This window comes from Pseudomonas sp. PvP027 (genome assembly GCF_017833005.1).
Lineage (GTDB): Bacteria > Pseudomonadota > Gammaproteobacteria > Pseudomonadales > Pseudomonadaceae > Aquipseudomonas > Aquipseudomonas congelans.
Window position 1 is genome coordinate 4958548 of sequence record NZ_JAFIBK010000001.1, and the last position, 229633, is coordinate 5188180.

General features: G+C 59.3%; 211 protein-coding genes, 8 tRNA genes, 1 pseudogene and 1 riboswitch (2 of these 221 running past the window's edge). Of the genes and pseudogenes, 141 read left to right on the plus strand and 79 right to left on the minus strand.

The features are described from left to right. Positions 1 to 200: the start of a LysR family transcriptional regulator gene (locus JOE33_RS21525; protein ID WP_010433683.1), read on the minus strand. It extends 655 nt beyond the left edge of the window; only the first 200 of its 855 coding nucleotides appear in the window; its start codon is at positions 198 to 200; the stop codon falls past the left edge of the window. Positions 201 to 297: 97 nt separating this feature from the next. Here JOE33_RS21525 and JOE33_RS21530 point away from each other — a divergent pair, with 97 nt between their 5' ends. Beyond that, positions 298 to 528, plus strand: a complete 231-nt coding sequence (locus JOE33_RS21530) for a DUF1127 domain-containing protein (RefSeq protein ID WP_162235662.1) — start codon at positions 298 to 300, stop codon at positions 526 to 528. 18 nt (positions 529 to 546) lie between these two features. On the opposite strand, the gene JOE33_RS21535 is transcribed toward JOE33_RS21530, so the two are convergent. Beyond that, entirely contained in the window at positions 547 to 1893 is a 1347-nt protein-coding gene (locus JOE33_RS21535; RefSeq protein ID WP_003418074.1) for a 3-deoxy-7-phosphoheptulonate synthase class II, read from the minus strand. 169 nt (positions 1894 to 2062) lie between these two features. Between JOE33_RS21535 and JOE33_RS21540 the strand changes: the two genes are divergently transcribed. Beyond that, on the plus strand, positions 2063 to 2824 hold the full coding sequence (locus tag JOE33_RS21540; protein WP_010433691.1) for a spermidine synthase: 762 nt from the start codon (positions 2063 to 2065) through the stop codon (positions 2822 to 2824). Between the two features lie 420 nt (positions 2825 to 3244). Continuing rightward, a complete protein-coding gene (locus JOE33_RS21550) occupies positions 3245 to 4951 on the plus strand; it encodes a DEAD/DEAH box helicase (RefSeq protein ID WP_172452258.1) in 1707 nt (568 codons plus the stop codon). A gap of 90 nt (positions 4952 to 5041) precedes the next feature. Here the strand turns inward: JOE33_RS21550 and JOE33_RS21555 are convergent, their stop codons facing one another. Further along, entirely contained in the window at positions 5042 to 5809 is a 768-nt protein-coding gene (locus tag JOE33_RS21555; RefSeq protein ID WP_187625742.1) for a class III extradiol ring-cleavage dioxygenase, read from the minus strand. Positions 5810 to 5910: 101 nt separating this feature from the next. Here JOE33_RS21555 and JOE33_RS21560 point away from each other — a divergent pair, with 101 nt between their 5' ends. After that, positions 5911 to 6567: a thiopurine S-methyltransferase gene (locus tag JOE33_RS21560; RefSeq protein ID WP_032612173.1), complete on the plus strand. Its 657-nt coding sequence runs from the start codon at positions 5911 to 5913 to the stop codon at positions 6565 to 6567. Between the two features lie 211 nt (positions 6568 to 6778). On the opposite strand, the gene htpX is transcribed toward JOE33_RS21560, so the two are convergent. Together htpX and JOE33_RS21570 are read right to left on the minus strand one after the other, a co-directional pair. Continuing rightward, positions 6779 to 7666, minus strand: coding sequence for a protease HtpX (htpX, locus tag JOE33_RS21565; RefSeq protein WP_003369784.1), 888 nt, complete (start codon positions 7664 to 7666; stop codon positions 6779 to 6781). Positions 7667 to 7931: 265 nt separating this feature from the next. Next, positions 7932 to 9143: a pyridoxal phosphate-dependent aminotransferase gene (locus JOE33_RS21570; protein ID WP_003314686.1), complete on the minus strand. Its 1212-nt coding sequence runs from the start codon at positions 9141 to 9143 to the stop codon at positions 7932 to 7934. A gap of 188 nt (positions 9144 to 9331) precedes the next feature. Between JOE33_RS21570 and msrB the strand changes: the two genes are divergently transcribed. Further along, on the plus strand, positions 9332 to 9727 hold the full coding sequence (gene msrB / locus JOE33_RS21575) for a peptide-methionine (R)-S-oxide reductase MsrB (RefSeq protein ID WP_122694966.1): 396 nt from the start codon (positions 9332 to 9334) through the stop codon (positions 9725 to 9727). Between the two features lie 75 nt (positions 9728 to 9802). After that, complete coding sequence (locus JOE33_RS21580; RefSeq protein ID WP_122695015.1) at positions 9803 to 10288, plus strand: glutathione peroxidase; 486 nt, start codon at positions 9803 to 9805, stop codon at positions 10286 to 10288. 3 nt (positions 10289 to 10291) lie between these two features. Here JOE33_RS21580 and JOE33_RS21585 read toward each other — a convergent pair whose 3' ends face one another. Then, positions 10292 to 12643, minus strand: a complete 2352-nt coding sequence (locus JOE33_RS21585; protein WP_010436375.1) for an ATP-binding protein — start codon at positions 12641 to 12643, stop codon at positions 10292 to 10294. An 85-nt stretch (positions 12644 to 12728) separates the two neighbouring features. On the opposite strand from JOE33_RS21585, the gene JOE33_RS21590 reads away from it, so the two are divergent. Further along, positions 12729 to 13619, plus strand: a complete 891-nt coding sequence (locus JOE33_RS21590) for an ATP-binding protein (protein WP_010436373.1) — start codon at positions 12729 to 12731, stop codon at positions 13617 to 13619. After that, positions 13616 to 14098 carry a GAF domain-containing protein gene (locus JOE33_RS21595; RefSeq protein ID WP_010436370.1) on the plus strand — a complete coding sequence of 161 codons (483 nt, stop codon included), beginning with the start codon at positions 13616 to 13618 and terminating at the stop codon, positions 14096 to 14098. Before JOE33_RS21590 ends, JOE33_RS21595 begins: the two co-directional genes overlap by 4 nt. 54 nt (positions 14099 to 14152) lie before the next feature. Here the strand turns inward: JOE33_RS21595 and JOE33_RS21600 are convergent, their stop codons facing one another. Next, the gene (locus JOE33_RS21600) at positions 14153 to 14911 is read right to left on the minus strand and encodes a hypothetical protein (RefSeq protein ID WP_054081671.1); all 759 of its coding nucleotides are present in this window, start codon (positions 14909 to 14911) and stop codon (positions 14153 to 14155) included. Between the two features lie 304 nt (positions 14912 to 15215). Here JOE33_RS21600 and JOE33_RS21605 point away from each other — a divergent pair. From JOE33_RS21605 to JOE33_RS21620, 4 genes are all read left to right on the plus strand, one after another. Then, positions 15216 to 15291 (plus strand) — tRNA-Glu (locus tag JOE33_RS21605). Between the two features lie 2 nt (positions 15292 to 15293). Next, positions 15294 to 15369 (plus strand) — tRNA-Gly (locus JOE33_RS21610). Positions 15370 to 15469: 100 nt separating this feature from the next. After that, positions 15470 to 15545 (plus strand) — tRNA-Glu (locus JOE33_RS21615). Between the two features lie 4 nt (positions 15546 to 15549). Continuing rightward, a tRNA-Gly gene (locus JOE33_RS21620) sits at positions 15550 to 15625 on the plus strand. A 111-nt stretch (positions 15626 to 15736) separates the two neighbouring features. Here the strand turns inward: JOE33_RS21620 and JOE33_RS21625 are convergent. Then, entirely contained in the window at positions 15737 to 16465 is a 729-nt protein-coding gene (locus JOE33_RS21625; RefSeq protein WP_187625741.1) for a pirin family protein, read from the minus strand. Positions 16466 to 16649: 184 nt separating this feature from the next. Here JOE33_RS21625 and JOE33_RS21630 point away from each other — a divergent pair, with 184 nt between their 5' ends. The 3 genes from JOE33_RS21630 (at position 16650) to JOE33_RS21640 (ending at position 20977) form a co-directional block, all read left to right on the plus strand. Further along, entirely contained in the window at positions 16650 to 17558 is a 909-nt protein-coding gene (locus tag JOE33_RS21630; protein WP_187625740.1) for a LysR family transcriptional regulator, read from the plus strand. A gap of 117 nt (positions 17559 to 17675) precedes the next feature. Then, positions 17676 to 18668: an ABC transporter substrate-binding protein gene (locus tag JOE33_RS21635; protein WP_186005910.1), complete on the plus strand. Its 993-nt coding sequence runs from the start codon at positions 17676 to 17678 to the stop codon at positions 18666 to 18668. A gap of 38 nt (positions 18669 to 18706) precedes the next feature. Then, the gene (locus JOE33_RS21640) at positions 18707 to 20977 is read left to right on the plus strand and encodes a molybdopterin guanine dinucleotide-containing S/N-oxide reductase (RefSeq protein WP_187625739.1); all 2271 of its coding nucleotides are present in this window, start codon (positions 18707 to 18709) and stop codon (positions 20975 to 20977) included. Between the two features lie 6 nt (positions 20978 to 20983). Here the strand turns inward: JOE33_RS21640 and JOE33_RS21645 are convergent, their stop codons facing one another. The 4 genes from JOE33_RS21645 to JOE33_RS21660 all read right to left on the minus strand — a co-directional run bounded on the left by JOE33_RS21645 (position 20984) and on the right by JOE33_RS21660 (position 25460). Further along, positions 20984 to 22177 (minus strand): acyl-CoA dehydrogenase family protein, encoded by a 1194-nt coding sequence (locus JOE33_RS21645; protein ID WP_010429300.1) that lies wholly within the window; start codon positions 22175 to 22177, stop codon positions 20984 to 20986. A 21-nt stretch (positions 22178 to 22198) separates the two neighbouring features. Further along, positions 22199 to 23185 carry an ABC transporter substrate-binding protein gene (locus tag JOE33_RS21650; protein WP_010429297.1) on the minus strand — a complete coding sequence of 329 codons (987 nt, stop codon included), beginning with the start codon at positions 23183 to 23185 and terminating at the stop codon, positions 22199 to 22201. An 86-nt stretch (positions 23186 to 23271) separates the two neighbouring features. After that, positions 23272 to 24855 carry a rhodanese homology domain-containing protein gene (locus JOE33_RS21655; protein WP_010429294.1) on the minus strand — a complete coding sequence of 528 codons (1584 nt, stop codon included), beginning with the start codon at positions 24853 to 24855 and terminating at the stop codon, positions 23272 to 23274. Further along, a complete protein-coding gene (locus JOE33_RS21660; RefSeq protein WP_010429291.1) occupies positions 24852 to 25460 on the minus strand; it encodes a cysteine dioxygenase in 609 nt (202 codons plus the stop codon). The genes JOE33_RS21655 and JOE33_RS21660 overlap by 4 nt, the downstream gene beginning before the upstream one ends. Before the next feature lie 207 nt (positions 25461 to 25667). Here JOE33_RS21660 and JOE33_RS21665 point away from each other — a divergent pair, with 207 nt between their 5' ends. After that, entirely contained in the window at positions 25668 to 26573 is a 906-nt protein-coding gene (locus tag JOE33_RS21665; protein ID WP_122529975.1) for a LysR family transcriptional regulator, read from the plus strand. A gap of 65 nt (positions 26574 to 26638) precedes the next feature. Here the strand turns inward: JOE33_RS21665 and JOE33_RS21670 are convergent, their stop codons facing one another. Beyond that, positions 26639 to 27727, minus strand: coding sequence for an LLM class flavin-dependent oxidoreductase (locus JOE33_RS21670; RefSeq protein WP_209924132.1), 1089 nt, complete (start codon positions 27725 to 27727; stop codon positions 26639 to 26641). Between the two features lie 257 nt (positions 27728 to 27984). Here JOE33_RS21670 and JOE33_RS21675 point away from each other — a divergent pair, with 257 nt between their 5' ends. From JOE33_RS21675 to JOE33_RS21690, 4 genes are all read left to right on the plus strand, one after another. Beyond that, positions 27985 to 28842, plus strand: coding sequence for an ABC transporter permease (locus JOE33_RS21675; protein ID WP_010429283.1), 858 nt, complete (start codon positions 27985 to 27987; stop codon positions 28840 to 28842). A gap of 3 nt (positions 28843 to 28845) precedes the next feature. Continuing rightward, positions 28846 to 29670: an ABC transporter ATP-binding protein gene (locus tag JOE33_RS21680; RefSeq protein WP_010429280.1), complete on the plus strand. Its 825-nt coding sequence runs from the start codon at positions 28846 to 28848 to the stop codon at positions 29668 to 29670. A 51-nt stretch (positions 29671 to 29721) separates the two neighbouring features. Then, positions 29722 to 30024 (plus strand): SelT/SelW/SelH family protein, encoded by a 303-nt coding sequence (locus JOE33_RS21685; protein ID WP_010429278.1) that lies wholly within the window; start codon positions 29722 to 29724, stop codon positions 30022 to 30024. 93 nt (positions 30025 to 30117) lie between these two features. Then, positions 30118 to 30939 (plus strand): UDP-2,3-diacylglucosamine diphosphatase, encoded by an 822-nt coding sequence (locus JOE33_RS21690; protein WP_003342638.1) that lies wholly within the window; start codon positions 30118 to 30120, stop codon positions 30937 to 30939. Positions 30940 to 30949: 10 nt separating this feature from the next. Here the strand turns inward: JOE33_RS21690 and JOE33_RS21695 are convergent, their stop codons facing one another. Continuing rightward, a complete protein-coding gene (locus JOE33_RS21695) occupies positions 30950 to 31261 on the minus strand; it encodes a DUF962 domain-containing protein (RefSeq protein WP_003393857.1) in 312 nt (103 codons plus the stop codon). Between the two features lie 796 nt (positions 31262 to 32057). After that, the gene (locus tag JOE33_RS21700) at positions 32058 to 33512 is read right to left on the minus strand and encodes a TrkH family potassium uptake protein (RefSeq protein WP_010436914.1); all 1455 of its coding nucleotides are present in this window, start codon (positions 33510 to 33512) and stop codon (positions 32058 to 32060) included. Between the two features lie 173 nt (positions 33513 to 33685). Here JOE33_RS21700 and JOE33_RS21705 point away from each other — a divergent pair, with 173 nt between their 5' ends. Further along, positions 33686 to 34246: a nitroreductase family protein gene (locus tag JOE33_RS21705; RefSeq protein WP_032612451.1), complete on the plus strand. Its 561-nt coding sequence runs from the start codon at positions 33686 to 33688 to the stop codon at positions 34244 to 34246. Here the strand turns inward: JOE33_RS21705 and JOE33_RS21710 are convergent, their stop codons facing one another. The 6 genes from JOE33_RS21710 to JOE33_RS21735 form a co-directional block, all read right to left on the minus strand. Beyond that, a complete protein-coding gene (locus JOE33_RS21710; protein ID WP_187625738.1) occupies positions 34247 to 35596 on the minus strand; it encodes a HAMP domain-containing sensor histidine kinase in 1350 nt (449 codons plus the stop codon). Between the two features lie 86 nt (positions 35597 to 35682). Next, positions 35683 to 36162 carry an LTXXQ domain-containing protein gene (locus JOE33_RS21715; RefSeq protein ID WP_187625737.1) on the minus strand — a complete coding sequence of 160 codons (480 nt, stop codon included), beginning with the start codon at positions 36160 to 36162 and terminating at the stop codon, positions 35683 to 35685. 186 nt (positions 36163 to 36348) lie between these two features. Beyond that, on the minus strand, positions 36349 to 37026 hold the full coding sequence (locus JOE33_RS21720; protein ID WP_003424789.1) for a response regulator transcription factor: 678 nt from the start codon (positions 37024 to 37026) through the stop codon (positions 36349 to 36351). Between the two features lie 7 nt (positions 37027 to 37033). Continuing rightward, positions 37034 to 37447 (minus strand): translation initiation factor 2, encoded by a 414-nt coding sequence (locus JOE33_RS21725; RefSeq protein ID WP_187625736.1) that lies wholly within the window; start codon positions 37445 to 37447, stop codon positions 37034 to 37036. A gap of 146 nt (positions 37448 to 37593) precedes the next feature. Beyond that, positions 37594 to 37893 carry a YciI family protein gene (locus JOE33_RS21730; RefSeq protein WP_046237494.1) on the minus strand — a complete coding sequence of 100 codons (300 nt, stop codon included), beginning with the start codon at positions 37891 to 37893 and terminating at the stop codon, positions 37594 to 37596. 1 nt (position 37894) lies between these two features. Beyond that, positions 37895 to 38491 (minus strand): septation protein A, encoded by a 597-nt coding sequence (locus JOE33_RS21735; RefSeq protein WP_010436899.1) that lies wholly within the window; start codon positions 38489 to 38491, stop codon positions 37895 to 37897. A gap of 65 nt (positions 38492 to 38556) precedes the next feature. On the opposite strand from JOE33_RS21735, the gene JOE33_RS21740 reads away from it, so the two are divergent. The 9 genes from JOE33_RS21740 to arfB all read left to right on the plus strand — a co-directional run bounded on the left by JOE33_RS21740 (position 38557) and on the right by arfB (position 45609). Further along, positions 38557 to 39420 (plus strand): PHP domain-containing protein, encoded by an 864-nt coding sequence (locus tag JOE33_RS21740; RefSeq protein ID WP_032612445.1) that lies wholly within the window; start codon positions 38557 to 38559, stop codon positions 39418 to 39420. A gap of 13 nt (positions 39421 to 39433) precedes the next feature. Then, positions 39434 to 40063 (plus strand): L-threonylcarbamoyladenylate synthase, encoded by a 630-nt coding sequence (locus JOE33_RS21745; RefSeq protein ID WP_096129783.1) that lies wholly within the window; start codon positions 39434 to 39436, stop codon positions 40061 to 40063. Positions 40064 to 40182: 119 nt separating this feature from the next. After that, the gene (locus JOE33_RS21750; RefSeq protein WP_170855934.1) at positions 40183 to 40881 is read left to right on the plus strand and encodes a ScpA family protein; all 699 of its coding nucleotides are present in this window, start codon (positions 40183 to 40185) and stop codon (positions 40879 to 40881) included. Positions 40882 to 40896: 15 nt separating this feature from the next. Beyond that, the gene (scpB, locus tag JOE33_RS21755) at positions 40897 to 41664 is read left to right on the plus strand and encodes an SMC-Scp complex subunit ScpB (protein ID WP_004412831.1); all 768 of its coding nucleotides are present in this window, start codon (positions 40897 to 40899) and stop codon (positions 41662 to 41664) included. A 210-nt stretch (positions 41665 to 41874) separates the two neighbouring features. After that, positions 41875 to 42066, plus strand: coding sequence for a DUF1289 domain-containing protein (locus tag JOE33_RS21760; RefSeq protein WP_002554453.1), 192 nt, complete (start codon positions 41875 to 41877; stop codon positions 42064 to 42066). A gap of 184 nt (positions 42067 to 42250) precedes the next feature. Beyond that, positions 42251 to 43483 carry a 23S rRNA pseudouridine(2605) synthase RluB gene (rluB, locus tag JOE33_RS21765; protein ID WP_024648258.1) on the plus strand — a complete coding sequence of 411 codons (1233 nt, stop codon included), beginning with the start codon at positions 42251 to 42253 and terminating at the stop codon, positions 43481 to 43483. A gap of 17 nt (positions 43484 to 43500) precedes the next feature. Continuing rightward, positions 43501 to 43758 carry a hypothetical protein gene (locus tag JOE33_RS21770; RefSeq protein ID WP_235810025.1) on the plus strand — a complete coding sequence of 86 codons (258 nt, stop codon included), beginning with the start codon at positions 43501 to 43503 and terminating at the stop codon, positions 43756 to 43758. Beyond that, entirely contained in the window at positions 43755 to 45164 is a 1410-nt protein-coding gene (locus tag JOE33_RS21775) for an amino acid permease (protein ID WP_096126379.1), read from the plus strand. Before JOE33_RS21770 ends, JOE33_RS21775 begins: the two co-directional genes overlap by 4 nt. A 31-nt stretch (positions 45165 to 45195) precedes the next feature. Then, positions 45196 to 45609, plus strand: a complete 414-nt coding sequence (gene arfB, locus JOE33_RS21780) for an alternative ribosome rescue aminoacyl-tRNA hydrolase ArfB (protein WP_003314723.1) — start codon at positions 45196 to 45198, stop codon at positions 45607 to 45609. 209 nt (positions 45610 to 45818) lie between these two features. Here the strand turns inward: arfB and JOE33_RS21785 are convergent, their stop codons facing one another. The 4 genes from JOE33_RS21785 to phhA all read right to left on the minus strand — a co-directional run bounded on the left by JOE33_RS21785 (position 45819) and on the right by phhA (position 48978). After that, a complete protein-coding gene (locus JOE33_RS21785; RefSeq protein WP_010437497.1) occupies positions 45819 to 47018 on the minus strand; it encodes an MFS transporter in 1200 nt (399 codons plus the stop codon). Positions 47019 to 47155: 137 nt separating this feature from the next. Beyond that, a complete protein-coding gene (locus tag JOE33_RS21790) occupies positions 47156 to 47335 on the minus strand; it encodes a hypothetical protein (RefSeq protein WP_054994329.1) in 180 nt (59 codons plus the stop codon). Between the two features lie 453 nt (positions 47336 to 47788). Beyond that, positions 47789 to 48145, minus strand: coding sequence for a 4a-hydroxytetrahydrobiopterin dehydratase (locus tag JOE33_RS21795; RefSeq protein WP_003342603.1), 357 nt, complete (start codon positions 48143 to 48145; stop codon positions 47789 to 47791). 35 nt (positions 48146 to 48180) lie between these two features. Continuing rightward, positions 48181 to 48978, minus strand: coding sequence for a phenylalanine 4-monooxygenase (gene phhA / locus JOE33_RS21800; RefSeq protein WP_032612440.1), 798 nt, complete (start codon positions 48976 to 48978; stop codon positions 48181 to 48183). Between the two features lie 266 nt (positions 48979 to 49244). On the opposite strand from phhA, the gene JOE33_RS21805 reads away from it, so the two are divergent. Beyond that, on the plus strand, positions 49245 to 50822 hold the full coding sequence (locus JOE33_RS21805; protein WP_187625734.1) for a sigma-54-dependent transcriptional regulator: 1578 nt from the start codon (positions 49245 to 49247) through the stop codon (positions 50820 to 50822). A gap of 106 nt (positions 50823 to 50928) precedes the next feature. Here the strand turns inward: JOE33_RS21805 and JOE33_RS21810 are convergent, their stop codons facing one another. After that, positions 50929 to 51195: a DUF2790 domain-containing protein gene (locus JOE33_RS21810; protein WP_010437501.1), complete on the minus strand. Its 267-nt coding sequence runs from the start codon at positions 51193 to 51195 to the stop codon at positions 50929 to 50931. A 341-nt stretch (positions 51196 to 51536) separates the two neighbouring features. Here JOE33_RS21810 and acs point away from each other — a divergent pair, with 341 nt between their 5' ends. From acs to astE, 14 genes are all read left to right on the plus strand, one after another. Beyond that, positions 51537 to 53492, plus strand: coding sequence for an acetate--CoA ligase (gene acs, locus JOE33_RS21815; protein WP_010437502.1), 1956 nt, complete (start codon positions 51537 to 51539; stop codon positions 53490 to 53492). Between the two features lie 529 nt (positions 53493 to 54021). Next, entirely contained in the window at positions 54022 to 54798 is a 777-nt protein-coding gene (locus JOE33_RS21820; protein WP_010437503.1) for an ABC transporter substrate-binding protein, read from the plus strand. An 84-nt stretch (positions 54799 to 54882) separates the two neighbouring features. Then, positions 54883 to 55572, plus strand: coding sequence for an ABC transporter permease (locus JOE33_RS21825; protein ID WP_010437504.1), 690 nt, complete (start codon positions 54883 to 54885; stop codon positions 55570 to 55572). Continuing rightward, positions 55569 to 56267, plus strand: coding sequence for an ABC transporter permease (locus tag JOE33_RS21830; protein WP_010437505.1), 699 nt, complete (start codon positions 55569 to 55571; stop codon positions 56265 to 56267). Before JOE33_RS21825 ends, JOE33_RS21830 begins: the two co-directional genes overlap by 4 nt. A 1-nt stretch (position 56268) precedes the next feature. After that, a complete protein-coding gene (locus tag JOE33_RS21835; RefSeq protein ID WP_096129779.1) occupies positions 56269 to 57381 on the plus strand; it encodes a succinylglutamate desuccinylase/aspartoacylase family protein in 1113 nt (370 codons plus the stop codon). A 22-nt stretch (positions 57382 to 57403) separates the two neighbouring features. Then, on the plus strand, positions 57404 to 58168 hold the full coding sequence (locus tag JOE33_RS21840) for an ATP-binding cassette domain-containing protein (RefSeq protein ID WP_010437507.1): 765 nt from the start codon (positions 57404 to 57406) through the stop codon (positions 58166 to 58168). A gap of 135 nt (positions 58169 to 58303) precedes the next feature. Then, positions 58304 to 59296: a transcriptional regulator ArgR gene (gene argR / locus JOE33_RS21845; protein WP_054994333.1), complete on the plus strand. Its 993-nt coding sequence runs from the start codon at positions 58304 to 58306 to the stop codon at positions 59294 to 59296. A gap of 236 nt (positions 59297 to 59532) precedes the next feature. Continuing rightward, positions 59533 to 60750 (plus strand): aspartate aminotransferase family protein, encoded by a 1218-nt coding sequence (locus tag JOE33_RS21850; protein WP_122590199.1) that lies wholly within the window; start codon positions 59533 to 59535, stop codon positions 60748 to 60750. A 133-nt stretch (positions 60751 to 60883) separates the two neighbouring features. After that, positions 60884 to 61915, plus strand: a complete 1032-nt coding sequence (gene aruF / locus JOE33_RS21855) for an arginine/ornithine succinyltransferase subunit alpha (protein WP_024639111.1) — start codon at positions 60884 to 60886, stop codon at positions 61913 to 61915. Between the two features lie 63 nt (positions 61916 to 61978). Next, the gene (gene astA, locus JOE33_RS21860) at positions 61979 to 63004 is read left to right on the plus strand and encodes an arginine N-succinyltransferase (RefSeq protein WP_010437511.1); all 1026 of its coding nucleotides are present in this window, start codon (positions 61979 to 61981) and stop codon (positions 63002 to 63004) included. Beyond that, a complete protein-coding gene (gene astD, locus JOE33_RS21865) occupies positions 63001 to 64470 on the plus strand; it encodes a succinylglutamate-semialdehyde dehydrogenase (RefSeq protein ID WP_162091535.1) in 1470 nt (489 codons plus the stop codon). The genes astA and astD overlap by 4 nt, the downstream gene beginning before the upstream one ends. 46 nt (positions 64471 to 64516) lie before the next feature. Beyond that, entirely contained in the window at positions 64517 to 65863 is a 1347-nt protein-coding gene (gene astB, locus JOE33_RS21870) for an N-succinylarginine dihydrolase (RefSeq protein WP_187625732.1), read from the plus strand. Between the two features lie 61 nt (positions 65864 to 65924). Then, positions 65925 to 66212 (plus strand): hypothetical protein, encoded by a 288-nt coding sequence (locus tag JOE33_RS21875; protein ID WP_003314741.1) that lies wholly within the window; start codon positions 65925 to 65927, stop codon positions 66210 to 66212. 11 nt (positions 66213 to 66223) lie between these two features. Beyond that, positions 66224 to 67231 (plus strand): succinylglutamate desuccinylase, encoded by a 1008-nt coding sequence (gene astE / locus JOE33_RS21880; protein WP_096140544.1) that lies wholly within the window; start codon positions 66224 to 66226, stop codon positions 67229 to 67231. A 106-nt stretch (positions 67232 to 67337) separates the two neighbouring features. Here astE and JOE33_RS21885 read toward each other — a convergent pair whose 3' ends face one another. Beyond that, positions 67338 to 67850, minus strand: coding sequence for a 6,7-dimethyl-8-ribityllumazine synthase (locus JOE33_RS21885; RefSeq protein ID WP_003369893.1), 513 nt, complete (start codon positions 67848 to 67850; stop codon positions 67338 to 67340). A gap of 126 nt (positions 67851 to 67976) precedes the next feature. Beyond that, positions 67977 to 68142, minus strand: a riboswitch (FMN riboswitch). A 212-nt stretch (positions 68143 to 68354) separates the two neighbouring features. On the opposite strand from JOE33_RS21885, the gene ltaE reads away from it, so the two are divergent. From ltaE to JOE33_RS21920, 7 genes are all read left to right on the plus strand, one after another. Further along, entirely contained in the window at positions 68355 to 69359 is a 1005-nt protein-coding gene (ltaE, locus tag JOE33_RS21890; RefSeq protein ID WP_122529981.1) for a low-specificity L-threonine aldolase, read from the plus strand. Between the two features lie 144 nt (positions 69360 to 69503). After that, positions 69504 to 72128: an alanine--tRNA ligase gene (gene alaS / locus JOE33_RS21895; RefSeq protein ID WP_187625731.1), complete on the plus strand. Its 2625-nt coding sequence runs from the start codon at positions 69504 to 69506 to the stop codon at positions 72126 to 72128. Between the two features lie 90 nt (positions 72129 to 72218). Further along, positions 72219 to 73451 carry an aspartate kinase gene (locus tag JOE33_RS21900; RefSeq protein ID WP_003369901.1) on the plus strand — a complete coding sequence of 411 codons (1233 nt, stop codon included), beginning with the start codon at positions 72219 to 72221 and terminating at the stop codon, positions 73449 to 73451. 170 nt (positions 73452 to 73621) lie between these two features. After that, positions 73622 to 73810 carry a carbon storage regulator CsrA gene (gene csrA / locus JOE33_RS21905; protein ID WP_002554426.1) on the plus strand — a complete coding sequence of 63 codons (189 nt, stop codon included), beginning with the start codon at positions 73622 to 73624 and terminating at the stop codon, positions 73808 to 73810. A 62-nt stretch (positions 73811 to 73872) separates the two neighbouring features. Beyond that, positions 73873 to 73963 (plus strand) — tRNA-Ser (locus tag JOE33_RS21910). A gap of 109 nt (positions 73964 to 74072) precedes the next feature. Further along, positions 74073 to 74149, plus strand: a tRNA-Arg gene (locus JOE33_RS21915). An 87-nt stretch (positions 74150 to 74236) separates the two neighbouring features. Further along, positions 74237 to 74313 (plus strand) — tRNA-Arg (locus JOE33_RS21920). Between the two features lie 44 nt (positions 74314 to 74357). Here JOE33_RS21920 and bamE read toward each other — a convergent pair. Further along, a complete protein-coding gene (bamE, locus tag JOE33_RS21925) occupies positions 74358 to 74846 on the minus strand; it encodes an outer membrane protein assembly factor BamE (RefSeq protein WP_054994338.1) in 489 nt (162 codons plus the stop codon). A 325-nt stretch (positions 74847 to 75171) separates the two neighbouring features. Here bamE and mgtE point away from each other — a divergent pair, with 325 nt between their 5' ends. Continuing rightward, positions 75172 to 76614 (plus strand): magnesium transporter, encoded by a 1443-nt coding sequence (gene mgtE, locus JOE33_RS21930; protein ID WP_003424840.1) that lies wholly within the window; start codon positions 75172 to 75174, stop codon positions 76612 to 76614. A gap of 187 nt (positions 76615 to 76801) precedes the next feature. Here mgtE and JOE33_RS21935 read toward each other — a convergent pair whose 3' ends face one another. The 3 genes from JOE33_RS21935 to JOE33_RS21945 all read right to left on the minus strand — a co-directional run bounded on the left by JOE33_RS21935 (position 76802) and on the right by JOE33_RS21945 (position 78020). After that, positions 76802 to 77128: an Arc family DNA-binding protein gene (locus tag JOE33_RS21935; protein ID WP_002554423.1), complete on the minus strand. Its 327-nt coding sequence runs from the start codon at positions 77126 to 77128 to the stop codon at positions 76802 to 76804. A 430-nt stretch (positions 77129 to 77558) separates the two neighbouring features. Beyond that, a complete protein-coding gene (locus JOE33_RS21940) occupies positions 77559 to 77744 on the minus strand; it encodes a PA3371 family protein (protein ID WP_010434883.1) in 186 nt (61 codons plus the stop codon). Positions 77745 to 77780: 36 nt separating this feature from the next. After that, positions 77781 to 78020: a hypothetical protein gene (locus tag JOE33_RS21945; RefSeq protein ID WP_010434882.1), complete on the minus strand. Its 240-nt coding sequence runs from the start codon at positions 78018 to 78020 to the stop codon at positions 77781 to 77783. 317 nt (positions 78021 to 78337) lie between these two features. Between JOE33_RS21945 and JOE33_RS21950 the strand changes: the two genes are divergently transcribed. Further along, positions 78338 to 78414, plus strand: a tRNA-Arg gene (locus JOE33_RS21950). Between the two features lie 520 nt (positions 78415 to 78934). Here the strand turns inward: JOE33_RS21950 and JOE33_RS21955 are convergent. Continuing rightward, positions 78935 to 79861, minus strand: coding sequence for an alpha/beta hydrolase (locus tag JOE33_RS21955; RefSeq protein ID WP_025991046.1), 927 nt, complete (start codon positions 79859 to 79861; stop codon positions 78935 to 78937). A gap of 121 nt (positions 79862 to 79982) precedes the next feature. On the opposite strand from JOE33_RS21955, the gene JOE33_RS21960 reads away from it, so the two are divergent. Further along, positions 79983 to 80951, plus strand: a complete 969-nt coding sequence (locus JOE33_RS21960) for a LysR family transcriptional regulator (protein WP_054994339.1) — start codon at positions 79983 to 79985, stop codon at positions 80949 to 80951. A gap of 128 nt (positions 80952 to 81079) precedes the next feature. Here the strand turns inward: JOE33_RS21960 and JOE33_RS21965 are convergent, their stop codons facing one another. Beyond that, complete coding sequence (locus JOE33_RS21965; protein WP_010434877.1) at positions 81080 to 83494, minus strand: DUF3772 domain-containing protein; 2415 nt, start codon at positions 83492 to 83494, stop codon at positions 81080 to 81082. Positions 83495 to 83832: 338 nt separating this feature from the next. On the opposite strand from JOE33_RS21965, the gene JOE33_RS21970 reads away from it, so the two are divergent. Together JOE33_RS21970 and JOE33_RS21975 are read left to right on the plus strand one after the other, a co-directional pair. After that, positions 83833 to 84534: a glutathione S-transferase N-terminal domain-containing protein gene (locus JOE33_RS21970; protein WP_054994340.1), complete on the plus strand. Its 702-nt coding sequence runs from the start codon at positions 83833 to 83835 to the stop codon at positions 84532 to 84534. A 211-nt stretch (positions 84535 to 84745) separates the two neighbouring features. Then, on the plus strand, positions 84746 to 85330 hold the full coding sequence (locus JOE33_RS21975; protein WP_187625730.1) for a TetR/AcrR family transcriptional regulator: 585 nt from the start codon (positions 84746 to 84748) through the stop codon (positions 85328 to 85330). A 19-nt stretch (positions 85331 to 85349) separates the two neighbouring features. Here the strand turns inward: JOE33_RS21975 and JOE33_RS21980 are convergent, their stop codons facing one another. The 4 genes from JOE33_RS21980 to JOE33_RS21995 all read right to left on the minus strand — a co-directional run bounded on the left by JOE33_RS21980 (position 85350) and on the right by JOE33_RS21995 (position 88933). Continuing rightward, entirely contained in the window at positions 85350 to 86162 is an 813-nt protein-coding gene (locus tag JOE33_RS21980) for an oxidoreductase (protein ID WP_122590188.1), read from the minus strand. 65 nt (positions 86163 to 86227) lie between these two features. Then, positions 86228 to 87229, minus strand: coding sequence for an NADP-dependent oxidoreductase (locus tag JOE33_RS21985; RefSeq protein WP_209924133.1), 1002 nt, complete (start codon positions 87227 to 87229; stop codon positions 86228 to 86230). A 59-nt stretch (positions 87230 to 87288) separates the two neighbouring features. Further along, a complete protein-coding gene (locus tag JOE33_RS21990) occupies positions 87289 to 88077 on the minus strand; it encodes an SDR family oxidoreductase (RefSeq protein ID WP_010434867.1) in 789 nt (262 codons plus the stop codon). Positions 88078 to 88330: 253 nt separating this feature from the next. Next, a complete protein-coding gene (locus JOE33_RS21995) occupies positions 88331 to 88933 on the minus strand; it encodes a TetR/AcrR family transcriptional regulator (RefSeq protein ID WP_010434865.1) in 603 nt (200 codons plus the stop codon). Between the two features lie 117 nt (positions 88934 to 89050). Between JOE33_RS21995 and JOE33_RS22000 the strand changes: the two genes are divergently transcribed. Together JOE33_RS22000 and JOE33_RS22005 are read left to right on the plus strand one after the other, a co-directional pair. Then, positions 89051 to 89914 (plus strand): alpha/beta hydrolase, encoded by an 864-nt coding sequence (locus JOE33_RS22000; RefSeq protein WP_209924134.1) that lies wholly within the window; start codon positions 89051 to 89053, stop codon positions 89912 to 89914. Positions 89915 to 90131: 217 nt separating this feature from the next. Then, positions 90132 to 90446 (plus strand): hypothetical protein, encoded by a 315-nt coding sequence (locus tag JOE33_RS22005; protein ID WP_010434862.1) that lies wholly within the window; start codon positions 90132 to 90134, stop codon positions 90444 to 90446. Positions 90447 to 90531: 85 nt separating this feature from the next. On the opposite strand, the gene JOE33_RS22010 is transcribed toward JOE33_RS22005, so the two are convergent. Together JOE33_RS22010 and JOE33_RS22015 are read right to left on the minus strand one after the other, a co-directional pair. Further along, positions 90532 to 91326, minus strand: a complete 795-nt coding sequence (locus tag JOE33_RS22010) for an NYN domain-containing protein (RefSeq protein WP_032612404.1) — start codon at positions 91324 to 91326, stop codon at positions 90532 to 90534. Positions 91327 to 91442: 116 nt separating this feature from the next. Next, the gene (locus JOE33_RS22015; RefSeq protein WP_032612402.1) at positions 91443 to 93332 is read right to left on the minus strand and encodes a methyl-accepting chemotaxis protein; all 1890 of its coding nucleotides are present in this window, start codon (positions 93330 to 93332) and stop codon (positions 91443 to 91445) included. Positions 93333 to 93726: 394 nt separating this feature from the next. Between JOE33_RS22015 and JOE33_RS22020 the strand changes: the two genes are divergently transcribed. Then, the gene (locus tag JOE33_RS22020; protein WP_050549117.1) at positions 93727 to 94710 is read left to right on the plus strand and encodes a GlxA family transcriptional regulator; all 984 of its coding nucleotides are present in this window, start codon (positions 93727 to 93729) and stop codon (positions 94708 to 94710) included. 57 nt (positions 94711 to 94767) lie between these two features. Here the strand turns inward: JOE33_RS22020 and JOE33_RS22025 are convergent, their stop codons facing one another. From JOE33_RS22025 to JOE33_RS22035, 3 genes are all read right to left on the minus strand, one after another. Next, positions 94768 to 95106 carry a hypothetical protein gene (locus JOE33_RS22025; protein WP_080288712.1) on the minus strand — a complete coding sequence of 113 codons (339 nt, stop codon included), beginning with the start codon at positions 95104 to 95106 and terminating at the stop codon, positions 94768 to 94770. A 1-nt stretch (position 95107) separates the two neighbouring features. Next, positions 95108 to 97183, minus strand: a complete 2076-nt coding sequence (locus JOE33_RS22030) for a PAS domain-containing sensor histidine kinase (protein WP_122590183.1) — start codon at positions 97181 to 97183, stop codon at positions 95108 to 95110. Positions 97184 to 97472: 289 nt separating this feature from the next. Continuing rightward, positions 97473 to 98924: an NCS1 family nucleobase:cation symporter-1 gene (locus tag JOE33_RS22035; RefSeq protein WP_096140077.1), complete on the minus strand. Its 1452-nt coding sequence runs from the start codon at positions 98922 to 98924 to the stop codon at positions 97473 to 97475. Between the two features lie 344 nt (positions 98925 to 99268). On the opposite strand from JOE33_RS22035, the gene JOE33_RS22040 reads away from it, so the two are divergent. Both JOE33_RS22040 and JOE33_RS22045 read left to right on the plus strand, forming a co-directional pair. Further along, positions 99269 to 99988, plus strand: coding sequence for a GntR family transcriptional regulator (locus JOE33_RS22040; protein WP_010434855.1), 720 nt, complete (start codon positions 99269 to 99271; stop codon positions 99986 to 99988). 10 nt (positions 99989 to 99998) lie between these two features. After that, on the plus strand, positions 99999 to 100730 hold the full coding sequence (locus JOE33_RS22045; protein WP_096243940.1) for an aspartate/glutamate racemase family protein: 732 nt from the start codon (positions 99999 to 100001) through the stop codon (positions 100728 to 100730). Between the two features lie 389 nt (positions 100731 to 101119). Here the strand turns inward: JOE33_RS22045 and JOE33_RS22050 are convergent, their stop codons facing one another. Continuing rightward, complete coding sequence (locus tag JOE33_RS22050) at positions 101120 to 102355, minus strand: zinc-dependent alcohol dehydrogenase (protein WP_187626229.1); 1236 nt, start codon at positions 102353 to 102355, stop codon at positions 101120 to 101122. A gap of 105 nt (positions 102356 to 102460) precedes the next feature. Continuing rightward, a complete protein-coding gene (locus JOE33_RS22055; protein ID WP_032612389.1) occupies positions 102461 to 103366 on the minus strand; it encodes a LysR family transcriptional regulator in 906 nt (301 codons plus the stop codon). Between the two features lie 162 nt (positions 103367 to 103528). On the opposite strand from JOE33_RS22055, the gene JOE33_RS22060 reads away from it, so the two are divergent. From JOE33_RS22060 to JOE33_RS22070, 3 genes are read left to right on the plus strand one after another with little or no spacing between them, the layout of a single operon-like run. Beyond that, a complete protein-coding gene (locus JOE33_RS22060) occupies positions 103529 to 104419 on the plus strand; it encodes an NAD(P)-dependent oxidoreductase (protein WP_122529993.1) in 891 nt (296 codons plus the stop codon). Positions 104420 to 104422: 3 nt separating this feature from the next. Next, entirely contained in the window at positions 104423 to 105940 is a 1518-nt protein-coding gene (locus JOE33_RS22065) for an aldehyde dehydrogenase family protein (RefSeq protein WP_010434990.1), read from the plus strand. Positions 105941 to 105944: 4 nt separating this feature from the next. After that, a complete protein-coding gene (locus tag JOE33_RS22070) occupies positions 105945 to 107102 on the plus strand; it encodes a M20 aminoacylase family protein (protein ID WP_032612387.1) in 1158 nt (385 codons plus the stop codon). Positions 107103 to 107267: 165 nt separating this feature from the next. On the opposite strand, the gene JOE33_RS22075 is transcribed toward JOE33_RS22070, so the two are convergent. After that, positions 107268 to 108644, minus strand: a complete 1377-nt coding sequence (locus tag JOE33_RS22075) for an L-serine ammonia-lyase (protein WP_010434995.1) — start codon at positions 108642 to 108644, stop codon at positions 107268 to 107270. A gap of 129 nt (positions 108645 to 108773) precedes the next feature. Here JOE33_RS22075 and JOE33_RS22080 point away from each other — a divergent pair, with 129 nt between their 5' ends. Next, positions 108774 to 109685: a LysR substrate-binding domain-containing protein gene (locus JOE33_RS22080; protein ID WP_003314779.1), complete on the plus strand. Its 912-nt coding sequence runs from the start codon at positions 108774 to 108776 to the stop codon at positions 109683 to 109685. A 25-nt stretch (positions 109686 to 109710) separates the two neighbouring features. Here the strand turns inward: JOE33_RS22080 and JOE33_RS22085 are convergent, their stop codons facing one another. From JOE33_RS22085 to JOE33_RS22095, 3 genes are all read right to left on the minus strand, one after another. After that, a complete protein-coding gene (locus tag JOE33_RS22085) occupies positions 109711 to 111039 on the minus strand; it encodes a DUF3100 domain-containing protein (RefSeq protein WP_187626213.1) in 1329 nt (442 codons plus the stop codon). Positions 111040 to 111947: 908 nt separating this feature from the next. Next, entirely contained in the window at positions 111948 to 113339 is a 1392-nt protein-coding gene (locus JOE33_RS22090) for a VOC family protein (protein ID WP_187626212.1), read from the minus strand. A gap of 23 nt (positions 113340 to 113362) precedes the next feature. Further along, on the minus strand, positions 113363 to 114610 hold the full coding sequence (locus tag JOE33_RS22095; protein WP_187626211.1) for an aspartate aminotransferase family protein: 1248 nt from the start codon (positions 114608 to 114610) through the stop codon (positions 113363 to 113365). Between the two features lie 254 nt (positions 114611 to 114864). On the opposite strand from JOE33_RS22095, the gene JOE33_RS22100 reads away from it, so the two are divergent. Both JOE33_RS22100 and JOE33_RS22105 read left to right on the plus strand, forming a co-directional pair. Beyond that, the gene (locus tag JOE33_RS22100) at positions 114865 to 116355 is read left to right on the plus strand and encodes an aldehyde dehydrogenase family protein (protein WP_122622108.1); all 1491 of its coding nucleotides are present in this window, start codon (positions 114865 to 114867) and stop codon (positions 116353 to 116355) included. A 42-nt stretch (positions 116356 to 116397) separates the two neighbouring features. Further along, on the plus strand, positions 116398 to 117684 hold the full coding sequence (locus tag JOE33_RS22105; protein WP_187626210.1) for an FAD-binding oxidoreductase: 1287 nt from the start codon (positions 116398 to 116400) through the stop codon (positions 117682 to 117684). 12 nt (positions 117685 to 117696) lie between these two features. Here the strand turns inward: JOE33_RS22105 and JOE33_RS22110 are convergent, their stop codons facing one another. Further along, on the minus strand, positions 117697 to 119070 hold the full coding sequence (locus JOE33_RS22110) for a sensor histidine kinase (RefSeq protein ID WP_122590168.1): 1374 nt from the start codon (positions 119068 to 119070) through the stop codon (positions 117697 to 117699). After that, on the minus strand, positions 119067 to 119729 hold the full coding sequence (locus JOE33_RS22115) for a response regulator (RefSeq protein WP_003349281.1): 663 nt from the start codon (positions 119727 to 119729) through the stop codon (positions 119067 to 119069). The genes JOE33_RS22110 and JOE33_RS22115 overlap by 4 nt, the downstream gene beginning before the upstream one ends. Positions 119730 to 119897: 168 nt before the next feature. Between JOE33_RS22115 and JOE33_RS22120 the strand changes: the two genes are divergently transcribed. From JOE33_RS22120 to JOE33_RS22150, 7 genes are all read left to right on the plus strand, one after another. Beyond that, positions 119898 to 120161 carry a PepSY domain-containing protein gene (locus JOE33_RS22120; protein ID WP_187626209.1) on the plus strand — a complete coding sequence of 88 codons (264 nt, stop codon included), beginning with the start codon at positions 119898 to 119900 and terminating at the stop codon, positions 120159 to 120161. Next, positions 120161 to 120706 carry a cytochrome b/b6 domain-containing protein gene (locus tag JOE33_RS22125; RefSeq protein WP_187626208.1) on the plus strand — a complete coding sequence of 182 codons (546 nt, stop codon included), beginning with the start codon at positions 120161 to 120163 and terminating at the stop codon, positions 120704 to 120706. Before JOE33_RS22120 ends, JOE33_RS22125 begins: the two co-directional genes overlap by 1 nt. 38 nt (positions 120707 to 120744) lie before the next feature. Continuing rightward, positions 120745 to 122043, plus strand: coding sequence for a sialidase family protein (locus JOE33_RS22130; RefSeq protein WP_054993231.1), 1299 nt, complete (start codon positions 120745 to 120747; stop codon positions 122041 to 122043). Continuing rightward, the gene (locus JOE33_RS22135; protein WP_096130618.1) at positions 122040 to 122660 is read left to right on the plus strand and encodes a hypothetical protein; all 621 of its coding nucleotides are present in this window, start codon (positions 122040 to 122042) and stop codon (positions 122658 to 122660) included. Before JOE33_RS22130 ends, JOE33_RS22135 begins: the two co-directional genes overlap by 4 nt. Positions 122661 to 122670: 10 nt before the next feature. Further along, on the plus strand, positions 122671 to 124704 hold the full coding sequence (locus tag JOE33_RS22140; RefSeq protein WP_187626207.1) for an LTA synthase family protein: 2034 nt from the start codon (positions 122671 to 122673) through the stop codon (positions 124702 to 124704). A 352-nt stretch (positions 124705 to 125056) separates the two neighbouring features. Further along, positions 125057 to 125671 (plus strand): biliverdin-producing heme oxygenase, encoded by a 615-nt coding sequence (locus tag JOE33_RS22145; RefSeq protein ID WP_187626216.1) that lies wholly within the window; start codon positions 125057 to 125059, stop codon positions 125669 to 125671. Then, the gene (locus tag JOE33_RS22150; RefSeq protein WP_010435022.1) at positions 125668 to 127905 is read left to right on the plus strand and encodes an ATP-binding protein; all 2238 of its coding nucleotides are present in this window, start codon (positions 125668 to 125670) and stop codon (positions 127903 to 127905) included. Before JOE33_RS22145 ends, JOE33_RS22150 begins: the two co-directional genes overlap by 4 nt. A gap of 46 nt (positions 127906 to 127951) precedes the next feature. On the opposite strand, the gene JOE33_RS22155 is transcribed toward JOE33_RS22150, so the two are convergent. From JOE33_RS22155 to pobA, 4 genes are all read right to left on the minus strand, one after another. Beyond that, on the minus strand, positions 127952 to 128704 hold the full coding sequence (locus JOE33_RS22155) for a permease (protein WP_240009427.1): 753 nt from the start codon (positions 128702 to 128704) through the stop codon (positions 127952 to 127954). 5 nt (positions 128705 to 128709) lie between these two features. Further along, entirely contained in the window at positions 128710 to 132090 is a 3381-nt protein-coding gene (locus JOE33_RS22160; RefSeq protein ID WP_209924135.1) for a T6SS effector BTH_I2691 family protein, read from the minus strand. Between the two features lie 320 nt (positions 132091 to 132410). Further along, a complete protein-coding gene (locus JOE33_RS22165; protein WP_209924136.1) occupies positions 132411 to 133736 on the minus strand; it encodes an MFS transporter in 1326 nt (441 codons plus the stop codon). A 215-nt stretch (positions 133737 to 133951) separates the two neighbouring features. Continuing rightward, the gene (gene pobA / locus JOE33_RS22170; RefSeq protein WP_187625842.1) at positions 133952 to 135136 is read right to left on the minus strand and encodes a 4-hydroxybenzoate 3-monooxygenase; all 1185 of its coding nucleotides are present in this window, start codon (positions 135134 to 135136) and stop codon (positions 133952 to 133954) included. A gap of 154 nt (positions 135137 to 135290) precedes the next feature. Here pobA and JOE33_RS22175 point away from each other — a divergent pair, with 154 nt between their 5' ends. After that, positions 135291 to 136160, plus strand: a complete 870-nt coding sequence (locus JOE33_RS22175) for a helix-turn-helix domain-containing protein (protein ID WP_032611944.1) — start codon at positions 135291 to 135293, stop codon at positions 136158 to 136160. 51 nt (positions 136161 to 136211) lie between these two features. Here the strand turns inward: JOE33_RS22175 and ppnN are convergent, their stop codons facing one another. Continuing rightward, entirely contained in the window at positions 136212 to 137585 is a 1374-nt protein-coding gene (gene ppnN / locus JOE33_RS22180; RefSeq protein WP_187625841.1) for a nucleotide 5'-monophosphate nucleosidase PpnN, read from the minus strand. A 452-nt stretch (positions 137586 to 138037) separates the two neighbouring features. Here ppnN and JOE33_RS22185 point away from each other — a divergent pair, with 452 nt between their 5' ends. The 4 genes from JOE33_RS22185 to JOE33_RS22200 all read left to right on the plus strand — a co-directional run bounded on the left by JOE33_RS22185 (position 138038) and on the right by JOE33_RS22200 (position 142266). Continuing rightward, positions 138038 to 138712: a TIGR04211 family SH3 domain-containing protein gene (locus JOE33_RS22185; RefSeq protein WP_032611942.1), complete on the plus strand. Its 675-nt coding sequence runs from the start codon at positions 138038 to 138040 to the stop codon at positions 138710 to 138712. 402 nt (positions 138713 to 139114) lie between these two features. Beyond that, the gene (locus JOE33_RS22190; RefSeq protein WP_010428068.1) at positions 139115 to 140716 is read left to right on the plus strand and encodes a tetratricopeptide repeat-containing response regulator; all 1602 of its coding nucleotides are present in this window, start codon (positions 139115 to 139117) and stop codon (positions 140714 to 140716) included. Beyond that, positions 140713 to 141408 (plus strand): ATP-binding protein, encoded by a 696-nt coding sequence (locus tag JOE33_RS22195; RefSeq protein ID WP_187625840.1) that lies wholly within the window; start codon positions 140713 to 140715, stop codon positions 141406 to 141408. The genes JOE33_RS22190 and JOE33_RS22195 overlap by 4 nt, the downstream gene beginning before the upstream one ends. Before the next feature lie 93 nt (positions 141409 to 141501). Then, positions 141502 to 142266, plus strand: a complete 765-nt coding sequence (locus tag JOE33_RS22200; protein WP_187625839.1) for a dTDP-4-amino-4,6-dideoxyglucose formyltransferase — start codon at positions 141502 to 141504, stop codon at positions 142264 to 142266. An 80-nt stretch (positions 142267 to 142346) separates the two neighbouring features. Here the strand turns inward: JOE33_RS22200 and JOE33_RS22205 are convergent, their stop codons facing one another. From JOE33_RS22205 to vioA, 3 genes are all read right to left on the minus strand, one after another. Then, a complete protein-coding gene (locus JOE33_RS22205) occupies positions 142347 to 145871 on the minus strand; it encodes a glycosyltransferase (RefSeq protein WP_187625838.1) in 3525 nt (1174 codons plus the stop codon). A 75-nt stretch (positions 145872 to 145946) separates the two neighbouring features. Continuing rightward, complete coding sequence (locus tag JOE33_RS22210) at positions 145947 to 146672, minus strand: class I SAM-dependent methyltransferase (RefSeq protein WP_054993997.1); 726 nt, start codon at positions 146670 to 146672, stop codon at positions 145947 to 145949. Further along, complete coding sequence (vioA, locus tag JOE33_RS22215; RefSeq protein WP_032611934.1) at positions 146672 to 147790, minus strand: dTDP-4-amino-4,6-dideoxy-D-glucose aminotransferase VioA; 1119 nt, start codon at positions 147788 to 147790, stop codon at positions 146672 to 146674. The genes JOE33_RS22210 and vioA overlap by 1 nt, the downstream gene beginning before the upstream one ends. Before the next feature lie 382 nt (positions 147791 to 148172). On the opposite strand from vioA, the gene JOE33_RS22220 reads away from it, so the two are divergent. Next, positions 148173 to 149414 carry a glutamine synthetase family protein gene (locus JOE33_RS22220; protein ID WP_163023317.1) on the plus strand — a complete coding sequence of 414 codons (1242 nt, stop codon included), beginning with the start codon at positions 148173 to 148175 and terminating at the stop codon, positions 149412 to 149414. Between the two features lie 54 nt (positions 149415 to 149468). Next, positions 149469 to 150899, plus strand: a complete 1431-nt coding sequence (locus tag JOE33_RS22225) for an MFS transporter (protein WP_054993998.1) — start codon at positions 149469 to 149471, stop codon at positions 150897 to 150899. A 68-nt stretch (positions 150900 to 150967) separates the two neighbouring features. On the opposite strand, the gene JOE33_RS22230 is transcribed toward JOE33_RS22225, so the two are convergent. The 4 genes from JOE33_RS22230 to flgA all read right to left on the minus strand — a co-directional run bounded on the left by JOE33_RS22230 (position 150968) and on the right by flgA (position 153548). Beyond that, positions 150968 to 151714, minus strand: coding sequence for a flagellar brake protein (locus JOE33_RS22230; RefSeq protein WP_003316768.1), 747 nt, complete (start codon positions 151712 to 151714; stop codon positions 150968 to 150970). A gap of 82 nt (positions 151715 to 151796) precedes the next feature. Then, entirely contained in the window at positions 151797 to 152264 is a 468-nt protein-coding gene (locus JOE33_RS22235; protein ID WP_122529230.1) for a flagellar protein FlgN, read from the minus strand. Between the two features lie 49 nt (positions 152265 to 152313). Next, a complete protein-coding gene (flgM, locus tag JOE33_RS22240; protein ID WP_010428051.1) occupies positions 152314 to 152628 on the minus strand; it encodes a flagellar biosynthesis anti-sigma factor FlgM in 315 nt (104 codons plus the stop codon). A gap of 161 nt (positions 152629 to 152789) precedes the next feature. Then, positions 152790 to 153548: a flagellar basal body P-ring formation chaperone FlgA gene (flgA, locus tag JOE33_RS22245; RefSeq protein WP_003417867.1), complete on the minus strand. Its 759-nt coding sequence runs from the start codon at positions 153546 to 153548 to the stop codon at positions 152790 to 152792. Between the two features lie 77 nt (positions 153549 to 153625). Between flgA and JOE33_RS22250 the strand changes: the two genes are divergently transcribed. Together JOE33_RS22250 and cheR are read left to right on the plus strand one after the other, a co-directional pair. Continuing rightward, positions 153626 to 154552, plus strand: a complete 927-nt coding sequence (locus JOE33_RS22250; protein ID WP_010428050.1) for a chemotaxis protein CheV — start codon at positions 153626 to 153628, stop codon at positions 154550 to 154552. Between the two features lie 51 nt (positions 154553 to 154603). After that, a complete protein-coding gene (gene cheR / locus JOE33_RS22255) occupies positions 154604 to 155431 on the plus strand; it encodes a protein-glutamate O-methyltransferase CheR (protein ID WP_003347319.1) in 828 nt (275 codons plus the stop codon). A 93-nt stretch (positions 155432 to 155524) separates the two neighbouring features. Here cheR and cynR read toward each other — a convergent pair whose 3' ends face one another. Further along, a complete protein-coding gene (gene cynR / locus JOE33_RS22260) occupies positions 155525 to 156439 on the minus strand; it encodes a transcriptional regulator CynR (RefSeq protein WP_010428049.1) in 915 nt (304 codons plus the stop codon). Between the two features lie 73 nt (positions 156440 to 156512). Between cynR and cynS the strand changes: the two genes are divergently transcribed. Both cynS and JOE33_RS22270 read left to right on the plus strand, forming a co-directional pair. Next, entirely contained in the window at positions 156513 to 156980 is a 468-nt protein-coding gene (gene cynS / locus JOE33_RS22265; RefSeq protein ID WP_010428048.1) for a cyanase, read from the plus strand. Positions 156981 to 156990: 10 nt separating this feature from the next. Further along, positions 156991 to 157464, plus strand: a complete 474-nt coding sequence (locus JOE33_RS22270) for a nuclear transport factor 2 family protein (RefSeq protein WP_010428047.1) — start codon at positions 156991 to 156993, stop codon at positions 157462 to 157464. A gap of 46 nt (positions 157465 to 157510) precedes the next feature. Here JOE33_RS22270 and JOE33_RS22275 read toward each other — a convergent pair whose 3' ends face one another. Then, a complete protein-coding gene (locus tag JOE33_RS22275) occupies positions 157511 to 158290 on the minus strand; it encodes a hypothetical protein (RefSeq protein ID WP_236274200.1) in 780 nt (259 codons plus the stop codon). Between the two features lie 27 nt (positions 158291 to 158317). Continuing rightward, a complete protein-coding gene (locus tag JOE33_RS22280; protein WP_235810014.1) occupies positions 158318 to 159088 on the minus strand; it encodes a hypothetical protein in 771 nt (256 codons plus the stop codon). A gap of 293 nt (positions 159089 to 159381) precedes the next feature. Between JOE33_RS22280 and flgB the strand changes: the two genes are divergently transcribed. The 4 genes from flgB to flgE are packed head-to-tail and all read left to right on the plus strand — an operon-like array spanning position 159382 to position 162301. After that, the gene (gene flgB, locus JOE33_RS22285) at positions 159382 to 159789 is read left to right on the plus strand and encodes a flagellar basal body rod protein FlgB (RefSeq protein ID WP_003316778.1); all 408 of its coding nucleotides are present in this window, start codon (positions 159382 to 159384) and stop codon (positions 159787 to 159789) included. Positions 159790 to 159792: 3 nt separating this feature from the next. Continuing rightward, positions 159793 to 160233 (plus strand): flagellar basal body rod protein FlgC, encoded by a 441-nt coding sequence (flgC, locus tag JOE33_RS22290; protein WP_002554316.1) that lies wholly within the window; start codon positions 159793 to 159795, stop codon positions 160231 to 160233. 15 nt (positions 160234 to 160248) lie between these two features. Next, complete coding sequence (gene flgD / locus JOE33_RS22295) at positions 160249 to 160938, plus strand: flagellar hook assembly protein FlgD (RefSeq protein WP_010428043.1); 690 nt, start codon at positions 160249 to 160251, stop codon at positions 160936 to 160938. Positions 160939 to 160963: 25 nt separating this feature from the next. Continuing rightward, complete coding sequence (gene flgE, locus JOE33_RS22300; protein WP_010428042.1) at positions 160964 to 162301, plus strand: flagellar hook protein FlgE; 1338 nt, start codon at positions 160964 to 160966, stop codon at positions 162299 to 162301. A 59-nt stretch (positions 162302 to 162360) separates the two neighbouring features. Here flgE and JOE33_RS22305 read toward each other — a convergent pair whose 3' ends face one another. After that, on the minus strand, positions 162361 to 162543 hold the full coding sequence (locus JOE33_RS22305; protein ID WP_010428040.1) for a hypothetical protein: 183 nt from the start codon (positions 162541 to 162543) through the stop codon (positions 162361 to 162363). Positions 162544 to 162826: 283 nt separating this feature from the next. Here JOE33_RS22305 and JOE33_RS22310 point away from each other — a divergent pair, with 283 nt between their 5' ends. From JOE33_RS22310 to JOE33_RS22555, 50 genes are all read left to right on the plus strand, one after another. Beyond that, positions 162827 to 163567, plus strand: a complete 741-nt coding sequence (locus tag JOE33_RS22310) for a flagellar basal body rod protein FlgF (RefSeq protein ID WP_096102589.1) — start codon at positions 162827 to 162829, stop codon at positions 163565 to 163567. A 46-nt stretch (positions 163568 to 163613) separates the two neighbouring features. Beyond that, entirely contained in the window at positions 163614 to 164402 is a 789-nt protein-coding gene (flgG, locus tag JOE33_RS22315; RefSeq protein WP_002554310.1) for a flagellar basal-body rod protein FlgG, read from the plus strand. An 84-nt stretch (positions 164403 to 164486) separates the two neighbouring features. Further along, complete coding sequence (flgH, locus tag JOE33_RS22320; protein WP_010428035.1) at positions 164487 to 165200, plus strand: flagellar basal body L-ring protein FlgH; 714 nt, start codon at positions 164487 to 164489, stop codon at positions 165198 to 165200. A 13-nt stretch (positions 165201 to 165213) separates the two neighbouring features. Continuing rightward, a complete protein-coding gene (locus JOE33_RS22325; protein ID WP_003347335.1) occupies positions 165214 to 166323 on the plus strand; it encodes a flagellar basal body P-ring protein FlgI in 1110 nt (369 codons plus the stop codon). Positions 166324 to 166333: 10 nt separating this feature from the next. After that, positions 166334 to 167587 (plus strand): flagellar assembly peptidoglycan hydrolase FlgJ, encoded by a 1254-nt coding sequence (gene flgJ, locus JOE33_RS22330; RefSeq protein WP_187625837.1) that lies wholly within the window; start codon positions 166334 to 166336, stop codon positions 167585 to 167587. Positions 167588 to 167597: 10 nt separating this feature from the next. Next, a complete protein-coding gene (gene flgK / locus JOE33_RS22335; protein ID WP_187625836.1) occupies positions 167598 to 169658 on the plus strand; it encodes a flagellar hook-associated protein FlgK in 2061 nt (686 codons plus the stop codon). A gap of 13 nt (positions 169659 to 169671) precedes the next feature. Next, entirely contained in the window at positions 169672 to 171264 is a 1593-nt protein-coding gene (locus tag JOE33_RS22340; RefSeq protein WP_032611919.1) for a flagellar hook-associated protein 3, read from the plus strand. A gap of 89 nt (positions 171265 to 171353) precedes the next feature. Continuing rightward, complete coding sequence (locus tag JOE33_RS22345; RefSeq protein WP_187625835.1) at positions 171354 to 174929, plus strand: glycosyltransferase; 3576 nt, start codon at positions 171354 to 171356, stop codon at positions 174927 to 174929. A 115-nt stretch (positions 174930 to 175044) separates the two neighbouring features. Next, positions 175045 to 177954, plus strand: coding sequence for a TIGR00180 family glycosyltransferase (locus JOE33_RS22350; RefSeq protein ID WP_187625834.1), 2910 nt, complete (start codon positions 175045 to 175047; stop codon positions 177952 to 177954). Between the two features lie 307 nt (positions 177955 to 178261). Further along, complete coding sequence (locus tag JOE33_RS22355) at positions 178262 to 179188, plus strand: ketoacyl-ACP synthase III (protein WP_010428021.1); 927 nt, start codon at positions 178262 to 178264, stop codon at positions 179186 to 179188. Between the two features lie 330 nt (positions 179189 to 179518). After that, on the plus strand, positions 179519 to 180367 hold the full coding sequence (locus JOE33_RS22360) for a flagellin domain-containing protein (protein ID WP_010428019.1): 849 nt from the start codon (positions 179519 to 179521) through the stop codon (positions 180365 to 180367). Positions 180368 to 180439: 72 nt separating this feature from the next. Then, on the plus strand, positions 180440 to 180832 hold the full coding sequence (locus tag JOE33_RS22365; RefSeq protein ID WP_010428017.1) for a flagellar protein FlaG: 393 nt from the start codon (positions 180440 to 180442) through the stop codon (positions 180830 to 180832). An 83-nt stretch (positions 180833 to 180915) separates the two neighbouring features. Continuing rightward, positions 180916 to 182400, plus strand: coding sequence for a flagellar filament capping protein FliD (gene fliD, locus JOE33_RS22370; RefSeq protein ID WP_010428015.1), 1485 nt, complete (start codon positions 180916 to 180918; stop codon positions 182398 to 182400). Positions 182401 to 182523: 123 nt separating this feature from the next. Then, the gene (gene fliS, locus JOE33_RS22375) at positions 182524 to 182913 is read left to right on the plus strand and encodes a flagellar export chaperone FliS (protein ID WP_010428014.1); all 390 of its coding nucleotides are present in this window, start codon (positions 182524 to 182526) and stop codon (positions 182911 to 182913) included. Positions 182914 to 182937: 24 nt separating this feature from the next. Continuing rightward, positions 182938 to 183234, plus strand: coding sequence for a flagellar protein FliT (gene fliT / locus JOE33_RS22380; RefSeq protein WP_010428012.1), 297 nt, complete (start codon positions 182938 to 182940; stop codon positions 183232 to 183234). Between the two features lie 177 nt (positions 183235 to 183411). Next, positions 183412 to 184887: a transcriptional regulator FleQ gene (gene fleQ, locus JOE33_RS22385; RefSeq protein WP_010428010.1), complete on the plus strand. Its 1476-nt coding sequence runs from the start codon at positions 183412 to 183414 to the stop codon at positions 184885 to 184887. A gap of 122 nt (positions 184888 to 185009) precedes the next feature. Beyond that, complete coding sequence (locus tag JOE33_RS22390; protein WP_122579256.1) at positions 185010 to 186224, plus strand: ATP-binding protein; 1215 nt, start codon at positions 185010 to 185012, stop codon at positions 186222 to 186224. Beyond that, complete coding sequence (locus JOE33_RS22395) at positions 186224 to 187630, plus strand: sigma-54 dependent transcriptional regulator (protein ID WP_122529235.1); 1407 nt, start codon at positions 186224 to 186226, stop codon at positions 187628 to 187630. The genes JOE33_RS22390 and JOE33_RS22395 overlap by 1 nt, the downstream gene beginning before the upstream one ends. Positions 187631 to 187872: 242 nt before the next feature. Next, positions 187873 to 188202 (plus strand): flagellar hook-basal body complex protein FliE, encoded by a 330-nt coding sequence (fliE, locus tag JOE33_RS22400; RefSeq protein ID WP_003344011.1) that lies wholly within the window; start codon positions 187873 to 187875, stop codon positions 188200 to 188202. Positions 188203 to 188217: 15 nt separating this feature from the next. Next, positions 188218 to 190002 carry a flagellar basal-body MS-ring/collar protein FliF gene (gene fliF / locus JOE33_RS22405; RefSeq protein ID WP_010428005.1) on the plus strand — a complete coding sequence of 595 codons (1785 nt, stop codon included), beginning with the start codon at positions 188218 to 188220 and terminating at the stop codon, positions 190000 to 190002. After that, a complete protein-coding gene (fliG, locus tag JOE33_RS22410; protein ID WP_010428004.1) occupies positions 189995 to 191011 on the plus strand; it encodes a flagellar motor switch protein FliG in 1017 nt (338 codons plus the stop codon). The genes fliF and fliG overlap by 8 nt, the downstream gene beginning before the upstream one ends. A gap of 15 nt (positions 191012 to 191026) precedes the next feature. Then, positions 191027 to 191845: a flagellar assembly protein FliH gene (gene fliH / locus JOE33_RS22415; protein ID WP_096140563.1), complete on the plus strand. Its 819-nt coding sequence runs from the start codon at positions 191027 to 191029 to the stop codon at positions 191843 to 191845. Further along, positions 191835 to 193193 carry a flagellar protein export ATPase FliI gene (gene fliI / locus JOE33_RS22420; protein WP_010428000.1) on the plus strand — a complete coding sequence of 453 codons (1359 nt, stop codon included), beginning with the start codon at positions 191835 to 191837 and terminating at the stop codon, positions 193191 to 193193. Before fliH ends, fliI begins: the two co-directional genes overlap by 11 nt. 6 nt (positions 193194 to 193199) lie before the next feature. Then, complete coding sequence (gene fliJ, locus JOE33_RS22425; protein ID WP_010427998.1) at positions 193200 to 193649, plus strand: flagellar export protein FliJ; 450 nt, start codon at positions 193200 to 193202, stop codon at positions 193647 to 193649. Positions 193650 to 193733: 84 nt separating this feature from the next. Beyond that, complete coding sequence (locus JOE33_RS22430) at positions 193734 to 194081, plus strand: STAS domain-containing protein (protein WP_010427997.1); 348 nt, start codon at positions 193734 to 193736, stop codon at positions 194079 to 194081. Continuing rightward, positions 194041 to 195747, plus strand: a complete 1707-nt coding sequence (locus tag JOE33_RS22435) for a fused response regulator/phosphatase (RefSeq protein ID WP_054994008.1) — start codon at positions 194041 to 194043, stop codon at positions 195745 to 195747. The genes JOE33_RS22430 and JOE33_RS22435 overlap by 41 nt, the downstream gene beginning before the upstream one ends. Before the next feature lie 34 nt (positions 195748 to 195781). Continuing rightward, positions 195782 to 196138 (plus strand): Hpt domain-containing protein, encoded by a 357-nt coding sequence (locus JOE33_RS22440; RefSeq protein ID WP_187625833.1) that lies wholly within the window; start codon positions 195782 to 195784, stop codon positions 196136 to 196138. Between the two features lie 111 nt (positions 196139 to 196249). After that, on the plus strand, positions 196250 to 197647 hold the full coding sequence (locus JOE33_RS22445; RefSeq protein ID WP_209924137.1) for a flagellar hook-length control protein FliK: 1398 nt from the start codon (positions 196250 to 196252) through the stop codon (positions 197645 to 197647). A gap of 545 nt (positions 197648 to 198192) precedes the next feature. Further along, positions 198193 to 198705, plus strand: a complete 513-nt coding sequence (gene fliL / locus JOE33_RS22450; RefSeq protein WP_003343996.1) for a flagellar basal body-associated protein FliL — start codon at positions 198193 to 198195, stop codon at positions 198703 to 198705. A gap of 9 nt (positions 198706 to 198714) precedes the next feature. Beyond that, complete coding sequence (fliM, locus tag JOE33_RS22455) at positions 198715 to 199683, plus strand: flagellar motor switch protein FliM (RefSeq protein WP_010427645.1); 969 nt, start codon at positions 198715 to 198717, stop codon at positions 199681 to 199683. Between the two features lie 61 nt (positions 199684 to 199744). After that, a complete protein-coding gene (fliN, locus tag JOE33_RS22460; protein WP_010427647.1) occupies positions 199745 to 200203 on the plus strand; it encodes a flagellar motor switch protein FliN in 459 nt (152 codons plus the stop codon). Continuing rightward, on the plus strand, positions 200204 to 200644 hold the full coding sequence (gene fliO, locus JOE33_RS22465; RefSeq protein ID WP_187625831.1) for a flagellar biosynthetic protein FliO: 441 nt from the start codon (positions 200204 to 200206) through the stop codon (positions 200642 to 200644). Beyond that, entirely contained in the window at positions 200644 to 201396 is a 753-nt protein-coding gene (gene fliP / locus JOE33_RS22470) for a flagellar type III secretion system pore protein FliP (protein ID WP_010427651.1), read from the plus strand. The genes fliO and fliP overlap by 1 nt, the downstream gene beginning before the upstream one ends. 25 nt (positions 201397 to 201421) lie before the next feature. Continuing rightward, positions 201422 to 201691, plus strand: a complete 270-nt coding sequence (locus JOE33_RS22475) for a flagellar biosynthetic protein FliQ (RefSeq protein ID WP_010427652.1) — start codon at positions 201422 to 201424, stop codon at positions 201689 to 201691. A 6-nt stretch (positions 201692 to 201697) separates the two neighbouring features. Beyond that, positions 201698 to 202483 (plus strand): flagellar biosynthetic protein FliR, encoded by a 786-nt coding sequence (gene fliR / locus JOE33_RS22480; protein ID WP_032611901.1) that lies wholly within the window; start codon positions 201698 to 201700, stop codon positions 202481 to 202483. Further along, complete coding sequence (flhB, locus tag JOE33_RS22485; RefSeq protein ID WP_010427657.1) at positions 202484 to 203620, plus strand: flagellar biosynthesis protein FlhB; 1137 nt, start codon at positions 202484 to 202486, stop codon at positions 203618 to 203620. A gap of 333 nt (positions 203621 to 203953) precedes the next feature. Then, complete coding sequence (flhA, locus tag JOE33_RS22490) at positions 203954 to 206083, plus strand: flagellar biosynthesis protein FlhA (RefSeq protein ID WP_010427660.1); 2130 nt, start codon at positions 203954 to 203956, stop codon at positions 206081 to 206083. An 11-nt stretch (positions 206084 to 206094) separates the two neighbouring features. Further along, entirely contained in the window at positions 206095 to 207423 is a 1329-nt protein-coding gene (gene flhF / locus JOE33_RS22495; protein ID WP_010427662.1) for a flagellar biosynthesis protein FlhF, read from the plus strand. Positions 207424 to 207538: 115 nt separating this feature from the next. After that, complete coding sequence (gene fleN / locus JOE33_RS22500) at positions 207539 to 208372, plus strand: flagellar synthesis regulator FleN (RefSeq protein ID WP_003412391.1); 834 nt, start codon at positions 207539 to 207541, stop codon at positions 208370 to 208372. Beyond that, positions 208369 to 209109: an RNA polymerase sigma factor FliA gene (gene fliA / locus JOE33_RS22505; protein ID WP_002554271.1), complete on the plus strand. Its 741-nt coding sequence runs from the start codon at positions 208369 to 208371 to the stop codon at positions 209107 to 209109. The genes fleN and fliA overlap by 4 nt, the downstream gene beginning before the upstream one ends. Positions 209110 to 209365: 256 nt before the next feature. Continuing rightward, complete coding sequence (locus JOE33_RS22510) at positions 209366 to 209740, plus strand: chemotaxis response regulator CheY (RefSeq protein WP_161420660.1); 375 nt, start codon at positions 209366 to 209368, stop codon at positions 209738 to 209740. A gap of 19 nt (positions 209741 to 209759) precedes the next feature. Continuing rightward, positions 209760 to 210545, plus strand: coding sequence for a protein phosphatase CheZ (locus JOE33_RS22515; protein ID WP_010427669.1), 786 nt, complete (start codon positions 209760 to 209762; stop codon positions 210543 to 210545). Positions 210546 to 210578: 33 nt separating this feature from the next. Beyond that, entirely contained in the window at positions 210579 to 212846 is a 2268-nt protein-coding gene (locus tag JOE33_RS22520; RefSeq protein WP_010427670.1) for a chemotaxis protein CheA, read from the plus strand. Between the two features lie 50 nt (positions 212847 to 212896). Next, positions 212897 to 214057, plus strand: a complete 1161-nt coding sequence (locus JOE33_RS22525; RefSeq protein WP_122529238.1) for a chemotaxis response regulator protein-glutamate methylesterase — start codon at positions 212897 to 212899, stop codon at positions 214055 to 214057. Continuing rightward, a complete protein-coding gene (locus JOE33_RS22530; RefSeq protein WP_010427674.1) occupies positions 214057 to 214797 on the plus strand; it encodes a flagellar motor protein in 741 nt (246 codons plus the stop codon). The genes JOE33_RS22525 and JOE33_RS22530 overlap by 1 nt, the downstream gene beginning before the upstream one ends. A gap of 6 nt (positions 214798 to 214803) precedes the next feature. Continuing rightward, positions 214804 to 215691 (plus strand): flagellar motor protein MotD, encoded by an 888-nt coding sequence (motD, locus tag JOE33_RS22535; RefSeq protein ID WP_032611895.1) that lies wholly within the window; start codon positions 214804 to 214806, stop codon positions 215689 to 215691. 45 nt (positions 215692 to 215736) lie between these two features. Next, entirely contained in the window at positions 215737 to 216525 is a 789-nt protein-coding gene (locus JOE33_RS22540) for a ParA family protein (RefSeq protein ID WP_010427678.1), read from the plus strand. A gap of 75 nt (positions 216526 to 216600) precedes the next feature. Beyond that, positions 216601 to 217503 carry a CheW domain-containing protein gene (locus JOE33_RS22545; protein ID WP_025990811.1) on the plus strand — a complete coding sequence of 301 codons (903 nt, stop codon included), beginning with the start codon at positions 216601 to 216603 and terminating at the stop codon, positions 217501 to 217503. 57 nt (positions 217504 to 217560) lie between these two features. Then, positions 217561 to 218040, plus strand: a complete 480-nt coding sequence (locus JOE33_RS22550) for a chemotaxis protein CheW (protein ID WP_010427683.1) — start codon at positions 217561 to 217563, stop codon at positions 218038 to 218040. Further along, positions 218041 to 218442: a DUF2802 domain-containing protein gene (locus tag JOE33_RS22555; RefSeq protein WP_003316837.1), complete on the plus strand. Its 402-nt coding sequence runs from the start codon at positions 218041 to 218043 to the stop codon at positions 218440 to 218442. Positions 218443 to 218969: 527 nt separating this feature from the next. Here the strand turns inward: JOE33_RS22555 and JOE33_RS22560 are convergent. Together JOE33_RS22560 and fnr are read right to left on the minus strand one after the other, a co-directional pair. Beyond that, entirely contained in the window at positions 218970 to 219518 is a 549-nt protein-coding gene (locus JOE33_RS22560; RefSeq protein ID WP_003370206.1) for an adenine phosphoribosyltransferase, read from the minus strand. Positions 219519 to 219579: 61 nt separating this feature from the next. Next, positions 219580 to 220314, minus strand: a complete 735-nt coding sequence (fnr, locus tag JOE33_RS22565; protein WP_010426881.1) for a fumarate/nitrate reduction transcriptional regulator Fnr — start codon at positions 220312 to 220314, stop codon at positions 219580 to 219582. A gap of 152 nt (positions 220315 to 220466) precedes the next feature. Between fnr and JOE33_RS22570 the strand changes: the two genes are divergently transcribed. Then, positions 220467 to 220934, plus strand: coding sequence for a hypothetical protein (locus tag JOE33_RS22570; RefSeq protein ID WP_010426880.1), 468 nt, complete (start codon positions 220467 to 220469; stop codon positions 220932 to 220934). A gap of 14 nt (positions 220935 to 220948) precedes the next feature. Here JOE33_RS22570 and hemN read toward each other — a convergent pair whose 3' ends face one another. The 11 genes and pseudogenes from hemN to ccoO form a co-directional block, all read right to left on the minus strand. After that, positions 220949 to 222331: an oxygen-independent coproporphyrinogen III oxidase gene (gene hemN / locus JOE33_RS22575; RefSeq protein WP_187625830.1), complete on the minus strand. Its 1383-nt coding sequence runs from the start codon at positions 222329 to 222331 to the stop codon at positions 220949 to 220951. Between the two features lie 95 nt (positions 222332 to 222426). Beyond that, complete coding sequence (locus JOE33_RS22580) at positions 222427 to 223110, minus strand: sulfite exporter TauE/SafE family protein (RefSeq protein WP_096139891.1); 684 nt, start codon at positions 223108 to 223110, stop codon at positions 222427 to 222429. Further along, on the minus strand, positions 223103 to 223306 hold the full coding sequence (gene ccoS / locus JOE33_RS22585; RefSeq protein ID WP_010426877.1) for a cbb3-type cytochrome oxidase assembly protein CcoS: 204 nt from the start codon (positions 223304 to 223306) through the stop codon (positions 223103 to 223105). Before ccoS ends, JOE33_RS22580 begins: the two co-directional genes overlap by 8 nt. Continuing rightward, positions 223285 to 225759: a heavy metal translocating P-type ATPase gene (locus tag JOE33_RS22590; RefSeq protein WP_187625829.1), complete on the minus strand. Its 2475-nt coding sequence runs from the start codon at positions 225757 to 225759 to the stop codon at positions 223285 to 223287. The genes ccoS and JOE33_RS22590 overlap by 22 nt, the downstream gene beginning before the upstream one ends. A 2-nt stretch (positions 225760 to 225761) precedes the next feature. After that, positions 225762 to 226298 (minus strand): FixH family protein, encoded by a 537-nt coding sequence (locus JOE33_RS22595; protein ID WP_010426875.1) that lies wholly within the window; start codon positions 226296 to 226298, stop codon positions 225762 to 225764. Positions 226299 to 226308: 10 nt separating this feature from the next. Next, positions 226309 to 227721, minus strand: a complete 1413-nt coding sequence (gene ccoG / locus JOE33_RS22600) for a cytochrome c oxidase accessory protein CcoG (RefSeq protein ID WP_010426874.1) — start codon at positions 227719 to 227721, stop codon at positions 226309 to 226311. A gap of 64 nt (positions 227722 to 227785) precedes the next feature. Next, positions 227786 to 227982 (minus strand): annotated as a pseudogene (locus JOE33_RS22605) (hypothetical protein). Continuing rightward, positions 227982 to 228233 carry a type II toxin-antitoxin system prevent-host-death family antitoxin gene (locus JOE33_RS22610; protein ID WP_002554250.1) on the minus strand — a complete coding sequence of 84 codons (252 nt, stop codon included), beginning with the start codon at positions 228231 to 228233 and terminating at the stop codon, positions 227982 to 227984. The pseudogene JOE33_RS22605 and the gene JOE33_RS22610 overlap by 1 nt, the downstream one beginning before the upstream one ends. Positions 228234 to 228358: 125 nt before the next feature. Then, positions 228359 to 229336: a cytochrome-c oxidase, cbb3-type subunit III gene (ccoP, locus tag JOE33_RS22615; protein WP_187625828.1), complete on the minus strand. Its 978-nt coding sequence runs from the start codon at positions 229334 to 229336 to the stop codon at positions 228359 to 228361. Next, positions 229333 to 229524 carry a cbb3-type cytochrome c oxidase subunit 3 gene (locus JOE33_RS22620; protein WP_187625843.1) on the minus strand — a complete coding sequence of 64 codons (192 nt, stop codon included), beginning with the start codon at positions 229522 to 229524 and terminating at the stop codon, positions 229333 to 229335. Before JOE33_RS22620 ends, ccoP begins: the two co-directional genes overlap by 4 nt. Before the next feature lie 5 nt (positions 229525 to 229529). Further along, a protein-coding gene (gene ccoO / locus JOE33_RS22625) for a cytochrome-c oxidase, cbb3-type subunit II (protein ID WP_003391400.1) crosses the window boundary here: on the minus strand, positions 229530 to 229633 show its final stretch. Its footprint extends 505 nt past the window's final position; only the last 104 of its 609 coding nucleotides appear in the window; its start codon lies beyond the right edge, outside the window; the stop codon is at positions 229530 to 229532.

The following is a 229633-nucleotide window of genomic DNA, read 5'->3' on the forward strand; positions in this document are numbered from 1 at the left end:
TCTGCAGTCAGGTTCAGCACCCGGCCTTCACGCTGAAACAGTGGGCGCTGCACGACATCTTCCTCCAGACGCTTCATCTGCATGCTGACCGCCGACTGCGTGCGATTGACGGCTTCGCCTGCGCGGGTAAAGCCGCCGTGATCGGCAATGGCCACGAAGGTGCGCAGCAGTTCGGTGTCAATGCTCGGGTAGGTGGCCAATACATCAATCTCCCAGATGGAACGCATAAGGAACATTCGTTGGATTGATCCTACGCCCGGCGCGAGACTTCAGTCATCCCACACGGAGGGCTAGGTGATGAAAGGTCAGAAACAATGCGTATTGATGGAAGAGGCTGATGGGTGTTCGCAGTCGGGCACGCTGTTCACAGCGCTGAGGTGTCATCTGCAGCGCTGGCTGGAGCTGCATCGGCAGCGCCACTTGCTGGCACAGATGAGTGACGGAACACTTAAGGACCTTGGCTTGAGCCGTGCCGACATTCAGCAGGAAGCCGAGCGCCCATTCTGGGACGACCCGCTCAAGCGCTGAGCGGGCAGTTTTTCCGGTTTAGCGCCTGACCTGCTTGAGGGTCTCGGCAATCAGGAAGGCCAGTTCCAGTGACTGATCGGCGTTCATGCGCGGGTCGCAATGAGTGTGATAGCGATCCGAAAGGCCGTCTTCAGTGATCGGGCGGGCACCACCGATGCATTCGGTGACGTTCTGTCCGGTCATTTCGATATGGATGCCGCCCGCGTAAGTGCCCTCGGCCTGGTGCACCTGAAAGAACTGCTTCACTTCGCCAAGGATCTGCGCGAAATCGCGGGTCTTGTAGCCGCTGCTTGCCTTGATCGTGTTGCCGTGCATAGGGTCAGAGCTCCACAGCACCTTGCGGCCTTCGCGCTCGACGGCGCGGATCAGTTGTGGCAAGTGATCACCTACCTTGTTGGCGCCCATGCGCGCGATCAGGTTCAGGCGTCCCGGGTCGTTATCCGGGTTGAGGATATCGATCAGGCGAATCAGGTCGTCGGTGTTCATGCTCGGGCCGACCTTGACGCCGATCGGGTTGTTGACCCCGCGCAGGAACTCGACATGCGCGCCATCCAGCTGGCGGGTACGGTCGCCGATCCACAGCATGTGCGCCGAGCAATCGTAGTAATCGTTAGTCAGGCTGTCGCGTCGTACGAAAGCTTCTTCGTAATTGAGCAGCAGCGCTTCGTGGGCGGTGAAGAAGCTGGTTTCGCGCAATTGCGGCGAGCTGTCCATGCCGCAGGCGCGCATGAACGCCAGGGTTTCATCGATACGCCCGGCAAGCTGGCTGTACTTTTCGGCCAGCGCCGAGTTGGCGATGAAGTCCAGGTTCCATTTGTGGACTTGATGCAGATCGGCGAACCCGCCCTGAGCGAAAGCACGCAGCAGGTTCAGAGTGGCGGTGGACTGGTTATAGGCCTGCAGCAGGCGCTCGGGGTCCGGCACGCGGCTCTTCTCGTCGAACCCGATGCCGTTGACGATATCGCCGCGGTACGCCGGGAGCGTTACGCCATCGATGATTTCATCGTTGGCCGAGCGTGGCTTGGCAAATTGCCCGGCCATGCGGCCGACTTTCACCACCGGGCAGCCGGCGGCAAACGTCATCACGATTGCCATCTGCAGCAGGACCTTGAACGTATCGCGAATCTTGGCGGCGGAAAACTCCATGAAGCTTTCCGCGCAGTCGCCGCCCTGCAGCAAGAACGCACGCCCTTGGGTCACTTCGGCAAACTGACGGCGCAACTCACGTGCTTCGCCGGCGAACACCAGCGGCGGATAACTGGCCAGCGTCTGTTCGACCCTGTGCAGGTGCTCGGCATCAGGGTAGTGAGGTTGCTGCTGAATCGGCAGTGCCCGCCAGCTGTCGGGGCTCCAGGGTTGGCTCATTATTGGCTCTAGAGTTGTGCAATCGGATCGGCATGTTAGCAGTTCGTCGTTGCTCTGCCAGTCTGGTGCGGACCATTCGAGCGGCGCCGCACGCCACAACGTGTGACAAAGCCGAGCGCTTGCCCGACAATTCGTATTTTGCGCTCAGCGCAGACAACCAGGAACGGTGATGACGGAAGAGCGTGAGCGCGTAGAGCGGATCCTGGCCGAGGTCCACGACGACTTCGGCATGATTCGCGTGCTGGAAGTGGAGGACTATCGCTTTCTGGAGTTTGGCGATGCCATCGAGCAAAGCTGCACCTTTACAGCCGATCCGAGCTGGCTGGAGTACGACTACACCCGAGCGATGCTGATCGGCGCGCTGTGTCATGACGCGCCGGAAAGCGCGCTGTTTCTGGGGCTGGGAGCCGGCACGCTGACCCAGGCCTGCATGAAGTTCCTGCCACTCGAGGACGTGGAAGTCATCGAGCTGCGCCCGGATGTGCCGCGTCTGGCCATGGAGTTCATGGGGCTCGATGACGATCCGCGTCTGTATATCCGCATCGGTGATGCGCTGGACCTGCTGGACAGCGCCGAGCCTGCCGACCTGATCTTTGTCGACCTTTACACCGATGTCGGTCCGGGCGTCGGGCACCTGGCCTGGAATTTCCTGCAGAGCTGTCAGCAGCGGCTGAATCCGGGCGGCTGGCTGATCATCAATCAGTGGGCCACCGACGACGGCAAGCCGCTGGGCGCGGCGCTGTTGCGTGGCCTGTATCACCGTCACTATTGGGAGCTGCCGGTGAAGGAGGGCAATGTCATCCTGCTCGTGCCGGCCGACCTGGATCAGACGCTGGATATCGACGCGTTACGCGGGCGAGCCGAGGCACTTGCACCGGATCTGGGTTACTCGCTGGCATCGCTGATCGGGGCTATTCGTCCCGCGACCTGAGCTGACGACAGGTGAGTCGATTGTGCTGAAAACAGGGTGGGACAATTCGCCACACCTCGAAGGCCGTGATACCAGTCATACGCAGGAATAGATTAAACGTTTAAGCGGCAATGCCCGCAATCCCGGGCCCGCGCCCTGATCAGACGGCCTTCTGCCCGCACTCAGGGCCTGCCGCCGCTCAAAAATGGCGCAACGTTTCGTAAAAAAAGACTCACTAAGGTGCGTATTTCCGGTATAGTGCGCGCCGGCCTTAACACGGCCCTCGTCAAGGTATTGCAGTTCCCCGAAGCCAGCTTCGGTTGCTTGTTCGCACAACGGACTAGCCTGGACGATCCATTCATCAAACGTTTTCGCAAATCCCCGCCGACAAAGCAGCCAGGGTGACCTCAAGGTCGTACACGGCACGCGCAGCTTTGAAGCATGGGTCTTTGCGGATGCACTAGAGGCAGACCCATGACCCAGGAAATCGGCGGCTTCGCCGCTCTCGAACTTCATCCAAATATCGTTGCAGCAGTCGTCGCCACTGGCTACGAAGAGCCTTCGGCCATTCAGCAGCAATCGATCCCGATTATTCTCGCCGGTCACGACATGATTGGTCAGGCGCAGACCGGTACGGGTAAAACCGCCGCGTTCGCACTGCCTATCCTGCATCGTATCGACCCGAGCAAGCGCGAGCCGCAAGCACTGATCCTGGCCCCGACCCGCGAACTGGCACTTCAGGTTGCCACCGCGTTCGAGACCTACGCAAAACAAATGCCGGGCGTAACCGTTGTAGCGGTCTACGGCGGCGCGCCTATGGGCCCTCAGCTCAAGGCTATCCGTAATGGCGCACAGATCGTCGTCGCTACCCCGGGCCGTCTCTGCGACCACCTGCGTCGTGACGAGAAAGTCCTGGCGACCGTGAACCATCTGGTTCTCGACGAAGCGGACGAAATGCTCAAGCTGGGCTTCATGGACGACCTCGAAGTCATCTTCAAGGCCATGCCTGAAACCCGCCAGACCGTACTGTTCTCGGCCACGCTGCCACAGTCGATCCGTGCCATCGCCGAACGCCATCTGCGCGATCCGAAGCACGTCAAGATCCAGACCAAGACCCAGACTGTCACCGCGATCGAGCAGGCTCACCTGCTGGTTCACGCTGACCAGAAGACCTCGGCCGTACTCAGCCTGCTGGAAGTCGAAGACTTCGACGCCCTGATCATGTTCGTCCGCACCAAGCAGGCGACCCTGGATCTGGCCAGTGCCCTTGAAGCCAAAGGCTACAAGGCTGCCGCACTGAACGGCGACATCGCCCAGAACCAGCGCGAGCGCGTTATCGAATCCCTCAAGGATGGCCGTCTGGACATCGTTGTGGCGACTGACGTTGCTGCCCGTGGTCTTGACGTTCCGCGTATCACCCACGTATTCAACGTGGACATGCCTTACGACCCAGAGTCCTACGTTCACCGTATCGGCCGTACCGGTCGTGCCGGTCGCGAAGGTCGCGCACTGCTGCTGGTGACGCCTCGTGAGCGCCGCATGCTGCAAGTGATCGAGCGTGTTACCGGTCAGAAGGTTGCGGAAGTCCGCCTGCCGGATGCCCAGGCCGTTCTGGATGCGCGCATCAAGAAACTGACCAACAGCCTGTCGCCGCTGGTTGCCGATGCCGAATCGACTCACGGTGATCTGCTCGATCGTCTGACTGCCGACATCGGCTGCAGCCCTCGCGCTCTTGCCGCTGCACTGCTGCGCAAGGCTACCAACGGTCAGGCACTGACCCTGGCAGCCATCGAGCGCGAGCGTCCACTGGTTCCGAACAACGCCCCGCGCGGTGATCGTCCAGAGCGCAGCAGCGACCGTGGTGATCGTCCTGAGCGTGAGCGTCGTGCGCCGGTTCCATTGGCTGAAGGCCGTGCTCGTTGCCGTACCGCGCTGGGTGCGCGTGATGGTATCGCTGCCAAGAACCTGCTGGGTGCCATCCTCAACGAAGGCGGCCTGGCCCGCGAAGCGATCGGCCGTATCCAGGTTCGTGACAGCTTCAGCCTGGTCGAACTGCCGGAAGATGGTCTTGAGCGTCTGCTGACCAAGCTCAAGGACACCCGCGTTGCTGGCAAGCAGCTCAAGCTGCGTCGCTATCGCGAAGACTGATCTGCTCCTGAGCTGATCGGCCCATAAAAAATCCCCGACTGGTTCGGGGATTTTTTTGCTTTGGATTCGGGCAAGTTGGCGCTACTGGCTTCACCCGAACCGGTAGATATCCATCCCGAGCGCGCCCATGGTGAAGCCTTGATAGGCAATGCCGAAGACACCGCCAGCGCCGCGTGCGAAATACAGCGGCAGCAAGTGTTCGTCACTCGGGTGCGCCCGGGCTGCATGAGGAGCGAGGCTGCGGTAGTGGTGCAGTGCGGCTTCATCGTCGTCTTGCAGCTTGTCGATCATCCAGTCACGAAACGCGGCGGCCCAAGGCTCGATACTCTCAGGGCCGGCGTTCCAGTCAAGGTCACGCAGGTTATGCGTGATGCTGCCTGAACCGATGATCAGCACACCCTGTTCGCGCAAACTGGCCAGTGCCCGGCCCACGCGGGTCTGCAATTCCGGCCCGTGGCGGCTGGGCAGCGAAACCTGCACCACCGGAATATCCGCGTCCGGGTACATCAGCGACAACGGCACCCAGACGCCGTGGTCGAAAGGGCGTCTGCTGTCGATGCGTGCAGGCAGGTCGCTGGCGGCAAGCAGTTCAACCACCGTGCGCGTCAGTTCCGGCAGCCCTTGCGCCGGGTACTGCACTGCGAACAATTCGGCTGGAAAACCGCCGAAATCATGCCATGTCTCGGGTTGTGGGTTGCCGTTGACGATCAGTTCGTGGCTTTCCCAATGGGCAGACACCATCACGATGGCGCGAGGCCGGGGCAGGCTGGCAGCCAACCGCTTCAAGGCAGGGCCGCTTTCGCCGGGCTCCAGCGCCAGCATGGGGGAGCCGTGGGAAATAAACAGGCTGGGGAACATTTAAAGCTCCAGAATAGAGGGATGACTCATAGTCGGTCATTTTTATGATCTAAATCTAATATAAGTTCTGGCGCTTTTTTATCGGATTTTCAGGAGGTTTCATGCAGGCGGATTTTTGGCTGCAGCGCTGGAGCGCCGGACAGATCGGCTTTCATCAGTCGGAGGTCAATCACGACCTGCGACAATCCTGGCCATTGCTGCAGGTCGCGCCAGGGGCGCGGGTTCTGGTGCCGTTATGCGGAAAGAGCCAGGACATGGGCTGGCTGATGCGGCAGGGGTACTACGTAGTGGGCTCCGAGCTGTCCGAGGCTGCAGTGGAGAGCTATTTCACCGAGCGTGGTGAGCAGCCGCACATCACCTTGCAGGGCGACTTCAAGGTCTACGCAGCGCCCGGCATTGAAATCTGGTGCGGTGATTTCTTCGCGCTGACTGCGCGCGATATCGGTCGTTGCGCGGCGTTTTACGACCGCGCTGCACTGATCGCCTTGCCAGCGGATATGCGCGAACGTTACGTGCAGCAGCTTGAAGCGCTGATGCCGCAGGCATGCAGCGGTTTGCTGATCACCCTGGAATACGATCAGAACCTGCTCGAAGGCCCGCCATTCTCCGTGCCATACACATGGTTGCAGAGCGTCATGCCAAGGAGCTGGAAGATCAAGAAGGTGGGCGGGCAGGATACGCTGCACAGCAGCCCCAAGGGGGTGAAGGCCGGATTGGAGCGTATGGATGAACACGTGTATGTGTTGGAGCGCCTGTAACTTTAAGAACGCAAGCCTCCCGCCCCCCGGATCAGTGACAGGGCGAATGAACCCGACGAAGTCGGGCCGGAAACGGAGCTGCGGGCTTTGCCTACTTTGGCCCCATCAAAGTAGGTCGCCGAGGGGCGAAAAGGTGACCTGAGTCGGACCTCATTTCACCTGACAAAGAAAAACCAGCGTCTCACGCGGAGCGTGGGGACGATCATGTGATTCAACCGCGGCGGCGCAAAGCCTCGATGCGTTGCTCCAGCGGCGGGTGGCTCATGAACAGGCCGGCGAGTCCCTTCTTGAGGCCGGCGTTGATGCCGAAGGCGGTCAGACTGTCGGGCATGTTCACCGGTACGCCCTGTTCGGAACGCAGGCGTTGCAGCGCGCCGATCATTGCGCCCGTACCCGCCAGTCGTGCACCGGCATCGTCAGCGCGGAATTCGCGTTTGCGCGAGAACCACATGACGATGGCGCTGGCCAGAAAGCCCAGTACCAGCTCGGCGAAGATCGTCGTGATGTAGTAAGCGATGCCCTGACCGTTTTCAGTCTTGAAGATCACCTTGTCGACAAAGTTGCCGATGATGCGGGCGAAGAACATCACGAAGGTGTTCACTACACCCTGTACCAGCGCCAGCGTCACCATGTCACCGTTGGCAACGTGGCCGATCTCGTGCGCCAGTACGGCTTTCACCTCATCCGGCGAAAATCGCTCGAGCAGGCCCTGGCTGACCGCAACCAAGGCATCGTTCTTGTTCCAGCCCGTGGCGAACGCGTTGGCTTCGTACGCCGGGAAAATACCAACCTCCGGCATCTTGATGCCCGCGTCGCGGGACAGTTGTTCGACGGTCTGCAGCAACCATTGCTCATGGCGAGTGCGAGGCTGACTGATGATCTGAGTACCGGTGCTCATCTTCGCCATCCACTTGGAGATGAATAGCGAGAACAGCGAGCCCGCGAAACCGAACACAGCGCAGAAAACCAGCAGCTGATTGAGGTTCAGATCAACCCCGTTGGCCGCCATGAACCCATTGAAGCCAAAAAGGCTCAGGGTGATGCTGGCAATCAGCACGACCGCAAGGTTAGTGGCCAAAAACAGCAAAATGCGCATCATGGTCGAAACGTTCTCCTCAGGTAAATATGTAACTCGATGCCGGGTATATAAGGTGATGCTTGCTGCTATTCAACAGAGGGACTATTTCAAACTGTGTCCTCTTGTCGTAATCAATGGTAATCCCGCAAGGCTGAACGGCGCCTGAGCCAGAGTGGTCGATGCCTGAAGCGTTTGCGGCAGGGCATTCACGCTGTTTCGGGCAGGCAGAAATAAACTGCCCCGAGCGGGTCGGGGCAGAGAGGTCAGGCGAGAGGGCGGTGACTGTTTACTGGCGATAACCCTTCAGGAAATTACCGATGCGGCCAATGGCCTGCTCCAGTTCATCGACGCGCGGCAGGGTCACGACGCGGAAGTGATCAGGGTACGGCCAGTTGAACGCTGTGCCCTGGACCACCAGCAGCTTTTCGGAAAGCAGCAGATCGAGGACGAACTTCTCGTCGTTGAGGATCGGGCAGACCTTCGGGTCGATGCGCGGGAACGCGTACAGCGCGCCCATCGGCTTCACGCAGCTGACACCGGGAATGTCGTTGAGCAGCTCCCAGGTGCGGTTGCGCTGTTCCAGCAGACGACCAGGAGGAAGAATCAGGTCGTTGATGCTCTGATAGCCGCCCAGCGCGGTCTGGATGGCGTGCTGACTCGGTACGTTGGCACACAGGCGCATGTTGGCCAGAATGTCGATGCCTTCGATATAGCTCTGCGCATTGTGTTTCGGCCCGGAAATGGCGATCCAGCCGGAGCGGAAGCCTGCGACCCGATACGACTTGGACAGGCCGTTGAAGGTCAGGCACAGCAGGTCCGGTGCCAGCGAGGCGGTGCAGATGTGCACAGCGTCGTCATACAGGATCTTGTCGTAGATTTCGTCGGAGAACACCACCAGATTATGCTGGCGAGCCAGCTCCAGCATGCCCAGCAATACTTCGCGCGAGTACACCGCACCGGTCGGGTTGTTCGGGTTGATGATGACCATGGCCTTGGTGTTCGGGGTGATCTTGGCCTTGATGTCTTCAAGATCCGGCCACCAGTTGGCCTGCTCGTCGCACAGATAATGCACCGGGCTGCCACCGGACAAGGCGACGGCAGCAGTCCACAGTGGGTAGTCGGGGGCCGGAACCAGCACTTCGTCGCCATTGTTGAGCAGCGCCTGCATGGACATCACGATCAGCTCGGACACGCCGTTGCCCAGGTAGATGTCTTCGATGCCGACGCCTTCGACCTGCTTCTGCTGGTAATACTGCATCACCGCCTTGCGGGCGCTGAACAGGCCCTTGGAGTCGCTGTAGCCCTGCGCAGTCGGCAAGTTGCGGATCACATCCTGCAGGATTTCGTCCGGCGCCTCGAAACCAAACGGTGCCGGGTTGCCGATGTTCAGCTTGAGGATGCGATGGCCTTCCTCTTCCAGGCGTTTGGCGTGCTTGAGCACCGGCCCGCGAATGTCATAGCAGACGTTTGCGAGCTTGTTCGATTTGTTGAACTGCATGGTGATGATCCCGAAAATGGACGAGCTGTCGCCGGCTTGCAATGAAGGTCGCTACATTCGCCATGAAAATGGGTTTGTGTACGACAAACGCGGGTGCCAGACTGACGTCTGACCTGGCGCAATGATACGTGCCACCTGATCTGCGGAAAAGGTACAGATCAGGGTTTTTCGAATTCGGAGGTGTACCTGTGGACAAGTTGCAGAAAACGCTGGAAGAGTGGAAACAGATGCTCGACCCGGAGCAGTACAACGTCTGCCGTCTGAAAGGCACCGAACGGCCGTTTTCCGGTAAGTACAACGAAACAAAGACAGAGGGCGTCTATCACTGCATCTGCTGCAATGAGCCGCTGTTCGATTCCAAGACCAAGTTTGATTCAGGCTGCGGCTGGCCCAGCTTCTATGCGCCGCTTGAGGGCAGCGCGGTGGTCGAGGTTCGCGACATGAGCCACGGCATGATTCGTACCGAAGTGGTCTGCGCCAAGTGCGATGCGCACCTGGGCCACGTGTTCCCGGATGGACCGCCACCCACCGGGCTGCGTTATTGCATTAATTCGGTCTGCCTGGATCTGGTGCCGCGCGCTTAGGCCCTGTGCAGATCCTGGGCTCTGTGCAAATTCAACCACCGCTCTGTTCCAATACAAGTATCGAGGCCTCCTTTGATAATTGAAAACCTGCTGAGCATCCCGGTCACGACGATCAAGGGCGAACAGAAAACCCTCGCCGATTTCTCCGGCAAGGCCTTGCTGGTGGTCAATACCGCCAGCAAGTGTGGCTTTACTCCTCAATACAAGGGGCTGGAGAAGCTCTGGCAGGACTACCGGGATCAGGGCTTGGTGGTGCTGGGTTTTCCCTGCAACCAGTTCGGCAAGCAGGAGCCAGGCGACGAGGGGGCGATTTCCGGGTTTTGCGAGCTCAACTACGGCGTCAGCTTCCCGTTGTTCAGAAAGATCGATGTGAACGGCGAGCAGGCCCATCCGCTGTTCGTGCAGCTCAAGCAGCAGGCTCCGGGATTGTTGGGTACGGAGCGCATCAAGTGGAATTTCACCAAGTTCCTGATTGGCAAGGATGGCCGGTTGGTCAAGCGTTTTGCGCCATTGACCAAGCCCGAGGAACTGACGGGCGAAATCGAAGCGCTGTTGCGCTAAGCCTCAATCGATACCGGTGATGGGTATCCACTGATCCAGAATGCTGATCAGCTCGGCGCGCCGGAACGGCTTGGCCAGATAGTCATTCATGCCCGCCGCCTTGCAGCGCTCGCGTTCATCGGGCATGGCGTTGGCGGTAAGGGCAACGATCGGCAGATTCGGCCAGCGGCCACTGCTGCGGATCTGGCGGCTGGCCTCATAGCCGTCCATGACCGGCATGTTGCAGTCCATCAATACCAGGTCGAAATGGCCTTGCTCCAGTTGTTCCAGGGCTTCGCCGCCATGGCTGCTGATGATCACTTCGCAACCCAGTTTGCCGAGGATGCCCTTGGCGACCAGTTGATTGACCGGGTTATCCTCCACCAGTAACACCCGCGCCAGACGTGGTGCGCTGTGCTCGAGCGTCTGTGTATCCTTGAGGCCGGTTTCTTCCTGACCCAATATGCGCCGCAGCGTGTGGTAAAGCGCGTTGCGCGCCAGTGGCCGGGCCTGCTGTTGCAGCGGGGCCAGGGCGGCAACCTGTTCGCCGGGCATGAAGTTGCCATAGGCGGTCACCAGCAGGATCGGCACGGGCGTCGTGGGGCGAATCGCAAACAGGCATTCGGGACAGTCGGTAATGACCAGATCCGGGCTGCTGTCGAGGTCCACTGTTTCCGGGCGATCGTCGATGCTGCGTCGTTTCAGATCGACGCCCCAGAACGGCAGCAGACTGCCAAGCAGTTCCACCAGGCCGCTGCCTGCCGAACTGACCACGGTCACCCGGCCCTTGAGCGGGGTCTGGGTGACCGCGGGCACGTGCACCGGCAGCGGCAGTTCGGCGCAGAACTGGCTGCCGAAACCGGACTGCGACTGGATGCTCAGCGTGCCATTCATGGCCTCGCAGAGGTTGTTGGTCAGTGCCAGGCCCAGTCCGGTGCCGCCGTACTGACGGGTGATGGCGGTTTCAGCCTGGGTGAACGGCTGGAAGATTCGGGTCTGTGCGTCCTGCGCAATTCCGATGCCGGTATCGCGGACTTCGATGCGCACCCGGTTTTCACCGGAGCCGGCGTCCCGATGATGAGTCAGACGCACATCCACACGCCCGAAACGGGTGAACTTCAAGGCGTTGGACAGCAGGTTGCTGACGATCTGTCGCACTCGGGTCGGGTCGCCGGTGACCATGGCCGGAAAGTCCGGTGCGATCAGGCACGTCAGTTCCACGCTGGGCGCTGCATTCTGCGACAGCAGATTGGCGGTGTCCTCGATCAACATCCCCAGGTCAAAAGGAATGCGCTCGATCTCCAGGTGACCGGCATCGAACTTGGACATGTCGAGAATATCGTTGAGCAGCTCGACCAGCACCTTACCGGAGTCGTGGGCGATCATCAGTTGCTGGCGCTGTTCGGCACTCAGCGGGCTGTCCAGCGACAGCGCCAGCATGCCCAGCAGGCCGTTGAGCGGTGTCCGAATCTCGTGGCTCATGTGTGCCAGAAACGCCGAGCGTGCATGAGCCATGTCCAGCGCCGTACTGCGTGCTATCTGCAGTTCCTCATTGGACTCGCGCAGGCGCAGGTTGCTGGCCTTGAGCTCGTTGGTGCGTGCCGAGACGATGTTTTCCAGTTCGTTGAGGTGGTCGGTCAGCCGGTCCTCGGCTGCGCGTCGTCTGGAAAACTCGCTGCTCATGCTTTCAAACTGACGGTTGAACGTCTCGACCAGTACGCCGATTTCATCCTGGGCATGGTAGGGCGGGCAGGTTATTTTGCCCTGGTCAGGGTTGCGCGGATCGCGACTGCTCAGCTCGCGGATCACCCTCACCAGAGGCTTGGTCAGGGTCGCGTAAAACAGAATGGTCAGAATGCCGGCCAGCGCCAGGCTGCGGACGAAGCCGTTGAGCAGGGTGATTTCAGCGCGTTGCAGAAAATGGCTGCCGAACGCGAAGGTGTCCACGGTCAGGTACAGCGTGCCGATGGTTTCATTGGGCAGATGATTGAGGTGCAGTTTTTCCTGAAACTGCCGGCTTTCGCCGAACAGCCAGTCGCTGAACACCCGATAACGCCCGGTGGCCATGGGGCGCTCGACGCTGGAGAGCACAGCGTCGTTGTTGTCGGTAAGCCTGGCGCTGACCACGGCAGGTGAGCGCAGCAGGCCGAGTGTGAGTTCCTGGGCCAGCTCGGAGTCAATGTTGTAGGCGATGCGCGACGCCGGGTTCTGGATGATTTCCAGCAGAGACTTGATTTCACGATTGATGGAAGCGTCTTCGCTGGCATAATCGATCGCAATCTGGAACAGGCTCAGCAAGGTCCCCAGCACGAAGCCGATCGATACAGCCAGGCGCGCCTGCTTGAACGACAGCCTGTTTTTGAGCGATATATCCATGAGTACTGCCACTTCTGGTGCCCGGTGCCGGCCAAGCATAGCTGATCGGCACTGCTGACTAATCAGTTAAATATAAGGAGATCCCGTGGATTCTCGGTTGGATGCTTTTCTGCAGCGCGCCGACGCCGTGCTGGCCCGACTGGAGCCGTTGCTGCCAGCGCTGCGCGAGCCGGTCGACTGGTCGCAGGCACTGGCCGCGCGCTGGGTGCAAGAAGGCCGCAACGGTTATCTGATGCCGCTGCAAGTGAGCCTGGATACACGCCTGACCGATCTGATCGGCGTCGACCTGCAGCGCGATCAGCTGGGCCGCAATACTCGTCAGTTCATCGACGGGCTGCCTGCCAACCATGCCTTGCTGTGGGGTTCGCGCGGCACTGGCAAGTCGTCCTTGATACGCGCTCTGCTGGCCGAGTACGCCCCGGCCGGTCTGCGTCTGATCGAGATCGAACGCGATCACCTGGGCGACTTGCCGCGTGTGGTCGAGCAACTGCACAAGCTGCCGCAGCGCTTTGTGCTGTTCTGCGATGACCTGTCGTTCGAGTCGGGCGAGGGCGATTATCGCGTGCTCAAAAGTGTGCTTGATGGCTCGCTGGAGCAGGCGCCGGACAACGTGCTGCTGTATGCGACCTCCAATCGTCGTCACCTGGTGCCCGAGAAGGAAAGTGACAACGTCGACTGGAAGCACGTTGACGGCGAACTGCATCCCAGTGAGGCCGTCGAAGACAAGATCGCCTTGTCTGACCGGTTCGGACTATGGCTGTCGTTCTATCCGTTCACTCAGGAACATTATCTGAACGTGGTCGAGCACTGGATCACGCAATTGGCGCAAAAAGCCGGATTGCAGTGGCAGCGCGACGAAAATCTGGAGAAAGCCGCGATTCGCTGGGCAACCGCGCGCGGCAATCGCAATGGCCGCTGTGCCTATCAATTTGCACGTTACTGGGTAGGACTTGAATTGTTGGAGCAACACACATGATTGATTTGCAAAACACCGGGGCGGGCCTGGACGGCTACGGCCTGCTGACTGCCCAGCTGCAAGCACTGCTGGCCGACGAGCGCGATTTCATCGCCAATGCGGCGCAGTTTTCGGCGTTTCTCTATACCCAGCTCGACGATCTGAACTGGGCGGGCTTTTACCTCAATCGCAATGAAGAACTGGTGCTGGGGCCGTTTCAAGGGCAGATCGCCTGCGTACGCATTCCTTTCGGCCGCGGCGTTTGCGGGGCGGCCGCGCAGAGTCGGCAAACCCAGCGCGTTCAGGACGTCCACGAGTTTCCCGGACACATTGCCTGCGACAGCGCATCGAACAGCGAGTTGGTGGTGCCATTGATCAAGGAGGGGCGTCTGATCGGGGTGCTGGACCTGGACAGTCCAAGTGTGGGGCGTTTCAACGAAGAGGATCAGGCAGGGATTGAGCGTCTTGCGGCTATCTTCCTGGCATCGACAGACTGCTGAGCCAGTTAGCCTGCCGCTGCCCGGAGCACAATTCCGGCAGCGGCGGGTCGGTCATCAATCGTAGATGACTTTCTTTTTCCATTCCGATTCGGTGTCGTCCTGCTTCAGGCCTTCGGTCAGTGCGTTGTCGTCGTCTTCGGTCGGTGCGGTATTGGTCAACACCACCGAATTGGCACGGGCCAGTTGTTTTTCCATCGCCAGCAGTTGCTGCTGATAAGTGACCGGGTCCGGCTGGTTGCGCAAATACTGTACGCCGCGTTCGAATGCCAGACGTGCCTGACCCGGTTGATCCTGCGAAAGTGCGGTCTGGCCAAGGTTGTTGAAGAATTCGATGTGCAGATTGACCAGAATCGTACGGATTTCACGGATCCAGTGTTTCGCCTCGCTGGTCTGCAGAAAACCGTCATGCGCAGCGCGAGTCACCTGACCGTGCAGGGCTTCCAGCAGAAAGCGCACGTCCTTGGCCTTGGCTTCGGTCTGGATCGGTGTGACCGGGTTGGGTATATCGATGCCTTCGCCTTTGGCAATCTGCTGTTCCAGTTCGCCGATGCGATGCTTGAGCTGAGCGTTGCCTTTCTCCATGTTCAGCATGCGCTGCACGACGTTCAGCTCCAGTCGTGTCAGCAACAGCTTCAAGGCGGGGGACATCAACTGGCCCGGGAATACTTCGGTGATCTCGCTGCAGCGACGCAGGCGATCCCCGAGTTCGACCTTGGTACGAGCCTTTTCCAGTTTGCCGTTTTCAGCGACGTGATTCAGGTAGCCGATCGCGATGAGCAGTGCGATACCTGCTACTACCATCAGCGTGATCATGAGTGGAGTCACTGTGCAAACCTCATTTGTTCAATTAGTTTTAGTGCGAGTGTAGTGGCTAAGCACTACTGCGCATAGATGTCCCTCTCGGAGTTTGTCGGCATCTCTTCTATATAGATTAGGAGAGATTCGTCAGTCGGGCGCCCGGCGACAGTCGGTCAGCGTCCGAACGGCAGCGAAGTTATTGATTTCAATAAATTTTCACATGGGGGTTGACGACCCCTCAATCCATCCATAGAATGCGCGCCACTTACAGCGTAAAGCACACAGCGTAGCGCAAATAAGTAGTGAATGTTGTACGTGTGTCCCCTTCGTCTAGTGGCCTAGGACACCGCCCTTTCACGGCGGTAACAGGGGTTCGAGTCCCCTAGGGGACGCCATTGCGGGAATAGCTCAGTTGGTAGAGCACGACCTTGCCAAGGTCGGGGTCGCGAGTTCGAGTCTCGTTTCCCGCTCCAATTTTAAGCAGCTTTGCCTCAGGGCAGGGTTGAGTGAAACCAGAACACGTCTTCGGATGATGTCTGGAACTGAAACACACACCATTGTGTTTCAGGCAGTGTCCCCTTCGTCTAGTGGCCTAGGACACCGCCCTTTCACGGCGGTAACAGGGGTTCGAGTCCCCTAGGGGACGCCATATTGCGGGAATAGCTCAGTTGGTAGAGCACGACCTTGCCAAGGTCGGGGTCGCGAGTTCGAGTCTCGTTTCCCGCTCCAAATTCACAAAAATGCCGCTCAACAGAGCGGCGTTTTTGTTTGTGCGTTTTAACGTCAGATGTTTTAACGTCATGTAAAAGAACGCCGCTTTAAAGGCGGCGTTTTTTCATCTCAGGCTCTGGGCATCTGCGGCAATTCATTTGGCCGCATGTCGAACACCAACACCTCTGCGTCAACCCCTACGCTCAGGCTCAGAGTCTGTTCGTCGCGTACACGCACGCCATCCCCTTCACCCAGTTGCTCGCCATTAAGCATCACACTGCCACGGGCAACGTGCACATAGGCATAGCGGTTGGCTGCCAGCTCCAGGGTCGCGGTTTCATCGCCATCGAACAGGCCGGCATACACGCGAGCGTCCTGGCGCACCTTGAGCGCGCCGTTCTCGCCTTCTGGCGAGATGATCAACTGCAGGCGACCGCGTTTCTGCTCGGGGCTGAAATGCTTCTCCTGGTAGTTGGGCGTCGCGCCTGCAACATTTGGCACGATCCAGATCTGCAGAAAATGCACACCCTCGATGTGCGAGTGGTTGAACTCGCTATGTGCCACGCCGGTGCCCGCGCTCATCAACTGCACGTCGCCGGGACGGATCACCGAGCCGGTGCCCAGCGTATCCTTGTGCTCCAGCGCGCCTTCCAACACGTAGGAAAAAATCTCCATGTCCCGATGCGGGTGCTGGCCGAAACCTTTGCCGGCACTGACGCGGTCGTCGTTGATCACCAGCAGGTCGGAAAAGCCCTGTTCCTGCGGGTTACGGTAGCCGGCAAAGGAAAAGGTGTGAAAGGATTTCAACCAGCCATGGTCGGCTGCACCACGATCAGAGGCTTTGCGAAGAGTCAGCATGATTCTTTCTCCATCTATCGACGCTGCACATTCAGCAATCGATCACGTAGGAAGAAGAGTACGGCTTATCGACTGTCGCAATAAGTAGCTGAAATATGAATGACTGTCTCTCTGAGGTTGACAGTAGGCCGCGCTACGTTACGCTCTGCCGAACGCCATTCAGCGCTTGATCAGGTCGCAACACATGAACCCTTTTGAAGACATGCGGATGTTCTGCCAGGTGATGGAGTCCGGCAGCCTGACCGCTGCGTCCGACAAGCTGGGCCTGTCCAAACAGTTTGTCAGTCGTCGTCTGATGCAACTGGAGGAGCGGCTGGGCGTACGCCTGCTCAACCGTTCGACGCGACGTCTGGACGTCACGCCGTTGGGTCAGAGTTACTACGAATCGGCCCTGCGTCTGCTGGCCGAGCTGGAGCAGGTGGAGCAGGGGATCACCGGGCAAAACCACGAACCGCGCGGCACCCTGCGCGTAAGTGCGCCGCTGTCGTTTGCCTTTACCCACCTGGCCTGCCTGCTGCCGCTGTTTTTGCAGCGCTATCGCGACGTGGCAGTAGAAGTCGATCTGAGTGATCGTCCGGTGGACGTGATCAGTGAAGGTTACGACCTGGTACTGCGTATCGGCGTGCTTGAAGACTCCAGCCTGATCGCCCGGCGCATTGCCTCGATCGACCGGGTGTACTGCGCCAGTCCGGTGTACCTGGCCGAGCGCGGCATACCGCAAAAACCCGAAGACCTGCACGCCCACGATTGCCTGCCCTATGGCCACAGCCGTCAAGCGCAGTGGCGTTTCCAACGGCAGGACAAGCCGTTGACCCTCAATGTCAGCGGGCGCATGCGTGCCAATAATGGCGAGCTGCTGAGGGAGTCGGCGATTGCCGGTTTGGGCATCACCTATTTGCCGACCTTTATTGTCGGTGCCGCGCTGCGCGACGGCAGCCTGGTGCGGGTGCTGGACAACCTGCGTCCCGAGCCACTGACGCTGTCAGCGGTTTATCCGCAACACCGTCAGGCCTCGCGACCGGTGCAGGCATTCATCGAGTTCCTGCGCGAGCGTCTGGAATCGGGTATTGAGCTGAATGATCCGCAAGCTTGAAGCAAGCTGATGATCACCCTATTTATGATTAATTTGCATCTTAGGCTAGAACAAAAATGAATTTAGCTAATTTTTACCCGGGTGTTAGGGTCGTTGCCGATCATTTCGATTTGCCCGATGCCTGTGGAGAACATACCTGTGCCAACGACCCTCATCCGCTGGAGCCAACGCTTGCTGAAGGGGCTGGTGCTGAGCCTTGTGGCCTCGCTCGATATCCAGTCGGCCAATCTGATCGTCGGCGATCAGAGCTACAGCGCCCGCACCGTGATGGAAGCCGCCGGGGTGCTCAAAGATTTGCCTTACGAACTTGAATGGAAGCAGTTCACTGCAGGCTCGCCGGTCGCCGAGGCCTTGAACGTCGGCAGCCTGGATATTGGCTTGCTAGGCGATTCGCCTGCGCTGTTCATGGGCGCGCTGGGGGCTCCGATCAAGGTCATCGGTGTGTCGCGACAGAACCTCGACGGCGTTGCCATCGTTGTGCGCAAGGACTCGCCGATCAAGACCGTGGCGGATCTGGCGGGCAAGAAGGTCGCCATCTGGAAAGGTTCGTTCAGCCAGCAACTGATGCTCACCGCACTGGACAAGGCTGGTGTCGCACGCGATGCCGTTGACTATCGCTACCTCAGCGCACTGGATTCCTCCCATGCGCTGGACGGCGGTTCGGTGGATGCGATTGCCACCTGGGAACCCTACGTCACCCAGCAGGAACGACAGGGTGCGCGGATTATCGCGACTGCCGAGGGCCTGATTCCAGCGCAAAGCTTCATCGTCGCCAACGATCAGGCCATCAAGGACAAGCGTGCGCAGATCAGCGATTTCCTGCAGCGCCTGCAGGCCGCCCGCGCCTGGTCGGTCAGTGATCCGCAGCACAATGAACGCTACGCCAACGCCTGGTCCGCGCTGACCAAGGCCGATGCCGAGGTAGCACGGCGCTGGTTTTCCCGTGCTCAGGTGGTAGTCGTGCCGATCACTGCGCAAGTGGTGGCTGGTGCGCAGCAAACCATCGATTTTTTCAACAACGCGGGGCTGACCAAGCGTTATCCTGCTGCCAGCGTGTTTGACGAGTCGTTCAGTGCAGCGCTGGCCGATCAGGCGCAGGCAGCGCGCTGACCGAGCGCCTGCCACTGTGCTATCCGGGAGCCTTCACCATGAGTTTCACATCATTGCACTGGGGCGCTTACCGCCCACAGGTCAAGGACGGCAAGCTGACCGGACTTTTGCCAGCAGAATGGGACAAGGATCCGTCTCCGATCGGCGATTCGGTTGCCGGCGCCATTACCTCGCCGACTCGCATCACGCGCCCGGCGATACGCCGCAGTTTTCTTCAGCAAGCCGGTGGACGACCCGATCTGCGTGGTCAGGAGCCGTTCATCGAGGTTTCCTGGGAGGTCGCCCTGGATCTGGTCGCCAGCGAGTTGCAGCGAGTCCGGCACGAGCATGGCAATCAGGCGATCTTCGGTGGTAGCTACGGCTGGGGCAGCGCGGGGCGTTTTCATCACGCGCAAAGCCAGCTGCATCGCTTCCTCAACTGCATTGGCGGTTATGTGTTCAGCACCGACAGCTACAGCCTGGGTGCCGGGCGGGTGCTGATGCCGCACATCGTCGGCAACATGGACTGGCTGTTGGCGGCACATACCTCCTGGAAAAACCTCGCCGAGCATTGCGAGCTGTTCGTCGCGTTCGGCGGCTTGCCCGCCAAGAATGCGCAGACCAGCCCCGGTGGTGCCAGCGACCATCTGCTGGTCGATGCGCTGCAACGCATGTCCGACGCGGGCGTGCAGTTCGTCAACGTCAGCCCGCTGCGTGACGATCTGGTTGGCCCGACGCATAACCAGTGGCTGGCGGTACGTCCCGGCAGCGACACGGCGTTGATGATGGCGCTGTCCTGGGTACTGATCAGCGAAGGGTTGTACAACGAGGATTTCGTCCAGCGCTATACCTTGGGCTATGCGCGTTTTCGCGATTATCTGCTGGGCCACACTGATGGCCAGCCGAAAGACCCGCGCTGGGCCGAGGCGCTGACCGATATTCCTGCGCAGCAGATTGTCGAGCTGGCACGGCGCATGGCCAGCAAGCGCACCATGATCAACGTCGCCTATTCATTGCAGCGTTCGCTGCACGGTGAGCAACCGTTCTGGATGACGGTGACCCTGGCCGCGCTGTTGGGCCAGATCGGTTTGCCCGGTGCCGGTTTTGGCCTGGGTTACGGCTGCATGAACAACACCGGCAGTGGCCGCAAGGCGTTCTCGGGGCCACGCTTTTCCCAGGGTGGCAACCCGGTCAAGGACTTCATTCCGGTCGCGCGGGTCACGGATATGCTGCTCAATCCCGGCACACCCTTCGATTACAACGGACAACAGCACACGTACCCGGACATTCGCCTGGTGTACTGGGCGGGTGGCAATATCTTTCACCACCATCAGGATCTCAATCGGCTGCTGGAGGCGTGGCAGCGGCCGCAAACCATCATCGTCCACGAGCAGTTCTGGACCGCCCAGGCACGCTATGCCGACATCGTGCTGCCGGCCACCACGGCCCTTGAGCGCAATGACATTGGCAGTTCGGCCTCCGACCGTTTCATGATCGCCATGCAGCAGGCGATCGAGCCCGTGGGAGAGTCGCGTGACGACTACTCGATTCTGGCCGCGCTGGCCGAGCGGCTGGGTGTGGCCCAGGCGTTTACCGAAGGTCGGGATGCCCGGGAATGGCTGCGCTTTATCTATGACGAGTCTCGGCAGCGGGCCGAAACGTTTGGCATCACCCTGCCGGATTTCGAGCAGTTCTGGCGTGACGGTGTACTGGAAATAGACTATCCGCACACCGACAACGTACTGCTTGAATCCTTTCGCCATGACCCTGACGCGCATCCGCTGCCGACGCCGTCCGGACGCATCGAAATTTTCTCCGAACGCATTGCAGGCTTTGGCTATGCCGATTGTCCCGGTCACCCGGTGTGGCTGGAGAAGCCTGTGCCGACCCACGCGCTGCACCTACTGTCCAACCAGCCGAAAACCCGTCTGCACAGCCAGTACGACCACGGCAGTTACAGTCGCTCCTCGAAAATTCAGGCGCGCGAGCCGCTGACCCTCAACCCGCTAGATGCTCGCGCACGCGGACTGGTCGATGGCGATGTGGTCAAGGTTTTCAACGAGCGGGGCGCGTTTCTGGCCGGGGTGATCGTGTCGGATGGCATTCGTCCCGGCGTAGTGCAGATAGCCACCGGAGCCTGGTTCGATCCGCTGGTGCATGGCGAGCGAGGCAGCCTGGAAAAACACGGCAACCCGAATGTGATCACCGAAGATGTGGGCGCCTCCAGCCTGTCGCAGGGCTGTGCAGCGCAGACGGCAACGGTGGAGATCGTCAAATGGGATCAGGACCTGCCGCCGGTGACGGCGTTCGAACCGCCGTCATTGCTCTGACGCGTCTTATTGGTCTTTGCTGCGTGCCGCAAACGCCGCCTTGCCCACGCCCGCCAGCACCGCGTCATTCTGTGGGGTATGCACCCGGCCGCACAGGACGTTGCGGTAGTGGCGCTGCAACGGGTTGCTGCGTGACAGTCCTGGATTTCCCGAGGCCTCGATGGCCAGTTCCACCGCGCGGATGGCGTTGCCGGTCACCAGGTATTTGATCTGCCCGGCGTGCTGGGCAGGTGTGTGCCCGTGGGCAGCCGAGTGCAGCAGGCTGCGATTGGCGAACAGCAGGGTATCGATCTGCCCGACGGTTTCCTGAAAGCGCGGCAGGGTCGACAGCGCGGCGCCGAGGTTGGAGGGCGTGCGCTGTTCCAGCCAGTGCACCAGCCAGTCGCGGGCGGATTGAGCGATGCCGTCGTAGACCGACGACAGCAGCACCGACATCCACAGCAGGCCCGATCCATCCAGTTCGGATTGCGGGGCGCTCCACGGGCTGACGCTGACGGCGTGATCGAGTGGCACCAGCACGTTGTCGAATCTGACTTCGTGGCTGCTGGTCGCGCGCATGCCCAGATGGTCCCAGTCCTCAATGATGGTGATGCCCGGCGTGTCCTTGTGGACCAGCCAGCTGCCCACCAGCGGATCATCGTCATCGCTGCGTGCCCACACGGCAAACCAGGTCAGACCATGGCTGCCTGTGGAGTAGATCTTGCTGCCGCTGATGCGCCAGCCTTGAGCGGTGCGGCGCGCGATGGTGCCTGGCAGGCCGCCGCGCGCAGGTGTTCCCAGATCGGGCTCCACGCGCAGGGCGTTGATCAACGCGCCCTCACGCACGGCCTGTTCGGCCACCTGTACGCGCAGATGGCTTGGCCAGTTGCGGTTCTCCTGCAGGCGTGAATGCTGCAGGTATTGCATGACCAAAATCAGCGCCGTCGACGGCTCTCCTCTGGCCACCGCGCTGATCACCTGCCGGGCTCGGGGCAGATCGGCACCGCCGCCGCCCAGTTCGGTCGGAACGGTCAGGCCAAGCAGGCCGTGAGCGTGCAGCAGCTGGAAGTTGGCGTGGGGGAATTGCGCGCTGACGTCGTATTGCTCGGCGGTTTCGGCCAGTGCGGCGGTCAGTTCCGCCAGCCGTTTGCCGAAGTCCTCGGCGGGCTCGGGCGCGTCATGCAGCTGGCGCGGAGTAGGGCGCAGGGTCGAGAGTGTCATGCGGGGTCCTTTTCGCAGCGTTTATTGAGCGGCGGCCTGCGCGATCTGCGCGCGCGAAGTGTTGAAGCTTTTGTCGAAGCCTGTCGAAACGTCGATCCTTTTGCTCAGAATGCCTTCGGCCAAGTAAGTGTCGGCAGTGTTTTGCAGGCCCTGGACGATCTGATCGTCAATCGGCGTGCGTTGCATTTTCGTCGCCTTGGCCACTGCGAGGTGCACCGCCAGGGGCAGGCCGGTAACTTTCGCCTGGGCCGCCGCGTACTCCTCGGGATGGGCGTTGGACCAATTGAAAGCGCGCTCGACGCGGGCAACGAAATCATCCAGTTGTGCGCGCTTGCCTTCGATGGCCTCGCTGGTTGCGGCAAGGTAGAGGTGGTTGCTCAGCAGCTCACTGCCGCTGACCAGTACTCGCGCGTCGCTTTGCGTGATGGAGATCGTGGTGTAAGGGTCCCAGGTTGCCCACGCATCGGCATCGCCACTGTCCAGCAGCAGACGCGACTCGCTGGGCAGCAGATTGATGAAGGTGACATCACTGGTTTTCAGCCCGGCCTCATGCAAGGCGCGGATCGCCAGGTAGTGGCCGATGGAGCCGCGGCCGGTGACGATGCGCTTGCCCTTGAGATCGGCAACGGTCTTGATCGGCGAGTCTTTCGGCACCAGCACCGCAGTGGTGAAGCGGCCCTGGGCGTGGGTGATGCTGACCACTTTCAAGGGTGCACCCGCCCCTAGAGCGAATACATAGGGCGCATCACCCAGCGCACCGATATCCACCGCGCCCGCATTCAGCGCCTCCCCCAGGGGTGCCGCTGCGGGAAACTCGGAAAACTGAATCTCGTAAGGCACGTCCTTGAGCTCGCCGGAAACCTGCAGCAGGGTTTTCAGCAGCGACTTCTGATTGGCGACCCGCAGCGGCGCCTGCTCGGCAGCCACTCCCTGACCTGCCAACACACTGAGCAGTGCGCCCAGCAGCAGGGTTTTAAACGGCAGGGTGGATTTGAAAAAAGGCAGCATTGAGGTGTTTCTCCATTGAGTTGATTGGTCGGTCAGATGCCCATCGTTCCTCACGCAGAGCATTGGCACGATGGTCATTCACCTGCTCAAATCACATAAAAGCCGTGTGTTCCGTCACGTCCCAGTTGCTCCACCAGGCCGAATTCCCAGTCCAGATACGCCTGCATGGCTTCGCGCGGTGCGTCGGTGCCTTCGTACGGGCGGCGATAGCGATCGATGCGTGGCGAGGCCAGTCGGCTTTCGCCATGCTCCAGCGGCAGACCGGCCTTGATCCAGCTGGCGGTGCCGCCTTCGAGCAGGAACACCGGCTTATCGGTCAACGCCTCGAGGTCGGCCACGGCAAAGCGCGCCAGACGGCTGCTGCCGCAGGTCAAGACATAGCGGTCAGCAGCCGGCAGCCTGCCCAGCGCCTGCTTGAGGTCGGCACGCAAGGTCCACCAGGCGCCGGGAATATGCTGTTTGACATAGTTGGTGCTGGCGGTGAAATCCAGCACCGCCACGTTTACCTGTGTCTGCCAGTGTGTGAGGGTTTCGACGCTGATCGCCTCCACCTGCGGCGGCGTCGGGAAGGGCGCGTCCCAGTCGCCCTGTTCGCTGAAGTCTGCTGCATCCAGGTCATCGATTACCGACACGTCCCAGCCCAATTGCGCCAGCCAGGAGGCCGACATGTTGGCGCGCACGCCGTCATCGTCCAGCAGCGCGATTCGCGCACCGCGTACGCTGGCGAAATGATCGGTTTCCTGCACCAACTGCCCACCCGGTGTAGAGCGCGCGCCGGGCAGGTGGCCTTTGGCAAACTCTTCCGGGGTGCGTACGTCGAACAGGTAAGTGGTGCGTGAAGCCTCGGCTTGCCAGCGTTGCAGATCAGCACGGCTGGCACGTTTGACGCTGGCGCGATCGGCCACCTTGCGGGCATCGGCACTGGCGGTTTCGCGGGTCTCTTCACTGACTGCCGCAAAACGCCGGTTCTGGCCATGGTCCAGCGTCTGGCCGGCCAGCAGCCAGCCAATGGTGCCATTGCGCAGTGCGTTGATCGGGTTGGGCAGGCCCGCGTTGACCAGCGACTGGGTGCCGATGATGCTGCGCGTGCGACCGGCACAATTGACGATGATTCGGGTAGCGGGATCGGGTGCCAGCTCACGTGCCCGCAGCACCAGTTCGGCGCCCGGCACGCTGATGCCACCGGGAATGCTCATGGTCTGGTATTCGTCATAGCGCCGGGCATCGAGCACTACCACGTCGGCATTGCTGTCGAGCAGGCGCTTGACCTCTTCCGCCGCCAGCGACGGGGTGGCTCGATGATGCTCCACCAGCTCGCCAAACGCCTTGCTCGGCACATTCACGTCGATGAACAGCTCGCCGCCAGCCGTGCGCCAGCCCTGCAGGCCGCCGTCGAGCAGTTTCACGTCGCTGTAGCCCAGTGTCTGCAGGCGTTGCAAAGCTACTTGTGCCAGGCCTTCGCCATCGTCGTACAGGGTCACGGCCGTGTCGCGTCGCGGAATGCGGGAGAAAACCTCCAGCTCCAGCTTCGACAACGGGATGTTTACGGCAAACAGTGGATGAGCCTGGGCAAAGGATGCCTCTTCGCGGACATCCACCAGGGCCAGCTCCTGACGGTCCAGCAAGGCCTGGCGAATATCGGCGAATGATCGGGTGGCAGGTGTGGTCATTGGGTCGGGCTCCCTGTTGGCTGATCCTGATGGGCAGTAGCGGCAGCGTTCGAATAGCCGGAGATGAACAGTTTTTCGGTGCCGTCGAGGTCATACACCGCACGCTTCACGGTGCCGATATCGGCGCCGTAGACGTGGATGCTGATCGACACCTGATCGTTGAAGGCGTTACTGACCTGATGGACATCGTTGCTGTGCGGTGACAGCGCCTCGACCTGGCCGGGTTGCAGGCGAATCGCCGGGCCGCTGGTTTCGAGGCGCCCTTGCGCGTTGCGAAGGTAGCCCTGGGAATCTTCCGCACCGCGCAGCATGCCGATCAACCCCCAGACGCGGTGGTCGTGAATCGGCGTGCGTTGCCCCGGCCCCCAGACGAAGCTGACTACCGAAAAGCGCTGCTGAGGATCGGCATGCAGCAGAAATTGCTGATAGCGGTTGGCGTCGGGTACGGCGAATTCTTCTGCCAGCCAGTCATCGTGGCTGACCAGTTGCGCCAGCAGCTTGCCGCCGCGGCGTAACAGGTCGCCTTCGTGCGGCTCGCTGCCGATCAGTTCGGTGATCGCATCGATAAAGGCCCCGAGTCGTTCCGGGTGTCGGTTCTGAGTCATGTCCATTTCCAGATCACAGTCGGGGAATGGTTCGATATAAGCATAATATGGATATTTAATATGCTATTTTTTAATGATTAGGTTATAACGAAAACGTCTTTTACTTCTCTGCAGCAATCCGCGAAATCTACGCTCGGGCTATCCATGAGCGCCTGCTGGTACTATGCTTTTTGCCTATGTTTAATTTCTTTTTTATGTGCGGTCCGAATGAAAATTGATGATATCGATGCGTTCGTTGCAGTCATCCGCTGCCAGTCGATCAGCCACGCCGCTGAATCGCTGGATCTGACCCAGCCAGCCATTACGCGCCGGGTGCAGAATTTCGAGCAGGCCCTCGGGGTCGAGCTGTTCGACCGCAATACCAAGCCGCTCAAGCCGACTCCGATGGGCCTTCAGGTGTACCAGAAGTGCCTGGCAATCCTGCGCGAGATGGATTCGTTGCGCGAGCTGGTGGCCAGTGACACGCCGCCGAGCGGCCTGTTGCGTCTGGGCGTGCCGCAAACCATCGGTGATGTGGTGCTGCTCGATGCGCTCAAGCAATTGCGTGGGGAATTTCCGGATCTGCGTGCCCAGGTCAGCACCGGTTGGGGCAGCCACTTGATCGGCAAGATCGAAAACGGCGAGCTGGATGCGGCGGCGGCGCTGTTTCCGGCAGGCAAGATATTCCCGGACAACATCATCGGTCAGTCGATAGGCAAGATGGAGCTGGTGGTGGTCTGCGCCAAGGGCCTGGCCCCGAAAAAGCCCGGCAGGCTGGCGGACTGTTATGAGCAGGGCTGGGTGCTTAATCCGGACGGCTGCGGTTTTCGTGCAGGCTTGCAGCGCACGCTGACCGATCAGGGTCTGAGCATGAAGGTCAATCTGGAAACTTTCGGCACCGAGTTGCAACTGGGGCTGGTGGCCGATGGCATGGGGCTTGGCCTGGTGCCCAGGCCCTTGCTGGAGCGCAGTGCGCACCGCGAGCAGTTGGTGGCGCTGCCGCTCAAGGACTTCAAGCCGGTGATGGATCTGTGGCTGTTCTACCCGCGCTTTCTCGGTAACCTGCAGGCGCCGGTCGAAGCCTTCGGCGCACTGGTGGCCCGGTCGCTCAAGCCGGTCTCGGCAGCCGCCTGAAAACGGCATCGCGGGCAGGCGCTCTGGCGTCGAGCGTCAGGCCTGCCCGCAGGGCATGGGGTGAATCAGGCGACCTGTTCGCGCGCCTGCTGTTCGCGTTGCGCCACCAACGCGCGGGTCAGCGGGATCAGCTTCTTGCCATAGTCGATGGCGTCTTCCAATGGATCGAAGCCGCGAATCAGGAACGTGGTAATCCCCAGATCGTAATAATCCAGCAGCGCTTCGGCGACCTGTTCCGGAGTGCCGACCAGCGAGGTCGAGTTGCCCTGTGCGCCAAGCAGGCCGGCGATGCCGGTCCACAGGCGCTTGTCCAGCCGCGACCCTTGTGCCGCGGCGTCCAGCAGGCGGCGTGATCCTTCATTCGGCGGTTCGCGTCGTACAAAGCCGTTGCGGTCTGCCAGTGCCCTGGCCTTTTCCAGAATACTGTCGGCGCGTGCCCAGGCCTGCTCCTCGGTCTCGGCCAGAATCGGACGTAATGACAGGCTGAAACGAATGGTCCGCCCATGTCTGGCAGCCTCGGCGTGGACCTGTTTCACCACGTCACGCACCTGTTCGTATGTCTCGCCCCACAACGCATAAACGTCGGCATGTTTGCCGGCCACGGCAATCGCCGCTGCCGAGGAACCACCAAAGTACAGGGGGATATGTGGCTGTTGCGGGGATTTGACCAGCGAGTGCGCGCCCTCGATCTGATAGTAGGTGCCGTCATGATCGAACGGCTTGTCGCTGGTCCATTCCTGACGCACTACGCTGAGGTACTCGTCGCTGCGTGCGTAGCGTTCGTCCTTGCCGATATGGCTGCCGTCGGCGCGCAGTTCCTTGTCGTCACCGCCGGTGATGATATGCACGGCAGTGCGCCCGCCATTGAACACGTCCAGCGTCGCGAACTGTCGTGCCGCCACAGTGGGGGCGATGAAGCCCGGGCGATGGGCGACCAGAAACTTCAGTTTGGTGGTGACGCTGGCGGCATGCGCTGCGACCAGCGTGCTGTCCGGGCTATTGGAATGGTAGGCGATCAGTGCACGATCAAAACCGGCATCTTCATGAGCCTTGGCCACGGTCTTCACGTAGTCGGGCTGGATGGTCGCGCCGCTGCGCGGGTGGATTTCAGAACCGGGTTGCGTGGCAATATAGCCAATGAATTCGATGCTCATGAAAACTCCTGCCAATGGTTGAGGTCCGTTCGACCTTGTCGAGAGGCACCATAAAGGCAAGGGGCAGACGCTGTGAAATTCGATTTCGGTCTAAGTTAATTATAAAAAATATGCATTATTAAGTTTTATAGTGATCAAATATTTTAACTATTAGCTTAGGTCTAAATCGAATTTCACGCAGCGTTCTTATGCACATAGCATGGTCTTCATAATGCATCGGGTGCGTCTTGCCCGGTTTGTCCAGGAAGGATGTGCCCATGTCTGATACAACGCTCAACCCCGCAGAACCCGGTTTTCTGGTGGTCAACAAACCTGAACAGGGCCACGTCTCGCAACCGGGTCGCCCGAACTGGCAAGTGCCTGGCTTTGTCTTGCGTCTGCTCAGCCCGCTGGCGCTGTTGCTGCTCTGGGAACTGGGCTCTCAAACCGGCCTGCTGCCAGTCCGGGTGATTGCCGCGCCGTCGCAGATCGGCGGTACGCTCTGGTCGATGATCGTCTCGGGCGAACTGGCCCACCACTTGTGGGTTTCGTTGCAACGGGCACTGTCGGGCTTGAGCATCGGCGTCAGTATTGGCGTGGTGGCTGCACTGGTGACCGGGCTTTCCCGGCGCGGCGAAATCGTTCTCGACTCGCCCATGCAGATGCTGCGCACCATTCCCTCGCTGGCACTGGTGCCACTGTTCATCCTCTGGTTCGGCATCGGCGAGTTCACCAAAGTGGCGCTGATCGTCATGGGCACCACCTTTCCGGTGTACCTGAATCTGTTTTCCGGCATCCGCAACATCGATCCGAAACTGATCGAGGCTGCCAACACGCTCGGGTTGAGCCGCCGCGAGCTGATCTGGCATGTCATCCTGCCCGGCTCGTTGCCTGCTTTTTTTGTCGGGCTGCGCTATTCCCTGGGTATTTCGTGGCTGGCCCTGGTCTTCGTCGAACAAATCAACACCACCGCTGGCATCGGTTATCTGGCCAGCGATGCGCGGGACTTCATGCGCACTGATGTAATCGTTATCTGCCTGTTGATCTACAGCGTCCTTGGCCTGGTGATCGACGCCATCATTCGCACGCTGGAGCGTTATGCGCTGGCCTGGCGCCCGACCTTCGTGAGGTATTGAAACATGGCCACTTCTGATCTGCGCAATACTCCCGCTGTCGCCCCCGAGGCGAGTCAGGCGCCTGTAAAGCTGCGTAACGTGGTACGCCAGTTTGGTCGGCAACGGGTCATCGACGGGCTGAATCTGGATATTGCTCCAGGCGAATTTGTCGCCTTGCTTGGCGCCAGTGGTTCCGGCAAGACCACCTTGCTGCGCACCCTGGCCGGGCTTGACGAGATCGACAGCGGCGAACTGCGTGTGCCGGTGGCGCGGGCGGCGGTGTTTCAGGAGCCGCGCCTGATGCCGTGGAAAACCGCCTGGAAAAACGTGGTTCTCGGCCTGCGCATCAACGATGCCAAGGCTCGTGCCGAAGCAGCGTTGACCGAGGTTGGCCTGGCGCATCGGCTGAATGCCTTTCCGGCCACCTTGTCCGGTGGCGAAGCGCAGCGAGTGGCACTGGCTCGGGGACTGGTGCGTGAGCCAAAACTGTTGCTGCTCGACGAGCCTTTTGCCGCACTCGATGCCTTGACGCGCATTCGCATGCATCAACTGATCATCGACCTGTGGCGCAAGCACACCCCGGCGGTATTACTGGTGACACACGATGTCGATGAGGCGATCCTGCTCGCTGACCGGGTCATCGTGCTCGCCGACGGCAAGATTGCCGACGACATCCGCGTCGACCTGCCGCGCCAGCGCGACAGCGGGCAGGCCGGGTTTCAACTGATTCGCAGCCGCTTGCTGCACTTGCTGGGCGCCAAGGTGCACGCGGCTGCCTATACTGCACCGCAAGCGCCGGAACAGGATGTCACCCTCAGTGCACTGCGCCGCTTCGCCAACGCTCGTTGATTCGGCGCACGCTGCGTATCATGGTCGTCTGAATTTCCGAAGGGGACGCCCATGTCTGCCGAAAAGCCTGAAGTCATCATCACCTATTGCATTCAATGCCAGTGGCTATTGCGCGCTGCCTGGCTGGCCCAGGAACTGCTGAGCACGTTCAGCGATGACCTGGGCAAAGTTTCGCTGCAGCCTGGCACCGGCGGCGTGTTCCGCATTACCTGTGACGGTATACAACTCTGGGAGCGCAAGGCCGACGGCGGCTTTCCAGAAGCCAAAGTGCTCAAGCAGCGGCTGCGCGATCAGATCGACCCGGCCCGCGATCTGGGCCATAACGACCGCCATACTCCGCCAGGTCCTCAGTAATACAGGGCAACTGTCACGACATCGCCACGCACGTGTCACATACGGTTAACCGGCATGCTCCACTCTTCTGGAAACCCTGCCGGAGGTCGTCACATGACCAGTGCTCAGCTCGCCACACCCAGCCGCAAACAGCGCGTGCGCACCTTGTGGATTTCCGACGTTCATCTGGGCACGCGTGATTGCCAGGCCGAGCACCTCTCTGCGTTTCTCAAACGCTATCAGGCTGACAAGGTGTACCTGGTCGGCGACATCATCGATGGCTGGAAACTGCGCGGCGGCATGTACTGGCCACAAGCGCACACCAACGTGATTCGCCGCTTGCTGACCATGAGCAAGCGCGGCACCGAAGTCATTTACGTCACCGGCAATCACGACGAATTCCTGCGCCGTTACTCCAAGCTGGTGCTGGGCAATATTCAACTGGTCGACGAAGTCGAACACGTGACGGCCGATGGGCGTCGTTTTCTGGTCATTCACGGCGACCAGTTCGACGTGATCACCCGTTACCACCGCTGGCTGGCCTTTCTGGGTGACTCGGCCTATGAATTCACCCTGACCCTCAATCGCTGGCTCAACCACTGGCGCGCCAAATACGGTTATGGCTACTGGTCGCTGTCGGCGTACCTCAAGCACAAGGTCAAGAGTGCGGTGAATTTCATCAGCGATTTCGAGGAAGCCATCGCCCATGAATGCGTGAAGCGCGGGCTGGACGGAGTGGTCTGCGGGCACATCCACCATGCGGAAATTCGCCAGGTGGGGGGTGTGGAATACCTCAACTGCGGCGACTGGGTCGAATCCTGTACCGCCCTGATCGAACACCTGGACGGCAACATCGAACTGTTCCGCCTGGCGGATGCGCATTTGAAGGCGCAACAGGTTGCCGTCGAGGAACCCGCCAGCGAAACGCTTGCCTGAAGCAACCGGCCTAGAACGGCACCTTGCCCAGGAGCATGTCGCGGTACATCACGAAGTCGCCGAGCAGACTGTAAAACGGATGCTTGAACGTGGCCGGACGGTTCTTCTCAAAAAAGAAATGCCCGGCCCAGGCGAAGCCGTAACCCGCGACCGGCAACAGCCATAATAGCCCCCACCGGCCGCTGCCCACACCAAACGCCAGCAGAAAAATCACCAGCGACGTACCGACAAAATGCAGACGTCGGCTGGTAGCGCTGCTGTGCTCGGCCAGATAGAAAGGATAGAACTCGGCAAAGCTCGAAAAACGCCTGATGGTATCCACGGTGCTCATCCTCGTGTGGGTTCCTGTTGTTATACACAAATTTAGCTGACTGTCGTGCCAATGCTCCGCGTTGGAACGATAGTCAAAACAATCTCACGCCTTACCTGCAGCCGCTGCCAACGCAGTGCTTTTCGAGCGCGATGGTACTGACGACGCAGAGTGCGACGTTAGTGACGGCTGAGTCCTGGCGCTGATCCGGGGGTAGCCTGGCAGGACGCCAGGCTAGCCGCACCGGGCCATGGATGGCCCGTTGCGGCGACCCCCGGATCAGTGTCAGGGCGAAGGAACCCGACGAAGTCGGGCCGGAAACGGAGCCAGGGGGTTTGCCTACTTTGGCCCCATCAAAGTAGGTCGCCGAGGGGCGAAAAGGTGATCTGATTCGAACCCCAATCTACCTAACAAAGAAAAACCGCCGTGTGACGCAGAGCGTCACGAACTGCATTCCCACGCGGAGCGCGGGAACGATAGTCAAAACCGCAGCCACTGCCGCAAAAGTGCTTTTCGAGCGCGATGGCGCAGACGACGCAGAGTGCGACGTAAGTGATAGAGCGAAGGAACCCGACGAAGTCGGGCCGGAAACGGAGCTGCGGGCTTTGCCTACTTTGGCCCCATCAAAGTAGGTCGCCGAGGTGCGAAGAGGTGACCTGAGCCGAACCCAAATCCACCTGACAAAGAAAAACCGTTGTGTGACGCAGAGCGTCACGAACTGCATTCCCACGCGGAGCGTGGGGACGATAAAAATCTCCGTTTTCCGGACTCTTCAAGACTTGTGTACGACGATGAGTGCTGCCAGACCTCAATGCCGCCAGAATGCCGGTACACACAGCACCAGCACAGTAATGATTTCCAGACGACCCAGCAGCATGCCGCCGGACAGAATCCATTTGGCCGCATCCGGCAAGGTAGAGAAATTGCCCGCTGGCCCGATGACCTCACCCAACCCTGGCCCTACACCCGATACTGTACTGGCAGCGCCAGTCAGTGCGGTCATCCAGTCCAGCCCGAGCAGCGACAGCATCAGCGCGATCAGACAGATAGTGATCGTGAAGAAAAACGAAAAAGTCAGGATCGAGCGCACGATTTCGTCGTCCAGCCGATGGCCGTTGTATTTCTGCTTCATCACCGCGCGCGGATGGATCAGTTGATTGAGGTTGGTCTTGAGGAGAATGTAGGCCACCTGAAAGCGGAAGATCTTCACCCCGCCCGCGGTCGAGCCGGAACAACCGCCGATAAAGCCCAGATAAAAGAACAGCATCAGCGAGAAATTGCCCCACAGGCTGTAGTCACCCAGTGCAAAACCCGTCGTCGTCACCACTGAGGTCACGTTCAGCGCGACATGGCGCAGCGCCTCGGTCCACGGCAGGTCAGTGGTATTGGCGTACCAGACGGTCATTACCAGCCAGGTGATCAACAGTAGCCCGATCAGCCCCTGAACCTGTTCATCCTTGAGCAACGCCTTGCGGTTGCCGCGCAGCGTCGCGACATACAGGGTAAAGGGCAGGCTGCCGAGGATCATCACCACGATCGCCACCCAATGCACCGCCGGTTGCGGCCATTTGGCCAGCGACTGGTCGGAGGTGGAGAAGCCGCCGGTGGAAATCGCCGACATCGCGTGATTGATCGCGTCGAACAGACTCATGCCCGCCGCCCAGAAGGCCAGGCTGCCCAGCGCGGTGAAGCCCACATAGGCGAGCACGATGAACTTGGCCACCATGTGCGAGCGGGGCATGACCTTTTCCGAGCGGTCCGAGGACTCGGTCTGAAACAGACGCATGCCGCCGATGCGCAGCAGGGGCAGAATCGCCACGGCCATACCGATGAAGCCGATGCCGCCCAGCCAGTGCAGCATCGAACGCCAGATCAGAATGCCCGGAGACATGCTGTCCAGGTGGCTGAGTACTGTCGAACCGGTGGCCGTGATGCCGGACATGCTCTCGAAGAACGAGTCGGTGTAACTGATGTGCTGGGTCAGCAGAAAGGGCAGGGCGGCGAAAATGCACACCACAATCCAGCTGGAGACGGTCAGCATGTACATGTCCCGCGGGCGCAACTGAACGTTGTCGGGACGTCCGGGCACCACCAGCGCCAAGCCGGCGATAAAGGTGATGGCGCTGGCCCAGAGAAACTCGCGCAGGTCCTCGAAACGGTCGTAGATGACCAGCGTGGCCATGGGCACGATCATGGCGACAGCCAAGGTGATCAGGAAGATGCCGATAATGAAACCGATGATACGCAAGGTCGGCAACGACATGACAGGCTCTGGCTGGTGTGAGGAAAGGCGCCATTCTACCTGCGCTTGAGGGCATGTAAACCGGCGCGGCCGAGGACCGCCTTCAAGCGCAGAGGTAACGAATTGTGCGTCGCGCTCGTTATTGACGCTAAACAGGCTCTAGAATGCTCGATCACTTTTCAAGGAGACAGTCCATGCAGGCGCTCGACGTTTTGCTCAATCGTGTATCGGTTCCACGACTGGTCGACCCGGCCCCGGACGCTGCGCAGCGGGAAATCCTGTTCGGTGCCGCATTGCGCGCGCCGGATCATGGACAGCTCAAGCCATATCGTTTTCTGACTGTCGAAGGCGCTGCCCGTGATCGTATGGGCGAGATGCTGGCGCAGGCTCTGCAAGAGAGTGGCGCTGAAGTGACCCCGCAGGCGTTGGAAAAGGCCCGTCTTGGCCCATTACGTGCGCCCTTGGTGGTGGTCGTGATCGCGCGCCTGCAGGACCACTTCAAAGTCCCCCGTTCAGAACAGCGGATTACTGCCGGATGCGCCGCTCATGGTGTGTTGCTGGCAGCGTATGCACTGGGTATCGGTGCCGTCTGGAGGACCGGTGAGCTGTCCTATGCTCCGCAGGTGGCCAAGGGCTTCGGCCTTGAAGCCGGCGAAGAAGTGCTCGGTTTTCTATACCTGGGCAGCCCCCTGAACCCGCCGCGCGAAGCGCCGAAAGTCGAGGTGGGCGGGTTTGTCAGCGAGTGGCAGGGCTGATCATATCGAAGATGAACTGAGCGGCTCTCTGGGCAGATCCAGCGTGGCGATAAATCCGCCTTGCGGGTGATTGCCCAGCGTCAGGTTGCCGCCATGTCGCTCCGCTGCGCGTTTGGCGATCGCCAGCCCCAGGCCGTGACCTGGCGTGGTCTGGCCGGGGGCGCGGTAAAACGGCTCGCCCAGTTGCGTCAGATGTTCGTCGGCAACGCCCGGGCCGTGATCGCGGACGCTCAGACGGATGTGATTGTCGACCTGAATTGCCTGCAGATCGATGCGCTGCCCGGCGGGATTGAAGCGCAGCGCATTGCGCAGCAGGTTGTCCAGCGCCCGCTCGATCATGTCCGGCCAGCCTTTGAGATGCAGGTTGTCCTGCACCTCGACATGAATATTCTGGTCGATACCGTCCAGTTGTGTGTCGTTCTTCAGACGCTGCAGCAGCGCTTCGAGGTCGACGGGCTCAGGGCCACGAAGCTCGGCGTCGAGGCGTGCCAGGGCCAGAATCTCACTGATCAGCGCCTCCAGCCGGTCACATTCACGGCCCAGTCGTGGCCAGAGTTTTTCACGCTCGGCAGGCTCCGCACGCTCAGCCAGCGCTAGGGCGATGCGTAATCGGGCCAGCGGTGAGCGCAGTTCATGAGACACATCGCGCAGTAACTGGCGCTGACTGCCAATCAGGCTTTGCAGGCGCGCACCCATGCGGTTGAAGTCCTTGGCCAGCACGCCGAATTCGTCACGCCGGTTGGCCAGTTGTCCGAGGCTGTGCTGTTGATAGCTGGTTTGCCCCAGATCGTGCACCGCCCCGCGCAGGCGACTCAGCGGTCGGGTAATCGACAGCGTCACGAACAGGCTGAACAGGGTCAGAACCACCAGTGCAATGCCCAGCGCGCTCAATGGCCACATCAGACTCTGACGGTGCCACTCGTCGAGCTCCGGGTGCGGAACGCGGTAGATGAACAGGTAGGTTTCGCCGGTCTTCGGGCTGCTGTACTCGGTGGCCAGTCGGCGCCAGGGCAGTTTGCGCCCCTGCTCGTCGCCTTCCCGCTGCCGTGCTTCCAGGGCTGCGGCGCGCGGCGGGAAGGTGCCGCGGACCATGGGCTCGCCGCTCTCGCTGAGCACCTGTGTGTCGATACGATTGCGTCGTTTGATGTCCTGAAGAAATTCCTGAGCGTTATCAGCGCCCTTGTCCTCGAAGCGTTGCGTCCACTGTTCGGGCAACGAATTGAGCACCGGATGGCGACTGAGGATCCACGCATCCTGGTTGAGCATATGCCCCATGAGTATCGACAGGCCGCCTACCAGAGCGATGGCCAGCCAGAAGCTGGCCAGGATTCGCCAGAACAATGAACGCACGGGATTTCCTCGGTCTCAGTAAAAAAGCCCGGCATGCGCGCGCATGCCGGGTTGTGTTCAACTCATCGGGCCGCGAGGCCTAATGGTTACAGCGTCTTTGCTGCTTTTGCCGCTTTCCAGGCCTTGAACTCGGCCCATTCGGCGCGACGTGCATCTTCTTTCTTCTTGATTTCGTCAAACAGCTTCTGCTGGTCAGGCCTCAGCAGTGCACGAACTTCGCTGTCGGTCTTGGAGCGTTTGGCTTCGATTTCGTCGTGCATTGCCTTCTGGTCGGCAGCAGGCATTTTTTCCAGGTAGCTTTGGGTGATTTCGCGGCGCTCATGCTTTTGCTCGCGCATCAAACGTTCGATCTGCTGACGCTGTTCACGTGTCAGGTCCAGCTCACCCATCGGTCCCATCGGGCCTGGGCCGCGATCCATGCGTTGGCCTGGGCCGCGGTCATCGCGATCCATGTGCATGGCAGGTCCGTCAGCATCCGGGCCACCGGCAGGTGGCGCTGGTGGTGCGGCCATGGCAATGGTCGGCAGGGCAGTGGCAAACATCAAAGCGATCAGGGTCTTGCGCATTGTGTATCTCCTTGTCTCTAGTGCGGCTCAATGCCGATGAGCCCAGTTTAGGGAGATCAAGGTCAAGCGCAGTCAGCGCTTGGTAAAGCTTGTGTAAGGAGAACGTTGCAAGTTGTCAGCTTAAGGCTACACGCCAGAAGCGCTGTGCTTTCAACTTGCCGCGTGAAGCTTGCCACGTGAAGCGGCTCAAAGCGCGTAGTAATAGCCGCGGCTGCGCAGGGCGACGATGCGCGGGCGGCCGTCGGAGTGCGGGCCGATTTTCTTGCGCAGGTTGCTGACGTGCATGTCCAGGCTGCGGTCGTACAGGGTCAGTTTGCGGCCCAGCGCCAACTGTGCCAGTTCCTGCTTGTCCAGCGGTTCGCCGGGCTGGCGCATCAATGCTTCCAGCAAGCGGCTTTCGGACACGGTGAGGGTCAGCTCCTTTTCGTCGACACTGACCACGCCGCGCATCGGGCTGAAGGTCAGGTCGCCCAGTTCGAGCTGGCTGGACGACGCTACCGGGTGACTGCGGCGCAGTACGGCGCGCAGGCGGGCGGTGAGTTCGCGAGGGTCGCAGGGTTTTGCCAGGTAATCGTCAGCGCCCAGTTCAAGGCCCAGAATACGGTCCAGCGGCTCGCCGCGTGCCGAGAGCATGACCACCGGCAGGTCAGGGTGGTCGGCGCGTAATTGCTTGAGCAACTCCAGACCGCTGCCATCGGGCAGCATCACGTCCAGCACCACGGCAGCGGGGGCGGCGTCGGCCAATGCCTGACGCGCGCTGGTCCCGTCATGACAGGCGCGCACCTGAAAGCCTTCCTGGCTCAGCCAACTGCTCAGCAGTTCGCACAGCTCCTGATCATCATCAATTAGTAACAGCTCGCTCATGACTCACTCAATTTAGCCACTGCCGACGTTGCCTACGCCAACCGCTGACCAATATACCGCACAGAAGGGCGAACATCGCAACGCCACCGCCTGCGATGAACCATTGTTGCTGTTCGGTCAGCAGACGCGGGGGCGCTGCGGACAGTGCTTCTTTGAGCTGCAACTTGAGCTTTTGGTTCTCCTGACGCAAACGTGTCAGCAAGGCGTTGTTGCGCTCCGGATCGGCGCTCTGCAACTGCCGGGTCAATTCTTCGCGCTGCTGCTCGCTGTCCTTGAGGCGCAACTGAAGGTCGGCAATCTGGCTGGCGGCGCCGGGCTGATGCAAAGGCTGCACCGCGCCACCCTCACTGACAGTCTCGGCGTTTACCTGCACACCCGCTGCCATCAATATTGCCAACAGACACCACGTAGCTGAACGCATCTGAACTCCCTTTTACCGAGCCGTGTAAATTCGCACATTGAGCGGTTATCGGCAGGCAGGCGGGAATGATGAATGAAGGGCGAGGCGGCGGCGCGGCCCTGCTTCGCTGAAAACAGGGCCTGCAGTTGCTACAGGGGGGGAGGGTATCAGGGCAGGACTTGCTTGAACGGCTTGACCACGACGTTGGCGTAGACACCTGCGGCAACGAACGGATCGGCTTCGGCCCAGGCCTTGGCGGCGCTCTGCGATTCGAACTCGGCAACGATCAGGCTGCCGCTGAAACCGGCAGCGCCCGGGTCGTTGCTGTCGACTGCCGGGTGTGGACCGGCCAGCACCAGTCGGCCCTCATCCTTGAGCGCGTTGAGGCGCTCCAGGTGTGCCGGCCGAACGCTGAGGCGTTTTTCCAGCGACTTTTCGACGTCGGTGGCAATGATTGCGTAGAGCATGTCAGTCCTCGGATTTGGTCGTATTGGGAGCGGAGTCGTGCAGGTGGCGCGACAGATAGATACCCTGGCCGACCAGGAAGATCAGGGTCATGCCCAGGCTGCCGAATACTTTGAAGTCGACCCAGAATTCCTGATAAGTGAAGGCCACATACAGGTTGGCCGCGCCACAGAAGAGGAAGAATATGATCCAGGCGATGTTGAGCCGGGTCCAGATCGCCGCCGGCAGGGTCAGCGCATGGCCCATGATGCGCTGGATAAGCGGACGGTCGCCGATGAAATGACTGCCGGCGAAGGCGACGGCAAACAGCCAGTTGACCACCGGGGCTTTCCATTTCAGGAAGGTTTCGCTGTGGAAGGCCAGAGTCAGGCTGCCGAACACCAGGCACGCTACCAGCGTGAGCCACTGGCTTTTTTCCAGCTTGCGCTGTTTGACGTAGAGAATGCCGTAGACCACCACCGAACTGATGATCAGCATCGCCGTTGCACTGAAAATGCCGCCTACCATATAGGTATTGCCGAGGATATCCACGGCACGCGGCTCGGTTTTGTAAACGATGAAGAACAGCAGCAGCGGGATGAAGTCGATGAATTGTTTCACAATGGCAGCCAGAAGCAGGATGTGGCGGCATAATAACAAACATCAATGAACACGAAAGCATCACTATGAATGTAGACCTGCACTGCCACAGCACCGCTTCCGACGGGGCACTCTCGCCCACGGCACTGGTTGCGCGTGCTCATGAAAACGGCGTGCGCGTCCTTTCGCTGACCGACCACGACACCCTTGAAGGGCTTGAAGAAGCCCGTACGGCGGCGCATTCATTGGGTATGCAACTGGTCAACGGGGTGGAGCTGTCCTGCACCTGGGGCGGCGCGACCATTCATATTCTGGGTTACGGATTCGACACCCAGGCCCCGGCGCTGACCGAAGCCATCAGTCGTTTGCATGAGGGACGCTGGCTGCGTGCGGAAGAAATCAGCCGCAAATTGGCGATCAAAGGTATGCCTGGCGCGCTGGAAGGCGCTCGCGCGATTCAGCAGGAGCTGGGTGACAGCGGTAATGCGCCTGCACGTCCGCACTTTGCCGACTTCATGGTGCGCTCGGGTTTCGTCAAGGACCGCGCCGAGGCATTTCGCAAATGGCTGGGGGCGGGCAAACTGGGCGATGTGAAGCAGCACTGGCCGACGCTGGAAGACACGGTTGCCACCCTGCGGGCGTCGGGTGCATGGGTCAGCCTCGCGCATCCTTCACATTATGACTTTACCCGCAGTAAACGGCGTAAACTGGTCGGCGATTTCGTCCAGGCCGGCGGGCACGCCATAGAAGTGGTCAATGGCATGCAGCCTGCCGATCAGGTCGGCACCCTGGCCATCCTTGCACGCGAGTTCGGACTGCTGGTCTCTGCCGGCAGCGACTTTCACGGTCCTGGCACCTGGGGCGAGATCGGCACTTATCGTCCCGTGCCTGAAGATCTACCGCCTTTGTGGTGCAGATTCAAACATGAACAGCCTACTGCCGCCGTCTGAACAGGAAGTAATCGTGAGTCAATTTTTCCAGGTCCATCCGGAAAACCCGCAGCCGCGCCTGATCAAGCAGGCCGCTGAAATCATCAAGGCCGGCGGGCTGGTGGTGTACCCGACAGATTCGTCCTATGCACTGGGTTGCCAGATCGGCGACAAGAGCGCCATCGAGCGTATCCGCCGCCTGCGTCAGCTGGACGACAAGCACAACTTCACCCTGATGTGTTGCGACCTGTCGCAACTGGGGCTGTTTGCCAAGGTCGATACCGGCGCGTTCCGTGCGCTGAAGGCGCACACCCCAGGTCCGTACACCTTCATTCTCAACGCCACCCGCGAGGTGCCGCGTCTGGTGCTGCACCCCAAGCGTCGTACCATCGGCCTGCGTGTGCCGAGCCATCCCATCGCCCAGGCCCTGCTGGAGCAACTGGGTGAGCCGCTGATGAGTGTCAGCCTGATCATGCCGGGTGACACTGTGCCGCTCAGCGACCCCTATGAGATGCGTCAGATTCTCGAGCATCAGGTCGACCTGATCATCGATGGCGGCATCGGCGGTATCTCGGCGTCCACAGTCATTAATCTGGCCGAGGGTGAACCCCAGATCGTTCGGGTCGGCTGCGGTGATCCGACGCCGTTCGGTGAACGCGCCTGATGACAGCCGTCGAGGCAGTAGACAGCCAGGCCGACGCCCAGCAGGAACTGCCGTTCGCGCTGGTCTACGGGCGTGCGGTGACGCAGATGCCGCTGGACCTCTACATCCCGCCCGATGCGCTGGAGGTTTTTCTCGAAGCGTTCGAAGGGCCGCTCGACCTGCTGCTGTATCTGATCCGCAAACAGAACATCGACATCCTCGATATTCCCGTGGCCGAGATCACCAAGCAGTACATGGGCTACGTCGAGCTGATGAAAACCGTGCGCCTGGAGCTGGCTGCCGAGTATCTGGTCATGGCCGCCATGCTGGCCGAGATCAAATCGCGCATGCTGTTGCCGCGTTCAGCGGAAGTCGAAGAGGAAGAGGGCGATCCGCGCGCCGAGCTGATTCGCCGCTTGCAGGAATACGAGCGCTTCAAGGCCGCCGCCGAGGGCATCGATGGCCTGAGCCGGGTCGGCCGCGACGTCATCGTGCCGAAACTGGACGCTCCCGAAGCCCGTGCACGCAAGTTGCTGCCGGATGTCAGCCTTGAAGAAGTGCTGATGTCGATGGCCGAGGTGCTGCACCGCGGCGACATGTTCGAAAGCCACCAGGTCAGCCGCGAGGCACTGTCCACCCGCGAGCGTATGAGCGATGTACTGGAACGTCTCAAGGGCGGCGGTTTTGTGCCGTTCGCCGAGCTGTTTACCGCCGAAGAAGGGCGTCTGGGTGTGGTCGTGACGTTTATGGCGGTGCTTGAGCTGGTCAAGGAATCACTTGTCGAGCTGGTCCAAAACGAGCCCTTTGCGGCGATCCATGTCCGGGCGCGAGCCGAGTAGAGCTAAAACACATTCATGAACCTCAACGAACCTCGCGAACTGGCCCCGCTGCTTGAAGCATTTCTGCTGGCCTCCGGAAAACCGCAGACGCTGGAGCGCCTGTATGAGTTGTTCGAGGAGGGCGAGCGGCCTGAGCCTCCGGTGTTCAAAAAGGCACTTGAGGTGCTGCGCAAGTCTTGTGAGGGTCGCGCCTTCGAGCTCAAGGAAGTGGCGTCGGGTTATCGCCTGCAGATTCGTGACCGCTTTTCGCCGTGGGTCGGGCGCTTGTGGGAAGAGCGCCCGCAGCGTTACTCCCGGGCCATGCTGGAAACCCTCGCGCTGATCGCCTACCGCCAGCCGATCACGCGGGGCGAGATCGAGGATGTGCGCGGTGTCGCGGTCAACAGCCACATCGTCAAGACCCTGCTTGAGCGCGAGTGGATTCGCGTGGTGGGCTATCGCGATGTACCCGGCAAACCGGCGATGTTCGCGACCACCAAAGGCTTTCTCGACCACTTCAACCTCAAAAGCCTCGACGAACTGCCGCCGCTGGCCGATCTGCGCGAGATGGAAACCGAGCCGGTGCTGGATTTCGAAGAAGCGCCGGTGCCTGCGCACCTGCAAGCCCTGGCCGACGCCAGCCTCGACCCGGACGCTGAGCCCGAAGCCCCGCGTGACGAAACCAGCTTCCGCAGTCTGCTGGTGGAACTGGACTCGATGGAGCAGGGCCTCAAGACCGATTTCGACGACCTGTTGCGTACGGAGCCGGAGCCTGAAGACGGCAAAGGCGACGATGAGGTCTGATTGATTATCGCTCCCACGCTCTGCGTGGTAGCGCTTTTCTCGACGCTCTGCGTCCTCTTGGCGACGCAGAGCGTCGAGAACTGCATTCCCACGCTGAAGCGTGCGGAACGATAATCCGAACTGTCGTGCCAACGCTCCGCGCACTTCGGTCGAATTCATACGTCAGCCCAGGGTCACATCTGTTAACACTCGCCATGAGATTCGCTGCCCATGAGTTCGACCAAGAACCCTTGCATCAGCCTGTGCAAGTTCGATGATGACATTTGTCTGGGATGCGGCCGCAGCAAGCGCGAAATCAAGGCCTGGAAGAAACTCGACAAGGACGACAAGCGTACGGTGCTTGAGGAGTCTGCCAAGCGGCTGGCGAAGCTCAAGACCGCCGGTCGCAAAAAGAAGAAGTGATCCGGGTATTTGCCATTGACGCCGGATGCGCAAACCGGCGCAGGGGCGTATGATGGCCGACCCTCGGCGATCAAGTGTCGCCCGGGCTTTCAAGTATTTAGCCTTGCCGCTATCCACAGCGCGCCGGGCACAGGTCTTGCCGGTTCTCGGCCAGCCCTGATTCGACACACCGGGAGGTGCCCAGATGAGTGAAAAAGACAAGCAGGACAGCCAGGAAATCGGACCCGCAGGCGAAAAGCTGCAGAAGGTTCTGGCGCGCATTGGTGTGGGTTCACGCCGTGACGTAGAAGCCTGGATTACCCAAGGCCGTATCAAGGTCAACGGCAAGGACGCGACCCTTGGTCAACGCGTCGACCTGCATGACGCCATCAGTGTCGATGGTCGCGTCATCAAGCGCGAAGAAGCGGCCGAAACGGTCCGTCGCGTGATCATGTACAACAAGCCCGATGGCGAAATCTGCACTCGTGACGACCCTGAAGGCCGTCCGACCGTGTTCGATCGTCTGCCGCGCCCGAAAGAAGGCCGCTGGATCAACATCGGTCGTCTCGACATCAACACCACCGGCCTGCTGATGTTCACCACCGACGGTGAACTCGCCAACCGCCTGATGCACCCGTCGTTTGAAATGGACCGTGAATACGCGGTTCGCGTGCGTGGCGAAGTCGATGACGACATGCTGCTGCGCCTCAAGAACGGTGTGATTCTCGAAGACGGTCCTGCGCGCTTCACCGATATCCAGCAGGCGCCGGGCGGCGAAGGTTTCAACCACTGGTATCACTGCGTGGTGATGGAAGGCCGTAACCGCGAAGTGCGTCGTCTCTGGGAATCCCAGGGGCTGGTGGTCAGCCGCCTGAAGCGCGTGCGTTATGGGCCGGTGTTCCTCAACTCCGACTTGCCGATGGGCCGCTGGCGCGAAATGAGCCAGTACGAAGTCGACATTCTGGCCGCCGAAGTTGGTCTGCAACCTGTGGCCCAGCCGCAGATGAATGCCAAGACCAAGGACAAGATGGAGCGTCTGCAGCGTCAATCGTCCCGTCCGTTGGGCAAGGGCGAGCGCGTTGTCCGTACACTCCGTCCTGCCGCTGGTGCTCCGGCGACCGGCGGCGAGCGCGCACCGCGTCAACCGCAGATCACCGGCAGCGAGCGCGATCGTCCGCGCGGTGGCGATTCGACTCAGCGTCCTTCGCCGCGCAAGGATTCGGGCAAACCCGGTTCGCGCGCGCCGCGTCCGGCCGACAACAGCCGTGGCACACCGGTTGCCGAGCGTCCTAGCGACATGAACAAGCGTCCGGCCAAGCCGGGCCCCAAGCGTGTCGGCATCAAGCTGGTCAACGATGATGCGCCGTCAGGCAAGCGTCGTGGTCCACCGGCAGGTTCAGGTCAGCGTCCGGGCTTCGGTCGTCGCAAGCCTGAGTGATTGAGCGGTGTGAATGAATGGCAACGCCAGCCCACAGGGCTGGCGTTGTCGTTTTCGGCGATCTGAAAAGCGCTGTCACACTGCCGTTGCGCATCGACCTTCCTGTTTTAAACCTCAGCCGGGATGCACGTGTACAATGCTGCGCTTTTTTCTGTGAAACAGTGCTGTTCAACGCTCCGGGCCATCCGCCTTGGGCGCTGCAATTCTGTTGTGCCACGAGCGCAGCAGGTTCTATTCCGTCACAGAACAAGATCGATCAGGTGGCTATTGAATGAGTGAAACAACCTCACCCTCGGGCGAACTGAAACGTGGCCTGAAGAATCGACACATCCAGCTGATCGCCCTGGGCGGTGCCATCGGGACGGGCCTGTTTCTCGGTTCGGCGGGCGTGCTGAAATCAGCCGGGCCGTCGATGATTCTCGGTTACGCCATCTGTGGCTTCATCGCCTTCATGATCATGCGCCAGTTGGGCGAGATGATTGTCGAAGAGCCGGTCGCCGGGTCGTTCAGCCATTTCGCCCACAACTACTGGGGCGGTTTCGCCGGGTTCCTGTCGGGCTGGAATTGCTGGCTGCTGTACATCCTGGTCGGCATGTCCGAACTGACCGCCGTCGGCAAATACATCCATTACTGGTTGCCGGACATCCCTGGCTGGGTATCTGCAGCGGCCTTCTTCGTGCTGATCAATGCCATCAACCTGACCAACGTCAAGGTGTTCGGCGAAACCGAGTTCTGGTTCGCGATCATCAAGGTGGTGGCGATCATCGGCATGATTGCGCTGGGCAGTTACATGCTGGTCAGTGGCAGCGGTGGCCCGCAGGCCTCGGTGAGCAACCTCTGGGAGCATGGCGGATTCTTTCCCAACGGTGTCAGCGGTTTGGTGATGGCGCTGGCAATCATCATGTTCTCGTTCGGCGGCCTGGAGATGCTCGGTTTCACCGCTGCCGAAGCCGAGCAGCCAAAAACCGTGATCCCCAAGGCGATCAACCAGGTCATCTACCGCATCCTGATTTTCTACATCGGCGCGCTGGTGGTGCTGTTGTCGCTGACACCCTGGGACAGCCTGCTGGCCAGTCTCAATGCGTCTGGCGATTCCTACAGCGGCAGTCCGTTCGTCCAGGTGTTCTCGATGCTCGGCAGCGACACGGCGGCGCACATCCTCAACTTCGTGGTGCTGACGGCCGCGCTGTCGGTCTACAACAGCGGCACTTACTGCAACAGCCGCATGCTGGTGGGCATGGCCGAGCAGGGCGATGCACCCAGGGCGCTGGCCCAGGTCGACAAACGCGGCGTGCCGGTCAAGGCGATCTTCGCCTCTGCCGCGGTGACACTGGTCGCCGTCCTGCTCAATTATTTCGTGCCGCAGCAGGCGCTGGAACTGTTGATGTCGCTGGTGGTGGCCACACTGGTGATCAACTGGGCGATGATCAGCTACTCGCACCTGAAATTCCGCCAGCATATGAACCGGACCGCACAGGTGCCGCTGTTCAAGGCGCTGTGGTATCCCTATGGCAACTATGTGTGCCTGGCCTTTGTGGTGTTTATTCTCGGCATCATGCTGATGATCCCCGGCATCCGTATATCGGTCTACGCGATACCGGTGTGGCTGGCGGTGATGTGGGTCTGTTACCGGGCCAAGAACAGGCGTAGCGTTGTCCTATCTGCACAGTCTGGCAAATAGCCTTGCCCGTTTCCGAGAAGAAGAGACCCCGATGCTGGTGATTTCCAACAACGTTCATCTGCCGGACGCCGAGATCGAATTGACCGCTATCCGTGCCCAGGGCGCGGGTGGGCAGAACGTCAACAAGGTCTCCAGCGCCGTGCATTTGCGTTTCGACATCAACGCCTCGTCGCTGCCGCCGTTCTACAAGGAACGGCTGCTGGCGTTGAGTGACAGCCGGATTACCAGCGATGGCGTGATTGTGCTCAAGGCTCAGCAGTATCGGACCCAGGAGCAGAACCGTGCGGATGCGTTGCTGCGCCTGAGTGAGCTGATCGTCAACGCGGCCAAGGTCGAAAAGAAACGCCGCCCGACACGCCCGACCCTCGGCTCCAAGACCCGACGTCTGGAGTCCAAGAGCAAGCGCGGCTCGATCAAGGCCGGACGCGGGAAGGTGGATTTCTGAGCGTAAGTTAAGACTATCGTTCCTCACGCTTGAGCGTGGGAACGATGACCTGCGGAGCGTCGTACGATAGTTGAGGTTATCGTTCCTCACGCTCCAGCGTGGGAATGCCTTGGGTGACGCTATGCGTCACAAATCCGCGCCGCACCGCACACCCGAGATCGGACGCAGAGCGTCCAGAGCGGCGTTCCCACGCTGGAGCGTGGTGGGCATCACTGGCGCAGCACCTGCGCCTGCTTGTACAGGTAGACGCTCAGTCCCAGCCCGGTGAGTGACGCCAGTGCCGCGAACAGGAAGATCGAGACGAAGCCGAAGCCGGCGGCAATCGCGCCTGCCAGTGGGCCGGTGATGCCCAGCGACAGGTCTATGAACAGCGAGTAGGCGCCCACTGCCGCACCTCGGCTTGACGCCGGGACCAGATTGACCGCTTCCACGCCCAGCGCCGGGAACACAAGTGAGAATCCGAAGCCGGTCAGCGCCGCGCCTGCCAGTGCCAGGTCAGGATTGGGCGCCAGCCACAGCAGTAAGAGCCCCAGGCTTTCCACCGACATACAGACAATCGCGACTCGAAAGCCGCCCAGGCGATTGATCAGGCTGCCGAACAGCAGGCGCGCGGCGATGAAACTGCCCCCGAACAGCGTCAGGCACAGTGCGGCATTCGGCCAGTGGTTGCTCGCGTAATACAGGGTGATGAACGTCGCGATAGTGCCGAAACCGATACCGCCCAACGCCAGGCCCATGCCATGCGGAAACACTCGCCCCAGCACATGCATGAACGGCAGTCGCTCACCCTGCACAATCGGCGCGGGCTCTTTATGCCATGTCAGGTATAGCCCCAGCGCACACAGCAGCATGATGCTCACGCCCACTGTCCACAGGCCGAGTTCGTTGACCATCCACACGCCCAGAGGCGCACCGATGGCCAGCGCGCCGTAGCTGGCGATGCCATTCCAGGAAATGACCTTGGCGGTGTTTTGCGCTCCGACCCGGCCGATACCCCAGCCAATCGAGCCAGAACCGACCAGGCTTTCCGCGGCACCGAGGATCACCCGGCCAATCAGCAGGATCACCAGACTTGCCATCGGCCAACTGTCCAGCCACACCGGCACCAGCATGAACACACCGCTCAGCCCGCAACCGGTCAGTCCGATCTGCACAGCTTTCTTGCTGCCCAGATTGTCGATGATGCGACTCGACCAAGGCCGACTGATCAGCGTGGCCAGGTATTGCACGCTGATGACCAGCCCGGCGATGACTGCACCGAAGCCCAGATCACTGTGGACATAGCCGGGCAGAACGGCGAGGGGAATGCCAATGTTCAGGTAGCCGATAAAGGTGAACATCACGATGGAAACGACGGTCAGGGTAACGGCCATCGGGGTTTGCGGTGCGTTTTGCTGTGTCTCGGACATGGGGCGGGCTTTCGTTCTGTGCGGGCATGGCGTTCGAGCGGGCAGGGAAAAACCCTTAGCAAGCTCTCGAAGTGCTCATCATACCGATGCATCGGGTGATGCAGGTGCAACAGATTGAAATAAACCTGAATGGAGGGCTATTCGTCCCTGGGTGCCACAAGGTGTGTGGTCACAAGTGCGGCCAGGGCGTTTTCCTGAGTACCGAAACGGGCGAGCAGGGCGCTCTGTTTTTCCGGGCTGAGGCGTGACCAGATTTCGATCATTTTCTCTGCGGTGCCAATCAGGGCGCTGGCTTGTGTTTCAGTGAAGTCGCTCATAAAAATCTGCTGTTTGCCTGTTGCTGGTTTTCCAGGCGTATTGAAAACCGGCAAAACCGTTTTTCGATACGCCTGAAAACAATCGCCTTCAGTCTTTGCTTCCGGCTTTCTGGCTGTCTTGAGCCGAGGGTGCTGCTTTCATTGCGACAGGTTGACCAAGCTCTTGCTGAGCCAGAGTCGACTGTTGTGGTTCCTGTTGGCCTGGTGGGAAGTTAGGGATTTCATGCATCGTCGTCGCTCCTCGCAAGGGGTTGCAGATAGAACCGTGCTTTAAAAAAGCCTGCGCAGGATAACCCACTGAAAATGACAATCAGGATATTTTTTTACTCCGATTGCCCTGCTCGTGAAACAAAATGGCTTTTTTACTGTCCGGCTTCTCACATCTCCAAACGCTGAGCAGCTTGATTTCATTGGGCCGGACCGCATGAGCAGGTCCACCGCCCGCCAATCATTTTATTTTCGGCCTTCTGCACCTTTGGCCACTTCGTCCGTGCGCGCGGCCATGATGAAGTCGTTGCGGTGCAAGCCCTTGATCGAGTGGCTCCACCAGGTCACGGTCACCTTGCCCCACTCGGTCAGCAGGCCCGGGTGATGGCCTTCCGCTTCGGCAATTTCGCCCACCGCGTTGGTGAACGCCAGCGCCCATTTGAAATTCTTGAACAGAAACACCTTTTCCAGCTGCATCACCGCGTCGCGGACCTCGATGTTCCAGTCCGGGATCTGCTTGAGCAGTTCCGGCAATTCGGCTTCGCTGACCTGCGGCGCGTCGGCACGGCAGGCTTCACAGTGAGCTTGATTCAAGGTGGTCATAAGCAGAGTGTCCTTTTCGGAGAGCTGGCCGAGTGTCAGGCGGCGTGGCTTTTGGTTTTAGGCGGAAATTTGGGGGCGTGCAAGCCCAACTGCATGCCTTGCCCGACCAGCGCCATGATGTCTTGCTGCGCCAGGTCGAACAGGCGCTTCAGATCCGGCAGGACAAAGTACAGCGGTTGCAGAATATCGATGCGATACGGTGTACGCATCGCTTCAAGTGCATCGAAAGGGTGGTGTTCAGGGGCTGAGGACAAGCTATACAAGGCTTCTTTCGGCGAAGAGAGAATACCGCCGCCGTAGATTTTCCGCCCTTGCGGTGTGTCGACCAGGCCGAACTCGATGGTCATCCAGTACAGCCGGGCCAGGTACACGCGTTGTTCCTTGCTCGCGCTCAGGCCGAGTTTGCCGTAGGTGTGGGTAAATTCGGCAAACCACGGATTGGTCAGCAGCGGGCAGTGGCCGAATATTTCATGAAAGATGTCCGGCTCTTGCAGGTAGTCCAGTTCTTCTGCGGTACGAATGAACGTCGCTACCGGAAAACGCTTGCTGGCCAGCAGTTCGAAAAACGTCTGGAAGGGGATCAGCGCGGGCACCCGCTCGACCTGCCAGCCAGTGGTCGCGCCCAGAACCTTGTTGATTTCGCCTAACTGAGGAATGCGATCGAGTGGCAGGCCCAGTTGCTCGATGCCGTCCAGATATTCCTGACAGGCACGCCCTTCGATGATCTTCATCTGCCGGGTGATCAGGGTGTTCCATACCGCATGTTCGTCCGCCGTGTAGTCGATGAAACCCGAAGCGTCCGGCTCGCGTGCCACGTAAAGCGACTGGGCCATGCTGATGTCCTCGAAAGGCTGCTGTTTTTAAAATGTTCTTGTAAAAGCCTGTGTTCAGGAATAACCCGGTTTCGAGGGCGTGTCAGTGGCTGTGAGCAGGGTCGCGTGCGGATTTGATCATCCGCTCGTAACGAAAAGTTTACGATTGCGATGGATGAGGCCTTGATTCAGTCATCCTGCCCCTCGCGAAGCGTGAATGCGTAACGTATTGTTGACATTAATTTTGCCGTTTCATAAAAAACATACCCTCACAGGGACAATGACTCATGCGCATCAAGGTGCACTGCCAGAACCGCATCGGCATTCTTCGCGACATTCTCGATCTGCTGGTGGCTTACGGCGTCAACGTGGCGCGCGGTGAAGTGGGCGGCGAGCACGGTGACGCGATCTATCTGCATTGCCCGAACCTCATCAATCTGCAGTTCCAGGCCCTGCGCCCGAAGTTCGAGGCGATCACCGGGGTGTTCGGCGTCAAGCGGGTCGGGCTGATGCCCAGCGAACGCCGGCACATGGAGCTCAATGCCTTGCTCGGCGCGCTGGAATTCCCGGTGTTGTCGATCGACATGGGCGGGGCCATCGTTGCGGCCAATCGTGCCGCCGCGCAGTTGCTGGGTGTGCGGGTCGATGAAGTGCCGGGCATGCCCTTGTCGCGCTACGCCGAGGATTTCGACCTGCCTGAGCTGGTGCGCGCCAGCCAGTCGCGGATCAATGGCCTGCGGGTCAAGGTATGCGGCGATGTGTTTCTTGCCGATATCGCGCCCCTGCAATCGGAACATGATGACAGCGAGGCCATGGCCGGGGCCGTGCTGACGCTGCACCGTGCTGATCGGGTCGGCGAGCGCATCTACCATGTGCGCAAGCAGGAGCTGCGCGGCTTCGACAGTATTTTTCAGAGCTCGAAGGTCATGGCCGCGGTGGTTCGCGAGGCGCGGCGCATGGCGCCCCTCGATGCGCCGCTGCTGATCGAGGGTGAAACCGGCACCGGCAAGGAATTGCTGGCCCGCGCCTGTCACCTGGCCAGCCCGCGCGGCCAGTCGCCGCTGATGGCGCTCAACTGCGCCGGGTTGTCGGAGTCCATGGCCGAGATCGAGCTGTTCGGTTATGACCCCGGCGCGTTCGAGGGCGCGCGCGCGGAAGGGCGGCTGGGGCTGTTGGAGCTGACCGCGGGCGGCACGCTGTTTCTCGATGGCGTGGGTGAGCTGAGTGCCCGCATGCAGGCCAAACTGCTGCGCTTCATTCAGGATGGCAGCTTTCGCCGGGTCGGCAGCGACGAGGACATGTTTCTCGATGTGCGGGTGATGTGTTCGACCCAGGTCGATCTTTCGGAGTTGTGCGCCAAGGGCGTATTCAGGCAGGACCTTTACCATCGTCTTAACGTGCTATCGCTGCATATACCGCCACTGCGCGATTGTCTGGATGGTCTTGAGCCTCTGGTGGAGCATTTTCTCGATCAGGCCAGCCGCCAGATCGGCTGTGCGCTGCCGGGCATATCACCTGCGGCCATCAAGCGTTTGAGTCAGTACCACTGGCCCGGCAATGTGCGGCAACTGGAAAACGTATTGTTTCAGGCCGTATCGCTGTGTGACGGCGGCAAGGTGCAGGCCGAACATATTCGTTTGCCGGATTACGGCGTGCGACAGGGGTTGAGCGAGGTGTCGCTGGAGGGCGGGCTGGGCGCCATTGTCGGGCGCTTTGAAAAGTCGGTACTGGAACAGCTGTATGCGCAATATCCCAGCAGTCGCCAATTGGGCAAACGCCTGGGCGTGTCTCATACAACGATTGCCAACAAGTTGCGCGACTATGAATTGAGTCGGGAATCAGATCCGCACTCAGTCGATAAATAACGCGCTCATTGATCGCCCGTTAATCAACTTCGTGCATGCGCCTCGCACCTTATATAAAGGCATAGAGCGGCGAGGCGTCGTGCACAGGCTGTTGCAGCGAGAAGCCTCAACCGTTGCTGCAGCCGTTGCCCATCACCTGATAGCCCATGGTGTGACGTGCGCCTTGCGAGTCCTCATACACCATGCGCGCCGGGACCACTTCGCAGACGTTGGGGATCTGGCTGATGGAGATAACCCGGGCGATATCCAGATGAGTGCCGTAGGTATATTGCTCGACACGCGCCTGTTGGGCAGCCACTTTGGTCTGCGATTCTTCGGCCATGGCGAAACTGCTGATACCGCACAGGGCCAATGCCACTAGTAAAGCTTTCATTGCCGTTTACCTTTTTCAAAGTGAGCGCCGTCGCATCACGTTTTTGACGTCATGTGCTAAGGCGGTCTGATACGTTTTTCGAGTTGGAACAACACTGCGTGGGGGCAGTTGATGTCTGCCTTGTTGGCGGATCGAATTCTATGCCTGTTGCGACAGCGCATATATAAAGACTTCGGATAAGCGCTTTTATCAAAATGGTAATAATCTGAAGCGCCGCATCAAGCCTGTGGCTTGTCGTCATGGCCCGGTCCCGCCGGTAAGACCAACGTCGAATGGCCCCTGCGGGTGGGGCGGGATACAACAGAGGCATAAAACAACAACTATCCACCGAGGTAACCAAGATGAGTGCAGCTTCCCTGTACCCCGTCCGCCCAGAAGTCGCAGCGACTACGCTGACGGATGAAGCGACCTACAAGGCCATGTACCAGCAGTCGGTGGTCAACCCTGATGGTTTCTGGCGTGAACAGGCTCAGCGCCTCGACTGGATCAAACCTTTCACCGTGGTCAAGCAGACCTCGTTCGATGATCACCGCGTCGATATCAAATGGTTCGCCGACGGCACGCTGAACGTTGCCTACAACTGCCTGGATCGCCATCTGGAAGAACGCGGCGACAGCATCGCCATCATCTGGGAGGGCGATGACCCTTCCGAGCACCGGGAAATCACCTACCGCGAACTGCATGCCGAAGTCTGCAAGTTCGCCAACGCCCTGCGTGGCCAGGACGTGCACCGTGGCGACGTCGTGACGATCTACATGCCGATGATCCCCGAGGCTGTGGTCGCCATGCTGGCGTGCGCGCGGATCGGTGCGATCCACTCGGTGGTGTTCGGCGGTTTCTCGCCCGAAGCGCTGGCCGGGCGGATCATCGATTGCAGTTCCAAAGTGGTCATCACTGCTGACGAAGGTCTGCGCGGCGGCAAGAAGACTGCGCTCAAGGCCAACGTCGACCGTGCCCTGACCAACCCGGAAACCAGCAGCGTACAGAAGGTCATTGTCTGCAAGCGCACCGGGGGCGAGATCGAGTGGAACCGTCACCGTGATATCTGGTACCACTCGCTTCTGGAGGTGGCGTCCAGCACCTGCGCGCCGAAAGAGATGGGTGCCGAAGAGTCGCTGTTCATTCTCTATACCTCGGGCTCGACCGGCAAACCCAAGGGCGTGTTGCACACCACCGCAGGTTATCTGCTGTATGCCGCGCTGACTCACGAGCGCGTGTTCGACTACAAGCCGGGCGAAATCTACTGGTGCACCGCCGACGTCGGCTGGGTCACCGGGCACAGTTACATCGTCTACGGCCCTCTGGCCAATGGTGCGACCACGTTGTTGTTCGAAGGTGTGCCTAACTACCCGGACATCACCCGTGTGTCGAAGATCATCGACAAGCACAAGGTCAATATTCTCTACACCGCGCCGACCGCGATTCGCGCCATGATGGCTGAAGGCACCAAGTCCGTTGAAGGCGCCGACGGTTCCAGCCTGCGTCTGTTGGGTTCGGTGGGTGAGCCGATCAACCCGGAAGCCTGGGCCTGGTACTACAACACGGTCGGCAAGCAGAACTGCCCGATTGTCGATACCTGGTGGCAGACCGAAACCGGCGGCATTCTGATCAGCCCGTTGCCAGGCGCCACTGCCTTGAAGCCGGGCTCGGCGACACGTCCGTTCTTTGGCGTGATCCCGGCGCTGGTGGACAACCTGGGCAACCTCATCGAGGGCGCTGCCGAGGGCAATCTGGTCATCCTCGATTCGTGGCCGGGCCAGTCGCGCTCGCTGTATGGCGATCACGACCGTTTTGTCGACACCTACTTCAAGACGTTCCGGGGCATGTACTTCACCGGTGACGGTGCCCGTCGTGACGAGGATGGTTATTTCTGGATCACCGGGCGTGTGGACGACGTGCTCAACGTTTCCGGCCACCGCATGGGCACGGCAGAGATCGAAAGCGCGATGGTTGCGCATCCGAAAGTCGCCGAAGCGGCTGTGGTCGGTGTGCCACATGACCTGAAGGGGCAGGGCATCTACGTCTATGTGACCCTCAACGGCGGTGAAGAACCGAGCGATGCACTGCGCACCGAATTGCGCAATTGGGTGCGCAAGGAAATCGGCCCGATTGCCTCGCCTGACTTCATTCAGTGGGCTCCCGGCTTGCCGAAGACGCGTTCGGGCAAGATCATGCGCCGTATCCTGCGCAAGATTGCGACTGCCGAGTACGATGCGCTGGGTGATATCTCCACCCTGGCCGACCCGGGCGTGGTGCAGCATCTGATCGACACGCACAAGAGCATGAACGCCGCCTGAGCGATCCTGTGACTGAAGCGCCCCGTTCGGTGAGAGCCGAACGGGGCGCCTTCGTTTCCAGGGTCAGATACTGGAAGCGGGATATATATCGGGTTGTTACCGGTTTACACGGTGTTGTCGAGCGGTGCTTCGTTGTAGGACATGCCTGGCCTTTACGCGTAGGAAAGCGCGACGCAGCAGGGCTTTTAAATCGCCATGTGACACGCTGGGCTTGCCGGATTAAAAGGGTTTGCCAATAATGGGCGCGCTTTTTGCTGTTATGACAGGTTGAGTCTGTGCTGCTGGATCAGCAGAAACAGGCCCCGTCAATACCGTGTAGTGGGTTTTCAGGCGCTTCTGTAACTAGTTGTCGCATTGAAGAAATATCGACTTCGAGCCTGTCGTTAAAATGCCCCTCATTCGCCGAAGGGCTGTGAGCCGCCAGCGCGGTCACGCACCCGGCGTCGCTTTTCCCCGAGATTGTCCTTTCGCACATTGGGCGCTTGCTCACTTTGCCATTTGTCGTGCTTTACCGATGGAGTCCCTGGAAATGAAAAAGCTCATGCTTATTGGCGCGATGGCGTTGTCCGTGCTCGCCCAGCCGATCTTTGCTGATGAAAAACCACTGAAAATCGGTATCGAAGCAGCTTACCCACCGTTCGCGTCCAAGGCGCCGGATGGCAGCATCGTCGGCTTTGACTACGACATCGGCAATGCACTGTGTGAAGAAATGAAGGTCAAGTGCACCTGGGTCGAGCAGGAATTCGACGGTCTTATTCCGGCGCTGAAAGTGCGCAAGATCGATGCGATCCTGTCGTCGATGTCCATCACCGACGACCGCAAGAAGTCCGTGGATTTCACCGGCAAGTATTACAATTCTCCGGCACGTCTGGTCATGAAGGACGGCACCAAGGTCAGCGACAGTCTGGCTGAACTCAAGGGCAAGAAGATCGGCGTGCAGCGTGGCACGATTCACGAGCGTTTCGCCCGTGAAGTGCTGGCCCCGCAGGGTGTCGAAGTGACCCCGTACGGTTCGCAGAACGAAATCTACCTGGACATCAGTGCCGGCCGTCTGGACGGTACTATCGCCGACGCCACGCTGTTGCAGGACGGCTTCCTGAAAACCGACGCTGGCAAAGGCTATGCGTTTGTAGGCCCGTCGTTCTTCGATGCGAAATACTTCGGTGACGGCATCGGCATTGCCGTGCGCAAGGGCGACAAGGCCAACCTTGACCGTCTCAACGCCGCCATCGCCGCGATCCGCGCCAACGGCAAGTACAAGGCTATCCAGGACAAGTATTTCGATTTCGATATCTACGGCAAATAAGTCGTTGTCCTTATCCTGACCAATGGCGCAAACAGAATTGCCTGGATTGCGCCATTTTTATTCCACGCTTGAGGACCGCACATGATGTTGAAAGGTTACGGAGCTGTCATCCTCGAAGGTGCCTGGCTGACGTTGCAGCTGGCCCTGTCGTCGATGGCTCTGGCGATCGTTCTCGGTCTGATCGGCGTGGCGCTGAGGCTGTCGCCGGTACGCTGGATCGCCTGGCTGGGCGACCTGTACAGCACGGTGATTCGTGGCATTCCCGATCTGGTCCTGATTCTGCTGATCTTCTACGGCGGCCAGGACCTGCTCAACCGCGTCGCCCCTTTGCTGGGGTTTGACGACTACATCGACCTTGATCCGTTGATGGCCGGCATCTTCACGCTGGGCTTCATCTTCGGCGCGTATCTCTCGGAAACCTTTCGCGGCGCGTTCATGGCCATCCCCAAGGGCCAGGCCGAAGCGGGCATGGCGTATGGCCTGAGCAGCGGCAAGGTGTTCTTCCGCATTCTGGTGCCGCAGATGATTCGTCTGGCGATTCCCGGTTTCACCAACAACTGGCTGGTGCTGACCAAGGCCACTGCGCTGATCTCTGTGGTCGGTCTGCAGGACATGATGTTCAAGGCCAAGCAGGCGGCCGATGCCACCCGCGAGCCTTTCACCTTCTTTCTGGCGGTTGCGGCGATGTACCTGGTGATCACCAGCGTCTCGCTGCTCGCCTTGCGTTACCTCGAAAAACGCTACTCGGTAGGCGTGAGGGCGGCTGACCTATGATCTTTGACTACAACGTGATCTGGGACAGCCTGCCGCTGTACTTCGGCGGTCTGCTGACCACCCTGAAGCTGCTGGCGATTTCGCTCGCGTTCGGGCTGCTGGCGGCATTGCCGCTGGGCCTGATGCGGGTATCGAAAAACCCTTGGGTGAACATGCCTGCCTGGCTTTACACCTACGTGATTCGCGGCACGCCAATGCTGGTGCAACTGTTCCTGATCTACTACGGGCTGGCCCAGTTCGATGCGGTGCGCGAAAGCTTTTTGTGGCCCTGGCTCTCCAGCGCCACCTTCTGTGCCTGCCTGGCGTTCACCATCAATACCAGCGCCTATACGGCGGAGATCATCGCCGGCAGCCTCAAGGCCACACCGGCCGGTGAAATCGAGGCAGCACGGGCCATGGGCATGTCGAAAGCCAAGATGTACCGACGCATTCTGCTGCCGTCGGCGTTGCGCCGGGCACTGCCGCAGTACAGCAACGAGGTCATCATGATGCTGCAGACCACCAGTCTGGCGTCCATCGTGACCCTGATCGACATCACGGGCGCGGCTCGTACGGTCAACGCGCAGTTCTACCTGCCTTTCGAGGCTTACATCACCGCAGGCGTTTTCTATCTGTGCCTGACATTCATTCTGGTGCGGCTGTTCAAGATCGCCGAACGTCGCTGGCTGGGCTATCTCGCCCCACGGAAGGTCTGAAATGCAAAGAACCGATCATGTGTTGCCGTGGAGCACCCTCGGCACCGAACGCACGCTGAGTGTCTTTCGCTTCGGCACCGGCGAACGCAAGGCCTACATTCAGGCCAGCCTGCATGCAGACGAACTGCCTGGCATGCGCGCGGCCTGGGAGCTGAAGAAACGCCTGGCCGAGCTGGAGCAGCAGGGCCTCCTCAAAGGTGTCGTCGAACTGGTGCCGGTGGCCAATCCGCTGGGCCTGGGGCAGTTGCTGCAAGGCGCGCATCAGGGTCGTTTCGAGTTCGGCAGTGGCAAGAATTTCAACCGTGACTTCACCGAGCTGAGCGAGCCGGTCGCCGAGTTGCTGGAAGGCCAGCTGGGCGATGACCCGCGCGCCAACACCCGGCTGATTCGCCAGGCGATGAGCGCTGCGCTCGAAGGTCTGCCCGCGCCGCAGAGCGAATTGCAAGGCATGCAACGCATCTTGCTGAGTCATGCCTGCGTCGCTGATGTGGTGCTCGACCTGCATTGTGATGCCGATGCCGCGCTGCACATGTACGCCTTGCCGCAGCACTGGCCGCAATGGCGTTCGCTGTCGGCGCATCTGAATATCCAGGTGGCGCTGCTCGCCGAGGATTCCGGTGGCAGCTCCTTCGATGAGGCCTGCTCGCTGCCGTGGTTGCGCCTTTCGCGGATTTTCCCGCAGGCGCAGATCCCGCTGGCCTGCCTGGCGACCACCCTTGAACTGGGCGGTCAGGCTGACACCGGCAAGCCGCAGGCACTCGCGCACGCCGAAGGTATTCTGGCGTTCCTCGCCGAACAGGGCTTCATCAGCGGCGACTGGCCGCAGCCTGCGCACGAAGCCTGCGAGGGCTTGCCGTTCGAAGGCACCGAATTGCTCTATGCGCCGCACCCTGGCGTGGTGACGTTCCTGCGCGCCGCAGGCGACAGGGTCGAGGTGGGCGATCCGCTGTTCGAAGTGATCGACCCACTGTCCGATCAGGTCAGTACCATTTGTGCGAATACTGCCGGGGTGTTGTTCGCCATCGAGCGGCTTCGTTACGCTCAACCCGGTTTCTGGCTGGCCAAGGTGGCAGGGCGCACGGCGCTCCGTCACGGACGTCTGCTCAGTGATTGAACGTTCTGTGGAAACCCAAAGCATGAACAAACTGGAAGTGCAGGATCTGCACAAGCGCTATGGCAGTCACGAAGTGATCAAGGGCGTGTCCCTGACCGCCAGGGCCGGCGATGTCATCAGCATCATCGGCTCCAGCGGCTCGGGCAAAAGCACCTTTCTGCGCTGCATCAACCTGCTCGAACAGCCCCATGCCGGCAAGATCCTGCTCAACAACGAAGAGTTGAAGCTGGTGCCGAACAAGGAAGGCGGCCTCAAAGCTGCCGATGCCAAACAGCTGCAGCGTATGCGTTCACGCCTGTCGATGGTGTTTCAGCACTTCAACCTGTGGTCGCACATGACGGCACTGCAGAACATCATCGAAGCGCCGGTCCATGTGCTGGGCGTGTCGAAAAAGGAAGCGCTGGAAAAGGCCGAACACTATCTGGCCAAGGTCGGTGTGTCTCATCGCAAGGACGCTTACCCGGGGCACATGTCCGGCGGTGAGCAGCAGCGTGTGGCGATTGCCCGCGCACTGGCGATGGAGCCCGAGGTGATGCTGTTCGATGAGCCGACCTCGGCGCTGGACCCCGAGCTGGTCGGTGATGTGCTCAAGGTGATGCAGGGGCTGGCTCAGGAAGGCCGCACCATGGTGGTGGTGACGCACGAAATGGGGTTCGCCCGTGAGGTCTCCAACCAACTGGTTTTCCTGCACCAGGGCGTCGTTCTGGAACGTGGCGATCCGCGCGAAGTGCTGGCCAATCCGCAGACCGAGCGCTTGCAGCAATTCCTGTCCGGCAGCCTGAAGTGACGATCGGCAACGCATGACGATGCCTTTTTATGGCAGAACAGGGCATGCTGCGCGACGCGCGACACGACCTGGATGTTCCAGATCGAGCTATCTTCCAAGGCTCGGCTTTTGCGGCAATACGTATCGGATCTCCCAATGACTGCCCATCGAATAGGTTTCCTCGTCTGGCCTGGTACCAGAGCCCTGACCCTGGCACTGGCCGAGGAAGCCTTGCGCGTTGCGCAGCGCGTTCACCCTGAAGTGGTTTATGAACTGTCGTTCCTGCAGGCCGAGGCTGCGGAGCCAGCGGCGGTTGCCGGTGCATGGCAGTTGCCGGGTGAACCTTGGGCCGGGCGGCTGGAAGGCTTTCAGAAACTGTTTTTGCTGGCTGACGAGCCTCCGACAGGCGTGGCCTCGGCGCTGGGCAGTGCGCTCAAGCAGCTGGTGCGTGCCGGATGTTCGATTGGCGGGCTGTCGGCAGGCGTCTATCCACTTGCGCAACTGGGCCTGCTGGATGGTTATCGTGCTGCCGTGCACTGGCGCTGGCAGGACGACTTTGCCGAGCGCTTCCCCAAGGTCATCGCCACCAGCCATTTGTTCGATTGGGACCGGGATCGCCTGACCGCCTGTGGTGGCATGTCGGTGCTCGACCTGCTGCTGGCGGTGCTGTCTCGCGATCATGGCGCCGAGCTGGCCGGGGCGGTATCCGAAGAGCTGGTGGTCGAGCGCATTCGCGAAGGTGGCGAACGTCAGCGCATTCCGCTGCAGAACCGTCTGGGCTCCAGCCATCCCAAGCTGACCCAGGCTGTGCTGTTGATGGAAGCCAACATCGAAGAACCGTTGACCACCGACGAAATCGCCCAGCACGTGTGCGTGTCTCGTCGTCAGCTGGAACGGATTTTCAAGCAGTACCTCAACCGTGTACCGAGCCAGTACTACCTGGAACTGCGCTTGAACAAGGCGCGCCAGATGCTGATGCAGACCAGCAAGTCGATCATTCAGATCGGCCTTTCGTGCGGTTTTTCCTCGGGGCCGCACTTCTCCAGCGCCTACCGCAATTTCTTCGGTGCCACGCCGCGTGAAGACCGCAATCAGCGACGCAGCAGCAGCCCGTTCGAACTTTCCCCTGTGCCTGCCGAACGCGGTTGATTGCCTTGTCGCGATAGAAGTACTGCCGCGACAGCTCAGGTCCAGACAGGCCGGCCTCAATCCGTTTAAACTGCGCCTTTGTGACGCAAATTGTCGCATTGCCGAAAACCTTGAAAAAACCCGGTTTTGCGCTGTAACAAGTTGTCGCCTGGCGGCAAGGCCGAACACAATTCAGTCCTTACAATCTTTCCATCGCTCGCCAGTTTCAGGCAGGCGTTCCTCATCAGGAGACTCCGATGTCCGTTGAGCATGCTGCGGTGCAACGCGCCGATTTCGACCAGGTAATGGTCCCCAATTACGCCCCGGCCGGGTTCATCCCCGTGCGCGGTGCGGGCTCCCGGGTCTGGGATCAGGCGGGACGCGAACTGGTGGATTTCTCGGGCGGTATCGCCGTCAACGTATTGGGCCACTGCCACCCGGCGCTGGTCGGTGCCTTGACCGAGCAGGCCAATAACCTCTGGCATGTGTCCAACGTGTTCACCAACGAGCCGACCCTGCGTCTGGCTAAAAAACTGGTGGATGCGACGTTCGCCGAGCGCGTGTTCTTCTGTAACTCCGGAGCCGAGGCCAACGAAGCCGCCTTCAAGCTGGCACGTCGTGTGGCGCATGACCAGTACGGTCCGGAAAAGTACGAAATCATCGCTGCGCTGAACAGCTTTCATGGCCGCACCCTGTTCACCGTCAGCGTGGGTGGGCAGCCGAAGTACTCCGATGGTTTCGGGCCGAAGATCACCGGCATCAGCCATGTGCCGTACAACGACCTCGACGCACTGAAGGCCGCGGTTACCGACAAGACCTGTGCCGTGGTGCTGGAACCGATCCAGGGCGAGGGCGGCGTGCTGCCGGGTCAACTGGAATACCTGCAAGGTGCGCGCAAGCTGTGTGACGAGCACAACGCCCTGCTGGTGTTCGATGAAGTGCAGAGCGGCATGGGCCGTAGCGGTCATCTGTTTGCCTACATGCACTACGGCGTGACCCCGGACATCCTTTCCAGCGCCAAGAGCATCGGCGGCGGTTTCCCGCTGGCGGCCATGCTCACCACTGAAAAGCTCGCCAAGCACTTCGCGGTCGGCGTCCACGGCACCACCTATGGCGGCAACCCGCTGGCCTGTGCGGTCGGTGAAGCGGTAATCGATGTCGTCAATACGCCCGAAGTGCTGGCGGGCGTGCAGCGCAAACATCAACAGTTCAAGACCCGCCTGGAAAGCATCGGCCAGCAATACGGCGTGTTCACTGAAGTGCGCGGCTTGGGCCTGCTGATCGGTTGCGTGTTGTCCGATACCTGGAAAGGCAAGGCCAAGGAAATCTTCAATGCGGCCGAGGCTCAGGACCTGATGATTTTGCAGGCCGGCCCCGACGTGATTCGTTTCGCGCCAAGCCTGGTGATTGACGACGCAGACATCGAAGAGGGCCTGAACCGCTTCGAGCGCGCCATCGTCAAACTGACATCCTGATTCGATTAAAGCCTTGCGGTGTTCGCCTGATGGCGGACGCCGCACCTGTTTCCTGCGCCATGCAGCCTGACGCCGCGTGGTGCTTTTACTAGCGCCGGTCGTAAAGGCTGGTCGATCTACAAGGAGTGGCACCATGCTGGTAATGCGCCCTGCGCAAATGGCTGACCTGGCCGAGGTTCAACGCCTCGCTGCCGACAGCCCTATCGGTGTCACGTCCTTGCCCGACGATGCTGGCCGCCTGACCGACAAGATCGGCTCGTCGGAGGCGTCCTTTGCTGCCGAGGTCAGCTTCAACGGTGAAGAAACCTACTTCTTCGTGCTCGAAGACAGCGAAAGCGGCAAGCTGGTGGGCTGTTCGGGGATCGTGGCCTCGGCGGGCTACTCCGAGCCGTTCTACAGTTTTCGCAACGAAACCTTCGTGCATGCTTCCCGCGAACTGAAGATCCATAACAAGATTCACGTGCTGTCCCAGTGTCATGACCTGACCGGCAACAGCCTGTTGACCAGTTTTTACGTGGTCCCGGAGCTGGTCGGCACGGCCTGGTCGGAGCTCAATTCGCGCGGCCGCCTGCTGTTTGTCGCCAGCCACCCCGAGCGCTTTGCCGATTCGGTGGTGACCGAGATCGTCGGTTACAGCGATGAGCAGGGCGACTCACCGTTCTGGGATGCCATCGGGCGCAACTTCTTCGATATCAATTACGCCGCTGCCGAGCGCCTGTGCGGGCTGAAAAGCCGGACCTTCCTCGCCGAGCTGATGCCGCATTACCCGATCTACGTGCCACTGCTGCCGGACGCTGCGCAGGAAGCCATGGGGCAGGTGCATCCGCGCGCGCAGATCACCTTCGACATCCTGATGCGCGAAGGCTTTGAAACCGATCACTACATCGACATTTTCGACGGTGGACCGACGCTGCATGCGCGGGTGTCCGGGATTCGTTCGATTGCCCAGAGCCGTCTGGTTCCGGTCAAGGTCGAGCCCGGGCAAAGCAGCGATGTCGGCAAGGGCGGGCGTCTGTATCTGATCGCCAATGGCCTGTTGCAGGACTACCGCGCGGTGCTCCTGGAACTGGACTGGGCGCCCGGCAGGCCGGTGGTGCTGAGCCTCCAGGCTGCCGATGCCCTGGGTGTTGGTGAAGGTGCCAGTGTGCGGATCGTCGCGGTCTGAACCGGACGTTCGATAGCCGATTAGCGAGTTTCAAGGCTCTCGATGAGCCGCTGAGGAGATAACATGATCGTTCGTCCTGTACGCAGCAGCGACCTGCCCGCGTTGATCGAGCTGGCGCGCAGCACCGGCGCCGGTCTGACGACCCTTCCCGCCAATGAGCAGCGTCTGGCGCACCGGGTAGGCTGGGCTGAAAAGACCTTTCGCGGAGAAGCCGAGCGCGGCGATGCCGATTACCTGTTCGTGCTGGAAGATGATGACGGCCGGGTGGTGGGCATTTCCGCCATCGCCGGAGCGGTCGGTCTGCGCGAGCCCTGGTACAACTACCGGGTCGGTCTGACCGTCAGTGCTTCGCAGGAGCTGAACATCTACCGGGAAATTCCGACCCTGTTCCTGGCCAACGACCTGACCGGCAATTCCGAGCTGTGCTCGTTGTTCCTGCACAGCGATTCGCGCACTGGCCTCAACGGCCGCCTGCTGTCCAAGGCGCGCATGCTGTTCATCGCTGAATTCCCCACGCTGTTCGGCAACAAGATCATTGCCGAAATGCGCGGCATGTCCGATGAGCAGGGCCGTTCGCCGTTCTGGGAAAGCCTGGGGCGGCATTTCTTCAAGATGGAATTCAGCCAGGCCGATTACCTGACCGGCGTGGGCAACAAGGCATTCATCGCCGAACTGATGCCCAAGTTTCCGTTGTACAGCTGCTTTCTTTCCGAAGACGCACGCAGCGTGATCGGTCGGGTGCATGCCGACACCGAACCTGCGCTGACCATGCTCAAGAGCGAGGGCTTCTCGTATCAGGGTTATGTCGACATCTTCGATGCCGGCCCGGCCATCGAGTGCGAGACCGGCAAGATTCGCGCAATCAAGGACAGCCAGGCGCTGGTGCTGGCCATCGGCACGCCAGGTGACGATGCTCCACAGTTCCTGATCTACAACCGCAAGCGTGAAGACTGCCGCGTGACGGTAGGCGCTGCACGTTTTGCCGCCGGCACGCTGGTCGTCGCTCCGCAAACCGCCAAGCGTCTGCGCATGAGTGCTGGCGACAACGTGCGTGCGGTGCCTTTGTCTGCGGCACGGGAGGGCGCTTGATGAACAGCCTTTACATCGCAGGTGCCTGGCAGGACGGGCAGGGTGAGGTGGTCAATTCGCTGAACCCGGTGACCCAGCAGGTATTGTGGTCCGGGCGTGGGGCGAGTGTCGCGCAGGTCGAACAGGCGGTGCAGGCGGCGCGTCAGGCATTTCCCGCCTGGGCGCTGATGCCCCTGGATCAGCGCATCGCGGTACTGGAGGCTTTCGCTGCACGTCTCAAGCATCACGCCGACGCGCTGGCGCACTGCATCGGTGAAGAGACCGGCAAACCGTTGTGGGAATCGGCGACCGAAGTGACCAGCATGGTCAACAAGATTGCCATCTCGGTGCAGAGCTATCGCGAACGAACCGGCGAAAAGAGCGGGCCACTGGGCGATGCCACTGCGGTATTGCGCCACAAGCCGCATGGCGTGGTCGCCGTATTCGGCCCGTACAACTTTCCGGGACATTTGCCCAACGGCCATATCGTCCCGGCCTTGCTGGCGGGCAACGTGGTGCTGTTCAAACCCAGTGAAATGACACCGAAAGTCGCTGAGCTGACCGTCAAGTGCTGGATAGAAGCCGGGCTGCCTGCCGGGGTCCTGAACCTGCTGCAGGGCGGTCGCGAAACCGGTACCGCGCTGGCAGCCAATCCGGGTATCGACGGCCTGTTCTTCACCGGGTCGAGCCGGACCGGCAATGCGCTGCACCAGCAGTTCGCCGGCCGACCGGACAAGATCCTTGCGCTGGAAATGGGCGGTAACAACCCATTGATCGTCGATCAGGTTCAGGACATCGATGCAGCGGTGTACACCATCATTCAGTCCGCCTTCATTTCCGCAGGCCAGCGCTGCACCTGTGCGCGTCGCCTGCTGGTGCCCGAAGGCGACTGGGGTGATGCCTTGCTGGCGCGACTGGTTGGCGTCAGCGCAACTATCCAGGCCGGGGCGTTCGATCAACAGCCTGCGCCGTTCATGGGTTCGGTGATTTCGCTGGAGGCTGCACGTGCCTTGCTCGACGCGCAGCGCAATCTGCTCGCCAACGGCGCGCTGACCCTGCTGGAAATGCGCCAGCCGCAGCCCGGTTCGGCGTTGCTGACACCGGGCATTATCGACGTCAGCGCGGTGCCCGACCGTCCCGACGAAGAGCTGTTCGGCCCGCTGCTGCAGGTCATCCGTTACGCTGGTTTTGACGCCGCCATCGCCGAAGCCAACGCCACCCGTTACGGTTTGGCGGCAGGCCTGCTCTCGGACTCCGAAGCGCGTTATCAGCAGTTCTGGCTGTACAGCCGTGCCGGTATCGTCAACTGGAACAAGCAGCTGACCGGAGCCGCCAGCAGCGCACCCTTCGGCGGGGTAGGCGCCTCGGGCAACCACCGCGCCAGCGCCTATTACGCGGCCGATTACTGCGCCTATCCGGTGGCTTCGCTGGAGGCGGGCAGCCTGACGCTGCCTGCGACACTGCCCCCCGGTATCAGGCTGAGCTGACAGTGCGCACGATTGCTTATAAAAACAGATCCACGGAGCCTTGCCGATGAAGTCCTGTGAAGTGAATTTTGACGGTCTGGTCGGGCCAACCCACAACTACGGCGGGTTGTCCTACGGTAACGTTGCCTCGCAAAGTAACAGCCAGCAATGCGCGAACCCGCGTGAGGCGGCGCTGCAAGGCCTGGCGAAAATGAAAGCGCTGATGGACCTGGGTTTTACCCAGGGCGTGCTGGCACCGCAGGAACGTCCTGATGTGTCCGGCCTGCGCCGCCTGGGCTTCACCGGCAGCGACGAGCAGGTGATTGAAAAAGCGGCCCGTCAGGACATGCCGCTGCTGGTTGCCAGCTGCTCGGCGTCCAGCATGTGGGTGGCCAACGCCGCCACAGTCAGCCCCAGTGCCGACACTGCCGATGGGCGCGTGCATTTCACGGCGGCCAATCTCAACTGCAAATACCACCGCAGCATCGAGCACCCGACCACCACGCGCGTGCTCGGCGCCATGTTCGCCGATGCAACGCATTTCGCTCATCACCCTGCGTTACCGGCTGTCGCGCAGTTTGGCGACGAAGGTGCTGCCAATCACACTCGTTTCTGTCGTGATTACGGCGAGGCCGGTGTGGAGTTTTTCGTGTTTGGCCGCAGTGCGTTCGACACGCGCTATCCGGCACCGCAGAAGTATCCGGCCCGTCAGACCCTGGAGGCGTCGCGCGCGGTTGCGCGGTTGCACGGTCTGAGCGAGGACGGCGTGGTTTATAGTCAGCAGAACCCGGCGGTCATTGATCAGGGTGTGTTCCATAACGATGTGATTGCGGTCGGCAACGGTGAGGTGCTGTTCTATCACCAGGACGCGTTCCTCCATACCGAACCGATGCTCGACGAGCTGCGCGATAAACTCAGTCGTGTCGGCGGGCAGTTGCGGGCTATTTGCGTACCGCGTGCCGAGGTCTCGGTTCAGGATGCAGTGCGCTCCTATCTGTTCAATAGCCAGCTGTTGTCGCGTCCCGATGGCTCGATGCTGCTGATCGTGCCACAGGAATGCCAGGCGAACGCGAATGTCTGGGCTTATCTGCAACGACTGATCGCCGATGACGGCCCGGTTGCCGAGGTAAAGGTGTTCGACCTCAAACAAAGCATGCAGAACGGCGGCGGTCCGGCCTGCCTGCGTTTGCGTGTGGCGCTCAACGAGACCGAGCTGGCTGCGGTGAACCCGGGGGTGATCATGACGGCGCCGTTGTACGAAACGTTGACGCAGTGGGTCGACAGGCACTACCGCGATCGCATGAGTGAAAGCGATCTGGCCGACCCCCGATTGCTCAACGAATGCCGCACGGCATTGGATGAACTGACGCAAATCCTTAAACTGGGCGCGGTTTATCCGTTTCAACTGAATTGAAGCATCCTGCGCGTCGGGCAACTGTCCGGCGCACTATCCACTTTATAGAGAGCATTCCTATATGAGCGACGCCCTGCAACTGATCCTTGAAGACACTGATGGCACCCAGCTGGAAACTTCCTGCACCCGCGTTGCCGTTATCTGGCAGGGCAAGGAATTGTGGATTCAGCAGGATGGCCGTGGCCAGTTGCTGATCGGCGTCGACGTCGAAGAAGACGACGCCGAATACGCCAACCTGCTGCTGCGCCCGCTGGCGACCAACCTGGTCAGCCTGCAATTGGAAATGGAGCCGGCCGACATGGGTGTCGAGGAAGACGGTCACGTTCACGGTCCTGACTGCAACCACTAAGGAAGCGCGCCATGCTCGCCCTCGGCAAACTGCTTGAACTGACCCTGGCTGGACGCGAGCCGGCGGAAAAGACTCAACTGACCGTCGAAGGCGTGCGCATGCGCTGGATGGGCGAGGGCGCACTGGAAGTCCGCCCGCCAGAGGCTCGTGACAATGGCACTGACCTGCTGCTGTCTGCCGGTATTCATGGCAACGAGACTGCCCCCATCGAGCTGCTGGATGAACTGATCCGCAGCATCGCGCGCGGCGACCTGAAACCGCGCGCACGTATTCTGTTCCTGTTCGGCAATCCCGACGCCATGCGACGCGGGACGCGTTTTGTCGAGCAGGATGTCAATCGGCTGTTCAACGGCCGTCATCTGCAAAGTGGCGGCGTCGAGGCCTTGCGGGCCTGCGAGCTGGAACGACTGGCCGCCAGCTTTTTCAGCCTGCCGGAGCGTTACCGGCTGCACTACGATCTGCACACCGCCATTCGAGGCTCGACGATCGAGCAGTTCGCACTGTATCCGTGGAAGGACGGACGTCAGCATTCGCGGCTCGAACTGGCCCGTCTGCGGGCTGCGGGCATGCGTGCGGTGTTGTTGCAGAACAAGCCGTCCATTGTGTTCAGCGCCTATACCTACGATCAATTGGGGGCCGAGGCATTTACCCTGGAACTGGGCAAGGCACGCCCGTTCGGGCAGAACCAGCAGGTCAATCTTGGACCGCTGCGCTTGTGTCTTGAGCAGCTCATCGAAGGTACCGAGCCCGAGCTGGATGACGATCTTGAAGGGTTGCAACTGTTCAGCGTGGCGCGGGAAGTCATCAAGCGCACCGATGCGTTCACGTTCAACCTGGCCGATGAGGTCGAGAACTTCTCCCCGCTGGAGAAAGGCTACGTGCTGGCCGAAGATGCGGGTGGTTCACGCTGGGTAGTGGAAGAAGAGGGTGCGAGGATCATCTTCCCCAACCCCAAGGTCAAAAACGGCCTGCGGGCGGGGATTCTGATCGTACCGACTGATGCAGATAGCCTAGGCTGATCGCTCGGCACTCTCAAGACCGGACGCAGAGCGTCCAGAACGGCATTCCCACGCTGGAGCGTGAGGAACGATAGGTGTCCGGGAGAACACCTACCGATGCTGCGTCTCAGCAGGCCGCTTTCTGTTGTGCATCCAGACGGCGTAGGCTGCGTACCTTGTTCAGGGTATCAGCGCAGGTTTTGGCTGCTTCTTCGCCCTTATGCACGAAGTGATCGAAGAAGAACTTCTGATGCTCTTCGCCTGCATGGAAGTGATGCGGTGTCAGGACCACGGAGAACACCGGTACTTCGGTTTCCAGCTGGACCTGCATCAGCGCGCTGACCACTGACTGCGCAACGAATTCGTGACGATAGATGCCTCCGTCCACTACCAGTGCGGCGCCGACGATGCCAGCGTAGCGGCCGGTATTGGCCAGCAGTTTTGCATGCAGCGGGATTTCAAAGGCGCCGCCCACTTCAAAGATGTCGATATCGCTTTCGGCATAGCCCTGATTGGCCATCTCGGCGATAAAGCCTTTACGGCTCTGGTCGACGATATCCTTGTGCCAGCAGGCCTGGATGAACGCGACACGCTCGTTTGCGTGGCTTTTGCTTTTGCTGTCGATTGCAGTTGGTTGCACGTGTTCTGACTCCTGTTTATGGAAAAAACAGGGCATTTGGATCGAAAGGGATTCAAGTCGCGTAGGAAAGCCTCCTGAACGATGTCGTTCATGGATAGGTTTTGCAGACGTTCTTGTTGACGCCAATCCCGCTCTCTCTTCATCCGGACTATGACCGTCGGCCCCGGAATCACACCGGGTCTGCTGACCTTGCAGATCGCGGCCAACGCCACGACCCCCAAGCGCTCGCGGGCTAGACGCATTGCACGCCATTACCGCCGGTGGGGAGTTGCACCCCGCCCTGAGAACGTTGCCGTCACTTTACGTGTCCGGCGCGAGATTTTTATCATAGTTCGCTGGATCATGCATGGACACTTTCGTACGGTGTACCTGCCTTTTTCTTATAAGGGGTCGGAGTATCGAGAGCAGCAGCGCTTGATTATCATGTACCGCGGCCTCAGTAATGCCTTGTTGCAAGCCAAAGGTTGCATGCATTATCGGTCTTCAACTTCAGGGAGCTTTTTCGTGACTGTCATCGATCTGCGCAGCGACACAGTGACTCTGCCTACGGCCGGCATGCTTGATGCCATGGCACGTGCGCCTGTTGGCGATGACGTCTACGGCGAGGACCCTACGGTCAATCTGCTCGAAGCGACGCTCGCCGAACGCCTCGGGTTCGATGCCGCGCTGTTCGTGCCGTCGGGCACCATGAGCAATCTGCTGGCACTGATGGCGCACTGTGAGCGTGGCGATGAGTACATCGTCGGTCAGCAGGCCCACACCTATAAGTACGAAGGTGGCGGTGCGGCAGTGCTGGGCTCGATTCAGCCGCAGCCGCTGGAATTACAGGCCGACGGCTCTCTGGACCTGCAGCAGGTGCTCGACACCATCAAGCCCGATGACTTTCACTTCGCCCGCACGCGCCTGCTTGCCCTGGAAAACACCATGCAGGGCAAGGTGCTGCCGCTGGACTACCTGGCCGCCGCGCGTACCCTGACCCTGGAAAAAGGGCTCGCACTCCATCTGGACGGCGCACGGCTGTACAACGCCTCGGTCAGGCTGGGTGTCGATGTCCGCGAGATCACCCGGCACTTCGATTCGGTTTCGGTCTGCCTCTCCAAGGGGCTGGGCGCGCCGATCGGCTCGGTGCTGTGCGGTTCGCAGCCGTTGATCGCCAAGGCCCGCCGCTTGCGCAAGATGCTCGGCGGTGGCATGCGTCAGGCTGGAGGGCTGGCGGCGGCAGGGCTCTACGCGCTGGATCATCAGGTCGAGCGGTTGGCGGACGACCATGCCAACGCGACGTTTCTGGCTGAAGGCCTGAGCGAGCTCGGCTACGCTGTCGAGCCGGTGCAGACCAATATGGTCTATGTGCAGATCGGCGAGCGCGCGGCATCGCTCAAAGCGTTCTGCGCCGAGCGTGGCATCGTACTCACGGCCTCGTCGCGGCTGCGCATGGTGACCCACCTGAACGTGTCGCGCGCTCAGGTCGAACAGGTCATCGCCGCATTCGCAGCCTTTGAACACCCATGACATGCCGATAATCCAGTTACTTGTTTCTATCGCACAAACACACTGTACCGAGGGCGCAACGCCTATATAATGCGGCCCTTTGCCGTCGCTACGTCATTTGACGTTTTGCACTTGCCTCTGGCCGCAGTCTCCGTGGAAGAACCTATGAAAAGCGCAGAAATCCGTGAAGCCTTCCTTGGCTTCTTCGAAGAGCAAGGCCACACCCGTGTCGCTTCAAGCTCCTTGATTCCGGGCAATGACCCAACCCTGCTGTTCACCAACGCAGGCATGAACCAGTTCAAGGATTGCTTCCTGGGCCAGGAAAAGCGCGCTTACACCCGCGCCGTTACCAGTCAGAAATGCGTGCGTGCCGGTGGCAAGCACAATGACCTGGAAAACGTCGGCTATACCGCTCGTCACCACACTTTTTTTGAAATGCTGGGCAACTTCAGCTTCGGTGACTATTTCAAGCGTGATGCCATTACCTACGCCTGGACCTTCCTGACCTCCGAAAAGTGGCTCAACCTGCCCAAGGAAAAGCTCTGGGTCACGGTGTACGCGACTGACGACGAAGCCTACGACATCTGGACCAAAGAGATCGGCGTGCCAGCCGAGCGCATGGTCCGTATTGGCGACAACAAAGGCGCACCGTACGCCTCCGATAACTTCTGGACCATGGGCGATACCGGCCCGTGCGGTCCCTGCAGCGAGATTTTCTTCGATCACGGCCCGGAAATCTGGGGCGGCCCGCCAGGCTCGCCGGAAGAAGACGGCGACCGTTACATCGAAATCTGGAACAACGTATTCATGCAGTTCAATCGCACTGCAGATGGCGTGCTGCACCCGCTGCCAGCGCCGTCGGTCGATACCGGCATGGGCCTGGAGCGCGTCAGTGCGGTTCTGCAGCACGTGCATTCCAACTATGAAATCGACCTGTTCCAGAGCCTGCTGGCTGCATCGGCCAAGGCCATCGGTTGCAGCAATGACAACCAGGCTTCGCTGAAAGTCGTGGCTGACCACATCCGCTCGTGCGGCTTCCTGATCGCCGACGGCGTGCTGCCGTCCAACGAAGGGCGTGGTTATGTGCTGCGCCGCATCATTCGTCGCGCCTGCCGTCACGGCAACAAGCTGGGTGCCAAGGGCAGCTTCTTCTATCAGATCGTTGCCGCGCTGGTTGCCGAAATGGGGTCTGCATTCCCTGAGCTGGTGCAACAGCAGTCGCACATCGAACGCGTGCTGAAAGGCGAAGAAGAGCAGTTCGCCAAGACCCTCGAGCAAGGTCTGAAAATTCTCGAACAGGATCTGGCCGACCTCAAAGGCACCGTGGTTCCGGGCGAAGTGGTGTTCAAGCTGTATGACACCTACGGTTTCCCGATGGACCTGACCGGCGACATCGCTCGCGAGCGCAACCTGACCCTGGACGAAGCCGGCTTCGAGCGTGAAATGGACGCCCAGCGCGTGCGCGCCCGTTCGGCCAGCTCGTTCGGCATGGATTACAACAGCCTGGTCAAGGTCGATGTGGCCACGCAGTTCACGGGTTACTCTGCGACCACTGGCAGCGCCAGCGTCGTGGCCCTCTATAAGGAAGGCCAGTCGGTCTCGCATCTGAACGAAGGCGAAGAGGGCGTGGTGATTCTCGACATCACCCCGTTTTACGCCGAATCGGGCGGTCAGATCGGTGACAGCGGTTTCCTGCAGGCCGGTGATGCGCGCTTTGACGTCAGTGATACCACCAAGACCGGCGGTGCCTTCCTGCACCATGGTGTCGTTGCTTCCGGCAGTCTCAGCGTGGGCACGCAGGTTGAAACGCAGGTCTCCGATGAGGTTCGCAATGCGACTGCATTGAATCACTCGGCCACCCACTTGCTGCATGCCGCATTGCGTCAGGTGCTGGGTGAGCACGTGCAACAGAAAGGCTCGCTGGTCGACAGTCAGCGTTTGCGCTTCGACTTCAGTCACTTCGAAGCGATCAAGGCCGAGCAACTGCGCGCGCTGGAAGATATCGTCAACGCCGAGATTCGCAAGAACACCGAGGTGATGACCGAAGAGACCGATATCGACACAGCGAAGAAGAAGGGCGCCATGGCGCTGTTCGGCGAGAAGTACGGTGATAGTGTTCGCGTACTGAGCATGGGTGGCGAGTTCTCGGTCGAGCTGTGCGGTGGTATCCACGCCAGGCGTACCGGTGACATTTCGCTGTTCAAGATCGTCAGTGAAGGCGGGGTCGCTGCAGGCGTACGCCGTATCGAGGCGGTCACCGGCGCTGCGGCCCTGGCCTGGCTGAATTCGGCCGAAGATCAACTCAAGGAAGCCGCGACGCTGGTCAAAGGCAATCGCGACAACCTGCTGGACAAGCTGACGGCGGTGATTGAACGCAACCGTCTGCTGGAAAAACAACTGGAACAACTGCAAGCCAAGGCAGCCAGTGCCGCCGGTGACGACCTGTCGTCAGCGGCGCTGGATGTCAAAGGGGTCAAGGTTCTGGCCACGCGCCTGGATGGTCAGGATGGCAAGGCGCTGTTGGCGCTTGTCGATCAGTTGAAGAACAAGCTCGGCCGCGCAGTGATCCTGCTCGGCAGTGTTCATGAGGACAAGGTTGTCTTGGTCGCAGGCGTGACCAAGGACCTGACTGGCCAACTCAAAGCCGGTGATTTGATGAAGCAGGCAGCTGCCGCCGTAGGTGGTAAAGGTGGTGGCCGTCCTGATATGGCTCAAGGCGGTGGTGTCGATGCAGGTGCGCTGGATTCAGCGCTGGCACTGGCCGTTCCTTTTGTAGAGCAGGGTATCTGAGTCGGGTCAGCGGGCCTGCCGCACACCGGCAGGCCGTACTGGGCTCGAATGTTAATGGGTGCTCTTAACGGGATTTGAGGCGGCTTTGAGATGGCTTTAATCGTACAGAAATTTGGCGGCACCTCCGTGGGCTCTGTAGAGCGCATCGAGCAGGTGGCCGACAAGGTCAAGAAATTCCGTGAGGCGGGTGATGACCTGGTGGTCGTGCTGTCGGCCATGAGCGGTGAAACCAATCGTCTGATCGAGCTGGCCAGGCAGATCAGTGATCAGCCGGTTCCCCGTGAGCTGGATGTCATTGTCTCCACGGGCGAGCAGGTGACCATCGCGCTGCTGGCGATGGCCTTGATGAAGCGTGGCGTTCCTGCGGTGTCCTACACCGGCAATCAGGTGCGTATTCTCACCGACAGCGCGCACAACAAGGCGCGCATCCTGCAGATCGACGACCAGAAGATCCGCTCCGACCTGAAAGCCGGTCGCGTGGTGGTAGTCGCCGGTTTCCAGGGTGTCGATGAACACGGCAACATCACCACTCTCGGGCGTGGTGGCTCGGACACTACCGGTGTTGCGTTGGCCGCGGCGCTGAAAGCGGACGAGTGCCAGATCTACACCGACGTCGATGGCGTATATACCACCGATCCGCGCGTCGTGTCGCAGGCCCAGCGCCTCGACAAGATCACCTTTGAAGAGATGCTGGAAATGGCCAGCCTCGGTTCCAAGGTGCTGCAGATCCGTGCGGTCGAGTTCGCCGGCAAATACAATGTCCCGCTGCGCGTTCTGCACAGCTTCAAAGAGGGGCCGGGCACCCTTATTACAATCGATGAAGAGGAATCCATGGAACAGCCGATCATTTCCGGCATCGCCTTCAATCGCGATGAAGCCAAGCTGACCATCCGTGGTGTGCCAGACACCCCCGGTGTAGCGTTCAAGATTCTTGGCCCGATCAGCGCGGCCAATATCGAAGTGGACATGATCGTGCAGAACGTCTCGCACGATAACACCACCGATTTCACCTTCACGATCCATCGCAACGACTATCAGGCGGCCTTGCAGGTGCTTGAGGCCACTGCGCGTGAAATCAGTGCACGTGAAGTCTCCGGCGACACCAAGATCGCCAAGGTATCCATCGTCGGCGTCGGCATGCGCTCGCATGCAGGCGTTGCCAGTCGCATGTTCGAAGCGCTGGCCAAGGAGAGCATCAATATCCAGATGATCTCCACGTCGGAAATCAAGGTTTCCGTGGTCATCGAAGAGAAATACCTGGAGTTGGCTGTGCGCGCATTGCACACGGCCTTTGAGCTGGATGCTCCGCGGCAGGGTGAATGACCCTGTCATCGAAGGACGCGGCATGACCGCGTCTTTCGGGTGCTGCGCAGAAGGGCTTTTGTTTTCTTTGCGTTAGTCGATATACAGGTAGTGGTTATGGCGTTTTGCTACTGTCACTGCCTATAGGTTTGCAGACTGTTGTCCCTGAATAAAGGCGTAAGGAGAAAAGTATGCTGATTCTGACTCGTCGGTGCGCGGAAAGCCTGATCATTGGGGATGGTGAAATCACCGTCACCGTGCTCGGAGTGAAGGGTAATCAGGTGCGTATTGGTGTCAATGCGCCCAAGGAAGTCGCTGTCCATCGTGAAGAGATTTACCTGCGTATCAAGAAAGAGAAGGACGAAGAACCAAGCCATTAATTTTTATTGAATTTTTGGTTTGCAAACGGGGAAAAGGGTGGTTATTATACGCCCCGTGTTGCGGAGAGCTGGCCGAGTGGCCGAAGGCGCTCCCCTGCTAAGGGAGTACACCTCAAAAGGGTGTCGGGGGTTCGAATCCCCCGTTCTCCGCCATTATTTATGTAGTGCGTAAGATTGGGCTTGATCTGTAAGTTGTTGAATTTACTAGAAAAAGTGCTTGACTAAACAATCTTACGACCTATAATGCGCGGCACCAACACATGCACTCGTAGCTCAGCTGGATAGAGTACTCGGCTACGAACCGAGCGGTCACAGGTTCGAATCCTGTCGAGTGCACCATTTAAAGTTGTTTGAAGCGTTGTAAGCAATTACAGGGTTTCCGATAACTGGCTCCAACCAGAGGTGATCTGGTCTAAAAACACCAATGCACTCGTAGCTCAGCTGGATAGAGTACTCGGCTACGAACCGAGCGGTCACAGGTTCGAATCCTGTCGAGTGCACCATACAAACGAAAAGCCCACATCGAAAGATGTGGGCTTTTTGCTTTCTAGCGTTTTCCTTTAACGCATCCGTGCTCGTCAAATGTCACCTGATTACTGCGACCTTTTTTCTGGTTGTACACGTAGTGCAATTCTCCGTTGCGATTGGTGACTTTGTCGGGGCGCCCCAGCAGGCTTTCGACATCGCGCCGCGTCATGCCGGGAGGGGTGCGCTGGTTGATGATTGCAGCCCTGCGCTGTTCGGCGCTCAAACGGTTGCCGCAGCCATCATCTCGCGCGCCGACCACGACTACTGTCTGAGCTGCCGGTTTTCGAGGCGCGGGGGCCGGAGTGTTGCCGGGCAGCAGCAAATCGATGCGGGTGCCTGGTGGCGCATTGAAGGCCCTTTGCAGGCTTGTACTGTGCCCATCCGGACATCCCAGGGTGGTAAAAGTAATATTTCCGGATGCATCCTCGCAGCGATGAATGCTGCTGGCGGTTGCCGTTGCAGAAAGGCAGAGCAGGGCGCTCCACAGCAGATGATTGGCAGGTCGCATGCTCAAGGTCCTCCGTGACGGGTGTCAGCAAAGGCTAACTGCCGTCTTTGGATGGGGCGAGCGTGTTTTGTTGGCTGAATGTGACGTCGAACCCTGGCTGGCTTACGGAGTTGTGCAGGTTTGCACTGCAAACGGTTGTTCTGGGCTGAATTTTCTCGCGTGCGCTTCGCTCAAAGCGGTGTATCATTGCGCCCGTCAGCTCCGCCGGGGCTTGTGGAACACCTCCATGGACATACCCAGTCGTTACTCAATAATGTTTTTCAACAATCATGAATTAACTGATTGATCTCCCGGCGTGCCCCGCTGCTGGGAGTGGAGTTCGCCTATGACCGAAAGAGAAGTAAAAAAAACGCAGGAAAGCTTGCAGGACCGCCTGGCTCAGGTTGTCGATCTGCTGCAGCGCCAGCGTATTGTTGAAGACCTGACCCATCGTCAGGAAGGTCAGCATCAGGACCGTGTAGAAAACCTGGTTCACCGGCAGAATCTCGTCGAGTTGCAACGCAAGCTCGAAGACCTTCACTCTGCCGACGTCGCCTATATCCTCGAAGCCTTGCCCCTGGAAGACCGTCTGACCGTCTGGCAGCTGGTCAAGGCCGATCGCGACGGCGACATTCTTCTTGAAGTATCCGATTCCGTTCGTGAAACCCTGATCGCCGACATGGACGATCATGAGTTGCTCGCGGCGGCACGGGACATGGACGCCGACGAACTGGCCGACCTTGCTCCCGAGTTGCCCCGCGACGTCGTTCATGAGCTCATGGAAACACTGGATTCACAGCAGCGTGAGCGTGTGCGGTCAGCCCTGTCCTATGACGAGGATCAGGTCGGCGCGCTGATGGACTTCGAGATGGTGACGATCCGTGAGGATGTCAGCCTTGAAGTTGTACTGCGCTACCTGCGCAGGCTCAAAGAGCTGCCTGGCCACACCGACAAACTGTTCGTGGTCGATTCCGAGGGCGTGCTCAAGGGCGTGCTGCCGATCAAGCGTCTGCTGGTCAATGATCCGGAGAAGCAGGTTGGCGAAGTCATGGCCAACGATCCGGTCAGCTTTCACCCGGAAGACGATGCCTACGATGCGGCACAGGCGTTCGAGCGTTACGACCTTATCTCCACGCCGGTCGTGGACAAGAACGGCAAGCTGATCGGTCGTCTGACCATCGATGAAATGGTCGACCTGATCCGTGAGGAAAGCGAAAGCGAAGTCCTCAACATGGCGGGTCTGCGCGAAGAAGAAGACATCTTCGCATCGGTATGGCGTTCGCTGCGCAACCGCTGGGCCTGGCTGGCAGTCAATCTGGTAACCGCGTTTCTGGCTTCGCGTGTGATCGGCCTGTTCGAAGGCTCCATCGAGAAGCTGGTGGCGCTCGCTGCGCTGATGCCTATCGTGGCCGGGATCGGTGGCAACTCCGGTAATCAGACCATCACCATGATCGTCCGCGCGATGGCGCTGGACCAGGTCAATACCGGTAATACGGCGCGATTGTTGCGCAAGGAGCTGGCTGTCGGCCTGATCAACGGGCTGCTCTGGGGGGGTGTGATCGGCGTGGTCGCTTACATGCTGTATGGCAGCTGGTCGCTGGGTGTAGTCATGACCGCCGCCATGACGCTCAACCTGCTGCTGGCAGCGCTGATGGGCGTTTCCATTCCCATGGCGCTTGCCCGTTTGGGGCGAGATCCCGCGATGGGGGCGAGCGTCATGATTACGGCAATGACCGACAGCGGCGGTTTCTTCATCTTCCTTGGACTGGCAACGATCTTTCTGCTCTAAGTCTTGCGACTCTTACAGTCCTTTGAAATAAAAAAACCGCCGTGATCAGGCGGTTTTTTTATGCTTCGGCCAAGTCTTCATGTCGCTGAGTACTGCAATAAGCCGACGACTAATAAAGAAAAAGACTACAAAAAGGCTATAACGAAAAAGGCCAGCTTTCGCTGGCCTTTGTCTGTTACGTCAAGTCTCAGGACTCTTCGGAAGCGAGTTCCGTGTCATGAGCAATCAGCGAAACAAGGGCGTTCTGTTGACGATGTGAAAGCTGACGAAAGCGCTGCAGCAGCTCGCGTTCGTGCAAGGACAGCTCAGGACTATCGAGGCGCAGGCTTGGTTCATCACCAAGAGCACCTTCCTGAATCAGGCTTTGTTCGAGACGAGCGATGATTTCCGAGTTCATGCTGCGGTGATGATTCTTGGCTACCTCTTGCACGCGATTACGCATGCCGTCTGGTAGGCGAACGACGAACTTGTCAGCCGTGCGGCTGGAATAAGTAGCCTGTTTCATAGGGCTCATATATTTAACCGGTTAGTTCAGGGGAAGCGGTTCTAGCAAGTGGCCGCAAGATTGTCACAGTCAGACAGTCTTTTTGGCCAAATGTTCAACCGGGGTTCCAAGGGGCCGACATCATGCCGTATTGCGTCGAATCCTTGGCGTCAATTCTGTGACAAATATTGACTCAGGTAGCGGCGTATTGCCAGCACCAATTATCAGAAATGCGAGCGAATTTGCAAAGTCATCGCATTTGTCCCCGGATAAAAGGGCACGCCACCGAGCTTTTTTGCTGTCATGGCCATTTGACTCTGAGTATGCGTCTAAATTCAGCGTGAGCGAGGTTAGCCGACAAAGGGTTGGCTGCGGTGCAGGAGGGTTGTTCTGGAGCAGGGGGGATTTCGGATGCGAGGTGGTCAGGCGACCGGACACATTGCTGCAAGTAGCTTCGCTGTCAGCGAAGCACCGGATCGAATTTGAAGCGACGACCGACGAACAGCGCAACCACGAAGAGACTGGCGAATACACCGGCAGCGATATTTGCAGCGATACTCGTAGCTTGCGCGTTAACGGGAAGCAACAGGTCGGCGACGACGGCCATGATCGCCAGGACCAGAAATGACAACGCGGATTTTGACATGGCTACTCTCTCTTGAAAGGGTCGTTACAGGCGTTATCAGAAAACCCAGCGCTGTTCGGCGCGTGGAAACTGAAGTGACTCATCATCGTCATTGGCCAGCATCGCTGCGCTTGCAACGCGTTCAGTCATGATTGCCAGCTTTGGCGCCTGACTGATCTGGTGATGGACAGGAGCAGGCGTGATGGCCTGAGCGTCCTTGATACCAGAATCCTGGAAATGAAATGCCACCAGAGCCACCAGAGCTGCCGCATTCAACGCTGAGAGAGTCTTGTTCATTTTCCAGTACCTGTGCCCGACCGTTTGGGATGAGATGTGTTCCACAGATATAGATAATGCAGTCTGCATGCCAATCAGAAATTGATATAAATTCTTTATAAATCAATGTCTTAGTAAATTAAAAAAAGTGCTCTACAGTGCGTTTTGCAATGATGGCTTTTTGGGGTGTTGCAAATTGCATGATCGGTTTATCAGGCCATGTTTCCAGGCGACATCGGCTACAGGGTTGTAGGGCAATGACGACATGACAAAAGCGCCACATGCCGCTAAGATGCACGCCGTCCTCGCTGGCACCGATCGGTGTGTCGGCATGCAGTGTCTCAGTAGCTCAATTGGATAGAGCATCCCCCTCCTAAGGGGAAGGTTGCAGGTTCGAACCCCGCCTGGGACACCATATAAATAAAGCTCTTCAAGCCATTATCCTGATAGCTCGCCTTCTCCGTGACGGCAGGGTGACGCAGCTCTATGCCACCAATCTCGACACTACTACGTCCAACCCGCTTCCGAAGCCGGTGAGAAAAGCTGTTTAGGTAAGCACGAATCACAAATACTAAATCGCAACCAATAAAGGGCATCCGTAATGGATGCCCTTTTCCATAAGTCTGAAATAGCCTGCAGACACAGTCTGGTTGTTACCTTTCAGTGGTGCGGATATACAGAGGTCGTCCGCTTCTGGATATCAGCATTTCTGCAACCTGGAAGGTTTTAGCAATGTGCTGTCGTTGTCTTGGTGGCTCAGTCAATAGAGCAAAAGCTGTCACGAGCCCACCCGCCGCACCGATAGTGGGGGCCAGCGATGCATACGAGTTGGGGCAGGGCACTTGCCCAGGTTTTCGAATACCTTGAAAAAGCTTTCGTAGAAACAGGACGAGCAAAACCCCGACAGCCGAAAGCTGTCGCGGTTGTTCTGCGTTTTAGCGGTTTGCGTCGGCCAGGCCAGTCTCAATGAAGCGAACGGAACTCTCCATTGCCTGCTGACCTTCTGGCAGCATGGTGGCGTAGAAGTGCCAGGCGTGGAACATCGCAGGCCATACTTCCAGGTTGACGCGAACACGGTTATCAGCCAAGTGAGTTGCAAGACGCATCGCGTCACTCAACATCAACTCGTTTTCGCCGATTTGTACCAAGATGGGGGGAAGACCGGTGACGTCCGCGAACACCGGAGATGCCAGCGGATGATTGGCCAGCGTGTCGCCCAGGAATGCTCTGGCGAGGATGTCCAATACAGGCTTGGAGTTCAGAGGATCCAGACCTTCACGGTTACTCATGGAAGCACCGGTGTGTTCAAGGTTCGCCCATGGCGAGATGGAGGAGCCAACCGCAGGCAATGGCAGCCCTTTCGATTTAGCCGCGACCATGACGCTGACAACCATCGCGCCGCCAGCCGATTCGCCGCAGAACGCAATTCTGTTAGCCGGGACTTTCTGCTCAAGCAGCCACTCGTAAGTGCGCAGTGTGTCATCAATAGAGGCTGGGAACTTGTGCTCAGGGGCAAGGCGGTAGTCCGGCATGTACACACGAGCACCGAGCATTTTCGCGTAGTTGCCGCCGATGCCGTGGTAGCCGTCTGGACGACCTACGATGTAGGCGCCTCCGTGGATGTACATCACAACCGCGTCGGTTTTGATCTCGTTCGGAGTGACCAGTGTGCCGGGTACGCCACCCATGTCGACTGCTTCGAATTTAACGCCAGTTGGCGCTGGATTTTGCGCGAGCATTTTTGCGTAAGAGTCGCGGATGTCGCTCATGTTTGTAGTGGTATCGATTCCCGTAAGAACAGGTACCAGATCGCTAAGGCTGTTGGCCCAGGTTTGGACGGCTGCTTGGACTTTAGTGTTCATAATGACCTCAATTGATCGTTCGGAGTTGGTTAGCTAATTGAGATACTATGCTTAGTATTGGGGAATAGGGTTCCCTATAACAGGTGCTAAGCCGCCCGAACGTTGAGACCACTGATGCCGTATGGAACTCCATAACCTGAATGACATTGCAGCATTCGTAAGCTCGGTAAACGCAGGAAGCTTCACTGCGGCGGCCAAGCAGCTGGGGTTGACTCGCTCGGCGGTGGGGAAATCGATAGTGAGACTGGAGGCTCGATTGCAGGTACGTCTGCTCAATCGCACAACTCGCAGTTTGAGCATGACTGACGAAGGCCAGATTCTTTATGAGCGCTGCGTGGGCGTTCTTCAGGATCTGGACGATGTAGAGGACGCGCTGGCATTTCGTCGTTCGACACCCAGTGGACGATTGCGGATAAGCTTGCCGGTTGCGTTGGGCAGACTTCATGTTCTTCAGCACATTGAGTGCTGCCTGAACGATTGGCCCTCTTTGAGCGTGGATATCACTTTTTCCGACAGGCTGGTCGACCTGATCGATGAGGGGTTTGACTTGGCCATGCGCATCGGGCCTCCCAAGGAAGATTCTCGGTTGCTCACGCGTACGGTGGCCTATCAACAAATGATTACCTGCGCTTCACCCAAGTATCTGGCTGAGCATGACGAGCCCAAAACGCCTGAGGATTTATCCGAGCACCAGTGTCTGCATTTTGTGAGCGGTGGGAGATTGCTTCCTTGGAATTTTCGCGTGAACGGTAGCTCTGTGCCCGTTACTCATGGTGGAAGGTTACAGATGGACAGTGCTGAGTCATTGCACCAGTCAGCTATCGCTGGCCTGGGTATCGCGACTCTTCCTTCCTACGTGGTGAACGACGATTTGAGGAGCGGCAAGCTCGTGCAATTGCTCGTTGGGTATGCAGAGGCGGCAGAGCCTATTCGGGTGATCTACCCTAGCAAGCGCCACCTCTCTCCAAAAATTCGACTCTTCATCGATAAGCTTGTGGAGGCTTGGTCACCTCGCCCGCCATGGGAACAGCAGCCAGTAAAAGGCACTACATCTAGGGCGAAAAATCCCAACGGCATGAAATTTTCGTGACAGCAGAGTGGCAGTAAGGGCAACTGAAAAAGCCCCAATCAGGCCGAGCCTGACGGGTGCTTTTTGTATTGCCTGTGAAAGAATAAGGCAGGCCCCAGAACCTCCCACCCCTGCGCTCCACTCCCGCCCTAAGGCGTCACCGAATCTTCCGTCGCCTCCTTCCCAGCCCCCTCATTGATCAACACCATGCTCTGCGGTGCAGACAGCGCTACACCCAATTCCCTCAGACGCCCCAGAACGGTAAACAACAGATCACTCCGTGCGCCACCCACCGAGCGTGGGCTGTTCACGTAGCCGCTGGCGCTGATGATCAAACCGGTATTGGTCAGGTCTTTGAAGGTGACTGAAGGCGCTGGCGCATCGAGTATCGCTTCGTGTTCGGTGAAGGCCTGCAACAGCAGTTCGCGTATTTGCAGCACGTCAGTTTCCAGGGGCAGGGTGAGGGTGATTCCGACCACTCCCAGCGCATTGCCCATGGTCACGTTACGCACGTTCTGCGTGATGAACTGCGAGTTCGGCACGATCACTGTCGAGCGGTCGCCCATCTGGATTTCGGTCGCGCGGACGTTGATCCGGCGAATATCGCCTTCGACCCCCGCCAGGCTTACCCAGTCGCCGACTTTGACCGGACGCTCGGTGAGCAGAATCAGGCCGGAGATGAAGTTCTGCACAATGGCTTGCAGGCCGAAACCTATCCCCACCGACAGCGCACTGACCACCCAGGTCAGGTTGGTGAGGCTGATGTTGAGCGTGGACATCACCACAGCCACCACCAGCACAAAGCCGATGTAACCGATCAGGGTCACCAGCGAGGCCTGCATGCCCGCGTCCATGTTGGTTTCGGGCAGCAGGCGTTCTCCAAACCACTCCTTGAGGACACGCACACTCAGCAGGCCGACAACCAGGCAGACCAATGCCACCAGAATGTCGCTGGGTACGATGTTCAGGTTGCCCATGGATTTGGACGTGACATCCAGCTGAGTAAAGCTGGCGAGCAGATCGCCCGGGCTCGACCCTGAAGGCAGGAAGGCCAGCAGTACAGCGGTGAGCAGCAGTAAGGTGCGGCCTATGCCGGCCAGTACGGTACTTGCCTGCGCCTGATGGCGAGTGGACAAGCCCAGCGCTGAGCCCAGCGCCAGGCCGCCAGGTTGCTTGGGCGACAGGAGGGTTTCGCAGATGTCACCGAAGCAGGCGATCAGCAGGTATGCAGTGGACGCCACCACGCTCACCCAGAGCAGTTTCACTGCCAGAAAGTACGCCAGCGTCAGATAGCCGCTCAACAACGCCAGCAAACTCAGGCCGACCCACACCGCAACGATAAACGGAATCAGACCGGCGAAGCCCGCCGGGCGCTCCAGCTCAAAGCGGCGGCGGGTACGGCGGTAGCGCAAAAGGGCGTAGAAGAACACCAGCGAAACCGCCAGTGCCGTCAGGCCATTGACCGCAACCGTCAGTGCCAGGCTGCTGGCAATCACACTGTTGATTCGCTCCTGCGTACCGATGACCATCAATGCCAGCGCCAGTGCTGGCGGGAAGCGGCCCAGTGCGGTGGCGATCTGGTCAGGAATTTGCGGCAGGCGCCACGAGGCATGTGCCAGCATCAACAGCGCGCGGCCCAGACCGACGATGAAGGCGCAGAAGGTAATCAGCGTCTGCACCTGATCGAGCAGATTGACCACGTCATTGCTGAGCACCGCGTTGTGAACGATTCCCCACCGCAGCAAGGACGTGGCGATGGTGATGGTGAGAATGGTCGACAGCCCGACCGCAAGGGCCAAGGCACTGCGGCGCAGGCGGCCTTCGGGCAGCCAGCGAATCATCGCCCAGATCAGCAGGCGCTCCAGCAGGCGCCGGACAACCACCCAGATGAACAACGCGCCCAGCACCACGCTGATGAATTGCACACGGTTGTCCGGTGCCATCGCGTTGTCGAGCACCTGACGCACGTCCACCAGAAGCCTGTTCAAACGTCCCAGGTCGTCATCGGTCGGGCGAATCAGTGTGGACCAGAATGCCGAGCTGAGCGGGCTAGCGGTGCGCGTGCTGATCTGTGAATCGAAGAGGCTGCGGCGCAGGTTGAATATTTGCGTAGCCAGATCCCGGGCTGACTGGCTTAGCTCATTGGTCTGCCGTTCATCACTGACCAGCGCGTTTTTCTGCGCGGTCAACGTCTTGCGCTGACTGGTCAGGCTTTGCGCTTCGTCCGGTTGCACCGGCCCGAGAATGTTGAGCTGATCATTCAGGTGTTCGATGTCGACAGCTTGCTGCGCAACCAGATTGTCGGCTTGTTTCTGAACTTGCAAAGCCGCCTGACGCAGGCTTGAAAGCAGGTCATCGTTGGCGCTGCCCGTCACTTTCTGACGGATCTGATCGAGCTGTTTGTTCAGATCATCCAGACTCGGCACATCCACGGCAGGCGCGGCACTGCTGGCACTATCAGCCTGGGGCGCGGGGGCATTCTGGGCCAGGGCCGGCAAGGTCACGCACAGCAAAAGCAAGGCGAGCAACCCGGTACGAAAACGGTTCAGCGAAGCGTGCTGCATTCTTTTTCCTTCTTTCTCTGCGCTATGCGGCCTGGCGAGGCCTGTGGTTCGAGCCTGGGTCTTGTGCGTTTTTGAGCGGCATTCACTGGCCGCCCGAGATCGGCGGACAGGATATCAAGGCGCTCACGTTTGAGCGCTGTCAATGCGGGCCAAACCGTGCATCAAGCCTGCATTCTCAGCAGAATTTTCTCTGGTTGCCAGGCTAACTGATAAGCCGAGCCAATACTGTTCACCTAACAAGTGTTAGGTAGGTGTTGACTCGATGCAAAGGTGCCGCTACGGTACGGATACCTAACGATAGTTAGGTAGGTTTTTTACCCTACCGCACAGGCCCGACCATGACCTCTAAATTGCGACTTTTCACCTCTCCTTCGGCTTTTCCGAATCCTCAACGCCTGCGTTTGTTCATCCATGAAAAAGGCATCGCCGATCTGTTCGATGAAACCATTTATGACATGGCGCCCGGCGGAGAGCAGCGTGGCTGGCGGCACCTGAATATGAACCCGTGGGGTGAAACGCCGACCCTCGAACTGGCAGACGGTAGCTTTATTTCCGAGACGGCAGCTATTGCTCGCTATCTGGATCAGTCTTATCCGGGCCGCAAGATCATGGGCGAGGGCGCTCTGGAGCAGGGCCTCGATAACATGTGGGATAACCGCATCTGGGTGCATATCCTCTATCGGATCGTTACGGCGTTTCACGTGCTGCACACCGGCCTCGGTTTCAAGCTTGAACTGACCAGGAACGAAGCATGGGGCGAGCACTGTCGCAAGGAGGCGCTGAGCCATGCGGCATTGGTCAATCTTCATCTGTCCGATGGTCGCGAGTGGCTGCTGGGCGGCGATGCGCCAACGTTCGCGGACATCACGCTCGCAACTGCCATTGCCTTCTCCAAGTTCCCGGTCAACGCCACGCCACTGGATGAGCGTTTCGAGTTCCTGGACCTGTACTGGCAGCGCTGGCAGAAGCGTCCGGCTTTCCAGGCGGCCTATGCTGATCGCAGCAGCGGTATTCCTGAGCTGGACTCGCCGGCCGAGTGATTGGCCTGGTGTTCGCGCACCTTGTCGCCGGGAACGTCATGCAGGATGTTCCCGGCGATAGCCGTTGCAGGCCGGGATATACCAACGACGGCCGTTCAGCAGCGGATGACCGCTGCCATGCGCGACCCCGTCTTTCTACCTAACAAAAGGCAGGTTTTTGAATTAGCATGTGTCGGTTTCCAGAAACGCGTCCGAAGTACAAGGCATTACGATGACCATCAACGCCCGTGAGGCGATCCTGCTTGCTGCCAGAAACATCGCCCAGTCCCAGGGCTACAACGGCCTGAACTTTCGCGATCTGGCCGCCCAGGTCGGAATCAAGCCGGCCAGTATTTACTACTACTTCCCCAGCAAGGCTGATCTGGGTGTCGCGGTTGCCACGCGATACTGGCAGGACGGTGCCGCTGCACTCGAGACGATCTCCGCAGAAACCCCCGATCCGATCGAAGCGTTACGGCGTTTCCCGGAAATTTTCCGGCGCTCGCTGGAGGTTGAAAACCGCCTTTGCCTGGGCAGTTTCGTCGGCGCTGAAACCGACAACCTGCCGCCAGAGATGACCGAGGAAATGCAGCTATTTGCCCAGGTCAACATTGCCTGGCTGAGCAAGCTTTTGGTGGCGGCGAACGTTTGCTCGCCCTCGGACAGCGAGGTGCGGGCACAGGCCATTTTTTCCGCGGTGGCGGGCGCGCAACTGGTTGCCAGAAGCAGGTCGGACATTGCCCTTTTTGACACGTTGATCGACACCTATCGTGCCTGTGGTCTACTGCCGAACCAAGTCAGTATGGAACGGCGCTGATACGTCCAGACCATGGCATCTACACCGGCAAGCGAAACTGCTTGCGCAAGCTCTTATCGAACGCTCCGGCAGGCGCGAAGCGCCGCAGCATGCTGATTTGTCGGGCGGTCTTGCCAGCGGTGTATCGATGCCGCGGGCGAACATCGCTCGCCGCTTTCAGCACCACTGCTGCAACAACTTCGGGCAGGTCGGCTGTCGGCATGACATCGGCGAGCAACGCACGGACACCTGCTCGCGCCTGATCGTACGCCTGCAACTGCGAGTCCGGCTCGATGCCATTTTGATCGAAGACGGTGCGTACGTAGGCCGGCTCAATGACCGAGACCCGGACGTTGAAGGCGCGAATTTCATGATCGAGCGATTCCGAATAGCCTTCCAAGGCATGTTTGACCGCCGAATAATGAGCCGAGTAGGGCGCCGGTATCAGCCCCAGGACCGATCCGATATTGATAATGCGCCCCTGACCTCGTTGGCGCATCGACGGCAGTACTGCGTTGGTCATGCGCATGACGCCAAACAGGTTGACGTCGAACAGTGCCTGCACTTGCGGGATCGAGAACTCCTCGGCGCCGCCCAGCATACCGATGCCGGCATTGTTGACCAGCAGGTCGATGCGCCCGGTCTGCGCGAGAACGGTTGCAACCAGCGCACGGACAGAGTCGTCATCCGTGACATCGCAGCTCAGCATGGAGACCTGTGCATAACTGTCACCGGCTTTGCGGCTGGTGCCAAACACGGTATACCCCGAGCGCGCCAGCGCCTCGGCGGTGGCGCGACCGATGCCCGATGATGCACCCGTGACGATGGCGGTTCTTTCGGAAGAAGTGTTCATTTGATACTCCAATACTCGACAGGTGCGGGCCTGAAGTGTGGTTGAGCGGGGCGATGAGTAAGCGCTTACTTGATCTTCACGACGACCTTGCCCTTGGCACGGCCCTGACCCAGGTATTCAAGCCCTTCGCTGGCCCGTTCAAACGCAAAGACGCTGTCAATCACCGGTGTTAGCTGGCCACGTTCAAGCAACCTGGCAATGTCGCCAAGTTGAGCGCCATCCGCGCGAACAAACAGAAACGAGTACGACACACTTTTCTTGCTGGCCAGACGCGTGATCCTGCGGCTCATCAACCCGAATACGAAGGTGAAGAAGGCATTCATCCGCCGAGCCCTGGCGAATGCCTTATCCAGCGGGCCGACCAGGGATACGATCCTGCCGCCGGGCTTGAGGATGCCGACAGCTCTTTCAAGGTCGTCTCCCCGGGTGGTGCCGAGCACCAGGTCAACGTCGTGTAACACCTGTTCGAATGCCTGCTCTTTGTAATTCACCACTTCATCTGCGCCCAGGCTGCGGACCAGCTCCATATTCCCGGTGCTGGTGGTCGTGGCCACTGTGACGCCCAGATGTTTTGCCAGCTGTATGGCGAAGGTGCCGATACCTCCAGACCCGGCCGGTATGAACACCTTCTGGCCCGCTTGAAGAGGGGCGCAGTCCTTGAAAGCCTGCCACGACGTAAGCCCGACCATCGGGATGGAGGCTGCCTGAACAAAGTCCAGATTGGCCGGCTTCAGGGCGGCAGCGTGTTCCGGTACGGCGGCGAACTCGGCGATGGCGCCCCCACCCAGTTCGAACAGGCTCGCAAATACCGCGTCGCCCGCCTTGAAACGAGTGACTGCGCTACCCACCTGAATGACCACGCCCGCCAGATCGCTGCCCATGGTGGCCGGTAGTTGCAACTTCACCACAGGCTTGAAGACACCCGTAGTGATCATGTTGTCGATCGGGTTCAACCCGGCCGCGTGAACTTCCACCAACAGTTCGTCAGGTTTGATGGCTGGTATGGGAATGTGGGTAATCGCAATCTCGGGCGACTTGCCGTAATTTTCGAATGTCAGTGCTTTCATGACGCTCTGATTCCAGTGTCGTCGAACAAGGATGTGCATCCGCCGCGGCTTGATCCGCTTCAGGCTTGCGGGCGATAGCGCTCGGCTGCCTGAGCCTGCCGAATGTCCGACAACAGCCCTTGGCGCGCCTCATCCAGCGAGTCCCAACGCCCCGCCACATGCAGCGGCGGAATGGTCACCTGTTCGCGGCGGTCGAAACCCACCAGCGCCGCATCAACCAGTTCGTCGACGTCCATCACCTCTGCAATAGTGTTCAGATCGATCCCCGCGCGCTCCCAGATTTCGGTGCGCGTGGCCGCCGGGAGCACTGCCTGGACGTATACGCCCTTGGGCGCCAGTTCCACGTTCATTCCTTGGGAAAGGAACAGCACGTAGGCCTTGGTCGCACCGTAGACCGACATGCCGAACTCTGGCGCAAAGCCCACCACCGATCCGAGGTTGACGATCGAGCCCGAGCCGGACTGCGCGAAACGCGGGGCCACTGCGGCCGCAAGGCGTGTCAGGGCGACGATATTGAGTGCGACAAGCTTGTCGATGGACTCGGCGTTCTGTTGTGCGAACCCTCCGGATTGGGCAATGCCTGCGTTGTTGATCAGCACACCGATGCTTGCATCGTCACGCAGGCGGGTTTCCAGCGCCGTGAGGTCGGCAGATTGAGTCAAATCGGCCTGGATGACTTCAACGGCAACGCCGTTTTCTTCACGAAGGCGTGCTGCCAGGGCATCAAGACGTGCCTTGTCACGAGCGACCATCACGAGATTGTGACCGCGACGGGCAAATCGTTCGGCATAGACCGCGCCGATGCCGCTGGATGCACCGGTAATGAGAACAGTGGATGGCGTTGTCATGGAGGATGTGCTCGTAAAGTGCGTTTAGGAGATGGCACTTATGATTACGATCGAAATCTAAAATGTCAACGTATTGATGTTGATCGACATCAAAATGGTCGATGCCGATCGTGCTCAGATTCTGAAGGGGGTCTGGAGAACATCAACGTAAGGAGTACGGGTAAATTGCATGCACACCGTCGAAACCGCTTCTGCGCAAGCACAGTCACGACGGCGGTTGTTTAGCGATTGGGTGGAGGCAGTGCGTCTGTTTTCAGTCTGACGGCGTGAGCACGGCGCTCGTCATCAATTGAAGTATCGACTCGGCAGAGGGAATAGGGGGGTTATTCGTCTTTCTGTCGATGGTCAGGGAAGCGTAGCCGTGTGCGGTGCTCCAGGCGAGGAAGGTGCGCTGTTCAAGCAGTTCCGGCTCGGGCTCGCTACCGTATTTCGCTATCCAGGCATTGCGTATCGACTGGCGGAGCACTTGCAGCGCACGTTCACCCGATGTGAGAAGCCGGGGCAACGTGCGGTTTACACCCGAGCCAAACATCAACCGGAAGTGTTCCGGGTAACTTTTGGCGAAACTTACGTAACCAATGCCGCAACCCAGGAGGGTGTCGTCCAGTTCCTGTTGCACGGCAATGATGACGTCGGCCATGCGCTCGTACCCATCGGCCACCACCTCCGCCAGCAGGTTTTCCAGAGAGCCGAAATGGTGGGCGGGGGCAGCATGAGAGACATTCGCCCGTCTGGCGCACTCGCGCAGTGACATGCCGCGGGCTCCCGATTCCCCCACGATATCCCAGGCGGCCTGACGCAGGACGGCGGGCAGATTGCCGTGGTGGTAGGTCCGCGGGGCGTCTGAAGTCGACATTTAAGGCTCCCTATCATGAAACAAAAGTTATATTCCCGTCGGCTCAGCCTATCTTGTCAGTGACAAGATAGGCTGTTCTAATGGTGCCAGATCATCTGACGGGCGTGGGGAATACCGATGAGCGACATCATCAAAAGGCTTCGACTACTGACGCTGCGCGGCACGTTCACGCTGATCAGCCGTATTCTACCGGGCATCACTGGAAGATATCTCGCTCGACGTTTTGTGACTCCACAGGCATCCGGACGTGCCAAGGCTGCCGAAATCCTGAGTAAGGCGACGGATATGCAAACCGGTAGCCTTGAGCTGGACGGCATCAGAATTGCCACCTATGTCTGGGGCGACCCTGCCAGCCAGCCGTACGTGTTGCTGGCCCACGGCTGGTCAAGTTACGCGCTGCGTTTTATCGGATGGGTTCCGCTACTGCGCTCCATGGGCTACGCCGTGGTGGGGTTCGATCAGCCCGCGCACGGGTTGAGCGCAGGCAGCATCAGTCATATGACCCAGTTCGTGGCGGTGCAGCAGCACGTGAGACGCCATTTCGGAAAGCCTGCGGCGGTCATAGCGCATTCACTGGGCGCTTCATCCATTGTTTTTGCTGAGGAGCCGCAGTGGAGCCCTGAGCGCTTCATCCTGATTGCGCCGTTCCTGGCACCTGCGGACAGCGTACTTCAACAGTTCGATTCAGTCGGTGTTGCCCATAAGGTATTCAAGCCTTTCGAGGGCGTCCTGCATTCGCTGACCGGTCGCCGCTTCGCGGATTACGACGCCAGTCCGCGACTGCCGCTGCTTGATCGTCCCGCCCTGATCATTCATGACCGCCGTGATCGTGAAACGCCGTGGGAAAAGGGTGCTCGTTTTGCAGAACTATGGCCGGGCGCGCGTCTGTTTACCACTGAAGGGCTTGGCCACAATCGGCTGATTGATCATCCGTCGGTTATTGCGGAAGCGATGAAGTTTCTGAAACCGGATCATCATTAACGGCATCCGCAACGGATGGCCTTTCCAACGCTTCCACTCTAAAGCGTCTACACGCAGCTTCATGAAATCCGTATGTGCCAGCTGGATCTGGCTCGTTCAATTGCAAGATGAATAACGGAAGCCAGGTGCGTTTCCGCTCATCACGAGCTGAGCTTCTTTTAAAAGTCCTGACGTAGCCGGACAGGCGGGTCAGTGTCTTCAGAAGTTGGAGGCCGCTATGGGTTTTAATAATTTTTCCGATGAATTGGCGGTGCTTGAAATCGTCCGCAGCGCGAACTTCGTTCGGCCTGGAAAGTTGACGTCTGGTCAAATTTATCTCGCACTGATACGTCTTCAATCAGACGTTCCGGCGGCCGGGGAGTTTATGGCAATGATTGATGAGCTGGTCAAAGAGGGGCTGCTGGTTTCAGCCGCTGTGCTGGAGCACGACATCTCGTTTCCCTATGTCCAGCACATTGTTCTCGGTGTTACCGAAACAGGTGCGGCCGTACTGGAAAACCTGAGCTTTCAGGCTGACCTTTTTTACATGTGATCGGCGGAGCCGTTCCAGCTACAGCGTCAGGAAAGAACCGACAGTGATGCAATAGTCGCAGCCGTCAGTCCCGGACTGACGAACCTCACTTGCCCTGCACCCTGTGTCGCGCGTAGAGCACTGCTGTTCCGCCGGAAGCCGCACGGGCCTGTAGCTCGAACGTTTGTGGATAGCCTTTGATCAGATCGCTCAGTTTCTTGTAGCCATGAGTACGAGGATCGAACTCAGGGCGCAGTTTGGTGATGTTTGTGCCAATGGCGCCCAAGGGTGCCCAGCCGTCTTCATCAGCAATATCGTCCATTATCTTTGCGATGAAGCCCACGGGGGCTTTGGGTTTCTTGCTCGGCTCGGTTGCCACCGATTTCACGTTGCTCGGTGTTGCAGTTGCATCGGGCGTAGAGTCTCCGCTGGCCGGGGTGGTGATCTCTTCACGAAGCAATTCGATGTAGATGAACTTGTCGCAGGCCGCCACAAATGGTTTGGGTGTCTTTTCTTCGCCAAAGCCATAAACGGTCAGGCCTTCCTCACGCAAACGCGAAGCCAGACGTGTGAAGTCACTGTCGCTGGACACCAGGCAGAACCCGTCGAAACGACGCGTGTAGAGCAAGTCCATCGCGTCGATTATCAACGAGCTGTCAGTCGCATTCTTGCCTTTGGTGTAGGCGAATTGCTGGATGGGCTGAATGGAGTAGTCGAGCAGAACTTTCTTCCAGCCGCCGAGTTGCGGGCCGGTCCAGTCACCATAGATGCGCTTGACGCTGGCCACGCCGTATTTGGCGATCTCTTCGAAAAGGCCTTCTACGATAGCCGCTGGCGCATTGTCGGCATCAATCAGCACTGCCAAGTGCTTTTGAGCGCTGTTGGGGTTTTGAACGGCCATGGATCACCCTCGTACGAAAGCATAACCATACCGTCAAAACGAGAGATTGGCGCTATTCCCCGATATTTATGCAAGGCAGGCCGCTGCCGAAGCTTTCCGGCAGCGGCCTTGGCACGTCAGATTCGGAAACTGCCCACCAACTGCGTCAGCCGGGTGGACTGCTGTTCAAGGTCAGTGCACGCGCGCAGGGTCGCGTTCAGGTTCTCTACGCCTTGCTGGTTCAGCGTGTTGATCTCGGTGATGTCCACGTTGATCGCTTCCACGACGGCGGTCTGCTCTTCGGTGGCAGTCGCCACTGACTGGTTCATGCCGTCGATTTCGCCAATCCGATCGGTGACGTTCTCCAGACTTGTCACGGCCTTGTTGGCAATCTCGACCGTTTCAATGCTCTCACGCTGGCTTTCATTCATGATCGCTACGGCTTCACGGGCACCGGATTGCAGTTGCTCGATCATCTCCTGCACTTGGCTCGCTGATTCCTGGGTTCGATGTGCCAGGCTGCGGACTTCGTCGGCGACCACGGCAAAACCTCTGCCGGCTTCACCCGCACGCGCGGCCTCGATGGCCGCATTGAGGGCCAGAAGATTGGTCTGTTGGGAGATGCCGGTAATCACGTCCAGAATCTGGCCGATGTTGGCTGTCTTGGTGTTCAGCGTTTCGATCTGCTCGCTTGCGCTGCTGATTCGTTTGGAAAGACGGCTCATGGCCGAGATGTTCTGCCCGACTACGTCCTGCCCGTCCGACGCCAGCGTCCGTGCATCGCTGGAGTGACCCGACGCACGCGCGGCGTTCTGGGCGATCTCCTGCGTTGCGGCGCCCAGTTCATTGATGGCAGCGGCGACGCTGTTGGTGCGGTGGGACTGTTGATCGGAGTTGAGCATCGACGAGTTGGATGCAGTCAGTACCCGCTGTGCAACTTCATTGAGCTGCACGGTGGAGGAGGCGACTTCACGCATCGAGTCATGGATTCGCTCTACAAAGAGGTTGAAGCCATTACCCAGATACCCGAACTCGTCCTGGCTCTCGATGATCAGGCGCTTGGTCAGGTCACCTTCGCCGGCAGCGATATCGTGCATGGCACGGCCCATCAGGTTCAGTGGCCGCAGCAGAACGCCCAGGAGCATGCCCAGCAGCAGGATGATCAGTACCACAGCAATCACAGTGGCCACGATGGCCGAGTTTCTGAACTCGCCCAGCGCCGCGTAAGCCGTGTTTTTATCCATCGCCACGCCAACGTACCAGTTGACCGAGGGCAGGCCGTCCACGTGCGCGAAGGTAAGGATCTGCGTCTTGCCGGCAAACTCGCTTTCACTCAGGTCTTGCGACAGCTTCGGTGTTTTCGCCGGGTAGACTTCGGCCAGCGTCTTCATCACCAGGGAGGTGTCCGGATGAACCAGGATGCGGCCATTCGCGTCGACCAGGAACGCGTATCCGTCGCCGTGCAACCGAAGTGAGCTGATCATCTTCACCAGAATTTCCAGGCTCAGGTCGCCGCCAATCACACCGGCCACGCCAGACTCACCCTTGATCGGTGTGGCAAGGGTCACGATCAAACCCTTGGTCACGGCGTCCAGATACGGCTCGGTGAGGATGGTTTTGCCGGCGCGAACGGCATCGACATACCACGGTCGGGTTCTGGGGTCGTAATCGGCCGGCATGTCATCAGGCGGCTGGGTGACGAAAGAGCCATCACTTCTGCCCTGGTAAATGCTCATGAAGGTGGCGATCAGCGTAGGTTGGCCAAGCACCCGATTCTGCTCTTGCGGGGACTGAGGCGAAGATGCGTTTTCCGCCAGGCTCTCTACCAGAAGAATTCGTCCTGAAAGCCAGTTACGGATATTGCCGGCGGTGCTTTCGCCTGTCTGGTTCAGGTTCTCCTTGAGTTGCATGCGCAATGTATTGCGCTGCAGATAGTCGTTATAGAAGGTGAACAACGTGAATGCGGCGATCACCACCAGGGACGCCGCCAAGAGGATTTTATGGCTGAATTTTAAAGATTTTCTCATGCCGATATGAGCCTTTAGATATTACTCGGAAATGATGTACTGCGAGCGCAACGGCGTTTTATCGGCTGGCAGGCTGATTAATGAATGCCGATCGTCATATGAATGAGTGCGCACAAAGCGACAGCACGCATTTCTAAAAGCGACGCAGCGTTTTTCACGATGTTTTGATAACGTCACGAAAGCAAAAATGAAGTGCATGGAACGCATTCAGCGCGCGTTTTCAATGTATACCTCTCTGCAACGTTTCACGTTTCCTGCGCTTTGCGGTCCTTTATGGGGATAGAAGACATGAACCGTTCACCAGGTGGCACAGGTACGTCGGCAAGAGTGGTCTTCAATTGGCGTGAATCAAGCGAGGTTTCAAGTGATCGCCAGGCGTAAATTCAGCGACGCAATGCAAGGAAAAAACCTTCGCTTTCTGCAAGAGGAAAAACATGAGTCCAGGCGGCAAACGCGTGCCGGTTTTCTTCTGCTGGAGCATTTTTCGCTACCTGCTTTCACTCAGGTGTTGGACGCCATTGTCACGGCCAATCTGCTGCGGCGGGATCTGTTTTCGACCATCACGCTTGGTCTTGGCGAAGGCGAGGTGGTCAGTGACCTCGGGCTGGTGATCCGCCCGGATGAGCTGTTTGGGCGAGCCAGCCTTGCAGGACTGGACCTGCTGGTCATCTGCGGAGGCTATCGCACCGAGTTGAAGGCAAGCGATAACCTGATCCGCTTATTGCGCGACGCGGCCTCTCAGGAGGTAATCCTGGCAGGACTATGGAACGGCGCCTGGTTTTTGGGGCGGGCCGGTTTGCTGGATGGCTACCGATGCGCGATCCACCCGGAGCATCGACCCGCTCTCGCGGAGATCGCCAGCGTGGGCCAGGTCACGAGTGAGGCGTATGTCGCAGACCGGGACCGACTGACCGCCTCAAGTCCGACAGGCGCCTATCATATGGCGCTGGAGTGGATCAAAGGTTTGCATGGCAAGGCGCTGGTAGAGGGGATCGAAGACATCCTTTCATTCGAGGAGTCCAGATACCGGCGTATCAAAACCTCGCCGTTACTGTCCGTGAGCGCTCCGTTGCGCGAAGTGATTCGACTCATGGAGTCGAATCTGGAGGAGCCTTTGGAAATGGAAGAGCTGGCCGTTTATGGGGGCCGTTCGCGACGTCAGCTTGAGCGATTGTTCAAAGAGCAGTTAGGCACTACCCCGCAGCGCTATTATCTGGAACTGCGCATCACCGAAGCTCGGCGGTTGCTGCAGCACACTGAGTTGTCTCAAACCGAAGTGCTGGTGGCGTGCGGATTTGTATCGCCGAGTCATTTCAGCAAGTGTTACAGCTCCTACTTCGGTTACCGCCCCTCTGCGGAGAAAAGGCGTGTCAAATAGTCGAGTGGGCGAACATCACAATGATGTTCATCATTACGCGTTGTGGCATGAAAGTGCTTACTTACCACTTGCCTGTTGTTCCGACGCTTCGTGCTCTGCATACCACCGTGCATAAGGCGTATTTTTCACCTTGCGCCGATTGAAATCCTCGGCGCCATCGGTCCACCAGACTTCACCACGCTCGCCCAGTGCAACTTTGGCCTTGTCGACACTGGCTCGCGCCGTCTTCAGGGCTGCCGGGTCTTCGGAGGCCTTGGCGGCTTTGACTGCACGACGTGCAGCCATCAGCTCATCCACCAGATGCTGGCGAACGTCGTCGCTCAAAGAGGGATTGGAGCACCGCCAGAGTTGCCCTTTGACCACAAAATACCGGCCATCAGGCGTGGTCGGGTTCACCCTACGAATATCCGCGGGCGACCGCGTCAGCGCCGATCAGGCCTGTCACTCGCCCGGCCAGCGTGTCCAGCCCGAACGGCTTGGTCAGTACCTGCGTGCAAGGCCGCAGGTGGCAATCGTCCAGCACCGAAGTCTTGGCGTAACCGGTGATGAACAGGGTCGGCAGGCCGGGTCGACAGTCACCGGCGGCATCGGCCATTTCCCGGCCGTTCATGCCGCCTGGCAAGCCTATATCACTGATCAGCAGGTCGATGCGGGTATCCGACTGCAGGATCTCCAGGCCTGATTGTGCGTCAGCGGCTTCCAGGCATTTGTAGCCCAGACCGCTGATGACTTCGGCGACGAGCATCCTCACCGAGGGTTCGTCATCCACGATCAGAACGGTTTCACCGGTGTGATGCGGTGGTTCTTCGATGACTTCCGGTTCAACGGCGCGGGGAGCATTTTCAGCGGTGTGGCGTGGCAGGTGCATGACCACGCTGGTGCCCTGGCCTTCGACCGATTCGACGCGAATCTGCCCGCCGGACTGACGCACAAAACCATACACCATCGACAGCCCGAGACCGGTGCCTGCACCGATGGCCTTGGTGGTGAAGAACGGTTCAAACGCTTTGGCGGCGATGTCCGGACTCATGCCGATGCCCGTGTCGGTGACCCGTATGCTCAGGTGCTCGCCGGCAGGAATGCCATGATCCGGGTCGGTGCACTCTTCAAGGGACGCATTGGCAGTCTCAATGACAATGCGCCCGCCGTTGGGCATCGCGTCGCGGGCATTCAGGCACAGGTTCAGCAGCGAGCTTTCCAGCTGAGCGTGGTCGATCAGCGCGGGCCACAGGTCATTTTGCGCGATGACCTTTATGTCTATCTCCGGGCCGACGGTACGGGTGATCAACTCTTCCATGTCATGAATCAACCCGTTGACGTCGGTGACTCTCGGCGACAGTGTCTGGCGTCGTGAGAACGCCAGCAGACGGTGGGTCAGCGACGCCGCGCGGCGTACCGCGCCCTGGGCGACCGATACGTAACGGTCGACGTCGCCGACGCGGCCCTGGGCCAGTCGTTTGGTGATCAGTTCCAGGCTGCCGGAAATACCGGCCAGCAGATTATTGAAGTCGTGTGCGATGCCCCCCGTCAGTTGCCCGACGGCATCCATTTTCTGTGAGTGGCGCAGGGCATCTTCGATCTGCTCGCGTTCGAAAACGGCCTGTTCGATGCGCTGTTCGAGTGTCTGGTTGAGTTCTCTGACCGCTTCTTCGGCTTTTTTTCGGGCGGTTACATCAATAGAGGAGCCGATCAGACCGATCACTTCGCCGTTGGCATCGAGCAGCGGCGCTTTGGTCGAGAGCCATATCGCTGCGGAGCCGTCAGCCAGGTTGACCTGTTCTTCGATCTGTTCGCTGACATTGCTCTGCATGATCCGGCGGTCGGTTTCCATGAGGATCCGCGCCTGTTCCTGGTCATCCAGAAACTCCAGATCCGTCTTGCCGATGAAAAACTCGGGCGGCTTGCCGATCAGGTCGGCGGTGCCGCGATTAGCGACCAGCATCCGTCCCTCGAGGTCCTTGGCGTAGACAACGCCGGGAACGGCAGCCGTGAATATCCTCAGCAATTCGTTGAGCCGGTCGCGCTCGTCTTCGGCAGTGCGACGGCTGTCTATATCGAGCAATACGCCCGGACTGCGAACAGGCTTGCCACGACTATCACGTTCGATTCTTCCGCTGGCTTCGACCCAGCGATAAATACCGTCTTCATGGAGAACCCGGTATTCGCATCGATAGGTTTCGCTGCTCTGCAGCGCGTCCTCGATTAACTTGTCGACTCTGGCCGAATCGTCAGGATGAATGGAGGCAATCACCAGCTCCAGTGGCAAGCCTTTGGCGCATAGCTTCGGGCACAAGCCGAAGGTCCGGGCAAAACGCTCATCGCCGGTCAGTTGATCGGCAACGATGTCCCACACCCAGGCGCCGACAACGGCCCCAGAATCCAAGGCGAGTTGCAGCCGCTCGGCAGCTTCCTGTGCCGAGGGAAGGCGTGGCTCGAGGGCGAATGGCCTGCCGCCGGAAACATCATTGCTCATCACTATCGACCCACTTGAACGCCTGGTTCACAAAGACTCAGTCATAGGGCAGCGCAGCGGCCTGAAAGTTGTACAAAATTTATTCTATTTTGTGCCAGATGCCTGACAAAGCGATCAGTGACACTCGATCATTCCATGATCCAGTAGGGGGTGATATTAAATTAATATCATTTGAGGTGCGCGCTATTTTCCGCGGAGCAGGCAGGGCAGCGCTTTCAAGTGATGCCGGGCTTGGCAAATCACCTGAAGGCGCTGGTTTCATTCAAGTATTCAGCGTCTTGCGAATGTATCAATGCTGGCCGACAGGCGTAGGCAGGTTGGCAGCCTGTACCGGCGACCAGCGGGTCAGCGCATAAAACACTGCGCCGCCCAGGATGCAGCCGGTAAACCAGGCGAAGTTGGCAATCGGCTTGAACCACTCGATAAAGGTGAAGCACAGACCGACCAGTGCGGTGAGCAGCAATGCCTTGACCGCGATCCAGTTCACGCCGTTGGTGTACCAGTAGCGACCGCTCGGCGTGTCATTGAACAGGGCGTCGACGTCGATCTGCTGCTTCTTGATCAGGTAGTAATCCACCAGCAGGATGCCGAACAGCGGGCCGATGCAGGCCGCCAGCACGTCCAGGGTGTAGTGAATCACTTCAGGGTTGTTGAACAGGTTCCAGGGTGTGATGAAGATCGACGCCACCGCAGCGATCATGCCGCCTGCACGCCAGCTGATGCGGCTGGGCGCCACGTTGGCGAAGTCGAAGGCGGGGGAAACGAAGTTGGCGACGATGTTGATGCCGACCGTAGCGGTGACGAAGGTGAAGGCACCGAGCAGCACGGCCGTGGTGTTGTCGATGCGCGCGACGGTCGCGATAGGGTCGTGGATCATCTCGCCGAAAATCGGCAGCGTGCCCGAGACGATCACCACCGTTACCAGCGAAAACGCCAGAAAATTCACCGGCAAGCCCCAGAAATTGCCGCGGCGTACGTCGGCCATGCTGCGGCAATAGCGGCTGAAATCGCCGAAGTTAAGCGTCGGCCCGGAGAAATACGAGACTACCAGAGCAATGGCCATGACCACCTGGCCGAACGCCGCCCAGCCGGACAACTCTTTTTCCGCCAGGGTAAAACTGATGTTGTCCCAGCCAGCGCGCCAGACAATCCAGCCTGCCAGCGCGAACATCACCGCATAAACGGCAGGGCCGGCCCAGTCGATGAAGCGCCTGATCGACTCCATACCCGTCCAGAACACGGCGGCCTGCACCACCCACAAGGCGAGAAAGCCGAACCAGCCGAGCCAGGACAGCCCGAGAAACGTCACGCTTTGATACGCGGCCAGTTCCGGGAAGAAACGCAGCACCACGATCACCAATGCGCTGGACGCCAGGTAGGTTTGAATGCCGTACCACGCCACTGCGATCAGCCCGCGAATGATGGCGGGAATGTTGGCACCGAAGACGCCGAAGGCCAGGCGGCAGATGACCGGGTAGGGCACGGCGGCTTGCTGACTGGGTTTGGCGACCAGATTGGCAATCACCTGAATGATGCAGATCCCCACCAGCAGCGCGATCAGCACCTGCCAGCTGGCCAGGCCCAGGGCGAACAGACTTGCGGCGAAAACGTAGCCGCCGACGCTGTGCACGTCGCTCATCCAGAACGCCAGAATGTTGTACCAGGTCCACTTCTGCGGCACCGGCCCCAGATCGTGGTTGTGCAGGCGCGGGCTGTACCCGGCTGGGCGTTGATCTGTCATTGCGTGACTCCCTCGGTGTGTCGTGACGGGATCGGAGTACGATCGATGATTTTTTTGTATACGATCGTGTACGCAAAACATGTGCCACGCCTTTTATCATTAGCCGGGAATGGTCGCGAGGCTTGTTGCAGGGCGGTTATGCTGAGAAAGATGGATAAGCCAGGCGGGTTAGAGCAGGAACTTGAAGTGCACGTAAACAGGGCGCTTTTGCTCATTTACGGTGCGGTTCATGCGTTTCTTGTTAAGGGGTTATCTGACCTGCTGTTTAAATTGCGCTACTCATCATGTTCCGTCTCAGGCACTATTCTTGTATACGATCTGTAATGCCAATGTGATGTGAAGCCATGATCCGACCTGACAGCGCTCCGTTGTTTCTCGCGCCTTCTACCGATGAAAAAGGCCGTGATGAACAGATTTACCAGCATGTACTGGAAGCCATCGTCGAACATCGGCTCGCCCCGGGGACGCGCTTGCCCGAGGACGCCCTGGCCGAAGTATTCGAGATCAGCCGTACCGGCATCCGCAAGGTCTTGCAGCGTCTGGCGCTGGAACGACTGGTGACCTTGCGCCCCAAGCGCGGCGCAGAGGTTGCGCAACCGTCGGCTCAGGAAGCACAGGACGTGTTGGGTGCCAGGCAACTGATCGAGCCCGCGCTGATGGCCGATATTGCCACGCGAGTTGGCGGCCAGCGCCTGGAAGCACTGCGCGCGCTCTGCGCTCAGGAACATGAGGCGCAACACGCGGGGCGCCACAGCGAAGCGATTCAATTGTCGGCGCGCTTCCATGTGCAGTTGAGCGCGCTGGCGGGCAATCAGGTATTGACCGAACAAGTCGCGCAGCTCACCACACGGTCTTCGTTGATTGTGGCGGTGTACGGCTCGCGACGCAGTGTCGGCTGTGAGTGTGGCCAGCATGTTGACTTGCTGACCTTGCTCGAAAGCGGGCAGGGCGAACAGGCGCGTGAGTGGATGGCCGAGCATTTGCGCCGCATCCGTGCCAGCCTGAATGTGGATGCGCCGGTCAGCGAGACAGTGGATTTTCATAGCATTTTCAAACGGCGCTGAAGGAGTCCCGGTGCGTATTCAAGTGATCAACCCCAACACCAGCGAAGCCATGACCCACAAGATCGGTCTGGCCGCGCAAGCCGTGTCGCGCCCCGGCACGCAGATCATCGCCTGCAGTCCTGCGGATGGTCCGGTGTCCATCGAAGGCCATTTCGACGAGGCGATAGCGACGCTGGGCGTGCTCGAAGAAGTGCGCAAGGGACGCGAGCAACAGGTCGACGCGCATATCATTGCCTGTTTCGGCGACCCCGGGCTGCTGGCGGCACGCGAGTACGCCAGTGCCCCGGTGATCGGCATCGCCGAAGCGGCCTTTCATATGGCCAGCCTGATTTCCACCCGTTTCGCCGTGGTCACCACGCTGACCCGCACCCGGATCATTGCCGAGCATCTGCTGCAGCGTTATGGCTTCAGTGAGTTATGCACATCGGTGCGTTGTATCGATCTGCCAGTGCTGGCGCTGGAGGAAAGCGGGCCGGAGCTTATCGAATGCATGGCCGAGCAGGCCCGTCGCGCCCGTGACGAAGAAGGGGCAGGCGCCATTGTGCTGGGCTGCGGTGGGATGGCGGATCTGGGCAGGCAATTGAGCGAAGCGATTGGTCTGCCAGTCATCGACGGCGTGGCTGCGGCGGTGAAACTGGCCGAATCGCTGGTGGATCTGGGCCTGACCACCAGCAAACACGGCGACCTTGCCGACCCCATCGGCAAACCGTTCAAAGGCCGGTTTGCCTATATGAGTCGGTGATCAGTGAAGGCTTAGCTTCGCGCTTAGCGTTACACACAAGTTCTGGGGAACACGAAATACGTGTCTTTCAGGCTTCTGCCCGGAGGGCGTAGGAGCGAACTTGTTCGCGAAGGGGGCGGTATGAACGATGAAAGTACATCGTCTGAAACACGGTTTTCGCGAACAAGTTCGCCCCCACAGCCTACGGCCAGAATCAAAAACGAATGTGCGCATAACGACGAGCGCCCTGCGCGGTTTGACATTTTCAGGCTTCTGCCCGGAGGGCGTAGGAGCGAACTTGTTCGCGAAGGGGGCGGTATGAACGATGAAAGTACATCGCCTGAAACACGGTTTTCGCGAACAAGTTCGCTCCCAAGGCCTACGGCCACAATCAGAAGCGAACTTGTACCTTACATAGCCGGCACGCCACCCCCGACCAAGGCTTCAGTCGTGTCGTCCGGCAACACAATCGTGTTGTTGCCGGGCGTCAGGATGACCTTGCGGCAATCCTCTTCCTTCTTGTCGAACAGCTTGTAGCCCTTCGCCGCATCTTCCAGTGACATCCGGTGCGTGATGATGGCTTCGGGTTCCAGGCGGCCTGCCTCGATGTGTTCCAGCAATTCAGGCATGAAGCGATGCACGTGGGTCTGGCCCATTTTGAAGGTCAGGCCCTTGTCGAACGCATCGCCGAACATGAAGCCGTGGATGAACCCGGCATATACACCCGGCACACTGACCACGCCGCCACGACGTACCGCCGCGATGCACTGACGCAACGCCTTGCCGCTGCTGCCTTCCAGTTTCAGCGTGGCCAGGATGGTTTCAGTGGTACTGCCCTTGGCCTCGAAACCCACCGCGTCCACGACGCCGTCCACGCCGCGCATGCCGGCAGTCTGGCGAATGATCGTGTCGGCCGGATCATCGTCTTCATCGAAGTTGATCGGGATCACGCCGTAGGTTTTCTGCGCATAGGCCAGACGATACGGGTGGTGATCGACCATGAAGATCTTCTCGGCACCGAGCATTTTGGCGCACGCTGCGCTCATCAGACCGACCGGCCCCGCGCCGTAAATGGCAACCGTCGAACCCTGGCCAATCCCGGCGTTGAGTACAGCCTGCCAGGCGGTGGGAAGAATATCAGAGAGGAACAGCACCTTCTCGTCAGCCAGAGTGCCTGGCACCTTGAACGGACCGACGTTGGCCTTGGGCACGCGCACGTACTCAGCCTGACCGCCCGGGACACCGCCATACAGATGGCTGAAGCCGAACAGCGCGGCCCCTGGTGGAATCGACTTTTTGTTGAGGATCGCGCCACGTCCGGTATTGGTGGTTTCGCAGGCCGCGAACTGGTCGAGGTCGCAGAAAAAACAGCTGCCGCAAGCGATGACAAACGGGATTACCACGCGATCGCCTTTGGCTACAGCCGTGACGGCCGAGCCGGTTTCTTCCACGACACCCATGAACTCGTGGCCGAAGATGTCGCCGTGTTCAACGGTAGGGATTTTGCCGCGGTACAAGTGCAGGTCGGAACCGCAGATAGCGGTCGCCGTGACGCGCAGAATGATGTCATCCGCTTGCTCGATCACAGGGTCCGGCACTGTATCGACCTTCACACTGTTCGCGCCGTGGTAAGTCAAAGCTCTCATGGTTAATCCTCAGTGGTAGCAGAAATTTCCGATCCGTTACTGAAGATGAACCATGAGTTTTTTGTTGGTTCAGCGCGATTGATCGACGCGGGGACTAACGGTAGGTCAGTTGCGGAACGCTGTCATATCCTGCAAGAGCATGCCCATCAGGCGATTGGCGCCGACACTCAGTTGACGACCCAGGCGGCTGATCAGGTGAGTCTGCGGGCTGCTGAACACCTCGTGCTGCAAGGGCAGGGCACGCAATGTGCCGGCCTTTATTTCTTCCTCCACGACAAAGGTCGGCAGCAACGTGACACCACCCTGCATGGCGAAATGCTTGAGCATGGCGAAGGTGCTGCAGGTCAGCGTCGGCTGCACGGTGATGCCCAGCTGGTGTTCGGCTTGCAGCAGGATCTGGCGAATACCGTAAGACACGGCAGGCAGGGCGACACGGTAGTTTTCAAGTGCCCGCAGCTGTATCGGTCCTGGTTCTTCGGTCAGCGGATGATCCGGCGCGGTGATCACACAGACCGGCTGGCGCTGATGCGCATGCGAACGGATTTTCGGGTCGGCAGCCGGATTGAAGACCAGGCCGATGTGCGCTTCATCCTCTACCACCTGGCGAATCACTTCGTTGCTGCCACAAACGTTCACGATCAGTTCGATTCTGGGATACAGCTCGGAAAACCGTGCCAGCGGTTGCGCCAGACTTTCCAGAAACCCCTCCCCGGAGACCAGCGTCACCGAGCCGCTGTGCAAGCCTTTCAGCGCTTGAATCGAATCCAGCAGGACCTCCTGCTGCGTCAGCCGCTGGCGGTAGTAGGCCAGCACCTTGTCGCCCGCCTCGGTCGGTTTGACGCCGCGTCGATGGCGTTCCAGCAAGGGTGAGCCCAGCTCCTGTTCCAACTGTGCGATCTGGCGGCTGACCGCCGAAGGCGCAACGTTGAGAAAGTCGGCGGCAGCCCGGACGCTGCCCAATCGCACGGCTTCGAAAAAATACAGGATGCGTCGATCTTGAACGAGGCTCATGGGCTTCCAGTGTTGCGCTAAAGGCAACATAAATTCGATTTTTGGATTATTGCTGAGAGGGGAGAGCGCTGTCCATACTCGAATCATCAGCACATTGCCGGCTGAAAGAGCCTGCAGCGTTGTCCTCGAATTCGTACAAAAACCTTTGATAGGGATGCAGACATGACTTTGAAAGCAGGTGTGATCGGATTGGGCAACATGGGCGGCGGCATGGCTGCCACGCTGGCGGGCAAGGGCTTTGATGTCAGCGGCTTCGACCTGTCGCAGGCCGCACTGGCCCAGGCCGAAAGCAAGGGCGTCAAGCCGGTTGCCGACCGCACACAACTGATTCAAGGCGTGGACATCCTGATCCTCTCGCTGCCCAAGGCCGAGCACGTGGAGTCGGTGTGCCTCGGCGCGGGTGGCATCAACGAGGTGGGTCGCAAGGGCCTGATCGTCGTCGATACCACGACGTCGACGCCGGAAATGAGCCGCAAGGTCGCCGCCGAACTGGCGAAGAACGGCATCGCATTCATCGACGCGCCGGTGTCTGGCGGTCCGAAAGGCGCAGCCACCGGCACCATGTCGATGGTGATCGGTGCCGAGGACGCTGACCTGGCGCGCGCCATGCCGGTTCTGGAAGGCATGAGCGGGACACGCGTGCACGTCGGACAATGTGGCGCGGGCAACGTCGCCAAGATCGCCAACAACATGCTCGCCGCCTGTCACCTGATCAGCACTGCCGAGGCCGTGGCGATGGCCGCGCGTGCAGGGGTCGATCCGGAAAAGCTCCTGCAGGGCCTGAATGCCGGCTCCGGACGTAGCGGTGCCACGCAGGTCATGTTCCCGACCTGGGTACTCAACAAGGCGTATGACTCCGGTTTCACCATGGGCCTGATGCGCAAGGACGTCGGCCTGGCCAGCGATCTGGCAGACAGCCTCGACATGGACCTGCCGCTGTCACGCGTCGTCGCGCAGTTGTGGCAGGCCAGCATTGAAACCCTGGCGGACAACGAAGACTTCTGCGCCATCGTGCAACGCACCGATGGCAAACTTTACGGTCATGGAGAATAAGCGATGAGCACTGCAAAAATCCTCGAACTGATGCGTCCTTACTGGGGCGATCGCAGTGTCATCGCCAGCTACGTCGGCGGCCAGTTCATCGAAGGCCACGGCGCGCCCGTCGAAGTGCGCAATGCTCATGACGACAGCCTGCTGCTGAGTTTCCCGGACGCCGACGAGTCGTTGGTCGATGTGGCCGACAAGGCGGCGAAGGCTGCGCAACAACAATGGTGGGCGCTCACCGCTCAGGCGCGCGGCCGCGCCATGTATCAGGTGGGCAATCTGATTCGTGACGAGCTGGAAAACCTCGCGCAGATCGAATCCCTGACCGCCAACAAGCCGATCCGCGATGCCCGTGTCGAAGTGCTCAAAGTGGCCGAGATGTTCGAGTATTACGCCGGTTGGGCGGACAAGCTGCATGGCGAAATCATCCCGGTGCCGACCACGCACCTGAACTACGTGACCTACGAACCGCTGGGCACGGTGTTGCAGATCACACCCTGGAATGCCCCGATCTTCACCTGCGGCTGGCAGATCGCCCCGGCGATTGCAGCGGGCAACGCGGTCATTCTCAAGCCGTCAGAGCTGACCCCGCTCAGCTCGCTGATGGTCGGCGTGCTGATCGAGCGTGCCGGCGTGCCGAAAGGGCTGGTCAACGTGATTGCCGGTTTTGGTCACTCCATCGGCCAAGCGTTCATTGCCAAGGCTGACATTCGCAAGGTGGTGTTCGTCGGCTCGCCAGCCACTGGCCGGCATATCGCCGTGGCGGCAGCGCAGCGCTGCATTCCTGCGGTGCTGGAACTGGGCGGCAAGTCGGCCAACATCGTGTTCGACGATGCCGACCTGGAAGTCGCCTTGCGCGGTGCCCAGGCTGCAATCTTTTCCGGTGCGGGGCAGAGCTGCGTTTCCGGTTCACGCCTGCTGGTGCAGGAGTCGATCTTCGAGAAGTTCACCAATGCCCTGGCGGTGGCTGCGACGCAGTTCAAGGTCGGTGATCCGAGCGATCCGGAAACCCAGATCGGCCCGATCAACAACGCCAAGCAATACAGCCATGTGAAAAACATGGTCGAGCAGGCGCTCAAAGACGGCGCGAAGCTGGTGGGCGAGCACGCTGATCCGATCCCGGAAAAACCCGGTTACTACATCAACCCGACCGTTCTGGCGGGCACCAACGCGCTGTACTGCGCGCAGGAAGAGATCTTCGGCCCGGTGGTGGTGGCGATTCCGTTCAAGGACGAAGAGGACGCTATCCGCATCGCCAACGACAGCCGTTTCGGCCTGGCCGGTGGTGTCTGGACCCGTGATGTCGGCCGCGCCCACCGTGTTGCCAGACAAGTACGTGCCGGGACCTTCTGGGTCAACGGTTACAAGACTATTCACGTCAGTTCGCCATTCGGCGGCTATGGTGAGAGTGGTTATGGCCGGTCTTCCGGTCTGGATGCCCTGCGCGAGTACAGTGAAGTGAAAAGCGTCTGGGTCGAAACCGCCGCCAAGCCAGCCGCCAGCTTTGGCTACGGCGCGAGTCTGGAGTAAGCACATGTCCATTTCAAAGACGTTGATTGACGAAGCAACCGTGTGGCGCCGCACCCTTCACGCCGCGCCGGAACTGGGGTTCCAGGAGCTGAAGACCTCCGACAAGGTGGCAGAGCTGCTGAGCAGTTTCGGCATCGAGATTCACCGTGGTCTGGGCGGCACTGGCGTGGTCGGCACCCTGCGTAACGGCGATGGCCCGACCATCGGCCTGCGTGCCGACATGGATGCCTTGCCGATTCAGGAGCTGGGCGACAGCGTTCACAAGTCGACCCACAAGGGCTGCATGCACGCCTGCGGTCACGATGGCCATACCGCGATCCTGCTGGCTACCGCCAGGCATCTGGCCGAGACTCGGCGCTTTCGCGGTACGGTGCATTTCGTCTTCCAGCCTGCCGAGGAGAACCTCGGCGGCGCACAGCGAATGATCGAAGACGGGCTGTTCGAGCGCTTTCCGATGGAAGCCATCTACGGCCTGCACAACTGGCCGGGTGTGCCTGCGGGCAAGGTGGTGATCAATCCGGGGCCGATGATGGCGTCGCTCGACACTTTTGAAATCATCCTGACCGGCAAGGGCAGCCACGCAGCCATGCCGGACAAGGGCAACGATCCGATCGTGGCCGCGGCCGAACTGGTCCTGGGGCTGCAAACCATCGTCTCCCGGCGCCTGTCGCCACTCGATTCGGCGGTGGTCAGCATCACTCAGTTCAATGCCGGCGAGGCGATCAACGTGATCCCGGAAACCGCCACGCTGCGTGGCACCGTGCGTTGCCTGCAAACCCCTGTGCGGGAAAAGGTTCAGCGCCTGATCGGCGAGTTCGTCGAGTGTATGCCGACGGCCTTCGGCGTGCGCGGCGAGCTGGTCTACAACGTCGGCTACCCGGTGACCGAAAACCACGTCGAAGCAGCAGCCACGATCCGTCGTGCAGCGGTCGCTGCAGTGGGCGAGGCCAACGTGCAGTGGGGCTGTAACCCGTCGATGGCCTCCGAAGACTTCGCCTTCATGCTGCACGCCTGCCCGGGTGCCTACATCTGGATGGGCGTCGACGGCGACAAGCCGTCAGCGGCGTTGCACAACCCGTACTACGACTTCAACGACCAGGTCATCGAACCCGGCGTTGCGGTCTGGACCTCGCTGGTAGAGCAGTGCCTGCCAGTGGCTTGAATGGCTTGTGCCCAGCGTGATGCTCACGCCTGCCTTCGACTCTGGCCGTAGGCCTTAGGCACGAATCGGGCAACGCTTCGCTTGTTCGCGAAAAGGCAGGTACATCCGCAGCAGATGTACCTTCCCGAACGCTCTCGAACAGATCGCGGTGTCGGTGGATGCCAGTCAGCACTCGATCAGATTGACTGCCAGCCCGCCGCGTGAGGTTTCCTTGTATTTGTCGTGCATGTCGGCGCCGGTGTCGCGCATGGTACGGATGGCGTGGTCCAGCGAGATGTGGTGCTCGCCGTCGCCGCGCAGGGCCATCTGGGCGGCATTGATGGCCTTCACGGCAGCAATCGCATTGCGCTCGATGCAGGGGATCTGCACCAGCCCGCCGACCGGGTCGCAGGTCAGGCCCAGATTATGCTCCAGGCCGATCTCCGCGGCATTCTCCACCTGCTCGGGCGTCGCGCCGAGGATCTCCGCCAAACCGGCGGCGGCCATTGCGCAGGCCGAGCCTACCTCACCCTGACAACCGACTTCGGCACCAGAAATCGAGGCGTTTTTCTTGCACAGAATGCCGACCGCAGCAGCGCTCAGGAAAAACCGCACCACGTCGTCGTCATTGGCCGTGGGTTTGAATTTCATGAAGTAATGCAGCACGGCGGGCACGATGCCAGCTGCGCCATTGGTGGGCGCCGTCACCATGCGCCCGCCTGCGGCGTTTTCTTCGTTGACCGCGAGGGCGAACAGGTTGACCCATTCCATGGCGCTTAAGGTCGAGCCGATCACGTTGGGGTTATCCAGGTTCTGCAGGTTCTGATGCAGGCGGTAGGCACGCCGCCGCACGTTCAGGCCACCGGGCAGGATGCCGGTCTCCACCAGGCCCTTGTCGACGCAGGCGCGCATCGCGGCCCAGATCACCATGATTTTCTCGCGGATTTCTTCCTCGCTGCGCCAGACCTTTTCGTTGGCCATCATAAGTTCGGAAATGCTCATGCCGTGGGTCTTGCACAGCCTCAGTAACTGCGCGCCGCTGAAAAAATCATAGGGCAGGACGGTTGTATCGTTGTCCAGTACGCCACTGGCGGCCTGTTCAGCGTCGATCACAAAACCGCCGCCCACCGAATAGTAGGTCTGCTCGTAGAGTTCGCCGTTCTTGCCGTAGGCACACAGGGTCATGCCATTGGGGTGGTAGGGGAGGCTTTCATCGAGCAGGCACATGTCCCGCTCCCAGACGAAAGTGATGGCCTGTTCGCCCGCCAGCATCAGTTGGTTATCGGCACGCAGCGCATCAATGCGCTGGTTGACCTGACTGGGGTCGATCTGGTCAGGCCACTCACCCATCAGGCCCATGACTGTCGCGCGATCGCTGCCGTGACCAATGCCCGTGGCCGACAGGGAACCGTACAATCGCACCTCGAGCCGTTCTACGCTGTGCAAGCGGTTCTGGTTGCGCAGCTCGGTCACGAACAGCGCACCGGCGCGCATTGGCCCGACGGTGTGCGAACTGGACGGCCCGATGCCGATTTTGAACATGTCGAAGACGCTGATAGCCATCACGAAGGTCCTTCAGGTGAGATGATGCACGGGAATTTGGTATTCCCCTTTTTCTGTTACTCATCTTTGGCTTCGGCTGTCGAAACGACAAACGATTGTTGCTATGCAACGCTTTAGCGGAACTCTTCAATGAGCAGAATCTTCAACGCACAGATGCACGCCTGGCTACAGGTGTTCGCCTGCGCGGCCCGTCACCTGTCCTTCACCCGCTGCGCGGAAGAATTGCACGTCACCCCTGGCGCAATCAGTCAGCAGATGCGCCAGCTCGAAGAGCGCCTGGGCTTTGCGCTGTTTCACCGGGTCGGGCGCGGGCTTGAGCTGACCGCTGAGGGTCAGCGTCTGGCGGTGGTCGCCAACGAAGTGCAGAGCCGTATCAGCGAAGAGCTGCGCTTGCTGTATTCCGGGCGTATCGGCGGGGTGTTCAAGCTGCGTTGTATCCCGTCATTCCTGAGCAAATGGCTGATGCCGCGCCTGCCACGCTTGCAGGCGGCGTTTCCGGACATCCAGTTGCGGATCATTGCCGAGGACAGCAGCGGGTCGTTGCGTGATGACGATTTCGATCTGGCCATCGACCTGAACGACGGCAGCTATCCGGGGTTGTCGACTACGCCCTTGCTGGAGGAGGAGCTGTTCGCGGTCTGCTCGCCAGACCTGCTGGTGGGCAAGCCGCCGCTGGATACGCCCAGTCAGTTGGTGCACTTTCCATTGCTGCACGACATCACCGCCTGGCGCGGTAGCTATGAATATGCAGAGTGGGAGTTCTACCTGACGGCCATCGGTGCCGATGGCATCGACGTGCGTCGCGGCCACACGTTCAACCGTAATCACCTGACCATCGACGCGGCGCGTATGGGCATGGGCGTGGCCATTGCGCGCAAGGCGCTGATTACCGATGAGCTGGAGCAGGGCTTGCTGATCGTGCCTTTCGGCCATCCGATCAAGGCCAGGAAGAAATACGTGCTGGCCTATCGCGAAGGTGCGCTCAGCACCCCGTCACGTCGCGCAGTGCATGACTGGCTGGTGAACGAGGCGCTGGGCTGACTCAGGGCGAATCAAGCGGTGCGGATCAATGGAACAGCTCGGCGATCAATACCGCACCGATGAACGTACCGAAGTTGGCCAGGAACGATACCAGCACAATCCGCCAGCCCAGGCGGCGGAAGGCCGGGAGGTCCTTGGCAATCGACAGACCGGCGAAGGTCAGCATCGGAGTAATGACCGCCAGCAGGTTGATCGAGCTGGTGATCCGCGCAATCTCGGCGGCCCAGGGGCAAGCTGGCGAGGTCAGGAACATTGCCACCAGCGACACCATGCACACCGCAGGGATCTTGCGGCGAAGCAGGTTGCAAAACACCTCACCCACGAAGGCACAGAAAATCATGATGCCCATGCCGGTGAAGGCATCGCCTGACAGTGTCTTGTAGCCGACATAGTTGGCAATCAGTGCCAGTGCACCCGCCGCCAGCCAGGCACTGATCTTGCCCGACCAGCCCAGTTCCGGCACCTCCAGCGACACGTCGCTGTGGCGCAGGCCTTCCTCGCTCATCGATGCCTTGGTGGTGCGGCCGATCAGCGGCTCGAGCACACGATAGCCCCAGACCGCCAGTGGCAGGGAGATGAACAGGGTGAAGTAGGTGCCGATGGTGGTGGTGATCAGGTTCGAGGCTGCCGCCAGGGTCATGACTTCCTTGGCGACTTCCGGTGTCTGTTGCGCGGCAATGGCCCCGGCAGCGGCGGCCATCATGCTGCCCGAGCCGATGCCTGAGCCCATCGCCAGCGAGTTGGGATGGAAGATCCCCAGGCTGGCGATAAACCCGGCGACGATGGCAATGAACAGCGCGCCGAACAGGGTACCCGTCAGGTACTCGGCCAATACGCCGCGGCCTTCAGGAGAGTCCATGCCATAGCGCTCGCCGATGATTGCCAGGCTCGGCTCACGGCCGACCGAGAAGGTCGCACCAATGGCTTCGCGCTTGATACCGAGCATCAGTGCGACCGGCAGACCGAGCATCACGGTGCCGACGAAGTGGCCGAACTCCTGAAACATCAGCGCCCACCCGGAGGCGAACACCACCGGCAGCGAGCCGCCGACCACCAGGCCGAGCTTGGCAATGAAAAGCAGCAGGGCAGGTTGCAGAATGGAGGCCGAGCGCAGTTGCGTGCCGTGATCGATGCCAATGGTGCCTGGCATACGGCGGCTGGCAAGGCCGATCATCGCGCCCAGCAGCAGCGCCCACACCATCGGCAACAACACCACCTTGCCGGGGCCCAGCGAGATACTGACGGCACCGATCATTTCGGCAATGGTGAGGATAACGGCGGCCCAGACATACAGTTTCACCGTCGATGAAACGGCCTGATTGTCACCCGACACTGCAGCGTGTGAGTTTTGCATGATGATCCCCTTGCCTGCTGAATGGCCTTTTTCAGGCCTTATCAATCGTTATTCTGTTTTTCAGGTCGGCGCGGTAAAGCGCCAGGGCAGCGTTAAAAAGTCCATGAAGTCATGGAGACCGTTATCCGGCCAGGTATTTTTATGAGGTCTGAATGTGATCCAGACCCAGGCTGCTTCGAGCCTTTGCAAGGGGATCACAGGGTGCGTTATTTGAAGGGATGAGCCTTTGAATACGGCACTTTGCTGTCCACACGCAATCGCAGTATGCATAGCGCGAGGTTACACACCAATATTACGAATTTTATTTATCGTTGCCTTAAACAGAACACAGAACGCCCCGGGAATGTGACGCAGGGCGTCCGATCTTGAGGGCTCTGCGAGGCAAGATGACTATCGTGCCGACGCTCCGCGTTGGCATTGCTTGCGAGGGGTTTGACTATCGTGCCGACGCTCCGCGTCGGTATGCCGTTCCGGACGCTCTGCGTCCTCTTTTGCGACGCAGAGCGTCGAGAACTGCATTCCAACGCAGAGCGTGAGGAACGATCATCTCAACTGTCGTGCTGGCGCTCCGCGTAGGCATTGCTTGCGAAGGGTTTGACTATCGTGCCGACGCTCTGCGTCGGTATGCCGTTCCGGACGCTCTGCGTCCTCTTTTGCGACGCGGAGCGTCGAGAACTGCATTCCCACGCAGAGCGTGAGGAACGATCATCTCAACTGTCGTGCTGGCGCTCCGTGTAGGCATTGCTTGCGAGGGGTTTGACTATCGTGCCGACGCTCCGCGTCGGTATGCCGTTCCGGACGCTCTGCGTCCTCTTTTGCGACGCAGAGCGTCGAGAACTGCATTCCCACGCAGAGCGTGAGGAACGATCATCTCAACTGTCGTGCCGACGCCCTGCGCAGGCATGCAGCTAGTAGCCGGGACTGCTCAGCTCCAGCGCCCTGGCGCATTCCTCCAGTGAGCGCCGTTGGGTATCGGCATACAGGTCCAGTTCGTTGAGCGTCTCGCGGCCCAGTGCTCGTTCGAAATCCTGCTGATTCGAAGTCGTCGCGTAGTGCGTCTGGGCGTTATCGCCCAGGTTGGACTGGAAGATGCCTGCCGCACTGACCGGCAAAAAGTCTTCGTACACCAGTGGTTCGAAGCGCACATGGCCAGCTTCGACACGCTGCTCCAGGCTGCCGGATGCACGCGCGGCAATACCGGATTCGGTCGGGAAATAGCGGAAGTAGGCCAGGCCCTGCCTGCGCATTTCAGCGTGGCTGTCCGGAAACGCCTCGAACGTCTTTTCCAGCAGCCCGGCATAGCGTAGGGCATTGGCCTCATTGGGGAACTCGCCCAGCGCGTCGCGGGCCTCGTTCAGCAGCCGGTCATACAGCTCGCGGCCTTTGGGCGTCAGTGCAGCGCCACGTTGTTCGATCTCGCCGAAGCGTGCCGAGTGGCTGCCCGACTGAGCGCCCCCATGACCCATGAAAGCAATCGGTTCTTCCAGCGCCTTGAAGCTGGTCTGGCGCAGCAGAATCGGACACTGACGACGCGGCGGTCCTTCGACCACTGCCTTGGGTGTAATGCCTTTGCCGGGCATGCCGGCCTGAACCGCATCGATGTCCAGCGTGCGTGGCGTCAGATGGTTGATGTGCGGACCCCGAAACGCCACCACATCAGCGATCAGGCGATGCTGAGTGTTGAGCTTCTGGTAGTCGTCCAGCGAAACGGTCGCCGTGTTGTGCCAGCGAAAGGTTTCCAGCGCCTGCTGAATGAACTCGGCCGCATCGGCTTCGCTCAAGCCGCCGTCTGCTTCATGCTTCTCGATCAACGCCAGGGCGCCGGGCGTGAAGATACTGCGTTTGCCCAGCACCTGACTTGCGAACTCACGCAGGCTGTCGCTTTCGATCAATTCCAGGCGCAGCAATGAGGTAAACACGCGAAACGGACTGACTTGCAGCGCCTGCTCATGCACGGCGCGAAAGGCGGTGGAGTGAACCGGCACACCGGCTGCGCTCAGGTCGTAGTAACCGACCGGCTGCATGCCCATGACCGCGAACAGGCGGGCGAGGGTGGCCAGTTCCTGTGCGGTGCCGACGCGAATCGCACCGTGCCGTTCCATGTCCAGACGCTGGATTTCACCGGTCTGGTGCAAGCTGTCCAGCACACGGCTGTCATGGCTCATGACCTGTTCGTTGACTTCACTCACCAGCGCCATAAGCGTGCCGTACAGCGGCACTTCGTGCTTGTACATCTGCGACATGGCGCGAGAAAAGCCCGCGCGGATCTGATCCGGGTCGGCAAAGCGTGCTGTGCTCATCAGGGTGTTTTCTCCGTACGGGTTCAAGCCAGCGCCGCCAGGCAGCGCTCGAAAATATCCAGTCCTTCGTGCAGCACGTCGGGCTCGATGGTCAGCGGGATCAGCAGGCGGATAATGTGCCGCGACTTGCCGCTCGGCATCAGCAGCAGCCCGGCGTCCCTGGCTGAGCTCAGCAGTTCGGCGAGCTGCCGGGTGCCGGGTTCGCCCTCTGGCGTGATCAATTCGATACCGCGCATGCAACCGACACCGGTCAGCCTGCCCAGATACGGTGACAGGCTGCTTGCGCGCCAGGCTTCATAGCGTGAAACGATGGCGTGTTCCTGCTGCTCGCCCCAACTGGACAGGTTGGCATCGGTCATCTGCGCCAGTGACGCGAGGCCCGCTGCGCAGCCAATCGGGTTGCCGGAATACGTGCCGCCCAGGCCACCCTTGGGCAGGTTGTCCAGCAACTGCTTGCGACCTACCACGGCACCCAGCGGGATGCCGCCCGCAATACTTTTGCCCAGCAGAATAAGATCCGGCTCGATGCCCAGACGACTGAACGCAAAACGCTGTCCGGTACGGCCGAAGCCGGACTGGATTTCATCGGCGATCAGCACGATGCCGTGCTTATCGCAGAACGCTCGCAAGGCCTGGGCAAAGTCCGGCTGCATGGCCAGAAAACCGCCTTCGCCCTGCACCGGTTCGAAGATGATGCAGCCCACGTCGTTGACGTCGATCTCGACGCTGAACAGCCGGTCCATGGCCTTGAGTGCCTGCTCGGTGGACACGCCGTTGTCCTTGCTGGGGAACGGGACGTGAAAGACCGGACCGGGCAGCACACCGACTTTCTGTTTATAGGGCGCCACCTTGCCATTGAGATTCAGGGTCGCCAGCGTTCGGCCATGAAAGCCACCGTCGAACGCGATGACTGCCGTGCGGCCGGTAGCACCACGCACGATCTTCAGCGCATTTTCGGCCGCCTCCGCACCGCTGTTGGTGAGCATGCCGCTGAGGGGGTAACTGACCGGCACGAATTGCGTGAGCTGCTGCATGAAGCGGATATACGGGTCGTGAGGCGTTGCGTTGAAGCAATAGTGGGTGAGCTTTGCCGCCTGATCCTGAATGGCCGTGACCACCTGCGGGTTGCAGTGCCCCAGATTGAGCACCCCGATGCCGCCGACAAAGTCGATGTAGCGCTTGCCGGCGGTGTCCCAGACTTCGGCATTGCGGCCATGGGACAACGTCATGTTGTGGACAAACGAAATGGATTCGCTGATGTGTTCGCTCATCGGCCTGGCCCTGACTCCGGGTGATCATCATGGCCTTATCGAAACAAACATCGGGCAACGCTCGCAAACGAAATAAAATCACCGGGTCATTCCAATAATTCCCGATGTAATGGCCTTCCCGGTTGTTAATGACCGGAAGTTCATTCCTAAAAGGAATCATGTTTTTCAAAAACGTCGTTTGTAGCCAGGCCCCGAGTGGCTTGATACTCAGGCCATCGATGATTTCCACCGTGGTTCATGACAGGAGAATCAACATGGTTGCCGAGTTATTAGCACGTCTGGGCGTGGCGAGCAGTGCCCACACACAAGGGGACTATCCGGTCTACACCCCGATTGATGGCAGCCGGATTGCCTCGGTCACGCTTGAAGACAAGGCCCAGGTCGTGGCGCGTATCGACAGCGCCCACAGCGCGTTTCTGAAGTGGCGCACAGTACCGGCCCCACGGCGTGGCGAGCTGGTGCGGATCTTTGGTGAAGTGCTGCGTGAGCACAAGGCTGATCTGGGCGAGCTGGTGTCGGTCGAGGCCGGCAAGATCACTCAGGAAGGTCTGGGTGAAGTGCAGGAAATGATCGACATCTGCGACTTCGCCGTCGGTCTGTCGCGCCAGCTGTACGGCCTGACCATCGCCTCCGAGCGTCCTGGTCATCACATGCGCGAAACCTGGCACCCGCTGGGTGTGGTCGGCGTGATCAGTGCGTTCAATTTCCCGGTTGCGGTCTGGGCCTGGAACACCACACTGGCGCTGGTCTGCGGCAACCCGGTGATCTGGAAACCTTCGGAAAAGACTCCGCTGACGGCCCTGGCCTGTCAGGCGCTGTTCGACAAGGCGCTGAAGATTTTCGGTGATGCACCCGCAGCGCTGGCGCAATTGGTGATCGGTGACCGTGACGCCGGTGAAGCGCTGGTCGATGACCCTCGTGTGCCACTGATCAGCGCCACCGGCAGCACCCGCATGGGCCGTGAAGTCGGTCCGCGTGTTGCCGCCCGTTTCGGGCGCAGCATTCTGGAACTGGGCGGCAACAACGCGATGATTCTGGCCCCGAGCGCCGATCTGGACCTGGCCGTGCGCGGCATTCTGTTCAGTGCGGTAGGCACCGCCGGTCAGCGCTGCACCACGTTGCGCCGCCTGATTGTGCATCGTTCGATCAAGGACGAAGTCGTCGCCCGCGTCAAGGCAGCCTACGCCAAGGTGCGTGTCGGTGATCCGCGTGAAGGCAATCTGATCGGTCCGCTGATCGACCAGCAAGCCTTTTCGGCCATGCAGAACGCGCTGACCAAGGCTCGTGACGAAGGCGGGCAGGTGTTCGGTGGCGAGCGTCAGTTGCAGGACAAATACCCGAACGGCTATTACGTCACGCCGGCCATCGCCGAAATGCCTGGCCAGAGCGAAGTCGTGCGTCACGAAACCTTCGCGCCGATTCTCTACGTGCTGGCCTACGACGACTTCGAAGAGGCCCTGCGCCTGAACAACGAAGTACCGCAGGGTCTGTCGTCGTGCATTTTCACCACTGACCTGCGCGAGGCCGAAGCTTTCCAGAGCGCAGCGGGCAGCGATTGTGGCATCGCCAACGTCAATATCGGCACCAGCGGTGCGGAAATCGGCGGGGCATTTGGCGGCGAGAAGGAGACCGGTGGCGGTCGCGAGTCCGGCTCCGATTCGTGGCGCGCCTACATGCGCCGGCAGACCAACACCGTCAACTACTCTCGCGAATTGCCGCTGGCCCAGGGCATCGTTTTCGACTGATTTGAAGCGGGCGCTTACTACCGACATTGCTGGAGTTTTTCGATGGTGCAGTTTGCTGAAGGCTGTCTGTGGGAACAATTGACTCCGCAACGTCCGGTCAGCCCGGCCCTTAGCGGTGAGCGGAGCGCCGACGTGTGCATCATCGGCGCCGGTTTCACCGGTCTGTCGGCGGCGTTGCGCTTGCTGGAAGGCGGCAAGACAGTGTGCGTGGTCGAAGCGCACCATGTCGGGCATGGCGGTTCCGGACGCAACGTCGGTCTGGTGAATGCCGGGACCTGGGTGGCGCCCGATGAGCTGGACAAGGTACTGGGCAGCGTCGAGGCCAGCCGACTGAATAGCGCATTGGGCGCGGCACCGGCACTGGTGTTCGCGACCATCGACAAGTACCGCATCGATTGCCAGGACACCCGCACCGGCAACCTGCACATGGCGCATAACGCCAAGGGCCTGGCCGACTTGCGCAGCCGCGCCGCACAGTGGCAGCGGCGCGGTGCCAATGTCGAATTGCTGACCGGCAAACCCTGCGAAGACGCCTGTGGCACCGACAAGGTCAGCGGCGCCTTGCTTGATCACCGCGCCGGTACGGTGAACCCGATGGCCTATGTCTCGGGCATGGCGCTCAACGTGGTGGCGCAGGGTGGGCACGTGTTCGGCGATTCTCCTGTCAACGGCTTGCAACGCACCGCTGACGGCTGGAAGGTCTCTACTGTGGCAGGCAGTGTGCGCGCCGAGAAAGTGATCATCGCCTCCAATGCCTACACCGAAGGCGAGTGGACCGATATCAAGGATCACATCTTCACGGGCTACTATTATCAGGTCGCTTCGCAGCCACTCAGCGGTGCCGAGCAGGCGCAGATTCTGCGCGGCGGGCAGGGTTCTTGGGACACGCGCGCGGTGCTCAGCAACATTCGTCGCGATGCTCATGGGCGCTTGCTGCTGGGCAGCCTGGGTAACGCCGGCAATTATCCGCTGTGGTTCATTCGTCAGTGGGCGGATCGCGTCCAGCAGCATTACTTCCCGCAACTGGGCCGGGTCGAGTGGCAGAGCACCTGGACCGGGCGCATCGGCTTTACGCCGGACCACTTGTTGCGCCTCTTCGAACCTGCGCCAGGCTTGCTGGCGGCGACCGGTTTCAATGGTCGCGGGGTGACTACCGGGACACTGGTGGGCAAATGCTTTGCCGATTACCTGCTGAGCAACGACGCGGCTGCTTTGCCGATGAGCTTTTCAAGCGGCAAGAAGGTCTCGGGCAGTTCGCTGCGTAGCTTGGCTTACGACACGGGTTTCACCCTGTATCACGCCGGGCAATGCCTGCGCGTGGTGCTTTGAGTCGAGCGGGGTTCAGCCTGTTCTGCTCTTGATGCGCAGCTCTGCACACAGTCCGCCCTGCGCCGAGTTGCGCAGGTGCAGGCTGCTTTCCAGTTTGCGCACGATCATGTCGACGATCGCCAGCCCCAGCCCTGCGCCATTGCTGTGGCCCTGGCTGTAAAAGCGTTCGAACAGGCGCGCCTTCTGCTGCTCGTCGATACCTGGCCCTGCGTCTTCGACTGACAGGTGCGCGCTGCCATCTTCCTGGGCATGCAGGGCGACGCGAATCTCGCTGGCGGTCGGGGCGAAATTCAGCGCATTGGTCAGCAGGTTCTGCAGGGCAATGGTGATGGCTGCCGGGTCGCTGCGGATCACGCAATCCTCGCCTTCCTCAAACACCAGATCGACGCGTTTCTCCAGTGCCAGCGGCGTGAGTTCGGCCATTTCCTCGCGTACCAGCGTGTTCAACTCGAACGTCTGTAACTGGCTGACTTCAAGGCGCGGCTCCAGGCGTGCCATGGTCAATAACTGACTGGCCAGGCGCGCGGCGCGATCGACGCCGTGTACGAGGAAATCCAGTGCCTCCAGACGTTGCTCCGGGGTTTCGGCCTGGCGCGCGTTCTGTGCGTGGATGCGCAGGATGGTCAGCGGCGTGCGCAGTTCGTGGGCGGCGTCGGCGATGAAGCGCCGCTCGCGCTCCAGCACACTCTCGATCTGGGTCAGCAGGCGGTTGAGCGCGTACTGCATGGGCTCCAGTTCTTTGGGCAGTGGCGTCACATCAAGCGGTTCGAGGCTTTCGGCATCGCGCTTGCGGATGACTCTGGCCATTGCTTGCAGCGGGCGCAGGCCCCAGCCGATGGCCAGCCAGATCGCGACCACCAGCAGCGGCACACCGATCAGCGTTGGCCACAGCGTGTGACTGACAATGCGCTGAATCAGGTCCTGGCGCACATCATCGCGCTCACCCACCCAGATCAGAAAACCCTGCTGCGGATCGGCGAGGAGAAAGCCGCACCACTCGTGCCCGTTCTCGACCAGGTCATGGGAGCCTTCGGTTGCCGGAGGTGCACTGAGCAGAGGAGCTTCGGCCGAGCGTACCAGCAGTTCGCCCGAGGTTCGCCAGACCTGAAAGGTCAGCCGGGTTTCGTAGGGATGGGCCACGCCACTGGTGCCGACCCGGCTCATGGCCTGATCGAACGCCTGGTACAGCTTGTCGAGGTCCTGTTCGCCCGCTGCGCGCTGACGCAGTACACCTTGTAGCAGGCGCGCACTCTGGGCCAGCTGTGCATCGTAGACTTCTTCGATTTCGTGATGGCTGTCGCGCAGGGCGAGCAGGCTGATCGTAAGGTCGCCGAGCAGCAACAGCATCAGTACCGGGACCAGAATGCGCGCGCGTACCGAAGTCATGCCTTGAGCTCCAGCAGGTAGCCGACGCCGCGCACGGTGCGGATCAGCTCGGTGGACAGCTTCTTGCGCAGGTTGTGAATCAGCACCTCCAGCGTGTTGCTTTCGACCTTGTCCTGCCAGCCGTACAGGGTATTGGACAAGCGCTCACGGGTGACCACCTTGCCGGGGCGGATCATCAGTTGATGCAGCAACTGGTACTCCATAGGCGTCATCGGTACTTCGCTGCCCTGGAAACTGACCTGTTGCGACGCAGGGTCGAGGCTGATGCCAGCGTGTTCCAGCAGCGGTTGCGCACGGCCCTGGCTGCGCCTGAGCAGGGCGCGGACCCGGGCTTTCAGTTCATCGACGTCGAATGGCTTGATCAGGTAGTCGTCCGCACCGGCATCCAGACCGGCAATACGGTCGGCAGTCCCGTCGCGCGCGGTCAGGATCAGCACCGGCAGGGTGAGTGCTTCGGCGCGCAACTGGCGCAGCAGGTCCAGGCCATCCATGCGCGGCAGTCCGAGGTCGAGCAGCAACAGGTCGAATGGCTCGCTGCGCAGGGCGTGCAGCGCGCTCAGCCCGTCCTCCAGCCAGTCGAGGGTGTAGCCCTCGGTATTCAGGGCCACGCGGATGCCTTGACCAATGGCTCGATCATCCTCGACGAGAAGCAGGCGCATAGGGTTTGACCGGTGAGTGTGGGGAAGAAGGGCGCCATGATGCCGTCAGCAGGCAGCAGCGCGAAGTGCCGCGTGTCCGGGAAGATGTTACGAGCTGTTACGTATTAAGCTTTTCCTAAGATTCGTTTCGCACAGTAGGCGCTCCTTAACTGCTTGCGAGTGTCTGTCATGCGTAAAGTCCTGCTGATTTCCCTGTGTCTGGCCAGCCCGCTGGCACTTGCCGGGCCGCAATGCACCACGGCTGAAAAGTCCCAATGGCAGGATCAGGCCAAGTTCCAGGAGCAGCTCAAGGCTCAGGGTTATGAGATCAGCAAGTTCAAGGTGACTGATGGCAACTGCTACGAAATCTATGGCTTCGACAAGGACAAGCGCAAGGTCGAGATCTACCACGATCCGGTGACGGGTAAAGCGGTGAAGACCGAGAGCAAGTAATGAACCGTGTTTCCCTGCGCCTGTGGGACCCGCTGGTTAGGCTGTTTCACGTCTCGATCGCGGGTGTTTTTGTTGCCAATTATTTCTTCAATGAAGCAGGTGGCGACTGGCATATCTGGCTGGGCTATTACGCGGTTGCCTGGCTGGCGGTGCGAGTGGTGTGGGGATTCATCGGGCCGGGCAGCGCACGCTGGAGCGATTTCTGGCCAAATCCGGCGCGCCTGCGTGCACATATCCGCTCGCTGATCGATCGGCGGCCGATGCATCGGCTCGGCCATTCTCCGCTCGGCGCGCTGGTCATGGTACTAATGATGGTGCTGATCTTCGGTATGGGCCTGACCGGTTTTCTGATGGAAGAGGTCGATGCCTTGTGGGGCGCCGACTGGCCGCAGGACATCCATGAAATTCTCGCCAACACATTGTGTGCCCTGGTGGTACTGCACATGACTGCCGCCATCTTCGAAAGCTTTCAGGTGCGTGACAACCTGCCCTTGTCGATGCTGACAGGCAAACGACGTCCGTTGCCCGAAGATCGCCATCGCTGAAACCACACCCTTGTTCCTTTTCACAGTGATGCCTCCCTATGCCTGTTATTTCCCGAAACCTGACTGCATGGAGCGCAGGCCTGATTGTTGTGGCGATTTTTCTCAGTGCGTGGCTCAGCCATCCACAGCACCGTATTGCGCCTTTTGCGGTCAGTGCAGCACCAGTTGGCGCTGAGAGCGTGGCGCCCAAGGCGTCCTATATTTCTCGTTTCGCGTCCTCCGACCTGGACGACTTCGTGCATTCCTCAGCCGTGACGGCGTTGCCCGGTGGCGACCTGATGTCGGTGTGGTTCGCCGGCTCTCGCGAAGGGGCGGGCGACGTTGAAATACGTACCTCGCGCTTCGATGCAGCCAGTGGTGAGTGGGGCGGCGAGCAGGTGCTGGCAACCCGCGAGTCCACCCAGTCGGGCACTGGCAAATACATCCGCAAACTGGGCAATCCGGTGATCGCCCTGGCTCCGGACAATCGCCTGTGGCTGTTCTACGTTTCAGTTTCGGTCGGCGGCTGGGCGGGCAGCACGGTCAACGCCATGGTCTCCAGCGACATGGGGGCCAACTGGTCGCCGCCGTGGCAACTGGTGACAACGCCGTTTCTGAACATCAGTACGCTGGTACGCGGCGCGCCGGTGTTTCATGCCGACGGCTCGATCGGCCTGCCGGTTTATCACGAGTTTCTCGGCAAGTTTGCCGAATACCTGTACCTGAGCGCCGACGGTGAAGTGATCGACAAGTTTCGCATCAGCCGTGGCAATAATTCCCTGCAGCCCACCGTCGTGCCCCTGGATGGACAGCGCGCCGTGGCCTTGTTGCGCTACGCCGGCGAGACGTTCCACCGGGTGCTGGCCAGCCGCACCGAAGACGGCGGGCAGAGCTGGAGCGAGCCGTATCCGTTGACCCCGAGCAACCCCAATTCTTCGCTGGCTGCGGTCGGTGTGCCGGGCAAGGGGCTGCTGGTGGCGCTCAATGACCTGCGCGAGGGGCGCTTCAAGCTCAGCCTGTACGGTACTGACGAGGAGATGAACGTCTGGCGGCCATTGATGGATTTCGACAAGTCGCCCGATCCGCTGGGCACGCCGTTTACCCTTGAGGCGTACAAGGAGGTGATCGGCGAGGGCTTCCGCAGTTCCAGTGGCGCCCTGCGTCAACCGATGGAAGAGGCCTTTCTGAGCAATCTGGACCAGCGCGTCTGCTCGCCCCAGGGCTGCGATTTCGAATACGAATACCCGTACTTCATCCGCAGCCCGGATGGCCTGTATCACCTGGTCTACTCATGGAATAACACCTTCATCAAGCATGTCAGCTTCAACGAGGCCTGGCTGGCGGAGCAACTTTTATGATCGCGTTGGGATTGGCTCATCTGGCGTTTGCCTGGACCCTGTTTGTACTGTTGGCGCCCTTGACCGCATCGTTATGGTGGCGCTGCGGCCTGCTGGCCGCGGTCTCGCTATTGAGTGTGATCTCGATCGACGGGCTGTCGATGGCATCCTATGCGCGCAGCCTGACCGATGACCTGGCCATCAGCAGTCTGGCGCTGCTGGGCTGGCTGACCCTGCAGCGATTGGGTGTGCTCCAGCCGCTGGCAGCGTCCAGGCGCGGGGTGGTGCTGTTGGTGTTCGCTGCGCTGGCACTGACCCTGTACCCGGCCACGCTGGGCCTGACGTATTTCGATCCGTACCGCTGGGGCTACAACCCGCGGCCGATGATCATCATTGTCGCTGTCATCGCGCTGGGGCTGGTCCTGATGCGCAATGCACTGGCCGCAGTGATGCTCAGCGCGGCGACGCTGGCCTTCACTTTCCGCATAAAGCCATCGGAAAATTATTGGGATTACCTGATCGACCCGCTGCTTGGCCTGTACTGTTGTGGGGCCTTGCTGGTTTTGGCTGTCCGTTTTGTTTATCGCCGGGCAATGGAGGCGCGCCGTCCGGCCGCTCTGTCTGTCGGCAATGTCTAGAGGAATGACGATGAGTTGGTTGCAATCGCGACGCCTGCATTATTGGCTGGGCGCGGTCATGTTGGTGTTCCTGCTGTCGGCGTTGCTGAGGGGCGTGTTCTTCTACGGGTTTTCCGGCATCGAACCGGGCACGCTGTTCACGCATGACGAGGTCGCTCAGACGCTGGGCATCGGTTTGCGCTTCGACTTGCGCCTGGCGCTGCTGATACTGCTGCCGGTCGCGGTGCTGCTCTGGTTGCCGTGCTGGAACCTGATCAGCGTGCGTGCCTTGCGCTGGCTGGCGCGAGGCTATCTGATCGTCGCGCTGGCGATTCTGACGATGATTCATATCGTCGATTTCGGCCATTACGCCTATCTCGGTGTCAGGCTTAACGCCAGCGTGCTGCGCTACCTGGAGGATGCGCAGATTTCCCGGGACATGCTCTGGCAGACCTATCCAGTGCTGTGGATCACTGTCGGCTGGCTGCTTACTGTCGCGGCGCTCGGCTGGGCGTTGATCAGGCTTGAACGTGCCACCCTGGACCGTGAGGCCAGGCCGATCAAACGCTGGTCCGTGGTCTGGGGTTCGGCCCTGATGGTCTGTGCAACCTTCCTCGGCCTGCTGGGCCGGGTCGAGAATCTCAATCTGGAAAACCCGGTACCGTTGCGCTGGAGCGATGCGTTCTTCTCCGGTAACAGTCAGGTGGCGGCTCTGGGGCTCAACCCGGCGCTGTTCCTGTACGACACGCTCAAGGTCTCGCAGTCGAACTTCGACGAACCCGAGGTGCGCAAGCACTATGAACAGGTTGCGCGTTATCTGGGCGTTCCCCAGCCAGACGTGCAGGGGTTGAGTTTCAAACGTCACCAGACCGTGCAGCCCTACCGGCTGCCGGGCGAGCGGCCGCCGAATGTCATGTTCGTCATGCTCGAATCGCTGGGCACCAGTGCCGTCGGCGCATACGGCAACCCGCTGAACCCGACGCCTAACCTCGACCATCTGGCCACTCAAAGCTGGTTCTTCAAGCACTTTTACGTACCGGTTACCGGCACTGCCAAAACGGTCTGGGCGAGCATCACCGGGGTGCCCGACGTCACCCGGCAGGAAACCGCCACGCGTCATCCGTTGCTCACACGGCAAAACACCATCATCAACGACTTCAAGGGTTACGAGAAGCTTTACATGATTGGTGGCAATTCCGGTTGGGCCAACATGAACGCTTTGATCCGTCGCAGTATCGACGACGTACGGCTGTACGACGAGCGTGACTGGAAGTCACCGCAGGTGGATGTCTGGGGGATTTCCGACCTGGATCTGTTCAAGGAGAGCGACCGAATCCTGCGTGCATTGCCAGCCGACAAACCGTTCTTTGCCTACGTGCAGACTGCGGGCAATCACCGGCCGTTTACCATTCCGAAGGACAATGACGGTTTTCAGGTCAGCGACAAGACCGTGGAGCAGGTCCAGGCCGCCGGTTCACGCAGCGTGGAGCAGTACAACGCAGTGCGCCTGCTGGATTTCAATATCGGTCGGTTGATGGAACTGGCGAAAGCGGGCGGTTACTACGAAAACACCATCTTCGTGCTGTTTGGCGATCACAACACGCGCATCAGCCAGATCCCGCACATGGCGCCAGCGTTCGAGCAACTGGGCCTGGAGAGCAACAACGTTCCGCTGTTGATTCACGCCCCCGGCCTGCTGGGCACAAGGGTTGTCGACGAAGCGGTCGGTCTCGCCGACCTGTTGCCGACCCTGGCAGGGATGGCCGGTATGGACTTCACCAGCGGTACCATGGGCCGTGACATTCAGCAGGCGGCTCCGGAAGGTGAGCGAGTGGTGCCACTGGTGCTGCGCGAAGGCACGTTCCCCCTGATCGGCGGTGTCACGCGTAACTACCTGCTGCAAATGGAGCACGACGGCAGTTCGCCAACGCTCCACGACCTGTCTTCCCACACGCCGCTGGATAACGTCGCCGAACAGAACCCGCAAGAGTTCGAACGGCTGCGTGACCTCACCCGCGGTCTGCATGAAACCTCGCGAATAATGCTATATCAGAACGTACGTTAATGAGGCGAGCTGGCCTTGTTCAGGACTATCACGCGAGCCGCCGGTCGAGTCGGTGGCTTGCGTGAGGATGGCATCGTTATTAGATGATGTTAAAGTGCTTGCCTCTGTGAACCACGCACGCATCAAACGCGTATAGGGCTCGGTTTTCGACTCTCGTTTTTAGTTGAGTGCGTATTTTGCGGGCAGTTGCAAACCGTCGTTTTGTAACGCTGACTGTTTTTCTTTATGGCTTGCGGTATTTCATCGCAAACGCAGGAAAAACCTGTCAGATTTTGCTCTGAATCTGTATTTTGGCGGCCTGTTTTCGCTCGGATGCGTTTTCTGCCCATTGCACACTCAAGAGCCTTCCTGGATGCCGGCAAGTTTTCCACGTGTTCCCCCGCCGAAACTGCTTGATGCACTACGTGCTGAAACCAGTCAGTTGCACGTCAAGCTTGAAAAACGCATGCCGTTTTTTTCATCCGCTCTGGATCACGCTCTTTACCTTCGCCTGCTTCAGGCCTACTACGGTTTTTATGCACCGCTTGAAGCGATACTGCATGCGAGTGCCTTGATACCTGCGGAGCTTATCCCTGCCGAAAGGGTCAAAACCCCTGTGCTGGTCGAGGATCTGCGTGCGCTAGGGATGCCCGATCACGACATCGGGCAATTGCCCCGCTGCCAGCAGCTGCCTGCTGTTGATTCTCCCGGCGCTTGCCTGGGGGTGATGTATGTACTGGAAGGGGCGACATTGGGCGGGCAGGTGTTGCGACGCGAAATAAACAGGCGCCTGGGTCTGGATGAGCAAAGTGGAACGGCCTTTCTCGATGTGTACGGTGCCCGAACAGGGCCTCGTTGGAAGGCGTTTCTTAATCATCTGGACGAAGTGCCGCGAGAAGTTGTCTTTACTGATACCGCCGCTTTTGCAGCGCACTCCACATTTGCATGTTTCGAGCACTGGCTCGAGGGTCAAGAGGTACTGTTATGAGCCAACTCGACAAAGATGCCTTTGAAGTCCTTCTGGCCAATTGTGCGGATGAGCCCATTCAGTTTCCCGGGGCCATTCAACCCCATGGCCTGCTGTTTACTCTTGAGGAGCCAGGACTGACGATCCTGCAAGTCAGTGCCAATGTGCAGGATTTGCTGGGCCATGTGCCCGAGCAGTTGCTGGGCAAGGGGCTGGACTGTGTGCTCGGCGCTGGCTGGGCCGACGTGATCAGAAGCGCCAGTGCCCATGATTCGTTCATCGACGCGCAACGCCTCCTGATGTCGATCAACGGCATCGAATTCGAAGCCTTGTTGCATCGCCATCAGGGCGTTCTGGTTCTGGAACTCGAAATTCAGGGCAAGGATACGCAATCGGTCAGTTATTCCGAGCGCACTGGCAACATGGGGCGCATGTTGCGCCAGCTGCACGCTGCGAGTGATCTGCAGACCCTGTATGAAGTCAGTGTCCGCGAGGTCCAGAAGATGACCGGTTATGACCGCGTGCTGATCTACCGTTTCGAAGAAGAAGGCCATGGTCAGGTGATCGCCGAAGCCTCGGCGCCAAGCATGGAGCTCTTCAACGGGTTGTTCTTCCCGGCATCGGACATTCCCGAGCAGGCACGCGAACTGTATCGCCGCAATTGGCTGCGCATTATTCCCGATGCCGATTACACCCCGGTGCCTTTGGTGCCTCAACTGCGCCCGGACACTCAGCAGCAGCTTGACCTGAGCTTTTCGACGTTGCGCAGTGTTTCGCCGATCCACTGTCAGTACATGAAGAACATGGGCGTGCTGTCATCCATGAGTGTGTCGCTGATTCAGGGCGGCAAGTTGTGGGGGCTGATCAGTTGCGGCAATCGCACGCCGTTGTACGTGTCCCATGAACTGCGCAGCGCCTGCCAGGCGATAGGCCAGGTGCTGTCGCTGCAGATCAGCGCCATGGAAGCGCTGGAAATAAGCCGTCAGCGAGAGGCGAAGGTCAGAACGCTCGAGCAATTGAATCTGGCGATGGCCGGGTCTGAAGAAAACGTCTTCGATGGTCTGGCGCAGCAACCACAGTTATTAATGGATCTGGTAGGCGCGACCGGCGTCGCCATCATCGAAGACCGGCAAACGCATTGTTTCGGCATCTGCCCTGAGCCGTCCGACATACGTGCACTGCATGCCTGGATGATCGCTGGTGGCGAACCAGTGTATGCCAGTCATCATCTATCCAGTGTCTATCCGCCTGCCGAGGCTTATCAGCCAATTGCCAGCGGCGTATTGGCGATGAGCCTGCCAAAGCCGGTCGACAACGGCGTTATCTGGTTTCGTCCCGAGGTCAAGGAAACGGTCCAGTGGAGCGGTAATCCGAAAAAACCACTGGATATGGAGAGTTCGGCAGGCGTTATGCGCCTTCGGCCGCGTACCTCGTTTGAAATCTGGAAGGTCGAGATGACCGGGATCGCGACGAAGTGGAGTCATGGCGATGTGTTCGCCGCCAATGACCTGCGCCGCTCCGCTCTGGAAAATGACCTCGCCCGTCAGGTGCGCAGGGAGCAACAGGCCGTTCGCGCCCGCGATGAGCTGGTAGCGGTTGTGTCCCACGACTTGCGTAATCCGATGACGGTCATTTCCATGCTCTGCGGAATGATGCAGAAGTCGTTCAGCTCCGATGGGCCGCACACGTCGCGACGTATTTCCACGGCAATCGATACCATGCAGCAAGCGGCCAGCCGCATGAATGTGTTGCTGGAAGACCTGCTCGACACCTCGAAAATCGAAGCGGGCCGTTACACCATTACGCCGCAGCCGCTGGAAGTCAGCCAGATATTCGAGGAGGCCTACACCTTGCTGGCCCCGCTGGCGATGGACAAGTCCATCGAGATTTCCTTTAACGCCGAGCCTGACCTCAAGGTCCAGGCCGATCCGGAGCGTCTCTTCCAGGTGCTGTCCAACCTGATCGGCAACGCCATCAAGTTCACCCCGAAAATGGGTACGATCGGTGTGGCGGCAATGTCCAATGGCACTGAAATCGTGTTCACCGTGCGGGACTCCGGCGAGGGCATCCCTCCCGAGCAGTTGCCACACATCTTCGAACGCTACTGGACCGTCAAGGAAGGCAACCCGACCGGCACTGGCCTGGGTCTGTACATCTCGCAAGGCATCATCAAGGCCCACGGTGGTGAACTGGCTGCGCAAAGCCGGGTGGGCGAGGGCAGCGAGTTCCGCTTTACGGTGCCAATGGCGGTTTGATCGCTTTCTCAGGCTTGAAGTGAGTTCAGCTCAAGCCTGAGTCGCGTCAGCCCTGATGCCAGTGGGTGGCCTTTTCGATGTATTCAACATTCGCTGGAAGTACCTCGCGCAGGAAGGCGAGATACTTGTCCATCAACGCCTTGCTGGGAAAGCGCGCGGCGAAGCCGGTGGTGATATCGTCGCAATGGATAATGACCATCAGGCGTTTGTAATCGACCGTGACAAATTCGTGCAGTTGCCACGGGGCGGTCTGTCGATGGTGGACCGGGTTTTCCCAGTTCAGCAGTTTGATGGCGGCGATGAAGGCCATCGCTACCGGACCGACCAAAAAGAGCAACGATCCGGTGAGGATAGCGACGAATCCGAATACCAGCATGACGAAAATGGCGATGCCTTTGAAGAAATAGGAGGCGAAGTCGGGGTAGTGGAGGTAGTACTCGACCGTGGCTCCATCGGTTTTCAGGGTGTAGTTGAAGATGGTTTTTTGGCGGACTATCAATGCAATAAGGTAGATTGCGGCGCCCGCGAATGTATATACCAGAAAGAGTGCCTCAGAGGGTGTCTCTAGATAGATGTCCCGGCCAAGCCATATGCAGAAGCTCATGGGCAGTGCGCATATCAATATCGTGCCTATCTGAGTCCAAAATATTTCACTGGGGGATCTTGCTATGGTTTTTAATGACCAGTTAAAAATATCTTTGCCAGATAGGTGAGGGCTAATTTCTTCAGTATTATCTGTGTTGCCAGTAACGTTTATTGTAGGCTTGTTCAAGGCAGAGATTGCTGCTTTCTTAATCATGAATTTTATTCCGCTATTTCAAGTGTCAAGGCGCTGATTCGGCTATATGTTTTTATTTCGAGTTCGGTGTTTGCCAACCCGTCGACTGCCGTGCCTCCTTTGCTACTAAGCTCCAGTTGAAACAGGTAGCCTACATCCTGTTGGCCAAGCTTTATCAGACTGTCGGGATACCATATTTGTAGTTCCAGATACGTTGCGTCGTTTTCAAGAGGCACCCAGGTTTCCCACACAACGTCTTCACCTTCAGGGGGCATAAGCGGAAATGTGAAATCTTCTTGGGCTTTGCGAGCAGGCTGATTGACAAGCTTTTTGAATTGTCCAACCTCCTTGAACTGTCCTCTGTCTAGAAAAGGGTAGAGTATCGGCTCATCAATTTTTGTTACGGGCAGAACGCCTAACGGACGTTTACTACTGATGATATTAAAATGTACTGATTGTCCGCGCACTGCGCTTGGTAGAAGAATTTGTATCCCGGCACCGTATTGCACCGGAGCAGTGTAGGGCGTATCTCGACCAAAGTAATGGTTTTCGTCGCGTGTGGTGCTTTTTACATAAATTTGAGGGCTAAGCTGTATCGTAAACAGAGCAAGCTTTTCTTCAAGTTGGCCATCTGGGTCTACTTTGTAACGATAATTTATTGATTTGGACCAGCTACATCTCCGCAGCCACCACCCAATACTGTCTTGCTTAAAGTAATTCAACGTCATAGTGGTCAATAAGTAAACCGCGCCTATTACCAAAATGGTTACGCTAAACCATGAGCTCAGTGCAATCAGTGCAAATGAGCTTGCGGGAGAAACCCCTGCAGCAAGCTGGAATATACTGCCTACTGCCATAAGGCCCACTGAACCAAATTTTATACGTGCGCTAATTATCTCTTCAGTTGTTTTTAGCTTAGTCAGATCGTCGTAGATATCTATTAACTCTAATGTAACCGCCGCTATCCCAAACCCACCCATCGCTACCATCGAACCTCTAAATCCCCTTATCGCATCACCCCAAACCACATTACCCCGTGCTTTCCAGTAAGCCGCCGATTTATCAAGAATGCCCACTGTATATGTACCAATAACAATAGGCTTCGCCGAACTGATAACCGCCCACGGTGCTTCAACAAACACCCCCATCAACAAGTTAAAGCTGTACCCCAACCCATAGGTCACCTTGCCGATGTCCTTGGCGCTGAAGTCTCCGTCCCGAGTAAGGTCGCGATAAGTGAAGGCGGTGTTGATGAAGTTGAGCATGATCACGCCCCAGGTGATCGAGCCGGCAGTGCCTCCCAGGCTTTCGCTCCAGCGTTTGGCGGTGTTCAGCCAGTCTTTGGCGATGGCTTTGCCGGACTGGAAGTGCAGGCGAATCTCGTCCTGCAATTGCTTGGCGTATTGGTTGTTCTGATAGTCGAGCAGGGCGGGCATGCTCAGTTCGTGCAGGCGAAGTTTTTGCTCGAGCGCGCGCAGGTTGCTGGCGATGCTTTTGCGGGGGTTGTGAGCGGTTGGGTAGAGCCAGCTGCGGCGGGTATCACTGATCTGTTTGTTGAGTACCCGCCATTCGCTGATCCAGTTTTTCAGCTTCGCGAGCATGTTGTGATCGATCGCAATACGCGCCTTTGAATCGAGCAGGATCTGGCCGATCAACAGTGTACGAATCAGTGCAACGATGTTCTGCTGCTTGCCCACCGCCAGACGGCTGTCGATGGGCACCCAGGCCAGCAGGATACTTTCGAACGTTCCCTTGCCTGTGCTGCTGGCCAGTTGGCCGAGGGCTTTGAAGGTGTCCTGAACAGGCTGTTTCAGCGCCTTCATCCACGGCTTGTCGGCAAAGCCCTGATGATTGAGTGTGCTGTTGAGTTCGCTGATGCGGGTGGCCAGATTGGCGGCGTCCCCCAGACCGTTCAACAGCGCGTTGGCTTCCTGGTGCAGCGCGTGCTTGAGCGCCGGTGAGAAGCCGTAGCGCAAGGTGCCAAACAGGCTGCTGTCGTTGGTTTCCTGCTCGGCGAGCCAAGCGCTGGCGGCGTTGTCCTGAGCGTAGATGATCTGCAGGTTGAGCATGACCGTTTGCAGGTACAGCAGGCTTTCAGGGTGGGTGGTGTCGACAAACAGCTGGAGCGGTTCCGTGCCCAGATGGGTCGCCCATTGCTGGAAATCGCTTTGCGTGTCACGCACCTGTTGCAGCAGGGTGTCTCCGGTTGGCTGGTGCTGCTGAAGGTACTGACGCGCACCTGTCAGATCGACCTCGCGCCGCCATTTTTGGCGATCCTTCCAGGCTTGCAGAGCCTCGTCAGAGGGCGCGCTGCCGTAACGCATTTCAATCGATCTGCGCATCTCCGGGCTCTTGAAAACATCCGGCAGTAACAGCAAGCCTCCGGGAGCGGTGTTGTTGCCGATCTGCTCCTGTTCAAAAATGCATTGCTCAAAATAGGTTTCGACGTCGCTCAGGTACTGGTGGGTAAGCGCCGTATTGCCGCGCACCGATGCGGGCAGTTTTTCCGGTTCGCTCTCTGCGCCACACAGTGCGGTGACAGTCTGGGCGATCTGGATCTTGTGTTCGTGCTCGGCTTGCCAGTTACGGTAAGCGGCCTGATCGGCGGCCAGTTGCATGCCCAGATCGTTGAAAATGGCCAGCGGGTCATCAAGGGCAATGAGCAGAGAGCTGTCCTGGTGTTCAACACTGCCCTGCCAGAAAACGTCAGCGCCGATGGGCGAAAGCAGTGGATTGGCGTCCTCGCTGAAGGCCTTGGAGGTGGGAATCGCCGAATCTGAAAACCGGTCATCATCAACCACATGCTCCTTGTCGATGTCCGCCACCGCTTCGGCAATACGCTTCAACGGCAAGGTATCCGGCTCGGCCATGGTCATGCAGTAGCGCTTCAGATCCAGCGCTTTCATCCATGATGCTCGGCTTGCCGGATTGGAGCGCAGGTGTTCGCAGATTCGCCACGTCCATTGCTGCGCTGAAAAGGCGATGTGAAGCCGGTTGTTTCGCGGATAGAGCAGGAAGGGTTTGCCATCGTCGGCACCGCTTCGTCGGTCACTGCCGATCTGTGCGTCTGTCCAGATGATGCGGCTCAGATGACCATTGGCAGCTGAGGAGACGTACTCATGAAAGGTCCCGGCAGTCTCGTCATAGACATACACGTAACCGTCATACAGTTGGCGAAGGGTATAAGTGCGTGTTTTCAGCTTCGGCATCACCGCCCAGCGGCTGCCCTTGAGCAGCGGCTTCAGCTTTTCGGGAGCGGTATCGTAGCGGGAGCGATCCAGCGCGTAGCGCACCGGTACGATGGCGACGTCAGGCCCTCGGAAGGGACACAGGCTGGTGGCCGTGGCGGGTGTTTTAGGGAACGTTGCAGCACGTCGTTGAGTATGGGTGCCGGATTTGTCGGTCATGCATGGAATCCCTGCGCAGAAACGGTCGATATCGCCCGCTGTATGCAGAGGTGCATTCCAAGATATGTGCCGACTGTCTATTTATCCATAAAAAACAAATAGATAGAGATTTAAAGCAAAGATATCGAGTAAATAAACGTGAAATAGTGCGCAAGCCTCTGCGCATATGCGCTGACTCATGCATGTGTGCTGCAGCGCTTTGAATACAAGCCGTTGTCGGGTTTATACGGATATGGGGTGCGCAAAAGTCTGCGCACCCGCGGGGACGTGGGCCGCGCCACGCCAGGTGCGCAGGACCACGCTGTCTTCGGCCATGGCGGTCAGGCGGTTCCTGCCGCCTTGACTGCCGAAGAACGGCTGACCCGCAATGCCACCAGACTGCCGACGATGGTCAGCGCGGCCAGTGCGTACAGCGCCAGTGTGGTCGAGCCGGTCTGGTCCTTGATGCAGCCCACCAGGTAAGGGCTGAGAAAGCCTGCCATCTGCCCGATCGAGTTGATCAGCGCCAGCCCGCCTGCGGCAACGCTGGCGCTCAGCAGGGCGGTCGGCAATGGCCAGAACATCGGCAGGCTGGTCAGGGCGCCCATGGTGGCGATGGTCAGCCCGATAATGGCAACGATGGGCAGCGTCGCGAAGTTGGCGGCGATGATCAGGCCGGTCGCGCCCATCAGCATGGGCACCACCAGATGCCAGCGGCGCTCGTTGCGCAGGTCGGCGGAGCGGCCGACCAGCAGCATGAACACGCCAGCCATCAGGTAAGGCACGGCGCTGATCCAGCCGATCACCAGTGCATCGCTGAAACCGAGGTTCTTGATGATCGACGGCAGCCAGAAATTGATCGCGTAGACGCCGCTTTGAATGCAGAAGTAGATGAAGCCCAGAATCCATATGAACGGCATGGTCAGCACGGAAGCCACCGAGCTTTTGCCGTGCACCGGACGGCTCAGTTCATCGTTGGTGATATCGGTCTTGACCCGTTGCCGCTGCCCGGGCGTCAGCCAGCTTGCATCCTCGACCTTGTCGCAGAGCAGAACGAAGGCCAGCACACCCAGCGCCACGGTTGGCAGACCCTGAATCAGAAACATCCATTGCCAGCCGGCCATGCCGCCCTGGCCCGCGGCGAAATGATTGAGAATCCATCCGGAAAAAGGACCGCCCAGCAGGCCGGAGACCGGAATGGCCGACATGAACAGCGCCATGATCCGCCCGCGACGCTGATTCGGATACCAGCGCGAGAGGTACAGCACGATGCCGGGGAAGAAACCGGCCTCTGCCATACCGGTCAGAAATCGCAGCACGTAGAACTCGACCGGTGTGGTGACGAACAGCAGGCAGGTCGAGAAGATTCCCCAGGTAATCATCATCAGACCGATCCAGCGACGCGGCCCGAAGCGGTTTAGTGCCAGATTGCTGGGCAGGCCACACAGCACGTAGCCAATGAAGAAGATACCGGCACCGAGGCCATAGACCGTCTCGCTGAAATTCAGGGCATCGAGCATCTGCAGCTTGGCGAAGCCGACGTTCACGCGGTCGAGGTAATTGAACAGGTAACAAATGAAGATAAACGGGATAAGGCGCAGGGTGATGCGACGGTAGACATGATTGCCTTCGGCGTCGCCCACCTCGTGGGTCGAAACAGGTGTCATGGCGGGTGTTCCTCTGTGCTTGTTGTTTTTATATAGCCGAATAGCTATTGGGCGCACTCCCGATCATAGGTGAGCAGTGATGAAAACGCTTTGGGGTTTTGCACGGCGTCAGGGGGCATGCGTTGTGTGATTGCACAACGCATGTACGCGGGGGAGCTTATGGCTTGTCGCGAATGTCAGTACGCAACGAAAATCACAGCGCCGGGGGCAACGCTTTATTCGACAGCCTCATACGGCAAGCCCACATAATTCTCCGCAATGGTCCTGCGCCCGGCTTCCGAGCCGACGTAGTAGTCCAGCTCGGTCTGCTGAATGCGCTGGCTGAAGGCGTCGGTGTCGGGGAAATTGTGCAGCACCGACGTCATCCACCAGGAGAAGCGTTCGGCTTTCCACACCCGGCGCAGGCAGATCTGTGAATACTTTTCCAGCAGGTCGGTGCGGCCTTCGCGGTAGACCTTGAGCAGGATGCGGTACAGCGTACTGACATCGCTGGCCGCCAGGTTCAGCCCCTTGGCCCCGGTCGGCGGGACGATGTGCGCGGCGTCGCCGAGCAGGAACAGGCGACCGTACTGCATGGGTTCAACCACAAAGCTGCGCAGCGGCGCGATGCTTTTCTCGATGGACGGGCCGGTGACCAGGCGCTCCGCCAGATGCTCGGGCAGGCGGGATTTGAGTTCATCCCAGAAGCGCTCGTCCGACCAGTCTTCGACCTTCTCGTCGGCGCTGACCTGCACGTAATAGCGGGTGCGAATGGCCGAGCGCATGCTGCACAAGGCAAAGCCGCGCGGGTGATTGGCGTAGACCAGCTCTTCGTTGACCGGCGGTGTGTCGGCCAGGACGCCGAGCCAGCCGAACGGATAGACGCGTTCGAATACCTTGAGGACGTCGGCGGGAATCGATTGCCGCGAGACCCCGTGAAAGCCGTCACAGCCGGCAATGTAATCGCAGTCCAGGCGCACGCTCTCGCCATCTTTGACAAACGTCAGGTACGGACTATCGCTCTTGAGGTCATGCGCTTTGACGTCCGCAGCGTCATAGATCGTCATTGCACCGGTGGCGGCGCGTGCGGCCATCAGGTCGCGGGTGACCTCGGTCTGGCCGTAGACCATCACCGTCCTGCCGTCGGCGAGGCTCTTCAGGTCGATGCGCTCGCAGCGACCGGCGAACGCCAGTTCGAACCCGTCATGGATCAGGCCTTCGGCGTCCATGCGCTCACTGACGCCCGCTTCACGCAACAGGTCGGTCATGCCTTGTTCCAGTACACCGGCGCGGATACGCGAAAGGATGTAATCGGGGTCCTTGCGCTCGACGATGACGTTGTCGATGCCGGCACGCTGCAACAGTTGACCCAGCAGCAGCCCGGAAGGGCCTGAACCGATAATGGCAACCTTGGTTTTCATGGCGATAGTCCTGTCTTTTTGATCCCTGCCAGGTGTCTTCAGCGGGATATGATTATTTTTGTCTCCTGCATTTTTAATGGATGCCGTTGAGATAAGAAGGCAATATCCGCTGCATTATCTGGACTTTTCGAGGGTCCGGACGGGAGAAGACGACATGGCCAGACCTGCCACGGCAGTGATACCGGTGTTCAAACTCTATGGGGAAACCACGGCCTGGCCGACTCCGGACCTGATCCACTGCGAGTCGATCCCCGAGCGCAGCAGGCTTCACGAATGGGAGATCAAGCCGCATCGGCATGGCGATCTGGTCCAGCTGCTTTACGTGCAGTCGGGCAAGGCGATGCTCAAGGTCGAGGACCGGGTCAGCGAGGTCGAGATGCCTTCGTTGCAGGTCGTTCCCGCACTGAGCGTGCACACCTTCAGGTTCTCCAGAGATATTCAGGGCCATATTCTCAGCCTGGCCAGACCTTTGGTGGAGCAACTCGAGGCTGCGCTCGATGTCTCTGCCTTCAGCACTGCACGGTGTTATGCGCTAGGGGAGGACAGCGATTATGTGGACACACTGTTCAATGCCATTGCCAGCGAATATCGGCAGCCCAGAGCGGGCCGTGATCTGATGCTGCATTCGCTGGTCAATGTGCTGGCGGTGTGGCTCAGTCGGCGCAGCAGTGAACATGCCGGCGAAGAAATTCACGCAATGGATCGCGGTCGCGAGCATTTGCAGGCGTTCATGCATCAACTGGAAGCGAGTTTTCGCGAGCACTGGTCGATTGACCAGCATGCGCAGGCGCTGGGCATCAGCGCCGCGCACTTGAATGCACTGTGCCGGCGGCTGTGCAACCAGTCGGCCTTGCAGATCATCAGTGAGCGCTTGTTGCTGGAGGCCAAGCGCAACCTGATCTACACCACCCTGACCATCAATCAGGTGTCAGACAGCCTGGGATTTTCCGAGCCGGCGTATTTTTCGCGCTTTTTCAAGCGCACTACCGGGCAATCACCCAAGGCGTTTCGCCAGCAGAAATAGAAACGGGGTGCTCAAGAGCACCCCGTCGGCTTTCTGCATGTGGTTATGCGGTCAGGTCACGACCTGATAGCACGGCACGTACGCCGCGCCGCCTGGCAGCTTCATGCGGTGCTGATCGACGAAGGCCTGCAACAGTTTGTCCAGCGGACCCATGATCGATGGGTCTCCGTGGATCTGATAAGGACCGTGCTGTTCGATCAGGCGAATGCCCTTGTCCTTGACGTTGCCGGCGACGATGCCGGAAAACGCCCGGCGCAGGTTGGCAGCCAGTTCGTGAGTCGGCACATCGTGATTCAGTTGCAGTCTGGACATGTTCTCGTGGGTCGGATCGAACGGGTGCTGGAAGCTTTCCTCGATCTTCAGCAGCCAGTTGAAGTGAAACGCGTCGTTACGCTCACGGCGGAACTGCTTCACTTCTTTCAGGCCCTGGGTCATCTGGCGGGCAACGTCTGCAGGGTTGTCGATGATGATCTGGTAGTGGCGCTGCGCCTCTTCACCGAGTGTGGCACCGACGAATGAGTGCAACTGCTGAAGGTACGGTTCGGTGTTTTTCGGGCCTGTCAGGATCACCGGGAATGGCACGTCCTTGTTGTCCGGATGCATCAGAATGCCCAGCAGATACAGGAACTCTTCGGCAGTGCCTGCGCCACCCGGAAAGATGATGATGCCGTGACCGACGCGCACGAACGCTTCGAGACGTTTTTCGATGTCCGGCAGGATCACCAGCTCGTTGACAATCGGGTTGGGCGCTTCGGCGGCGATGATGCCCGGCTCGGTCAGACCCAGGTAGCGACCGCCGACGATGCGCTGCTTGGCGTGCGCGATGGTAGCGCCTTTCATCGGGCCTTTCATCACGCCAGGGCCACAGCCGGTGCAGATATCCAGGCTGCGCAGGCCCAGCTCATGGCCGACTTTTTTGGTGTATTTGTATTCTTCGGTATTGATCGAATGGCCGCCCCAGCACACCACCATCTTTGGCTCGACACCGGCACGCAGGGTACGAGCGTTGCGCAGCAGATGGAACACGTAATCGGTGATGCCCTGGGAATCGCTCAGGTCGATGCGCTGGCTGTCCAGTTCGCTTTCGGTATAGACGATGTCGCGCAAGGCGCTGAACAGCATTTCGCGGGTGCTGGCGATCATTTCGCCATCGACGAATGCATCGGCAGGCGCGTTGAGCAGCTCCAGGCGCACGCCGCGGTCCTGTTGATGGATACGGACTTCAAAACTCTCGTACGCTTCAAGAATGGTCTTGGCGTTATCGACGTGGGCGCCGGTATTGAGAATGGCCAGGGCGCACTGGCGAAACAGGGTATAGGTGCTGCCTGAACCGGCCGCGCTGAGCTGCTGCACTTCACGTTGGGACAGGGTTTCAAGGCTGCCTTTCGGGCTTACGGTGGCGTTAATCACTTGTCTTGGGATCATTCTATTTTCCATTAGAGCGATGCAGTCGAGCATCAGGATGGCGAATATCGAGAACATTCACCCCTGTGGAGCCTTTTCTACAGCACTTGGCCGCGAAAGCAAACGCCGGACCGTAGACGCCCCTTGTTTGAGCCCTTGTGCGTCATCGCAGGATTGAATCGGCAGGCGAATTCTTTTGAAAGCAGGCACTTGCTCCGCATGACCGTGTGGCTGAATTTTGACGCGGACGACGGGCAATAGTGAACCTGACCCCTTTAAAGGAGTCTGTTAGCTGATGGACTTTCTGGACGGCCTGCATGAAAGGGATCATCAGGTGCTTTTTCAGCGCGCCTGATAGGCAGACATTCCGTCCGGGCAGGAGTTGCAAAACCTTTGATCGCCTGCGGCTCCCATCCTTAGCCGGCCCGTTAAACGAGGCTTTATTTTCATTTCAGATAAAGATAATTATCGCCATGTCTCGTCATTTTTCCGCACTTCTTTCCCGAGCCCCTGGCCTGTTCGTCGTTTCGCGTCGCCTGCTCGGCGCAGGCCTGTTTGGCGCTGCATTGACCGTTGTCATGCCTGGCAGCGCACAGGCCGCAGGCAGCGATCGTTGGGTCAGCGACAGCCTCACCACCTATGTCCGCAGCGGACCAACCGATGATCACCGGATTGTGGGTACGCTGAAATCCGGGCAGAAGGTCGAGCTGCTCAGTTCTTCGGGCAAGTTCAGCCAGGTGCGTGGCGAAGGCGGCTCCACGGTGTGGATTCCGAGCAGCGACTTGCAGGAAGTCCCTGGTCAGGCCGAGCGTGTGCCACAACTGACTCAGCAGGTCGCCGATCTGACCGAGCAACTGGCGGGCATCGACAATACCTGGAAGACCCGCGTGCAGGGCATGCAGGAAACGCTGGACGCGCGCAAGAAACTGGTCGACGAACTGGAGGCGCGCACCAAGACCCTCAACGATCAACTGGCCGACTCTCAGGCTGAATTGCGTGCGACTCAGGCGCGTCTTGGCGATGAGAACAAACAGGTGATGATGCGTTACATGGTCTACGGCGGCAGCATTGCCGGTGCTGGCTTGCTGGTCGGCCTGATCCTTCCGGCGTTGACCAAGGGCCGCAAGAAGAACGACGGCTGGGTGTAAAACCGCTTGCACCACCTCACATGCCAGCGCCCCGCGCTGGCATGTTGTCCGCCATGCTGCGTGTTGTATCGAGTGCGCAGTTTGATGTGTGACAGACCTCTCCGAAAACGCCTTTTCCCTGCCGCAATCACGATCCAGCCCACACTCTTTGTGCCTGCCCGACACAGGGTCCGTGTGCGAAGTTGATGTTCGTTCTACAGTTTCTGCGTGGATGGTCGAAAAACTGAGTGTCGCCCTCAGCCCTTTGCTCCGACGCGCGGGCAGGGGTAACGGCAAGCTGTATTGTGGCTCGATGCCACTACTTATTGTGTGCGTCCTGAAAAATGGGCTGCCGAGTCGGGTCTGAACGGTTTTCAGGCCGCGGGTCTCATATTTTCACCCCTCTCCTGTGCAGGAATCCGGATGCTGGCGTACAACCAAAAAAGCTTTCTTATCGTTGATGATTTCTCTGACTTTCGCAGTTCAGTGAGGTCGATGCTGCGTGAACTGGGCGTCAAGGAAGTGGACACCGCCGACACCGGCGAGCAGGCTCTGCGCATGTGCTCGCAAAAGCGTTATGACTTCGTGCTGCACGATTTCAACCTGGGTGATGGTCGCAAGAACGGCCAGCAGGTGCTGGAAGACCTGATGATCGAGCGGCTGCTGAGTTACGAAAGCGTATTCATCATGGTCACTGCCGAAAACAGTCAGGCGATGGTCATGAGTGCGCTTGAGTGGGAGCCGGATGGTTACCTGACCAAGCCGTTCAACCGCGCCGGGCTGGCCCAGCGGCTGGAAAAGCTGGTGCAGCGCAAGACCCTGCTCAAGCCGATTCTGCAGGCCCTCGACCGTCGCAAACCGGCCGAGGTGCTGGCCGCGTGCGACAAGCTGATCGAGCAGGACCCGCGTTATGCGCCGTTGTGCCTGCGCTACAAGGCTGATGCCTTGCGTGACCTGAAGCAGAACGAACCCCTGGAAGCGTTCCTCAAGACCATTCTGGCTGATCGGGCCACGCCGTGGGCCTACGGTGCCTTGGGCAGCCTGCTGCTCAAGCGCGGCAAGACCGCCGAGGCACAGGCTGTCTACGAGCAGGCGATCAAGGCGTTTCCGACAATGCCTGCGCTGTTCGATGGCCTGGCCGATGTGCTGGTGGCGCTTGGCGATGGCAAACGCGCGCAGTCTGTGCTGGAAAGCGCAGTGCGCCTGTCGCCGCTGGCGGTGCGCAGGCAGAAGCTGCTGGGCAAGCTGGCACTTGGCAATGAGGACTTCGAAAGTGCCTCCAAGGCCTATCGCCAGGCCGTCTCCCAGGGTCAGCATTCGCGTTTCAAGGATCCGGAAACCAACCTGGGGCTGGCGCATGCGTTGATCAGCAAGGGCGGTGATCAGGGACTTGATGCGCGCACCCGCGTCGAGATCAACAACGCCCTCGTCGATGTCGCCAAGGAGCATGGCGACGACGAAGGTCTGCAAGTGCGCACGCGGCTGATGAAGGCGGCCAGCCTGCAGCATTCGGACCCGGAAGCCGCAGCCAAGCTCACCGAGCAGGCAATGGCCAGGCTGGATGGCATGGAGCAGGTGCTCAGTGCCGATGCCGCACTGATGGTGGCTGCGCAACTGAAGAAACTGGGTCAGGAAGAGGCCGGTGCCGGCGTCCTGAAGAGTTGCGCGGGAGCCTATGGCGACGATCCTGCGGTGATGAAAAGCATTGCCGGCATGACCGATGATCCGGCGATCCTGGGTGCCAGCAAGGCGGCTGTCGATTTCAACCTGCAAGGCGTGCGCAGTTACAAGGCTGGCAACCTCACCGAAGCACAGGCCTTTTTCCGCAGTGCGCTGGGTCTGCAGCCGAAGAACATCAGTATTGCGCTGAACATGGTGCAGTCGCTGCTTCACCCTGGCCAGAATCTGGGCCAGGCCGGAATTGACGAGTGTCGTGCCAGCCTGACCGTGCTGGGCAAGATCCCGGAAAGCGACCCGCGCTATGAGCGTTATCAGAAACTCAGGGAGAGGGCGTTTAGCGCATGAGTGAAGAGACAGAACAGGGCCTCGACTTTTCCATGGTGATCGCTTCCACCGTGCACGACATGAAGAATTCGCTGGCGACGCTTACCCAAGCGCACAGCCAGTGGCAGGCGAAGCTTTCGGTCCAGCAACGCGACACGCCGGAGCATGGCGTCATCGACTATGAGTTTGCCAACCTCAATGGCATGCTTGTGCAGTTGCTAGGCCTTTACAAACTGGGTGTCAACCAGATGCCGTTGCGCCCGGACTACCACGAGCTGGACGATTTCATTGAAGCGCAACTGGCCCATCATCAGGATGTGCTGGGCAGCCGCAACATTGCCGCGCGTCATGCGATCGATGTAGCAAGCCCCCTGGGCTTTTTCGACCGCGAACTCATCGGCTCGGTGGTGGGCAATATCATCGTCAATGCCATCGGCTTTGCCCGCGAGCAGATTGTTGTCAGTGTCGGTGATGCAGGCGGGCAGCTGAAGATCACCATCAATGACGACGGCCCCGGTTACCCGGCGTATCTGATCGAGCGCCAGACCGACTATGTGCAGGGCATCAACCAGGGCAGCGGCAGTACTGGCCTTGGCCTGTACTTCGCTGCGCACATTGCCCAGCTGCATGTACGCAACGGTATGCGCGGACGCATTGAAATCGCCAACGGCGGCGTATTGGGCGGGGCGATGTTCAGTATGACCCTGCCCTGATTCCTCCCCGCGCCGTCAAATATCGCATCGTGTTGACGATCGCTGCTATATTTTCGGCGCGCTCGGACATTTAACTGGCATATGGATAACACCGTGAAGTTGACAGAAAACACTCAGCCTCATTCGCCAATCAGGCTGTTGGTCGTTTCCGATAACAAGCCGCTTTCTGCGACGTTGCTGCAGTGTATCGAGGCGTTGGCAGGCGATCTGACAGTCGACGTCGATCTACGTTACACCGCTTACAACCACACACCGCAGGGCATGGTCGATCTCGGCGCGCGAGTGATCGATGTCAAGGACGAGTCGGTCGTGGATTTCATCATCGAGCATTACGATCTGGTTCTGAGTGTTCATTGCAAACAGCTCTTTCCGAAACGTCTGGTTGAAGGGGTGCGCTGTATCAACTTTCACCCCGGCTTCAATCCGTTCAATCGTGGCTGGTACCCTCAGGCCTTTTCCATTCTCAATGGCCTGCCCGCAGGGGCGACTATCCATGTCATGGATGAAGCCATCGATCACGGCCACATCATTGTCCAGAGACAGGTAGAGGTGGGCTCGGGTGACACGTCACTCGAGGTCTACAACAAGGTGGTCGAGGTGGAGAAGGCGCTCATGCATGAGGGCCTTGCGGACATTCTGCAAGGACAGTACGAAGTGTTCAAACCGCTGTCTGAAGGCAACTACAACGGCATAAAAGCCTATAACGAGTTGTGTCAGCTGGATCTCGGAGAGACAGGTTCGTTGCGCGACCATATCAACCTGCTACGGGCCACGTCGCACGGTGACTTCAAGAACGCCTATTTTATCGATGAGTCAGGTGACAAGTACTTCATCAAGGTCGTACTGGAGAAAGCCTGACAGCTGCTCAATGCCCACTGCCCACTGCCCGTGGCTTGGGGCCCCTTTATCAAGGTGGCCCCAGGCTGCGGTGACTCAAGTCACGAGGAGGGCGCCCAGTGACCGCACCATTCCTGCAGGTGCGCCTTGTCCAGCATCCGGTTTTGCAACACTTCGCGCCTCAGCTCATCCCCTCGCTGCGCTGACTGCTCGGGGTGATCGATATGCGCTTCTATTGCTGCGATCCAGGCCGACGGAGCCTCGCTGACAGCGGTTACCGGCAGGTTGCTTTCAGCGCACAGGCTGTCGCTGCAGATGACCGGATAGCCACACGCGCCCAACGCCAGCAGGGAAGCTGCGCCTTTGCTCTGGCTCAGCAGATTAGATCTGGCCGGCACCAGTACCAGATCCAGATTCAGACTGGCCAGTGCGCCTGGGAATAATGCTCCTTCCACCGGCGCGCGCAATTCGTGGATATAAGGCCGCAGCCAGCGGGAACAGGGGCCCATGATGACCCACTCGACGCGGTCGGCCAGCGCTTTGATGACCTCTGTCAGCATCAGCAAATCATCCAGTCCGGACACTTCCCCGACCCAGCCTACACGAGGTTTGGGCCGCGTCTGACGTTGGCTCTGCAGGTTCAGCCAGACGCTCGGATCAAGTCGGTCCTCGATGACCCGCACATCGGGATGCGAATCTCCCAGCAGCTCGGCCAGCGCCTGGGTCGGCACTGTCACCCGATCAGCCCGCGCCAGCCCGTGACGCAATGACGCCTGCACCGCAGCGAGTGGCGGGGCGCCCTTGGCGATTTCAGCGTAAGCCGGATACTCCGGCAGGTCGTAGACCACCCGGGCATTGGTATGGTCCTTGATCGCGTTGATGCTGGCGATCAGGCTATCGTTTACCGGCCCCTGAATGACCACGGCGTCGGGGCTGAGCCTGGCGATCTCCACGAACGGGAGTGGCGTATGGCTGATGACGCCGTCTACCTTGCACTCGGTACGCAGGTTTTGCACAACGGCACTGATGCGATTGCCGGCAGCCCCGTGATTGCAGGGCTGAGCGAGAACGACGGGCAGCGGACGGTGGGTCAGCGGTCGCCAGCTCAACTCGGGGTTGCTCAGCGGTGCAAAGCTTTTGCTCAGGTCCAGGTTCCTGTTGTAGGCAGGGTCCCAGGCCATGTAGTGCAGCCACCGATGGGAGAGCGCGCGCGTCGCGAAGTCCAGGGCTTCGGCGTCGAACAGCGCGTCGTTCGGGCGCAGCGCAACGATGGCGTGTGGTGTCCAGACGACCAGGTGGCCGGTGCTGCGCGCCTTGAGGCACAGGTCCACATCATTGAAGTGCAGAGGGAACAAGTGCTCGTCCAGCCCTTGCACTTGTTCATGCACCGACTTGCGAATCATCAGGCAGGATCCGCTGACAGCACTGTAGTTCTGATCGGTTTCCAGGCGCTGCACATCGCTCGCGGACGTTGCGATATCACTGGCAGTGACAGGGGCAGCGGTACCATTGAGGCCCACGATGATCCCGGCCTGTACAACATTGCCATCCGTGGAAACAAGCTTCGCGCCGACCACGCCGACTTCAGGTCGCTGTGCATGGTTGAGCAGGTGGTCGAGCCATTCCGGCTGGATGATCAGGGCGTGGCTGTCCAGCATCAGCAGGTAGTCGCCCAGCGCGTGCGCGGCAGCAGAGTTGAGCAGCGCCGACGGACTTAATGTCTGCTCGTGGCGAATGACGCGGATACGCTCCGATTGCATCGAGTCGATGTTCGCCAGCCATTCCCGGGTCTGTGCCGACTGGCTGTTGTTGTCACAGATCAGAATTTCATAGAACGAGTACGCCGTGTTTTCCAGAATGCTTTCCACGCAGGGCAGCAGCGTCTCCAGCGTGTCATGCGAAGTGACGAGAATCGACACCAGAGGCTGATCCACATGGCCGTAATCGATCCGGTAATGTCCCGATTCCAGGGCATGTACCTGACTGCCTGCGTAGCCGCGTGTGTGCAGATGGCGTTGCACGGTACGCGCCTGATCGTAGTTGTCCTGTGCCTGCCACATCGGCGCGATGATCATGGGCTCGGAAGAGTGAGCAAATTCGGTAAAGCCCGTATCCTCGATCATGCGCAGGATCAGGTCGAGCTCGATGGCCTGCGCATGGTCTGGATCGAAGCCGCCCACTGTCAGGGCTTTTTCCCGGTTGAACAGCCAGTTACGGCTGGTGGCCGACGGGCAGGTCAGCAGATAGTCCAGGCTGAAGTCCGGTCGAAACGCCAGATTGGCACCTGCCTGTGCGTGCAGGGTCACCTCGTCGCCGAACACGGCGCAGGCTTCGGGGGCTTCGATCATTTTCAGCACGGCACACAGCAGGCCGCTCTGGGTGAAGGTGATGCCTGCGTCGACCAGAATCCACCAGGCATGGTCGTTTTCCTGCATCAACTCGTTGATGACCGTTGCGCGGTTTTCCACGCTGGCCTGCAGCCAGGGCAACTGAGCCTGCAGTGGCGTCTGCTGGTTCCTGTCGTAATCGGCGAGGACAAAGACCTTGAGTTTGTCGAGCAGCGGCGCATCCGATGCCAGGCTTTGCAGCGTACTCAATACGCTCTCGGGTTGCTGATTGAAGTCCGACACGACGATGGCAATCGCCGGGCCGCCATCATGTTGTTGCAAGTGCTCGGCGAGCAGCGCGTGCTGTGCGGGGGTAGGACGACGGTGACCCAGCCATTGGGCGGCACGGGTATTGCGAACGGTGGCTTCGGGCCTTCTGTCGAAATACGCCAGCAGGTCCATCTCCTGAACATTGTCGCGCTGCGCCAACGGCGCGATTCTGACTTTGCCATTGAACTCGTCAGGCCTTACCCAGCCCAGTTCGCGGGTCAGCCTGTAGTGGTTGGCGTGACCGTCGCGAGAAAGATGAGGGCTCGTGCGCCCCAGTTCACTGGTTTGCTGATCTGAAACCCTGAAGTACGACAACGGTCGCGCCAGCATTGCCAGGTTACCCTGACGAAGCAGCTTCAGATAAAGCGCAACGTCACCCAGACCCCAGACGAAAACGCCTTTGAGCGACATGATTTCCTGACCGAACGCGAGCACGTCTTCGCGGCGGCACATCACCGAAGCCGGTTCGCCGATGAAGTTGACCGGGTGTTGAGCCAGAAACGAGACGAGCTGCGGCCCGTCAATGACGACGTTCTGGCCGAAGGGGTAAGCGGTGTATATGTTGTCGGGCAGCAGATCGCCATTGCTGTCGATCCGTTTGCGCACTGCCGACACCAGCTTGATATCCGGGCTGTCATGCAGCACATCGAACAGCAGGCGGACACAGTCTGGCAGCAGGATGTCGTCGTCATATAGGAATTTGATGTACTGACCCTGCGCCAGGCTGATCGCTCTGGCGTTGTTGTATTCCTCGCCCAGTGGCGTCTCGTTCCTGAAGTAACGGATCGGCCAGCGGCTGCCCGGACTGAGCTTGTCGACAATGGTCTTGATGCCTTCGTCGCGGCAGTCGTCAGTGATGATGATCTCGATTTCGTCATGATTCTGCCGGAGTGCGCTGGCAAGCGATGCTTCAAAAAAAGCAGGCTTGTAAGCCGGAATAACAATACTGACCAGACGTGAAGAACTCATCGCATTACCACGTGTGCAAAATGTTGAAAAAACCAACTGTTCAGCGCAGTCGGCATCCTTGATCGATAGCTGAAGTCAGGCTTTTCGGCCTATGTACAAGACCGACTGTTCGGTAATGCCATGCTGCTTGAATACGCCCTCGCCGAATGCTCCGGTACCGAGGGCATCGACGTGAAAACCGGCCTGTTCGAGGCGTGCCAGAAAGTCGTGCCGGGCATACATGCGCACATGATCGTCCTGACCGAAGCGCGCCCAGCGTTCGTCGACACTGGGTTCATCCGGGTCTTCATCGGTTTCGGTGGCGGTCAGCAGAATCGGCACCATCAGGATTGCAGAACCACCTTTGGCCAGAACGCGATAGAGCTCGGACATCGCCTTTGCATCGTCACGTACATGTTCAAGTACATGTGAGCAGACGATCAGATCGAAAGACTCATCGGTGTAGAGGTTCATGTCCATGATATCGACCTTGTCATCTGCCATGGGCGAGAACAGGTCGGCGGAGCGATAGCGGGCATTGGGCAGGCTACGCAGAAACCCGGACAGCACCGGCGCCGGTGCGATATCCAGTATGCGTAACACTGTGCCGTCAGGGTTATTCAGCATGTGCATGGCATACAGTGCGTAAAGCCGGTCGCGATCCGAGGCCGCGCATTCCGGGCAGCTGTACTGGCTGACATTCAGGGTTTCGTAGTCTTCCATCGAGTAATGAACGTTCAATCGATGGGCTGTTTCCAGGTAGCTTCTTCCCAGCGGATAGAAGTTCGGAAAACGACAGGAGCAGACCGGGCACGTGCGCATTAGCAGTTCTCTTTGCTGGCGTTGACGATCACATTCATCACGCTGTCGAAGGCTTCATCCGTCAGGCTGTCGAAGATCGGCAGGCACAGGATCTGGCTGGACAGGCCGCTCGCAACGCTGAGGCGATCGGGTTTTGCCGACTCCAGGCCCCGGTACATCGGGAAGGTGGAGATGAGCGGATAGAAGTAACGGCGCGCGAGGATATTGTGGTCGCGGAACCGCTGGTAAAGGTCATCGCGGGAAATCGCGAAGTCTTCGGTAACCAGCACCGGAAAGTATGAATAGTTGTGTTTTTCGGTGCTCTTCCAGAGGATTTTCAGGCCCGGGATGTTTGCCAGCGCATCGCGATAGCGCTCATCGATACGCTGCCGCTTGAGTAGCGCTGCATCGATGTACTTCAACTGGAGCAGGCCAAACGCGGCGTTGATTTCACTCATCTTGCCGTTGATGCCCGGCGCGACCACCGTGACCTCGTCGGCGAAACCGAAGTTTTTCAGGTAATCGATGCGTTGTTTGGTCTTGGCATCCGGACTGACGATGGCGCCCCCTTCGAAGGTGTTGAACACCTTGGTGGCGTGAAAGCTCAGGACCGACAGGTCACCGTGATTCAACAGGCTGTGCCCGCGATGCTGTACGCCGAAGGCGTGGGCAGCGTCGTAGATGACCTTCAGGCCGTAACGATCGGCGATCTGCTGGATCCGGTCGACGTCGCAGGGTATGCCGTAGCAGTGGACGGGCATGATCGCCGTGGTTGCCGGGGTAATGGCTTCTTCGATTCGGTCCGGGTCCAGGTTGTAAGTGCCCGGATCAATGTCGACGAAAACCGGCGTCAGGCTGTTCCAGAGCAGCGAATGGGCGGTTGCGACGAACGAGTAGGGCGTGGTGATGACCTCGCCCTTGATACGCAGCGCCTGGATGGCGGTCATCAGCGCCAGGGTGCCGTTGGAAAACAGCGAAAGGTGTTGCACGCCCAGGTACTCGGCCAGCTCCTTTTCCAGCTGCTGGTGAAACGGACCGCCGTTGGTGAGCTGACGACTTTCCCATATCTCTTCGAGGTAGGGAATGAACTCCTCCAGAGGCGGTAACAGAGGACGAGTTACGGGAATCGGTGCGCTCATGGAGGGGTCTCTGCTCGTATTTATCCGATTGCTGTTCGAAAGGGCATCAGCTTCAAAGGCTTCCCTGTCTGAAGTCGCCATTGACATAAAAATGACAGTCGAACTGTTGTGATCCTGGTACACAGCAAGAACCCGGCCAAAACCACTTTCGCCAGCGCGTGCAGTGGTTACGTCGTGATCGTGTTCACGGAGTCTTTTCAGCGCTTGAAATCCTGAACGTCCGCTGCGTATTTTGTACGGGTTGCCGCCACGCGGCCTGGACGATGACAAAGGATTGACCATGACACGCAATGACCCCCATTCGCCTGCGCAGCAGCTGATGGGCATTGATGAAGTGGAGTGCGTGACCCCGGATTTGAACGGTGTGCCGCGCGGCAAGGTGATGACGGCTGAAGGATTTCTCGAGGGCCGTCGTTTGCAGCTGGCGCGCGGCGTGTTGCTGCAATGCATCATGGGCGGGTATCCGCCGGCGCGCTTTTACGGCAGTGATGACGGCGATCTGGCGCTGATCAGTGATCCACAGCAGCTCCACCGTCTGCCCTGGAGCACGTCGCCGCGTGCCTTGGCCATCTGTGATGCGCAGGACCTCGATGGCCAGCCATGCATGCTCTCCACCCGCAATCAGCTCAAGGCAGTCATTGCCCGTTACGCCGCACGGGGCCTGGTGCCAGTGGTGGCCACCGAACTTGAGTTTTTTGTCTTTGCGCCCAATCCCGAGCCGCTTTATCCCTTTGAGCCGCCGACAGGGCTGGACGGACGACGCGAACAGGGGCATTCGGCATTCAGCGTCAGCTCCAACAACGGTTTGCGACCTTTCTTCGCCGAGGTGTATGCCTGCATGGCAGCGCTGGGGCTGCCGCGTGACACCGTGATGCACGAGATGGGTGTCAGCCAGTTCGAGATCAACCTGTTGCATGGCGATCCGCTGCTGCTGGCCGATCAGACTTTTCTGTTCAAGCACCTGCTCAAGGAAGTCGCGCTCAAGCACGGGCTCATCGTGGTGTGCATGGCCAAACCGCTCGCCCATACGGCGGGCAGTTCGATGCATATTCATCAGAGCGTGGTGGCATCGGAGACCGCAATGAACGTCTTCAGTGACGCGCAGGGTGAGCCGACTGACCTGTTTGGTCATTTTATTGCTGGTCAGCAAGCCTGCATGGCGGACTTCACCGCGCTGTTCGCGCCCAATGTGAATTCCTATCAGCGCCTGTGCCACCCTTACGCGTCACCCAATAACGCTTGCTGGTCGTACGATAATCGCGCTGCCGGATTACGCATTCCATCGAGTGCAGCGGCGGCCAGAAGGGTGGAGAATCGTCTGCCGGGCGCTGACGCCAATCCTTATCTGGCCATCGCGGCAAGTCTGGCGGCCGGGTTGTACGGCATCGAGCAGCAACTGCAACCGACGCCGCCCCTGCAGGGCGAACTGGAGGTGCCGGAAGAATTGTCGTTGCCGTGTACCTTGCACGCTGCTTTGGAGCGTCTGAAAAGCAGTCAGTTGGCCAAGGAACTGTTTGGTCATGAATTCATCGAAGGCTACATCGCGTCGAAGACCCTGGAACTGACCAGTTTTTTTGACGAGATAACCCCCTGGGAACGGCGTGTGCTGGCTGCTCAGGTTTAAGAATCGCAGTGTCGGGCTCGCCCAGTCGGGCGACTCCCTATTTTTGGAAAGTTGATGCGCCAAATCTGGAAGTCCTTTCGAGCGCTTTATTTTGCCTCGTTGATGATGTTGATCGGCTCAGGTCTGCTGAGCACTTATCTTGCGCTGCGCCTGGCCGCCGATCAGGTTGACAGCCTGTGGGTCGGTGCGTTGATGGCGGCCAACTACTTCGGTCTGGTGCTGGGTGGCAAGATCGGTCACCGCCTGATCGGCCGTGTCGGTCATATTCGCGCCTACGCCACCTGTGCCGGCATCGTCGGTGCCGCGGTGCTCGGGCATGGCCTGATCAGCTGGTTGCCAGCCTGGCTGGTGCTGAGGGTGATCGTCGGTCTGGGCATGATGTGCCAATACATGGTCATCGAGAGCTGGCTGAACGAGCAGGCGGCCGCCAAACAGCGCGGCATGGTCTTCAGCGGCTACATGATCGCGTCCTACCTGGGGCTGGTGCTGGGTCAACTGGTACTGGTGGTGCACCCGCAACTGGGGCCTGAACTGCTGATGCTGGTGGCGATGTGTTTCGCTCTGTGCCTGGTGCCGGTCGCGATGACCCGCGCGATTCACCCGGCACCGCTGCATCCGGCACCACTGGAGCCGCGCTTCTTCATGAAGCGTGTGCCGCAGTCGTTGACGGCGGTACTGGGCGCCGGTCTGATCATCGGTTCGTTCTACGGTCTGGCACCGGTCTACGCCGCCGAGCAGGGGCTGTCCACCGAGCAGGTCGGTCTGTTCATGGGCTGCTGCATTCTGGCCGGGTTTCTGGTGCAGTGGCCGTTGGGCCTGCTGTCCGACCGCTATGACCGTTCTGTACTGATGCGTATCTTTGCCGCCGCCCTGGTGGTGGCGTCTTTGCCGCTGGCGGTGTTTCCCAGCGTGCCGGTCGAGGTGCTGTTCGGTGTCGGTTTTCTGGCCTCGCTGATGCAGTTCTGCCTTTATCCGCTGGCAGTGGCATTCGCCAATGACCACGTCGAGGCCGAGCGCCGAGTGTCGCTGACGGCCATGTTGCTCATGACCTACGGCATTGGTGCCAGTATCGGTCCCTTGGCAGCGGGTGTGGTGATGAAGCTGTTTGGCGGTCACATGCTGTACGCGTTCGTCTGTGGCGCTGGCGTGATTCTGGTACTGCTGATCAGGCCCAAGGCCGTCACTCACTTGCACCAGGTCGAAAACGCACCGCTGCACCACGTTGCGATGCCGGACAGTATGTCCAGCTCGCCGCTGGTGGTTGCACTTGACCCGCGTGTCGACGAGCAGGTGGTTCAGGAACAGATGCAGGCGACCGTTGAGCCAGAGCCAGAGCCGGATTCCGAGGTGGTGTCTGAAGCGGAGGTCGAGACGGAAGGCGAGGTTATGGCTCAGACCGAGACGGCTGCCGGAGCGGAAACCGCCGAAACCGCCGAAGCCGATGAGCATGAACGCGAGCGTGAAAGCGAGACCTGGAAGGCCTGAGGGGTAGAGGAGGGCAGCGCACGATTGCGGCCGTAACGCCGCAATCGTCGGGGATTTTCAGCTGAGTGTCAGAAGTCGTCGTCTTTGTCGAAGCGTCGTGCTTCACGCTGTAACTGATAGACGAAACGTTCGACCTGACGCTGCACCAGCCCACTCATATTGTGGAAGCGCACGCCGGCAAAGGTAGTGTTGATTCTTTCTTCGAAATGCAGATGGCGTAACTCGACAGGCGCAGTCATTGCACCGAAAGGCAGCTTGGCAACAAAGCGTTCGTATACCTGGCCCAATTGCATGCGATCGGACACGTCGCCCTCGAAGCGCAACTTGCAGCCGGTGGCAGAAATATCCAGCAGCTTGCCGGCCAGCGTGAACTTCAGGCGGTCACCGCCGATTTCGACGTCGACCAGTTGCGCCAGCTTCAGCGCGGCCCGGAATGCGTTGCGCCGCTGGTGATAAACCACTTCCTCAGGCATCGGACCACGGTACATGCGTTGACCGTCGGTGCTGAGGATGTCCATTTGCGCAGTACTTTCCCAGGCAATCCGCACGCCGTCGTGAAAGCCTTCGACACGGAAGGATTCGCCGTTGCTCAGAAAGCGTTCGCCATCGCGGGGGATCATTTCGTCGAGGGCCATGACGTTGTTGTCACGGTCGACTTCAAGCATATAGCTTTGAAAGCGCTGGGGGCGCTCATGAAAGGTAATGATCAGAGGATCATGACTCTCGAGTAGCAGCCGCAGGTTGGCGGCAATTTCCAAAGGTGTATTGAGAACCTTCGGGGGCTGCGGAGCATCGTCCGCGCTTGAGCCATTCACGTTCTTGAATCTCCAGGCAAAATACTACGGCAACGCAACATCAGGCATTCTGCCACCATGCACGAAACCTTGATACAGGAAGTTACGCCTGACTCAGAGGGCGTGGTTTTGCTCTAAGTGCAGTCGACCCGCGGCTGTCATAGAGTGTAGGCGTATCGCCACCGTTCAAGATGCGAAGCTGGTGAGCGGTACTGACCTGCTGCATCTGGATCAGACTACCATTGCGCTCGTTGAGCGTCTGGCATTCGTTGATCAACGTATTCAGTTCGTCGGCAGCCAGCAGCAATTGCTCGCCGATATCCGACTGCTCGGCCAGTTGCTGGAGACCACTGCGATTGGCTGACAGCCCCATGCCCGCAAGCACCTGGCTACGTTTGCGACCATGCTGATCGAGAAGAATGACCAGCGCCTGTTTCTGCGCCAGGACCTGCTCCATCTCGCCCATGTCGCGACCGTGGAGAATCAATGATTCGGCCTGCAACAGCTCATGGAGCTGTCGGGCCGAAACCATGTCGTCGTTGATCATCTGCAGCAAAGTCGTGTCTTGCATCGCATGCTCTGGTTTTTAAGCGTCCAGAATATCCAGCGCCAGCCTTGGCTTAGCGTTGGGTTTCGAAATTCAACAGTTTGCTGGCGACACGGTTGCTGTCCACTGTGTAACTACCGTCGGCGATGGCCTGTTTGAGCTCGGCAACGCGAGCACTATTGACGGTTGGCAGATCGGTCAGCTTGTCCGTGATTTTCTGCAACTGTTGAGCCTCACTGCTCAAGGAAAAAGTTTCCCCGGTGCTTTTGACACCTGCGGTGGCGGCAGGGGCTGGAGCATCGGTTTTGGCGGTGTCTTTACTGGCACTGGTACGTGAAGCACCGGCAACAGACTGTGAGTTGTTAAGGCGACTGAAATCTATGACCATGATTGAAAAAACCTCTGGGTGTTTGGACGCTTGCCTTGTTTTCGGCCAACCCCTATCAAACTTTAGGCTGATTTTGAGAAAGCTTCCCAATAGACGACATTTGCCGTCGGGCATTCCCCGCAGTCTAAAAAAAACACACCCTTCGCGCCACCATCAATGCATTACATAGCGACTTCCACCTGCCCTGGTCCGGTGACGCTTGCTTTGATCACCCGCTGGGAATTGAGGTTTTTCACCCGTATCTGTTCGTTGAAGCCTCCATCGGACATTGCTTCGCCGGGCATGCGAACCGCCAGCGAGCCGCTGCGGGCGATGATGACCACCTGATCGCCCTTGTGAACCATTTGTGGCTGTTCAAGCGCCACCGGGGTAATGACCTGGTCGATGACCATCTGTCGGACAACCTTCTGACCGACTGCCTGATCCAGCGACGCCAGAAACCCCTGGCCCAGGCTGCTGACATCGCGCTCGCGCATTGCAACGTCTTCTTCGGTGACGATCGCGTCACGCTTGAGCGGGCGCATTACCGTCACGACGTTGCGATACAGCAGCACCTGGGCGGGCACAAACACCGTCCAGGGCGAAGAACCTTCGCAGCGCACCCGTACGGTAACCCGGCCAACCGGGCGCGGACTTTCCAGTGTGGCTGTCAAATCCTTGTCGCAGGCACCCATCCTTAAACGCGGGTCGAGCTGCTTGACCTGTATCTCATGACGCCCGTCAATCTGGTTGGTTGCCAAATAGTCTTCTACTGTGAACTCAAGAAACCCTTGGGTGACGCCGATAAGCTGTTCAGGCAGTGTGAAATTCTCGGCACGAGCAAGGGTCACCGTGCTGGAAAGGCACAGCAGGGCGATTGCGCACAGAAGCCTGCGGGTTTCTAATGCGAGGTGTCGAGAAATTGTCGTCTTTGCGTTCATGACGTAATAAATAGCAAAGCCCGTGCCGCTTGTTGATCTGGTGTCTGGGCGGCGGTCATTTTGTAAGGGGGTTCGGCATGGCAGGTGTAATGGATTCGGTAAACCAGCGAACTCAGCTGGTGGGTCAGAATCGCCTAGAGCTGCTCTTGTTCCGTCTCGACGGCAAGCAGCTCTATGGGATCAACGTCTTCAAGGTAAAAGAAGTACTGCAATGCCCGAAACTCACCATCATGCCCAAATCGAGCAAGATCGTTCGGGGCGTGGCCAACATTCGTGGCGGCACGATCCCGATCATGGATCTGGCAATGGCGACAGGATCCACAGGCATGATTTCGCTGGTTAATTCCTTCGTCATCATTACCGAGTACAACACCAAGGTTCAGGGCTTTCTGGTGCATTCTGTCGAACGCATCGTCAACATGAACTGGGAAGAGATTCATCCACCACCCAAGGGTACCGGGCGCGATCATTACCTGACCGCCGTAACCCGGGTTGATAACCAGTTGGTGGAAATCATCGACGTCGAGAAAATTCTCGCCGAAGTCGCGCCGGTGTCCGAAGAAATCTCGGTTGGTGTAATTGACGCCGAGGTTCAGCACAAGGCTGTTTCCCTGCGTGTGCTGACCGTCGACGACTCGTCGGTGGCGCGCAAACAGGTGAGCCGCTGCCTGGAAACCGTCGGGGTGGAAGTCGTAGCACTCAACGATGGTCGTCAGGCGCTGGATTACCTGCTCAAGATGGTCGCAGAAGGCAAAAAACCTGAAGAAGAGTTCCTGATGATGATCTCCGACATTGAAATGCCGGAGATGGATGGCTATACCCTTACCGCAGCAATACGCAATGATCCCCGTCTGCAGAAGATGCACATTACTCTGCATACCTCGCTGTCAGGGGTATTCAACCAAGCGATGGTCAAGAAAGTCGGCGCTGATGATTTTCTCGCGAAATTCCGGCCTGATGATCTGGCAGCCAGGGTTGTTGCGCGGATCAAGGCAGCAGAATAACCAGCCGGGGGCGTCGTCCCTGGTGATTCACATGATTTGAGAGGCGGCACTTTGTCTACGGGTAATTTGGATTTTGATCAGTTCCGGGTATTTCTGGAAAAAGCCTGTGGCATCCTGCTTGGGGAAAACAAGCAGTACCTGGTGTCCAGCCGCCTCAACAAATTGATGGAGCAGCAAAGCATCAAGTCGCTTGGCGAGTTGGTCCAGCGTATTCAGACCCAGCCGCGCAGTGGCTTGCGCGAGCAGGTGGTCGATGCGATGACCACCAACGAAACCCTGTGGTTTCGCGATACCTATCCGTTCGAAGTGCTGAAGAACAAAGTGCTGCCCGAGCAGATCAAGGCCAGCCCCGGTCAGCGACTGCGCATCTGGTCGGCGGCCTGTTCGTCGGGACAGGAACCGTATTCGCTGTCGATGTCCATCGATGAGTTCGAACGTGCCAACCAGGGGCAGCTCAAATCGGGCGTGCAGATCGTCGCAACCGATCTGTCAGGCTTGATGCTCAATAATTGCAAGACGGGCGAATACGACAGCCTGGCCATCGGCCGCGGCCTGTCGCCGGATCGTCTGCAGCGCTTTTTTGACGTGAAAAGCCCGGGCCGCTGGGTGGTCAAGGCGCCGATCAAGAGTCGTGTCGAGTTCCGCTCGTTCAACCTGCTCGACAGCTACGCCTCGCTGGGCAAATTCGATATCGTGTTTTGCCGCAACGTGCTGATCTACTTCTCCGCCGAAGTGAAGAAAGACATTCTGCTGCGCATCCATGGCACGCTCAAGCCAGGCGGCTACCTGTTTCTTGGGGCTTCCGAAGCGCTCAACGGTCTGCCTGATCACTACCAGATGGTTCAGTGCAGCCCCGGGATCATCTACAAGGCCAAGTGACGCTCTGTCAGTTGTCTGTCATGAAAAAAGAGACCTTCGGGTCTCTTTTTTTGTGGGCGACTGAAACCAGCCCTTATCGTTTGCCCATTGGGTTCATGTGTGCGTTCTACTGCTGCTCACCAGTTTTGCAAAAGCGTTTGCTGCGGCACTCTGGTATCCGTTTTTACGCCGCAGCAGCGCAACCGTCCGCCCTGGCAGGGCAGGGATTGTCTGAACTTCGCGTAACCCAGGCTGCTCGCGAACGATGGCATCGGGAAGAATGGTAGCCATGCGGCCTTGGGCGACGACCTTGAGCAAAATGGCAATCGAGTTGGCTTCAAGGCCGACCGTCGGCTTGAAGTTTTGCGTCTGGCACCAGGTATCCAGCAGTTGGCGAGTGGCAAATCCAGGGGCCAGCAAGGCAAAGCGAAGCGCCTGCAGGTCCTCAAGTGTCAGCGCGACCTGAGTCTCGAGGCCAGGCTTGGCCATGACCAGGCACAGTTGTTCATCGAATAGAGGCTGGCCGTCTATCTCGACACCGTGACTGCCGGCAAAACCGATGGCCAGATCGAGCGCGTCACTGATCAATGCCTCGGTGATCTGCTCCAGGGGCAGCTCTGTGAGGATGATTGCCACGCCAGGATACAGCGCGCTGAAGCGATCGATCAGCGGCGCTATCAGGTATTCACTGAAGGTTGGCGTGACGCCGAGGCGCAATTGTCCGCGTGACAGATCGCTGACATCGTTGAGCGCACGCTTTCCGGCATCCAGCTCAAGCAGGCAGCGACGCGCGTGGTCCAGATACACACGGCCGGCATCGGTCGGCACGACACTGCGGCGGGTGCGGTCGAACAGTTGCACCCCCAGATTGCTTTCCAGTTGCCTGATCTGCTGTGACAACGCCGGTTGGGAGACATGCAGGGCCTCGGCCGCCCGGGTGAAATTGCCATGGTCAGCGACTGCCAGCAAATAGCGTATGTGGCGTAACAGCACGGCATCACCATAAGTCAGGGTTATGGCGATGATCATAAATCAGTCTTGGATCTTATGGTGATACTTACCGATGCTGTGGTTGACGTGAATTCATTCCGGAGGGTTACCAATGCCGCACAGCAATATTTCCAGGGCGCCGCGCCAGCATCTGACTGAACGTGTGTTGCAGGCCAAGACTGCAAAGAACCTGACCTGGGTGGGGCTCGCAGAAGGTACGGGGTTGAGCGTGGTGTATGTCACCGCTGCCTTGCTTGGTCAGCACCCCTTGCCGGAAGCGGTGGCCGAGGTGGTCGCCGAGCGTCTCGGGCTGGACCGGGACGCGGTCGCCGAACTGCAAACCATCCCGTTGCGCGGCAATGTCGAAGACGTCTCCAGTGACCCGACCATCTACCGCTTCCATGAAATGGTTCAGGTCTACGGCACAACGCTGAAAGCACTGGTGCATGAGCAGTTCGGCGACGGCATCATCAGCGCAATCAACTTCAAGCTCGACATCAAGAAAGTCGAAGACCCTGAAGGGGGCGAGCGAGCCGTGATCACCCTCGATGGAAAATTCCTGCCCTATAAACCGTTCTGAGGACGCTGAGATGAGTGATAAAGGAAGACCGCCATTTCCACCCTTTACCCTGGAGACCGCCATACAGAAAGTCCGCGGCGCCGAGGATGGCTGGAATTCGCGCGATGCGGCGAAAGTCGCGCTGGCCTACACCGAAGACACCTACTGGCGTAACCGCAGCGAGTTCGTCAATGGTCGCGCAGAGGCTCAGGCGTTCCTTGAGCGCAAGTGGCGCAAGGAACTGGATTATCGGTTGATCAAGGAACTGTGGGCATTTACCGATAACCGCATTGCAGTGCGTTATGCCTACGAATGGCACGACGACTCCGGCAACTGGTTCCGCTCGTACGGCAATGAGAACTGGGAGTTCGCCGCAAACGGCCTCATGCAACGGCGCTTTGCCTGCATCAACGATTTGCCGATCGCCGAGTCCGAGCGCAAATACCATTGGCCATTGGGACGCCGACCGGATGATCACCCGGGTTTGAGCGAGCTGGGTCTCTGATTGAAAGCGTTGTCCGGGCGGTGATTATCGAAAACCTCCCGGACTTTCATTCGGTGGATGGTGAGTCGGCGGCTGATGCGCTGTCGCCAAATAAGCTTTCATTACGGGTCAGAAGCTTGCCGATGAAATCTTGAGCGTCACTTTTGCCTTCAGCCGTATTGGTCAGGTAATTGAAGTCTTGATCAATCCAGCCCTGTATTTTGGATTCATAATTCTCCGGGTACTGCGCTTTTTCGATGGCAGGCAATCCTTTGAAATGCTCCAGAGATTCACCGAACGCGTTGTTGAGTTTCCCAGTGCTGTTATATTCCGCCATCGCCTTGGCCGCAAACTGCTGGCGCCACAAGGATTCCTGATTGAAGTCCTCAACCCACGCAGCTTTCTTCTCGTTTACGGTAAATGTTCCGCTTTCGTCGTAGGCGATCAGTGACAGTTGATCTCTAGACATGCCTGCGAAAGGATTCTCTCTACCGCCGTTTACGAATTGAGTTGCTTTCTTCGCGCGTGTCAGCAGTTCGGGATCAGTCGTGTCAGGCATCTCGGCATCATTTTTAGCCTTGTTGACGTCGTAGCGTCGGCCAATGATCTGGTCAAGCTGCTCAGCTGCTTTCGCCCCTAGTGCATCATGATCAAGGCTCGCATCTCTTGACGCCGCACGCGTCGCGCGTTCGCTGAGTTGCACAGAAAGAGAAGAAAGCTTGCCTGAGTCCTGCGTTTTGTTTGAGGTGGCAGAAGGGGGGCGGGGGGAGTTTGAAGTGGTAGATGAAAGTGAGTGGGTGCGTGCCGTAGCGCCAGTGCTGCCGTTCGTATTGACGGAGGTGACCAAAATAAAACTCCCTTTAATAGTAGACGTTCAAGATTCAGTGTCGGCAGCGCCTTCGCCTGAAAATATCGCGCTGTCAGGATCGAGGATTTTGTTCAGAAGGCTTTTATCATAAGCATTACCTTCAGTGGCGTGCGTTTTGTAGTTGAAGTCTTGATCAATCCAGTCCTGAAGTTTGGTTCCATAGCTGGAAGGGTATTGCGACTGCTCGATGGCTGGCAGCCCTTTATAGTGATCGAGAACCGATGTGTAAAAGTCAGTCAGCTTGCCGGTCTTACTGTATTCAGCGCTTCCTTCGGCTACAACTTGCTGGCGCCATACCCTCTCTTGGCGATAGGACTCCAGCCAGGCTGACTTTTTTTCGTTGACTGTAAAGTCGCCGCTTTCGTCATAGGCGATGAGTGAAAGCTGGTCTCGGGACATGCCGGAAAACGGGTTCTTTCCACTGCCAGTAACGAATTCAGTCGCGTTTTTTGCGCGTTCCAGGCGATCAGAATCTTTGCTTTGGGGGACTTCGGCATCGTGACTGGCTTTATTGGCGTCGTAACTGCTTCCTACCAGTTGCTCTGTCAACTGGCTGTTTTTTTCACTCAAGGCGTTACGGTCAAGGCTCGCATCTCTTGACGCCGCACGCGTCGCGCTTTCGCTGAGTTGCACAGAAAGAGAAGAAAGTTTGCCTGAATCCAGTTTTTCGTTTGAGGTGGCAGAGGGATCGCGGGTGAGTGGTGAGGTGGTGGGGGAGACCACGGCTTTTGCAGTGTTAATGCTCGGGTTACTGTTCTTGCCTATTGAGTCGACCAAGATGAAGCTCCTTTCTAATCCCTATTCCTTGTGCGCCTGAGTGTATCGGTCATTACCACGATCCTGTAGCGCAAATACAAGACGATTCACCCAAGCTACACCCCCATACTGGCAAAAAAACGGCACTCCCCTTGCCGCTTTGCCCCTCCACAGCGGAAATGCCTTGCCGCTTTTCTGGCATTGCCGCCTCGCCGCCGCCTGCAGACCCTGCAAACATTGGCTTTTACAACATGGCACGCCGATTGCTTTGTCAGTAACAACAGAATCAGGTCAACCGGCAAAGGTTTCCCGAAATGAGCATCAGCTTCGATAAAGCGCTAGGCATACATGAAAAGGCCCTCAACTTCCGGGCTCAGCGGGCAGAGGTGTTGGCCAACAACATTTCCAACGCCGACACCCCGAACTTCAAGGCTCGCGATCTGGAGTTTTCTTCGGTGCTGGCTGCCGAAACCGACAAGGCCCAGAACGGTCACTTCGCGCTGAACAAGACCAACAGCCGCCATATCGAAGCCGAGGGCATGGGCAATGACGACGGAACGCTGATGTATCGCACTCCGTCGCAGCCTTCGCTGGACCAGAACACCGTTGATTCCCAGGTCGAGCAGGCCAGCTACACCGAGAACGCCATGGGCTTCCAGGCCAGCTTTACACTGCTCAATAGCAAGTTCAAGGGGCTGGTTGCAGCCCTTCGCGGAGAATAATTCATGTCACTAGCCAATGTGTTCAACATTGCCGGTAGCGCCATGAGTGCCCAGACCACGCGTCTGAACACCACGGCCAGCAACATCGCCAACGCCGAGACCGTGTCTTCGAGCATGGACCAGACCTATCGTGCCCGTCACCCGGTGTTCGCCACCGTGATGCAGGGTCAGCAGTCGACCGGTGGTTCTTTGTTTCAGGATCAGGGCGAAGCCGGGCAGGGCGTTCAGGTCAACGGCATCATCGAAGACAGCTCGAACCTCGAAGCACGTTACGAGCCCAATCATCCTTCCGCTGACAAGGACGGGTATGTCTATTACCCCAACGTCAATGTCGTGGAAGAAATGGCCGACATGATTTCTGCCAGCCGGTCTTTCCAGACCAACGCGGAAATCATGAACACCGCTAAATCCATGATGCAGAAGGTTCTGACCCTCGGTCAGTGATAGAAGGCGAAAGTTATGGCCGTTGATAACACCTCAGCAACCAGCGTCTCATCGACGTTTCTGAATTCGCTGCAGAACCCGACGCCTACGGCGACGAATTCTACCGGCACGCTGGGCAAGGATTCGTTTCTGCAACTGCTCGTGACGCAGATGAAGAATCAGAATCCTCTGGACCCACAGGACAACACCCAGTTCGTGGCGCAACTGGCGCAGTTCAGCAGCCTCGAAAGCATGCAGAACCTGACGTCGACCGTTGACACGATTGCAACCAGTTACAAGTCGTCCCAGGCCTTGCAGGCTTCATCGCTGGTGGGTCGTTCAGTGATCATTGATTCGGGCAGCACCTCGGTCGACACGACCAAGGGTCTGACCGGTTCGATCGTGGTTCCGGCTGCAACCTCGGCGACAACGGTCAAGGTATACGACGCACAATCGAACCTGGTTGACAGTGTCGATCTGGGAGCCCAGGCCGCCGGCACGACCAACTTCGCCTGGGACGGTACCGATTCAAGCGGCACTGCGCTGCCCTCGGGTACTTACAGCTTCAAGGCGGAAGGCGCGGTTGACGGCAAGAACACCCAGTTTGCGACTTACCTGCCCGCCACGGTCAACAGCGTCACGCTGGGTGTCAATGGCGCGGAAACAATGCTTAACCTGGCCAGCGGCAGTGTTGCCCTGTCCAAAGTTCAAACCATCGGATTGTAGAGCCGCTACGGCGCAGGAGTGAAACATGTCTTTCAATATCGGCCTTAGTGGGCTCTATGCTGCAAACAAAAGTCTCGACGTTACCGGCAACAACATTGCCAACGTGGCGACCACTGGATTCAAAAGTTCGCGCATCGAATTCGCTGACCAGTACGCACAATCGATTCGCGGCACGTCGGGCGGCACAAGTGTCGGCAGCGGTGTTACCACGGCCGCTGTTTCTCAGCAGTTTTCCCAAGGCAGCCTGACCACCGGCACAGGCAATTCACTTGACCTGGCCATCAATGGCAATGGTTTCTTCATGCTCAGCAACAAGGGTGATTCGTTGTATACCCGTGCAGGCGCCTTCCATACTGACAAGGACGGCTACGTCGTCAACAGTTCGGGCATGAACCTTCAGGGTTATAACGTTGATGCAAACGGCACGGTCATGGTCGGCTCTTCCGGTGATCTGCGAGTGGACAGCTCCAACCAGCTGGCAAGTCCGACCAGCATGATTACCAACACTGCCAACCTCAACTCGACATCGGCCATTCCGACGGTCACTCCGTTTGATGCCACCAATTCCAAAACCTACAACGATACTTACAGCACCACCGTCTTTGACTCACAAGGCAACGAGCACAGGATGGAAAGCTATTTTGCCAAGAATGGTACGAATAGCTGGACCATGTACTCGCTGATTGACGGGCGTAATATCAGTAATCCGGCCAGCACGGTGCCTGATGCAAACAATCTGACGTTCGACTCTTCTGGGTCGCTGATCATCAATACCGGCACCACGCCGACTTCACCTTCGCCAAGCGCTAACGTGGCGGTCAACGCCGACGGCACTTTCAAGGTGACCAACTGGGTACCGGCTATTCAGACCGGTACGGGTAATTCGGCCACCTGGGGTCCCAACGGCGCTGCGGGTGTTGCTTCGGGTATCCAGCTGGACATGACGGCTTCGACGCAGACCGCTTCGGCAACAGGCCGTTCGGCGCAGGCGCAGAATGGCTACGCGGCAGGTCAGATCAAGGACATGAGCGTAGATGCCTCCGGTAAACTGTTCGCGTCTTACACCAATGGTCAGTCCAAGGTCATCGGCCAGGTTTCCCTGACGTCCTTTGCCAACGTGCAAGGCCTTGCGCCTGCTGGCGGGACCAACTGGCGCGAAACCTTCTCTTCGGGCATCCCGGGCACTGGCGCTCCGCAGTCGGGGACTCTGGGTTATGTCACCGGTCAGGCGCTGGAAGAATCCAACGTCGATCTGACGCTTGAGCTGGTCAACCTGATCAAGGCGCAAAGCAACTATCAGGCTAACGCCAAGACCATCTCTACGCAGAGCACCATCATGCAGACCACTATTCAGATGACGTAATAAGCGTCGCTGGTCAAATGGTAAAAAAGCCCCTGAAACAGGGGCTTTTTTGTGAGTGATCAAATCGAGCAGTCGGCCTTGATGAAGTGACCTTTCAAGCGTTTCCAGCCCGGGCCGGGACTGGTCTGGGCACAAACGATCCGACTGTCGCCCTGCCATTTGTAGTAATGCGCGGGAGCGGCCTGGGCGAGCAGGGCGAGGCTGGCTGCCGCGATGCCGACAATGCACACGCGAAAAGACATGGCGGTTCCCGATGAGAGCTGTGATGTCGGTCAGATTATCACTGTCGATCAGGCTGTCTGCGCGTACCTGCGAAGTTTTTTTGGCGTTGCGCGAGGTTTGGCGTGAGGTGGGCGGCAGTCCGCCGCCGCTATTGGCTGGCACTTTGCCGAGAGGCAGGCGACCGGTGCCTGTTTTTGCTGGCTAATCAAGCATTTGTATCGAGCCTGATAAGTTGGTTCAAAAATTGCTTTAACCCTTTCAGAACAGCTACAGGCGGCAAGCGTCTGTCGGAGGAGGAAGACTGTGGACAAGTTGCTTTACGTCGCAATGAGCGGTGCATCCGAAAACGCGATCGCGCAAAAGGCTCATGCCAACAACCTGGCAAACGTCTCGACCAACGGTTTCATGCGTGACCTTGAACAGGCCCGCTCGATGCCGGTGTTTGGCGAGGTCATGCCATCGCGCGCCTACGCCATGAGTGAGCGTCCGGGGACCGACTTTTCCGCCGGTGCCATGGTGCAGACCGGTCGTGAACTGGACATCGCCGTCAAGGGTGATGGCTGGATCGCAGTGCAGACGCCCGACGGCGGTGAAGCCTATACCCGCAGTTCCGGCATGAACATCGATGCTCTCGGCGTATTGCGCGACGGCAGCGGTTTGCCGGTTATGGGCAACGGCGGTCCGATTGCCGTGCCGCCTCAGCAGCAGATCGAGATCGGCGCCGACGGCACGATCAGCATTCGTTCGCTGGGCGAGAGTCCGCAGGTGATGGCACAGGTCGACCGTATCAAGCTGGTCAAGCCTGACCTGAAGACCATGGAGAAGGGCCCTGACGGCCTGATCCACACCAAGACCGGCAGGCCTGCCGACGCAGATGCCACCGTTCAGGTCGAGTCCGGCTTTCTGCAGGCGAGCAACGTCAATGCGGTCGAGGAAATGACTTCGGTACTGGCCTTGTCCCGTCAATTCGAATTGCACGTCAAGATGATGAAGACCGCCGAAGAAGACGATCAGTCTATGGCTCGCGTCTTGCAAATTGGCTAATCAATGACAGCTTGCGCCGACAAACCGGCGCTCGAGGAGAACACACATGCTTCCTGCACTATACGTCGCCAAAACCGGTCTTGCCGCTCAGGACACCAACCTGACCACCATCTCCAACAACCTGGCGAACGTCTCGACCACCGGTTTCAAAAGTGACCGTGCCGAGTTCCAGGACCTGTTGTACCAGATCAAACGCCAGCCGGGTGCCCAGTCCACTCAGGATAGCGAACTGCCTTCCGGCCTGCAGCTGGGTACCGGTGTGCGCATTGTCGGTACGCAGAAGAACTTCACTGCCGGTAGCCTGCAGACCACTAACAACCCGCTGGACCTGGCGGTCAACGGTCGCGGTTTCTTTCAGGTGACCCAGCCGGACGGCACCGTTGCCTACAGCCGTGACGGTACGTTCCACCTCGACGCCAACGGCCAGATCGTGACGGCCAACGGTTACGCCCTCGAGCCTGCGATTGTCGTTCCGCAGAATGCCCAGACCTTCACGGTCGGTCAGGACGGTACTGTGTCCGTCACACTGGCAGGTGCCACTGCGACACCGCAGATCATCGGCAACATCCAGACCGCCGACTTCATCAACCCGGCCGGCTTGCAGGCCATCGGCGGCAACCTGTACCTGGAAACCGGTTCGAGCGGCGCGCCGCAGATCGGCACCCCTGGCCTCAACGGCCTGGGCCCGACCCTGCAGAACACCCTGGAAAACTCCAACGTCAGCACCGTTGAGGAACTGGTCAACATGATCACCACTCAGCGCGCCTACGAGATGAACTCCAAAGTGATCTCGACCGCTGACCAGATGCTGCAAAACCTGACTCAGAACCTGTAAGTCCTTGATGTCGCTGCTCGTAGAACCGCTCAATCCGATGGGGCGCCTGATAAGCGCCTGTTACACCGCGAGGTTTCAAGTGTCATGAACCGCCTTAGTGTTCCGCGTTTTTCAGTGTTGATCGCTTCATTGTGCGGGATCACCTTGCTGTCCGGCTGTGTTGCGCCGACGGCCAAGCCCAATGACCCTTATTACGCTCCGGTGTTGCCGCGTACGCCCATGTCGGCGGCTGCCAACAATGGCGCCATCTATCAGGCCGGCTTCGAGCAGAACCTGTACGGCGACCGCAAGGCCTTCCGTATCGGCGACATCATCACCATCACGCTTTCCGAGCGTATGGCGGCGAGCAAGGCAGCCACTTCGGCAATGTCCAAGGACAGCACCAACAGCATTGGTCTGACCTCGCTGTTCGGTTCGGGTTTGACCACCAATAACCCGATCGGCGGCAACGACCTGAGCCTCAACGCCGGTTACAACGGCGCGCGGTCCACCAAGGGTGATGGCAAGGCCGCACAGAGCAACAGCCTGACCGGTTCGGTCACCGTGACGGTTGCGGATGTGCTGCCCAACGGCATTCTGGCGGTGCGTGGCGAGAAGTGGATGACCCTCAATACCGGTGATGAACTGGTGCGGATTGCCGGCCTGGTCAGGGCTGACGACATCGCGACCGACAACACCGTGTCGTCCACCCGTATCGCTGATGCACGTATTACCTATTCGGGGACCGGAGCCTTTGCCGATACCAGCCAGCCAGGCTGGTTCGACCGGTTCTTCCTCAGCCCGTTGTTCCCTTTCTGATAGCGGGATAGACATGATCAAGCTCAAACAACTGATAGCGGCGACCTTGTTGTTGTCCACAGCGTTCGGCGTTCACGCCGAGCGTCTGAAGGACATCGCGAGCATCTCCGGCGTACGGGCCAACCAGCTGATCGGCTACGGTCTGGTCGTGGGTCTCAATGGTACAGGTGACCAGACCACCCAGACCCCGTTCACCCTGCAGACCTTCAACAACATGTTGTCGCAGTTCGGCATCAAGGTTCCTGCCGGCTCCGGCACCGTGCAGTTGAAAAACGTTGCGGCGGTCGCTGTTTACGCGGATCTGCCTGCCTTCGCCAAGCCGGGCCAGACCGTCGATATCACCGTTTCCTCGATCGGTAACTCCAAGAGCCTGCGCGGCGGTGCGCTGTTGATGACACCGATGAAAGGTGTCGATGGCAACGTCTACGCCATTGCGCAGGGCAACCTGGTGGTTGGCGGTTTCGACGCGGAAGGTCGTGACGGTTCGAAGATCACCGTCAACGTCCCGTCGTCGGGGCGCATTCCTGGCGGAGCTTCGGTCGAGCGCTCGGTGCCGAGCGGCTTCAATCAGGGCAACACCCTGACCCTGAACCTGAATCGCTCCGACTTCACTACGGCCAAGCGGGTTGTCGACAAGATCAACGAATTGCTGGGCCCGGGCGTCGCCCAGGCACTGGACGGTGGTTCGGTGCGCGTGACCGCGCCGCTTGATCCGGGCCAGCGTGTGGATTACCTGTCGATTCTTGAAAACCTGGAAGTCGATCCGGGCCAGACCGCTGCCAAGGTCATCATCAACTCGCGGACCGGCACCATCGTCATCGGCCAGAACGTCAAGGTTTCGCCTGCTGCCGTGACCCACGGCAGCCTGACCGTGACCATCACCGAAGACCCGATCGTCAGCCAACCGGGTGCATTGTCCGGCGGTCAGACTGCAGTAGTGCCGCGCTCGCGGGTCAATGCCCAGCAGGAGCTGCACCCGATGTTCAAGTTCGGTCCAGGCACCACGCTGGATGAGATCGTTCGCGCGGTCAATCAGGTGGGCGCTGCGCCCGGTGACCTGATGGCCATTCTCGAAGCCCTTAAGCAAGCCGGCGCGTTGCAAGCCGACCTGATCGTGATCTGAGGATTCGAGCATGGATATGCCCAAGAGCGGAATTTCGTCGGCGGTGGACTCGGGTGCCTATACCGACGTCAACCGTCTGGCGTCGCTGAAGCATGGCGACAAGGACAGTGTGGAAAACCAGAAGAAAGTGGCCCGCGAGTTCGAATCGCTGTTCGTCAGCCAGATGCTCAAGGCCATGCGTTCGGCCAACGAAGTGCTGGCCAAGGACAACCCGATGAACACTGCGGCGACGCGGCAGTATCAGGATATGTATGACCAGCAACTGGCGGTCACGCTGTCCACCCGTGGCAACGGTATCGGTTTGCAGGATGTGCTGATGCGCCAATTGTCGAAAGACAAGGGGATAAACCACGCCGCGCCGACCACTACGACCGACGCCGCCAAGGCTGCAACGGCCGCTACTGATGCTGCACCGGCCAAGACCGGTCTGGCGACCAGCGTCTATCAGCGTCCTTTGTGGGCCACGCGCTCGGCGGCTGCCGATCAGGCAGCGGCTGCCGCATCGGCGTCCGGAGAAGGCCGCAATGATATGGCGCTGCTCAACTCGCGCCGTCTGTCGCTGCCCGCCAAACTGACCGACCGTCTGTTGGCCGGCATCGTGCCTTCCGCTACAACGGCCGTCGGCAACAGCCCGATACCCGCTCGCGCGACAGCCGGTGCTACTGGCAACAACGGCGACTGGACACTTGATCCGAACCTGGCTCCGGCGCCGGAGTACGTGCGCTCCATGGCCCAGCCGCCGCTGGCACCGGCCAAGCGTGCGTTCAGCAACGCCGATCAGTTCGTCGAAACCATGCTGCCACTGGCCAAGGAAGCCGCAGCACGTATCGGCGTCGATCCGGTCATGCTGGTGGCGCAGGCGGCACTGGAAACCGGTTGGGGCAAATCGATCATGCGTCAGCAGGACGGCAGCAGCAGTCACAACCTCTTCGGTATCAAGGCGGCGGGCAGCTGGAAGGGTGCCGAAGCGCGCGCGATCACCAGCGAGTTCCGTGACGGCAAGATGGTCAAGGAAACGGCGGACTTCCGTTCCTACGATTCCTATGCCGACAGCTTCCACGATCTGGTCAGCTTGTTGCAGAACAACAGCCGGTATAAAGAAGTGGTCAATTCGGCCGATAAACCGGAACAGTTTGTAAAAGAATTGCAGAAAGCCGGCTACGCCACTGACCCGGACTATGCCAGCAAGATTTCGCAGATTGCGAAGCAGATGAAGAGTTACCAGACTTACGCCGCTGCAGCGGGCTCTTCCACGACTTTATAAGGTTTGACTCATGTCGCTGATTTCAATTGGGCTCTCAGGTATCAATGCCAGCAGTGCCGCGATCAACACCATCGGTAACAACACGGCCAACGTGGATACTGCTGGTTATTCGCGTCAGCAGGTGCTGACCACGGCGTCGGCGCAGATTGCCTTGGGTCAGGGCACCGGCTACATCGGCACGGGTACAACGCTGTCGGATGTGCGTCGCATCTATAACAGCTACCTGGACACCCAATTGCAAACCACGACCGCCCTCAGTGCGGACGCTGTCGCCTATTCCGGTCAGGCCAGCAAGACCGATACGCTGCTGTCGGACAGTGCGACGGGTATTGCCACGCAACTGTCTGACTTTTTCACCAAGATGCAGGGCATTGCCACCAATGCGACGCAGTCGTCAGATCGCTCCTCGTTCCTTACTCAGGCGAACGCATTGAGTGCGCGGTTCAACTCGATCGCTTCACAGCTGTCTTCACAGAACGACAACGTCAATGCCCAGCTTGCTAACTTCACCACCCAGGTCAACGAACTGACCAACACGGTGGCGAGCCTGAACAAACAAATCACTCAGGCATCGGCAGGCAACGGCACGCCCAACACACTGCTCGATTCGCGTAGCGAAGCGGTGCGTCAGCTCAATGAGCTGGTGGGTGTGAAAGTGTCTGAAAACAACGGCAACTACGACGTTTACACCGGCACCGGGCAAGCGTTGGTCAGCGGTTCGACGGCGTACAAGATGTCGACCGCCCCCAGCGCGGCCGACCCGCTGCAGTACAACGTACAGATAGCCTACGGTCAGACCCAGACTGATGTAAGTTCGGTCGTTACGGGTGGCTCGATCGGCGGTCTGCTGCGTTATCGCAGCGATGTGCTGGTGCCTGCGGCCAACGAGCTGGGCCGCACGGCAATGGTGCTGTCGGATCAGGTCAACAGCCAGATGAGCCAGGGTATCGACAGCAAGGGCAATTTCGGCTCTAACCTTTATTCCAGTATCAACGGCGCTGACGCTATCACCCAACGCAGCATCGGCAAGACCACCAACAGCGCCGGTTCAGGCAACCTGGACGTGACCATCGGTGACACCAGCAAGCTGACCGCTGATGATTACGAAGTTACCTTCAATGACGCTTCCAACTTCACCGTGCGGCGTCTGCCCAACGGCGAGAGCGTGGGTACCGGTTCGCTCGCGGACAACCCGCCAAAGCAGTTCGAGGGTTTCAGCGTCAGTCTCAACGGCAATACGCTGGCGGCCGGTGACATTTTCAAGGTGACACCGACACGCAACGGCGCTTCCGGAATATCGGTGGTCCTGACCGATGCCAAGGACATTGCAGCTGCTGCACCCTTGACGGCAACGGCGGGTACCAGCAACTCCGGGACTGGTGGTTTTACCCAGCCGGTGCTGAACACCAAGTCAGATATTTACAACAGCACCCAGACCGCCGACCTGCGTAACGCGGTCAAAAATTCCGCACCCATGAAGTTGGTGATGGGCGCGGTCAGCAGCACCGGCGTGCAGAGCTACACGCTGCTCAATGCCAGCGGTGGCGCAGTGCTCGACCAGAACGGCAATGCTGTCGGCGGTTCGATCATTCAGGGGCAGTCCAATAAGCTCAAACTGAGCATTGGCTACACCGATACCACCACGACGCCGAGCAGCAAAACTGCGTTTGAGCTGGAAATGACCATTTCCGGCTCTCCGGTTGCCAACGACACGTTCAGCATCGGAATGACCGGTGCCGGCTCGTCCGATAACCGCAACGCCCTGGCCGTGGTCGGTTTGCAGACGGCCAAGACCGTCGGCGCTACCAATGGTAGCGTGGGCACCAGCCTGTCCGGTTCTTATGCGGATCTGGTTTCCGTGGTCGGTACACTGGCGAGCCAGGGCAAGAACGATGTCACGGCCACTGCCGCCGTTGTCGGTCAGGCCAAGGCTTCACGTGATTCGGTCTCGGGCGTCTCGCTCGATGAAGAAGCGTCCAATCTGATCAAGTACCAGCAGTACTACACCGCCTCTTCGCAGATCATCAAGGCGGCACAAACCATTTTCAGCACGCTGATCAACAGCCTTTAAGGAATCGTGAGCCATGCGTATCTCGACTACCCAGTTCTACGAAGCCACGAACGCCAACTATCAGCGTAACTATTCAAACCTCAACAAGACCAGCGAAGAGGTTTCCAGCGGCATCAAGCTCAATACGGCGAGCGATGATCCTGTGGGTGCATCCCGGGTCCTGCAACTGACTCAGCAGAACTCCATGCTGACCCAGTACGAGGCGAACATCGGTACGATCAATACCAATGTGGTCAATACCGAGACGGCACTGACCAGCATCGTCGATACCATGCAGGCTGCTCGCGAAGAGATCGTATCAGCCAGTAACGGTGCATTGACTGACTCCGACCGCCTCGCCAAGGCCGCTGCGCTCAAGCAATATCAGAGTCAGATTCTGGGGCTGATGAACAGCCAGGACCCGAACGGTCAATACATATTTGCCGGCTCCAAGGCCTCTACGCCGCCTTACTCGCAGAATGCCGACGGCTCTTACAGCTACAAGGGCGATCAGACCAGCGTCAACCTCGCCGTGGGCAACGGCCTGGTCATGGCCAGCAATACCACCGGTTTTGAAGCGTTCGAGCAAGCGGTCAACGCCACGCGTACGTCTTCGACGCTGGTCTCTCCTGCGACCGATGATGGCAAGATCGGTTTGAGTGGCGGCCTGGTGACGTCTACCCCCACCTATAACTCGAATTATCAGGGCGGCGAACCCTACACGCTGACGTTCCTCAGCGGTACGCAGTTCAAGATCACCGATGCCACTGGCACCGATGTGAGCAGTGAGGCGTCTTCTGGCGGCAAGTTCAGCAACGGCTCGTTCGATGCTCAGACGTTCACGTTCAGAGGTGTCGAGTTGACCCTCAACGTCAACCTGACCGCCGCTGACAAAGCCACCAGCGCCACGGCCGATGCCGCGCTCGCCAATCGCACCTATCAGTTGGCTTCGACGCCAGACAGCGTTTCCACCTCGCGCAGCGCCGGCAATACCTCTACCGCTACGGTCAGTAGCTCGGTTGTAGGTAACTCGGCGGCCGACCGTACTGCGTTCAACAACACCTTTCCTACGGACGGTGCGATTCTCAAGTTCACCAGCCCGACCGATTACGATCTGTATGCTGCGCCCTTGACCAGCAGCAGCAAGCCGGTGTCCAGCGGGACGATGAGCGGTTCAACCGCCAATGCTTCAGGGGTCAACTTCAATATCAGCGGTACACCTGCCGCCGGTGATCAGTTCCTTGTGGAATCTGGCACTCACCAGACCGAGAACATCCTGAATACACTGACAGCGGCGATCAAAGCCTTGTCGACGCCAGCGGACGGGAATCTGGTGGCTTCGCAGAAACTGAGCGCATCAATGACTTCCGCGCTGGGCAACATGAGTAGCAGCATCGAGCAGGCGTCCACGGCGCGTTCGAATGGCGGTGCTCGTCAGCTGGCGGCAACTGCTCAAGGGACGACCAACGATCTGCTCAAAGGCAATAATACGGTCGAGCAGGGCACCTATGTGAACGCCGACATCGTAGAGGCGACCACTCGCCTGACGTTGCAGAAGACCATGCTGGACGCTTCCCAGCAGGTATTCACCATGCTGTCCAAGTTGAACCTGTTCAGTCAGCTTTGAACCCTGACGTTGAGCATCCACCGTCTTTTTTCAGCGGTGAGGAGGGCCTTTCGACTGACTGGCTCTCCACCGCTCACGAGTCTGCACCAGTGAATTCAGCTCCCCTTGTCAGTATCGTCATTCCCGCCTTCAATCCACGGTTCTTCCGCGATGCGTTGCAAAGTGCGCTGAACCAGGTTTACGACAATCTCGAAATCATCGTCTGTGACGATTGCCGTACCAATGAGATTAAAACGATTTTTGACGAGCTGGTCCCTCTGGGGAGCGACCGTGCGCGTTACGTGAGCAACCCTCAGCGCCTCGGTTTTCAGGGCAATCTGCTCAAATGCCTGGAAGAAGCTGCTGGCGAGTACATCAAGTTTCTCTGCGATGACGATCGCCTCTACACCTGGTGCGTCGCGCATCAGGCTCAGACCCTTGATGCCTATAAAGATGTTCAGCTGGTGGTCAGCAAACGCCATTTAGTGGACATCGACGATTATGTATTGCCCGTGCGCATGGAAAACGTCGGTCTGGTGCCCTACGACGCTGTGTTCAAGGGTGAGGACATGCTGGCGATTTTCGAGCGGACGCCGCGCAATTACCTGGGCGGTTTCAGCGGTGCGCTGATGCGCCGCGCCGATGTGCTGGAATACCTGCCGTCCCTCGCAGTGCCGGGGCAGGGCTTTGTCGCACTGCTGGATTTCACGCTGTTCATCTGCCTGCTGCGTCGCGGCAATCTCATCGTGCTGCACAACGTCGAGAGTACCGAGCGACTGTATCCTGGGCGCTTCAGCAGTCAGGTGGATATGCTTCAAAAGGCTACCACCGAACGGGGCTGGCTGAACGAAATGCTCAAGGCACGCAGCGGCGAAGATGCACCTGCGCAAGGTTGGGTGCGTTTCCTGCCGTTACGCAGTGCAATGGAAGAACCGCGGGAGTGGGACGAAGTCGGTCTCTACGGAGTGATGGCCGGGCGTCAAGGCATCATGATGAGTCGGGTCGGCAGCAACAGTGAAAGCTATGCCGAGCTTTACGCTGAATGGTTGTCCTGCCGACGGTTTTCCGTACCGCAAAAGAAGCTGCTTGAGCAACGCATTGGCAGTTGGGCCTGGCAGCCGCGCATCGTCCCAGTGATCATCGATCCTGACGGTGACGCCGAAGGCCTCGACATCACCTTGCGCAGCATTGCCGAACAGGATTACCTCGCCGACTCGGTGGTGGTGCTCACCAATGCCAGCGTCGATGACCCGCAAGTGCTGCGCTTTTCCCTGCAGCCGGACTGGTCGCAGCAGTTGAACGAAGTCTTGCCGTTGCTGGACAGCGCCGACTGGGTTTATCTACTGCGTGCCGGCGACCGGTTGACTCAGTCCGCGTTGCTGGTACTGGCTGAGCGTGTCGCCCAGACCTCCGGGCTGTTGTGTGTCTACAGCGATGAAGGGGCACTGGTCGACGACGAGTCCAGAGAGCCGATTTTCAAGCCTGGTTTCAATCTGGATTTGCTGCGTGCTTATCCTTACGTCGGGCGCGCGCTGGCGTTCGAGCGCCGCAATCTGCTCGACATGGGCGGTTTCGATCCGGCTCACGACGAGCTGGCCCCGCACGACGTGATCTGGCGTCTGGTCGAGGGTGCCGGTCCGCAGACTATCGAGCACATTGCCGAAGTGCAGGTCGAATCCCGCCTGGCGTTTGCCGACTGGCTGTCACTGCCGCAGGTCATTGAACACAACGAGTCGGTGGTATCGGCCCACCTGACACGTATCGGCAGGGAGCATGTAATTCACCATGATCAGTTGCCGTTGCTGAACCGCATCGAGTACGTTCATCCGTCGCTGCCGCTGGTGTCGATCATCATCACCGCCAGGGATCAGTTGGGCGATCTGGAGCGCTGCGTCGACAGCCTGCTCAGCAACACGACCTACACGAATTACGAAGTCTTGATCGTCGACAACGCCAGTGAAGGTGCCGATGCCCAGGCATGGTTCGCGGCAATGAGCCAGCTGGGGAGCGACAAACTGCGGATTTTCTCGTTGTCTGAAGCTGGCAGCGAAGCCTCGGCCCAGAACCATGCTGCGCGGCAAGCAAGGGGCGACTACCTGCTGATGCTCAGCCCGCATGCCATGATTCATCAAGCCGACTGGCTGCAAGGGATGCTCAACCATGCCCAGCGCCCGGAAGTCGGCATCGTCGGGCCGCGTATCCTCAATCCGCAAGGCACTATTCTGTACGCCGGCATGGTCATGGGCATGGACGGCCTGGCGGGTCGACCCTTCATCAATTTCCCGGCAAGTGCGAGCGGCTACATGCAGCGTCTGCAGTTGACGCAGAACTGGAGCGCGGTCAGTGGCAATTGCCTGATGGTGCGCAAGGACGTGTTCGACAGCGCGGGCGAGATGGAGGCTGCGGCCTTCACTCAAGGCTTGCAGGATCTGGACCTGTGCATGCGCGTCGGGCGCGAGGGCTATCTGATTGTGGGTACGCCGGATTCGTCGCTGCTACTGGCCGAGCCCGCTGCCGCTGAGCGTAACGAGGCGTCTCGTCAGGTACTCGATAACGAGCAGAAGTCATTCTTCCAGAAATGGCTGCCGAAGATGGCGAGGGATCAGGCGTACAACCCCAACCTGCATCTCAATGAAGTGCTGTCGTTCTCCCTTGACCCTGGTCTGCTGGCAGGCTGGAACCCGTTCTGCACCCGTCATCTGCCTTCCATCCTGGGCATGGCGGTCAACTCTTCGGCAGTCGGCCATTACCGCGTCAGCCAGCCGCTGCTGGAATTGATGAGCGCCGGGCGGGTGGTTGGCCGAATGACTTATGAAACGGCAACGCCGGTCGAGATAGAGCGCCAGTCGCCAGATGTCATTGTTTTTCAGGGCCGCTATACCGAAGCAAAAGTCCCGGATATAGAAATGGCAAAGAACTATTCCAGTGCCATGCGCATTTTCGAGCTCGACGATTACATTGCCGATGTCCCCGAGCGAAACGAGCACAAGCGCAACATGCCCGACAATATCGCCGCCATGCTGCGCAAGGGCATAGGCCTGTGTGACCGGGTGGTGGTATCGACTCACCCGCTGGCCGAAGTGCTATCTACCATGCACACCGATATCCGTGTGGTGCCGAACATGCTGGCGACCCATCTGTGGAGCAACCTCAGAAGTCAGCGCCGCAGTTCTGGCAAGCCGCGTATCGGTTGGGGGGGCGGTACCAGCCATCGCGGTGATCTGGAGCTGATTGTCGACGTGGTGCGCGAACTGGCCGACGAAGTTGAGTGGGTGTTCTTCGGCATGTGCCCCGATTTGCTCAAGCCCTACATCCACGAGTTCCATTCGGCGGTCAGCCTGAAAACCTACCCGGCCAAGCTCGCCAGCCTGAACCTCGATCTGGCGCTGGCGCCGTTGGAATTCCACATTTTCAACGACTGCAAGAGCAACCTCAGGCTGCTGGAATACGGCGCATGTGGTTATCCGGTCATCTGTTCCGACACCGAAGCGTACCGCGGTCATCTGCCAGCCACTCGCGTGTATACCAACAGCTCTGAAGAATGGTTGCAGGCTATCCGCATGCACTTATCCGACCCCAATGCCAGCTACCGCATGGGTGATGAACTGCGCGAGACGGTGTTGCGCGACTTCATGCTGCGTGGTGAAAACCTGCAATATTGGGCCAACGGCTGGTTGCCGGACTGATCCGGTTCGTTTGAACACGCACCAGCGGCTTGCTCGCGGGTGCCGCCACGCTACGCTCTTGCTTCAACGCCCACTGCGGGTTGAAGGCGCAATCGATTCGTTATAAGGAAAGATCATGCAAAGCCATTCGGGAAATGAACACACCGCTCTGAATCAGCGTCTTACCCTGTTGCTGATGGCCAAGGACCAGCCGGATTTCCTGCGTCGCGCGTTGAAGTATTACAGCAGCTTTCCGTGCAACGTGGTGGTGGTCGACGCATCGGCTCAGCCTGATGCAGAGATCGCTGGTGCGTCTGGCCTGCATTACGTGCAGAGCGCCGAATGGGCCAATAGCAACCATAGCGCCAGGATCGCCGAAGGTCTCAAACACGTGACCACTCCCTTCGTGGTACAGGCTCCGGTCGACAGTTTCCTGCTGCCGGATGCGCTGACTGCTGCCTTGAGTTTTCTTGAAGCTAACCCGGCTTACGGCGCTTGTCAGGGTTATAGCCTGAGCTATCAGGCGCAGGTCAATCAGGTGGACTATTTCCGTCGCGACCGCAAAATCTGTGAAGACTATGCTTCAGACGATGCTGGCGAGCGGGTGCTGAGTTTCATGGGCGAAGGCCTGTCGCTGCTCAGTGCCGTGACCCGCACTGAACTGGCGCAGCAGTGGTTCGCTTCGGTTGCCGAAGGCACCGAGCCGCACTGGCAGGAAATAGGCCACATGAACTATCTGGTTGCCGCTGCACGCCTGCGCATCCTGCCGATTCCGTATGCGTTGCACTTCACGCCCGGCAAGGACGCGGAGCTGCGCCACGGTGCGGCCATTGCCGCAGCGGTCAAGCACAGTGACCCCAAAGCCAGAGCGGCCCGCGAGTCGTTTGCCAAGGGAATGGTCGCGCTGATCGGCGAAGGCTCGGGTCTCGAAGGCGTGCAGGGCGTGCAAAAGATCCTCGCCGGGCTCGCCGCCATGGCTGAGCGCCTCAAGACACAGGGCTTTCAGGGCGATGAAAAAATCATCAGCGCGGTCTGGAATGTTGCCCTTGAGCAGTCCGATGCGCTGTTCGAGCCTCGCCAGTTCGTCGAGATGCCGTTTTACAACCAGCCGCTGTTCGATGAGCTGGCCAGAATCGAATTCCTCATCCATGTCATGCCGGCAGGCCGCTTGCAGATGGAAGGGCTTGAGGCAGCACTGCTCAAACAGGCGGAGTTACTGCGTGAGCAAAGCAATCCGGATGCTGAGCCGAAACTCAGTCGTCTGTGGTACGCCTACGAAACCTACGCCTTCAACCTTGGTGTCGTGCAGAGTCTGGTTAAAGAGCTTGGCCACAGCAAGGACGACAAGGACAGTGAGAAGCAGATCGAGCTTCTTTCGGCCTGGTCCCGGCGCCTGCAGGCCGCTTCCGGTTTCGACAATGGTCGACTGCTCGACGGTATGGCGTCCGGCCGGCTGCTCAACTGGCTCGATTCGCGTGATCCGACACCTGAAGCGTTCAAGAAAATCAGTGAGAAACTCGCCAATAAACCGGCTGGGTCGCAGATCGGTATTTTGCTGCTGGATCTGGAAGCCGACATATTCAAGCTGCAGGCGACGTTCGACAGCCTGATCAACAGTCACTACAAGGCCTTCAAGGTGGTGGTGTTTACTACCGGAGAACTGCCGGCAGTGACCACGCCGCACAACACCCTGCATTTCGTGAAGGTCACCGAAAGCAATTACGTGGACAGGATCAATCAGGTCGTCAAACAGTCACCCAGCGACTGGCTGATGCTGGCGCAGGTCGGTGAAGAGTTCACCCGCAGCGGTCTGCTGCTGGCCAGTGCCGAGTTGGTCGATGCAGCACAGTGCCGGGCTGTCGCGGTAGACGAGATTCAGCGTCAAGCCAATGGCACGCTGGCCCCGGTGTTCCGTCCCGGTTTCAATCTGGACTTGCTGCAAAGCCTGCCGACCCTGATGGCGCGGCATTGGCTGATTCGTCGTGACCTGCTGGTCGAGGCGGGTGGTTATTCGCGCGAATTCCCCAAAGCACTGGAGTTCGACCTGTTGTTGCGCTTGATCGAGGAGGGCGGCATGAGCGGTCTTGCTCATCTGAGCGAACCGGTGCTGATCTGCGACGCGCCAGAGCTGGAAGACAATCCGGACGAACAGAAAGCGCTCAAACGCCACCTTGGCAAGCGCGGTTATCAGGCAGAAATCAGCTCGGCACAGCCTGGCACTTACAAGATCGATTATCGCCACGCCCATCGGCCGGTGGTCTCGATTCTGCTGCACAGCCAGGACAACCTGGCGGAGCTGCAACGCTGTCTGCAAAGCATCCTGCAACGGACCCGCTATCCGCGTTACGAAGTACTGATCGGCGACAATGCCAGCACGTCTGCCGAACTGTCGACCTGGCTCGACAGGCAAGAGCAGGTTTCGGGTCGCGTGCGTGTGTTCCGCGCCGAGCAGCGCATGAGCCCGGCAGCGCTGTGCAATCTGATCAGCCAGGAAGCCACCGGCGAATACCTTGTGCTGGTGGATGCGCAAAGCCAGATCGTCAATGTCGGCTGGATCGAATCACTGCTCAATCAGGCGCAACGTCCGGAAGTGGGCGTGGTAGGCGTCAAGCTGGTGGATGGCGAAGGCGCCGTGACTCAGGCGGGTCTGGTGCTGGGACTGAATGGCTGCGTGGGTTCGGGCTTTGTCGGCGAGCCGAAGACGTCCACCGGTTACATGCAGCGCCTGGTGGTCGAGCAGAATTATTCTGCCGTGTCATCGGCCTGCCTGATGATCGCCAAAGAGCTTTACAACGGAGTGGGCGGTCTGGATGAAGAGGCTTTCGCCGAGGCGCTCGGCGATGTCGACCTGTGCCTCAAGACTGCGCAGGCAGGTTATCTGACTGTATGGACGCCGCATGTGCAGGTGGTGCATTCCGGCGTGGTGCATGCTCCGCAGCAGGCGCGCGATGCACTTATGGACAAGTGGTCAGCGCAGTTCGCGCAGGATGAGGCCTACAACGTCAATCTGGGTCTCGACGGCCAGGGCTTCACTCTAGCTGGATGAGTCGTCCACCCTCGTAAAACCGGCTGCTTCGCGGCCGGTTTGTCGCCTGGAAGGCCTCTTCGCAGGGGACCGTTGGCCAGGATCAAGTGCAGATTCCTTCGACGCAAATTTTCGTAAAGCAGGCAGACGGGAGTGACCTGCGGGTCATAAAGTGCATCTCCACTGTATTGTTTTACAGGGAGCGACATGCGCCTGACTTGCTTTAACCTGCCAAGCGCCCTGAAAATGTCCGTAAATCACCCCTATTCGGTAGCGCCCCGATTTCATCGGGACGAAAAATGACCTGTTTACTCATCGGGAAGCCATGATGATTGGCATTAAAAGCATAGCGAGTTACGTGCCTGTTGCAGGTGTTGATAACTACGCTCAAGGCGCCAAATTCGGCAAGGATGAAGAATTCATCCTTGGGAAAATCGGCTCCACCTTCCTGCCGCGCAAAGACGCCGGCCAGGAAACCTCGGATCTGTGCGTTGAGGCAGCCAACACGTTGTTCGCCAATAACCCGCAGCTCAAGCGCGACAGCATCGATGTGCTGATCGTCGTCACTCAGAACGGTGACGAGGAGGGGCTGCCGCATACTGCAGCCATCGTTCAGGACAAGCTGGGGCTGTCGACCAACGTTGCTGCATTCGACATATCGCTGGGCTGTTCCGGCTATGTGTATGGCATTTATGCGATCAAGGGCTTCATGGAAGCGGCAGGCTTGAAAAATGGCCTGTTGATCACTGCCGACCCGTATTCGAAAATTGTCGATCAGGAAGATCGCAACACCACCATGCTGTTCGGTGACGCGGCGACGGCCACCTGGATGGGTGAGGACGCGGAATGGCAGCTGGGCAAGGCGAAATTCGGTACCGATGGTTCCGGAGCGCCACACCTCAAGGTCAGCAACGGCGTTTTCTTCATGAACGGTCGCCAAGTGTTCAATTTCGCACTGTTGAAAGTGCCAGCGCATCTGCACGAGCTATTGGCCGAGTCTGATCTGACCCCTGACGATATTGATGCCTTCTGTATCCACCAGGGCAGTGCCGCCATCGTCGACGCTGTCGCGCGCCGTTTCGAAGACAAGCCCGAGAAGTTTCTCAAGGACATGGTCGAGACCGGCAATACCGTTTCGTCCAGCATTCCGCTGCTGATTGAAAAGCACGTACTGGGCTCTTCGTGGAAGCGCGTCGCCTTGAGTGGTTTTGGTGTGGGGCTGTCCTGGGGCTCCGCCATTATCTATAAAGGCTGAATGCATACAGCCTGATTAAAGAACGCCTGTGGATTTATGCCCCAGGCGTTTTTAAATTAAACAGTGATCCACGTCACACTTTGAACTTCGCTACGCTACGCCCTCGCTTGATCCCTCTTTCTGTTGTTGATGAATTTCTCTCTTTCCAGTCGCGTGATTATGGCCTAAGCCCTTGTTTTATAAGGGGTGGCCGTGTGATGGCAAAATATTAAAAAAAAACGCTCAAGCAACCTGCCATTGCGACGATAACTATTACGAAGGTTCTCTAGGCACACCCGGCGCTTGCAGGGGCCGGAAGCCACGTAGTACCAAACCAACGAGGAATTCATCATGGCTTTAACAGTAAACACCAACGTAGCATCGTTGAACGTCCAGAAGAACCTGGGTCGCGCCTCCGACGCTCTTTCGACCTCGATGACTCGTCTGTCTTCCGGTCTGAAAATCAACAGCGCTAAAGATGACGCTGCTGGCCTGCAAATCGCTACCAAGATCACTTCGCAGATCCGCGGTCAGACAATGGCGATCAAAAACGCCAACGACGGTATGTCCCTTGCTCAGACCGCTGAAGGCGCGCTGCAAGAGTCGACCAACATTCTGCAGCGTATGCGTGAACTGGCTGTTCAGTCGCGAAACGACAGCAACAGCTCTACCGACCGTGACGCGCTGAACAAAGAATTCACCGCGATGAGTTCGGAACTGACCCGTATCTCTCAAAGTACCAACCTGAACGGCAAGAACCTGCTCGACGGTTCTGCCAGCACCATGACTTTCCAGGTTGGTTCCAACTCTGGCGCGTCGAACCAGATCACTTTGACTCTGAGCGCAAGCTTTGACGCAAACACCCTGGGTGTCGGTTCGGCCATCTCGATCGCCGGTTCTGACAGTGCCGCTGCAGAGGCTGCTTTCTCTGGCGCAATGGCCGCTATCGACTCGGCTCTGCAGACCATCAACTCCACCCGTGCTGACCTCGGTGCTTCGCAAAACCGTCTGACCAGCACCATCTCCAACTTGCAGAACATCAACGAAAACGCCAGTGCTGCACTGGGTCGCGTACAAGATACCGACTTCGCTGCTGAAACTGCACAGCTGACCAAGCAACAGACCCTGCAACAGGCTTCCACCTCTGTTCTGGCTCAGGCTAACCAGCTGCCATCCGCTGTACTGAAACTGCTTCAGTAATATCGGCATGAGTTTTAGCGGGGGAGTGCTTGATAGCGCTCTCTCGCTTTTTTACTTTCGGAGGTGATGGTCATGGATATGAGTGTGAAACTGAACTTGTCTTATCCGGCCGTTCAGCCGGCGAGCCAGGCCCCTGTGCCCGACACGTCAGTTGACAAGCCTGCCGACACGCCATCAGTCAAGCGTGTTGCCGCCACGGCGGAAAGTAAAGGCTCCGATCTGCACAAGGATGATTCCAATGACGATGCTAAAGTCAAAGCCGCGGCAGAGGACATCCAGAAATTTTTTCATTCGGTCAAACGCAATCTCGAGTTTTCGATCGACGAAGATTCTGGCAAAGTCATTGTCAAAGTGATTGCGAGTGATTCTGGTGAAGTGGTTCGACAAATTCCTAATGCAGAAATCCTGAAACTGGCCGATAGCCTGAGTGATGCGAACAGTTTGTTGTTCCGCGCCAGAGCCTGATCACCGGTACGGTATGTGTTGTCGGGTCATTCGCCTTTTGAAAGGGCGGCAAACCCCGCAGCATTCTTGAAGGGAGAAGCACCATGGCAAGTCCTATTACATCTACAAATGGTATTGGTTCCGGTCTGGCTATCGGCGCCATCGTCGAAGGCCTCGTAGGTGCCGAGAAGGCGCCCAAGCAAAACCAGATCGACAAGCAGACCGCCTCTACCACTGCATCACTTTCGGGTGTCAGTCAGCTGACGTCGGCACTGGCTGCATTCCAGAAAACACTGGACACTCTGGCCAGCTCCACCACGCCTGCCTTCCAGGGCTTTGCTGCGACGTCTGCCAACGAAGCGGTAGTCAAGGCAACTGCCAGCAACACTGCGGTCAACGGTACGTATGCTATTAACATCAGCAAGCTGGCAACACCTTCAAAGGTTGCTACTGCCTCGCTGAGTTCGACGCAGGCGAGTGCCATTCCGAGTGGTACCCTGAAAATCACTCAGAATGGCACTGATTATGATGTGAAGATCGACAATACCTCGACGTTGACGGAAGTGCGCGACAAGATCAACTCGACGCTCCAGGGTAAAGGCATCACAGCCAACATTATCAACGATAACAACGGCTCCAGGCTGGTGTTCAGCTCGACGACCACCGGCGCGGGCAGTGACATCTCTGTCGTAGGCGGTTCCGGTCAGGAAGCGCTGAATATCGATGGTACAAAGCTGATGAGCGCCACCAGTACCGGTAATGACGCCAACGGCAAGCCGATTGGTGGTGCCGGCGCGATCACTGCAATTGCCGGCGATGCGGAGTTCACGGTCGATGGTCTGAGTCTGACCAGCAAGACCAATACCGTGAGCACGGCAATTTCCGGTCTCACCTTCGAACTGGTCGCACCTAGCGCGTCCTCTGCTGCTTCGGCATCGACCACGGTCACGGTAGCCACCAACACCGATGGCCTGAAGACGTCCTTGCAGTCCTTCGTCGACTCCTACAACACGCTGGTGACGCTGGTTTCGTCCCTGACCAAGGGCACTACCGACAGTGAGGGCAACTACAAGGCCGCTGCGCTGACCGGCGACTCCACGCCGCGTGGGTTGCTGGCAACAATACGCGACCAGATTTCAACGGCTACGTCGAATGCGGGTCTCAGCTCCCTGGCGCAATTGGGGATCAAGACTCAGCAGGCTGACGGTAAGTTGTCGTTGAACACGGCTGAATTGACCACAGCATTGAGTGACAAGAAGCTGGGCAGTCAGATCCAGGCGATGTTTACCGGTACGACAAAAGCCGATGGCACCAACAATTCGGATGGCTTGATTTCGCGCATGAACAAGGCGCTTCTGCCCTATACGAAGGCTGACGGCGTTTTGGCCACCAAGACAACCAGCCTCAATAAAATACAGGCACGTACAGCCAGTGATCAGGAGGCCCTCAACCGTCGTATCGAGAGTCTGACGGCAACCCTGACCAAGAAATACAACGCCATGGACCTGGTCGTTGGGCAGCTCAAGGCGACCGCTAGCAGTATCACGTCGATCTTTGAGGCGATGAACGCCCAGAAAAACGCTTCGTAAGTTCTTTTTACCGAAGTGCCAAGAACCCGACCCTGTGTCGGGTTCTTGCTTTTGGGCTAAAGTTTCCGGGCACTGCGTCGATAGCTTGAGTATCAGTATTCTGGATTTGTTACGAGGCCCATTATGAATCCGATGTTAGCGTTGCGGCAGTATCAGAAAATCGGCGCCCAGGCTCAGACCTCGGAAGCCAGCCCTCATCGTCTGGTGCAGATGTTGATGGAGGGCGGTCTCGACCGCATCGCTCAGGCCAAGGGCGCCATGGCCCGCAAGGATATCGCCAACAAGGGCGTGTTCATCAGCAAGGCCATCGGCATCGTCGGTGGGCTGCGTGAGGGCCTGGATCTGGAAAATACGCCCAGCGACGCGCTGGTCAGGCAGGACAGCCTCTATCACTACATGATGACGCGCCTGGCGGAAGCCAACGCTCGCAATGATCAGAAGATACTCGATGAAGTCGCCGGTCTGCTGATCACCGTCAAGGAAGGCTGGGACGCTATAGGCACCGTGCAATAATCTGCTGGCCTGAGGAGAACAATAATGAGTGCTGCGCTCAAGCGTATCGAAGAAACACGGGAAGCCTTGGTAGGAGCGCTGGCCGAGCGTGACTGGGAGGCTATCGTCAAGCTTGACCTTGCGTGTCGCGAGTGTGTCGACGCGGTGGTCAGTGAAGCGCCCGATGACGAACCTGCACTGCGCAGCAACCTTGAGGAGCTATTGGGTGTCTACAGGCAACTGATTGATGTTGCAACCGGTGCGCGTCAAGCGGTTGTCGAAGAAATGACTCAAATCCAGAATGCGAAGAGCGCGACGAAGGTATACCATCTGTTTGGTTAATGTTTAATTGTCATTTTTATTGTTCGATAAGAATTTCGCCATAAATTTGACTGTGTTCGTTTTTTTGACTTAACTAGTGATGTTTACTATTTTCTGGCGTCTCATGGTTTATACAGCTGAGAAGCCAAGCTGCCCCCCAATCATGGGCATTGAGTTGACTAGGGAAGTTGCTATTGCATGTGGCGTGAAATCAAGATTCTGCTAATCGATGACGATAGCCAGCGCCGCCGGGATCTGGCGGTGATCCTGAATTTTCTTGGCGAAGAAAATCTCTCCTGTTCCAGTCAGGACTGGCAGCAGGTGGTCGGCTCTCTGGCGTCTTCGCGAGAAGTGCTATGCGTACTGGTCGGTAGCGTAAACGCGCCGGGCAGCCTGCAAGGGCTCCTTAAGACCATCGCAGCATGGGATGAGTTCCTTCCCGTGCTGCTGATGAGCGAAAATTCTTCTGTCGAGCTGCCCGAGGATTTGCGCAGGCGAGTCCTCTCCGCACTCGAAATGCCACCCAGCTATAGCAAGCTGCTCGACTCGTTGCACCGTGCCCAGGTTTATCGCGAGATGTACGACCAGGCCCGTGAGCGCGGTCGTCATCGTGAGCCGAACCTGTTCCGCAGTCTGGTAGGTACCAGCCGCGCGATTCAGCACGTCCGGCAGATGATGCAGCAGGTCGCTGACACCGATGCCAGCGTACTGATCCTTGGCGAGTCCGGGACCGGCAAGGAAGTGGTTGCACGTAACCTGCACTATCACTCCAAGCGCCGTGATGCGCCGTTCGTACCGGTCAACTGCGGTGCCATTCCGGCTGAGCTGCTCGAGAGCGAGCTTTTCGGACACGAGAAGGGCGCGTTTACCGGCGCGATTACCAGCCGTGCCGGCCGCTTCGAGCTAGCCAACGGCGGTACATTGTTCCTTGACGAAATCGGCGACATGCCGCTGCCGATGCAGGTCAAGCTGTTGCGCGTCCTGCAGGAACGCACTTTTGAGCGTGTGGGCAGCAACAAGACGCAGAGCATTGATGTGCGAATCATCGCCGCGACGCACAAGAACCTCGAGACCATGATCGAGCTGGGCAGCTTCCGCGAAGATCTTTACTACCGTCTCAATGTGTTCCCGATCGAAATGGCGCCGTTGCGCGAGCGTGTCGAAGACATCCCGCTGTTGATGAACGAATTGATTTCGCGGATGGAGCACGAGAAGCGCGGTTCGATTCGCTTCAACTCCGCGGCCATCATGTCGCTGTGTCGCCACGCCTGGCCGGGCAACGTTCGTGAGCTGGCCAACCTCGTCGAGCGCATGGCGATCATGCACCCGTATGGCGTGATCGGCGTGGCCGAGCTGCCCAAGAAGTTTCGCTATGTCGACGATGAAGACGAGCAGATGGTCGACAGCATGCGCAGCGAGATCGAAGAGCGTGTAGCGATCAACAGCAACACGCCGAACTTCGCTTCCGGCGCGATGCTGCCGCCCGAAGGGCTCGATCTGAAGGACTACCTCGGTGGTCTGGAGCAGGGCCTGATTCAGCAGGCGCTCGACGATGCCAACGGTATCGTTGCCCGCGCTGCCGAGCGCTTGCGTATTCGTCGTACCACGCTGGTCGAGAAGATGCGCAAGTACGGTATGAGCCGTCGCGAGGGCGATGAACAGGCAGATGATTGACGCCGGTTTTTTGTGCCAAAAACCAAGCCCCTGATTTTTCAGGGGTTTTTTTTAGGCACGGGGATTGCTAGGTCTCTCTTAACACACCGTTTACTGACGGTTCGCCACGAGAGAGATGAATCATGTCCCAGGCCGCCCAACTGACTTCCGCCCTATCTGTTCAGGCTCAGTACTCCCCGGAGCTGGAAAGTCGTCAGGGGCTTGAGCAGGCATTCTCGCTGTTCAATCAAATGTCGGAGCAACTGACCGATTCCTATGGCTTGCTTGAAGCGCGTGTCACCGAACTCAAGGGCGAGCTGGCTTATGCCGGAGCCCAGCGCCTTCAAGAGCTGGCGGAAAAGGAACGCCTGGCCAATCGCCTGCAGAATCTGCTCGATCTGCTGCCCGGCGGAGTAATCGTCATTGATGGCATGGGCGTCGTGCGCGAGGCCAATCCCGCTGCCATCGATCTGCTCGGGCAGCCGCTGCTGGGCATGCTCTGGCGGCACGTGATCAGCCGTTGCTTCGCACCCCGCGAGGACGATGGCCACGAAGTCTCGCTCAAGGATGGCCGCAGGCTTTCCATTGCCACGCGCTCGCTGGATGCCGAGCCGGGGCAACTGGTGTTGCTCAATGACCTGACCGAAACCCGTCATCTCCAGGAACAGCTGGCCCGTCACGAGCGCCTGTCTTCGCTGGGTCGTATGGTTGCTTCTCTGGCGCATCAGATTCGTACGCCGCTGTCGGCCGCCATGATTTACGCCAGCCATTTGACCGAGCAGGAGCTGCCGGTGGAAACCCAGCAGCGTTTCGCCGCGCGGCTCAAGGATCGTCTGCATGAGCTGGAGCATCAGGTTCGCGACATGCTGGTGTTCGCCCGGGGCGAGCTGCCGCTGACGGATCGTCTGGCGCCCGGGGCTCTGTTTCAGGCGCTGCAGAATGCTGCTGCGACGCATGTTCAGGGTGTGTCAGTGCGCTGGCAGTGCGACAGTATCGATGGCGAGCTGCTGTGCAATCGCGACACATTGGTCGGCGCACTGCTCAATCTGATTGAAAACGCTGTCCAGGCCAGCGCTGGCCGGACGCTGCTGAAAATTCACGCCTACAGTCGCGGCAATGTACTGCGGATCTGCTTCAGCGATAACGGCAGCGGCATTGACAAGGCCGGACTGTCGCGCATCGGTGAGCCGTTCTTTACCACCAAGACCACCGGCACAGGGCTTGGTCTGGCCGTGGTGACGGCGGTGTCGCGTGCGCATCAGGGGCGTGTCCATTATTTGTCGCGGGTCGGCCGTGGTACCTGCGCCATTATCAGTCTGCCGTTGATCCCGGCTTCCAGCCCGACAGGTAATAACTGATGCCGATCAATGTGCTGCTGGTCGAGGACGACCGTTCGCTCCGGGAAGCGCTTGGGGAGACCCTCGAGCTGGCCGGTTATGGCTATCGGGCGGTCGGTTCCGCCGAAGAAGCACTGGTCGCCGCCGAGGCGCAGCCATTCAGTCTGGTGATCAGTGACGTCAACATGCCGGGCATGGACGGCCACCAGTTGTTGAGTCTGTTGCGCAGCCGTCATCCGCAATTGCCGGTCCTGCTGATGACTGCGCACGGCGCGGTCGAGCGCGCGGTCGATGCCATGCGCCAGGGAGCTGCGGATTACCTGGTCAAACCCTTCGAGCCCAAGGCGCTGATCGCGCTGGTCGGGCGGCATGCATTGGGTCGTCTGGAGCCTGCAGAGCGCGACGGACCGATTGCCGTCGAACCTGCCAGTATCCAGTTGCTGAACCTGGCCAGCCGCGTGGCGAAAAGCGACTCCACCGTGCTGATTTCCGGCGAGTCCGGGACCGGTAAAGAGGTTCTGGCGCGTTTCATTCATCAAAACTCGCCGCGTGCCGATAAGCCTTTTATTGCGATCAACTGTGCGGCGATCCCGGACAATATGCTGGAAGCCACATTATTCGGTCATGAAAAGGGTTCGTTTACCGGCGCCATTGCGGCGCAGGCTGGCAAGTTCGAGCAGGCGGACGGCGGGACGATCCTGCTGGACGAGATTTCCGAAATGCCTTTGGGGCTGCAAGCCAAATTGCTGCGTGTGTTGCAGGAGCGCGAAGTCGAGCGCGTGGGCGCGCGCAAGCCGATCATTCTGGACATTCGCGTAGTGGCGACCACCAACCGCGATCTGGCAGGTGAAGTAGCGGCGGGGCGCTTTCGTGAAGACCTGTTTTATCGCCTGTCGGTATTTCCACTGGCATGGCAGGCGTTGCGTCAAAGGACTGCCGATATTCTGCCGTTGGCCGAGCGGCTTCTGGCCAAGCACGTCAATAAAATGAAGCACGCGCCGGTTCGTCTTTCCGCCGAAGCGCAGCAGTGTCTGGTGAGCTATCCGTGGCCCGGCAACGTGCGGGAGCTGGATAACGCTGTGCAGCGCGCCTTGATTCTGCAGCAGGGCGGGGTAATTCAGGCGCAGGACTTCTGTCTGTCCGGGCCGGTCACCAGCCTGCCCGTTGCTGCGCCCGTTGAGGCTGTGACTGTCACAACCGTGGCGGAGAATGCCGGTGCCGGTGTAAGTCCGGAATCTGCCGGCGCACTGGGCGATGACCTCAGGCGTCACGAGTTTCAGATGATCATCGATACCCTGCGTTCTGAACGGGGACGTCGCAAGGAGGCTGCGGAGCGCCTGGGTATCAGCCCGCGTACATTGCGTTACAAGCTGGCGCAGATGCGTGACGCCGGAATGGATGTGGAAGCCTATCTGTTTGCCACATGAACACGGAACGCTGATCGCTACTCCCGATCAGCGGTCACTGAATAATTTTTGCTGTGATGCAAACCTGAAATTACCCGGCGCCCAGTAAATACGGGCAGTCCGGCGTGACCTCGTGTCAAGCGACATGATGCATTCATGCGGTGTGGCAAATCGCCGCCATCTAGCTGGCATCGTTGTTGCTATACCTTCTGTACCCGCTGAATCAGTGTCAAAAATTTGCGGGCCTTACGAGAGATATGTCCATGAGCCAAGGTGTTGAATTTAATCGCTTGATGTTGGATATGCGGGCCATGCAGATGGATGCGATGTCTGCACCCAAGCCCGTGTCCGGTGCGCAGGAAGCCGGTGCCAGCAGCTTCGCTGACATGCTTGGCCAGGCCGTCAACAAGGTCGCGCAGACCCAGCAGGCGTCCAGTCAGTTGGCCAATGCATTTGAAGTCGGCAAGAGCGGCGTGGATCTGACCGACGTCATGATTTCGTCGCAGAAAGCCAGCGTGTCTTTTCAGGCGTTGACCCAGGTACGTAACAAGCTGGTTCAAGCTTATCAAGACATCATGCAGATGCCGGTTTAAGGGACGTACTGAGTCATGGCCGAAGCAGCTGCTGATACCGTTCCTGCAAGAGCGGACGCTTCCGAAAGAAAACCGTTGTTCGGTATGTCTTTTCTGGAAAATCTTTCCGAAATGACCATGCTGCGTCAGATTGGCCTCATGGTCGGTCTTGCCGCGAGCGTGGCCATCGGCTTCGCCGTGGTGCTCTGGTCCCAGCAGCCTGACTACCGTCCGCTGTATGGCAGTCTGGCCGGCATGGACAGCAAGCAGATCATGGACACCCTGACTGCGGCGAACATCAACTACACCGTCGAGCCGAACTCCGGTGCGCTGTTGGTGAAGTCCGATGACGTGCAGCGTGCGCGTATCCAGCTGGCGCAGGCGGGTGTGGTACAGAACGACGCCAACATCGGCTTCGAAATCCTCGACAAGGATCAGGGCCTGGGCACCAGTCAGTTCATGGAAGCCACGCGTTATCGTCGCGGCCTGGAAGGTGAACTGGCGCGTACCATTTCTGCGCTGAACAACGTCAAGGGTGCCCGTGTGCACCTGGCCATTCCGAAAAGCTCGGTGTTCGTCCGTGACGACCGCAAGCCAAGCGCCTCGGTACTGGTCGAGCTGTACGCCGGTCGCTCGCTGGAACCGAGTCAGGTCATGGCCATCATTAACCTGGTGGCCACCAGTGTTCCCGAGCTGAGCAAGTCGCAGATTACCGTCGTCGATCAGAAGGGCGCTTTGCTTTCCGATCAGGCGGAAAACTCCGAACTGACCATGGCCGGCAAGCAGTTCGACTACAGCCGTCGCATGGAAAGCATGCTGACCCAGCGCGTGCAGAACATTCTGCAGCCGATTCTGGGCAATGACCGCTACAAGGCCGAGGTCTCGGCAGTGGTTGATTTCAGCGCTGTCGAATCGACCGCCGAAAGCTTCAACCCTGACCAGCCTGCCTTGCGCAGCGAGCAGTCGGTCAACGAACAGCGTTCCAGCGGCTCAAGCTCGGGCGGCGTTCCAGGGGCGCTGAGCAACCAGCCGCCCGGCCCGGCAACGGCTCCGCAGACTGCAGGAGGTGGTGCTGCCGGTGCCGCCGGCCCTATCGCTCCAGGCCAGCCCCTGCTCGACGCCAATGGTCAGCAGATCATGGACCCGGCAACCGGTCAGCCCGCGTTGGCGCCATACCCGGCCGACAAGCGCGTGCAGTCGACCAAGAACTTCGAGCTGGACCGTTCGATCAGTCACACCAAGCAGCAGCAGGGCCGTCTGACCCGTCTTTCGGTCGCGGTAGTGGTCGATGACATGGTCAAGACCAACGCGGCCAATGGTGAAGTCACCCGTGCTCCGTGGAGCGCGGCCGATCTGGCTCGCTTCACGCGTCTGGTACAGGATGCCGTCGGTTTTGACGCCAGCCGCGGTGATAGTGTCAGCGTGATCAACGTGCCGTTCTCCAGCGAACGCGCTGAAGTGCTGCCTGAAGCGTCGTTCTATTCGCAACCCTGGTTCTGGGACATTGTCAAGCAGGCTGTTGGCGTGATCTTCATCCTGATCCTGGTATTCGGTGTACTGCGCCCGGTGTTGAACAACATCACCAACGGCAAGCGCAAGGAACTGGCAGGTTTCGGTGGCGACGCCGAACTGGGTGGCATGGGCGGTCTGGACGGCGAACTGTCCAACGATCGCGTAAGCCTGGGCGGCCCGCAGAGCATTCTGCTGCCGAGCCCGACCGAAGGCTATGACGCACAGCTGAATGCAATCAAGAGTTTGGTGGCTGAGGATCCTGGCCGTGTGGCTCAGGTTGTGAAAGAGTGGATCAACACTGATGAATGAACGAGCCATGGTAGCCAAACTCTCCAAAGTTGAAAAAGCGGCTGTACTGTTGCTCTCGCTGGGCGAAACCGATGCGGCTCAGGTGCTCCGGCACATGGGCCCCAAGGAAGTCCAGAAAGTGGGCGTAGCGATGGCGCAGATGCGCAATGTGCATCGCGAGCAGGTCGAAGAGGTGATGAGCGAGTTCGTCGACATCGTCGGCGATCAGACCAGCCTTGGCGTCGGTTCCGACGGCTATATCCGCAAGATGCTGACCCAGGCACTGGGCGAGGACAAGGCCAACGGCCTGATCGACCGGATCCTGCTGGGTGGCAATACCAGCGGTCTGGACAGCCTCAAGTGGATGGAGCCACGTGCCGTTGCCGACGTGATCCGTTTCGAGCACCCGCAGATTCAGGCTATCGTGGTTGCCTATCTCGACGCCGACCAGGCGGGCGAAGTGCTTGGGCATTTCGACCACAAGGTCCGTCTGGATATCATCCTGCGCGTTTCTTCGCTCAACACCGTACAGCCAGCGGCTCTCAAGGAACTGAACCAGATTCTCGAGAAGCAGTTCTCCGGTAACGCCAACACGTCGCGTACCACACTGGGTGGTATCAAGCGTGCGGCCGATATCATGAACTTCCTCGATAGCTCCATCGAAGGCGCACTCATGGACTCGATTCGCGAGGTCGACGAAGACCTTTCGGTACAGATCGAAGACCTCATGTTCGTCTTCAACAATCTTTCCGACGTGGACGATCGCGGTATCCAGGCGCTGCTGCGCGAAGTATCCTCGGACGTGCTGGTACTCGCGCTCAAGGGCTCGGACGAAGCGATCAAGGAAAAAATCTTCAAGAACATGTCCAAGCGTGCCTCCGAGCTGCTGCGCGACGACCTGGAAGCAAAAGGTCCGGTACGTGTCAGCGATGTGGAAACCGCCCAGAAAGAAATCCTCACCATTGCGCGTCGTATGGCCGAGGCCGGCGAGATCGTACTCGGTGGCAAGGGTGGCGAGGAAATGATCTAAGGATTCAGCCGACTCATGTCCAGTTCCAATAAAGAATCGGCCAGCGACCTCATTCGCGCCAAGGACGCCGGGCTGCTCGACATCTGGTCGCTGCCCAGCTTCGATCCACATGTGGAGCCCGAACCTGAACCGGAGCCCGAGCTGGTCGACGAACCGGCCGAGATGGAAGAAGTGCCGCTGGAGGAAGTCCAGCCACTGACCCTGGAAGAGCTGGAAAGCATCCGCCAGGAAGCCTGGAACGAAGGCTTTGCCACGGGCGAAAAAGAAGGCTTTCACAGCACCCAGCTCAAGGTCCGACAAGAGGCTGAAGTCGTGCTTGCCGCGAAGGTCGCCAGCCTCGAGCAACTGATGGGGCACCTGCTGGAACCCATTGCCGAGCAGGACACCCAGATCGAAAAGGCTGTCATTCACCTGGTCGAGCACATCGCGCGCAAGGTGATTCAGCGCGAGCTGGTCACGGACTCGGCGCAGATTGCCAGCGTCCTGCGCGATGCACTCAAGCTATTGCCGATGGGCGCGCAGAATCTGCGAATCTTCATAAACCCTCAGGACTTCCTGCTGGTCAAGGCCATGCGTGAACGTCACGAAGAGTCGTGGAAAATCGTCGAAGACGAAGACCTGCTGCCGGGCGGTTGCCGGATCGAAACCGAGCATAGCCGTATCGACGCCAGCGTCGAGACACGCATCGCCCTGGCAATTTCCAAGATGCACGACCAGTTGCACGAACAGTTGACCCATCCTGCGGCGGCCGATCTGAGTGTTGATCTGGAGGCCTCGCCAGGTAAAGCGCCCGACGCTGACGATTCTGACGCGGACACGCTCGATGCGCCTTGATCGCACCAGTTTTGGCAAGCGCCTCGGTTCCTATGCCGAGTCGATCAGCCTGCCAGCCCAGCCCGTAGTGGAAGGCCGTCTGCTGCGCATGGTGGGTCTGACGCTTGAGGCCGAGGGCCTGCGCGCGGCAATGGGCAGCCGGTGTGTGGTCATCAATGACGACAGTCATCATCCGGTGGAAGTCGAAGCCGAAGTAATGGGGTTTTCGGGCGGCAAGGTGTTTCTGATGCCGGTCGGCAGCGTGGCCGGCATCGCACCTGGCGCGCGCGTCGTGCCGCTGGCCGATACCGGTCGCCTGCCGATGGGCATGAGCATGCTGGGCCGGGTGCTTGATGGTGCCGGGCGCCCGCTGGATGGTCGCTCGCCGATCAAGGCCGAGGACTGGGTGCCGATGGATGGCCCGACCATCAACCCGCTCAAGCGTGACCCCATCAGTCAGCCGCTGGATGTCGGCATTCGGTGCATCAACGGTTTGTTGACGGTGGGCCGCGGTCAGCGTCTCGGGCTGTTTGCCGGTACTGGTGTGGGTAAGAGTGTGCTGCTCGGCATGATGACGCGCTTCACCGAGGCGGACATCATCGTCGTCGGCCTGATCGGTGAGCGGGGCCGTGAGGTCAAGGAGTTCATCGAGCACATCCTCGGCGAGGAGGGCCTGAAGCGTTCCGTGGTCGTCGCGTCGCCAGCCGATGATGCGCCACTGATGCGTTTGCGTGCCGCGATGTATTGCACGCGAATCGCCGAATACTTTCGTGACAAGGGCAAGAATGTCCTGTTGCTGATGGACTCCCTGACACGTTTTGCTCAGGCTCAGCGTGAAATCGCGCTGGCCATTGGCGAGCCGCCAGCCACCAAGGGCTATCCGCCTTCGGTGTTCGCCCGTTTGCCCAAGCTGGTGGAGCGCGCCGGCAATGCCGAGGCAGGCGGTGGTTCGATCACCGCGTTTTACACGGTGCTGTCTGAGGGTGATGACCAGCAGGACCCGATTGCCGACTCGGCGCGTGGTGTACTCGACGGTCACATCGTGCTGTCCCGGCGTCTGGCCGAAGAGGGGCATTACCCGGCCATTGATATTGAAGCGTCCATCAGCCGGGTCATGCCCGCAGTGGTCAGCCCCGAGCACATGGCGCGTGCGCAGCATTTCAAACAGTTGTGGTCGCGCTATCAGCAGACCCGCGATCTCATCAGTGTGGGTGCCTATGTAGCGGGCGGCGATCGCGAGACGGACATGGCCATTGCGCTGCATCCGGTACTGGTGCGCTACCAGCGTCAGGGCCTGCGTGACAATGAAAGCATGCAAGGTAGCAGCGAGGCGCTGGCGTCGATCTTTGCACCGGCTCCTGGCGGCTGATAAGCCATGGCCCAGAGTCGAGCGGCGCGTCTGGCGCCGGTGGTCGAGATGGCAGAAGCTGCCGAGCGAACGGCCGCCCAGCGTCTTGGGCACTTCCAGGGGCAGGTCAACCTTGCCAACAACAAGCTGCAGGAGCTTGACCAGTTTCGTCAGGATTATCAGCAGCAATGGTTGGAGCGCGGTAGCGCCGGGGTTTCCGGGCAATGGCTGCTGGGTTATCAACGCTTTCTCAGTCAGCTCGATGTTGCGGTTGCACAGCAATACAAAAGTCTCGAATGGCACAAGGCCAACCTGGATCGGGCGCGCAGCGCCTGGCAGGATTGCTACGCGCGGGTAGAGGGCTTGCGCAAGCTGGTGCAGCGGTACATGGACGAGGCGCGCAGGCTGGAGGACAAGCGCGAGCAGAAATTGCTCGACGAATTGTCGCAGCGCCTGCCTCGCCATGAACAATTCTGACGTTTGACTCAATCAGACCCGCAGTGATCTCTCTGGCTGGTCTACGCTATCAATGTCTCGGTGATGAAACACCTCGAGGTTCCCATGACTGTCACTTCCGAACGTTCTGCCGATGGCCAGACACTGACCCTTTATATCGAAGGGCGCTTCGATTTCAACTCCCACCAGGCATTTCGCACTGCCTATGAGGACTACCCGCAATCACTGAGCTACGTGGTCGACCTGCGCGGTACTCATTACCTGGACAGTTCTGCGCTGGGGATGCTGTTGCTGCTGCGCGATCACGCCGGAGGTGACAAGGCACTGGTGCGCCTGGTCAACTGCACGCCTGATGTGCTGAAGATTCTGGCCATTTCCAATTTCTCGAAGCTGTTCGAATTGAGCATACCCAGTGCAGCCAGCCCCGAAAAAACTGTGCATTCTCATCGCTGATGACAGCGCCAGCGACCGGCTGCTGCTTTCAACTATCGTCGCGCGCCAGGGGCACCGGGTCCTCTGCGCGGGCAATGGTGTGGAAGCGGTGGCCATTTTCACGGCTGAAAGCCCGCAGTTGATTCTGATGGACGCCATGATGCCGGTCATGGATGGCTTCGAGGCGGCGCGAAGGATCAAGGCGATGACCGGCGAATCGCTGGTGCCGATCATCTTCCTGACCTCGCTCACCGAAGGCGAAGCGCTTGCACGCTGCCTGGACGCCGGTGGCGACGATTTCATGTCCAAGCCTTACAACCCGCTGGTATTGGCCGCCAAGATCAATGCCATGAACCGTCTGCGGGTATTGCACGAAACCGTCCGCCAACAGCGTGACCAGATCGCCAGGCACCATGAGTACCTGCTCAATGAGCAGCGCGTCGCCAAGGCGGTGTTCGATCAGATCGCCCATGCGGGTTGCCTGGGGGCCAGCAATATCCGCTACCTGCAGTCCCCCTACGCGCTGTTCAACGGCGACCTGATGCTGGCCGCTTACACACCCGCCGGGCACATGCAGGTGCTGCTCGGGGATTTCACCGGACATGGCTTGCCGGCTGCCGTCGGCGCGATGCCGCTTGCAGAAGTGTTCTACGGCATGACAGCCAAGGGCTATGGCCTGGTTGAAATCCTCCGTGAAATGAACGCCAAGCTCAAACGCATCCTTCCGGTCGACATGTTTTGCTGTGCCACGCTGCTGTGTATCAATCTGCCGCAGCGGCAGGTCGAGGTCTGGAGTGGTGGCTTGCCGGACGGCTACCTGTTGCGCGGCGCGCAGGGCGAACATGTGCCGCTGACCTCGAATCATCTACCGTTGGGCGTATTGAGCGTCGATGCCTTCGATGCGCGCACCGACGTGTATCCGTTGGCACCGGGTGATCGCATATTTCTGTTGTCCGACGGCGTGCTCGACACCAGCAACAGCCAGGACGAGCTGTTCGGTGCGCAGCGTCTGCGACAGGTTCTGTCTGCCAATCGCGAGCCGCAGTTACTGATCGAAGAGATCCTCGAGGCACTCAACGAATTTGGCGGCAAGGCGCGTGACGATGTCAGCCTGCTGGAAGTCAGCGCTGTCGAGGCGCCGCTGGAGAGCCTGCCTGCCATGATGTATTCGGACAGCGGCGCATCCAGCCCGCTGGACTGGTCGGCCAGCTTCGAGTTTCGTGCCTCGACCCTCAAACGTTTCAACCCGCTGCCTTATGTACTGCAATTGCTGCTGGAGGTTCATGGTCTCCGTAATCAGGGCGCTGCGCTGCATATGGTGCTCGGCGAGCTGTACAGCAATGCGCTGGAGCATGGTGTATTAGGGTTGGATTCGACACTCAAGCACGATGCCGCAGGTTTCGGGCTTTATTATCAGCAGCGGGCAGAGCGTCTCGACAGCCTGCATTCTGGCTTCATCCGGGTGACCCTGCAGGTTGAAACGGTCGCGGAGGGCGGTCGGCTGACCCTCGGCGTCGAGGACAGCGGCCAGGGGTTTGATGTGGAAAAGGCCCGGATGCAGACGCCTGCCAGTAACGAACTGTATGGGCGCGGACTGAATCTGGTCTGTGAATTGAGCCGCAAGGCCAGGTGGTCCAGGGACGGCAGGACCGCCTGCGTGGAATTTTCCTGGGAGGGAGTGGCATAATCCCCGCCTGGAGTCTTGATCAAGGAGTGAACAAGTGTCGATTCATCTGGATTACAGCGTATTGAATGCTTTGCAGGAGGTCATGGAGGACGAATATCCGACCTTGCTGGATGTTTTTCTCAAGGATTCCGAGCAGCGTATCGCGCAGCTGCGTCTGGCTGTCGGGGCCTGCCATCCTGATTTTCAGGAGTTGAGCCTTACCGCTCACAGTTTCAAGGGCAGCAGCAGCAACATGGGCGCCTTGCAGCTTTCAGAGTTGTGTCGTCAGCTTGAAGAGCAGGCCCGGCAGCAGCAGTTCGCAGGTCTTGCAGAACTGATCGGCACGATCGACAGCGAATACATGACGATTCGCGGGCTGTTCAAGTCCGAGCTGCAGCTGTTCGTCAGCTGAGTCTTGAGAACCCCCTCTCTATTCCCTCTATGGGAACTCATTAAAAGATTGGCCCGCATATTGCTAACTATTTAAGTAAGGCGATAACCAGCAGCTCATGCGGAGACCGAAATGCCCCTTGCTACCAATGCGCTTCTTCAGGCCACAACTACTGTGACCGCCAGGTCCGGTGTGGCCAACAATGCGGTCAAGTCTGCTGACAGCAGCAAGGACGGGGCCTCCAGCTTTTCCAACGTCTATGCAAAGCAGGCGAAAGACACTGCCCCTGCGCGCGATGACGCACCAGTGAAGTCAGCTCGCGACAAGGCCGCGCCTGACAAGGACAAGGTTGCCGCCGGCAAGGACAAGTCTGCAAGCGATCAGGCAAATGCCGCCGACAAGTCGAGCGTTGCCGATAGCGGCAATGATTTGCCAGCCAAGTCGGCTGCTGCGGATGACGCGGCCCACTCTGATGCGAAGCAGGATGATGCACAGGCTTCTGCCGATCCGGCGCTGGCTGAGGGTCAGGCGATCGTCGATCCGGTCCTTGATCCGGCATTGCAGGCGATGGTCGCACAGGCTCCCGGAGCGCCTGTAGCCAAGGCGCCAAGTGTGCAAGTCATCACTGCGCCAGCGGTCTCGGCGGTCACTACCACTAAGGCCGCACCGTCAGTTGTGGCCGAAGAAGCGTTCAATCCCGACGCCGATCCGCTTGACGGTCTGGATGCCGTGCAGTTGGCGCTGGAAAACGCCACTGCCAAGACTCAACTGGCTGCGCAGAATGCCCAGGCTGCCAACAAGGCGACGCCGAGCAATGCCGAAGCTGACCCCACTCAGAATATCGTCAATAACCTGTCGGTCTTGAGCGAGCAGCTTCCGTCCGAAGGCAGCAGCACTGAAAGCAGCGACAAGTCATTCAGCGGTTTGATCGGTGAAGGGCTGAAGGATGTCAAAGGTGCCGCCGGTGACACTCGCGTCGACAACTTTGCCGATCGCCTCGCTGCGCTCAGTCAGGCCGCGCAACCTGCACGCGCAGCGGCCGCACCTGCCGCGCCCTTGATGAACCAGCCATTGGCCATGCATCAAAGTGGCTGGACCGAAGGCATCGTCGACCGCGTCATGTACCTGTCGAGCCAGAATCTCAAGACCGCCGATATCAAGCTGGAACCTGCCGAACTCGGTCGTCTGGATATCCGTATCAACATGGCGCCTGAGCAGCAAACCCAGGTGACATTCATGAGCGCACATATGGGCGTGCGCGACGCACTGGAAAGCCAGATGTCGAAGTTGCGTGAGTCGTTCGTGCAGCAGGGGCTTGGCAACGTCGACGTCAATGTCTCCGATCAGTCGCAACAGCAGGCCCAGCAACAGGCTCAGGAGCAGGCCAGTCGCGCCCAGCGCAGCGGTCGTGGCGGTGGCATGAGCTCCAGCGATTCCTCCGATGAAATCGCAGGCGTCGATGCGGCCATTCCGGTCAGCCAGCCAGCGGCACGTGTGATCGGCAGCAGTGAGATCGATTATTACGCGTGAGGCAAGCCTGTCCTGATCTGATTCTCGTGCCAACGCTCCGCGCAGGCATGGAGTTCCTGATGCTCTGCATCACAAATCGTCGATGCGAAACAATGTTATGCCTTACACGCAGTCGCTGCTAACGCAGTGCTTTTCGACCGCGGTGGTGCAGGCGACGCAGATTGCGACGTAAGTGACGGGGCGAAGGAGCCTGACTGAGTCGGGCCGGAAACGGAGCCAGGGGCTTTGGTCGCTTTGGTCGCATCAAAGTGACTCGCCGAGGGGCGAAAAGGTTACCTGAGCCGAACCCCAATCCACCTGACATCACAGAACCGCTGTGTGACGCGAAGCGTCACGAACTGCATTCCCACGCGGAGCGTGAGGAATGATAGCCATCAGCTACCGGACCGCGTCTTCAACGCCTGTACAATAATCACCATGCCTCTGCGCCCAGGCGCGTAACCAGTTGTGTCCAATACATCCCCGTCTCGTACAAATCTGGCATAACACTTGCTCTGCCTCTGTCACGTATTGAAGAACCTCTTGAATAGTGACGGATTATTGGCATGGCGCAGAGCGAAGAAGTTAAAGACCCCGCGACCACAGGCAAAGGTAAAGGCAAACTCAAGCTCATTATCATCGCCGTCGTGGCGTTGCTGCTGGCGGTAGGCTTGTCGGTGGGCGCGACCTGGTTCCTCATGCACAAGAGTGAAAGCAAGGTAGATCCAGCGGCGGCCGCTGCGGCAGCGAACGTCAAGCCAGTGGCGGTGTTCGAACCGATGACCCCGGCCTTCGTAGTCAACTTCAACGCCAATGGTCGCCAACGCTACATGCAGGTGAGTATCACCATGCTGGGGCGTAACGCAGCCGACATGGAAGCACTGAAGGTACACATGCCATTGATCCGCAACAATCTGGTCATGCTGTTTGCAGCCATTCCTTTCGAATCGCTGGCTTCGCCGATCGGCCAGGAAATGCTGCGTCAGAAAGCGACTGCCAGCATTCAGGAAGTCGCACAGAAAGAACTTGGCAAGACTGTGATCGAACAGCTGCTCTTCACTAACTTCGTATTGCAGTAGGACTCTCACATGGCCGTGCAAGACCTGCTCTCCCAGGATGAGATCGATGCGCTGCTGCATGGCGTCGACGATGGGATGGTCCAGACTGACAACAACAGCGAACCTGGCAGTGTCAAAAGTTATGACCTGACCAGCCAGGACCGGATCGTCCGCGGACGTATGCCGACGCTGGAAATGATCAACGAGCGATTCGCCCGCTACACGCGTATCAGCATGTTCAATCTGCTGCGCCGTTCTGCGGACGTGGCGGTGGGCGGTGTTCAGGTCATGAAGTTCGGTGAGTACGTGCATTCCCTGTACGTGCCGACCAGCCTGAATCTGGCCAAGATCAAGCCGCTGCGTGGCACCGCGCTGTTCATCCTCGACGCCAAGCTGGTGTTCAAGCTGGTGGATAACTTTTTCGGCGGTGACGGTCGTCACGCCAAGATCGAAGGCCGTGAGTTCACGCCGACCGAACTGCGTGTCGTGCGCATGGTGCTGGATCAGGCGTTTGTCGACCTCAAGGAGGCCTGGCAGGCGATCATGGAAGTCAATTTCGAGTACATCAACTCAGAAGTGAACCCGGCCATGGCCAACATCGTCGGGCCGAGCGAGGCTGTCGTGATTTCCACCTTCCACATCGAGCTCGATGGCGGTGGCGGCGATCTGCACGTGACCATGCCGTACTCGATGATCGAGCCGATTCGCGAAATGCTTGATGCCGGTTTCCAGTCCGATCTGGACGATCAGGACGAGCGCTGGGTCAACGCGCTCAAGGAAGACGTGCTGGATGTCAACGTGCCGCTCACCACGACCATCGCCCAGCGCCAGTTGCCGTTGCGGGACATCCTGCACATGCGTCCTGGTGATGTGATCCCGGTGGAGCTGAGCGACTCGCTGGTCTTGCGTGCCAATGGCGTACCTTCGTTCAAGGTCAAGCTTGGCTCGCACAAGGGCAAGATGGCCCTGCAAGTAATCGAACCCATAGCGCGACGCTGACCTTTCTGGTCTGCGTCGGAAATTGTTGCGTAACTGAAATACAGCGTGCAGAGGACAACCGATGGCTGATGAAAACGATATGACGTCTGCTGAAGACCAGGCATTGGCCGATGAATGGGCTGCTGCATTGGGCGAAGCTGGCGACAGTCAGGCTGATATTGATGCGTTGCTGGCTGCGGACGCCGGGAACTCGGGTAGCCGGATGGCCATGGAAGAGTTTGGCAGCGTGCCGAAAAGCAGCGGGCCGGTTTCTCTGGATGGTCCCAACCTGGATGTGATTCTCGACATTCCGGTGTCGATCTCCATGGAAGTGGGCAGCACCGATATCAACATTCGCAACCTGTTGCAGCTCAACCAGGGCTCGGTGATCGAGCTGGATCGTCTGGCGGGCGAACCGCTGGATGTGCTGGTCAACGGCACGTTGATCGCGCATGGCGAAGTGGTAGTGGTCAACGAAAAGTTCGGGATCCGTCTGACCGACGTGATCAGCCCGAGCGAACGCATCAAGAAGCTGCGCTAAGTGAGGCGCTGGCTGAGTGTTCTGCTGACTTTGCCATCGCTGGCCTGGGCCGCCGAACCCGCCGCCCAGGCGGCGCCTGCGCAAGTGGCCAACACGGTCTCAGGCGGTATGGGCGGGCAGGTGGTGCAGCTATTGTTCGGTCTGATCCTGGTGATTGGCCTGATTTTCGTGCTCGCCTGGCTGATGCGCCGGGTGCAGCGCGTCGGGCCGAACAGTAATCAGTTGATCGAGCTGGTGAGTTCGCGTGCGCTGGGGCCGCGTGATCGGCTGGTGCTGGTACAGATCGGTAATGAACAGGTGCTGCTGGGCATTACGCCCGGGCGAATCACGCCTCTGCATGTGCTCAAGGAGCCCGTACAGGTGCCGGTGCGCGAGCAGGCTACCCCTGAATTCGCTCAGCGCCTGATGGAGCTGATGGGCAAGGATAAGGACAAGAAGTAATGGGCGCCTTGCGTTTCCTGATACTGCTGTTGCTGGTCATGGTGACGCCTGCTGCGCTGGCGGCCGATCCGCTGTCGATTCCGGCGATCACGCTGTCCAACGGTACCGATGGCCAGCAGGAGTATTCGGTCAGCCTGCAGATTCTGCTGATCATGACCGCGCTGAGCTTCATTCCGGCGTTCGTCATGTTGATGACCAGCTTCACGCGCATCATCATCGTCTTTTCGATTCTGCGTCAGGCCCTCGGCCTGCAGCAGACGCCGTCGAACCAGATTCTTACCGGCATGGCGCTGTTTCTGACCATGTTCATCATGGCGCCGGTATTCGACCGGGTGAATCAGGATGCTCTGCAGCCTTACCTGGCCGAGAAGCTTTCGGCGCAGGATGCGGTGGCCAAGGCGCAGGTGCCGATCAAGGACTTCATGCTGGCGCAGACTCGCACCAGCGATCTTGAGCTGTTCATGCGTCTGTCCAAGCGCACTGATATCCCGACCCCGGATGCCGCACCGTTGACCATTCTGGTTCCGGCATTCGTGATCTCGGAGCTCAAGACGGCGTTTCAGATCGGCTTCATGATCTTCATTCCGTTCCTGATCATCGATCTGGTGGTGGCCAGTGTGCTGATGGCGATGGGTATGATGATGCTGTCGCCGCTGATCATTTCTCTGCCGTTCAAGATCATGCTGTTTGTGCTGGTGGACGGCTGGGCGCTGATTGTCGGCACCCTGGCTGGCAGTTTTGGTGGTGTATGAGCCGTTTTACTGAGGAGTCTGCCCGATGACGCCGGAAGTAGCCGTCGATCTGTTCCGCGAGGCGCTGTGGCTGACCACTGTGCTGGTCGCGATTCTTGTAGTGCCGAGCCTGTTGTGCGGTCTGCTGGTGGCGATGTTTCAGGCGGCCACACAGATCAACGAACAGACCCTGAGCTTCCTGCCGCGGCTGCTGGTGATGCTCATCACCCTTATCGCCATCGGCCCGTGGCTGTTGAAAATATTCATGGAATACATGCTGTCGTTGTACACCAGTATTCCGACCCTGATCGGCTAGCGCCGCATGCAGCCGATGCTTGCGCTGACCGATACCCAGATCAGTACCTGGGTAGCCAGCTTCATGCTGCCGCTGTTTCGCATCATCGCGTTGCTGATGACCATGCCGATCATCGGCACCACGCTGGTCCCGCGTCGCGTGCGCATGTACCTCGCCGTGGCGATCACGGTGGTGGTCGCGCCTGCGCTTCCCGCCATGCCGCCCGTGCAGGCGCTCGACCTGAGCGCGCTGTTGCTGATCGGTGAGCAGATCATCATCGGCGCCGGGATGGGCCTTTCGCTGCAGCTGTTTTTCCATATCTTTGTCGTCGCGGGGCAGATTATCTCGACGCAGATGGGGATGGGCTTTGCGTCGATGGTCGACCCTACCAACGGCGTTTCCTCCGCCACCATCGGTCAGTTCTTCACGATGCTGGTCACCCTGTTGTTTCTGGCCATGAATGGTCATCTGGTGGTGCTGGAAATTCTCGTCGAGAGCTTTACCACGATGCCGGTTGGCAGTGGTTTGCTGGTGAACAATTTCTGGGAGCTGGCCAACGGGCTGGGCTGGGTGCTGAGCTCCGGTCTGCGACTGGTATTGCCTGCGATCACCGCGCTGCTGATCATCAACATCGCCTTTGGCGTCATGACTCGCGCCGCACCGCAACTCAACATCTTCTCCATCGGCTTCCCGCTTACGCTGGTGTTGGGCATGGTCATTCTATGGATGACCATGGGCGACATTCTCAATCAGTATCAACCGATCGCTACGCAGGGATTGCAGGCGTTGCGCGACATGGTGAGGGCTCGTTGAATGGCAGAAAACGAGAATGGCCAGGACAAGACAGAAGACCCCACGGAAAAAAAGGTCAAGGACGCACGGGCTGACGGCCAGATCGCGCGCTCCAAGGAGCTGACCACGCTGGTGGTGATGCTGATGGGGGCGGGCGGGTTACTGATGTTCGGCTCTGATATCGCCCTGATGATGTCCGAGCTGATGCGTGACAATTTCACGATATCCCGTGAAACCCTGATGGATCAGTCCTATATGGGCAAGGCGCTGCTCAGTTCCGGTATGCACGCGCTGATAGTGGTCCTGCCGTTCCTGATCGCCATGCTGGTTGCCGCACTGGTGGGGCCGATCATGCTCGGCGGCTGGCTGTTCGCAACCAAATCGTTGATGCCCAAGTTCAGCCGCATGAACCCGGCGGCAGGGCTCAAGCGCATGTTCTCGCCGCATGCGCTGGTTGAGTTGCTCAAGTCCTTCGGAAAATTCCTGATCATTCTGGCAGTGGCGCTGGTGGTTCTGAACAATGAGCGCAAGGACCTGGTCGCGATTGCTCACGAGCCGCTCGAGCAGGCCATGATCCACAGCCTGATGGTGGTGGGCTGGAGCAGCTTCTGGATGGCGTGTGGCCTGATATTCATCGCGGCGGCGGATGTGCCGTTCGTGTTGTATGAAGCGCACAAGAAGCTGCTGATGACCAAGCAGGAAGTGCGCGACGAGCACAAGAACAGCGAGGGCAGCCCGGAGATCAAGCAGCGCATTCGCCAGTTGCAGCGTGAAATGTCCCAGCGGCGCATGATGGCCTCGGTTCCCGAGGCCGACGTGATCATCACCAACCCGACCCACTTCGCCGTTGCCCTCAAATACGATCCCGAGCAGGGCGGGGCGCCGATGCTGCTGGCCAAGGGCACTGATCTGGTCGCGCTGAAAATTCGCGAAATCGGCGCGCATAACGAAATCCTGATTCTGGAGTCCGCAGCACTGGCGCGCTCTATCTACTACAGCACCGAGCTTGATCAGGAAATCCCCGCCGGCCTGTATCTGGCAGTTGCCCAGGTGCTGGCCTACGTCTACCAGATCCGCCAGTTCCGCGCCGGTCAGGGCAAGCGCCCCGACCCTCTGGGCGACATCAAGATCCCTCCCGACCTGCAGCGCGATGCGTAGCCCGCACCTGGGCGTGTGGTGCGGCGCAGATTTGTGACGCAGAGCGTCATCCACGGCATTCCCACGCTGGAGCGTGAGGAACCAGGTGTTCATGAAGACACCTATCGTGCCCATGCTCCGCGTGGGCACGCCGTTCCGGACGCTCCGCGTCCGCTTTTGCTCAGGTAAACGAGCAGATTTCTGACTGTGCTCAGCACACCGGTTTTACGTTACCTCCGTCTCTAAAGCCTTGCCGCCACTGGCTTTGTAAAAGTTGGACAGCTTTTTGCAACAGGGTCGTTACAGGTCGCCATCGGCGTCAATGTTTTGATCTAGTGCGCAGGTAACGAATCAGTGGATCGCTCTCAATTACTCAGTAGCGCACGCAGCAATATCACCGGCCTCGGCCGTGGTCAGTTGGGCGTTCCGTTGTTGTTGCTGGTCATGATGGCAATGATGATGTTGCCTATGCCACCGTTCCTGCTGGACGTGTTCTTCACGTTCAACATCGCACTGTCCATCGTCGTGCTGCTGGTGTGCGTGTACGCCCTGCGGCCGCTGGACTTCTCGGTATTTCCGACCATTCTCCTGGTAGCCACGTTGCTGCGTCTGGCGCTTAACGTCGCTTCCACTCGGGTGGTCATGCTTCACGGTCAGGACGGCCACGCCGCTGCAGGCAAAGTGATTCAGGCCTTCGGTGAAGTGGTGATCGGTGGTAACTACGTCGTCGGTATCGTGGTGTTCGCGATTCTGATGATCATCAACTTCGTGGTAATCACCAAGGGTGCCGGCCGTATTTCCGAGGTGAGCGCGCGCTTCACCCTCGACGCAATGCCCGGCAAACAGATGGCGATCGACGCCGACCTCAACGCCGGCCTCATCGATCAGCCGGAAGCCAAGCGCCGCCGTGCCGAAGTCGCCCAGGAAGCCGAGTTCTACGGTTCCATGGACGGTGCCAGTAAATTCGTGCGCGGCGATGCGATTGCCGGTCTGCTGATTCTGTTCATCAACCTGATTGGCGGCATGCTGGTCGGTATCCTGCAACACAACATGACCTTCGCCGATGCAGGCCGCGTTTACACCCTGCTGACCATTGGTGACGGTTTGGTGGCGCAATTGCCATCACTGCTGTTGTCCACCGCCGCAGCGATCATGGTGACCCGTGCTTCCGGTTCGGAAGAGATGGGCAAACTGATCAATCGTCAGATGTTCGCCTCGCCGAAGGCACTGGCGGTTTCGGCCGCGATCATGATCGTGATGGGACTGGTGCCGGGCATGCCGCACTTCTCCTTCATCAGCCTCGGCCTGGTGGCTGCAGGCGGCGCGTATCTTCTCTGGAAGAAAGAAAACCAGGTGAAAGTCCAGGCGCTGGCCGAAGTGCAGCGTCAACAGGACCTGCTGCCTTCGCCGACCCGCGCTCAGGACTCCAAGGAGTTGGGTTGGGATGACGTGACGCCCATCGATATCATCGGCCTGGAAGTGGGTTATCGCCTGATTCCGCTGGTGGATCGCAATCAGGGTGGTCAGTTGCTGGCGCGTATCAAGGGTGTGCGCAAGAAGCTCTCGCAAGAACTCGGCTTCCTGATGCCCACTGTGCACATTCGCGACAACCTCGATCTGGCACCCAGCGCCTACCGCCTGACGCTGATGGGCGTGATTCTGGCCGAGGCCGAGATCTACCCGGATCGCGAACTGGCGATCAACCCCGGTCAGGTCTTCGGTACCCTGAACGGCATCACCGCCAGAGACCCGGCGTTTGGTCTGGAAGCCGTGTGGATCGAAATCAGCCAGCGCAGTCAGGCGCAGTCGCTGGGTTACACCGTGGTCGATGCCAGTACCGTAGTGGCAACCCACTTGAACCAGATTCTCTACAAGCATTCGCATGAGCTGATTGGTCATGAGGAAGTCCAGCAATTGATGCAATTGCTGGCCAAAAGCTCGCCCAAGCTGGCTGAAGAGCTGGTGCCTGGCGTGCTGTCGCTGTCCTCTCTGCTCAACGTGCTGCAGGCGCTGCTGGCTGAGCACGTACCTGTGCGGGATATTCGCAGCATTGCAGAGGCTATCGCCAACAACGTCGGGAAGAGTCAAGATACCGCCGCTTTGGTGGCCGCAGTGCGAGTGGGTCTGAGCCGCGCAATCGTCCAAAGCATTGTAGGCGTTGAGCCGGAGCTGCCTGTTATCACTCTGGAGCCAAGGTTGGAACAGATATTGCTCAATAGTTTGCAGAAGGCTGGTCAGGGTCAGGAAGAAGGCGTTCTTCTTGAGCCAAGCATGGCTGAGAAGCTCCAGCGTTCGTTGATTGAGGCCGCCCAGCGTCAGGAGATGCAAGGGATGCCGGTAATTCTTCTGGTAGCAGGGCCTGTCCGGGCCATGCTGTCACGATTTGGACGATTGGCTGTACCGAACATGCATGTTCTGGCGTATCAGGAAATTCCGGACAACAAGCAAGTAACCATCGTAGCGACTGTCGGGCCGAACGGCTGAGGTAGTGAGTCATGCAAGTTAAGCGATTTTTCGCCGCCGATATGCGTCAAGCCATGAAGCTGGTTCGTGATGAGCTGGGCGCGGAAGCGGCCATCATCGGTAACCGGCGCATTGCTGGTGGCGTAGAGCTGACTGCTGCTCTGGATTACAAGCTGTCCGCCCTGGCACCGCGTGTGCCGAACATGGAACTGGAAGACGAGCTGCGCAAGACCCAGTCGCGCATCGTCTCCGCCCAGGCCGAATTGAACAATCGCAGCGACAGCGACGCATCGATCAACCTGCAGCTGTTTTCCGGCAAGCCGGTCAACCCTGCCGATACGCACATCGAACCGACACTCGAAGAGCCGCCGCGTCCATTTGCTTACGCACCGCCGCAGGCCGCCGAGCCTGCCGTTGGCCAGCGCGCCTATGACTCGATGCGCTCCGAATTGAATGGCCTGCGTGAGCTGCTGGAAGTCCAGCTCGGCTCGCTGGCGTGGAACCAGTTGCAGGGCACTCGTCCGCAGCAGGCCAACCTGTGGCGTCGTCTGCAGCGTGTCGGCCTGTCCGGCCCGCTGTCACGCGACTTGTTGTCGATGATTCCGGAGATTGACGAGCCTCGTCAGGCCTGGCGCATGCTGCTGGCGCACCTGGCACGCATGATCGCCGTACCGGAAGTCGAGCCGCTGGAAGAGGGCGGTGTGATTGCGATGGTCGGTCCTGCCGGCATGGGCAAGACCACCACCCTGGCCAAACTGGCAGCACGTTACGTGTTGAAGTACGGTCCGCAGAATATCGCACTGGTCAGCATGGACAGTTTCCGTATCGGCGCGCAGGAGCAGCTCAAGACCCTTGGGCGCATCCTCAACGTTCCGGTCACCCATGTCGATCCCGGCCAGTCTCTGGTTCAGGCGCTGGAACCGCTGCTGCGCAAGCGCGTGGTGCTGATTGATACCGCCGGGCTGCAGGCCAGTGATCCTGCGCTGCGCATGCAGCTGGAAAGCCTCGCCGGTCGCGGCATCAAGTCGCGCAACTATCTGGTACTGGCAACCACCAGCCAGAAGCAGGTGCTGACGGCCGCGTATCACAGTTACAAGCGTTGTGGCCTGGCCGGATGCATTCTGACCAAGCTTGATGAAACTGCCAGCCTTGGTGAAGTCCTGAGCCTGGCGATCAGTCACGAACTACCTGTGGCCTACCTCACGGACGGACCACGCATTCCTGATGACCTGCATACTCCGCGTCGTCATCAGTTGGTAAGCCGCGCTGTGAGTGTGCAGATGCAGGACGAGCCTAGCGAAGAAGCAATGGCTGATATGTTTGCTGACCTCTATCACACCCCTGGCAAGAGAGTGGGTTAAGTGATGGATATTATTGGAATGTCCCTGCGTCAACGGTCTGCCATGCAGTGTTCATTTGCGCATGTGCAGCCCTCGATGTGGTTTCGGTCTACGCAAGACAAGGTAAAGAAATAACATGGGCAGCATGCATCCCGTACAGGTTATCGCTGTGACCGGTGGCAAAGGTGGCGTCGGTAAGACTAACGTGTCAGTGAACCTTTCACTGGCCCTCGCCGAGCTTGGCCGTCGCGTCATGCTGCTGGACGCCGATCTGGGTCTGGCCAATGTCGACGTGCTGCTTGGGCTGACGCCCAAACGCACACTTGCCGATGTCATCGAGGGGCGTTGTGAGTTGCGCGACGTGCTGCTGCAGGGGCCGGGCGGGGTTCGAATCGTACCCGCTGCTTCCGGCACCCAGAGCATGGTGCATCTTTCGCCCGCCCAGCATGCCGGCCTGATCCAGGCGTTCAGCGAGATTGGCGACAACCTCGATGTGCTGGTGATCGATACGGCCGCCGGTATCGGCGAGTCGGTGGTCAGCTTCGTGCGCGCCGCTCAGGAAGTGCTGCTGGTAGTGTGCGACGAGCCCACGTCGATCACCGATGCCTACGCCCTGATCAAACTGCTCAATCGCGACTACGGCATGAACCGCTTCCGGGTGCTGGCCAACATGGCACAGAGCCCGCAGGAAGGGCGCAACCTGTTCGCCAAGCTGACCAAAGTGACGGATCGTTTTCTCGATGTTGCGCTTCAGTATGTAGGTGCCGTGCCGTACGACGAATGCGTACGCAAGGCGGTACAGAAACAGCGCGCCGTTTACGAAGCATTCCCGCGTTCCAAATGTGCACTGGCCTTCAAGGCCATTGCCCAGAAGGTTGATACCTGGCCGTTGCCAGCCAACCCGCGGGGTCATCTCGAGTTCTTCGTTGAGCGACTCGTTCACCAGACCAGTGCAGGGCCTGTGCAATGACTGCGAGCGGCTACCAGATGTACAGCAAGGCGTCCCGTAATTCGCAATACGAGTTGATCGAGCGCTATGCGCCTTTGGTCAAGCGTATCGCTTATCATCTGCTGGCGCGCCTGCCGGCCAGCGTACAGGTCGAGGATCTGATCCAGGCCGGTATGATCGGCCTGCTTGAAGTCTCCACCAAGTATGATTCCACCAAGGGCGCGAGTTTCGAGACCTATGCCGGTATTCGCATCCGTGGTGCGATGCTCGATGAAGTGCGCAAGGGTGACTGGGCGCCACGCTCGGTACACCGCAATACGCGCATGGTCAGTGACGCAATTCGGGCAATTGAAGCTAAAACCGGCCGTGACGCTAAAGATCACGAGGTTGCGGCCGAACTCCAGTTGAGTCTCGATGATTACTACGGGATTTTGAATGACACCTTGGGCAGCCGCCTCTTCAGTTTCGACGACCTGCTGCAGGACGGCGATCATGAAGGGCTGCACGAGGATGGCGCAAGCGGTTCGCTTGAGCCGTCGCGCGACCTGGAAGACGAGCGCTTCCAGGCTGCGTTGGCCGATGCAATTGCCAATCTGCCAGAGCGCGAGCGTCTGGTGTTGGCGCTGTACTACGACGAAGAGCTGAACCTCAAGGAAATCGGAGAGGTTCTTGGGGTCAGCGAATCTCGGGTCAGTCAGTTACACAGCCAGTGCGCAGCTCGTTTGCGAGGGCGTTTGGGGGAGTGGCGAGCGCGTTGACAGGCAACGTGCGGTCTATGGCCGCGCGTTGACTGCAAGCCGGCTGTGCAGAGCGTTACGTGGTAACAGGATGGACCCGTCGGAAGCCTGTCAGGCATTGCCTTGATGGGCTTGTTTCTCAGGTCCTTGCCTGTTGTTGTGCCAAGCCCGTCGTCGTTTCGTACAGCCGGGGGTGTGCTGTGCCAGTATTGAGTGAACAGCGTGTTCAGGTGCTGAACGCGTTAAAGACTGCTTGGAGGTCGAATTGGACAAGAACATGAAAATCCTCATCGTTGATGACTTCTCAACGATGCGGCGGATCATCAAGAACCTTTTGCGTGATCTGGGGTTTACCAACACATCGGAAGCGGATGATGGTCTGACCGCATTGCCGATGCTGCAGAGCGGTGCCTTTGACTTTCTGGTGACGGACTGGAACATGCCTGGCATGTCCGGTATCGATCTGCTGCGCGAAGTCCGCAAGGACGAACGCCTCAAGAGCCTTCCCGTGCTGATGGTCACTGCCGAAGCCAAGCGTGAGCAGATCATTGAAGCTGCCCAGGCCGGGGTGAACGGTTATGTAGTCAAGCCATTCACCGCCCAAGCCCTGAAAGACAAGATCGACAAGATCTTTGAACGCGTCAATAGCTGATGCAAGCCGCGAGGGCGCTATGGATAACAATGATTCGATGGCCGACTTTGAGTCGACCTTAAAGAGACACGCGCAGGAACTTGTCACCAGCCTTGAAAAAGGTCGTTTCGGCGACGCTGTGCAACTGATCCACGAACTCAACCAGACACGCGACCGCGGCCTTTATCAGGAAGTGGGCAAGCTGACTCGTGAGCTGCACAGTGCAATCGTGAACTTTCACATTGATCCGCACATGCCTCAGGCCGAGGAGGTGTCGCAGATCACGGATGCTACCGAACGCCTGTCGTATGTGGTGAGGCTGACCGAGAATGCGGCCAACCGCACCATGGACCTGGTGGAGGAAAGCACGCCGGTCATGAACGGCCTGAGTTCCGACGCCAAGGCGTTGAGCGACGACTGGGGACGTTTCATGCGCCGCGAAATCGGTGCCGAAGAGTTCCGCGAGCTGGCCAAGCGGGTCGATGGTTTTTTGACGCGTACCGAAAAGGAGACCCATCAGGTTTCCGCACATCTCAACGACATTCTGCTCGCCCAGGATTACCAGGACCTTACCGGTCAGGTCATCAAGCGCGTGACACAACTGGTCACCGAGGTCGAGAGCAATCTGCTCAAACTGGTGCTCATGGCCAGCCATGTCGATCGCTTCGCAGGCATCGAACATGACGAAGAATCCATCCTCGCTGAAAAAGATCCTAAAAAACATCTCGCTCAGGGTGAAGGTCCGCAGATTCATGCCGATAAACGTGAAGACGTCGTATCCGGACAGGATGATGTAGACGATCTGCTATCGAGCCTCGGCTTCTAAGGTCTGTTGACGGTTAATTTTAGGGAGCACCCCATGAGCTTCGGCGCCGATGAAGAAATCCTTCAGGATTTTCTGGTAGAGGCCGGCGAAATTCTGGAGCAGTTGTCAGAGCAATTGGTCGAGCTGGAAAGCCGACCGGATGATGCTGATCTGCTCAATGCAATTTTTCGCGGTTTTCACACTGTAAAAGGGGGCGCCGGCTTCCTCCAGCTCCATGAGCTGGTGGAGTGCTGCCACATCGCCGAAAACGTGTTCGACATCCTGCGCAAGGGTGAGCGTCGCGTTGATTCCGAACTGATGGACGTGGTCCTTGAAGCACTGGACACCGTCAACAGCATGTTCGGTCAAGTACGTGAACGGACTGACGTGACTCCGGCGACGCCAGAACTGCTGGCCGCGCTGGCGCGTCTGGCCGAGCCACAATCCGCCGACGAGGTCGCGGCTCCCGAGCCAGAGCCCGAGCCGGTGGTTGAAGTCCAGGCTGCTGCGGTTGCAGTGCCAGCGGCCGGCGACGAGATTACCGATGATGAGTTCGAGCAACTGCTCGACTCGCTGCACGGCTCAAGTCCGGTGTCTGCCGCGCCAGCACCAGCGTCGGCACCAGCGGCCGCGCCGGCCGGTGATGAAATCACCGACCAGGAATTTGAATCCCTGCTTGATCAGTTGCATGGCAAGGGCAAGTTTGCGGCCGACGCTGCAACCGCTCCGGCCCCCGCACCTGTAGCGCAGGGCAGTGCAGAGCCTGCCGGTGACGAGATCACTGACGACGAATTCGAAGCGTTGCTCGATCAACTGCACGGCAAAGGCTCGTTTGATGCCGCAGTAGCTGCGCCTGTCGCTGCTGCAGCTGTAGCCGTTGCTGCCAAGGCACCTGGTGCTGCTGCATCGGACGAAATCACCGATCACGAATTCGAAAACCTGCTCGACGAGTTGCACGGCAAGGGCAAGTTCGAGCCTGAGGCGATTGTTGCCAAGGCGCCTGCTCCGGCGGCCGCAGCGGCTGCACCGGCACCACCTGTTGCCAAGCCTGCTCCGGCGCCTGCTGCGAAAGCCGAACCGGCCAAACCCGCTGCGGCTCCAGCCCCGGCGCGCGCTCCTGTACCCAGCGGTGAAAAGCCGGTGGCGACAGAAGCCGAAACCACGGTTCGTGTCGATACCGCCCGATTGGACGAGATCATGAACATGGTCGGCGAGCTGGTGCTGGTACGTAACCGCCTGGTGCGGTTGGGTCTCAACAGCGGCGATGAAGCCATGTCCAAGGCCGTTTCCAACCTGGATGTGGTGACTGCCGATCTGCAGACTGCGGTGATGAAAACCCGCATGCAGCCGATCAAGAAAGTCTTCGGTCGCTTCCCGCGTCTGGTTCGTGACCTGGCTCGCCAGCTCAAGAAAGAGATCAACCTGGAGCTGGTCGGTGAAGAAACCGATCTCGACAAGAACCTTGTAGAGGCGCTTGCCGATCCGCTGGTCCACTTGGTGCGTAACGCGGTCGACCACGGTATCGAAACGCCGGAAGAGCGCGAAGCCACGGGCAAGTCCCGCGGCGGTCGGGTGATCCTCTCGGCAGAGCAGGAAGGCGATCATATCCTGCTGTCGATTTCCGATGACGGCAAGGGCATGGACCCTAATGTACTGCGCTCCATTGCTGTGAAACGCGGCGTCATGGACAAGGATGCAGCCGATCGGTTGAGTGACACCGATTGCTACAACCTGATCTTCGCGCCGGGCTTCTCGACCAAGACCGAGATTTCCGATGTGTCGGGTCGCGGTGTGGGCATGGACGTGGTCAAGACCAAGATCTCCCAGCTCAACGGCTCGATCAACATCTACTCGACCAAGGGCCAGGGTTCGAAGATCGTCATCAAGGTGCCGTTGACCCTGGCGATCATGCCGACCCTGATGGTGATGCTGGGCAATCAAGCCTTCGCTTTCCCGCTGGTCAACGTCAACGAAATCTTCCACCTGAACCTGTCGACTACCAACGTGGTTGATGGCCAGGAAGTGGTGATCGTACGTGACAAGGCCTTGCCGCTGTTCTACCTCAAGCGCTGGCTGGTCAGTTCGGCGGCTCACGAGGAGCAGCGCGAAGGGCACGTGGTGATCCTCACGGTCGGCACCCAGCGCATCGGCTTTGTCGTCGATCAACTGGTCGGTCAGGAAGAAGTGGTCATCAAACCGCTGGGCAAGATGCTGCAAGGTACGCCGGGCATGTCGGGCGCCACCATCACCGGTGACGGTCGCATCGCCTTGATTCTCGATGTACCCAGCATGCTCAAGCGTTACGCCGCACGGCGTATCTGAACCCGGGGTTGCGGGCAGCCTGGCTGCCTGCGGCACCTATTGGAGTGTTTATGGCAGTCAAGGTCCTGGTGGTGGATGATTCCGGTTTTTTCCGCCGCCGCGTTACGGAAATTCTTTCTTCGGACCCCAACATTGTAGTTGTCGGCACCGCCACCAATGGCAAGGAAGCGATTGAGCAGGCGCTGGCGCTCAAGCCGGATGTCATCACCATGGACTACGAAATGCCGATGATGGATGGCATTACGGCAGTTCGCCATATCATGCAGCGTATCCCCACCCCGGTATTGATGTTCTCGTCGCTGACGCATGAAGGTGCGCGTGTGACGCTGGATGCTCTTGACGCCGGTGCGGTGGATTTCCTGCCCAAGAATTTCGAAGATATCTCTCGCAACCCGCAGAAGGTCAAGCAGCTGCTGTGCGAGAAAATCAACAGTATTTCACGCAGCAACCGTCGTTCCAGCGGGTTCGGTTCAGCCAGTGCAGCCCCGGCGGCACCGGCTGCGTCGACGTTGTCCAGCCGCGCATCGGCGCCAGCCCCTGCACCTGCCAGGGCGGCGCCGTCACGCACTGCGACCCCTGCTGCGGCTGCGGCAGCTCAGGCCCATCATGCGCCGGCGCACCCGACAACTTCCGGCACAGCCAAGCGCAAGGCCTACAAGCTGGTGGCCATTGGTACCTCGACAGGCGGCCCGGTCGCGCTGCAACGCGTACTGACCCAACTGCCAGCCAATTTCCCGGCACCTCTGGTGCTGATTCAGCACATGCCTGCGGCGTTTACCAAGGCATTTGCCGAGCGTCTCGACAAGCTGTGCAAGATCAGCGTCAAGGAAGCCGAAGACGGCGACGTGCTGCGTCCCGGCCTCGCGCTGCTGGCACCGGGTGGCAAGCAAATGATGGTTGACGGACGCGGTACGGTGAAGATTCTGCCGGGCGACGAGCGCCTCAATTACAAGCCCTGCGTCGACATCACCTTCGGCTCTGCCGCCAAGTCCTATGGCGACAAAGTGCTTTCGGTGGTCTTGACCGGTATGGGGGCTGACGGCCGCGAGGGCGCACGACTGCTCAAGCAGGCCGGCAGTACCGTGTGGGCGCAGGATGAAGCGAGCTGCGTGATTTATGGCATGCCGATGGCCATCGTCAAGGCTGAACTCGCGGATGCGATCTACAGTCTCGACGACATCGGTCGGCACCTGGTAGAGGCCTGTCTCTGATGGATGTACTGAGCCTTATCGGTCTGATTCTGGCGTTTGTCGCGATCATTGGTGGCAATTTCCTCGAAGGCGGACACCTCGGTGCCTTGCTCAATGGTCCGGCGGCGCTGATCGTGGTGGGCGGTACACTCGGCGCTTCGCTGTTGCAGTCGCCGATGAACGCGTTCATGCGCGCCATGAAGATCATCCACTGGATCATTTTCCCGCCACGTATCGATCTGCCCGGCGGTGTCGACCGGGTCATCGGCTGGAGCATGACCGCCCGCAAAGAAGGCTTGCTGGGTCTGGAAACCGTAGCCGATTCCGAACCCGACGGTTATGCCCGCAAGGGCTTGCAACTGTTGGTCGACGGTGCCGAGCCGGCAGCGATTCGCAGCATTCTTGAAGTCGATTTCATCACTCAGGAAACCCGCGATATCCAGGCTGCGAAAGTATTCGAAAGCATGGGCGGCTACGCTCCGACCGTGGGTATCATCGGCGCCGTCATGGGCCTGATTCATGTCATGGGCAACCTGGCTGACCCCAGTCAACTGGGCAGTGGTATCGCTGTGGCCTTTGTCGCCACGATCTATGGCGTGGCCATGGCCAACCTGATCCTCCTGCCCGTGGCGAACAAGCTCAAGGCCATTGCCCACCGTCAGGCGCGCTATCGCGAGATGTTGCTTGAAGGTCTTTTGTCCATCGCCGAGGGTGAAAACCCGCGCTCCATCGAACTCAAGCTGCAAGGCTTCATGGAGTAACAGCGTATGGCTCGCCGTCGTCAGGTCGAAGAACACGAAAATCACGAACGCTGGCTGGTGTCGTATGCCGACTTCATTACTTTGCTGTTCGCGTTTTTCGTGGTGATGTACTCGATTTCCTCGGTCAACGAAGGCAAGTACAAGATCCTGTCCCAGGCACTGGTCGGCGTGTTCAACGACACCGAGCGCACCATGAAGCCGATTCCCATCGGTGAGCAGCGCCCGGTCTCGATCAAGCCCGCCGAGCCGCTGGTCAAGGAAAGCGAGCAGACTGACGCCGGCATAGGTCAGGCTTCCGATGACCCGTTGCAGACCATTGCCCAGGACGTGCGTGACGCGTTCGGTGACCTGATCAAGTCTGACCAGATGACTGTGCGCGGCAACGAACTGTGGATCGAGATCGAACTCAACTCCAGCATGCTTTTCGGCAGCGGCGATGCGATGCCCAGTGACAAGGCCTTCACCATCATCGAAAAGGTCGCCGGGATCGTCAAACGCTTCGACAACCCGATCCATGTCGAGGGCTTTACCGATGACCAGCCGATCAGCACTGCACAGTTTCCGACCAACTGGGAGCTGTCTTCGGCGCGTTCTGCCAGCATTGTGCGCATGCTGGCCATGGACGGTGTCAATCCGGCGCGACTCGCTTCGGTGGGTTACGGTGAGTTTCAGCCGATCGCTCCCAATACCAGCACTGCCGGACGCGCCAAGAACCGCCGTGTCGTGCTGGTTATCTCGCGCAATCTGGATGTCCGCCGCAGTCTGACCAGCGCCGGATCGGCCAATGTGCAGCCGGATGCTGCATTGAGGCGTGCTGGCACACAAACTGCACCGGTGCCAGCAAAGCCGCCGGTACGCGCGAACGCCGTCAATTCTCCGTCACCCGCCCCCTAAACATCGTATCGGTATGGTCGTCGCTGTACGGAAGGAAAAACATCAATGAGAGTCTGGGCAGTAGCCAACCAGAAAGGTGGAGTCGGAAAGACCACCACGACCATTGCCCTGGCCGGTTTGCTGGCCGATTCAGGCAAGCGCGTGGTCGTGGTCGATCTTGACCCTCACGGCTCCATGACCAGTTATTTCGGGCATAACCCGGACGAGCTGGAACACAGCGCTTTCGATCTGTTCCTGCACAAAGGCGCGGTGCCGGACGGTCTTCCCGGCCAGTTGCTGCTGCCTACCAGCGATAAACGTATCTCGCTGATACCGTCCAGCACTGCACTCGCCACACTGGAACGCCAATCACCCGGGCAGAGTGGTCTGGGCCTGGTCATTGCAAAAAGTCTGGCTCAGTTGTGGCAGGATTTTGACTATGCGTTGATCGACAGTCCGCCGCTGCTGGGCGTTCTCATGGTCAATGCACTGGCTGCGAGCCAGCAGCTGGCGATTCCGGTGCAGACCGAGTTTCTCGCTGTAAAAGGTCTGGAGCGCATGGTCAATACGCTGACCATGATCAATCGTTCGCGCAAGGTGCCGCTGCCTTACACCATCGTGCCGACATTGTTCGACCGGCGTACCCAGGCCTCTATGGGCACCTTGAAACTGTTGCGCGACAGCTTCCCCGAGCATGTCTGGCAAGCCTATGTGCCGGTCGACACACGACTGCGCGATGCCAGCCGTCTGGGGCTTACGCCGTCGCAGAACGACAGCAAGAGTCGTGGTGTGATCGCTTACCGGGCATTGCTCAAGCATATGCTCGCCGAGCAGCTCAATGCGCAGGTGGCCTGACGTGAACGTCGACTCTTTCTACATTGTTTGCTCAAGTGATGCCTCAATGCGGCCGATAACTCTATCAGGCTGTACATGCTCCATTTTTTGTTGGGCCCCGGTATGAACCGCCCTGTAGAAGTAGCAACACGACCCAAACTGGCTTTGCAGTCCTACCTGGATGCATTGCTGTACGACGCGACTGAAGTGCTTGAAGAGCCCGGCAGCAGCATCGATGAATTTCAGGCGGCTGTGCTCGAAGAGCAGGCCTTTGATGCGCGGATGCAGGCGCAGATCAAGCCGCTGGCAGTCGCGGTTGCCGCACCGGCTCCGGTGGCTGTCGAGGTAAAGGTCGCAGCGCCTGCGCCAGTGGTTGAAGTCGCTCCGGTGATCGTTGCCGAAGCGGTGCAGGTTGAAGTGGCTCAGGTCGAAGAGGCAGTGCCAACCGTTGCGCTGGTAGAACCGGTCGCCGAGTTGAGCACGCTGGCAGCTCAGCGCACGCCGACACCGCCGCCGACCAGCGATGGTCGTCCGGCATGGGCTGCCGAGCCGTTCGAATGTCTGTTGTTCGATGTGGCCGGTCTGACGCTGGCGGTGCCGCTGGTGTGCCTGGGGTCGATTTATCCGCTGGCAGGGCAGGAGCTGACGCCGCTGTTCGGTCAGCCGGACTGGTTTCTCGGGATCCTGCCCTGTCAGGCGGGCAACCTGAAAGTGTTGGATACCGCGCGCTGGATCATGCCTGATCGCTACCGCGACGATTTTCGCCAGGGATTGCAGTACGTGATTTCGGTGCAGGGATACGAGTGGGGGCTGGCGGTGCATCAGGTCAGCCGTTCGTTGCGTCTTGATCCGAACGAGATCAAATGGCGCGCGCAGCGAGGTCATCGTCCATGGCTGGCGGGTACGGTCATCGAGCATATGTGCGCGTTGCTGGATGTTGCAGAGTTGGCCGAGCTGATAGCCAGTGGTGCGGTCAAGCAGTTGAACAAGTCGAAATAATCATGGGTCGATGCCAATGGCGTCACCTGCAAAGAACACACGTGAGGGGTTGGGGTTATGAATAAGTCGTCTGCACAAGGTTCCGAAGATCCTATTCTGCAATGGGTTACGTTCCGCCTGGACAATGAGTCCTACGGCATCAACGTAATGCAGGTGCAGGAAGTGCTGCGCTACACTGAAATCGCCCCGGTGCCGGGTGCGCCAAGCTATGTACTGGGCATCATCAACCTGCGCGGTAACGTCGTGACCGTGATCGATACCCGTCAGCGTTTCGGCCTGGACCCGGTTGAAGTCAGCGACAACACGCGTATCGTGATCATCGAAGCCGACAAGCAAGTCGTCGGTATCCTGGTCGACAGCGTGGCTGAAGTGGTTTACTTGCGTCAGTCAGAAGTTGAAACTGCGCCTAACGTCGGTAACGACGAGTCGGCCAAGTTCATTCAGGGCGTTTGCAACAAGAACGGCGAACTGTTGATTCTGGTTGAACTGGACAAAATGATGTCCGAAGAAGAGTGGTCCGAGCTGGAGAACATCTGATTGATCTTTGAGGTAGCTGTCGTCTTCCTGGGCATTCTCTGGGTAGTCACCCTGTTTATGTTCCTGGCCCATACCAGGCGTCAGCGCAAGCTCGACGCCGAGCGTGATGAGGCGGCTGCCTTGCGGGATCAGCGGATCAAGGAGTTGGCCAGACGCCTGGACAACTACCAGAACGGTACGGTGCGCATGGGCGAAGCGTTGCATGAGCTGCGTGCCGTTGTTGCGCCGTTGCCGGACAAGCTCACCGCACTGGAGCAGCGCGATCCCTCCACGCTGTCCTTCGCCCAGGCCGCACGTTTGGTCGGCATGGGTGCCAGCATCGATGAGCTGACCCAGTCCTGCGGCCTGACCCAGGCCGAAGCTCAGTTGATGACCAAACTGCACGGTAATACAGCGAGCTAGTTTCTCTTCCCTGCACGCCTGCGCTGCACACTCAAGGTCGGACGCAGAGCGTCCAGAACTGCATTCCCACGCTGGAGCGTGAGGAACGATAGTCTTGTAACTCTCGTGCCAATCACTCCGCGTTGGCATTCCCTTCCTGACGCTTGGCGTCGCAAATTTCCAATGCGGCATAACATCATGCCTTATCTGTTGATGCTGCCATAAAATGCTTTTTTATCGCGATGGCACAGGCGACGCAGAGTGCGACGTAAGTGACGGCTGAGTCCTGGCGCTGATCCGGGGGTAGCCTGGCAGGACGCCAGGCTAGCCGCACCGGGCCATGGATGGCCCGTTGCGGCGCCCCCCGGATCAGTGACAGGGCGAAGGAACCCGACGAAGTCGGGCCGGAAACGGAGCTGCGGGCTTTGCTTACTTTGGCCCCATCAAAGTAAGTCGCCGAGGGGCGAAAAGGTGACTTGAGTCGAACCCCGATCCACCTGACATCGCAGAACCGCTGTGCAACGCGCAGCGACGATCCGCGCGCCGTCTTACTGCTCGTCCAGCGCAAACTCGGTCAGGCAGAACGTCGGGATCTTCAGGTCGTTGAGACGCTTGGAGCCGCCCAGTTCCGGCAAGTCGATGATCGCAGCGGCCTCATACACTTCGGCACCCATGCGGCGGATCAGGTTGGCGGCGGCGATCAGCGTGCCCCCGGTTGCGATCAGGTCATCGAACATGATGACCGAGTCACCTTCGCACAGACTGTCGGCATGCACTTCAAGATACGCTTCGCCGTATTCGGTCTGATACGCCTCCGACAGCACATCGGCAGGCAGCTTGCCTTGTTTGCGGAACAGCACCAGCGGCTTGTTCAACTGATACGCGACCACCGAACCAATCAGAAAACCCCGTGCGTCCATAACGCCGATATGGCTGAACTCGGCATCGATGTAGCGCTGCACGAAGCTGTCAATCACCTGACGGGTGGCCTTGGGCGATTGGAAGAGGGGCGTGATATCGCGGAAGACCACGCCCGGCTTGGGAAAGTCCACGACCGGGCGTATCAGGGATTTGAAGTTCGATTGATCGAAAGTCATCAGGGGGTTCCATGGCAGTTTTGGCCGACAGTTTAAGCCGACCCGCCAAAGATCGCACGTTTCAGCTTTGCATCGATCCGCCAGCCAACGCGCACAGCTCGATGGGGGCGAGGATATGTATCTCTTTGCCTTCGGCAGAAATCAGCTGATTTTGCTGGAACCGGGTAAATACCCGGGAAACCGTTTCGACTGCCAGACCCAGGTGATTACCGATTTCGTTGCGCGACATGCTCAGGCGGAACTGATTGGCCGAAAAGCCTCTGGCGCGGAAGCGTGCAGAGAGATTGATCAGAAACGTGGCGATACGCTCATCGGCAGTCTTTTTCGACAGCAGCAGCATCATTTGCTGATCGTCACGGATCTCACGGCTCATGACGCGCATCAACTGCCGACGCAGTTGCGGCAGTTTTACGGAAAGCTCGTCCAGACGCTCGAACGGGATTTCGCAGACCGATGTGGTTTCCAGTGCCTGCGCCGAGACCGGGTAAGCCTCGGCGTCCATGCCTGACATGCCCACCAGTTCGCTGGGCAGGTGAAAGCCGGTGAGCTGTTCTTCGCCGCTGTCACTGATATTGAAGGTTTTCAGTGCCCCGGAACGCACCGCGTAGACCGACTCGAAGGTATCCCCCTGACGAAACAGAAACTCGCCCTTTTTCAGTGGCCGGCCGCGTTTGACGATCTGGTCAAGGCTGTCCATGTCTTCGGTGTTCAACGAAAGGGGCAGGCACAACGGCGCGAGACTGCAATCCTTGCAGTGAGCCTGGGTTTGAGCGCGCGACTTGACTGGCTCGGACATCACTTAATTCCTTGTGGGAAATCACACATAAGCAGTAAGGGTAACTCACCCATGCTTGTCGGGGCCAGCCTGCAAAACTGTCGGCATCATCAAGGTTGCAGGCTGCCTGCCGATAAACCTGTATTCCTTCAGCCACACCAGGATGCCTTGTCATGTCAACGACACTCCCGTTGATCAACAGCATTACGTTACGGACTGCGACTTCGCAGACCACCTACAGTTATGCCGATCCAGGCACTGCCGAGACGCCTGCAAGCGAGAAAAAGGGCGTACAGGTCAATTTGTCGGCAGAAGGCAAGGCCGCTGCGTCTTCGTCTTCCAGAAACGCTGATATCGAGCAGAGCGGCCTGCCTTCTTCCGTGCAGAAGATCCTCAAGGCGATTCGCGAACTTCAGCGCAGGATCGAGGAAACCATGGAGCAGATCCAGAAGGCGCTGAATGACCCCAGCCTGAGCCCCGAGGAGCGAAGGACCAAGGCCGCGGCGCTACAGACCGTGCTCAGCACGTTGCAGGCGCAGGTGAGCAATTCCACGGCCGATCTGTCGTCGCTCATGAACAGCCTGAACTCCAGCGACTCCGACAAAACGAAGGCGGGGATGCTGGTTCTGGCCAAAATGTAGCACTTGGCCGCGGGTCATATCACCCGGGAGAACTGCTGTCTGTTCTGCCGTGTCAGGTAGGCATCGAAGACCATGCACACTGCGCGTACCAGCAGTCGACCTGCCGGTCTGACTTCAAGGCCGGTATCGCTCAGTGTGATCAGCCCGTCGCTCGCCATGCCAAGCAGTTGCGGCCACGCTTCGCTGAAATAGTCCTTGAAATCGATGCAAAAGGCCTTTTCGATTTCGCCGAAATCCAGCGTGAAGTGGCAGATCAGTTGCTGAATGACGGCGCGCCTGATGCGGTCGTCATCGCTGCAGAGCAGCCCGCGTCGGGTTGCGGGCTGGTCGCTGTCCAGCAGCCGCAGGTACTCGTTCAGGTCGCTGCTGTTCTGGCTGTACAGCTCGCCGACCTGGCTGATGGCCGAGACCCCCAGCCCGATCAGATCGCAGTGGCCGTGCGTGGTATAGCCCTGAAAGTTGCGCTGCAGGGTCAGGTCCTCCTGAGCGGTGGCCAGCTCGTCGTCGGGCAGGGCGAAATGGTCCATGCCGATGTAGCGATAACCGGCGCTGCCCAATTGTTCGACGGTGCGTTCCAGCATCAGCAGTTTGCTCGCTGCATCCGGCAGATCCGCCGCGTCGATGCGCCGCTGCGGCATGAAGCGCTCGGGCAGATGCGCGTAGTTGAATACCGACAGCCGATCAGGCTGCAGATCGATGATCTTGTCCACGGTGTGGCTGAAGGTCTGCGGATTCTGTGCGGGCAGACCGTAGATCAGGTCAATATTCACCGAACGAAATTGCAGCGTACGTGCGGCTTCGACAATCGCGCGGGTCTCTTCCAGGCTCTGCATGCGGTTGATCGCCCGCTGCACCGTCGGGTCGAGGTCCTGCACGCCCAGGCTGACCCGGTTGAAACCCAGTTCGCGCAGCAGCCCCATCGTCGACCAGTCGGCTTCGCGAGGATCGATCTCGATGCCATAGTCGCCGGAGTCGTCATCCAGCAGGTTGAAATGCAAGCGCAACTGCGCCATCAAACGGCGCAATTCGTCGTGACGGAGAAAGGTCGGTGTACCGCCGCCCAGGTGCAGTTGCTCCACCACCTGACCGGGTGCCAGGTGGCAGGCGATCATCTGCATCTCGTGTTCGAGTCGTTGCAGGTAGGCCTGAGCGCGTCCGCGATCCTTGGTGATGACTTTGTTGCAGGCGCAGTAGTAGCAAATGTTCGCGCAGAAGGGCAGATGCACGTAGAGCGACAACGGACGTGACGCCTTGCGGCTTTCGCGCAGCGCGTGCAGCAGGTCGAAGGCGCCTACTTGGGTGTGAAACTGCACCGCTGTCGGATAGGATGTATAGCGCGGTCCGGCCACATCGTAGCGATGGATCAGGTCTGAATCCCAACGAATGGCGTCAAGCATGCGCGCGTTTCCCGGTCCGGCTGGCGATGTCGCGAGCATACGCAGGGGGGCGAGGGTCGGCGTTGATGTGGATCAAATGGCAAGAGTTGACTGCCTCAATGCCCCATCAGCCAATGTTGATGCGGGCCTGGCAAGGTCCAGACACCGAAGACCATCACCAGCAGCCCTCCTGCCATGCGCACACCACGTTTGCGCAGTAAAGCGGTGGTGCGTTCGGCAGCCAGGCCGGTGGCCAGCAGAACGGGCCAGGTGCCCAGCCCGAAGGCCAGCATCAGCAGCGCGCTGTCGAGAGGGTTGCCTTGACTGGCGGCCCAGAGCAGGGCGCTGTAGACCAGCCCGCAGGGCAGCCAGCCCCACAGGGCGCCGAGCAACAAGGCGCGCGGCACACTGGATACCGGCAACAGGCGACTGGCCAGGGGTTGCAAATAGCGCCACAGGCCCCGGCCAAGACGCTCTATATAGGTAAGCCCGCTCCACCAGCCGGCCAGGTACAGCCCCATCATGATCAGCAACATGGCGGCAATGATGCGCAAGCCCGTCGCCAGCGGACTTTGCGCCACCGCCCAGCCGACCAGTCCGGAACACAGGCCGGCTGCGGTGTAGCTGAGAATGCGCCCCAGGTTGTAGGCCAGCAACAAACGAAACCGGCGGCTGCGCTGCTCCTTGGGGATGGCCAGCGTCAGGGCCCCCATCAGGCCGCCACACATGCCCAGACAGTGCCCACCGCCCAGCAGTCCGAGAATGAACGCCGAGAACAGCAGCGAAGCGAGTTCAAACATCGCGTTTCTCGTCAGAGCCCGGCTGGTGGGGCTCAGGCGCGGCGTGCTCCACAGGCGGCGTGTCATCGAACAACAGGCTGTGTGCCGGGCCTTCCATGTCGTCGTACTGGCCGCTGTCCACCGCCCAGAAAAACACGTAGATCGCGACGCCCACCAGCAGCAGGGCGGCAGGGATCATGATGTAAAGCGCGGGCATGAAACCTCCGGGGCAGAGTGGGGGGCAAGCGCACGACGCGGCAGGCGGGTCAGGCGCAAAGCGTTGAGCACCACGGTCAGTGAACTGACCGACATGCCGATCGCCGCCCATACCGGAGTGATCCAGCCCAGCGCTGCGAAGGGCAGCATGAGGCCATTGTACAGACCGGCCCAGAGCAGGTTTTCGATAATGACGCTACGCGTGCGTCGGGCCAGATTCAGGGCGTCGATCAGCACCGGCAAGCGGTTGCACAGCAGCACGGCGTCAGCACTGGTCTTGGCGAGGTCGGTGGCCGAGCCCATTGCCACACTGATGTCGGCTGCTGCCATGACCGGCACGTCGTTCACTCCGTCACCGATCATCAGCACCTTGCGCCCCTGAGCCTGAAGCTGGCGCAGCACCTCCAGCTTGTCGTCCGGGCGCATGCCGCCACGCGCTTCATCAATGCCCAGCGCCTGCGCCACACTGTCAACCATCGGCGAGCTGTCACCAGACAGCAGCAGCGTCTTCCAGCCTCGCGCCCGGCACGCCTGTAACAGGGGGCCTGCATCCTCGCGCAGCCGGTCGTCCAGCACCAGCCATGCGAGTGGGCCCCGCGCATCGCCGAGCAACAGCCATTGGCCGGACCGCTCGGTTGGCAAGGGTGTTTCAGCGCCGCTCAGCGCACAGACGAAAGCCGACTCGCCGATGCGCAGCAGATGCCCGTCAACACGACCTTCCAACCCCAGCCCCGGTGTGCTGAGCACCTGTTCGGCAGCCCTTGGCGCTCGACCGAACGCGCGGGCGATGGGGTGCTCGGAGCGGTTTTCCAGCGCCGCCGCCAGCTCCAGGCAGCGATCGGCGTCCAGCTCGCGCAGCGGGTGGATGCTACGCAGCGTCAGGCGCCCTTCGGTCAGGGTGCCGGTCTTGTCGAAGATGACCGTGTCGATCTGGTTGAGGCCTTCGAGCACATGACCCCGGGTCAGCAGCAGGCCGAGTGTGTGCAGCGTGCCGGTCGCCGCAGTCAGGGCGGTCGGTGTCGCCAGCGACAGGGCGCAGGGGCAGGTGGCGACGAGCATGGCCAAAACGATCCAGAAAGCGCGCGAAGCATCCAGCTGCCACCAGATCACCCCGATCAGTGCAGCCGCGATCAGCGAAAACAGCAGAAAGGTCTGTGCCGCCCGGTCGGCGATCTGCGCGAGTCGGGGCTTTTCTGCCTGTGCGCGTTCGAGCAGCCGGACAATGGCCGAAAGGCGGGTTTCGTGACCCAGCGCCGTCACGCCGATGGTCAGCGGGCTTTCGACATTCAGCGTTCCTGCGGTGACCGCATCGCCCACACTACGCGTTTGCGGCAGGTATTCGCCGGTCAACAGCGACTCATCGACACTGGAGCGACCTTCGAGGATTTTGCCATCAGCCGGTATTACTGCGCCGGGCTGCACCAGCACCCGATCGGCCAAGTGCAGTTCGCTGAGCATGATGCGCTGGCTCTGGCCGTCATCGCTGAGGCGCAGGCATGAGGCGGGCAGCACGTTGACCAACTGGGCCGTGGCCGCCGCCGTGCGCTCGCGGGCCCGGCGTTCCAGGTAACGTCCGGTCAGCAGGAACAGTGCAAACATGCCGACCGCATCGAAATACAGTTCCCCAGCGCCAGTGACGGCGGTCCAGATACCTGCGGCGTAGGCCGCGCCTATTGCCAGCGACACCGAGACATCCATTGTCAGGTGACGGCTGCGCAGGTCGCGCCACGCACCGCCAAAGAACGGCGCGCAACTGTAGAAGACAATCGGCGTGGTCAGAAACAGGGCTACCCAGCGCAGGATGGTATGCATCTGCGGGCTGAGATCGATATTGAACTCCGGCCAGGTGGCCATGGTTGCCATCATTGCCTGAAACCACAGCAGGCCGGCGACGCCCAGTTGTCGCAACGCCAGGCGATTGTCACGTGCCATGCGTTCGGCAGCGCGGTCGGCCTGCCATGGATGGGCGACATAGCCAATCGCGTGCAGTTCGCTCAGCAATTGGCTGAGGGCAAGCTGGTCGGCGTTCCAGCGCACCAGCAGGCGATGAGTGGACAGGTTCATGCGCGCCTCAGTCACCGCAGGCAGGCGTCCCAGGTGTTGCTCGATCAGCCAGCCGCAGGCCGCGCAACTGATGCCTTCGACAAGCAGGGTGGCTTCCGAGAGGTCGCCGTCGTGGCGCACGAATGGCGCCTGTACATCGGCGCGGTCGTAGAGCGCCATTTCGTCGAGCAATTGGGTGGGCAGACTTTCCGGGTTGGCCGAGGTTTCACTGCGGTGGCGGTAATAATTGTCCAGACCGCTGGCGACGATGGCCTCGGTCACTGCCTGACAACCGGGGCAGCACAGCTGACGGGATGCACCGAGCACCAGCGCGTTGAAATGGCTGCCCGCCGGAACCGGCAAACCGCAGTGGTAGCAGTGCACCGGCGCGGGAGAGGAGGGCTTGACCACGTTCAGTCTTTCCGGCGTTGCGCGGCTTGCAGGGGCTCGTCACCCAGGGTCACGTCGTCAGTGCCGATCTGTTCTTCCTCGAACAGGCGCCAGGTCTGCTCGCCTTCGACACCCAGCAGCTCCACAAAACGCCGACCGTTGACCTTGTCCTGCAACTGACCGATGTAACGGCCCTGCCCGGAAGGGCTGCGGGTCAGGAACACCCGGCGATCACTGTCAGGGCGCGTGGGCGAAATGAGGTTGAGTTCCAGACGCTCCGGGTTGCTGTTGCCGCTCAGGCGCAGCTCGACTTCGCCAGTCAGCTCATCCATGTGCAGACGCGCGTGCAGTTTGAGGGTCTGGGCGAGCACTTCGCGATTCAACGAGCGATTGATGCCTTTGCCAGCCTCGTAATAGTTATCGGTGACCAGCGGATCCGGGTGGGTCACGGCGATGAACACCATCGACAGGCTCAAGGTCACCGAGCCGGTCAGGATGGCGATAATGATCCATGGCCATAGATGCCGGTACCAGGGGGTTGCAGCAGTCGCGGCGGGCATGGCGGGGCTCTTAACGAATAGGTGGGCCGAGGAAGCGGCTTTGGGTCTCGACCTGGGTATCGCTGTCGATGTCCTTGAGGGTAAAGGTTACCTCGTTGCTGTGCGACGACAGTTTTTCCGGCGCACTGGACAGCTCCACCGGCAGGCTGACGATTTGGCCCGCCGGAACACTGATTTCCCGACGGCCCTGCAGTTTCAGGTCTGGCAGGCCGCTGGCCTGCAGCACATAGGTGTGGTCCACCTGATCCTTGTTCATCACTTTCAGGCTGTAGACGTTTTCGATCCGGCCTTCGGCGTTTTCCCGGAACAGCATGCGGTCCTTGCTGACCTCCAGACCCACCAGCGTACGCATGCAGAATGCAGCCGTCAGCAGCGCAATCATCAGCAGCAGGACCAGCGCATAACCGATCAGACGCGGGCGCAGGGTGCGGGTGCGCTGCCCGGACAGATTGTGTTCGGTGGTGTAGCGAATCAGGCCGCGAGGGTAATCCATCTTGTCCATGACCGTATCGCAGGCATCGATGCATGCCGCACAGCTGATGCACTCCACCTGCAGGCCGTCACGAATGTCGATGCCGGTCGGGCAGACCTGCACGCACATCGTGCAGTCGATGCAGTCACCCAGCCCCAGTGCCTGAGGGTCGGCTTCCTTCTTGCGCGGACCTCGGGCTTCGCCACGATTCTGGTCGTAGGAGATGATCAGCGTGTCCTTGTCGAACATAACGCTTTGGAACCGCGCGTAGGGGCACATATAAATGCACACCTGTTCGCGCAGCCAGCCCGCATTCAGGTAAGTGGCCAGGGTAAAGAAACCGATCCAGAAATAGGCCCACCCATCCGCCTGGCCCGTGAACAGATCCACGCACAGCGCGCGAATGGGCGAGAAATAGCCCACGAAGGTCATACCGGTGGCAAACCCGATCAGCAGCCACAGGCTGTGCTTGGCGAACTTGCGCAGCAGTTTGCCGGCACTCATCGGGGCATGGTCGAGCCTGATGCGCTGGTTGCGGTCGCCCTCGGTGACTTTCTCGCACCACATGAACATCCAGGTCCAGACACTCTGCGGGCAGGTATAGCCACACCAGACCCGGCCGGCATAGACAGTGATGAAGAACAGCCCGAACGCTGCAACGATCAGAATGCCGGACAAAAGGATGAAATCCTGCGGCCAGAACGTTGCGCCGAAGATGTAGAACTTGCGTTCCGGCAGGTTCCACCAGACCGCCTGATGCCCGCTGCGATTCAGCCAGACCGTGCCGAAAAAGATCAGCAGCAACAGGGCGCCGCCGAGCATCCGGACATTTCGAAACAAGCCTTTGAAGGCGCGGGTCTGGATTTTCTCGCGCGAGGCGTAGAGGTCGGTGAACTCGCCGCTTGTTTCGGATGCCGGGGTGATGTCATGTACTGGAATCTGCTTGGTCATCGATGAGTCCAGCGGCGGTGGCCTGACCCCGGCCGATACAGGTCAGGCAGGTTCATATCCGCGTTCAACGTGATGCACGAGAATAAACGGCTGCTGCTTCATTCAACTGGCTGACCCAGGGATTGAGCAACGCGACCCCGTACGACTGAAAGTCCATTGTGTTGCGTGTGACCACTGTCATGCCATGCACCAGCGCAGCACGTTGGCGTCTGCAGTGTGCTTTCTGAGCTCTGAAACCACGTTGGTGTCGAGCAGGAACATCAGGACAGATCAACCTGTCGAGGCGTGATTACGGCGCGCTGAGGCTCGAACTCGATATCGATGTCAGTGGGCATTATCAGCATGTCGGCGATGCTTGCCGCGCTGCCGGTCAGCTTCAGGTAATCCTCGATGCAAAGCAGCACATGGGCCGGGCGGCCGCGGTCGGTAATGAACACCGGACCTTCATTAGCCGCCTTCTTGGCTCCGCTGGTGTCCTGATTGAACTCACGGCTGGAGAGGGTAGTGGTCATGTGCGCGACTTCCGGAATGAGTAGACAGGGTGCCGTGGTCATGACTGAGTTTAGTCATGTAGAGATGTCACTACAACGAATGTGTTCTGTCAGAATGCCATAACCGGAGGCTGGCCGGAGCCCTGTCACCTGGAGTCAGGTGGCTGCTCCTGGCGGGACAGGCTGTAAACATACGCAGCCAGAATATGCACACGATCATTGCCCAGCAAAGCTTGCTGGGCCGGCATCTGGCCCTGGCGTCCATCACGAATGGTCTGCTGCAACTGAGCGAAGCCGGAGCCGTAGATAAACGCGTTGGGGTGGGTCAGGTCCGGCGCGCCGAGAATCGGCATTCCCTTGCCCTCCGGCCCATGGCAGGCAACGCACAGGCTGGCGAAGGTCTTCTGTCCGGCCACCGGGTCAGCCTTGGCATCCTCCGGTAGCGGGCGCGCGTCCAGCTGCGTCAGGACGTAGGCCGCTACATCGCGAACCCCTTGTTCGCCAAGCACGCCGCCCAGGGCCGGCATCACGCCCATGCGCCCGGCGAGGATGGAGGTCTTGATCGCCTGGGCGTCGCCGCCCCAGCGCCAGTCGGCATCGGTCAGGTTGGGAAAGCCATAGGCGCCTTTCGCGTCAGAGCCGTGGCAGACCGAGCAGTTGGACGCGAACAGACGCTCGCCGATTTTCAACGCCTGCGGGTCTTTGGCCACGTCCTCGACGGGCATGGCGGCGTACCTGGCAAACAGCGGCCCGTAGCGGGCCTCGGCGTTGGCGACTTCCCGTTCCCATTCATGGACACTGGACCAGCCTTGCTGGCCGTCGGAGAATTGTGTCTTGCTGTCCTGGTCCCGGTATTCATAACCCGGCAGCAAACCCTGCCAGTTGCCCAGGCCCGGGTACAGGAGCAGATAGCCCAGCGCAAAGACGATGGTAGCTACGAATAGATAGAACCACCATTTGGGCAGCGGGTTGTCGTACTCCTCGATACCGTCGAACGTATGGCCGACGGTTTCATCTGTCGGTTCGTCGGGCTGACCTTTGCGCGTCGACAGAAGCAGCCAGAGCATGGCGATGATGGTGCCCAGGGTCAGGACCGCGACATACAGGCTCCAGAACGTACTCATGACCGGTCTTCCCGTTCAGCCATGGCATTTTCGACCTTGCCGATGGCCTCGGGATCATCCGCGAAAGGCAGCAGGGTCGCATCGTCGAAGTCTGCCTTGCGGGCCGGGCTGAACACCCACAGCATCAGGCCGATGAAGGCGACCATCACGACCAGTGTGCCCAGGCCTCGAATCATTCCGATGTCCATCATGATCACCGTTTGCTCTTGATGAGCGTGCCAAGGCCTTGCAGATAGGCCACCAGCGCATCCATTTCGGTCTTGCCCTGTACCGCAGCCGCTGCACCGGCGATATCCG

Bases quoted from the DNA above. Each gene is read 5' to 3' on its own strand.
- JOE33_RS22080 (WP_003314779.1), top strand. From the start codon at position 108,774: ATGAGCAGAATCTTCAACGCACAGATGCACGCCTGGCTACAGGTGTTC.
- JOE33_RS21625 (WP_187625741.1), bottom strand. From the start codon at position 16,465: ATGCTGACTCTTCGCAAAGCCTCTGATCGTGGTGCAGCCGACCATGGC.
- JOE33_RS21595 (WP_010436370.1), top strand. From the start codon at position 13,616: ATGATTGATTTGCAAAACACCGGGGCGGGCCTGGACGGCTACGGCCTG.
- JOE33_RS21740 (WP_032612445.1), top strand. From the start codon at position 38,557: ATGAATGTAGACCTGCACTGCCACAGCACCGCTTCCGACGGGGCACTC.
- flgK (WP_187625836.1), top strand. From the start codon at position 167,598: ATGTCGCTGATTTCAATTGGGCTCTCAGGTATCAATGCCAGCAGTGCC.
- fliL (WP_003343996.1), top strand. From the start codon at position 198,193: ATGGCGCAGAGCGAAGAAGTTAAAGACCCCGCGACCACAGGCAAAGGT.
- JOE33_RS22000 (WP_209924134.1), top strand. From the start codon at position 89,051: ATGAGCGACATCATCAAAAGGCTTCGACTACTGACGCTGCGCGGCACG.
- JOE33_RS22355 (WP_010428021.1), top strand. From the start codon at position 178,262: ATGATTGGCATTAAAAGCATAGCGAGTTACGTGCCTGTTGCAGGTGTT.
- JOE33_RS21960 (WP_054994339.1), top strand. From the start codon at position 79,983: ATGGAACTCCATAACCTGAATGACATTGCAGCATTCGTAAGCTCGGTA.
- JOE33_RS22125 (WP_187626208.1), top strand. From the start codon at position 120,161: ATGAACCGTGTTTCCCTGCGCCTGTGGGACCCGCTGGTTAGGCTGTTT.
- JOE33_RS21990 (WP_010434867.1), bottom strand. From the start codon at position 88,077: ATGACAACGCCATCCACTGTTCTCATTACCGGTGCATCCAGCGGCATC.
- JOE33_RS22030 (WP_122590183.1), bottom strand. From the start codon at position 97,183: ATGAGCAATGATGTTTCCGGCGGCAGGCCATTCGCCCTCGAGCCACGC.
- JOE33_RS22510 (WP_161420660.1), top strand. From the start codon at position 209,366: ATGAAAATCCTCATCGTTGATGACTTCTCAACGATGCGGCGGATCATC.
- JOE33_RS21560 (WP_032612173.1), top strand. From the start codon at position 5,911: ATGCAGGCGGATTTTTGGCTGCAGCGCTGGAGCGCCGGACAGATCGGC.
- JOE33_RS21770 (WP_235810025.1), top strand. From the start codon at position 43,501: ATGGCAACGCCAGCCCACAGGGCTGGCGTTGTCGTTTTCGGCGATCTG.
- JOE33_RS22065 (WP_010434990.1), top strand. From the start codon at position 104,423: ATGAGCACTGCAAAAATCCTCGAACTGATGCGTCCTTACTGGGGCGAT.
- fliI (WP_010428000.1), top strand. From the start codon at position 191,835: ATGCGCCTTGATCGCACCAGTTTTGGCAAGCGCCTCGGTTCCTATGCC.
- JOE33_RS21835 (WP_096129779.1), top strand. From the start codon at position 56,269: ATGCAAAGAACCGATCATGTGTTGCCGTGGAGCACCCTCGGCACCGAA.
- JOE33_RS21630 (WP_187625740.1), top strand. From the start codon at position 16,650: ATGAACCCTTTTGAAGACATGCGGATGTTCTGCCAGGTGATGGAGTCC.
- fliR (WP_032611901.1), top strand. From the start codon at position 201,698: ATGCAGCCGATGCTTGCGCTGACCGATACCCAGATCAGTACCTGGGTA.
- JOE33_RS21970 (WP_054994340.1), top strand. From the start codon at position 83,833: ATGACCTCTAAATTGCGACTTTTCACCTCTCCTTCGGCTTTTCCGAAT.
- flgE (WP_010428042.1), top strand. From the start codon at position 160,964: ATGTCTTTCAATATCGGCCTTAGTGGGCTCTATGCTGCAAACAAAAGT.
- JOE33_RS22185 (WP_032611942.1), top strand. From the start codon at position 138,038: ATGTCTCGTCATTTTTCCGCACTTCTTTCCCGAGCCCCTGGCCTGTTC.
- flgC (WP_002554316.1), top strand. From the start codon at position 159,793: ATGTCACTAGCCAATGTGTTCAACATTGCCGGTAGCGCCATGAGTGCC.
- JOE33_RS22580 (WP_096139891.1), bottom strand. From the start codon at position 223,110: ATGTTTGAACTCGCTTCGCTGCTGTTCTCGGCGTTCATTCTCGGACTG.
- JOE33_RS22120 (WP_187626209.1), top strand. From the start codon at position 119,898: ATGCGTAAAGTCCTGCTGATTTCCCTGTGTCTGGCCAGCCCGCTGGCA.
- fliG (WP_010428004.1), top strand. From the start codon at position 189,995: ATGAATGAACGAGCCATGGTAGCCAAACTCTCCAAAGTTGAAAAAGCG.
- JOE33_RS22525 (WP_122529238.1), top strand. From the start codon at position 212,897: ATGGCAGTCAAGGTCCTGGTGGTGGATGATTCCGGTTTTTTCCGCCGC.
- JOE33_RS21645 (WP_010429300.1), bottom strand. From the start codon at position 22,177: ATGACACTCTCGACCCTGCGCCCTACTCCGCGCCAGCTGCATGACGCG.
- JOE33_RS21945 (WP_010434882.1), bottom strand. From the start codon at position 78,020: ATGAACAAGACTCTCTCAGCGTTGAATGCGGCAGCTCTGGTGGCTCTG.
- fliM (WP_010427645.1), top strand. From the start codon at position 198,715: ATGGCCGTGCAAGACCTGCTCTCCCAGGATGAGATCGATGCGCTGCTG.
- fliP (WP_010427651.1), top strand. From the start codon at position 200,644: ATGGGCGCCTTGCGTTTCCTGATACTGCTGTTGCTGGTCATGGTGACG.
- JOE33_RS21660 (WP_010429291.1), bottom strand. From the start codon at position 25,460: ATGACTCAGAACCGACACCCGGAACGACTCGGGGCCTTTATCGATGCG.
- JOE33_RS21705 (WP_032612451.1), top strand. From the start codon at position 33,686: ATGCAGGCGCTCGACGTTTTGCTCAATCGTGTATCGGTTCCACGACTG.
- scpB (WP_004412831.1), top strand. From the start codon at position 40,897: ATGAACCTCAACGAACCTCGCGAACTGGCCCCGCTGCTTGAAGCATTT.
- JOE33_RS21650 (WP_010429297.1), bottom strand. From the start codon at position 23,185: ATGCTGCCTTTTTTCAAATCCACCCTGCCGTTTAAAACCCTGCTGCTG.
- ccoS (WP_010426877.1), bottom strand. From the start codon at position 223,306: ATGCCCGCGCTTTACATCATGATCCCTGCCGCCCTGCTGCTGGTGGGC.
- JOE33_RS22360 (WP_010428019.1), top strand. From the start codon at position 179,519: ATGGCTTTAACAGTAAACACCAACGTAGCATCGTTGAACGTCCAGAAG.
- bamE (WP_054994338.1), bottom strand. From the start codon at position 74,846: ATGCGACCTGCCAATCATCTGCTGTGGAGCGCCCTGCTCTGCCTTTCT.
- arfB (WP_003314723.1), top strand. From the start codon at position 45,196: ATGCTGGTGATTTCCAACAACGTTCATCTGCCGGACGCCGAGATCGAA.
- JOE33_RS21715 (WP_187625737.1), bottom strand. From the start codon at position 36,162: ATGCGCAAGACCCTGATCGCTTTGATGTTTGCCACTGCCCTGCCGACC.
- JOE33_RS22015 (WP_032612402.1), bottom strand. From the start codon at position 93,332: ATGAGAAAATCTTTAAAATTCAGCCATAAAATCCTCTTGGCGGCGTCC.
- JOE33_RS22195 (WP_187625840.1), top strand. From the start codon at position 140,713: ATGAGTGAAGAGACAGAACAGGGCCTCGACTTTTCCATGGTGATCGCT.
- JOE33_RS22160 (WP_209924135.1), bottom strand. From the start codon at position 132,090: ATGACCGACAAATCCGGCACCCATACTCAACGACGTGCTGCAACGTTC.
- JOE33_RS22475 (WP_010427652.1), top strand. From the start codon at position 201,422: ATGACGCCGGAAGTAGCCGTCGATCTGTTCCGCGAGGCGCTGTGGCTG.
- JOE33_RS22070 (WP_032612387.1), top strand. From the start codon at position 105,945: ATGTCCATTTCAAAGACGTTGATTGACGAAGCAACCGTGTGGCGCCGC.
- JOE33_RS22130 (WP_054993231.1), top strand. From the start codon at position 120,745: ATGCCTGTTATTTCCCGAAACCTGACTGCATGGAGCGCAGGCCTGATT.
- JOE33_RS22085 (WP_187626213.1), bottom strand. From the start codon at position 111,039: ATGCAAAACTCACACGCTGCAGTGTCGGGTGACAATCAGGCCGTTTCA.
- JOE33_RS22035 (WP_096140077.1), bottom strand. From the start codon at position 98,924: ATGACAGATCAACGCCCAGCCGGGTACAGCCCGCGCCTGCACAACCAC.
- fliS (WP_010428014.1), top strand. From the start codon at position 182,524: ATGAATCCGATGTTAGCGTTGCGGCAGTATCAGAAAATCGGCGCCCAG.
- JOE33_RS22165 (WP_209924136.1), bottom strand. From the start codon at position 133,736: ATGACACCTGTTTCGACCCACGAGGTGGGCGACGCCGAAGGCAATCAT.
- JOE33_RS22105 (WP_187626210.1), top strand. From the start codon at position 116,398: ATGGTGCAGTTTGCTGAAGGCTGTCTGTGGGAACAATTGACTCCGCAA.
- JOE33_RS21940 (WP_010434883.1), bottom strand. From the start codon at position 77,744: ATGTCAAAATCCGCGTTGTCATTTCTGGTCCTGGCGATCATGGCCGTC.
- JOE33_RS22100 (WP_122622108.1), top strand. From the start codon at position 114,865: ATGGTTGCCGAGTTATTAGCACGTCTGGGCGTGGCGAGCAGTGCCCAC.
- JOE33_RS22005 (WP_010434862.1), top strand. From the start codon at position 90,132: ATGGGTTTTAATAATTTTTCCGATGAATTGGCGGTGCTTGAAATCGTC.
- pobA (WP_187625842.1), bottom strand. From the start codon at position 135,136: ATGAAAACCAAGGTTGCCATTATCGGTTCAGGCCCTTCCGGGCTGCTG.
- JOE33_RS22390 (WP_122579256.1), top strand. From the start codon at position 185,010: ATGTCCCAGGCCGCCCAACTGACTTCCGCCCTATCTGTTCAGGCTCAG.
- JOE33_RS22055 (WP_032612389.1), bottom strand. From the start codon at position 103,366: ATGAGCCTCGTTCAAGATCGACGCATCCTGTATTTTTTCGAAGCCGTG.
- JOE33_RS21965 (WP_010434877.1), bottom strand. From the start codon at position 83,494: ATGCAGCACGCTTCGCTGAACCGTTTTCGTACCGGGTTGCTCGCCTTG.
- JOE33_RS21980 (WP_122590188.1), bottom strand. From the start codon at position 86,162: ATGAACACTTCTTCCGAAAGAACCGCCATCGTCACGGGTGCATCATCG.
- ppnN (WP_187625841.1), bottom strand. From the start codon at position 137,585: ATGATCCCAAGACAAGTGATTAACGCCACCGTAAGCCCGAAAGGCAGC.
- JOE33_RS21655 (WP_010429294.1), bottom strand. From the start codon at position 24,855: ATGACCACACCTGCCACCCGATCATTCGCCGATATTCGCCAGGCCTTG.
- JOE33_RS22110 (WP_122590168.1), bottom strand. From the start codon at position 119,070: ATGACTTCGGTACGCGCGCGCATTCTGGTCCCGGTACTGATGCTGTTG.
- JOE33_RS22620 (WP_187625843.1), bottom strand. From the start codon at position 229,524: ATGGACATCGGAATGATTCGAGGCCTGGGCACACTGGTCGTGATGGTC.
- JOE33_RS21670 (WP_209924132.1), bottom strand. From the start codon at position 27,727: ATGAGCATCGAATTCATTGGCTATATTGCCACGCAACCCGGTTCTGAA.
- JOE33_RS22060 (WP_122529993.1), top strand. From the start codon at position 103,529: ATGACTTTGAAAGCAGGTGTGATCGGATTGGGCAACATGGGCGGCGGC.
- JOE33_RS21600 (WP_054081671.1), bottom strand. From the start codon at position 14,911: ATGATCACGCTGATGGTAGTAGCAGGTATCGCACTGCTCATCGCGATC.
- JOE33_RS21540 (WP_010433691.1), top strand. From the start codon at position 2,063: ATGACGGAAGAGCGTGAGCGCGTAGAGCGGATCCTGGCCGAGGTCCAC.
- JOE33_RS22515 (WP_010427669.1), top strand. From the start codon at position 209,760: ATGGATAACAATGATTCGATGGCCGACTTTGAGTCGACCTTAAAGAGA.
- JOE33_RS22140 (WP_187626207.1), top strand. From the start codon at position 122,671: ATGAGTTGGTTGCAATCGCGACGCCTGCATTATTGGCTGGGCGCGGTC.
- ccoP (WP_187625828.1), bottom strand. From the start codon at position 229,336: ATGAGTACGTTCTGGAGCCTGTATGTCGCGGTCCTGACCCTGGGCACC.
- JOE33_RS22395 (WP_122529235.1), top strand. From the start codon at position 186,224: ATGCCGATCAATGTGCTGCTGGTCGAGGACGACCGTTCGCTCCGGGAA.
- JOE33_RS21935 (WP_002554423.1), bottom strand. From the start codon at position 77,128: ATGAGCCCTATGAAACAGGCTACTTATTCCAGCCGCACGGCTGACAAG.
- JOE33_RS22020 (WP_050549117.1), top strand. From the start codon at position 93,727: ATGCAAGGAAAAAACCTTCGCTTTCTGCAAGAGGAAAAACATGAGTCC.
- aruF (WP_024639111.1), top strand. From the start codon at position 60,884: ATGCTGGTAATGCGCCCTGCGCAAATGGCTGACCTGGCCGAGGTTCAA.
- JOE33_RS22340 (WP_032611919.1), top strand. From the start codon at position 169,672: ATGCGTATCTCGACTACCCAGTTCTACGAAGCCACGAACGCCAACTAT.
- JOE33_RS21830 (WP_010437505.1), top strand. From the start codon at position 55,569: ATGATCTTTGACTACAACGTGATCTGGGACAGCCTGCCGCTGTACTTC.
- JOE33_RS21550 (WP_172452258.1), top strand. From the start codon at position 3,245: ATGGGTCTTTGCGGATGCACTAGAGGCAGACCCATGACCCAGGAAATC.
- fliT (WP_010428012.1), top strand. From the start codon at position 182,938: ATGAGTGCTGCGCTCAAGCGTATCGAAGAAACACGGGAAGCCTTGGTA.
- JOE33_RS21730 (WP_046237494.1), bottom strand. From the start codon at position 37,893: ATGCTCTACGCAATCATTGCCACCGACGTCGAAAAGTCGCTGGAAAAA.
- fliE (WP_003344011.1), top strand. From the start codon at position 187,873: ATGAGCCAAGGTGTTGAATTTAATCGCTTGATGTTGGATATGCGGGCC.
- JOE33_RS21680 (WP_010429280.1), top strand. From the start codon at position 28,846: ATGGCCACTTCTGATCTGCGCAATACTCCCGCTGTCGCCCCCGAGGCG.
- astB (WP_187625732.1), top strand. From the start codon at position 64,517: ATGAAGTCCTGTGAAGTGAATTTTGACGGTCTGGTCGGGCCAACCCAC.
- JOE33_RS21805 (WP_187625734.1), top strand. From the start codon at position 49,245: ATGCGCATCAAGGTGCACTGCCAGAACCGCATCGGCATTCTTCGCGAC.
- JOE33_RS21975 (WP_187625730.1), top strand. From the start codon at position 84,746: ATGACCATCAACGCCCGTGAGGCGATCCTGCTTGCTGCCAGAAACATC.
- JOE33_RS22610 (WP_002554250.1), bottom strand. From the start codon at position 228,233: ATGACCACTACCCTCTCCAGCCGTGAGTTCAATCAGGACACCAGCGGA.
- acs (WP_010437502.1), top strand. From the start codon at position 51,537: ATGAGTGCAGCTTCCCTGTACCCCGTCCGCCCAGAAGTCGCAGCGACT.
- JOE33_RS21760 (WP_002554453.1), top strand. From the start codon at position 41,875: ATGAGTTCGACCAAGAACCCTTGCATCAGCCTGTGCAAGTTCGATGAT.
- JOE33_RS22205 (WP_187625838.1), bottom strand. From the start codon at position 145,871: ATGAGTTCTTCACGTCTGGTCAGTATTGTTATTCCGGCTTACAAGCCT.
- JOE33_RS21985 (WP_209924133.1), bottom strand. From the start codon at position 87,229: ATGAAAGCACTGACATTCGAAAATTACGGCAAGTCGCCCGAGATTGCG.
- JOE33_RS22545 (WP_025990811.1), top strand. From the start codon at position 216,601: ATGCTCCATTTTTTGTTGGGCCCCGGTATGAACCGCCCTGTAGAAGTA.
- JOE33_RS21700 (WP_010436914.1), bottom strand. From the start codon at position 33,512: ATGTCGTTGCCGACCTTGCGTATCATCGGTTTCATTATCGGCATCTTC.
- JOE33_RS22175 (WP_032611944.1), top strand. From the start codon at position 135,291: ATGGCCAGACCTGCCACGGCAGTGATACCGGTGTTCAAACTCTATGGG.
- flgA (WP_003417867.1), bottom strand. From the start codon at position 153,548: ATGAACGCAAAGACGACAATTTCTCGACACCTCGCATTAGAAACCCGC.
- flgD (WP_010428043.1), top strand. From the start codon at position 160,249: ATGGCCGTTGATAACACCTCAGCAACCAGCGTCTCATCGACGTTTCTG.
- JOE33_RS21785 (WP_010437497.1), bottom strand. From the start codon at position 47,018: ATGTCCGAGACACAGCAAAACGCACCGCAAACCCCGATGGCCGTTACC.
- JOE33_RS22325 (WP_003347335.1), top strand. From the start codon at position 165,214: ATGATCAAGCTCAAACAACTGATAGCGGCGACCTTGTTGTTGTCCACA.
- JOE33_RS22155 (WP_240009427.1), bottom strand. From the start codon at position 128,704: ATGATTAAGAAAGCAGCAATCTCTGCCTTGAACAAGCCTACAATAAAC.
- JOE33_RS22560 (WP_003370206.1), bottom strand. From the start codon at position 219,518: ATGACTTTCGATCAATCGAACTTCAAATCCCTGATACGCCCGGTCGTG.
- JOE33_RS21900 (WP_003369901.1), top strand. From the start codon at position 72,219: ATGGCTTTAATCGTACAGAAATTTGGCGGCACCTCCGTGGGCTCTGTA.
- JOE33_RS22520 (WP_010427670.1), top strand. From the start codon at position 210,579: ATGAGCTTCGGCGCCGATGAAGAAATCCTTCAGGATTTTCTGGTAGAG.
- JOE33_RS22570 (WP_010426880.1), top strand. From the start codon at position 220,467: ATGTCAACGACACTCCCGTTGATCAACAGCATTACGTTACGGACTGCG.
- JOE33_RS21825 (WP_010437504.1), top strand. From the start codon at position 54,883: ATGTTGAAAGGTTACGGAGCTGTCATCCTCGAAGGTGCCTGGCTGACG.
- cynR (WP_010428049.1), bottom strand. From the start codon at position 156,439: ATGATCATCGCCATAACCCTGACTTATGGTGATGCCGTGCTGTTACGC.
- mgtE (WP_003424840.1), top strand. From the start codon at position 75,172: ATGACCGAAAGAGAAGTAAAAAAAACGCAGGAAAGCTTGCAGGACCGC.
- fnr (WP_010426881.1), bottom strand. From the start codon at position 220,314: ATGTCCGAGCCAGTCAAGTCGCGCGCTCAAACCCAGGCTCACTGCAAG.
- JOE33_RS22095 (WP_187626211.1), bottom strand. From the start codon at position 114,610: ATGAGCGAACACATCAGCGAATCCATTTCGTTTGTCCACAACATGACG.
- JOE33_RS22135 (WP_096130618.1), top strand. From the start codon at position 122,040: ATGATCGCGTTGGGATTGGCTCATCTGGCGTTTGCCTGGACCCTGTTT.
- JOE33_RS22115 (WP_003349281.1), bottom strand. From the start codon at position 119,729: ATGCGCCTGCTTCTCGTCGAGGATGATCGAGCCATTGGTCAAGGCATC.
- JOE33_RS22270 (WP_010428047.1), top strand. From the start codon at position 156,991: ATGAGTGATAAAGGAAGACCGCCATTTCCACCCTTTACCCTGGAGACC.
- alaS (WP_187625731.1), top strand. From the start codon at position 69,504: ATGAAAAGCGCAGAAATCCGTGAAGCCTTCCTTGGCTTCTTCGAAGAG.
- JOE33_RS22550 (WP_010427683.1), top strand. From the start codon at position 217,561: ATGAATAAGTCGTCTGCACAAGGTTCCGAAGATCCTATTCTGCAATGG.
- JOE33_RS22220 (WP_163023317.1), top strand. From the start codon at position 148,173: ATGACGGCTGAAGGATTTCTCGAGGGCCGTCGTTTGCAGCTGGCGCGC.
- flgH (WP_010428035.1), top strand. From the start codon at position 164,487: ATGAACCGCCTTAGTGTTCCGCGTTTTTCAGTGTTGATCGCTTCATTG.
- cynS (WP_010428048.1), top strand. From the start codon at position 156,513: ATGCCGCACAGCAATATTTCCAGGGCGCCGCGCCAGCATCTGACTGAA.
- fliH (WP_096140563.1), top strand. From the start codon at position 191,027: ATGTCCAGTTCCAATAAAGAATCGGCCAGCGACCTCATTCGCGCCAAG.
- JOE33_RS21955 (WP_025991046.1), bottom strand. From the start codon at position 79,861: ATGAACACTAAAGTCCAAGCAGCCGTCCAAACCTGGGCCAACAGCCTT.
- JOE33_RS21720 (WP_003424789.1), bottom strand. From the start codon at position 37,026: ATGAGCGAGCTGTTACTAATTGATGATGATCAGGAGCTGTGCGAACTG.
- csrA (WP_002554426.1), top strand. From the start codon at position 73,622: ATGCTGATTCTGACTCGTCGGTGCGCGGAAAGCCTGATCATTGGGGAT.
- fleN (WP_003412391.1), top strand. From the start codon at position 207,539: ATGGGCAGCATGCATCCCGTACAGGTTATCGCTGTGACCGGTGGCAAA.
- JOE33_RS22090 (WP_187626212.1), bottom strand. From the start codon at position 113,339: ATGAGCACAGCACGCTTTGCCGACCCGGATCAGATCCGCGCGGGCTTT.
- JOE33_RS22190 (WP_010428068.1), top strand. From the start codon at position 139,115: ATGCTGGCGTACAACCAAAAAAGCTTTCTTATCGTTGATGATTTCTCT.
- JOE33_RS22595 (WP_010426875.1), bottom strand. From the start codon at position 226,298: ATGCCCGCCGCGACTGCTGCAACCCCCTGGTACCGGCATCTATGGCCA.
- JOE33_RS21795 (WP_003342603.1), bottom strand. From the start codon at position 48,145: ATGACCACCTTGAATCAAGCTCACTGTGAAGCCTGCCGTGCCGACGCG.
- JOE33_RS22050 (WP_187626229.1), bottom strand. From the start codon at position 102,355: ATGAGAGCTTTGACTTACCACGGCGCGAACAGTGTGAAGGTCGATACA.
- JOE33_RS21850 (WP_122590199.1), top strand. From the start codon at position 59,533: ATGTCCGTTGAGCATGCTGCGGTGCAACGCGCCGATTTCGACCAGGTA.
- JOE33_RS21995 (WP_010434865.1), bottom strand. From the start codon at position 88,933: ATGTCGACTTCAGACGCCCCGCGGACCTACCACCACGGCAATCTGCCC.
- JOE33_RS21635 (WP_186005910.1), top strand. From the start codon at position 17,676: ATGCCTGTGGAGAACATACCTGTGCCAACGACCCTCATCCGCTGGAGC.
- JOE33_RS21840 (WP_010437507.1), top strand. From the start codon at position 57,404: ATGAACAAACTGGAAGTGCAGGATCTGCACAAGCGCTATGGCAGTCAC.
- JOE33_RS22530 (WP_010427674.1), top strand. From the start codon at position 214,057: ATGGATGTACTGAGCCTTATCGGTCTGATTCTGGCGTTTGTCGCGATC.
- argR (WP_054994333.1), top strand. From the start codon at position 58,304: ATGACTGCCCATCGAATAGGTTTCCTCGTCTGGCCTGGTACCAGAGCC.
- JOE33_RS21875 (WP_003314741.1), top strand. From the start codon at position 65,925: ATGAGCGACGCCCTGCAACTGATCCTTGAAGACACTGATGGCACCCAG.
- JOE33_RS22430 (WP_010427997.1), top strand. From the start codon at position 193,734: ATGACTGTCACTTCCGAACGTTCTGCCGATGGCCAGACACTGACCCTT.
- flgG (WP_002554310.1), top strand. From the start codon at position 163,614: ATGCTTCCTGCACTATACGTCGCCAAAACCGGTCTTGCCGCTCAGGAC.
- JOE33_RS21530 (WP_162235662.1), top strand. From the start codon at position 298: ATGAAAGGTCAGAAACAATGCGTATTGATGGAAGAGGCTGATGGGTGT.
- flgB (WP_003316778.1), top strand. From the start codon at position 159,382: ATGAGCATCAGCTTCGATAAAGCGCTAGGCATACATGAAAAGGCCCTC.
- JOE33_RS21665 (WP_122529975.1), top strand. From the start codon at position 25,668: ATGAAAATTGATGATATCGATGCGTTCGTTGCAGTCATCCGCTGCCAG.
- JOE33_RS21820 (WP_010437503.1), top strand. From the start codon at position 54,022: ATGAAAAAGCTCATGCTTATTGGCGCGATGGCGTTGTCCGTGCTCGCC.
- rluB (WP_024648258.1), top strand. From the start codon at position 42,251: ATGAGTGAAAAAGACAAGCAGGACAGCCAGGAAATCGGACCCGCAGGC.
- fliA (WP_002554271.1), top strand. From the start codon at position 208,369: ATGACTGCGAGCGGCTACCAGATGTACAGCAAGGCGTCCCGTAATTCG.
- htpX (WP_003369784.1), bottom strand. From the start codon at position 7,666: ATGATGCGCATTTTGCTGTTTTTGGCCACTAACCTTGCGGTCGTGCTG.
- JOE33_RS22235 (WP_122529230.1), bottom strand. From the start codon at position 152,264: ATGCAAGACACGACTTTGCTGCAGATGATCAACGACGACATGGTTTCG.
- JOE33_RS22145 (WP_187626216.1), top strand. From the start codon at position 125,057: ATGCCGGCAAGTTTTCCACGTGTTCCCCCGCCGAAACTGCTTGATGCA.
- JOE33_RS22250 (WP_010428050.1), top strand. From the start codon at position 153,626: ATGGCAGGTGTAATGGATTCGGTAAACCAGCGAACTCAGCTGGTGGGT.
- JOE33_RS22350 (WP_187625834.1), top strand. From the start codon at position 175,045: ATGCAAAGCCATTCGGGAAATGAACACACCGCTCTGAATCAGCGTCTT.
- phhA (WP_032612440.1), bottom strand. From the start codon at position 48,978: ATGGCCCAGTCGCTTTACGTGGCACGCGAGCCGGACGCTTCGGGTTTC.
- fliF (WP_010428005.1), top strand. From the start codon at position 188,218: ATGGCCGAAGCAGCTGCTGATACCGTTCCTGCAAGAGCGGACGCTTCC.
- ccoG (WP_010426874.1), bottom strand. From the start codon at position 227,721: ATGACCAAGCAGATTCCAGTACATGACATCACCCCGGCATCCGAAACA.
- JOE33_RS21685 (WP_010429278.1), top strand. From the start codon at position 29,722: ATGTCTGCCGAAAAGCCTGAAGTCATCATCACCTATTGCATTCAATGC.
- astE (WP_096140544.1), top strand. From the start codon at position 66,224: ATGCTCGCCCTCGGCAAACTGCTTGAACTGACCCTGGCTGGACGCGAG.
- motD (WP_032611895.1), top strand. From the start codon at position 214,804: ATGGCTCGCCGTCGTCAGGTCGAAGAACACGAAAATCACGAACGCTGG.
- vioA (WP_032611934.1), bottom strand. From the start codon at position 147,790: ATGAGCGCACCGATTCCCGTAACTCGTCCTCTGTTACCGCCTCTGGAG.
- JOE33_RS22445 (WP_209924137.1), top strand. From the start codon at position 196,250: ATGCCCCTTGCTACCAATGCGCTTCTTCAGGCCACAACTACTGTGACC.
- JOE33_RS22210 (WP_054993997.1), bottom strand. From the start codon at position 146,672: ATGCGCACGTGCCCGGTCTGCTCCTGTCGTTTTCCGAACTTCTATCCG.
- astA (WP_010437511.1), top strand. From the start codon at position 61,979: ATGATCGTTCGTCCTGTACGCAGCAGCGACCTGCCCGCGTTGATCGAG.
- JOE33_RS21790 (WP_054994329.1), bottom strand. From the start codon at position 47,335: ATGAGCGACTTCACTGAAACACAAGCCAGCGCCCTGATTGGCACCGCA.
- JOE33_RS22150 (WP_010435022.1), top strand. From the start codon at position 125,668: ATGAGCCAACTCGACAAAGATGCCTTTGAAGTCCTTCTGGCCAATTGT.
- JOE33_RS21585 (WP_010436375.1), bottom strand. From the start codon at position 12,643: ATGGATATATCGCTCAAAAACAGGCTGTCGTTCAAGCAGGCGCGCCTG.
- JOE33_RS22540 (WP_010427678.1), top strand. From the start codon at position 215,737: ATGAGAGTCTGGGCAGTAGCCAACCAGAAAGGTGGAGTCGGAAAGACC.
- JOE33_RS21690 (WP_003342638.1), top strand. From the start codon at position 30,118: ATGACCAGTGCTCAGCTCGCCACACCCAGCCGCAAACAGCGCGTGCGC.
- JOE33_RS21570 (WP_003314686.1), bottom strand. From the start codon at position 9,143: ATGCAGTTCAACAAATCGAACAAGCTCGCAAACGTCTGCTATGACATT.
- JOE33_RS22010 (WP_032612404.1), bottom strand. From the start codon at position 91,326: ATGGCCGTTCAAAACCCCAACAGCGCTCAAAAGCACTTGGCAGTGCTG.
- fliD (WP_010428015.1), top strand. From the start codon at position 180,916: ATGGCAAGTCCTATTACATCTACAAATGGTATTGGTTCCGGTCTGGCT.
- JOE33_RS22225 (WP_054993998.1), top strand. From the start codon at position 149,469: ATGCGCCAAATCTGGAAGTCCTTTCGAGCGCTTTATTTTGCCTCGTTG.
- flgJ (WP_187625837.1), top strand. From the start codon at position 166,334: ATGGATATGCCCAAGAGCGGAATTTCGTCGGCGGTGGACTCGGGTGCC.
- hemN (WP_187625830.1), bottom strand. From the start codon at position 222,331: ATGCTTGACGCCATTCGTTGGGATTCAGACCTGATCCATCGCTACGAT.
- fliN (WP_010427647.1), top strand. From the start codon at position 199,745: ATGGCTGATGAAAACGATATGACGTCTGCTGAAGACCAGGCATTGGCC.
- JOE33_RS22365 (WP_010428017.1), top strand. From the start codon at position 180,440: ATGGATATGAGTGTGAAACTGAACTTGTCTTATCCGGCCGTTCAGCCG.
- flhF (WP_010427662.1), top strand. From the start codon at position 206,095: ATGCAAGTTAAGCGATTTTTCGCCGCCGATATGCGTCAAGCCATGAAG.
- JOE33_RS21640 (WP_187625739.1), top strand. From the start codon at position 18,707: ATGAGTTTCACATCATTGCACTGGGGCGCTTACCGCCCACAGGTCAAG.
- JOE33_RS21675 (WP_010429283.1), top strand. From the start codon at position 27,985: ATGTCTGATACAACGCTCAACCCCGCAGAACCCGGTTTTCTGGTGGTC.
- JOE33_RS22040 (WP_010434855.1), top strand. From the start codon at position 99,269: ATGATCCGACCTGACAGCGCTCCGTTGTTTCTCGCGCCTTCTACCGAT.
- fleQ (WP_010428010.1), top strand. From the start codon at position 183,412: ATGTGGCGTGAAATCAAGATTCTGCTAATCGATGACGATAGCCAGCGC.
- JOE33_RS21725 (WP_187625736.1), bottom strand. From the start codon at position 37,447: ATGCGTTCAGCTACGTGGTGTCTGTTGGCAATATTGATGGCAGCGGGT.
- JOE33_RS21775 (WP_096126379.1), top strand. From the start codon at position 43,755: ATGAGTGAAACAACCTCACCCTCGGGCGAACTGAAACGTGGCCTGAAG.
- JOE33_RS21555 (WP_187625742.1), bottom strand. From the start codon at position 5,809: ATGTTCCCCAGCCTGTTTATTTCCCACGGCTCCCCCATGCTGGCGCTG.
- JOE33_RS22075 (WP_010434995.1), bottom strand. From the start codon at position 108,644: ATGGCTATCAGCGTCTTCGACATGTTCAAAATCGGCATCGGGCCGTCC.
- JOE33_RS21535 (WP_003418074.1), bottom strand. From the start codon at position 1,893: ATGAGCCAACCCTGGAGCCCCGACAGCTGGCGGGCACTGCCGATTCAG.
- flgM (WP_010428051.1), bottom strand. From the start codon at position 152,628: ATGGTCATAGATTTCAGTCGCCTTAACAACTCACAGTCTGTTGCCGGT.
- fliJ (WP_010427998.1), top strand. From the start codon at position 193,200: ATGGCCCAGAGTCGAGCGGCGCGTCTGGCGCCGGTGGTCGAGATGGCA.
- flhB (WP_010427657.1), top strand. From the start codon at position 202,484: ATGGCAGAAAACGAGAATGGCCAGGACAAGACAGAAGACCCCACGGAA.
- JOE33_RS21810 (WP_010437501.1), bottom strand. From the start codon at position 51,195: ATGAAAGCTTTACTAGTGGCATTGGCCCTGTGCGGTATCAGCAGTTTC.
- JOE33_RS22305 (WP_010428040.1), bottom strand. From the start codon at position 162,543: ATGTCTTTTCGCGTGTGCATTGTCGGCATCGCGGCAGCCAGCCTCGCC.